The organism is Kinneretia sp. DJ1R-11 (genome assembly GCF_025717595.1).
In the GTDB taxonomy this organism is placed as follows: Bacteria; Pseudomonadota; Gammaproteobacteria; order Burkholderiales; family Burkholderiaceae_C; genus Paucibacter_A.
In genome coordinates this window covers 1-228,422 of the sequence record NZ_JAJIRR010000004.1, presented here as the reverse complement: position 1 = coordinate 228,422, position 228,422 = coordinate 1, and the positions used below count along the sequence as shown (strand labels likewise).

Genomic DNA, 228,422 nt, shown 5'->3' with positions numbered 1-228,422 from the left:
TCAGTCGCACGACCGACGCTGATGAGTACTATGTCGCCGGCCGGCGTGTGCCGGCCATCTTCAATGGCATGGCGGCTGGCGCCGACTGGATGAGTGCGGCTTCTTTCATCGGCCTGGCCGGCACCCTGTATCTGAGCGGCTATGGTGGTTTGGCCTATGTGCTGGGTTGGACGGGTGGCTTCTGCCTGGTGGCGCTGTGTCTGGCGCCATATCTGCGCCAGTTCGGTCAGTACACCATCCCGGACTTCCTTGGTGCACGCTACGGCGGTATGGCGCCGCGCCTGCTGGGTGCTTTGGCTGCCATGCTGGTGTCTTTCATCTACGTCGTTGCCCAGATTTATGGGGTCGGCCTGATCACCGCTCGCTTGACGGGTTTCAGTTTCGAGATCGGCGTGTTTCTCGGTCTGGGGGGTGTCCTGCTGTGCTCCTTCCTGGGTGGTATGCGCGCGGTCACATGGACCCAGGTGGCGCAGTACATCGTGCTGCTGATTGCGTATCTGGTGCCGGTAATCTGGATGTGTTTGAAACAGACGGGTGTGCCTTGGCCACAGTGGGTCTATGGCCATCAACTGCAACAGATCACGGCCACCGAGCAGCGCTTGAATCAGGACCCGGCCGAGTTACAAGTCAGAGCGATCTTCACCGAGCGCGCCGCCGGCTTCGAGCGCAAGCTCAGTGATGTGCCTCAGTCCTTGGCCGCGGACCGGGCGGAGGCGGCGCGGCAGGTCGCGCTGCTGAAGGCGCAGGACGCTTCTCTGGCCGCCATCCAGTCCGCCGAAAAAAGCCAGGCGGCCCTGCCGCGCACTCCGGCCGAAGCCAGCGAGCAGTGGCAGCGCGGCCGCGCCAGCAATACCGCCCTGGCCCAGCCCCTGGCAGGCATGCCGCCTCATGCGCTGGCCTTTGCCGGCGACCCCGAGGGCGATGCCGCCGAGCGCCTGAAGTTCGATGAGTCTCGGCGCAATTTCCTGGCCCTGGTGTTCTGCCTGATGGTGGGAACGGCGGGTCTGCCGCACTTGCTGACTCGCTACTACACCACGCCCAGCGTGGGCGAAGCGCGCCAGTCGGTGGCCTGGTCCCTGTTCTTCATCTCCTTGCTCTATTTCACGGCGCCGGCCTTGGCAGTGATGGTCAAGTACGAGATCTTCACGCAGTTGGTGGGCACTGCCTTTGACCAGTTGCCGACCTGGATCATGCAGTGGACGCGCCTGGATCCTGGTTTGCTGTCGGTCAGCGATGTCAATGGTGATGGACTTTTACAGCTGGGCGAGCTGCGCATTAGCGGCGATATCGTTTTGCTGGTGGCGCCAGAGCTGGCGGGTTTGCCTTTCGTGATCTCGGCGCTGGTGGCTGCGGGCGGCCTCGCGGCCGCACTGTCCACGGCCGACGGCTTGCTGCTGACCATTTCGGCGGCCCTGTCGAACGACGTCTATTTCCGTTGGATCAATCCGCAGGCCTCGATGACGCGACGCGTCACCTTGTCCAAGGCTTTGCTCTTGGCCACGGCGCTCGCTGCAGCTGCAGTGGCCGCGCAACGGCCTGCCGATATCCTCCTGCTCGTCACCTCGGCGTTCTCAATTGCCGGGGCAACTTTTTTCCCGGCCTTGGTGCTGGGCATCTTCTGGCGGCGCGCCAACGGCTGGGGGGCTGTGGCTGGAATGCTGACCGGTCTGGCGGTCACGCTCTATTACATGGTGGTGGCGAGCCCGAGCTTGCGCCTCGCCTTGGGGGTGCCCGGGCCAGCGGAGTTGTTGTGGGGCATTGCGCCGGTCTCTGCCGGTGTATTCGGGGTGCCCGCTGGTTTTCTGGCGATTGCGGTGGTCAGCTGCTGCACCCCGCGTCCTGCGGCGGAGCAGGTTCAGTTGGTGGACCGTTTGCGCAGCCCGCCCCAGCGCAGCACGGCGCCTGGCGGCGCGGGTATCCGCTAGCTTTGCAGCGTCTCAGGCAGTCTTCTGATGCAAAAGCTGGCGCAACTCTACAAGCTGCGCTAGAATCGCGGGTTCCCCCTTGCCGTGACCACGTGAATTGACGCTGTGGCGCGGCTTCCTCAGGCGAGCCGAGAGGGTCGACCGACCGTCGGGTGAGTCTGGAATCCACAAGGAGTATTTATGCGTCACTATGAAATCGTTCTGCTGATCCATCCGGATCAAAGCGAACAAGTTCCGGCCATGCTGGAGCGCTACAAGACCCTGATCACCAGCAATGGCGGCGCTGTGCACCGCATTGAAGACTGGGGCCGTCGTCAGATGGCTTACCTGATCCAGAAGCTGGCCAAGGCTCACTACCTGTGCGTCAACATCGAATGCAGCAAGGAAACCCTGGCTGAACTCGAGACCGGCTTCCGCTTCAACGACGCCGTGCTGCGCCACCTGACCGTGGTGAAGCCCAAGGCTGAGACCACGCCTTCGGTGATGATGAAGACCGTGGAACGCGAAGACGCTCGCAAGGCGCCTCAAGTCGCAACGGCCTGATCAGGCTTAGCTCCGTGTTCATGAAGGTTGCCAGCGCACTGGCCGCCAGCGTGCAAACCAAGACCGGCAAGCGTTCTTCACTTTGAACCAACTGGTTTTGCAAGCACAGCTGCTGGAGCTGGGACTTGTCAGATACACACCGGCCGGATTGATGGCCCTGGACGGCATGCTCAAGCATGAATCCCAGGTGCAGGAAGCCGGCAAGCCCCGCAAGGTTTCCATGGAAATCAAGGCGGTCGCGATTGGTGAAATCGGCAAACGTCTGCAGTCGCTGGGAGTGGGAGGAAATGCACTGTTCACAGGCTTCCTCAGCGCTCAAAAGAACGGCCGTGGAACGATCTTCCACATCACCGCTCTGACACCCAACTGAACACCGAATTGTTCGAATCCGGATTAAATTAAAGAGGTCATACGATGGCACCACCACGTGGCAAGGGTCGCTTCTCCAAAGACAAGAAGCCCAAGCGCAACACCCAATCTCTGCTGTTCCGTCGTAAGCGTTTCTGCCGCTTCACCGTCACCGGTGTTGAGCAGATCGATTACAAGGACATCGACACCCTGCGCGATTTCATCGGCGAAAACGGCAAGATCACGCCGGCTCGCCTGACGGGCACCCGCGCTTTCTTCCAGCGTCAGCTGACGGTCGCTATCAAGCGCGCTCGTTTCCTGGCCATGCTGCCTTACAGCGACCAGCACAAGGTCTGAGGAGTAACCCAACATGCAAATCATTCTGCTTGAAAAGGTCGCGAACCTCGGCAACCTGGGCGACGTCGTCAAGGTCAAGGACGGCTACGCACGCAACTTCCTGATCCCGACACGCCAAGCACGTCGTGCCACGGCCACCGCGATCGCCGAGTTCGAAGCCAAGCGCGCCGAACTGGAAAAGGCTGCTGCTGAAAAGCTGGCCGCTGCACAAGCCGTGGGCGAAGCCCTGGCCGGCAAGACCGTGCGCATCAGCCAAAAGGCTGGCGTGGACGGCCGTCTGTTCGGTTCGGTCACCAACGCCGACGTGGCCGATGGCCTGGTGAAGCTGGGCTTCACTATCGCCAAGGCTCAAGTGCGCATGCCCAACGGTCCCCTGAAGGCCGTGGGTGAGTTCACCGTCAGCGTCGCTGCCCACACCGATGTGGTCGTGGAAATCAGCGTGCAAGTGGTGCGCGACGCCGAGTAAACTCAGGCGTCACTGACCGTCAGTGGTCAGACAGTCAAAAAGCCGATGCTGTCCGCAGTGTCGGCTTTTTGCGTTTTCGGGCGGCGGTTTATACAGCGCTGCCCCCAGGCTATCCACAGGCTTGTCCACAATACAGGCTGGTGGAGGGACTGGCCTCGAAGTTCCCAGTTTCCAGTTCCTAGTTTCCAGTTCACAGCTTTCAGTCCTTTGCAGCCCGCCATCCCGTACGACCAGCGACCCCTTCAGCCATGAGCGCGACTTTTTCACCCACGCCCTTGCCCAACTCTTCGGGCTCTTCGAGCTCTTTCAGCGTTGGCGGTGCCGATCGCCGCGATGAAGAAGTGGCCCGCCTGCGTGTGCCGCCGCATTCCATCGAAGCCGAGCAAAGCGTGCTGGGGGGGCTGTTGATCGACAACAGTGCCTGGGACCGGGCGGGCGATTTGCTCACCGAGTCGGATTTCTACCGCTTCGAGCACAAGCAGATCTACCTGTCCCTGGGCAAGCTGATCAATGCAGCCAAGCCGGCTGACGTGGTCACGGTGTTCGAGGAACTGACCTCGCTCGGCAAAGCCGAGGAGTGCGGAGGCTTGGCCTATCTGAACGCCCTGGCGCAAAGTGTGCCGAGTGCCGCCAATCTGCGCCGTTATGCGGAGATCGTGCGTGAGCGCGCCGTCTTGCGCAAGCTGGTCACCGCCAGCGACGAGATCGCCAGTGCGGCCATGAATCCGCAGGGCCGGGCGGTCAAAGAAATCGTCGACGAGGCCGAAGGCAAGATCTTCCGCATCAATGAGGAAGGCAACCGCAGCAGCCAGGGCTTCCAGAGCATGGACAACCTGGTGGTGGCGCTGATTGATCGCGTCAACGAGCTCGCGGAGAACGGTGCCGAGGATGTGACCGGCGTGCGCACCGGCTTCTTCGACCTCGACAAACAGACCGCCGGCCTGCAGCCCGGTGACCTGATCATCCTGGCCGCGCGTCCCTCCATGGGCAAGACCGCCTTCGTGGTCAATATCGGCGAGAACGTCGCCATCAACGAAGGCCTGCCCGTCGTCATCTACTCCATGGAAATGGGCGCGGCTCAGCTGGCGCTGCGTATGGTCGGCTCGGTCGGCCGCATCGACCAGAGCCGCTTGCGCCTGGGGCGCCTGGCCGACGATGAATGGGGGCGCCTCTCGGAAGCGGTGGACAAGCTCGGCAAGGCGGCCATTTACATCGACGAAAGCCCGGGCCTGAGCCCTTCGGAGGTGCGTGCCCGCGCGCGCCGCCAAGCCCGCATCAGCGGTCAGCTTGGCCTCATCATCATCGACTACCTGCAGCTGATGAGCGGCAACGGCGGCGGCAACGAGGAGAACCGCGCCACCGTCATCGGTGAAATCTCGCGCGGCCTGAAAGCCCTGGCCAAGGAGCTGAAATGCCCGGTGATCGCGCTCTCGCAGCTGAACCGCTCGGTGGAGCAGCGGCCCGACAAGCGGCCCATGATGTCCGACCTGCGCGAATCGGGCGCTATCGAGCAGGATGCCGACATCATCATGTTCATCTACCGCGACGAGTACTACACCAAGGAAGAGTGCAAGGAGCCGGGCGTGGCCGAGATCATCATCGCCAAGCAGCGGAATGGCCCGGTGGGCACGATCAAGCTGGCCTTCCAGCGCATGCACACCAAGTTCGAGAACCTGGCTCCGGACTATGTCAGCCCGGTCGGTGACGAGTACTGAGGACGGCGGCGCCGCGGCAGCGCCGCCCGCAGTGACCGAGCCCGCCAGCCTGCCAGATCCGCTCTATGTGCCGCAGCGTTTCGAGCCCACGTTGGAGCAGCAGCGCATACAGGCGGCGCGGGCGCGTCATGTCCTGATCGAGGCCAACGCAGGCGCCGCCAAAACCACCACGCTGGCTCTGCGCATCGCGCAAGCGCTGCAGCGGGGCGCCGATCCCGCCATGATTCTGGCGCTGACCTACACCGAGCCGGCCGTGCAGGCCTTGCGAACGCAGCTGCGCTGGGTCGGCCTGGCTGCCGAGCAGGTGGATGCGATCCGAGTCCAAACCTTCGAATCATTCAGCACGGCCATGCTGGAGGTGCTCGAAGGCGGCAGGTCGCTGGCGCTGCAGCGCCTGGAGCAGGTCAAGCCCTATCTGCTGCGGGCGATCGAGCGGGCGCAAACCCTGCCGGGTGAGCGTCATCCCGATGAGCTTTGCGTCGACGGTTCGCCTGCAGCCCTGGCCGAAGGACTGCTGCGAACTTTCGCGGTGCTGAAAGGGCGGATGCTGATCGAGCTGCAGGCCGCTGAAGAGGCCATGAGCCCGGCATTGGCGGAGGAGCTGGGTTTCGATTACCTGAGCCTGCGGGTGCGCTCGGCCTATGAGTTCATTCGCAGAGGCGGCCATCCGGACCGACCTGAGTTCCGCTTCGAGGGCGATGCCTGCTACGACCTGGCCCGCGCCCTGCTGATGGAGGAGCTTCCCCCCGAAGGTTCGCCCCTGGCTCAGGGCTTGGCCCTGATCGTCGTCGACGAGATGCATGACACCAACCGTGCCATGTTCACCGTGCTCAAAGCCTTGCTCGAGGCCAACCGGCGCGCGGCCTTTGTTGGCGTGGGCGACCGGGACCAGGTGATTCACTCCCAGGCCGGCGCCGATGCCGCCTTTATGCATGACTGCTTCGTCCAGGAGATTGGCAAGCCGCTGCGTATGCCGCTCACGGCCAGCCACCGCTTCGGCGCGGAGCTGGCCCAGATGGTCGGGCGCCTAGCGCACAACAAGCCTTATGCCGCCGCTTTGCACTGCGCGACCGAGGTGGAGCCACTGCCTTGCGAATCCCCGCGCGTGATGGCGCAGATGGTGGCTCGGTTGGCTCGCGAGCACATGGCCCAGACGCAGCGAAAGGACTTGCGTATCCTCTTGCGGCGGCCGGCTCAGTCCATCCTGATCGAGCGCGAGCTGCTCAAGCTCGGGGTGGACTACCGGGTCGATGGTTTTGCACCCTTTCTGCGCCGGCCCGAGGTTTTGATGGTCCGCGGTCTGTACGCCTATTGCAGCGATGATTTCAGCGGTTTCGCGAGCAAGCCGCTGCGCGAGCAGACCCTGGCCGCGCTGATGTTGTTCGCCGGCGCCTTGATCGAGAGCAGCGAGCTGCGTCAGGTGGACGCTGTCACCGCCCAGCGTCAGGCCATTGCCGAGGCGACCGAGCATCCGCAGGGCATGCGCGATTTCATCGAGGGTCAGGTCTTGCGCAATGCCTCGCCCCGCGCCTTGGCGCGCCTACGCGCGGCCATGGCGGTGATGGAGTCCGGTGACTTGCAGCATTTCGGAGACAGCTTCGGACTCGCCCTGGAGCCCGAGGGCCTTGCACGTTCGGTGCTGGTGCGCAAAGAGGATGTACAGCAGGTGCGCGACAACATCAACCAGTTGCTTCAGTCCATCGTGGCCGAAGGCGAAGGTCTGGCCGAGGCCTTCCGGGTGCTTCATCAACAGGATCAGATCCAAGCACGCATGCGCCTGAATACCCGCGTGACGCTATCCAGCATCGAGTCCGCCAAAGGCCTGGAGTTCGACCATGTGCTGATCCCGTATCTCTCGCGCGGCGAGTTCGTCGGCGATGTCAGCGCCGCGGAAAACCGCAATCTGCTGTACGTCGCGATGACGCGTGCGCGCCAGCGCCTGACCCTGGCCTACAAGGCCGATTCGCCTTCGCGCTTCCTGGTCGAAGCCGGCGTGCTGTAGTTCGGAGCGAGTGTGGCCCGCAGCTGCTTGAACGGCGGCTGTTTTTTTGTGCTGGGCCAACTTGGAGTACTGTATAAACAAACAGTATGAAATCCAGGCCAAACCCACCCATTCAGGCGGCGCAAGCGCTCTACATTGCCGCGGACACCCTGAAAGGTCGGGGTAGCACTTGGGCAATGCCCCATCGCTTTCAGGGCGAGCAGCGCGAACAGTTCGATGACGGCTGGGGATCATTGGCGCAATCTTTCGACCCCGAGGCCTTGCCGCCGGCCACGCAGATCATCGAGGAATGCGCCCAGCGCATCCTGTCCAGCAACCAGTCGCCGGACATTCCCTTTGACCAGTCCATCAATCCCTATCGGGGCTGTGAACATGGCTGCATCTATTGCTTCGCGAGGCCGACGCACAGCTACCTGAACCTCTCTCCAGGGTTGGACTTCGAGACCCGCATCATTGCCAAGGTCAATGCGGCCGAGCGACTGCGGGCCACCTTTGCCAGGCCGTCCTATGTGCCGCGCCTGACCTGTATCGGCACCGCGACGGATGCCTACCAACCGGTGGAGCGCACTCTCGGTTTGACGCGAGCTTTGATTGAAGTTTTGCAGGAGTACCGCCACCCCTTCTCGGTGCTCACCAAGTCTTCGGGCATCGAACGCGATCTGGACCTGCTGCAGCCCATGGCCGAGCAGCGCTTGGTGTCCTGCTACATCTCGATCACCACGCTGGACCCGGCGCTGGCCCGCATCCTGGAGCCCCGTGCGGCCTCGCCGCAGCGGCGCTTGCGCACCCTCAAGACCCTGGCGTCAGCTGGCGTGCCGGTCGGGGTCAGCGTGTCGCCGTTGATCCCTTTTTTGAACGAGCCTGAGCTGGAACGCATCTTGGAGGCAGCCGCCGAGGCCGGCGCGCGCTCGGCTTTCTGCATCCCGCTGCGCCTGCCTTGGGAGGTCAACCCGCTGTTCCAGGACTGGCTGCAGCGCCATGTGCCCGAACGGGCCGCACGCATCATGGCCCGGGTGCGCGAGATGCGCGGCGGCAAGGACAACGACGCCCGTTTTGGCAGCCGCATGCGCGGTGAGGGCATCTGGGCCGAGCTCTTATCCCAGCGCTTGCGCAAGGCTTGTGCGCGTCTGGGTTTGGCCAGAGAACGCCAGTCGCTCGATCTGTCGCTCTTTTGCAGGCCAGCCGGCCGTGCCGCGGCGGACGGCTGCAAATCTGGGCCCGAGCAAGGTAGCCTGTTCTGAGCCGCACGGCTCAGTTGATCAAGTGCGCAGGGCCAGGCCGCCGGCGGCGCGGTTGCGGTTGTTCAGGCTGGCAATCGGAAGCACATAGCGTTCTTGCAGCACACGGATCTGCTCGCCCAGCTGATCGGCATCGTCGATCTTTTCGGCGTGGCGCTTGAGCACCAGGCTGGCCATGTCGATCAACTTGGAGTTGCGGGTCGCTTCGCCTTGTTGGATCAGCAGTTCCACGCCGGTTCGGGCCGATCCGCGCATGGAGTGCCGCATCGCAGTTTCCGCCACGCCAAAGATGCGGGTGTGGCAGCTGCGGAACTCGTTGGCCACCGTCTCGTTGTCCTCGCTCACCGAGACCAGCAATTCCGAGCTGGCCTTGGAGGTGCAAAAGCGCAGGCCCAGCTTGGAGATGATGGGCCCCATTTCATCGAGCTGGATGGCCAGCTTGGACAGGCGAATCCAGATGCCGACCAGCAAGCTGCCGGCTTCCAGGTCGAAGTCCTCGGCATCGGCTTCCTGGCTCAGCTGGCGCGCCAGTTCCAAGGCATTGCCGACTTTGTGGTCAGAAAGAAAACGCAGGCCGCGGAACACCGCCTCGAAGCGCTGCAGGCGCTTGGACTGCGGGCGTCGCTCCAGCTCCTGCATGATGGCGTCGTGGGCGTATTTGAGGCCTTTGCTGTCCTTGGTGTCGAAGCGCATCAGGCCGATCAGCACCAGGCTGAGCATGTCAAACAGCTTGGAACGCAGGCCCTGGGCCATGGTGCGTTCCAGCATCTTCAGGGCGTCGTCGCGTTGGCCGGCATAGAAGGCCAGGCTGCCGCAGCGCTGCTGGCGCAAGAGGCATCCTGGGGTGAGCTTGGCGGCCGTGCGGTAGGTTTCCAGCGCCGCGTTGAGCTCGCCTTGCTCCATCTGAACGCGCCCCATGACATCGTAGGAATCGGCATGGTCCGGGATGTCGCCGATCAGGGTCTCCAGCGTGCGGCGAGCTGCGACCAGATTGCCGGATGCAAGCTCGGAACGTGCCACGCCCAGGCGCGCCCAAGGCACGGTCTTGGCTTCAATGATGGCGTCGTAAAGCTTGTGGGCGTCTTCGTGACGGTTGAGGCGCAGAAGCAGTTCGGCGCCAATGCGGGCCGCGTAGAGCCAGAACTCGGCGCGTGCGTTGAAGCGCTTGAGGCAGTGTGCGGCTGCAGCTTCGAACTCCTGCTTCTCGATCGCTTCGAAGATGTCCTTGAGCACACGCTTGCGGTGGCGCGCATGGGCCAAGCGGTCGGCCAGTGAGGCGCTGGTGTAGGGCTTGATCAGGTAGGCGTCGAGCGCGGCCTCGGCGGCTTCGGCCACCTTGGCGTAGGAGGCCTCGCCGGTGACCATGACGAAGACGGTGGAGTAGGGCAGCAGATGCTCGCGTCGCAATTCATCGAGCAGGTCCTGGCCGGACATTTCGGTGCCATCGAAGTGGTAGTCGCACAGCACGATGTCATAGGTCTTGTGCTCCAGGATCACCCGGGCGTCACTGACCCGCGAGGCTTGGCGCACCTGTTGCACACCGAGGTCGCGCAGCTGGGCCGAAAGCAGGCTGCGCGAAGTCGAATTGCTGTCGATGATCAGCGCGCTGGCGTTCTGGATCTCTCGGTCCATCAGGGCCATGCTGTCTCCTTGCGTGCGCGGCTTGGCCCAGGGCCTGGCCTGCCTGGGGCGCGCGATGAATCGATGGGCTGATGGGGTATCACTTAGCAAGTATCGGCTGCATGGCGCTTCGACTTGAGCCTGCTGAACAAGACAACAAGGAGGTGATTGCCCGCCAGATCTCGGGCTATGGCGGCACGCGGGCGTGAAAAAGCGCCCGGGCTCCGAGGAGCGAGGGCGCCATCATGGCGGGTCAGGCTCGGTACGCCGAGCCTTCAAGCCTCACTTGAAGATGTCCTTGACGCGGTCGGTCCAGCTCTTGGCATTGGGCGAGTGACGCTCCCCGCCATCGCGGAAACTCTTGTCCAGCTCCTTCATCAGCTTGCGTTGGTGCTCGGTCAGCTTGACCGGGGTTTCCACACTGATGTGGCAATAGAGGTCGCCGGGGTAGCTCGAGCGCACGCCCTTGATGCCTTTGCCGCGCAGGCGGAAGGTCTTGCCGTGCTGGGTGCCTTCGGGCAGTTCGATCTCGGCCTTGCCGCCCAATGTGGGCACCTCGATGCTGCCGCCCAAGGTGGCCGTGGTCAGGCCCACTGGCATGGTGCAGTGCAGGTCGTCACCGTCGCGCTCGAAGATCTCGTGCTGCTTGATGCGGATCTCGATGTAGAGGTCGCCCGAGGGACCGCCGTTGACACCGGGCTCGCCATTGCCGGCCGAGCGGATGCGCATGCCTTCATTGATGCCGGCTGGAATCTTGACTTCCAGGGTCTTGCTTTTCTTGACCTTGCCTTGGCCATTGCAGGCGGTGCAGGGGTCGGGAATGATCTTGCCAGTGCCGTGGCAATGCGGGCATGTCTGCTGCACCGAGAAGAAGCCCTGGCGCATGTGCACCGTGCCCGAGCCATTGCAGGAGCCGCAGCTCTTGGCGCTGGTGCCGGGCTTGGCGCCGGTGCCGTTGCAGGTCTCGCAGCCTTCCCAGCTGGGAATGCGGATCTGCGATTCCTTGCCGCGCGCCGCTTCTTCCAGCGTGATCTCCATCGCATAGGACAGATCGCTGCCGCGATAGACCTGCTGGCCACCGCCGCGCCGGCCGGCACCACCGGCGCCGCCGCCGTTGAAGATGTCGCCGAAGATATCGCCAAACGCCTCGGCAAAGCCGCCGAAACCTTCCGCGCCCGGGCCACCGCGACCGCCCATATTGGGGTCCACGCCGGCGTGACCGTATTGGTCATAGGCCGCGCGCTTCTGCGCGTCGGACAGCATCTCGTAGGCCTCCTTGACCTCCTTGAACTGTTCCTCGGCCTTCTTCGCACCGTCGCCCTGGTTGCGGTCGGGGTGGTACTTCATGGCCAGCTTGCGGTAGGCCTTTTTGATCTCGTCCTCGGTGGCGCTCTTGGCGAGGCCGAGGATTTCGTAATAGTCACGCTTTGCCATGGGCGGGGTCCGTGCGGTTCAAAACAACAGCGCCGCGTCGAGCGTGGGGAGCATCAATACTCCGTGGCTGCGGCGCGGCGGCGATGACGGCCGGACCCATCCGGGCCGGCACGTCGACGGTCTTGCTTACTTCGAGTCCTTGACTTCCTTGAACTCGGCGTCGACCACATTGTCGTCGGCCGGCTTGGCCGAAGCCTGCTGGGCTTGCTGGGGCTGTTCGCCACCGGCGGCACCGGCTGCGGCAGCCTGGGCCGCTTGGGCGCCTTGAGCGTCGGCGTAGATCTTCTCGCCCAGCTTCTGGCTGGCCGTCATCAAGGTTTCGGTCTTGGCTTCGATGTCGGCCTTGTCGTCGGACTTGATGGCTTCTTCGGCGGCCTTGATGGCTTCCTCGATCTTGTCCTTCTCGCCGGCTTCCAGCTTGTCGCCATGCTCGCTCAGCGACTTGCGCACGCTGTGCACCAGACCATCGGCCTGGTTGCGGGCCTGCACCAGCTCGACCTTTTTCTTGTCCTCGCCAGCGTTGGCTTCGGCGTCCTTGACCATCTTCTCGATCTCGGCCTCAGACAGGCCGGAGTTGGCCTTGATGGTGATCTTGTTTTCCTTGCCGGTGCCCTTGTCCTTGGCGCCTACGTGCAGGATGCCGTTGGCGTCGATGTCGAAGGACACTTCGATCTGCGGCGTGCCGCGCGGTGCCGGCGGGATGCCTTCCAGGTTGAACTCACCCAGGCTCTTGTTGCCCTGGGCCAGCTCGCGCTCGCCCTGGTAGACCTTGATGGTCACGGCCGGCTGGTTGTCGTCGGCGGTCGAGAAGGTCTGGCTGAACTTGGTCGGGATGGTCGTGTTCTTGGCGATCATCTTGGTCATCACGCCGCCCAGGGTTTCGATGCCCAGGCTCAGCGGGGTCACGTCCAGCAGCAGCACGTCCTTGCGCTCGCCGCCTAGCACCTGGCCTTGAATCGCGGCACCGACGGCCACGGCCTCGTCCGGGTTCACGTCACGGCGCGGTTCCTTGCCGAAGAACTCCTTGACCTTCTCCTGCACCTTGGGCATGCGGGTCATGCCGCCGACCAGGATCACGTCGTCGATGGCACCGACGGCCACGCCAGCGTCCTTGATGGCAGTGCGGCAGGGCGCGATGGTGCGCTCGATCAACTCGTCCACCAGCGATTCCAGCTTGGCGCGGGTCAGCTTGACGTTCAAGTGCTTGGGACCGGTCGCGTCGGCCGTGATGTAGGGCAGGTTGACGTCGGTCTGGGCGCTGTTGGACAGCTCGATCTTGGCCTTCTCGGCAGCTTCCTTCAGGCGTTGCAGGGCCAGCACGTCCTTGGTCAGGTCGACGCCTTGCTCTTTCTTGAACTCGCTGACGATGTAGTCAATGATGCGCTGGTCGAAGTCTTCGCCGCCCAGGAAAGTGTCGCCGTTGGTGGACAGCACTTCGAACTGCATTTCGCCATCAACGTCGGCGATTTCGATGATGGACACGTCGAAGGTGCCGCCGCCGAGGTCATAGACGGCGATCTTGCGGTCGCCCTTGCCATGCTTGTCCAGGCCGAAGGCCAGGGCCGCAGCGGTCGGCTCGTTGATGATGCGCTTGACGTCCAGGCCGGCGATGCGGCCGGCGTCCTTGGTCGCCTGACGCTGGGCATCGTTGAAGTAGGCCGGCACCGTGATCACGGCTTCGGTCACTTCCTCACCGAGGTAGTCCTCGGCGGTCTTCTTCATCTTGCGCAGGATCTCGGCCGAGACTTGCGGCGGTGCCAGCTTCTTGCCGCGCACGTCCACCCAGGCGTCGCCGTTGTCGGCGGCGGTGATGGTGTAGGGCATCAGGTCGATGTCCTTCTGCACTTCCTTCTCGGTGAACTTGCGACCGATCAGGCGCTTGACCGCGTAGATGGTGTTCTTGGGATTGGTCACGGCCTGGCGCTTGGCCGAGGCACCGACCAGGATTTCGCCATCTTCTTGGTAGGCAATGATGGACGGTGTGGTGCGAGCGCCTTCGGCGTTCTCGATCACGCGCGTCGTGTTGCCTTCCATGACGGAGACGCACGAATTCGTGGTGCCCAAGTCAATGCCAATGATCTTTCCCATGGTCTTACTCCTGAAAATTTGATGCGTTGCCGGCGCCCTGCCTCGTTGAAGCCTGGGCTGCCTGATGGTTCTTAGCTGTGGTTGCATGCCCGGCTTTCAAGCCGGGCATGCGCTTTTCTTTATTTCGGCGCGGTGACCGTCACCAGGGCCGGGCGCAGCACGCGCTCGGCGATGGAATAGCCTTTTTGCAGGACCATCACCACGGTGTTGGGCTCCTGCTCGGCCGGCACGACCGAAATGGCCTGGTGCTGGTGCGGATCGAATTTGGTGCCAGCGGCCGGGTTGATCTCGAGCACCTTGTTGCGTTCCAGGGCTGCGGCCAGCTGGCGCTTGGTGGCGTGCACGCCTTCCAGCACGGTCTCGACCTTGGCGTCGGGCAGGGCGATGGCGGCTTCCATGCTGTCCATCACGGGCAGCATCGATTCGGCAAAAGATTCCACGGCGAACTTGCGTGCCTTGGACATTTCCTCTTCCGAGCGGCGGCGAATGTTTTCCACCTCGGCCTTGGCGCGCAGGTAGGCGTCCGACATCTCGGCCAGGCGCGTCTCTACTTCGGCCAGCTTGGCCTCGGAGTTGCTGCCCGCCTCAGTGGCTGGGGTCTCGGGAGTCGGCTCTTGGGGGGTAGGGGTCGCTGTGGTCATGATGCAAAAAGAAGCAATGGCAGACAGATGGGCGTGATGCCCTGGAATTCAAGAGGGGTTTTTCAGCCGAAATGACAAGGGTCAACCCTTGATTGTCTCATTCAGGCTCGACCGCAGCCGACCAGCGCTCCCAGTCGCTGAGGCGACGCCGGTCTTGCTTGGTGGGCCGGCCCTGGCTGATGGTGGCGGCCGGCTCGGGTGCCAGGCGCCGGCGCTCGGCCGCTTGCTCGCGCCGGCTGACGCTGTCCGGCGTTTCTTCATACATGCCCTGGGCCTGGCTGGCCGGGCCGCGTTGTGGGCTCAGGCCGAGCACGCGGACTTCGCGGTCCACCACGCCTTGACGAAAGCGCAGCAGGTCGCCCAGCTTGAGTTCACGTGAGGCTTTGGCCAGCTGGCCGTTGATCTGCACCCGGCCTTTGCCGATCTCCTCGGCGGCCAGCGAGCGGGTCTTGAAGAAGCGCGCCGCCCAGAGCCATTTGTCCAGGCGCACGCCGGCGCTGGCCGACTCTTGTGATTTCATGGGCCGGATTTTCGCTCAGGTCAGCGGCAGGTCGACGCGGGCATCAAGGCCAGCGATGCCTTGGCCATCGGCATCGGCCCGATTGCACAGCTCGATGCGCCCGCCCAGCGACATCACCAAGGCGTGACAAATGGCCAGGCCCAGGCCCGAGCCAGATTGCGAATCGCCACTGGCAAAGGGCAGGAAGAGCCGGGCCTGTTGGGCTGGCGAGAGCCCGGGACCGCTGTCGGCGATGGTCAGGCGTGCCCAACGGCCCATGAGTTCCAGCTGGATGCGCAGGCTGCCGCCAGCCGGTGTGTGCAGGATGGCGTTGTGCAGCAGGTTGCGGGTCAGCTCGCGCAAGGCCCATTCATGGCTGGCGATGGCCGCGGGCTCGGTGTCGATGTCGAAGTCCAGGCCTTGCTGCACGATCAGAGGCGCCAGATCCAGTGCCACGGCGCGAGTCACTTCCGACCAGTCCTGCAGCGGCATCGCCGCGTCGGACTGCGCGCCTTGCTGGCGCATCTGCTCCGCCTTGGCCAGGGCCAGCATCTGGTTGGCGACCTGGGTGGCGCGTGCCACCGTGGTGTCGATCTCGGCCAGCGCCTGCATGGGCTCGACATCGCCTTGGCGGGCCGACTGCACCTGCACTTTGAGCACGGCCAGCGGTGTACGCAATTGGTGTGAGGCGTCGCGGACAAAACGCTTCTGGTGCTCCAGCAGCCGGGCCTGGCGGGTCAGGGCTTCGTTGGTGGCCGTGATCAGGGGCTGCAGTTCGGCCGGCAGGCCCGGCGCTTGGATGGGGCTCAGATCTTCGGCCTCGCGCGACTCGATCAGCTCGCTGAGCGCGCGTACCGGTCGGGTCGAGCGCTGCACCACCAGCCAGACCACGGCGGCGATCACCGCCAGCATGGTGGCTTGGCGCCAGAGGGTGTCCAGCAGGACCTGGCGAGCGAGGGCGTGGCGCAGGTCCAGGGTCTCGGCCACCTGGATGGTGGCCTGACCGATGCCGGCTTCGCCGGCCACTGGCTGCAGCAGCACAGCCATGCGCACCGGTTCACCGCGGTAGAAGTCGTCGTAGAAATCGACCAGGGCCGCGTATTTGCTGCGGTCGGGCAGCTTGCCATGCCAGGCGGGCAGATCGTCGTAACCCGAGACCATCTCGCCCTGGAAACCGATCACTTTGAAATACAGGCGTGTGCTGTTGCCCGACTCGAAGGCCTCCAGGGCGGAGTAGGGCACGCTGGCCAGCAGACGCGGGCCTTGCGGTGTGCTCGCCACGCCCAGCAGTTCGCCGATCGCTTTGGCCGAGGCCAGCAGGGTGCGGTCATAGGCGGTGTCCACGGCACCCAGTGCCTCACGGTAGAGACTCACGGTGTTGATCGCCACCAGCACACCGACCGGCAGCAGGATGCCCAGCAGCAGGCGGCTGCGCATGGACAGCCGGCTCCAGCGGGCGGCCTCTGTCGTGGCCTCAGCCATGGCCGTCGTCGGCCTGCAGCAAATAGCCCAGGCCGCGCAATGTGGCCAGCTTGGCGCTGCTGCCGCTCGCCGCCAGCTTCTTGCGCAGGCGATAGGCCACCACCTCGATGGCATCAGGCAGGGCCTCGCTGGCATCGGCAAACACGAGATCGAAAAGCCGCTCCTTGGCCACCGCCTGACCGGGCTTGGCCAGCAGGGCGCGCAGCAAGGCGGCTTCGCGCGGCGCCAGGTCTAGAACCTGGCCCTGCAGGTAGACCGCCCCACTCTCGGGGTCGGCCCGCAAGCCACAAAAAGCCGGCATGGCCAGGCGCTGTTCTTCCGGTGCTGCGGCACTGCCGCGGCGCCGCACCAAAGCACGCACCCGAGCCTCGAGTTCATCGAGGTCGAAGGGTTTGGGCAGGTAGTCGTCGGCGCCGATATTGAGGCCCAGGATGCGGTCGCCCAGGGTGCCGCGCGCCGTGATGATGATGACCGGCGTGTTCAGCCCTTCGGCTCGCGCTTCGCTCAGCACATCGAGACCGTCCCGGCCCGGCATGGACAGGTCCAGCAGCACCACATCGGGCAGGCTGGCCCGCCAGCGCGAAAGCGCACGTTCGCCGTCGTCACAGGTGCTGACCTGAAAGCCACGGCGCTCGAACGAGCGCTGCAACGTGGTCTGCATCGCCTGGTTGTCCTCGATCACCAACAGCTTCATGGCGGCGACGATAGCAGAGCGCTTGGGCCCCCAGCGGTCTCGGTCGCCTCAGGTTTTGTCCCAGGGCTTTGGACAGGCATTTGACAGCCAGGCTCAGCACCATATCGGTGCCAGCCGGGTTCCGCCCGCCTTGCGCGCAGCGCCCTCGCAGCGTTGTGACCTCAAACCTAGATCCGGAGACAAGAACGATGAAACGTGGATGCAAGTCTTGGGCCCCATGGCTGGCCCTGGCCGTTCTCGGCAGCAGTGCCGGCCTGGCCTCGGCCCAAAGCAATGTGACGATTTTCGGCGTGCTGGACGTGGGCGTGCAGCGCCTGAAGAACGGCAGCAAAAGCCTGTCCATGGTCAGCATCGACGGCATGCAGACCAGCCGCATCGGTTTTCGCGGCACCGAGGACCTGGGCAATGGCCTCAGTGCCAGTTTCCATCTGGAAGGCGCGATCGGCCCGGATGTCGGCTCGGGCGGCGACTGGCGCCGCCGTGCCACGGTCAGCTTGAGCGACAAGGCCGCCGGCGAGGTGCGCCTGGGGCGCGACTACACGCCCACCTTCTGGAGCATCAGCCGGTTCAATGCCTTCGGCACCAATGGGGTCGGCGCTGCCAGCAATCTGGTCTATGGCTTTGACGGCTCCTCCGGCACGTCCAAGACCGTGGTTCGCTCCGACAACTCGGTCGGCTACTTCCTACCCGGCAATCTCGGCGGCATGTATGGCCAGGCCATGGTGGCCGCAGGGGAAGGGTCCACCGGGAAGTATGTAGGCGGGCGTCTGGGCTATGCGGCGGGTGCTTTCGATGTGGCCGGCGCCTGGTCCGAGACCAGCAACACCGCCGCCAATGCCAAGTTCAAGGTCAGCAATCTGGGCGCCAGCTATACGGTCGACGCCTTCAAGCTGATGGGTCTGTACCACGTCAGCAAGCAGACCACACGTGAGCAGACCAACTGGGTGCTGGGCGGCAGCTACACCCAGGGCGCCCATGTGCTGCGTTTCAGCCATGTGCATTCCAAGAACCGCGACAGCGCCAGCGGCAGCGACTACAGTGGCAAGCTGCTGGCCCTGGGGTATGTCAACAACCTGTCCAAGCGCAGCTCGATCTATGCCACGGCATCTCGGGTGCAGAACAGCGCGAAGGGCAAGTTCCTGATCCCCGGCGGTTCGGCCGTGCTGGCCGGTCAAAGTTCCACCGGCACGGAACTGGGCATTTACCACTCGTTCTGATCGCTGCGGGCCGCCCTGGACCAGAGCTGGGGCGGCGCCGGTTGACAACAAGACATCAAAGCACAGGAGACAAACACCATGCGTCGCGACACCTTTCTAAAATCCCTGGCTGCCCTGGCTGCCGCCGGCGCCTTGCCGGAGTTGGCCTCAGCCAGCGCCAACATCAAGATGATGATTCCCGCCAACCCGGGCGGCGGCTGGGACACCACCGGACGCGCCCTGGGCAAGGCCTTGCAGGACGCGGGCATGGCGGCCTCGGTGCAGTACGAGAACAAAGGCGGCGCGGCAGGTGCGATCGGCCTGGCCCAGTTCGTCAACGCCAGCAAGGGCGATGGCAATGCGCTGATGGTCATGGGCGCGGTGATGCTGGGCGGCATCATCACCGGCAAGCCGCCGGTCAGCCTGAGTCAAGCCACGCCGGTCGCTCGCCTGACCAGCGAATACAACGTCTTCGTGTTGCCGGCCAACTCGCCGCTCAAGACCATGAAGGACGTGGTCGAGCAGATGAAGAAGGACCCCGGAAGCGTCAAGTGGGGTGGCGGCTCGCGTGGTTCCACCGAGCATGTGGCTGCGGCCATGATCGCTCGTGACGTCGGCGTGGACGCCTCCAAGATCAACTACGTGCCCTTCCGTGGCGGCGGCGAGGCCACGGCCGCCATTCTGGGCGGCAATGTCACCGTCGGTGGCAGTGGCTACAGCGAATTCGCCCAGTACATCGAGAGCGGCAAGATGCGCCCCATCGCTGTGACAGCGCCGACCCGGCTCAAGGGCCTGAACGTGCCGACGCTGCGTGAGTTGGGCATCAATGTCGAGATCGGCAACTGGCGCGGCGTTTACGCGCCCCCTGGCATCAGCCCAGAGCAACACAAGGCGCTGACCGACATGATGACCTTGGTGTTCCGCAACAAGATCTGGATCGAAGCGCTGGAGAAGAACGGCTGGACGCCGGCGCTGCTGACTGGCAAAGCCTTTGCAGACTTCGTGGACCAGGAATTCGCGATGCTGCGTGCGGTGATGGTCAAGTCCGGAATGATCTGAACGAGGGCGCGTCAGCAAGGCGCGGCATGCGCATCCGGCCAGGCGGGAGTCTGGCGGGATGGCGCTGAGTTCATTTGTTAGCGAGGGTCCTATGGCGACCGAAACTTCTTCCTCCGTGCTGCACCAGAGTCTGGTCGGCGGTGGCGCGCTGCTGATCGGCGCGCTGATGGCTTACGGGGCCACCTTCATCCCCTCCGACGCGGGTTACGCCGGTGTGGGCCCCAATGCCTTGCCTTGGCTGGTCTCCGTGGTGCTGATGATTTGCGGTGCCTGGCTGATCTGGGAGGCGCGCAGCGGTGGCTACCGCGCCATGGAGACGCCTTCGGGTTCGGCTCAGGGCGACTGGAAGGCGGTGGCCTGGGTGGTGGCTGGGGTATTGGCCAATGGCGGCTTGATCACCGTGATCGGCTTCATCCTGGCCTGTGCCCTGTGCTTCACCCTGGCGGTGCGTGGCCTGCGCATGTCGGAAGGCCGCCCCGGCGGCGATCTGCGCCAGACCCTGATTGACGGCGTCAGCGGTGTGCTGATTGCCGCGCCGGTGTTCTGGCTCTTCACCAAATTGCTGGCCATCCAACTGCCCGGCTTGACGGCCAGCGGCTGGCTCTGAGGACGATGTGATGGAACTCTGGAATCAGCTGCTCGGCGGCTTCATGACGGCCGGCACACCGGTCAATCTGCTCTGGGCCTTTTTGGGCTGTGTGATCGGCACCGGCATCGGTGTGTTGCCGGGCTTGGGGCCGGCTGTGACGGTGGCCATGTTGCTGCCCATCACCTCCCAGGTCGAACCCACGGCCTCGATGATCTTCTTCGCCGGCATTTACTACGGTGCCATGTACGGCGGCTCCACCACCTCCATCCTGCTCAACACGCCCGGCGAGACCGGCACCATGGTGACCGCGCTGGAAGGCTTCAAGATGGCCAAGAACGGCCGAGCCGGTGCGGCCCTGGCCACCTCGGCCATCGGCTCCTTTGTGGCCGGCACGATTGCCACCGTGCTGGTGACCTTGTTCGCGCCGGTCATGGCCGAGTTCGCGGTCACGCTCGGCCCGCCGGAGTATTTCTGCCTGATGCTGCTGGCCTTCACCACCGTCAGTGCGGTGCTGGGCAAGAGCACGCTGCGCGGCATGACGGCCTTGTTCATCGGCCTGGCCATGGGCCTGGTCGGCCTGGACCAGATCACCGGTCAGGTGCGCTACACCGGCGGTGTGCCGGAATTCATGGACGGCATCGAGACGGTGCTGGTGGCCGTGGGCCTGTTTGCGGTGGGCGAGACCTTGTACAATGCCTTGTACGAGGGCCGCAGCACCCAAGAGATCAACAAGATGAGCAGCGTGCACATGACCGGCAGCGAGTGGCGCCGCTCCTGGCCAGCTTGGCTGCGCGGCACGGTGATCGGTTTCCCCTTCGGCACCATTCCGGCTGGTGGCTCGGAGATTCCGACCTTTCTGAGCTATGCCGCCGAGCGCAAGCTGAGCAAGCACCCCGAAGAGTTCGGCACGACCGGCGCCATCGAAGGCGTGGCCGGCCCGGAGGCGGCCAACAATGCTGCGGTGACCGCCACTCTGGTGCCGCTGTTGACCCTAGGCATCCCGACTTCGGTGACCGCGGCCATCATGCTCTCTGCCCTGCAGAACTACGGCATCCAGGCCGGGCCGCAGCTGTTCCAGACCTCGTCCACCCTGGTCTGGGCCCTGATCGCCTCGCTCTACATCGGCAATGTGATGCTGCTGGTGCTGAACCTGCCCTTGGTGGGCCTGTGGGTCAAGCTGCTCAAGATCCCCAAGCCGCAGCTCTACGCGGGCATACTGATCTTCGCGACCGTGGGTGTGTACGGCATGCGCCAAAGTGCGTTCGATCTGGTCGTCATGCTGGCCATCGGCCTGCTGGGCGTGGTGATGCGCCGCTTTGACTTCCCGACCGCGCCGGTGGTGGTGGGCATGATTCTGGGTCCGATCGCCGAGGCGCAGATGCGCAACGCCCTGTCCATCGGCGAGGGCCACTGGGGCGTGTTCGTGCAGCGGCCGATGTCGGCCGGCCTGCTGGCGCTGGTGGTGCTGGTGTTGGTGTTGCCGCGGCTGTGGCCGCGGGTGGTGCGCTGGCGTGAGGTGAGGCTGGCGGCGCAGCGCAATGCTGCGCACAGCTCCTGATCAGTCCTTGGCGCCCAGGGCCAGCGCGCGTTCGCGCTGTGCCGCCTGGGCGGAGGCATCGGCCAGCTCGCGCGTGGGCCAGCCTTGCAGATGCTGCTCGGCCAGGTCGGCCAGGGCGCGCATGCCGGCCGGGTCGTCGTTCAGGCAGGGCACATAGCTGAAGCCTTGGCCGCCCGCGTGCAGGAACGCTTCGCGTGCTTCCTGCTTGATTTCTTCCAGCGTCTCCAGGCAGTCGGCGCTGAAGCCGGGGCAGATCAGGGTGACGCTCTTCAGGCCTTCCTGGGCCAGCTTGATCAAGCTGGGCTCGGTGTAGGGCTCCAGCCATTTGGCCTTGCCGAAGCGGCTTTGGAAGGTCACCAGCCATTGCTCACGGGCGAGGCCCAGGGCCTCGGCCAGCAGTCGGCCGGTCTTCAGGCATTCGCAGTGGTAGGGGTCACCCAGGGCCAGGGTGCGGGCCGGCATGCCGTGGAAACTCATCACCAGCTTGTCGCTGCGGCCGTGCTCGGCCCAGTGGCGGCGCACGCTGTCCGCCAGGGCGGCGATGTGCTGGGGCTGGTCGTGGTAGCGGTTGATGAAGCGCAGCTCGGGCAGATGGCGGGTCTGCAAGCTCCAGCGCGCCACATCGTCGATCACGCTCGCGGTGGTGGCGCCCGAGTACTGCGGGTAAGCCGGCAACACCAGCACGCGGGTGACGCCTTCGGCGCGCAGGGCGTCGAGTTGCGTGGCGACGGAAGGCTGACCGTAGCGCATGGCATAGCGCACGCTGACGCGGTGGCCCCGCTCGCCCAGCAGGCCTTGCAGCAGCTTGGACTGGCGTTCGGTCCAGACCTTGAGCGGTGAGCCCTCTGGCATCCAGACGGTGGCGTACTTGGCCGCCGACTTGGCCGGACGCACGCGCAGGATGATGCCGTGCAAGATGAGCATCCAGATCAGGCGCGGGATCTCGACCACGCGCGCGTCGCTGAGGAACTGCGCCAGATATGTCCGCAATGCAGCGGCTGTGGGCGCCTCGGGTGTGCCGAGGTTGCAATAGAGGAGGGCGGTCTTGGGGGCCGTACCGTGGCGGTAGGCGGGTTCAGGCTTCATGCTCATGCGGGCATGATAGGTCTAGTCAATCGCTGACTGGCTCGCGCTACTGCGTCCTTGACTGAGTTGCAAGGGCTCTGTGTCGGCGAAATGCAGAACTTCAAAACGCACCGTCGGCGAAGTTGCATCGACCGGCGGGCTGCCCAGTCCGATGGCACCGCTGCCGTGCAGGGTACAGCTGCCGCGCTTGAGGCTGACGATCTCGCCGTCCAGACCGAAGCGCACGAAGGTGCCGTTGTAGCTGAGGTCGGTGATGGAGAAGCTGCCGCCATGCCAGTCGACGCGGGCATGCGAGCGCGACACACGAGCGTCGGTGATGCAGTAGGTGGCTTGCACGCTGCGCCCGAGCACGATGGGCATGCTGTCGATGTCGAAGACCCGATCCAAGTCCATCCAAACCAGGCGGATGCCGTCCGGTTCCACGGCATGGACCACTTCGCCGAACTGCGTGGCTGCCATATCGCCCTGGTTGGGCTGGTCGAGCACATGGACATGCACGGGCTCGGCGCGGCCGCGCACGGCGATCAGGTCCAGGCTTCGAAAGCGCAGCTTCTGGGTGCTGGGCAGGCCGTTGAGCACCTCGACGGTGATCAGGGTTTCGTTGTCGCCGGCATGGTCGAGCAGGCGTGCGGCTACATTGACCGCGTCGCCGAAACAATCGCCATTGAGCTCCACCACCTCGCCGCGGGCCAGGGCCACCTGCATGCGCAGGGCGCGCAGGCCGGCCGAGCCTTGCTGCTTGCCGCGCGCCACCAGGCGCTCGAGTTGCTCGTGCATGCGAATGGCCGACTTGACGCCGTCGCGCGGCACTTCGAACACGGCCATCAGCCCGTCGCCCAGGGTCTTGATCAGGCGCCCGTTGCACTCGTCCACAGCTCGGGCTATCTGGTTCACCGTCTGGGTCACCAGGGCCGAGGCCTCCGCATTGCCCAAGGTCTCGAACAATGCCGTGCTGCCGCGCAGATCGGCAAACAAAACAGTGCGTTCCCGGATGTGGGTCATGTCAGGGCGAAAGCGGCGAGCGTGAAGTAGTTGGCAGTGTAGCCGGGGCCTGAGCAGGCTCGCTTCGGGAGAAAGCACGCGCCAGCGCCCCAGATGGCCGGATCGGCGTCGCACGCCAGGCGCTCGGCCACAAAAAAGGGCTGGATCGCTCCAGCCCTTGGCTCTTCAGACCAACCCGATTACAGATTGTCCAGATACGTGCGCAGCTTGTGCCTGCGGCGCAAATTGCTATGTGCCTTCTGCACATAGCCAAGCGCTGAGCGCTCGGCCACCTATTTGTTCAATCAGAGATTGTCCAGATACGTGCGCAGCTTGTCCGAGCGGCTCGGGTGCTTGAGCTTGCGGATGGCCTTGGCTTCGATTTGGCGGATGCGCTCGCGGGTGACGTCGAATTGCTTGCCGACTTCTTCCAGCGTGTGGTCCGTGCTCATTTCGATGCCGAAGCGCATGCGCAGCACCTTGGCTTCGCGCGGGGTCAGGCTGTCGAGGATGTCCTTCACCACATCGCGCAGGCCGGCTTGCATCGCTGCTTCGATCGGCGCGGTGTTGTTGGTGTCCTCGATGAAGTCGCCCAGGTGGCTGTCGTCGTCGTCACCGATCGGCGTTTCCATGGAGATCGGCTCTTTGGCGATCTTCATGATCTTGCGGATCTTGTCCTCGGGGATCTCCATCTTCTCGGCCAGTGTCGGGGCATCCGGCTCAAAGCCGAATTCCTGCAAATGCTGGCGCGAGATGCGGTTCATCTTGTTGATCGTTTCGATCATGTGCACCGGGATACGGATGGTGCGGGCCTGATCGGCGATCGAACGGGTGATGGCCTGACGGATCCACCAGGTCGCATAGGTCGAGAACTTGTAGCCGCGACGGTATTCGAACTTGTCCACCGCCTTCATCAGGCCGATATTGCCTTCCTGGATCAGGTCCAGGAACTGCAGGCCGCGGTTGGTGTACTTCTTGGCGATGGAGATCACGAGACGCAAATTGGCCTCGATCATTTCCTTCTTGGCGTCGCGCGAGGCCTTTTCGCCCTCGTTCATCTTCTTGTTGATGTCCTTTAGGTCATCAATCGGCACGACCGCCTTGCTCTGGATGTCGATCAGCTTTTGCTGCAGTTCTTGCACGGGCGGCAGATTGCGTGCCAGCACATTGGAATAGGGCTTGCCGGCGGCCACTTCTTTCTCGGCCCAGGCGCGGTTCAGCGCATTGGGCGGGAAGGTCTTGATGAAGTACTCCTGCGGCATGCCGCATTTGTCCACCACGATCTTGCGCAGCTCGCGCTCGTAGCGGCGCACATCGTCCACTTGCGAGCGCAGCAGATCGCAGAGCTTCTCAATCGTCTTGACCGTGAAGCGGATGGTCATCAGCTCGGCGCTGATCGCTTGCTGAGCCTTGTTGTAGGAGGCCGACTTGTAGCCGTCCTTCTCAAAGGACTTGCGCATCTTGTCGAAATTGACGGCCAGCGAATCCAGCTTGACCAGGGCGGCGTTCTTCAGCTCTTCCAGCTTCTTGGTCAGGGCCTTGGAGCCGCCATTGCCGTCGTCGTCGTCTTCTTCGTCGAATTCGTCAAAGTCTTCTTCAGCCACATAGTCGTCCGCCTCATCGGCAGCGACGAAGCCGTCCACCACTTCCGAGATGGTCTTCTCGCCGGCGCGGATTTTGTCGGCCAAGTCCAGAATGTGGGCGATGGTGGTGGGCGAGGCTGAGATGGCCAGCATCATGGCCTGCAGGCCGCCTTCGATGCGCTTGGCGATTTCGATTTCGCCTTCGCGGGTCAGCAGTTCGACCGTGCCCATTTCGCGCATATACATGCGCACCGGGTCGGTGGTGCGGCCGAATTCCGAGTCCACGGTGGACAGGGCGGCTTCGGCGGCTTCTTCGGCTTCTTCTTCGGTCGAGGTGGCGGTGGCGCTGCCCTGGATCAGCAGGGTGGCGGCGTCCGGTGCCTGCTCATAGACTGCGATGCCCATGTCGTTCAACATGGAAATGATGGCCTCGAGGATTTCCTCGTTGACCAGCTTCTCGGGCAAGTGGTCGTTGATTTCCTGGTGGGTCAGGAAACCACGCGTCTTGCCCATCTTGATCAGGGTCTTCAGCTCGTGGCGGCGCTTGGCGGCTTCTTCTTCCGTCAGTGCCGTTTCCTCCAGGCCGAACTCGCGCATCAGCGCGCGCTCCTTGGCGCGCGAGACCTTCATGCGCAGCGGCTTGGCCTTGGGCTTGTCTTCGGCGACCTCAGCGACTTCGGTTTCCGCTTCAGCTTCCGGCTCGCCTTCCAGGTCGGCTTCGAGATCGGAGAAGTCCTCTTCTTCGACCTCGGCGGCCTTCTTGCCGGTGGCCTTCTTGGTTTCCGTGGCTGCCTTGGGCTTGCGACCGCGCTTGGGCTTGTCCTCGCCTTCGACCGTGGCCGCTGCCGCCTTGGGTGCCTTCACGGCCTTGGCGGGCTTTTCGGCCTTGTCAGCGGCTGCTGCATCGGCCTTCACGGCCTTGACCACCCGGACAGCCTTGGCTGCGGGCTTTTTGGTCTCTTCGGCTTCGGGAGCGGTGGGCGCGGTCTTCTTGGCAGTCATGCAGATCCTCGGGTGGATGGTGGCGGGCGGGCCGTAAAGCTAGGGAAAGCTGGAAACTGAAAATATTTTTCGCTGAACTCGGTGTGCCGCAGCGTTTTGCAAATGCAGCAGCCACCTGGGGGCGGTCACTGCGCTTTTCAAGGCGGAGCTCGACCCAGGTGGCATTCAGACGCCGCCGTCAGTGCCTGCGATTCAGGCTCCTTCAGCAACGTGGCGCGACCAAGCTAGCGTGTACGTTTTTCAATGCAAGGCTTGGCGGATACAGGTGGCCTTGATACCGCTGTGGGTGCCCAGTGTCGCTGGGTGGCCGGGTCCGGAAGCACATGCCGTCACTCTTGAGACGCGCGCGAAAACCCTGAATTATCGCTGATATTGACAGGCCGCTTCGCGACCGCAGTCAAAAAATCAGGATCAGGCGTTTTCCCCAGACGCCAAGGCCGTGCTCTGCAAGCTCTGAATACGGGCGCGCAACTGCTTGAATCGCTCCAGGCTCTCGCCCTGCGGGTTGCTCATGGCCAATTGCTGCGCTTCGGCACCCAGCTGCGCGATCCAGAGCTGGCGCATGGCCATCTGGAAGACCTCGAAGTGCGGCTCATCTTCCGTGAACAGGTCCACCAAGAGGCCGCGCGCCGAATCCAGCACACCGTCCTCGGCCATGGCCGCCTCCAGCACCGACCAGGCACTGGCACCGTGGTGGACCAGGTGGCGCTCCAGCCAGGCCACCAGCTCGCCGTGCACGCCGGGCAGCTGGTGCAGCAGCTGGTGGTCTTCGGCGCTCAGGCGCTCCCACCAGGCACAGTTCAGCAGCAGCATGCGCAGGGCGTTGTCGACCGGCGAACTGGGCGCGCGCCTGGGCAACTGTGGCCCCGAGTCCTCGCCGCCTTCGCGGCGCTTCCAGCCGCCTTTGCCTTTCCAGTCCTTGGCGTCCACCCATTCTTTTTTGGGCTTCCATGGCTTGCGCTCCGGGCGCGGCTCGCCGGCATGGGCTTGTGGTGCTGCGCTGTCGTAGTCGCCGCCCGCCGGCGCGAAGTCCATCTCGTCATAGTGGGCGGGCGCATCGTCGGGGCCATCGAAGGCGCGTCGGGGGGCGGCTTGGCGTGGGCCGGCCTCACGGGTGCCGCTGCGACCATGGCTGCCTTCGCTTTGCACCTGCCAGGCCGACATCAGGTCCTGGTCGCTCAGCTGGGCGCGGCGCGCCAGTTCGCCGAGCAGGGCTCGCTTCATCAGGCCCTGCGGCAGGGCCTGCCAGAGCGGACGGGCGTTCGAGAGCATTCGGGCGCGCCCTTCGACGCTGCCCAGGTCGCAGCCTTCGGCCGCGGCCTCCATGAGCTGGCGCGACAGTGGAATCGCCTCCTGCACGCAACGTTCGAAGGCCTCGGCGCCGAGCTCGCGCACATAGGAGTCCGGGTCATGCTCGGCCGGCAGGAACAGGAATTTGACGTTGCGCGTGTCGGTGGCGTGGGGCAGGGCGGCCTCCAGTGCTCGGCCGGCAGCGCGGCGGCCGGCGGCGTCGCCGTCGAAGCTGAAGATCACAGATTCGGTGAAGCGGAAGAGCTTGTGGACATGCTCGGCCGTGCAGGCCGTTCCCAAGGTGGCCACGGCATTGTTGAAGCCACTTTGGGCCAGGGCCACCACGTCCATGTAGCCTTCCACCACCAGGGCGTAGCCGCGTTGGCGCAGGCCGGCGCGCGCCTCGTACAGGCCGTAGAGTTCGCGGCCCTTGCTGAAGACCGGGGTTTCCGGCGAGTTCAGATACTTGGGTTCGCCCTTGTCCAGCACCCGGCCACCGAAGCCAATGGTTTCACCCTGGACATTGCGGATCGGGAACATGATGCGGTCGCGAAACCGGTCGTAGCGCTTTTGTTCTTCGCCTTCTTCGCCCGAAACAATCACCATGCCGGCCTCGGCCAACAAGGGGTCGTCATAAGCCGGAAAGGCGCTGGCCAGTGCGCGCCAGCCTTCGGGCGCATAGCCGAGGGCGAAATGGGCCGCGATCTGGCCGGTGAGGCCGCGCTTCTTCAGGTAGTCGATGGCCCGAGGCGATTTTTTCAGCTGGCCGCGGTAATGGTCGCTGGCGCGCAGCAGCACATCGGTCAAGGTGGCCTGGCGCTGCTTTTGCTGGGCGGCGCGTTCGCGTTCCTCGGCCGAGCGTTCGTCCTGCGGTACTTGCATGCCGGCCTGCTGAGCCAGGTCCTGCACAGCCTCGACAAAACCCAGGCCGCTGTGCTCCATCAGAAAGCCGACCGCATTGCCGTGCACGCCGCAGCCGAAGCAGTGGTAGGTCTGGCGGGTCGGGCTGACGATGAAGCTCGGAGACTTCTCGCCGTGAAATGGGCAGAGCCCCTTGTGGTTAATGCCGGCTTTTTTCAGCTCGACATGGCGCCCCACGACTTCGACGATGTCAGTGCGGGACAGGAGATCTTGGATAAAGCCGGGAGGAATCACGCGGCGAGTCTACAAGCTGCCGCTGCCACCGGCCTCGCGGGCGCGCAGCGCCTGCATCCAGCCCGATTGCGGAAACTGCCGCACCCAGGCCTCGACCTCACCGGCCGGCATGGCCTCGGCAATGCCATTGCCCTGGCCGTGGATGCAACCCAGGCGCAGCAGGGCGCGTGCATGGGCCGCGGTTTCCACGCCTTCTGCCACCACCGTGCAGCCAAAGTTGCGCGCCAGGCCGATCACGCCCTCGACCAGGGCACTGTCTTGGCTGTTGATCAACATGTTCTGCACGAAGGAGCGGTCGATCTTGAGTGCATCGACGGGCAGGCGCTGCAGATAGGTCAGGGTGGAGTAGCCGGTGCCGAAGTCGTCCAGGGCAAAGCTGACGCCGTAGCCGCGGCAGCGCTTGATCAGGGCTTGGGTGGCACTGATGTCGGCCAGGGCGGCTGACTCCAGCACCTCCAGGCACAGGTGGCGTGCCACCGGCTCACTGTGGCGCTGAATCAGTTCCAGCAAGCGCTGCGCAAAGTCCGGCATCTGCAACTGGCGGGCGGTCACGTTGACGCTGATGTTCAGGCGCAGGCCCAGGGCCAGCCATTGCTCGCTGTGCTTGAGCGCTTGCTCCATCACCCAGTCGCCGACCTGCACACCCAGGCCGGTGCTTTCGATCAAGGGCAGGAAATGCGCGGGGCCGAGCAAGCCGCGCTCGGGGTGTTGCCAGCGCAGCAGGGCTTCCATGCCCAGCACTTGGCCGGTTTGCATATCGATCTTGGGCTGGAAGTGCAGCTGCAATTCACCCGCGTCGAGTGCCTGCTGAACACGAGCCAGCGCAATCAGGCTGGCCTCATTGCGCAAGCGCTTGGCGGTGTCGAAGAGCTGGAATCCTTTGCGGCCGCCGTGCTTGACTCGGTAAAGTGCGTGCCCGGCATGGCGCATCAGAGTTTCGGCATCGCTGTCGTCTTGCGGGAACAGGGTCGCGCCAATGCTGGCGCTGAGTTCGCTGATGACGGGGGAGGGCTCAAGCAAACTTTGGGGTGTGCCGGCCTTGAGTTGGTAGGGTTGGGCCACCACCGAGAGCAAGCGTTCCAGCGCCTGTTGGGCTTCCTCCGGGCCATGGGTGCGCAGCAAGAGGCCGAACTCGTCGCCGCCCAGGCGCGCCACCACATCCGACCATTGCGGGCTGCTGCGCAGGGCGGACTGCAGGCGCTGCGCCACTTGCAGCAAAAGGCTGTCGCCTCGCTCTGGGCCCAGCTCCGCATTGATGTGCTTGAACTGGTCCAGGTCCAGTCGGCAGATGCTCAGGCGAAAACCCTCGCGCTGGCAGCTGTCCAGACCCTGGCGCAACAGGCGCATGAACTCATCCTGGTTGGGTAAGCCGGTCAGAGGGTCGAAGCGAGCCTGACGGTCGAGCAGCTCTTGCTGCTGCAAGGCCAGGGTCAGATCGGACATGGTGATCACGCGGTAGCGCAGCGGTCCGTTGGGCTCTGGGATGCTGGAGACGGTCAGCTGCAGCTGGCAGGCGCTGCCATCGGCGCGGGCCGCTTGGACGCGGGCCTGCCAGAAGCCTTCGCTCAGGAGCTGTTGTTGCAGATGCTCGGGGTTCAGGCCCGAGGTCTGTAGCACCGGCAGGGTCAGCGGTGGAGCCAGCTGGCCGACCAGGGCTTCACGCTGCAAACCCAGCATGCGGCAGAAGCTGGGGTTGGCATCGAGCACGCGGTAGTCGGTGTCCGTGACCGCCAGGCCCTCATGCAGATGCTGGAACAAGGCCACGCTCATGCGTTGGCGCTCTTCGGCTTGGTGCTGCCAGTTGACATCGCTGAGCAGGGTCAGCAAACGCAAGCTGTGTCCTTGGGCATCGCGCTGCTGAACGCTGCCCTTGAGTTCGTACCAATGCCATTGGCCGGCCGCCGTATTCAGTCGCAGGGGCTCGAGGATTTCATCAGGCCCACCGGGCGGCAGCATGCTCTCGATCGCTTGGCGGCAGCGTTCGCGGTCCAAGGGGTGGGCGGCCGCCAGCCAGTCGCTGGGCCAAGCGTCGCGTTCGGGTTGTGTGCCGGTGTGGCGCACCCAGGTTGGGCAGGCCTGGCTGCTGAGCTCCACCTTGCGCAGCCCGCGTTGGCCGTGGCCGAGGCGCCATTCGGCCAAGCCGATGCCGGTGGCCGCCAGCAGACTTTGCCAATGCCGCCGCTCTTCATGCATTTCAGCGCGCTGCGCAAACAGCAAGCCTGGCAGCAGGCTCAGCGTGAAGCCGTAAAGCGCCAAAGCGGCGCTTTGTTCGATGCTGCTCAGCGTGGCCAGTGGCCCTTGTGTCTGAGCGGTGGCCAGGCTCAGCCCACCCAGAAGCAGAGGCAGCGTTCCCGCGGCGAGGCTGCCCTGGCCGCGCAAGGCCAGGATGCTGAACAAGCCCAGCGTCAGCAGCAGCAAAGCCAGGCTGGCGACACCGAGCTGCGGCTCTTGCAGCAACAAGACCGTGGCTGCCAGACAGGCCGCGGCCAAGCTGCTGCCGAGCCAAAATGCGCGCCAAGTTCTTGGCGTGGTGGCAAAGCGGGAGGGACTGAATCGTGCAGCCTGCATCAGCAGTGCCGTCAGCCCGAGCGCCCCCAATCCTTGGCCGGTCCAGCTCAGCAGGAGATGGGGCAGTGCCGCACGGGTGGGCATCAATCCGGCGGCTTGCAGTGCCAGGCAGGCGCCTAAGGCTGACAGGCCGCTGCCGACCACACCGCCAAGTGTGATCAGTTGCACCATGTCTCGACCTCGCTGCAGTGGCGCCTGGAATCCGACCGATTTGAGCCAGTGCATGGCGACCCAGGGGCCGAACACCTGGCTGAAAGCCAGGGCTGGCGCCAGCAGGGGTGGGGAGTCCAGCATCAGGGCCAGCGCCAGATTGCCCAGCCACAGTGCCGGCAACTGGCTCGTACCCCAGCAAAGAAGGGCTGCCAGTGCCAGACCGGCGGGCGCCCATAGCAAGCCGCCATGGTGGACGAGGACACCAGTTCCCGAGCCCGCAGCGGGATCCAGCCGCATCACCCACCAGCCCCAGAGCAAGTGGGCCATCAAGAGCGCCAGTGGCTTGCGCAGGCTCAGGCTCGCCGTGACCAGTGAACTTCGGCGCACATGGTGTGGTGGGGGGAGTGAGGAGGTGTCGTCCAAGGCAGTCGATCGCCGGGCTGGCGGCCTGGGCGCGGGGGGGGGGCAGCGGTTGATCGTTGAAGGCCGAGGGCACAGCGACGGCCCAGGATCAGCGTGCTGATGCTAGCAGCCCGCCTCTGAAACTCCGCAGCTTGGCCCCCTTCAAACAGGTGGAAGAACTCGGGGGAAACTATCTGCTTGAACCGGTGCCCAGGGTTTATCCGGGCATGAAAAAGCCGCCATTGAAAGGCGGCTTGGTGCGCAGCGACTGGGCCGGGCAGGAATTATGTCTGCGCGCGGCCTGAATCGTTTTTAGACGTGGAAATCAGCCAGCGAAGCGCCGCCAGCGATTGCTGCCTTCAACCATTTGGGTTGCAGACCACGGCCGCTCCAAGTCTCGCCGGTCGCTTGATTGCGATACTTGACTGCGACCTTGGAGGTTTTCACCAGCTTCGGCGCGCGAGTACTCAAGTCAGCAGCGGTCAGACCAAAATCAGCCATCAGGGAACGGACTTTGGCGATCGCATCGGCGCGTTCGCGTTCCTTGGTTTCTGAAATTTGTTGGTCAAGCGCAGCCCGTTGGGCCAGGAGGTCTTTCAGGGATGACATTGATGCAAATCCTCGCAAGGTTTGGAGTCCCACCATAGGGTTCGAATCATTATAGGCATACAAGCCCTAAATCAAACAAGCCCCACGAAACCCGGCTGTGGTTTGCTACACAGTATTGCCTGCTATTTGCTAAGACCGTCCTGGCTAAATAGTAAAGCGCTGCACCATCTCGCGGTATCTGCCGGGCTGGCAGGTAGGCTTCACTTATAGCCGACTCGGTCCAGGATTTGTTGCACCTTCGGCTGATGGCTGCCCACCACGGCCACGGGAATGGTTTCACTCTTGAAACGCCCCATGGCTTCGAGTGCCGGGTTGGCCGGGCGCACTGAGGCCACGGCCGGCCATTCGTTGTTGCCATTGGCAAAGTAAGCCTGTGCGGCATCGCTGCTCAGATACTCGAGGAACTTGATGGCATTGGCCCGGTTCTTGGCATGGCGTGCCACAGCTCCGCCTGCAATATTGATGTGGGTGCCCCAGCTTTGCTGATTGGGGAACACCACACCAATCTTTTCTACGCTGCTGCGATCATCCGGTTTTTCGGACCGCATCATGCGCGCGAGGTAGTAGGTGTTGGTGATGGCGATGGCGCATTCACCGCTGGCCACGGCCTTGATTTGGTCGGTATCGCCGCCCTTGGGTTCGCGAGCCATATTCAGCACCATGCCCTTCAGCCATTGTTCGGTGACGGCTGCCCCCAAATGCTCATACACCGAGCCGAACAGGGACAGGTTGTAGGGATGCGATCCGGAGCGTGTGCACAGTCGGCCTTTGTTCTTGGCCGCGCCGAGGTCTTCGTAATTGAGGACGTCTTCTTTTTTGACGCTCATTTTGTTGTAAACGATCACGCGTGCGCGGGTCGACAGGCCAAACCACGCCGTGCCTTGCTCGCTTTCCTTGGCGCGCAATTGCTCGGGAATCCGCTGGTTCAACAGACTGGATTTCACCGGCAGAAACAAACCCTCTTCCTCGGCTTTCCACAATCGGGCTGCGTCCACCAACAAAACCACATCGGCAGGGCTGGCCGAGCCCTCGCTTTTCAAACGAGCCAAAAGGCCGGCGTCGTCGGTGTCGACACGATTGATGCGAATACCGGTGGCTTTGGTGAAATTGGCGTAAAGGGCTTCGTCGGTTTGGTAATGCCGAGCCGAATAGAGGTTCAATTCCTGATCCTGCGCTTGGGCCGTGGCAGCCAGGCCCAGGCACAGCCCCAGGCTCAGAAGCGGGCGGGTCAGTGAAGAGGCAAGGTTTCGCATGAAAGAAAACTCCAAACTGTGTGTGTGTGTGGCGAAGTTTACATTGAACAAGAATTATTCTTGTTTGTGATTGAAAAACAAGCCCGAGCATTGCGGGCTTATTCATGCGCATGCATCAAGAGCGCGGCTTGAGCTAGCTTGCGGATGGTCCGGTGAGGATCACTCCATCAACTGGTGCTTGCGATCAAGGCGTCGGCGGGACGTAGCGCGCCACCGCTTTGGCGCCGCCGCCGAAGAAGACTTGTTGGTAATCCCATCGCCTGCGCTGAGCGCAGGTGAGCGCTCCCCGCAATTCTTGCCTTCGCGTCGCTCAGGCCGTCGGCGGGACGTAGCCCGCCACCGCTTCGGCGCCGCCGCCGAAGAAGAATTGCTCCATTTGGCGGGCCAGGTATTGGCGGGCGCGCAGATCGGCCAAATTGAGGCGGTTTTCATTGACCAGCATGGTCTGGTGCTTCATCCACAGGGCCCAGGCTTCCTTGCTGATGTTTTGGTAGATGCGTTTGCCCAGTTCGCCGGGGTAGGGCGCGAAATCCAGGCCTTCGCCTTCTTTGTTCAGATGGGTGCAGTGGATGGTGCGTGCCATGGTGTGTTCCTTCTTTTCTCGGGTGTGCGCGCGTCGCTCGGGCTTGCGCTGGGTGGCGCGGACTCTAGCGCGCCGGCAATAGTGGAGTGGGCCGTCTGTGTTTGTGGGGGTCTGAGCTCAGAGCTTTTTGACCAGCACCTGGGAGCGGCGGTCCCAGTTGTACTTGCGCTTGCGTTCTTCGGGCAACCACTCCGGATCCACCGGGTGGAAGCCGCGCTTGATGAACCAGTGCATGGTGCGGGTGGTCAGCACGAAGATGCTGCCCAAGCCTTGCGCTTTGGCTCGCTGTTCGATGCGCTTGAGGATACGGTCGCCGTCGCCCTGGCCTTGCACATCGGGCGAGACCGTCAAGGCCGCCATCTCGGCCGTGCGCGCTTCTACGTACGGGTACAGCGCGGCGCAACCGAATATCACGCCGTCGTGCTCGATCACGGTGTAGAGCTCGATGTCTCGCTCAATCTCGGTCCGGTCCCGCTTGACCAGAGTGCCGTCGCGCTCGAAGGGTTCGATCAGGGCAATGATGCCGCCGATGTCGTCGGAGTCGGCCTCACGCAGGCTTTCCAGCTTTTCGTCGACCACCATGGTGCCGATGCCGTCATGGGTGTAGACCTCCTGCAGCAAGGCGCCGTCAACGGCAAAAGGCACAATGTGTGAGCGCTCCACGCCGGCCTGGCAGGCCTTGACGCAGTGCTGCAGGTAGAAGTCGACGTCGATGGGCGGCGTCGCGCCCGCGGTCGGTTTGTGCGACCGGGCCAACATGCGCACGGCATCGGCCAAGGCCAGTTCGGTATCGACCGGGCTGTCCGGGTCGCTGGGGTCCTCGCGCACGCCAGCCACTTCGCAGACAAACAACAGCTTGTCCGCCTGCAGGGCGATGGCGGCACTGGTGGCCACATCTTCCATGGTCAGATTGAAAGCCTCGCCGGTGGGCGAGAAGCCAAAGGGGGAGAGCAGCACCACGGCGCCGCTGTCGATGGCGCGCTGGATGGCTGCCGCATCGACGCGTCGCACCAGGCCGCTGTGCTGAAAATCCACGCCATCGACGATGCCGACTGGGCGGGCCGTCAGGAAGTTGCCGGACACCACCCGCACCGTGGCATTGGCCATGGGCGTGTTGGGCAGGCCCTGCGAGAACGCGGCTTCAATCTCGAAACGCAGTTGGCCGGCGGCCTCCTGGGCACAGTCCAGTGCCACGGCGTCGGTCACCCGCACGCCATGGCTGTATTGCGCCTGCTGGCCCTTGGCGGCCAGCTGCTCGTTCACCTGGGGCCGGAAGCCATGCACCAGCACGATCTTGATGCCCATGGCGTGCAAGATGGACAGGTCCTGCACAAAGGCATTGAGCTTGCCCGCCGCCACCAACTCGCCGGGCATGCCCACCACAAAGGTCTCGCCTCGGTAGGCATGGATGTAGGGCGCGACGGAGCGAAACCAAGGGACGAAGGTGTGGGGGAAGACAAGGCTCATGGCCCGCGATTGTGCCGCAGCTCCGGGTCTTCCCTGGTGGCGCGCGCCTGAAGTGGGGTGGGGCGACTCGGTGAGAAACAGGCCCGTGGACTCGGAGTCGCCTGCCCCTGTTTGGAGCCGCCCGTTGCGGGGCAACGATAATCCGCGCCTCGTGAACGCCAAGCCCCCCCATCCCCCTCGTCCGCCGGGCACCGCCCGTCGTGCCCCCAACGAAGCCAACTCAGCCCGTGCTGCCGGGCAGGGCCGTCCGCCGCGTCCACTTCAGCCCGCACAGGCGGGCCAAGCGGCTCCGGCTGCCCAGGCCGCGGAAGCGCCGCGCCCTCCGCGCCCACCTCGGCCACCTCGGCCAGAGAATGAGCGACCGCTGCCGCCGGCCAACCCGCTGCCGCCCATCACCTTCCCCGAGTCTTTGCCGGTGTCGAGCCGGCGCGAGGACATCGCACAGGCCTTGGCCGAGCACCAGGTCATCATCGTCTGCGGCGAGACCGGTTCGGGCAAAACCACCCAACTGCCCAAGATCGCCTTGGCCCTGGGTCGCGGCCGCGCGAACACCGGCCGCCTGATCGGCCACACCCAGCCGCGCCGCATCGCCGCCAGCAGCGTGGCCAAGCGCATTGCCGACGAGCTGAAGACGCCGCTGGGCGAGATCGTCGGCTACAAGGTCCGCTTCCAGGACCGCCTGCAGCCGGGCGCCAGCGTCAAGCTGATGACGGACGGCATCTTGCTGGCCGAGACGCAGACCGATCCGCTGCTGAAGGCCTACGACACGATCATCATCGACGAGGCCCATGAGCGCTCGCTGAACATCGATTTCCTGCTCGGCTATCTGCGCGAGGTGCTGCCGCGCCGGCCGGATCTGAAGCTCATCGTCACTTCGGCCACCATCGACGCCGACCGTTTCGCCAAGCATTTCGAGTCCGCCAAGGGCCCGGCGCCGGTGCTGATGGTCTCGGGCCGCACCTTCCCGGTCGAGCAGCGTTACCGGCCGTTTGAAGAGTCGCGCGAGTACGACCTCAACAACGCCATCTGCGACGCGGTGGACGAGCTGTGGCGAGAGGGCGGCGGAGATGTGCTGGTTTTCCTGCCCGGCGAACGCGAGATCCGTGAAGCCGCCGAGGCCTTGCGCAAGCACCACCCGCCTGGCGTCGAGGTGCTGCCCCTGTTCGCGCGCCTGTCGCAGCAGGAGCAGGACCGCGTGTTCGAGCCTCATGGCCAGCGCCGTATCGTGTTGGCCACCAATGTGGCCGAAACCTCGCTGACCGTTCCCGGCATCCGCTACGTCATCGACCCGGGCACCGCGCGGGTCAAGCGTTACAGCTACCGCAACAAGGTCGAACAGCTGCAGATCGAGCCGGTCAGCCAGAGCTCGGCCAACCAGCGCGCGGGCCGCTGCGGCCGGGTGAGCAACGGCATCTGCATCCGTCTCTACGACGAGAAGGACTTCAACGAACGCCCGCGCTTCACCGACCCCGAAATCCTGCGCAGCTCGCTGGCCGGTGTGATCCTGCGCATGAAGTCGCTGGGCCTGGGCCAGGTCGATGAGTTCCCCTTCATCGAGCCGCCGCCACGCAAGGCCGTGGCCGATGGCTACCAGCTGCTGCAGGAGCTGGGCGCGGTCGATGATTTGAACGAGCTGACGCCCTTGGGCCGCGAGCTGTCCAAGCTGCCGCTGGACCCGCGCGTCGGCCGCATGATTCTGGAAGCCCGCAACCGAGAGGCGCTCAACGAGGTGCTGATCATCGCCAGCGCGCTCTCGGGCCAGGACGTGCGCGACCGGCCCATGGAGCAGCAACAGGCGGCCGACGAGAAGCACAAGAAGTTCGACGACGAGAAGAGCGAGTTCCTCGGCTACCTCAAGATCTGGAAATGGATCGAGGAGGCCAAGGGTGGCCACGGCGAGCACAAGCTCAGCAATCGCCGCTACGAAGCCCTCTTGCGCGAGAATTTCATCAGCCCGCGCCGCGTGCGCGAGTGGAAGGACATTTACTCCCAGCTCCATACCGTGGTGGCCGAGCAGGGCTGGCGCCTGAACGGCAGCCCCGCCACCTACGAGCAGTTGCACCTGTCCATGCTGGCCGGCCTGTTGGGCAATCTTGGCCTCAAGAGCGAGGACGAGGACTGGTACCTGGGCGCACGTGGCATCAAGTTCTGGCGCCATCCCGGCGCTCACCTGAGCAAGAAACCGGGCCGCTGGATCGTGGCGGCTGAGTTGGTGGACACCACGCGGCTGTTCGGCCGCGGCATTGCCGCGATCGAGCCGCAATGGCTGCCCGGCATCGCCGGCCATTTGATCAAGACCCAGCTGCTGGAGCCGCATTGGGAGAAAAAGGCGGCCGAGGTCATCGCTCTCGAGCGCGCCACGCTCTACGGCATCGTCATCTACGCCAATCGACGCGTGAACTTCGGCAATGTCGATGCGAAAGCGGCGCGCGAGATCTTCATCCGCGAGGCCCTGGTCAATGGCGAGTGGGAATCGCGCCTGCCTTTTCTTGCCCATAACGAGCGCCAAATCAAGAAGGTCGAGGAGCTGGAACACAAATCGCGCCGCCAGGATGTGCTGGTCGATGACGAGCTTATCTATGCCTACTACGACAGCCAGCTGCCGGCCGAGGTCTGCTCGGGCGCCACGCTGGAGCGTTGGTACCGCCAGGCCAGCAAGGCCGAGCCCAAGCTTCTGCATCTGAGCCGCGAGGAGCTGATGCGCCACGAGGCGGCCGGCGTCACCACCGAGGCCTTCCCCAAGACCCTGCGCCTGGGCGGCGTCGACTGCACGGTCAGCTATTTGCACGAGCCCGGCGATGCGCGTGACGGTGTCACTGTCAATGTGCCCATCTTCGCGCTCAACCAGGTCAGCGAGGAGCGCTGCGAGTGGCTGGTGCCCGGCATGCTGGCGCAGAAGATCACGGCCTTGCTCAAGAGCTTGCACCAGCGCCCGCGCTCGCGCCTGGTGCCGCTGCCCGATTTCGTCGCCGAGTTCATCGCCAGCAACCCCTTTGCCCAAGGTGCCTTGGTCGAGGTGCTGCTAAAGGCGGTCAAGGAGCGCAGCCAGTTGGCCGTGCAGCGCAATGACTTCAAGCTTGAGCAGCTGCAGCCGCATCTGTTCATGAACTTCCGCGTCGTCGACGAACATGGCCGCCAGCTCGGCCAGGGCCGCAATTTGGCGGCGCTGAAGTCAGAGCTGGGCGGCCAGGCGCGCTCGGCCTTCCAGGCACTGGCGGCGCTCAAGCTGCCTTCATCGGCGCCTGCTGCCGAGCCGCTGCCGCCGGTGGCCAAGGGCGGCATTCGCGCCGAGGTGGTGCAAGCCAAGAAGCCGCTGCAGGAATCCGCCAAGACCTACACCAGTTGGACTTTTGGCGAGCTGCCCGAGCTGATGGAAGTCAGCCGCGGCGCGCAAAGCCTGATCGGTTTCCCGGCCCTGCTGGACCGTGGCGTGCATGTCGAGATCGAGGTCTTCGACGAGCCCGATGTGGCTGCCGCCAAACATCGCCTGGGCCTGCGTCGCCTGGTGGCGCTGCAGCTCAAGGAGCCGCTCAAATTCTTGGAGAAGAACATCCCGGACCTGCAAAAGATGTCGGTGCTGTTCATGAGCTTGGGCACGGCCGAGGAGCTGCGCGACCAGATCATCGGCGTGGCCCTGGACCGAGCCTTCCTGGCCGAACCCTTGCCCAAGGACGAGTTCAGCTTCAAGACCCGCATCGAAGAGGGGCGCAGCCGGCTCAACCTGATCGCCCAGGAAGTGGCGCGCCAGACCGGCGTGGTGCTGCAGGAGCTGCATGCGGCGCAGAAGAAGCTCAAGGACGCGCGCGCCGGCAAGGAGGCGGCTGAGGACATCACGGCCCAGCTGCAGCGCCTGTGCCCGAAGAACTTCGTCAGCGCCACACCTTGGGCTCAGCTGCAGCACCTGCCGCGTTACCTCAAGGCCGTGACCGCCCGCCTGGACAAGCTGCGCGCCGATGCCGCCCGTGACGCCAAGCTGCTGAGCGAGCTCAAGCCCTTGGAGCAGCGCTATTTGCGCCGCGTCATCGAGCTCAAAGGTACGTCGGATGCACGTCTGGCCGATTTTCGCTGGCAGCTGGAGGAGCTTCGCGTCAGCCTCTTCGCCCAGGAGCTGCGCACGCCCCAGCCGGTCAGCGTCAAGCGCCTGGACAAAGTCTGGGCGCAGCTGCAGGGCTGAGTCCAGACTTTGCGGCGAGACTGACATCTGCCCGCAGGGCATGTCAGGTCGGAGCCACAAGGTCCGGGCGCAGCTGCAGGGCTGAAGCTTGGTGGGGGAAATAGGCCACCTTTCCCTCTCAGCTTGCGGCAACCGCAGTGCCGGGCTTTGTGTCCAATAGGGCGATAACGATCCATGATGTCCTGTTGGGGCCCGCTTGCCTGTGTCTGACGCTTCTGCCTCTTCCTCATCGACCGACAAGCCTGCGGTGGCGGCCGCGCCCATGCGCCGCTTCGGCCGCTTCGAGTTGCGTGCCTTGCTGAGCAAGAGTGCGCGCAGCATGTTGTGGGTGGTCTATGACGCCCGCCTGGGGCAGGAGCTGTTTCTCTGTATGCCTCGGGTGGCGCCCAACAGTGCCGCGGCGAGTGAGCATTGGCAGAAGATGGCCCAGGCCGCCTCGCGCGTACAGCACCCCAATCTGGCCCACGCCATTGAAATCGGCCAGGTCGAGCAGTGGCCGTTTGTGGCCTATGACCGGGCCCTGGGCGAAACTCTGGACGAGCGCCTGGCGCGCCAGAGCGCGCCGCTGCCGGTGGATGCGGCCGACTGGATCTGCCAATACCTCGAGGGGCTGGCCTTTGCCCATGAGGCCGGACATGCGCACCGCGATGTCCAATGCGCCACGCTCATCATCGGTGCCAACAACCAGGTCCGCGTGCTGGGCTTGGAGGTGGCGCAGGAGGTGTTTCCGGCGACCGTGGACTTCAACACTGTCACCCGCCGTGCCGTGCGCGAGTCGGCGGCGGAGGATGTGCTTTGCGTCGGCCTGCTGCTGCACCGCATCCTCAGCGGCCGGCCTGTGCTGGAGCAGAGTGATCTGCAGGCCGTCGTGCGGCAGATGCAGCCACTGGGCCGAGAACTCGTGCGCCTGGGCTGGGAAACGCCGCACCCTATTCCCGACCCTCTGCGCGCCATCAGCAACCGCGCCACCGACCGCCAGGCCCGCCAGCGCTACCACATCGCCCGCACACTCTTGCGCGCCCTGGACGGTTGGCGCACCACAGCGGCCAGCGACCAGGGCGGCCCGATCGCCTTGCTGATGGACAAGCTGCAGCGCATCGGCCATCTGCCCAGCAGCAGCCCGGGGCTGAGCCGCATTGCTCAGTCCTCCAGCATGGAGCGCCAGCACACCAGCGCTTTGTCGGCCTTGGTGCTGCAAGACATGGCGCTCAGCCTGGAACTGCTGCGTCGGGTCAATAATTCCTTGAAGCAAAGCGGCGCGGCCGTCGATGGCACGGTGCTCAATATGCAGCGCGCCATCGCCATGCTGGGTCTGGACGGTGTGCAGCAGGCGGCACGTGCGCTCAAACCTTGGCCCGGGCCGCTGAGCGAGCTGCAGGCCACCATGTTGCGCAGCCTGATGAAGCGGGTGCACCGTGCGGGGCAGATCGCCCAGGTGCTGCGCCCGGCCGGCTATGACGGCGAGGTGGTCTACCTGATCACGGTGATGCAAAACCTCGGTCGCCTGCTGTTGCAATACCACTTCCCGGACGATGCCCAGCAGATCCGCCAGCTGATGCTGCCGCCCGAGCCGAGCGAGGATCAGCCCCATCCCCAGGGCATGAGCGAGAAGGCCGCTGCCTATGCCGTGCTGGGCTGCGATCTGGAGGCGCTGGGCGCGGCCGTTGCCAAGCATTGGAGCCTGGGCGAGGAACTGGTCCACATGATCCGGCGCCAGGCGCCTGAAGCGGCCGTGCGCCACCCCAACAATGACGCCGACCTGCTGCGTCTGACCTGCAGTCTGGCCAATGAGCTGGTCGATGCCCTGACCCAAGTCGAGGCGCGCCGCCAGCCCAGCGTGGAGGCGGCCACCCGTCGCTATGCCCGCGCCCTGGGCTTGGGGCTGCAGGACATCAAGCTGGCCCTCAATCCCGAGACGCCGCCGCCGGCCACCTTCGATGCCCAGCAGCCACCGCCGCTGAGCGAGGGCCCCCGGCCTTCGGCTTTGCGCAAGCGCTTGACCGGTGGCAATGCGCCACCTGCAGCCGGCGGTGGTGCTTGAACGCCGTGGTGCAGCAAATGAAACCCGCTCCATAGTCCGCGCTCATCTCTGCGCTGCTCGCTTGAGGACCCAGAATTGCCCGCCATGCTGCCCGATCTCCCTGCTGAAGAAGCCGCCGACGCTGGCGACGCGGGGGCCTACACCATGCCCGCGTCTCTGAGTGATCTGCATGTGCCGCAGCTGGGACGCTTCCATTTGCTCAAGCGCTTGGGCGAAGGTGCCCAGGCCACGGTCTGGCTGGCCCATGACCCGCGTCTGGATCGCGAGGTGGCGCTGAAAGTCTTGCATCCGCCCAGCGATGGCCGCAGTGTCGATGAGTGGCTTCATGAGGCGCGTGCCGTCAGCCGCTTGAATCACCCCAACATCGTGCCGGTGTTCGAAGCCGACATCCAAGATGGCCAGGCCTATCTGGTGTTCGAATATGTCGCCGGAGGTTCTCTGGCCGACCGCTTGAGCCGCCAGGTGGACGGTGGCGGAGCTTTGCCCACCCGCGTGGCGGTCGAGCTGAGTCTGGGCCTGCTTGACGGCTTGCAGGCGGCCCACCAGGCCGGCGTGGTGCACCGCGACCTCAAACCCAGCAACATTCTGATCGATGCCAAGGGCCGGCCGCGGGTGATGGACTTCGGCATCGCCGGGCGCCTGAGCGCGCCGGAGAAGGGCGCACAAGTCCAGGCGCCGCAGCGCATCGTCGGCACGCCGGCCTATCTGTCCCCCGAGGCGGCGCGTGGCGAAGCGCCGGCCCCCTCCATGGACGTGTTCGCCGCCGCCATCCTTCTGGCCGAAATGCTCAGCGGCCAGCGCCTCAACCACGACGCCGACCCCTGGGCCTCGGTGCGCCGCCTGCGCGAGCAAGAGCTGCTGCTGCTGCCGCCGGGCCTGGGCCCCGAGGTGGACGACGCCTTGCGTGCCATCGTCCAGCGCGGCCTGGCCCGCGATCCAGCCCAGCGCTGGCCCAGCGCCCAGGCCATGCACGATGCCCTGGCGCGCTGGCTGCACCCCGAGGCTGCGCCGGAAGCGGCAGCCGCCCAGGGCGAGGGCGCAGCCCTGGAATTCCTGCTGCGCCGCATGCGCATCAAGAGCGATTTCCCGGCCATGAGCCAGGCCATCAGCCGCATCCAGCGCCTGACGCAGTCCGAGCATGAAAGCCTTGCCAGCTTGTCCAACGAGATTCTCAAGGACGTGGCGCTGACGCAGAAGCTGCTGCGCTTGGTCAACACCGTGCAGTTCCGCCACACCAGCGGCGGCGCCCAAGGTGGCATCAGCACGGTCTCGCGCGCCGTGGCCCTGATCGGCTTTGGTGGCATCCGCAATCTGGCCCTGTCCCTGATCCTGCTCGAGCGCATGGAGAACCAGACCCATGCCCAGGCCTTGCGCGAGGAATTCCTGCGCTCCTTGATGGCCGCGTCGCTGGCGCGCGAGCTCTGTGTCAACAGCCCGGAAAGCGAAGAGGCCTTTCTGGCCGGCATGTTCTATCACCTGGGGCGTTCGCTGACCGAGTTCTATTTCCCGGAAGAAGCACGCCAGGTGCGGCGCATGCTCAGGCCGGAAGCCGGCGAACCCGGCGAACGCCCGCTGCCGGCGCTGAGTGAGGCCAGCGCATCCATCCAGGTCCTGGGTATGAGCTATGAGCAGCTCGGCCTGGGCGTGGCCCGCCAATGGGGCCTGCCCGATGGCTTGCAGGAAAGCATGCGCCGGCCTGGCGGGGAGCCGCCGCAGCGCTGGATCGAAAAGCCGTCTGAACGCCAGCGCTGGCTCGCCCATGCGGCCAATGCGGTGGCCGACGTGATCCTGCACACCGAGCCGGAGCAAGCCCATGCCAGGGTCCACGCCATGGCCCAGCGGCACGCCCGGGCCCTGGGTGTCAGCGCCGCCGATTTCGACCAGGCGGCCGACCGCGCCCGTGCCCGCCTGAGTGAGATGGCCGAGGCCATGGGCATTGCCCTGCCCAAGGGCTCGCCGGCGCGCCGCTTGCTGGCACCGCTGCAGCCGGCGCCCGACGATTCCTTGAGCCCCCACCAACTGCAAGCCACCCAGGTGCTGGAGCCCACCCTCAGTCTCAGCGGCCAACAGCTGACGCGCGAGCAGGCGGTGGAGATGATGGCTTCGGGCATCCAGGACATCACCAATGCCATGGTGGATAACTTCAAACTCAATGAAGTCCTGCGCATGATTTTGGAAACCATCTACCGCGCCATCGGTTTCCGGCGCGTGGTGTTCTGCCTGCGCGAGCCCAAGAGTGAACAACTGACCGGCCGCTTCGGTCTGGGCGAGGGGGTCGAGGCCGTGGTGCCGGCTTTCCGTGTGCCGCTGCGCCTGGCCAGCGGCGGTGCGGTGGACCTGTTCACGGCGGTCTGCCACAAGGGCGCCGACACCTTGATTGCCGACGCCTTGGCCGTCAATATCGCCGAGCGCCTGCCAACCTGGTACCAGGGGCCGGTGGCCGCGCCAAGCTTTCTGCTGCTGCCCATGCTGCTCAAGGGCCAGCCTTTCGCCATGATTTACGCCGACAAGGCCAGGGCCGGCGCCATCGACCTTGGCGAGAAAGAGCTGGCCTTGCTGCGCACCTTGCGCAACCAGGCGGTGATGGCCTTCAAGCAGGTGAGCTGAGCCGGCCCTGCTGGCCTTGCGGGGCGAGGGTTTTCCTGGCTCGGCTAGACTGCGGGCCCCATTCCAGAAGCCCGTCCAGCCGCCATGTCCAGCCCCGTTCAAGAAGCCACCGTGTTGCAAGCCCTGCAGACCGTGATCGACCCCAATACGGGCAGCGATCTGGTGTCGGGCAAGCAGATCAAGAACCTGCGCCTGAGCGGTGCTGATGTGAGCTTCGAGGTGGAGCTGGGCTATCCGGCGGCCAGTCAACATGGCCCCTTGCGCGCCGCCCTGGAGGCGGCCGTACGCAGCCTGCCCGGCGTCGGCCAGGTGAGCATCACCATCGGTAGCAAGATCGTCGCCCATGCGGTGCAGCGCGGCGTGCAGCTGCTGCCAGGCGTGAAGAACATCATCGCCGTGGCCTCGGGCAAGGGCGGGGTGGGCAAGAGCACGACCGCCGCCAATCTGGCGCTGGCGCTGGCCGCCGAGGGCGCGCGCGTCGGCGTGCTGGACGCCGACATCTATGGCCCCAGCCAGCCCCTGATGCTGGGCGCCTCGGGGCGTCCCGACAGCCTGGACGGCAAGCTGATGGAGCCAAAGCTGGCCCATGGCCTGCAGCTGATGTCGATTGGCTTCCTGGTCGAGGAGGACCAGGCCATGATCTGGCGCGGCCCCATGGCCACGCAAGCCCTGGAGCAGCTGCTGCGCCAGACCCGCTGGCAGGACCTGGACTATCTCGTGGTGGACATGCCGCCCGGCACCGGCGACATCCAGCTGACCCTGAGCCAGCGCGTGCCGGTGACCGGCGCCATCATCGTCACCACGCCCCAGGACATCGCCCTGATCGATGCCAAGAAGGGCCTCAAAATGTTCGAGAAGGTCGGCGTGCCCATCATCGGCCTGGTCGAGAACATGGCCGTTCACATCTGCACGAACTGTGGCCATGCCGAGCACATCTTCGGCGCCGATGGTGGCAAGAAAATGGCCGCGCAGTACGGCCTGGACTATCTCGGCGGCCTGCCCTTGGCTCTGTCCATCCGTGAGCAGGCCGATGCCGGCCGGCCCTCGGTGGTGGCCGAGCCCGAGGGCGAGATTGCGGTGCTCTACAAGGCCCTGGCGCGCAAAGTGGCGGTCAAGATTGCCGCTCAGGCCAAGGATTACTCGGCCAAGTTCCCAAGCATCTCGATCTCCAGCGGAACCTGACACCCGGTCTGCTGGCGGCGCATCCCCCAAAAGGTGGATTCAGTGCTGCCAGCCTCCTGCCGAAACACGCAGAACGCTGGAAGAAAGAGAGCAGCCCGCCGCGTCGGGCCAAGCGCTTCGCCGGCATCGTGGTCGCCGCCTCCGAGGCGCGACAGGGCAGGAACGAGCCTTGGTGCATGACCTCAGGCTGCTGATGCAGAGCTTGCGAGTCGCTGTGACCAGGGTCGGCCTCGCATCCCCTGGCGCCTCCTCAACGGTGACCTCTGTCATCGCGATGATCCGTTCAGGGGGTTACATGCACACCGTCAAACAATTGATTGCCCGGGCCTTGTTGGCCTTGTTGGCGGCCGCAGCATTGCTGCTGCTGGCCGTCTACCAGCTGGATCGCAGCGGGCGAGAGTTGCAGGCCGCTCAGGAGAGCCGTTATCTATCGTCCTTGCTGGCTGACGAGCTGCGCCAGAGTTCGGACGATCTGACCCGCCTGGCGCGCACCTATGTGATGACCAGCGACCCGATGTGGGAGCAGCAGTATTTCGAAGTGCTGGATGTGCGCAATGGCAAGAAGCCGCGTCCCCCGGGCTACGAGAAGATCTACTGGGACTTCCGCGCCGCCGGCCGCGCGCCTCAGCCCGCAGCTGGAAATGCGACCCAGAAGCCTCTGCTCGAGATGATGAAGGCCGCCGGTTTTACCGACGCGGAGTTTGCCAAGCTCAAGGAAGCCGCGGCCAACTCTGACGATCTGGTCAAGACCGAGACCATCGCCATGAACCTGGTCAAGGGCTTGTATGACGATGGCAGCGGGCAATTCACCCGCAAGGGTGAGCCCGATCTGCCGCGCGCCCAGGCCATGATGCATGACCGCAATTACCACCAGTACAAGGCCAAGATCATGGCGCCGGTGGATGAGTTTTTGCGCCTGCTTGACGGGCGTACCGAGGCAGCAGTAGAGCAGGCTCAGGCTGCCCAGGCACGTTGGTCCGTGATTGCTCTGAGCTTGCTGCTGGGTTTTGTCGCCCTGGCCATGGGGTCCCTGACTTACGCTTGCCGCTGGGTGGGGCAGCGTCTCGGTGGCGAGCCGCAGGAAGTGATCGAGGCGGTCAAGCGCATCGCAGCCGGCAATCTGCTGCAGCGCTCCCACAATGCCGGTGCTGACCCTGGCAGTGTGATGGGGGTGCTGGATCAGATGGTCGAGCAGTTCGCGCGCGCGGTCAGCCAGGTGCGCAGCGGCACCGACGGCGTGGTCACTGCCAGTGCTGAGATCGCCCAGGGCAATAGCGATCTGAGCACCCGCACCGAGCGCCAGGCCAGCTCGCTGCAGCAGACCGCTTCCTCGATGGATGTGCTCGGCAGCACCGTGCGCCAGAACGCCGACAACGCCCGCCAGGCCAATCAGCTGGCGCTCAACGCCAGCACGGTGGCCGTGCGCGGCGGCGAGGTGGTCAGTCAGGTGGTGGACACCATGAAGGGCATCAACGACAGCTCGCGCCGCATTGCCGACATCATCAGCGTCATCGACGGCATTGCCTTCCAGACCAATATTCTGGCGCTCAATGCGGCGGTGGAAGCCGCCCGCGCCGGCGAGCAGGGCCGTGGCTTCGCCGTGGTAGCCAGCGAGGTGCGTGGTCTCGCGCAGCGCAGCGCCGAAGCGGCCAAGGAAATCAAGACTCTCATCAGCGACAGCGTCGAGCGTGTCGAACGCGGCAGCCAGCTGGTCGATCAGGCCGGGCTGACCATGGACGAGGTGGTGGGCGCCATCCAGCGCGTCACCACAATAATGGGCGAGATCAGCAATGCCAGCAGCGAGCAAAGCGCCGGTGTGGCAGAAATCGGCCAGGCCGTCACGCTGATGGACCAAAGCACGCAGCAGAACGCCGCCCTGGTGGAACAGAGTGCCGCCGCTGCTGAAAGCCTGCGTCTGCAGGCCCAGCATCTGCAGCAGGCGGTGTCGGTGTTCACCGTGGCTTGAGGGTGGAAGGAGCGAGGCTTCAGGTCAGGCCCAGCGCCGCCTGCAGCCGCTCCGGTGAGTAAGGTCGCGGCTCGTCGGGCCAGGCCTTCAGCAAGGCCAGCATGCGTGCATTGAAAGGTGCTTGGCGGCCCAGCCGGGCGGCCAGACGCATCACCTCACCGCAGAGCTCATCGATTTCGCTCGGTCGCCCCTTTGCCAAGTCATCGGCCATGCTGGAGCGGGCGTGTGCGTCGATCTGCAGCATGCGTCGCGCCAGCAGACGAAAGATTGGCGTCGGCAGGCGCAGCAGGCCGGGCAGGGCGCTGGCGGGCAGCGGCGTGAGGCGCGCCAGAGGCTGGCCGGCGGCGGCGAGCAAGGCCAGGGCCTCGGCCTGCAGGGCGGCCAGGCAGCGCCGGTAGCCGCCCTGCATCAGCTGCTCGCGCAGCGGCAGGCCTGACAAAGCATTGATCGGGTTGTTGAGGTTGAGCAGCAGCTTGGCCCATTGCACGGCGAGCAAGCGGGTCGGGTCGGCCTCCAGCTGCAGCGCCAGGCCCTGGCTGGCCCATGCCGCTTGCAGCTGGAGCAGCAAAGCCCGCAGGGCTGCGTCCTTGCCGCTGGCCATCAGCAGCTGGCCAGCGCTGCCCCGGTGGAAGTGGCCCGGCACCTGCTCGGCCACGTTGAAGGGCACCATGGCCCCATGCCAACTCAGATTCGGTGCCAGTGCTTCGGCCTGCTCGGCCCGGGCCACGCCGTTCTGCATCAGCCAGACCGGGCTGCCCGCTGGTAGCCTTGCTTGCAGCTGGGCTGCGGCTTCCGCGGTGGCGCCGGTCTTCACGCACAGCAAGGTCAAGGCCGGTTTGAAGCCGGCCGGCAGTTGATCCAGCAGCTGCAGTTCGGCCGCGGGCAGCCGCCAGGCTCTGTGTTCGAGATCGCTCAGTTGCAAGCCCTGGGCTTGCAACTGAGTCCGTATGCGGGGGCGGGCCAGCAGCAGCACCGGCAGGCCGGCCGCTTGCAGCAGGCCGCCTAGAAAACAGCCGACCGAGCCCGCGCCGAAGATCAGCACCGGGCCGGCCGTAGCCGGCCAGACGGGGCTTTCCGTGCGAGTGGGTCGCAAAACCTCAGGTCGCCGGGTGGGCCAGGTCGCGCAGATGGGTAGGCCCCACGCGGGCCTCGATCTCGGCCAGCATGGCGCGGCCCCAGCCCAAGGCGAACAAGGCCTCGCCAACCACGAACATGGGGCCTACCAGCAGACCGACCAGATCGTCGACAAAGGCCGGCTTCTTGCCTTCGTAGTAGTGGCCGACGAACTGGATGATCCAGCCCAGTACAAAGCTGCCCAAGCCCCAGGCCAGCCACTGGGCCCCGCTGCCGGCAGCCAATGGCTCGGCCAACGCCATCAGCACGCCGTTGACGGCGCTGACGGCCAAGCCCAGCACCAGATTGCCGCGCGTCAGATACCAGGCCGTGCTCAGGGCCCAGACCGCCCAGGCTCCATTGGTCTGCAGCCCAAAGGCTTCGAGTTGAATCCTGGCCAGCAGCACACCTGCGGCAAACACGATCAGTGGAATGCCGACGAAGTGGGTGGCGATATTGCGCCGATCGCGGTGGTAGCTGGCGTACTGGGCCATCAGATCGATGGCGGGGCGGAATGGGCTGGCGGCCATGGCTGGCTCCTTTGGTATGCGTCTTGGAGGAGATGCTATCGCAAGCGCTGCCCATCGCACTGTCAGAATGATCCCGTAAGTTCCCTGCTGTGAGGCCTCAGCCCTTGAAGAATCCCGAGAAACGCCGTCGGTGCAATACCCTGCTCCTGAGCTTGGCGGCTGCGGCCTTGTGCAGTGCCTGCGCGACCGTAGCGCCGCCGAGCCCCATGGCGGAGGCGGCGAGCCTGCCGGAGTTCGCCGTGGCGCAAGCGCAGCTGGAGGGCTTGGCCGGCGGGCGCTTGTACCGACTGGACCCTGCCGCCAGCCGGGTCCATATCCATGTGTTCCGGTCCGGCCGTGCGGCTGGACTCGGGCACAACCATGTGCTGGCTGCGCCGCAGGTCCGTGGCCTGCTGTGGTGGCCTTTGGATGCCGAATCGCAAGCCCCGGCTCTGCGCGGCGCCGAGGCGGCTCGTTTTGAGCTGTCGTTGCTCCTCGATGAGCTGCAGCTCGATCCGCCCGAGCTGCGCGCCGCATTGGGCCCGGGCTGGGCCTCGCTGCTGAGCCCCGAGGCCGTGGCCGCGACCCGGCGCAATATGTTGGGCGAAGCCGGCTTGCAGGCCGAGCGCTTTCCCGAGTTGCGCATCCAGGGCCTGCAGTTGATCGGCGAGGTGCCCAAGCTGGTGGCCCGCTGGGCGCTGAGCCTGCACGGCCGCACGCGCCAGTACGAAGTGCCCTTGCAAGTGGTAATGAGCGCCCAGTTGGTGCGGCTGAGCGGGGCCTGGGTGCTGCGCCAGAGCGACTTCGGTCTTCAGCCTTTTTCGGTGGCGGGCGGCCTGTTGGCGGTGCAGGACGAGTTGGTAGTGGAGTTTGATCTGCTGGGAGGTTGATGAACCAGCGAGAGCCGCCCCTCAAGTCTTGTAGGGCTCAGAAAACACGGTCGCCGACAAGCGTTCGGCGACTGTCAGCTTTGCTTGTTTCTTCCTCATGTCTTCGCTTTGACGCAGTCACCGACGTGAATGTCTTCGGCGAGACACCTACTCAAATTCGGGCATAGGCCAGCTACCATATCGCCCGCCGCCCTTCGGCAACTGCCGCGCTGTCGGTTGCCTCTGCCGCTCATCGTTTCTGTCCTTTTTGCGCTCGTCGCTTCTTCATCATGCTCTTCACCACAGCGGCATTCCTGCTGCTTTTTTTGCCGATTGTTTGGTGCGGCTTTTTCCTGATTGGGAAATGGCGTGAGTCTTGGGCAGCATCATGGCTGTTTCTGGCTTCGATGGTGTTTTACGGTGTTTGGATGCCGCAGTACACCTTGTTGCTGCTCGCTTCGATTGGACTGAATTTTTATCTCGGACAACGAATCGGTGAAAGTCGGGCAAGCAACTCTGCCAGCGCAAAAGCCTGGTTGTGCTTGGGCGTGAGCATCAATTTAGGCCTGTTGGCTTACTACAAGTACGCCAACTTCTTCGTTGACAACCTGAGCGCAGCATTCGATTTGCACTGGCAGATGAGCCGTGTGTTGCTGCCAATTGGCATTTCATTTTTTTCATTCACGCAGATTGCCTTCTTGGCCGATGCTTATCTCAAGGGTGTGCGGGAACTTCGTTTCAGCCACTATGGTTTGTTTGTCACCTATTTCCCCCATCTGGTGGCCGGACCGGTGTTGCATCACGCTCAGATGATGCCGCAGTTTGCTGATTCGAAGACATACCGATTGAATGGCGCCAACGTAGCTGCCGGACTCTGTATTCTTTTGATGGGTCTATTCAAAAAGGTGGTGCTCGCCGATGGTATTGCACCCTACGCCGATGCTATTTTTAAGCCCGCAGATGCCGGACTGACGCCGGATTCGCTTGAAGCCTGGGTGGCGGCTGTGGCGTACTCGCTGCAGCTGTATTTTGACTTTTCCGGTTACTCTGATATGGCCATCGGAATTTCACTGATGTTCAATGTCAGGTTGCCATTCAACTTCAATTCTCCTTACAAGGCTGAGAACATCAGCGATTTTTGGCGGCGTTGGCATATCTCTTTGTCGAATTTTCTGCGTGACTATCTCTACATCGCCTTAGGGGGGAATCGCAAGGGCGCGGTTCGCCGCTACCTCAACCTGGCTACGACGATGGTGCTGGGTGGCTTGTGGCATGGAGCGAGTTGGTCATTTGTGTTGTGGGGGGCACTGCACGGGGCCTATTTGATGCTCAACCATGGCTTCCGGGCGCTTTGTGGCCCGGTTTTGTCCCTTCGTCTCGGTCGCAATCCTGTATACCGCCTGTTCGCCTGGTGCTTGACCATGGTTGCGGTGGTGGTCGCTTGGGTGTTTTTTCGCGCCGAAACACTTGCCGGTGCCATGCGCCTCTTGGAGGCAATGGTGGGTGTCGGACCTAGCCCCGCGACGGAGAATACGTCCATTCATAGCTTGCTCTGGGCCGCTGGCTTGCACATGAATGTCGCTTGGTGCTGGTGCTTGGCGCTGGGCTTGTGGGCCGCGTGTGCTCCCAATTCCAATCGCATCGGACTGTGGATCCAGCGTGAACTGACCGCGCGATGGTCTTGGCGCAACTGGGCACTTGGGTTCTCTGTGTGCCTGATTTTTGCCATGATGGTGGTCAATGTCGCCCGGGATTCCGTGAGTGCATTTATTTACTTCAACTTCTGATATGCGGCGCAATTTGACTGGTTTTGTGGCGGGGGTCCTGTCTGCTTTGCTGCTGCTGGAGCTGGTCTTGCGGTTCCTGCCGGTTTCAACAGCGACCTTGAATGGACGATATTTGGACCCGATGTTGCTGACTTACCCTCCTGGGCACCGCTGGGTCAGTTCGACGGGGTGGGATTTGCGCAATGCCCAACACTTGCAGGCCAATAACTTTGGTTTTGTTGCGGGTGTCGATTTTGTAAAAGACTCATCAGCTCTTGCCTTCATTGGCGACAGCATGATCGAAGCCTCGATGCTGAATGCCGAGCAGCGACCTGCGGCGCAACTGGCCGCTGCGCTGGCACCCCGCCCCGTCTATGCTTTGCCGGGTCCGGGGTCTTCTTTGCTTGATTATGCGGAGCGAATTCGCTGGGCTCACGAGAATTTGGATAGCCAGGATTTCATCGTTTTTCTGGAGCGTGGCGATTTGATTCAGGCCGTTTGTGGCTCTGGTCAAGTGCATGGCTCATGCTTTAATAAAAGCAGCGGAAAAATTGACACCGAAATAGGTGCAGAGCCCAATTTTTTAAAACGGCTGTTCCGCCATTCGGCCACAGCTCAATATTTCATGGGCCAGCTGAAATTGAGTCCTCAGCGTCTGCTCAAGCAGGCCGTTGCCCAAACACATCCGGAAGGGGCTCCGGTAGGAGCGTCCAGCTTGTCACCATCTGCTGAGTTGTCAGCCGAGGAGAAGGCAGTTGCGAAGCTGTTCTTCGAACGTGTGAAGCCCCATGTGCATGGTCGCTTGCTGTTGGTCATGGATGGTGATCGCGCCAGCATGTACCAGGGACACAGCACGGTCCATCCCAGGGTCGAGTTCTTGACTCAAATGGCCCGAGATCATGGCGCGGGTTTCATCGCGCTGGATGAAGCCTTTGCCCTGAATTACCGCGAGCGTGGGCTGAGCTTTGACGTGGGGCCTTACGACGCACACTTGAATCCCGACGGAGTGCGCGTGGCCATGAACGCGATTGCCCGGGCCTGGAATGAGCGGCCCTGAGCGCTTGATCAGCGCAGGCGCCGGCTCATCAAATCTTTGTCCACCAAGCGGCCGTCGGGCATTTTGATGGCGCCCATCAGGCGGCCGTAGCGGATGAAGCCGCAAGTCTCATAGAGGCGCACGGCGGCCAAGTTGCTGGCGGTGACGCTGAGTGTCACCAGCTCCAGCACCGGCTCGCCTTCCAGCAGCATCAGCGCGCGTTGCAGCAGCTGCCGGCCGACGCCGCGGCCATGCAGGCCGTCGCTGACCATCATGCCCACGATGTGGGCAACATGGCGCACCTTGACGCGCGCCTCATGCTCGCAGCTGATGGCACCCACTAGTCGTCCGTCGAGCCATGCCGTCAGCGTGAAGAGGTTGGCGCCGCCGTCACCGCCGCTGAGGCGGCCGCGGTAGCTCTCGGCATCGCGCAGCAGCTCGGTGCGGGCGTCGGAGGTGAAGGCCTCGGGGTGGCCGGCCAGCATGCCGTCTCGCAGCTGCTTGTAGGCCGGCAGGTCGGCCTCGCGCATCAAGCGGATCTGACAGTCCAGCCGGCTGCTATGGTGCGATGGTGTGGTGCTCTCAAGCATGGTCTTGCCACGCCTGCAGTTCGCGCAGGCTGTTGATGTTGAGAAAGGCCTGCGGGTCGCCGGGCTGATCAAAGGCGACCGCGACATGGTTCTGTGCCGCTTGCCATTGCTGCAGGCGCCGGCCGCCCCGCGCAAGAAACTCGGCGGCGCTGTCGGCCAGGCGGCGGTGCATCAGGCAGAAGACCGGCTCCGCCTGCCCGGCGCAGCTGGGAAAGGCCAGCTCGGCGCCGCTGCTGACCAGGGCTGCGGCCAGGCGCTCGCCCAGGTCCAAGGGCAGGAAAGGGCTGTCGCAGGGCACGCTGAGCAGCCAGTCGCTGCCGCAGGCCCGCAGACCGGCCAGCATGCCGGCCAAGGGGCCGGCGAAGTCCGCATCGGCATCGCGGACGACGGGGCATCCGAAGCGGCCGTGCTCGGGCAGCGCCTGGTTGGCGTTGATGAGCAGGGTTCCGACCTGTGGCTGCAGCCGCTCCAGCACGCAGGCCAGCAGCGGCCGGCCCTTGAACACTTGCAAGCCCTTGGCCACGCCACCCATGCGGCGACCCAGACCTCCGGCCAGCACCAGGCCGGTGATGTTCTCGATGCCGTCGGGACGGTCGCTGCCCACCATGGCTCAACCGCCGATGTAGTGCATCTCGATGCGGCGCTCGCCGGCCGGCGGCTCGCCCAGGCCTTGGCTGCGCAGCTGCGAATAGCGGTCGCTGCGTTGCGACCAGAGGCCAGCCACCGCGGCCTCGATCTGCGCATCCGTGGCCGGGCTGCGCAGCAGGCTGCGCAAGTCCTGGCCGCGGTGGGCGAACAAGCAGGTGTAGAGCTTGCCTTCGGTGGACAGGCGGGCCCGGTTGCAGTCGCTACAGAAGGCGCGACTGACACTGGAGATCAGGCCGATCTCGCTGCTCAAGCCCTGGCGGCTGATGCGCCAGCGCTGCGCGGTCTCGCCGGGTGCGCTGGCCGACAGCGGCTGCAGATCGAACTGCTCGCCCAGGCGTTCCAGCAGCTGGGCCGAGGGCAGCACCTCGTCCATGCGCCAGCCATTGCTGGCGCCGACATCCATGTACTCGATGAAACGCAGCTGTACGCCGGAGCCCAAGAAATGCTGGGCCATGGGCAGGATCTGGCTGTCGTTGACGCCTTTCTTGACCACCATATTGACCTTGATGGGCCCCAGCCCGGCCGCTTGCGCGGCGGCGATGCCGGCCAGCACCGAGGCCACCGGGAAGCCGACATCGTTCATGCGCTGGAAGATGGCGTCATCGAGTCCGTCCAGGCTGACGGTCACGCGCCGCAGGCCGGCCTGCTTGAGCCGTTCGGCCATGCGTTCCAGCAGGGATCCGTTGGTGGTCAGGGTCAGATCGAGGGGCCGGCCGGCCGGTGTGCGCAGCTCGGCCAGCAAGGCAATCAGGCGGTCGACATGCTTGCGCAAGAGGGGCTCGCCGCCGGTCAGGCGGATCTTCTCGACTCCGAGTGCCACAAAGCTGCGCGCCAGCCGGGTGATTTCCTCGAAGCTGAGCAGCTCGCTGTGCGGCAGGAACTCGTAATGCTTGTCGAAGACCTGCTTGGGCATGCAGTAGCTGCAGCGGAAATTGCACCGGTCGGTGACCGAAATGCGCAGATCGCGCAGGGGGCGACCCAGCAGATCGTGCGGCGGGCCGACTTCGCCCGAGGTCGGTGCGGCAAGCGCGGCCGAGATGGCGGACCGAGGCGAACTCTCGCTCTGGCGCAGATCGACGATGGGAATCACAGGCTTGTTGACCATGCGGCCCATTGTGCCCGCTGCACGGAAGCCCGGCCTGGCAAGGGCCGGTTTGGCCCGGCCGGAGCTGCCTGGCGCACAGCCGTGACTATCACCCCAAGAGGGGGCTTGCCCTCGGCGCGCGCAGCAGTTGGAATGCGAGGCATGACCGGCGTACTCCATCCTGACTTACCTCATTTCATCGCTTTCGGCGCCGTCTATACCGAGCTCAGCCGTAGCGGCCCTGACCTTTGGCGCAGCCGCAACCGCGGCGCGCCCTGGCAGGTGGCCGTGGCCCTGTCCACCCTGGGCGAACTCAGCGCCTTTGCCGGCGCCATCAGCCAGGACCAATTCGGCCAGGAAATCTGGATCGACAGCAGCGACGCCAACCTCGATCTGCGCTTCATTCAGCAACTGCCCAAGCCGCCCTTGCTGGCCCTGAGCCGCGCTGATGAAGCGCCGCAGTTCTTTGTCGGCCAGGACAGTGCCGACCTGCATTTCCGCCCCGAGGGCTTGCCCAGTGCTTGGCTCAAGGCTTTGCGCTGGGCGCATTTCGGCGGCTTGAGCCTGGTGCGCCAACCGCTGGCCATGCGCTTGCTGGCCCTGGCCGAGGGCTTGAAGGCCGAGGGCAAAACACTCAGCTACGCGCCCGAGTTCAGCCTGCAGATGGATTCGCGCTATGACGAGACTCTGGAGCGCATGTGCCGCCTGGCCAATGTGATCCAGGTCTCCGAAGCCGAGTTGCGCGGGCTGTTTCGCGCGCAGGACTACCGCCTGGGCTTGGCCCAGATCAGCGCCTGGAACCCGGATGCCGTGCTGCTGCTTCAGCACGACGTGGCCGGTCACGCCACGCTCTACCGCGGGCGCGAGGAATGGCATGGGCAGATTGCCGACCACGAGGCGGTCGACCCGGTCGGTGCGCGGGAATCCGGTCTTGCCGGACTGATCTTCAGCTGCCTGCATCACCGGGAGGCCCCGACTCAGCAGCATTTGCGCTGGGCCGTGGCCGCCGAAGCCGCGGCCTGCGGCGCGGCGGGCTTTTGCCCGCCCTCGGAAGCCTTGGTGGCCACGCTGGCGGAGCGGGTTTTGCTGAAATCGGGGCTGTGAGCGGGTCTGAGCTCGCCTTGCCGAGCGTCTCTTCGCATCAGCCGGCTCTTGAAGGCTCCACCGCAGCCAGGGGGACAGCCTCGCCCCATTTGCGCGCTTCTGGCTGGCATGAAACCCATCTGCGCTTCAGTGGCCGTGGTGCTGACTACTTTCGAATCTGGGTGCTCAACACCTTGCTTAATCTGCTCAGTCTGGGCTTGTATTCGCCCTGGGCCAAGGTGCGCAAGGCGCGCTGGTTTGCCCAGCACACCTGGCTGCTCGACGACAACTTTGACTACCACGCCGACCCGCGTCGTCTGCTGCTGGGCCGGCTGGTGGCCTTGCTCTTGCTGGTCGGCAATGGCTATGCCTTTATGTGGTCGAAGACGGCCGGCTGGCTGATGGTGGCCGTCTTGCTTCTGCTGGGCCCGTTGCTGTTCGCCAGTGCCCAGCGCTTCCGGCTGGTCAACAGCAGCTGGCGCGGCCTGCGTTTCGGCTTTCAGATGCCGCGGCACCGGGCTTACTGGATCTGCCTGCCGGTGCTGCTGCTTTGGCAGCTCAATACCGTGCCTGAAGAATTCGGTCTCGAGCTTCGCTTGAACCACGGCAACGTGCTGCTTCTGGCCTTGATCTTCGCGATCGTCGGCCCCTGGGCGCATGCCCGGCTCAAGGCGGGCCAGCACAGCTGCGCCCGCTTTGGCGGGCGGCGCTTCGCCTACCGTTCCAGCATGTGGGAGTTTTACAAGCTCTATGCCCTATTGACTTGCTTGCTTTGTCTGGCTCTGTTGCTGCAGTTCCTGCTGGCGAGCATCGTCCTGCAGGGCATGAGTCGGTGGCCGGAACTTTCAGCCTGGCTAGCGCCTTGGATGCGCTATGCCAATGTGTGGGTCGGCATCTTGGTTGGCGCCGTGGTCTGGCTGTTGGTCTGGCCGTTTTTCGCGGCCCGTCTGCAGCGGGTGGTCTGGGATCGCACACGGCTGGGGCCGGTGCGCTTCGTGGGGGAGATGAAGGCCTGGCCTTTGTGGCGCATGACCTTGTCGCAGATGCTGCTGGTGGTGTTGAGCCTGGGCCTCTACTGGCCTTTTGCGGCCGTGAGGCTGGCGCGCTATCGCATCGAGTCGCTCAAGCTTCGTTCCATGCGCCCATGGGCGGAGCTGGAATTTCAGTCATCGCGCGCCGCCGCCGGCTCGACGGTGGCCGAAGGTTCGGCCGATCTGTTCGGCCTGGACCTGGGATGGTGAGCACCATGAGCTCCAGTGAGGGGAGGGGTCAGTGGTTCGACGGTCGGCGGGCTCAAGGGCAGACGGTCCGTTGGCGTGTGGATGGACAGGGCCTGTGGCTCTGTGCCTGGGGCGAAAAGCCGCGGCCCGAGTTGGCGCCGTTGGCCGGTCCTTTCGAGGCCCGGCGCTTGCGTTTGCGCCCCAGCTTGGGTCTGGCGCGGCAGCCTCTTGACTTGCCGGATGGCAGCACCCTCTGCGTGAGCCTAGACGCCGCCCGCCTGCAGGCTGCACTTGGGCTGCGGCCGGCCTGGGAGGATCGTTTGCTGGCGAACGTGCCGGCCATGGGCCTCTGCCTGCTCTTGCTGGTGGCCGTGCTGGTCGGTTTTGATCAATGGGGGGCACCCAAGCTGGCCCGTGCGGCCATGCCGCTCCTGCCGCCCAGCGTTGATCGCGGGCTGGGGCGGATGGTCGAGGAATCCCTGGAAACGGAGTGGCGGCCCAGCCAGGTGCCGACGGAGCGGCAGCAGCGCTTGGTGGCGCGTTTCGAATCGGTGATGAAACGCTTGCCGTCCATGGATCCAGCACCCAAATTGCGGTTTGCGCGCGAGGCCGAGTTCGACAGTGCGGAGGGCGGCTTCAATGCCCTGACCTTGCCCAATGGCACGGTGGTCCTGCTCGATGGCTTGGTGGCCCAGTTCAGCGACGAGGAACTGATGGCCGTGCTGGGCCATGAGCTCGGGCATCTGCGGCATCGTCACGCCCTTCGCGGCACCCTGCGCTCCATCGGTCTGGGCAGTGTGGCCGGGGCGGTGCTGGGGGACTTCTCATCGGTGGCGGCCAACTTGGTATTTCTGCTGCGTTCCAGCGCTCATTCGCGCGATGACGAGCGCGAGGCCGATGCCGACGCGCGCGAATTCCTGCGCCAGGCCGGCCTGCCGGCAGCCACCCTTGTTTCGACCTGGCAGCAATTCAAAAAGCAGGAACTCGCGCAAGGGTCGCGTGCCTCCCTGCTCGATGGATTCGCCAGCCACCCGAGCACCGAAGAACGATTGCGTCGGGCTCAGGCCTGGGCTGCCGAAGAGGAGGCCGCACAGCATGCGCTGCCCGCCGTGCCGGCCGCCTCGCGCTGACGCGGGTCCATCGTCTGCAATGCACTTTGAGTGAGCCGGAAGCCCGCTCAGTCGGGAATGCGGTAGTCGGCCGGTCCCATCAAGTCGATGCCGCAGGCCAGGCTCTCGGCCCAGGCGATGAACTGCTGCACGGCCGGGCCGCTCATGGGGCTGCCGTGTTGCGGCACGATCATGTCGATGGGCAAATCACGCACCATGGCTGCCCACAGGCGCATGACCTTGTTGCTGACCATGTAGCGGCGGTGGAAGCCTTCCATGTGGCGGATGTGGCCGGCCAGTTCGGTCACCGGCTTGGCCGGGTCCAGCTTGGCGCCCAGCGAGGCGCCGAGGTCGCCCGAGAACAGGATGCGGCTGATCGGGTCGTAGAACTGGAAGTTCCCCTCGGCATGCAGGAAGTGGGCGGGCAGGGCCCAGAGCTCGAAGCTGTCGTCGCTGCCCTGGCCCAGGCGCAGGCGCTGACCGGCGTCGGGCAGGCCGATGATGCGGCCGGCGGTCTTGCCGGGCTTGCAAAAGTGCGGTGCGAAGCGCTCCCAGATGCGCGAGATGTAGATCGGCGCCGTGGTGGCCGTCATCCAGCGGTCCAGTGAGGCAATGATGTCGGGGTCGGCGTGCGAAGCCAGGATGGCGGCCAGCTTGTGCGGCGCCATGGTCTGGGTCAGTCCCAGATAGAGCTCGTTGTAGGCGATATTGCCGCCCGGGTCCAGGATAGCGCCGGTGTTGCCATGGACCAGCAGGAACTGGTTGGATTGCACGGCCTCGCCGTCCTCCAGGCTGAGCTTGGAGAACATCAGGCATTGGTGTGAGCCCTGACGGAACAGTTCGATGGACATGGCGCGTGGACGGACGAATCCGGCAGTGGAGTGGCGCCACTCTAGCGAGGCCGCGCTCGCATGCCCTTGAGCCAGATCAAGCGTCGCCGCCGCCTGCCGGCTTGAGCGTGCTGCGCAAGGCCAGCAGACCCGCCTCGGGCAGGGCGGCGCTGTAGAGCCAGCCCTGGGCATCGCTGACGCCCAGGTTCAGCAGAGCCTGGCGCTGGTGCTCGGTCTCCACGCCTTCGGCCGTGATGGCCAGGCCCAGCGTGTCGGCCAGGGCAACGATGGCACGCACGATGGCCAGATCGTTGCCGGCGCGCTCAATGTCGCGCACAAAGCTCTTGTCGATCTTGAGCCGGTCCAGCGGGAAGTACTTGAGCAGGGACAGCGATGAAAAGCCGGTACCGAAGTCGTCGATGGCCAGCTTGACGCCGAGGCGCCGCAATTCGCCCAGGATCAATCGGCCGCTGTCGATCGACTGCAGGGTCGATTCGGTGATCTCCAGCTCCAGGCAGGCCGGCGGCAGGCCGTGGCGGGCCAGGGCTTGCGCGACCACATCGACAAAGCCGGGGCGCTGCAGCTGGCGTGCCGAAATATTGACGGCCAGCCGGTCCAGCGGGCGGCCGCTCGCCAGCCAGCGCACGCCCAGACGGCAGGCCTGGTCCAGAGCCCAGCGGCCGAAGTCCTCGATCAGTCCGATCTCCTCAGCCACTGGAATGAAACGGTCGGGGCTGATCGGCCCCAATTCCGGGTGGTTCCAGCGCATCAAGGCTTCGGCACCGATGACGCGGTGGCGGGTCATGTCGATGATGGGTTGCCAATGAAGCACCAGCTCGTGGCCCAGGCGCGCGCGGCGCAGGCCTTGTTCGATCTGCATGCGGGCGATCGCCTTGTCCGAGAGCGTGGCGCTGAAGACCTCGTAGCGATTGCGACCGCCCGCCTTGGCTTCGTACATGGCCGTGTCGGCTGCCTGGATCAGCGCGTCTGACGTGTTGGCATGGTCAGGAAATTGGGCGATGCCGATGCTGGCCGACACGGAGACGGGCTCGCGGCCTTCCAGCTCAACCGGCAAACGGATTTCGGCCAGCAGCTTCTCGGCCAGAGTGGTGGCGTCCTCGGTGCGAGTGATATCGCTGAGCAGGATGATGAATTCATCACCGCCCAGGCGCACCGAGACATCGGAACGGCGCAGGCAGAGCTCAAGGCGGCGCGCGATTTTGATCAGGAGCTCGTCACCGACGCTGTGACCCAAAGTGTCATTGATGGTCTTGAAGCCATCGAGGTCGAGAAAGAGCAGTGCAAAGCGGGCGCCATCGCGGCCTTCACCAGGGGCGTCCAGGCGCGCATCGCCGGCGATGAAGTGGCGCAGGCAAATCTCCAGATGATGGCGATTGCCCAGTCCCGTCAAGGCATCATGGTAGGCCAGGTGCTGGATCTGGGTCTCGGCGCGGCGCAGGGCCGAGATGTCGGTGAAGGTCAGCACCTGGTGGCTGAGCTGGCCTTGCGTGTCCAGCACGGGCGCAAGATGCTGCCAGGCCGGAAAGACGCGACCATCGCGATGCCGGCAGATGGTTTCGCCATGCCAGATGGCGGCGCTGCTGCTGATTGGCGCTGCGGGATTGCCCAGGGCGTGAAAGCCGGCGGCATCGCCGACTCTTTGCGCGTGCAGAAAGCCGCGCACATCGCGCCCGACGATCTCATGCAAGAGCCAGCCCGTCATCTGGCTGAACGACGGATTGACGGCCCGCACGCGCAACTGTTCGTCGAGGATGAGAATGGCATCCGCGGCGGATTCGAACACGACCGCAGCTCGGCGCAACTGCGCCTCGCTTTCCCGCTGCAAGCTGATGTCTCGGAACACGCCGATGATCTTGCCCTCCTCGGGAAAATGGCAGGCCTTGATTTCCAGCCAGACGGGGGGCTCTTCCTCTGGGCGCCAGCGGGTCACGCAGTGGACGGATCCGCCGGGGGCCAGCAAGCATGACATCTGCTGGCGCGCCCGCTCATCGATACAGGCCAGAAATTCCTGGCGCGAAATCGCAAAGCCACGCGGCTCGCTGGCGAACAGGGGTTTGATATGGCCGTGCAGCTCGATGTCGTCTGAATCCGGCCGGAACTCCACCACGCCGAGCTGCGCGGCATCGAGCGCCAGGCGGTAGCGCTGCTCGGCCCGTTCGGCCTGCTGCTCGGCCGAGCGCCGTGCCAGGGCCATGCGTATGGTGGCGTTCAGTTCGCGCAGCTCGAAGGGTTTGAGCAAGTAGCCGTAGGGTGCGGTCAGGCCGGCGCGTTCCAGGGTGGCCGGTTCGGCGTAGGCGGTCAGATAGATGACGGGAATCTTCAGCTGGCTGATGACGGTGTGGGCAGCGCGCGTGCCGTCACCGCCATGGCCAAGGTTGATGTCCATCAGCACCAGATCCGGGCGGTCGCCGCGGGCCAATTCGACGGCACGGCTTTCAGACGCGGCCATGCCACTGACCTCATAGCCCAGGGATTCAAGGTCCTGCTTGAGGTCCAAGGCGACGATGCGCTCGTCCTCGACGATCTGAATACGCGCAAGCCGTGGAGCCACAGGCTCCGCCAGGGAGTCCGTCATGTCGTGGTTTCCTTTGCATCCCTTGGATTCATGAAATTGACTCTCACATGGGTCCCTGGTCCTGCCATCAGACGAAGCGTGCCGTCGAGTTGCTCGGTCAGCATGGGAACCAGTTGAAAACCCAATGTCTTGCTGTTTTCCCAGTCAGGATCGGTGGGGAGGCCGATGCCGTCATCGCTGACCTCAATCTGCAGGCTGTGGTCTTCGGCTCGCTCTGCGCTGATCACGATGCGCCCGCTGCTCCGACTGGGGAACGCATGCTTGAAGGCATTGGTGACCAGCTCGTTGACGATCAGCCCGCAGGGGATGGCTGCCTGCAAGTCAATTGCCATGCCTTCATCGGCCGCCTGAACCTTCAGTTCCAGGGCTTGCGCGGGGTTGGCGTAGCTGTCGTGCAGCAAGGTGGCCAGTCGCTTGAGGTAGGGGCCCAGTTCAAGTGCAGAGAAGTCATTGCGTTCGTAGAGCAGTTGGTGGGTCAGTGCCATGGCGCGGATCCGGCTCTTGCTGTCACGTAGCACGGCCCTGACTGAGTCATCGACGTGGCGCGACTGCAGGCGCAAGAGACTGGAGACAATTTGCAGATTGTTTTTGACCCGGTGGTGCACTTCGCTGAGCAAGGCTGTCTTCTCCTGCAGGGCACGCTCAATTTGGGCCTGGGCAGCCAGGCGTTCGTCGATGTCGATGACGGTGGCCAACACCTCGGGAGGATCGCTGCCTGGAATCGGGTTCAGCCCCACCTCGACATTGAAGCTGCTGCCGTCATGCCGCAAGGCCTGCAGCCGCCTGCGTTTGGCCATGGGCCGGGTCTGGAGATGGGCAAAGAAGTGGCTGATCAGTGCTGGGTGACCGGGGCGTAAAGCCAAAGGCACCAGCTCGTTGATGTCGCTGTTTTCCAGCTTCCCGGGCGGACAGGCAAACAGCCGGTCCATGGCGGTGTTGGCGAGCAGGATGCGGCCTTCGCCATTGACCAGGGCCATGCCATCAGGGGCGGCGTTGAAAGCACTGCGGAAGCGGGCCTCGCTGGCCCGCAGAGCCCGCTCGCCGTGCACGCGGTCGGAAATGTCGATGCCCGAGGCGATCACATGGGTGACTTGCTCTCCATCGTCGCGCAGCGGAGCCAGCATGAAGTCGATGGTCATGCGGCTGTCGTTGCGCATGCGCACGATGACGTCACTTCGTATCACCTTGCCTTCGGCGGCCTCGATCATGGCGCCACGCAACCAAGCTTGCAGATCCAGGTCGTGCGACCACCAATAGGTATCCCAGAACGCCTTGCCGCGGACCTCGTCGATGCCGATGCCCGCGGCTTCCAGCGGCGCCCGGTTGGCTTCCAGGAGGATGCCCTCGGTGCTGAGTACGCCGACGAATGCGAACAAACCGTTGAGTACCCGGCGCAGGCGCTCCTCGCTTTCTCGCAGGATGGCCTCGGCCTTGCGATGGCTGGTGATGTTGACGGCTTGTACCAATATGCCCACCACCACTTGCTCAGCATCGCGTATGGGCAGGTAGCTGGCTTCCCATTCGGACGGCGTGTCGGGATGGCTGGGCACCAGGACCTGAACCCGGAACTTCTCCAGCGCATGGCCATGGTCCAGCACCGCGCGCAGCAGAGGTTCAAGCTTGTCAAAGGCCTGCGGTAGCACTTCGGCGACGCTGCGCCCCAAGAGCTTCTCGACTGGCACCCCATTGAACTCGGCCAAGGCCCGGTTCACCCGGGTGTAGCGAAGTTGCTGGTCCAGCACGGCCAAGCCAACAGGCAGATCGCTGGCGAACAGACTGTCGAGTACCGCGTGTTCAGCCGGCACGGCCTTCATGTTTGGCGTGGCCATGGACCGACGGCGGTTTCGGCGCGCATGGAGTGAGCGGCGTGGCGCCCACGAGACGATCGCGTCGGGTACTGCATGCTGGTTCTCTCCCTGAGAAACATCGTGGACTCAACGACATCGGTGCAGACCCCATCTATCTTGATGTTTGTCAATTTCGAGTCTACCCGGCAACAGCCGTCCAGGTTGTTTGTTTCTTGGGTCGGCGACCAGCGGCAGGTTCAGGGCTGTTGATCGGTCTTGCCCTCTTTCTTGGGGCGGTGCTCGCGGACCTGCAGGCGCGGCCGCTCAGCCTCTTCCTGGGGCAGCGGCGCCACTTCTTGCAAGCTGGCATGGCAGCGCAGGGTCAAGTCTTGATAGGTCTCGGTGCCGACGCGCTTCCAGCTGATTTCGTCTTCGCTGAGTTCGCGCATGACCTTGGCCGGCAGGCCGGCGATCAGCGAGCGCTCGGGCAGCTTGAGCCCGGCGCGGACAAAGGCGCAGGCGGCAACGATGCTGTAGGCGCCGACCTCGGCCGAGTCCATGACCACCGCATTCATGCCGACCAGGGCGTCATGGCGCACGATGCAGCCATGGAGCACGGCGCCGTGGCCGATATGGCCATTGCGTTCGACCACGGTCAGGGAATCCGGGAAGCCATGCACCACGCAGTTGTCCTGGACATTGGCGCCTTCGTGGATTTCGATGCGGCCGAAATCGCCACGCAAGCTGGCCAAGGGGCCGATGTAGCAGCCCGGGCCGATGTGGACATCACCGATCAGCACGGCCGTGGGGTGGACATGGGCGCTGGGGTGGACGACCGGGATGACGCCGTCGATGGAGTAGGTGGGCATGGGCGGGGATGGGATGGTGAACGGGTGAATGGGTGAATGGGTGAATGGGTGAATGGGTGAATGGGTGAGTGGGTGAATGGGTGAATGGGTGAGTGGGTGAGTGGGTGGGTGAGTGGGTGAGTGGGTGAGTGGGTGAGTGGGTGAGTGGGTGAGGCGCGGTGACGAGTGTGGCTGATTCACCTGTTCACCCATTCACTGGTTCACTGCATTCCAAGGGTTTACGCTGAGTAGCGCCGTCTTGCGCCAAATCAAGACCAACCTTACGATCTACCGACCGGTCGGTCAAGAGTGTTTGAGCTGATCGATTCGCTGCCTTCCTTCGTCGAACGAACCGCCCCGAGGCCTGCCGCATGCAAGAACCGCAACTCCTGAGCCAGCAGAACGGTGCCGTCCGCACCCTGACTCTGAACCGCCCCGCGGCGCTCAATGCCTTCACGTCTGGCCTGCTGGCCGAGCTGCGCGAAGCGCTGGATGCGGCTGCGGGCGATGCCAGCGTGCGTTGCGTGGTGATCACCGGCGCCGGCCGTGCCTTCTGTGCCGGCCAGGATCTCAGCGACCCCATGGTCAACCCCGATCTCAAACCCGGCGAATCGCCCAAGGACATCGGCGCCTTGCTCGACGGCTTTTACATCCCCCTGGCCCAGCGCGTGCGCAGCATGCCGGTGCCCGTGATCGCCGCCGTCAATGGCGTGGCGGCCGGCGCCGGTGCCAATCTGGCCTTGGGCTGCGACCTGGTGTTGGCCGGCAACTCTGCCAGTTTCATCCAGGCCTTTGCCAAGATCGGCCTTGTGCCCGATTGCGGCGGCAGCTGGTTGCTGCCGCGCCTGGTGGGGCGCGCCAAAGCCTTGCAGCTCGCCTTGTTGGGCGAGAAGCTGCCGGCCGCCGAGGCGCAGGCCATCGGCCTGATCTGCAAGGCCGTGCCCGATGAAGAACTGGCCGCCAGCGCCCAGGCCTTGGCGCAAAAGATCAGCCAGATGCCGGTGCGCGCCATGGCCCAGACCCGCATGGCGTTTGACGAAGCCGGCCTGCTGGACTTTGACGACGCCCTGCGCCTGGAGGCGGTGACGCAAAGCCAGCTGGGCTTCTCGGCCGACTATCTGGAAGGCGCCGCGGCCTTTTTGCAAAAGCGCGCGCCCAAGTTCAGCGACCGCTGAACAATCAAGCGCCAGCATCAAGACGGAGCCCGCCCATGAGCATGGATGCACAAGAGATTGCTGAAGCCGTGAAGCGCAGCATGTGGGCCCAGGACCGCGCCAGCCAGAGCTTGGGCATGGAGGTGCTGGCAATTGCGCCCGGCGGTGCCACCCTGGCCATGACTGTGCGCGAAGACATGCTCAACGGTTTTGAGATCTGCCACGGCGGCCTGATCACCACCCTGGCCGACTCGACCTTTGCCTTCGCCTGCAACTCCTACAACGAGCTGACCGTGGCCTCGGGCTTCAGCATCGACATCGTCGCACCCGCCCGCCTCGGCGACCGCCTGACCGCGGTGGCGCGCGAGGTTTCGCTGGCCGGCCGCACCGGCGTCTACGACATCACGGTCAAAAACCAGGCTGACCAGCTGGTGGCCGTGTTCCGCGGCAAGAGCTACCGCATCAAGGGCAAGCCGGTGGTGCTCTTGCCGCTGGCCCCGAATCTGGATTCGTCGGAGGGCGAGGCATGAGTGAGAGCAAGAGTGGCCCCGCATCGCGTTTGGGTCTGGACGCGATCGAAAATGCCAGCCAGGACGAGCTGCAAGCCCTGCAGCTGACGCGCCTGCGCTGGAGCCTGCAACATGCCTACGACCAGGTGCCGCATTACAAGGCGGCGTTTGACGCGGCCGGCGTGCATCCGTCTGATCTGAAGAGCCTGGCCGACCTGGCCAAGTTTCCCTTCACCACCAAGAAAGACCTGCGCGACAACTACCCCTTTGGCATGTTCGCCGTGCCGCGCCATCAGGTGGCGCGGGTCCATGCCTCCTCGGGCACCACGGGCAAGCCGACCGTGGTGGGCTACACGCAGCAGGACATCGACACTTGGGCCGGTCTGGTGGCGCGCTCCATCTACGCCGCCGGTGGCCGAGCGGGCGATCTGGTCCATGTGGCTTATGGTTATGGGCTCTTCACCGGCGGCCTGGGCGCGCACTACGGCGCCGAAAAGCTGGGCTGCACGGTCATCCCCATGTCCGGCGGCCAGACCGAAAAGCAGGTGCAGCTGATCCAGGATTTCCGGCCCGACATCATCATGGTCACGCCCAGCTATATGCAGGTGATCATCGAGGAGTTCGCACGCCAGGGCCTGGATGCGCGTGAGATGTCGCTGCGCATCGGCATCTTCGGGGCCGAGCCCTGGACCGAAGCCATGCGCCGCGAGATCGAGGGCAAGGCCGGCATCGATGCGGTGGACATCTACGGCCTTTCCGAGGTCATGGGCCCGGGTGTGGCCAGCGAGTGCATCGAGAGCAAGGACGGCCCGGTGATCTGGGAAGACCATTTCTACCCCGAGATCATCGACCCCGAGACCGGTGCCGTGCTGCCCGATGGTGCCGAGGGTGAGCTGGTCTTCACCTCGCTGAGCAAGCAGGCCCTGCCCATCATTCGCTACCGCACCCGCGATCTGACCCGGCTGCTACCGCCCACCTCGCGCAGCATGCGGCGCATGGGCAAGATCGTCGGCCGCAGTGACGACATGCTGATCATCCGCGGCGTCAATATGTTCCCGACCCAGATCGAGGAACTGGTGCTGCAGGAGCCGCAGCTCTCGGGCCAGTACCAGATCGTGGTCTCTCGCGAGGGCGCACTCGACGAGGTGGAAGTGCGCTGCGAACTGCAGCCGGCCGCCGCGGCCGCCGATGGCAGCCAGGTCGCCCAGGTGGCCAAGTCCCTGCAGCACCGCATCAAGACCCTGGTGGGCGTGTCTACCAAGGTCCATGTTGGCGCCCCCGATTCCATTGAACGCACCTTGGTGGGCAAGGCCCGCCGGGTGATCGACAAGCGGCCGCGCTGAGCCGCACACAGCCCGCACAGCCCCGCCTCATTTTCAGGAGCAAGCCCAGATGTACACCCAAGCCATGAGCGTCGGCCCACAGGATGTGGCCGCCAAGGTCAAGAGCGCCGAGGACGCGGCCCGCGAGGCGGCCTTCGAAGCCCGCATCGACGCGGGTGACTTCATCGAAGCCAAGGACTGGATGCCCGAGCATTACCGCAAGACCTTGGTGCGCCAGATCAGCCAGCATGCGCATTCCGAGATCGTCGGCATGCTGCCCGAGGGCAACTGGATCAGCCGGGCGCCCACGCTCAAGCGCAAGGCCATTCTGCTGGCCAAGGTGCAGGACGAGGGCGGCCATGGCCTCTATCTCTACTCGGCCGCCGAGACCCTGGGCACCAGCCGTGACCAGATGCTTGATGCCTTGCACAGTGGCAAGGCCAAGTACAGCTCCATCTTCAACTACCCGACGCTGACCTGGGCCGATATCGGCGTGGTCGGCTGGCTGGTCGATGGCGCGGCCATCATGAACCAGGTGCCCTTGTGCCGTTGCTCTTTCGCGCCCTATGCCCGTGCCATGATTCGCGTCTGCCGCGAGGAAAGTTTCCACCAACGTCAGGGTTATGAATCCCTGCTGGTGATGATGCGAGAAGGCACGGCCGAGCAAAAAGCCATGGTTCAGGACGCGGTGAACCGCTGGTGGTGGCCGTCTCTGATGATGTTCGGCCCGGCCGACAAGGATTCGCCCAACTCTGAGCAATCGATGCGCTGGGGCATCAAACGCATCAGCAACGACCAGCTGCGCCAGAAGTTTGTCGATGCCACCGTGCCACAGGCCCAGATTCTGGGCATCACGCTGCCGGACCCCGATCTCAAATGGAATGAAGAACGCGGCGAGCATGACTTTGGCGCCATCGACTGGGCCGAGTTCTGGCGCGTGGTCGGCGGTGACGGCCCCTGCAACCGCGAACGCCTGGCCACCCGCGTCAAGGCCTGGGACGACGGCGCCTGGGTGCGCGAAGCCGCCCTGGCCCACGCCCGCAAACACATGAACAAGGAGCAAGCCGCATGAGTTCGATCAACAAAGAATGGCCGCTGTGGGAAGTCTTTGTGCGCAGCAAGGCGGGCCTGGACCACAAGCATTGCGGCAGCCTGCACGCCCCCGACGCCAAGATGGCCGTGCAGATGGCCCGCGAGGTCTACACCCGGCGCCAGGAAGGCTGCAGCATCTGGGTGGTGCTGTCTAGCCAGATCGTCGCCTCGGACCCGGGCGAGAAGGGCATGTACTTCGACCCGGCCGAAGACAAGGTGTACCGCCACCCGACCTTCTACCAGCTGCCCGATGCCATCAACCACATGTAAGACATGAAGCCCCCACGTTCATTGCATTCACTGCCAAAAGGCCTGCATGCCTTTTGGCCTTCGCCAGCCTCGAACGAGCGCGCAGGCGCTCGTTCGGCGCGGGCACAGCCCCCCGAGGGGGCGTGGGCCTCCCTTGGGGCGGCCCGGCGGGAGTCCTGAGGTATGAGCCAAGCATCGATTCAAGTGGGCAGCAGCCCGCAAGTGCAGTACCTGCTGCGCATCGCCGACAGCTGTCTGATCCTGGGCCAGCGTCTGGGTGAGTGGTGCGGCCATGGCCCCATCCTCGAGGAAGATCTGGCCCTGGCCAATATGGCCCTGGACCTGATCGGCCAGGCGCGCGCGCTGCTGACCCATGCCGCCCATCTGGACGGGCAGGGCCATGACGAAGACCAGCTCGCCTTTTTGCGCGAGGAGCGCCAGTACCTGAACCCGGTGCTGATGGAGCTGCCGCGCGGCGATTTCGCCTTCACCCAGGTGCGCAACTTCGCCGTCGCCACCTGGCTGCAGCTGCTCTGGGGCCGCCTGGCCTCCAGCAGCGATGCCGAGGTGGCGGCGATTGCTGCCAAGGCCGTCAAGGAATCGCGTTATCACCAGCAGCATGCCGCCGATTGGGTGGTGCGCCTCGGTGATGGCACGGACGAATCCGCCGCCCGCATGCGCGATGCCCTGGCCCAGCTCTGGCCCTTGTTCAATGAGCTCTTTGACGCCGACGCGGTGGACGCCGCCGCCGTGGCCCAAGGCCTGGGCCCGGCCTGGTCGGAGCTGCGCGCCGACTGGCAGGCGCAGATGGACGAGGTGCTGGCCGACGCCACCCTGGCCCATCCCAAGCCCAGCGCCTACGTGTCCGCCGGCCGCCGTGGCGTGCACAGCGAGCATATGGGCCATCTGCTGGCCGAGATGCAGTACCTGCAGCGCGCCTACCCCGGGGGCAAGTGGTAATGAGTCTGCCATCAAGCAGCGCCTGCGGTCGGCTCGAAGCCGCCTGGGAGGTGCTGCGCCAGATTCCCGACCCCGAGGTGCCGGTGATCTCGCTCTGCGAGCTCGGCATCGTGCGCGATCTGCGTCTGCGCGAGGACGGGGTCGAGGGCCTGGAGGTGGTGCTGACGCCCACTTACAGCGGCTGCCCGGCCACGGAATTGATCCAGGACGATGTGCGTGCGGCCCTGTCCGCTTTCGGCGCGGTGCAGGTCACCTTGCAGCGCGCGCCGGCCTGGACCACCGATTGGATCACCGCCGAGGGCCGCGAGAAGCTGCGCGCCTACGGCATTGCGCCACCGGGGCCGGTGGCGGCGGGCGCGGAGCAACCGATTCGCCTGGTGCACCGCGCCTCGCTGAGCCAGCTGGCCTGCCCGCGTTGCGGCAGCCTGCAGACCGAAAAGCTGTCTGCTTTTGGCACGACCGCCTGCAAGGCCCTGTACCGCTGCTTGAGCTGCCGCGAGCCGTTTGAGCATTTCAAACCTATCTGAATTCAAAGAAGACGGATCCCAGCGATGAGTCTGCATTTCCATCCCCTCAAAGTCAGCTCGGTCACACCCGACACTGACGACGCCGTGATCCTCAGCTTCGAGGTGCCTGCCAGCCTGCAAGCCGATTTCCAATTCGTGCCCGGGCAATACCTGACCCTGCGCCATGAGGTGGAGGGCCAGGACCTGCGCCGCTCCTATTCCATCTGTGCTGGCGCCGATGATGGCGAACTGCGCGTGGGCGTGCGCCGGGTGGAGGGCGGTGCCTTCTCGACCTGGGTGCATGGCGAGCTCAAGGCCGGCGCGGTGATCGAAAGCTATCCGCCCCAGGGGCGCTTCGGTGCCCAGGCTCTGGCCGGGCGCGGCGAGCATCATGTTGGCATCGCTGCCGGTTCGGGCATCACGCCCATCCTGTCCATCATGAAGACGGTACTGGCGCGCGACCCCGAGGCCCGCTTCACGCTGATCTACGGCAACCGGGCCCAGGCCTCCACCATGTTCAAGGAGGAGATCGAGGACCTGAAGAACCGCTACATGACGCGGCTGTCCTTGCACCCGGTGTTCTCGCGCGAGCAGGTCGATGCGCCGCTGCAAGCGGGGCGCATCGATGCGGGCAAGCTGGCGGTCTTTCTGGCCACGGTCTTGCCGCCGTCCAGCATCGACCAGGCCTATGTCTGCGGGCCTTTCGAGATGAACGAGGCGGCCGAGGCCACGCTGCGGGCCTCGGGTGTGGACGAGGCACGCATTCATGTTGAGCGCTTCGGCACGCCCGAGATGCAGGCGGGCCAGCCCGCACCCCACCAAAGCCTGGCCGGCGACGCCGACAGCGCCCGCGTGACGGTGATTCGCGACGGCTTCAGCCGTGAGATCGAATTCGCCAAGAGCGATGCCAGCCTGCTCGACGCCGCCGCGCGTGCCGGCATGGATGTGCCCTTCTCCTGCAAGAGCGGGGTCTGCTCGACCTGCCGCTGCAAGCTGCTCGAAGGCGAGGTGCGCATGGACAAGAACTTCGCGCTCGACAAGCATGAAGTCGCTGCCGGCTTCATCCTCAGCTGCCAGGCCCATGCGTTGACGCCACGTGTGGTGATTTCTTTCGATGAACGTTGAATTGATGTCGCGCTCCCGTTCACCGATGGATGCAAGCTGATGGCACGCGGACGCGCCCCTGGTTTTGAGAATCAGCGTGAGCAGATCTTGCGCGAGGCGGCGCGCCTGTTCGCCCACCAGGGCTACGCCGGCACTTCGATGAATGCCGTGGCTGAGGCCTGTGCGGTCAGCAAGCCCACGCTGTACCACTATGTGCGTGACAAGCACGAGCTCTTGGTGCAGATCTGCGAGAGCCATGTACAGGATCTGGAGGCCTTGGTGCAGGAGGTGCTGGCGCAAGAGCTGGCCCCCGAGGCTCAGTTGCGCGCCCTGATCGCCCGCTTTGTGCAGGCCTATGGCGAAGCGCAGAACGAGCACCGGGTGCTGACGGAAGATGTGAAGTTCCTGGACGAAGCCGACCGCTTGCGCCTGACGGCGATTGAGCGCCGTGTGGTCGCGGCCTTTGCCGACAGCGTGGCGGCCGTGCGGCCCGAGCTGCAGGCGGTCAAGCTGCACAAGCCGCTGACCATGCTGCTCTTTGGCATGATCAACTGGACCTTCACCTGGCTCAAGCCCGATGGTGAGCTGACCTATGAGGCGGTCGCCCCCATGGTGGCCGATCTGTTCTTTGGCGGACTGGGCGCGGTGCAAGCCGAGCCTGGGGCGCAGGCCTTGCAAGCTTGATGAAGGCTTGGCGGCGGACCATGGCTGGCTTGCCTAGGCACGCCTCTTTTCACGGACAACACACAGGAGACAGTACGAGCATGAATGCCACTTCGCTGAAGCACCCATCGTCGTCACACCGCAAGACCTGGCTGAGCCTGACCGCTGGACTCTTGCTGTGCGCCCAGGCCCTGGCCGACATCAATGTCGGCGTTACTGTCTCGGCCACCGGGCCGGCCGCTTCCCTGGGCATCCCGGAGAAGAACACCTTGAGCCTGATGCCCACCAGCATCGCCGGCCAGAAGGTCAACTACATCGTGCTCGACGATGCCTCCGACACCACCTCGGCCGTGGCCAATACGCGCAAGCTGATCACCGAGCACAAGGTCGATGTCGTGATCGGCTCGACCACCAGCCCCAATTCCCTGGCCATGATCGACGCCGTGGTCGAGGGCGCCACGCCCATGATTTCCATGGCGGCCTCCAACCGCATCGTCGACCCGGTGGACGCCAAGAAGCGCTGGGTCTTCAAGACCCCGCAGAACGACATCATGATGGCCCTGGCCATCGCCCAGCACATGGCTTCGGCAGGCGTGAAGACCGTGGGCTTCATCGGCTTTGCCGATGCTTATGGCGAGGGCTGGTTCCAGGAGTTCAGCAAGATCGCCGAGCTCAAGGGCCTGAAGCTGGTCGCGTCCGAACGCTACAACCGCACGGACACCTCGGTCACTGGCCAGGTGCTCAAGCTGGTGGCGGCCAAGCCCGATGCGGTGCTGATCGCGGGCTCCGGCACGCCGGCCGTGCTGCCGCAAAAGTCGCTGCGTGAGCGAGGCTATGCCGGCAAGTACTATCAAACTCATGGCGTGGCCAACAACGACTTTTTGCGTGTCGGCGGCAAGGATGTGGAAGGCACCTTCCTGCCCAGCGGCGGCGTGCTGGTGGTGAGTCAGCTGCCGGCCGATCATCCGGTCAAGAAGAGCGCGCAAGACTATGTGAACAAGTACGAGGCTGCTTTCGGCAAGGGCACGGTCTCGACCTTCGGCGGCCATGCTTGGGACGCCGGTCTGCTGCTGCAGGCGGCCTTGCCGGTGGCGCTGAAAAAAGCGCAGCCGGGCACGCCGGCTTTCCGCGCCGCTCTGCGCGATGCGTTGGAGGGCGTGAAGGAACTGCCCGGCGCACATGGCGTGTTCAATATGTCGCCGACCGATCACCTGGGCCTGGACCAGCGGGCGCGGGTGATGGTGAAGATCGATAAAGGGACTTGGCTCTACCAGCCCTGAGCTTGAGGTTTTTCTACTGCGCGGCTGCCATGCTGCGTTGACCGGCGCTGCAGGATCCTCACGGACAGGATGTACGTTCCGGTCCTTTCGCTTCGGTCGCCTTGCCTGACAGCCGCTCGCGACGAAAAACCCCGTCAAGCTTTCCGCCAGATACAGTATTTTTTGAGTCAGGGGCCCGATCGGGCCCCTTTTGAAATCCATCCAAAGAAACACAAACGCCATGAGCGCCACCCCTCCCATTCTTCAAAGCCTGATTGCCAACCGCTGGATCGGCAGCCAGGCGGCCCGTGCTCTGCACAGCGCGGTCAACGGCCGGCCGGTGGCGCTGACCCATGCGGATGAGATCGACTTTGCCGAGAGTCTGAGCTATGCGCGGGGCCAGGCCTTGCCCGCCTTGCTGGCCCTGGACTTCCAGCAGCGCGCCGCCCGCCTCAAGGCCTTGGCCAATTACCTGATGGAGCGCAAGGAGGGGCTGTACGCCATTTCCGCCCACACCGGCGGCACGCGCAGCGACAACTGGATCGACATCGAAGGCGGCATCGGCACCTTGTTCGCTTACGCCAGCATCGGCCGGCGTGAGCTGCCGTCCAGCAACGTCTTCCATGAGGGCCCGGCCATCCCGCTGAGCAAGGAAGGGCAGTTCATTGGCTCCCACATCCTGGTGCCCAAACGTGGCGTGGCAGTGCACATCAATGCCTTCAACTTCCCCATGTGGGGCATGTTGGAGAAGTTCGCGCCCAGTTTCCTGGCGGGCATGCCTTGCATCGTCAAGCCGGCCACCGCCACATCCTTCGTGGCCGAGGCCTGTGTGCGTTTGATCCATGAAAGTGGCCTGCTGCCGGCCGGCAGCTTGCAGCTGATCGTGGGCGGCTCGGGCGATTTGCTGGACCGCCTGGAAGAGACCGATATGGTCACCTTCACCGGCTCGGCCGATACCGCCGCCATGCTGCGCGTCAACAAGAACCTGATTGCGCGCTCGATCCCCTTCAACGGCGAGGCGGACAGCCTGAACTGCGCCATCCTGGCGCCCGATGTGGAGGTGGGCGACCCTGAGTTCGAGCTTTTCGTGAAAGAGGTGGCGCGCGAGATGACGGCCAAGACGGGCCAGAAATGCACCGCCATCCGCCGCGCCATCGTGCCCGCACGCCACATCGATGCGGTGGCCGAGGCCCTGCGTGCGCGCCTGGCCAAGATCAAGATCGGTGACCCGGCCGTGGAGGGCGTGCGCATGGGCGCCCTGGCCTCCAAGGCTCAGCAGGCCGATGTGGCCGAGCGCGTGGCCTTGTTGAGCGCCGGCAATGAAGTCGTGTTCGGCGCCAAAGACGGCTTTGCGCCGGTGGGCGAGGGCGTCGGCGAGGGTGCCTTCTTCGCGCCCACCTTGCTGCTTTGCCGCGATGCCTTTGCCAACGAGCAGGTCCACAACCTGGAGGCCTTCGGCCCGGTGTCCACCTTGATGCCTTATCAGGAACTGGACGAGGCCCTGAGCCTGGCCGCCAAGGGTCGCGGCAGCCTGGTCGGCTCGGTAGTCACCAAGACGCCGGCGATTGCCGCGCAGGCGGTCTATCACGCCGCGGCCTTCCACGGCCGCCTGCTGGTGCTGGACCGCGACGCCGCCAAGGAATCCACTGGCCACGGCTCACCCTTGCCTCAGCTCAAGCATGGCGGCCCCGGCCGCGCCGGCGGTGGCGAGGAATTGGGCGGCATCCGCTCGGTCAAACACTATCTGCAGCGCTGCGCGGTGCAGGGCAGCCCGACCATGCTGAGCGCCATCACTGGCGAGTACCAGCGCGGAGGCCGCGTGCAGGAGGATGCCGTCCATCCCTTCCGCAAGTATTTCGAAGAGATCCAGGTCGGCGATTCCCTGCTGACCCACCGCCGCACCGTCAGCGAGGCCGACATCGTCAATTTCGGTGGCGTCTCGGGCGATTACTTCTACATGCACTTCGACGAAGTGGCGGCCAAGGACACGCAGTTCGGCCAGCGCATTGCCCATGGCTACTTCGTGCTGTCGGCGGCGGCCGGCCTCTTTGTGTCGCCGGCGCCTGGCCCGGTGCTGGCCAACTATGGCCTCGACACCTTGCGCTTTGTGAACCCGGTGGCGATCGGTGACACCATCCAGGCTCGCCTCACTTGCAAACGCCGCATCGACCGCGGCAATCGCCCGGACCAGCCGCCGCAAGGCGTGGTGGCCTGGGATGTGCAGGTGATGAACCAGCGTGGCGAGTTGGTGGCCAGTTATGACATCCTGACCCTGGTGGCCAAGAAGGCGGCTTGAGCGTCCACTGCTGACAAGCCCGGGCCGGCGCCGTGATACCGTGGCGGCCATGAACACGCATTTGCAAGCCGCTCAGAGCGCGGTGTTGAACGAAGAAGACACCTGGGTGCAGAGTGATCTGCTGTGGCGTGATGAGCGCTGGACGGCCCAGGTGGTCAAGAACGAAGACGACGAAGGCTGGGCCGTGGCCATGACCTTGGCCGGCGAGGCCGAGCCGGCCCTGGTCGGTCCTTGGACCATGGGCCGGGACAAGAAAAACCCCAAGCCTTTGTCGGCACCGGCTTTTCACACATTGGTGAAGACAGCCTCCGAAGTGCTTCGTCGCCATGAGCAACAGCTCCATGCCCAGTTGCACAAGAGCTTGAAGGTGGATACCGAGCAGGGGCGCATCCAGGTGCTGCTGGACATCGTGCCCGATGAAGACAACCCGTATGCCACGCTGACCGCTCGCAATGCCGATGGCGACACCCTGGCCCAGCTCAAAGTCGATGCCGGCTTTCGCTTGACGGAAAGCTCGGCGCTGGCCTGGGTGGCCAAGGACTTTCTGCGGCCCTGAGGGGCAGCTGATTTGGTGTACGGGTGAGCAGCGAGAGCTGCCCGGTCACTTTTCCTTGGTCGCGGCTGCGTTCAAGTCGGCGCGGCGAGCGCCGGTGAAGCGCTTGGCCCAGTAGGCTTCACGCATGTCTTCCACCCGCACGGCGCCGCCGACGCGCGGTGAATGGATGAACTTGCCTTCGCCCACATAGATGCCCACGTGGGAGAAGGTGCGCTTCATGGTGTTGAAGAACACCAGATCGCCGGGCTTGAGCTCGGTCTTGTTGATGGGCAGCAGGCTGGACAGCCGCGCCTGTTCGTCGGCGCGGTGCGGCAGCACCATGCCCACGCTGAGTTCGAAAATGTGGCGGGTGAAGCCGCTGCAGTCAAAGCCGCTTTCGACCGATTTGCCACCGCGCGTGTAACGCACGCCCAAGAAGTTCATGGCCGAGAGCACCAGGCCGGAGGCCGTGTCGCGCACTTGATTCAACAAGCTGTTCGATTCGGCTTGGGCCAGCAAGCCGCGTTCCTGCAGGAAGCGGCTGACGGGATCGTTGGCTGTGGCCGCGGGCAAAGTGCTGGCGGAGGCCGCGGCCAGGGGCGCGGTGGCTGCCACGGTGCCGCCCGCGGCTGACGTGCCTGGTGACGTCAACAACTGGCTTTGACCCCAAGCCCCGGTGACCATGCCGGGCGGCGGCAAAGCCTGAGCCCGTGCGTCCCCGGACAGACCCACAGTCGCACAAACAGCCATCGCACAAACGGCCAGCGCACAGACGGCGCGTCCGGTCGGAGCGACAGTGGCGGCAGGGATGTGGCGGCTTGCGTCGAGCATGGTGTTCGGCGCGGAGCTTATGGGGGGGCTGTTGCGGGTGTCAAGCAAAGTGGCGGGCGACCGAGGGAAATCCCGGCGCAGATAGCAGTGAAGGCGGAAAAGCAGGCCCCAAACGGCTCGAGAGCCTAGGGCTAACCCTTAATTGGAACACAGATGCTCGCACAGTCTGTGGCAGCGCCGATTGCTTTGCGGCAAGGTTTCACGGCCTGCGCCCGTCTGCGGCGCCGCATGCGCCGCTGGAGGCGCTGTGGCCTGTCGCAAACCCGCGGGCATGCTCGATTTTCAAGGGGCACAATCCGCGCGTTCCCGCCGGGTCTGATCCGGGCTGCGGCGGCCATTTGCACACGTTCGGAGCTCCCTTTATGAAGCAAGCCCCCTGGTTGGCCGGCGCTGTTGCGCTGCTGCTGACCGCCTCCCTCTGGAATGGCGCCCACGCCGCCAGCCTGCCGGGCCCGGCCTTTCCGCAATTCCAATCGGCCGCTCAAGTCAAAACAGCCTGTGCCAGTGGCTTGGCCGCCGCCAAGAAGCGCCTGGCGGCCCTGGAACGCCGCAAGCTCGACACAGGCTGGCTGGCTGCGTTCGACGACTACTACGCGCTGCAGGAAGATGTGCAGTACCCAATCGAGTTCGTGCTCAATGTGCACCCGGACAAGGCGGTGCGCGAAGCGGCCCAGGCCTGCGCCATGGTTTGGTCCGAGTACAACACTGCTTTCGGTCAGAACGAGAAGATCTACCGCGCACTGAAGAGCGTCCCCACGCCCACGGCCCTGGACCGCGAATTGCAGCGCGTCAGTCTGGGCAGCTTTGAAGATGCCGGTGTGGCCTTGCCGCCCGCCAAGCGCAAACAGGCCAGGACCTTGTTGATGCGACTGGCCGAGTTGGATCAAAAGTTCAGCCAGAACCTGCGTGATGCTGGCGTCAAGGTGAGCTTCAGCGAGGCCGAAATGAAGGGCGTGCCCGAGGGCGTCTGGTCCAAGGCGCCGCGCGACGAGCAAGGGCGCATCGTGTTGGGCGTCGATTACCCGAGCTCGGGCCCGGTGATACAGATGGCCGAGGACCCGGCCGCGCGCGAGCGCATGTGGCGAGCCAAGAACAGCGAAGGTGGCGATGCCAATCTGAAGCTGCTGGACGAGATCACGCAAGCGCGCCAGGACTTCGCCAAGCTCTTCGGCTACAACAATTTTGTGGATTTCAATCTCCGCCGCCGCATGGCCAAGGATTCGGCCACGGCCTGGAAGTTCCTCAATGAGGTGAAGCGCCAGGTCAGCGAGCGTGAAGTCGCCGATATGGCCCAGCTTCGCGCCGCTAAGGCCGAGCACCTGGGCACGCCGCTGGAAGCCACCCAGCTGCAGGCCTGGGACAGCGCCTTCTACAGCGAGCGCCTGCGTCAGAGCCAGTTCTCGGTTGACCAGGAGGCCTTTCGCGAGTATTTCCCGGCTCAGGAAAGCCTGCAGTTCGCCATGCGCGTGATCGAGCGCTTGATGGGAGTCAAGTACACCCGCGTGCCGGCCGAACTCTGGCACCCGGAGGCACAGGCCTATGCCGTCAGCGATGCCGCCAGCGGCAAGGCCTTGGCCACGCTTTATGTGGACCTGTTCCCGCGCGAGGCCAAGTACAACCACGCGGCGGTCTGGCCGCTACGCTCTAGCGCCACCCGCATCGACCGCACGCCCACGGCCGCCTTGGTGGTCAACTTCAACCGCAAAGGCCTGACCCTGGGTGAAATGGAGACGCTGCTGCATGAGCTCGGCCACGCCGTGCACAACAACCTGTCCAACACCCACTACGCCCTGCAAGGCGGCACCAGTGTGATGATGGACTTTGTCGAAGCCCCCTCGCAGATGCTGGAAGACTGGGTCTACGACAAAAAGGTGCTCCAGTTGATGGCTGAGGTCTGCCCCAGCTGCAAGCCTGTACCCGATGCGCTGGTGGACAAGGCCGTGGCCGCCAAGGAATTCGGCAAGGGCTCGCAGTACGGCCGTCAGCACCTGTTCGCCAGCTATGACCTGGCACTGCACGGGCCCGAACACCAGCAGCCTCTGGTCCTGTGGGCCAAGATGCAGGGTGCGACGCCCCAGGGCTATGTGGAAGGCAGCAAGTTCCCGGCCGGCTTTGCCCATGTGGCAGGCGGTTATGGGGCCGGTTACTACGGCTATCTGTGGAGCCTGGTGGTGGCCATGGACTTGCGAACCGCCTTCGCGGCCGACAAGCTGAGCCCGGAGACCGGCCTGCGCTACCGCAACAGCGTGCTCGGGCAAGGAGGGCAGAAGCCGGCGCCTGAGCTGGTGCGCGACTTTCTTCAACGTGACAGCAATGCCAAGGCCTTCGCCGACTACCTGAGCCGCTGATCATCGCCGCAATTGCGGCCACCTTGCGCCATGCCTACCCGTAACTCTTTCATGGAGTTACGGGTTTTTTCATTTGCTTGCAGCTCAGGGTAATTGTTACGTCGACGGTCATATGAAACCCGCACAATGCCGCCCATCGGGACCTTACGCCCGCGGGCATCTCACCGCTCAGATGACAGGTTTGGCGGTGTTTTTGAAAAATCTGTGACAACCGGAGTTCTCGTCTTGAGCTACCACACGGCGCGTGCCATCTTTGTGTCTGGCCTCCTGCTGCTGCCCGCACTGGCAGCCCAGGCTCTCAGCTTTGCTGTCAACGAAGGCGTCAGCTACCGGGTGCCCTTGAGCGAGATTCGCGCCCGCTACGAGGGCATCGCAGGAGACCTCAGCAAGCTCCTGCGTCAGCCTGTCACCATCGAGCCGGTCGGCGACTACCCCTCGCTGCGCCAAGGCCTGGCCGAAAAGCGCTGGGAGCTGGCCTTGGTCCATCCGGCTCATATCTCGATCGCTGCCATCCGCGACCAGGGCTACAGCCTGGTGGCCGTCACCAAGGGTTTCACCGGCTACAAGGCCAGCTTTCTGGTTCGCGCCGACAGCACCTTGAAATCGCTGGCCGAGCTCAAGGGTCTGCGCCTCGGCGCTCCTGACGAGGATTCCATCACTTCCATGATGGTGCGAGCCACCTTGCGTGACAACGGCATGACACCCAAGCAGTTGGAGATCACTTACACACGCTACCAAGACGCCGTGCCCTTCTTTGTCGAGAACCGCCTGACCCATGCCGGCGCCACGGCGTCCAATGCCCTGGTCAAGGAATGGCAGGAGAAGGGCGGCAAGGTGCTGATGGCCTCCAAGCCTGTGCCCATCAAGCACATCATTGCCAGCCCACAGCTCAGTGCGGAGCAGCTTGAGAAGGTGCGCACCTATTTCCTGGCCCTGGACAGCAGCGAGGATGGCCGCAAGAAGCTGGAGCCCACCAAATGGAAGGGCTTCGAAGCCTACGACCAGGCGGCACTGCTGAAACTTGGTGTTTGGCTGGATGTGAAATGACATCTTGCGCTGCGACACTGCGGCGTGAAGCTTTCTGGTCCTGGATCTGAACGAGATGCAACGATGAGCCAAGATTCCCTGTTTGAAATGCTGCGTCAGAGTTCGCCCGAGGCCGCCGCCTTGCGCGCGCCGAGCCGGCCGGCCCTGAGCCACGGTCAGCTGACCCAGCTCGTGGCCGACACGGTCGCTTGCCTCAATGGCCTGGGCTTGGGGCGCAATGACCGGGTCGCTCTGGTTCTGAACAATGGCCCGGAGATGGCCGCCTGTTTCCTCGCCTGCGCCTGCGGTGTGGCCAGCGCACCGCTGAATCCGGCCTATCGTGCCGACGAATTCGAGTTCTATCTCGGCGACCTGCAAGCGCGGGCCTTGATCGTCGAGCGCGGCAGTGAGTCGCCTGCGGTCGCGGTGGCGCTCAAGCTCGGCGTTCGCATTTTGGAGTTGGTGGTGGAGGCGGGTGCGCCGGCTGGGCAGTTCAGCCTGCAGGAGGCTGGCTCTTCTGCCGCGCCCGCAGCTGTGGCATGCCTGCTCCGGGGCGGCTATGCCCAGGCCGATGACATCTCCATGGTGCTGCACACCTCGGGCACGACCTCGCGGCCCAAAATCGTGCCGCTGTCGCAGCGCAATCTCTGCGCCTCGGCGCGCAATATCCGCCAGAGCTTGCAGTTCCAGCCCAGCGACTGCGGCCTGAACATCATGCCGCTGTTCCACATCCACGGTTTGATCGCCGGGGTGCTGGCGCCGCTGTCGGCCGGCTCCCAGGTCTTCTGCACGCCGGGCTTCAATGCGCTGAAATTCTTTGCCTGGATGGATGAGGCGGCGCCGAGCTGGTACACGGCCGTGCCGACCATGCATCAGGCGATTCTGAGCCGGGCCAGCAAGAACGCCGAGGTGATCGCCCGCCACCCGCTGCGTTTCATGCGCTCCTCGTCCTCATCGATGCCGCCGCAGGTGATCGCCGAGTTGGAGCAGGTCTTCGGCGCGCCCTTGATCGAGGCCTATGGCATGACCGAGGCGACCCATCAGATGTGCTGCAACCCCTTGCCGCCGGCCACCCGCAAACCGGGCACGGTGGGCGTGGCTGCCGGCCCCGAGGTGGCCATCATGAATGCGGTCGGCCAGATTCTTTCGAACGGTGAAACCGGCGAGATCGTCATTCGCGGCGCCAATGTGACGGCAGGCTATCAGAGCAATCCCGGCGCCAATGCCGAGGCGTTCAGTCACGGCTGGTTCCGCACCGGTGACCAAGGTGTCATGGATGGAGAGGGTTATGTCTCCATCACCGGCCGGCTCAAGGAGATCATCAACCGGGGCGGCGAGAAGATCAGCCCGCGCGAAGTGGACGAGGCCTTGATGGACCATGCCGCCGTGGCGCAGGTGGTGTGCTTTGGCATGCCGCATGCCAAGCTGGGCGAGGACGTCGCCGCTGTCGTGGTCTTGCGCGAAGGCGCTGCGGCCAGCGAGCGCGAGCTGCAGGACTTTGTGAGCCAGCGCCTGGCTGACTTCAAGGTGCCGCGCAAGATCCTGTTCATGGATGAAATTCCCAAGGGGGCGACGGGCAAGTTGCAGCGCATCGGGCTGGCGCAGAAGCTCGGCCTGGTTTGAGCTTGCAGCTCAGCACACAGTCATTGCAATCAGCGAAAGAGGGAGAGTGGGTCATGGGAGTGCGTGTGAACAAGAACAACAAACCCTTCTGGCTTGCCGCCTTGTTGGGCCTGGCGGCCTGGCAGGCGCAGGCGGCGGGCTGGGTTCCGACCAAGCCGATCGAATTCATCGTGCCGGCCGGCACCGGCGGCGGTGCCGATCAAATGGCCCGCTTCATCCAGGGCATGGTCGGCAAGCATCAGCTGAGCCCGCAACCGGTGGTGGTCGTCAACAAGGCCGGCGGCGCCGGTGCCGAAGGCTTTCTTGACGTCAAGGGCGACAAGGCCAATCCGCACAAGCTTGTCATTACTTTGTCCAATTTGTTCACCACGCCCATGGCCACAGGTGTGCCTTTCAATTGGCGTGACCTGACCCCGGTCAGCATGATGGCTTTGGATCAGTTCGTGCTCTGGGTCAATGAAGACGCGCCTTACAAGACCGCCAAGGACTACTTCAATGCGGTCAAGACTCAGAACGTCAACAGCTTCAAGATGGGCGGTACGGGCTCCAAGCAGGAGGACCAGATCATCACGGTGATGCTGGAGAAGTCCACCGGCAAGAAGATGATCTACATCCCCTACAAGGGCGGTGGCGATGTGGCGGTTCAGTTGGTGGGCAAGCATGTCGACTCGACGGTCAACAACCCCATCGAGGCCGAGTCGCACTGGCGGGCCGGCAAGCTGCGGCCGCTGTGCGTGTTCGACGAGCAGCGCATGCCCTACCCGGAAAAGGTCACCGCGACGCAAAGCTGGGCCGATCTGCCGACCTGCACCTCTCAAGGCATTCCGGTCAGCTATCTGATGTTGCGCGGCATTTTCATGCCTCCGGGCGTCAGCGCCGAGCAGACCGCCTTTTACCAGGAGCTGCTGGCCAAGGTGCGCGCTCTGCCCGAGTGGAAGGACTTCATGGCCAAGGGCGCCTTCAAGCAGAGCGCTTTGCAGGGCCCGGAGTTTGTCGATTGGCTGGGCAAGAACGAGCAGTTGCACCGGGTGCTGATGAAGGAAGCGGGCTTCATGGCGCAGTGAGCCGGGAGTCCATCTCGACTGGGAGGCGAGGTGATGCAGGAAGAACAAGAAATGCAGAACGAGGTGGCGCCGGGGGCCTGGCAGCTGCGTTGGGTGGAGCTGGGCGTGGCCCTGTTTCTGCTCATTGTGGCGGGGCTGGTGGTCAAGGACAGCCTGAGGCTGGGCATCGGGTGGGCCGATGACGGGCCGCGCTCAGGTTACTTCCCCTTTCGCATCGGCGTCGCTCTCGCGGGCTGTTCGGCCTGGCTGCTGATCCAGCAGCTCTTGCGCTGGCCCCGCTTGCGCAGCTTGGTGTTTGCCGAGCGCGGGCAGCTGCGCGATGTGGCGGCCGTGCTGCTGCCCACCGCGGTGTTTGTCGCTGCCATCCCGTGGCTGGGTATGTATCTGGCGGCCAGCTTGCTGATCGCCTGGTTCATGTGGCGCAACGGTGGCTATCGCTGGCCCTGGCTTGTCGGTCTGCCGGTGGCTGTGAGTGTCAGCCTGTTCCTGCTGTTCGAGCGTGCCTTCACCCAGCCCCTGCCCAAGGGGCCGATCGAACACTGGCTGGGCTTCTGAGATGGATGATTTTTCCAATCTGCTGCACGGCTTTTCGGTCGCCGCCACCGTGCCCAATCTGGGCTATATGTTGGTGGGCATCCTGCTGGGGGTCTTGATCGGCGTGCTGCCGGGCTTGGGCGGCGCCAATGGCGTGGCCATCCTGCTGCCACTGACCTTCACCATGGACCCCACCACCGGCATCATCATGCTGTCCTGCATTTACTGGGGGGCTTTGTTCGGTGGGGCCATCACGTCCATCTTGTTCAATATCCCCGGTGAGCCCTGGTCGGTGGCCACCACCTTTGACGGCTACCCCTTGGCCCAGCGCGGCCAGGCGGCGCAGGCGCTGACGGCGGCCTTCACCTCGTCCTTTGTGGGCGCCATGTTCGCCACGCTGCTGATCACCTTTCTCGCGCCCTTGCTGGCCCACTTTGCCCTGCGCTTCGGTCCGGCCGAGTTGTTTGCGGTGCAACTGCTGACCTTCTGCAGCTTTGTGGGCATGAGCCAGGAGGCGCCGGTCAAGACCCTCATTGCCATGTTGCTGGGCTTTGCCCTGGCCGCCGTGGGCATGGATGACATGACCGGCCAGTTGCGCATGACCTATGGCTTCACCGATATGCTCAAGGGCTTCGATTTTCTGATCGCGGTGATTGGCCTCTTCGGTATCGGTGAAATCTTGCTGACCATGGAAGAGGGCCTGGCCTTCAAGGGCCAGAGCGCCCGCATCAGCCCGCGTGTGGTCTGGCAGACCTGGGTACAGCTGCTGCGCCACTGGAAGACCTTTTTGCGTTCCATGGCCATCGGCTGCTGGATGGGCATCACGCCGGGTGGCGCCACGCCCGCTTCATTCATGAGTTATGGCGTGGCGCGGCGCATGGCCAAGAACCCCGAGGGCTTTGGCAAGGGCGAGCTGGCCGGTGTGGTGGCACCCGAGACGGCCGCCCATGCGGCCGGCACCTCGGCCTTGTTGCCCATGCTGACCCTGGGCATTCCAGGCTCGCCCACGGCTGCCGTGCTGTTGGGTGGCCTGGTGATCTGGGGCCTGCAGCCGGGGCCCATGCTTTTCGCTGAGCACAAGGATTTCGTCTGGGGTCTGATCGCCAGCATGTACCTGGCCAATATCGTCGGCCTGATCGTGGTGTTGACGACCGTGCCTTTCTGGGCCGCTATCCTGCGCGTGCCCTTTGCCATCATCGCGCCCGTCATCATCGTCACCTGCGCCATCGGCGCCTACACCGTGCATGGCTCCATGTTTGATGTCTACCTGATGCTGGGCTTCGGCGTGCTGGGCTATTTGTTCAAGAAGCTCAAATACCCAATGGCGCCGCTGGTGCTGGCCCTGGTGCTGGGCGACAAGGCCGAGGCCAACTTCCGCCAGTCCATGCTGCTCTCGCAGGGCGAGCTCAGCATTTTTTGGTCCAATGGCCTGGTCGGTGGCATCACGGGCTTGGCTTTGCTGATGCTGCTTTGGCCGCTGTTCGATGTGGCCAAGCGCTGGGCCCGCGGTCCAGCTGCAGATGCACAACAAGAGGTGAAGGCCGTATGAGCGGTATGAGGGCAGGCGCATGAAGTTCGCCATCGTGGGTGCAGGCGCCATCGGCGGCCTGCTCGGGGTGCGTCTGGCCGCGGCCGGTGAGCAGGTTTGCTTCATCGCCCGCAACAAGAACCTGGCCGCCATTCAGACCCAGGGCTTCACCCTGATCGAGGAAGACGGTCGCGAGCTGGCGCAGCCGGCCGGCCCGAACCTGCGCGCGGTGCAGCGCATGGCCGAAGCCGGCGTGCAGGATGTCGTGCTGTTGACCGTCAAGGCGCATCAGCTGGTCGATCTGCTGCCCGAGTTGCCGGCCCTGATCGGCCCGCAGACCTTGATCGTCAGCATGATCAACGGCCTGCCCTGGTGGTACTTCCAGGGCCTGGCCGGCCCGCATGAGGGCCGCGTGCTGGAGTCGGTGGACCCGGGCGGCGCCATCGCCGCCACGCTGCCCGCGGCCCAGGTGATCGGCAGCATCGTCTACCCGGCGGCGCAGCTGGAAGCGCCCGGGCGCGTGCGCCTGATCGAGGGCAATCGCTTCAGCCTGGGTGAGCTCGACGGCCAGCGCAGCGAACGCATCGAGGCCTTGTCACAAGCGCTGATGCGGGCCGGCTTCAAGGCGCCGGTGGCCAAGGACATCCGCGCCGAGCTTTGGGTCAAGCTCTGGGGCAATCTGAGCTTCAACCCGATTTCGGCCTTGAGCCACGCCACGCTGGAAGACATCTGCCGTTTCCCGCTCAGCCGCGAGCTGGCCGCACGCATGATGGGCGAGGCCCAGCAGGTGGGCGAGAAGCTGGGCGTGCAGTTCAAGATCTCGCTGGACAAACGCATCGCCGGCGCCGAGGCCGTGGGCGCCCACAAGACTTCGATGCTGCAGGATGTGGAGGCCGGCCGGGCGCTGGAGCTGGAAGCCTTGCTCGGCGCCGTCGTCGAGCTGGCCCGTATCACCGAGACCGTGACGCCCAATCTCGACGCCATCTATGCGGTGACCAGCCTGCTTGCGAAGACATTGCAGGCGAAGCGGGGCGCGCTTGTGATCCGGCATCTTTGAGTTTGAATGATCATTGCAAAGACTGGCTCACGAGTACATATGCGGCAAGCAGCAAGGCCGCGTTGTCCAGCGCCAAACCCACCCTACGAGTGAGGCCGTAGCCGTAGTGCTCTTTCAGCCCCAAGCCGCGCCGGATCGCGATCACATAGAGGGCAAACAGGATCGGGTATATCAGATGGAGGAGCAGGCCGGCGGCCGTGCAGTAGTCACACAGCAAGCCCAGTAGCGCCACGGTGCCAATGAGCAATGTCAGCCCGCGTGAGGCGAGCACCAGCGATGTGTTGGAGATCATCATTTGCAGGTGTCCCGCTCTTCGCGATCTTTCCAAGGTCCGCTGACACCGAAGTCGCCGCCGCGGGAGTAGAAGATGGAGCTTGTGCCCAGCCTACCGAAAACGTCCGAGAGGAAGAGTTGGCGCTGCAAGCCGCCAAGTTGGAGACGGGCAGCAAAGGAGAGGTCGGCGAAGGCTTTGCCGTTCAGGATGGCGCTGGCCGTGTTCATGAACGAGTCGACCGTCTGACCGAGCACGTTGGAGAAGGCGTCGTAGGACTCCGGTGCGTAGATCGACCAAACATGGTTGATCGCCGTGCCGACGGCGTAGCCGTATCCAAATGTCAGTCCCAATCGTGTGCCTACGAAGCTGGCGGTCTCGTACAGTGCGGCGCGTACCGACAGCGATCCTACGGGTGCAGTTCGATAGTCGAGGTAGATCTGCCGAATGGTCATGTCGATGTTCGGAGCGGGTGTGTTGCCCGACGCAATCAGGCCGCGCCCGACGGGGTGACTGGGGAACTGGGCCCTGGGAGTCAAAGGCGAGAGCTGCAGTGACAGGCTTGTTGCCAAGGTCGGCGACACTTTGAGAGCTGCAGCGTAGGTGTCGGCGAAGCCAAAGTGGCTTCCGATCCGGGCCAGGGTCGCTGCGTCACACCTAAATGCCAAGATGTCCAGGAGTTTGGCCTGCTTGCTGCTGTTCCTTGTCGCGTTGCTGTACTCGTAAGCTAAATCGTTCAGCTCGGCGGCGCTCATAGAAGCCAGGAGTTGCATCAGCTGCGCTGTCGGCATGCCCTCGATATTGCTCTCAATCGTGTGCTGGAAGCTGTTGTTGATGGCGTCTGGGAACTCCCAAGCGTGTCGGGCGCCGGGTGCAATCGATGCATGGGATGTGAAGTTGCTGACGATGTCGGGGCCATTGCTTGAGGTGAGCTTGCCATCGCAGTCATTGTTCGCTGCAAAGGCTGGCCCAAACATGACGATAGAAACCGTGCTGCCAAGAAAGTTTCGACGAGTGGCCATTTCAGTCTCCTGCTGTGGGTTGCAGTTTCAGTGCGCCTTAAGTTGGTCGGAAAGCCGATGGGCGCTCATCAAGACTAGGTCGTGGTCAACAGTACGTTCAACCTGTCAGGTCTTACACCTTTATTCGGTGGGGTCTGCCTTGGCTTAGGGATGGAGCGTCACATAGTTCGGCTTCAGACCTTTGGGTCAGTGATTCGAGAAGTCATCGTGGCGGTTGCGCAGGCGCAGAGTTCTCGGACTGAGGTGGCCCCACAAGGTGATTCCCTTCGATGCCCTCACATGTTTTCAGCGGCGCCAGTCGCTCTCGATGAAGCGCAGCACCGCATCCTCGTGGTGCGGGCCGATCACTTGGTGGGCTTCCTGCTTGACCGCCTCGATGGCATTGGCCACGGCGATGCCGCGGTGGGCGGCGCGCAGCATCTTGATGTCGTTGACATGGTCGCCAAAGACCACCACCTCGCGTTCCTGCAGGCCGTAGCGTTGGGCCAGCAGCTGAATGCCCTGGTCCTTGGTGGCGCGCCGGTCGTGCACGGTCAGCCAGGGCCAGCCGGGCTTGTAGAGGTCCTCGGCCAGATGGGTTTCCACCGCGTCGCCGCAGAGCGCGTCGATGTCCGCCTGCAGCGCCGCCAGCGGCGCCTCGCGCTCCACCACCACAAAGGTCACGGCCGGGTCGCGCAGCTCGTCCTGCAGGCGTGGGCTGTGGCGCAGACGCGGGTCGGCATTGCGCTGGCGTTCGGTGACAAAGGCCTGCTGCGCCTCGTTGTGCACCGATTGGTAAAACAGCTGGTCGCCCAGCGGGCCGTGGGTGGAGACGAAGGGCATCAGGTCATGTTGGCGGATCAGGGCGAACACGGCCTGGGCCAGGGCTGGTTCCATGGCGTTGACCACTTCATGCTCGGCGCTGGCCATATTGCTGAGGTAGGCGCCGTTGCTGCCGATCACGGGTAGGCGCAGGGGTAGATCGCCGAGGATGTGGCGGATCGAGGTGACATGGCGGGCGCTGGCCACGGTGAAGAGCAGGCCTTGGTCCAGCAGGCGGGTCAGACCGGCGCGGGTGCTGTCGGCGAGGCGGCCTTGTGGGTCGAGCAGGGTGCCGTCGAGGTCGGAGACGTAAAGCGTCATGTCGGGATCAGGCTGCAAAAAAAGAAAAAGGGCGGCTGAAGCCGCCCCGGAAAAGTCGCGATCGGTGCGAGTTGCTCAGAGCACCTCGGAGGCAAAGTCTGCCAGACGCGAGCGTTCGCCGCGGGCCAGCGTGACATGGCCGCTGTGGGCCCAGCCTTTGAATCGATCCACGGCATAGGTCAGGCCCGAGCTGCCTTCGGTCAGGTAAGGCGTGTCGATCTGCGCCAGATTGCCCAGGCAGACGATCTTGGTGCCGGGGCCGGCGCGGGTGATCAAGGTCTTCATCTGCTTGGGCGTCAGGTTTTGCGCCTCGTCGATGATGACGAACTTGTTCAAAAAGGTGCGGCCGCGCATGAAGTTCAAGCTCTTGATCTTGATCTTGCTGCGCACCAGGTCGTTGGTGGCGGCGCGGCCCCATTCACCGGCTGCGCTGTCGCCACGAGCCAGCACTTCCAGGTTGTCGTCCAGGGCACCCATCCAGGGGCTCATCTTTTCCTCTTCGGTGCCGGGCAGGAAGCCGATGTCCTCGCCCACAGGCACGGTCACGCGGGTGACGATGATCTCGCTGTAGCGGCGCTCATCCAGCACCTGCGAAAGGCCGGCGGCCAGGGTCATCAGGGTCTTGCCGGTGCCGGCCGTGCCGGTCAGGGTGACGAAATCGCAGTCGGGGTCGAGCAGCAGGTTGAGGGCGAAGTTCTGCTCGCGGTTGCGGGCGGTCACGCCCCAGACCGAATGTTTCTGGTTGCCGTAGTCCTTGAGCGTGCGCAGCACGGCGGTCTTGCCGGTGATCTCCAGCACCTTGGCATAGAGTGGCACGGCGCCGGGCGCTTCCAGGTAGACCAGTTCGTTGACCAGCAGCGAGGGCACCAGGGGGCCGCTGATGCGGTAGAAGGTCAGGCCGCCTTGCTGCCAGCTTTCCATGGTCTTGCCATGGCGCTCCCAGAAATCGGCCGGCAGGGCTTGCACGCCGGTGTAGAGCAGGTCGGAGTCTTCCAGCGTCTTGTCATTGCGGTAGTCCTCGGCCGGCAGACCCAGGGCACGCGCCTTGATGCGCATATTGATGTCCTTGGACACCAGGACAACTTCGCGCTCGGGTTGCTGGATCTTCAGCGCCTGCACCACGGCCAGAATCTGGTTGTCGGCCTTGCCCTGGGGCAGGCCGGCGGGCAGGGGCGTGTCGATCAGCTGGGTCTGGAAGAACAGCTTGCCGCCGGCCTCGCGGTGGCCGGTGTGGTCCAGAGGCAGGCCCTTGGCCATTTCCTCGATGCCGCTGCTCTTCAGGCCTCCGGCCAGATTGTCCAGTTCGCGGCTGACCTGGCGCACATTGCGCGCCACTTCGGTCATGCCCTTCTTGTGCCCGTCCAGCTCTTCGAGCGTGATCATGGGCAGGTAGATGTCGTGCTCCTCGAAGCGGAACAAGCTCATGGGGTCGTGCATCAGCACATTGGTGTCGAGCACAAAGAGCTTGGGCGCGGCGGCGCCGGCCTTGCTGGAGCGGCCGGCCTTGCTCGGCTTGGCCGCCGGCGCGGCGGCGGGGGCCGCCCGGCTGGCTTTGGGCTTGTCGGCTGGATAGACCGTTGGCGTCAAGGCTTCCAGGGCCTGGCCAGGCGCGGCCTTGGGGGCGGCCGGACGTGCCTTGGCCGCGGGGGCGCTGAGGGTGACGGGCAGCGGCGCGGTGATGATCGTCTTGCTGACGCTGCTGCTGCGGCTGGGTTTGGGGGCTGGCGCTTCAGCCTTGCTGGGGCTCACCGCCAAGGTGTTTGCAAAGGCGGTGGGCTCGAGGCGGGCGGCGCGTTTGGTCGGGGGCTTGGGCAGTGGCATGGTGCTCAGTGTTCTGACGGGCGCGAGCCCGCCATGCTGTCGGAATCGGGAGACGGCAAAAGCCAGCAGCGGCGAAAAAAGCAAAAAGCCGCACAGGCTGCTGTGCGGCTTGATGGGATTTGATCTTGGGCTGCGTGGCTCTCGGGCATGAAACCATTATGCACAATGCCGACGACGACTCGTGGCAATCCAAGCGACTCGCCTGGCCCATGAAAAAAGCCGGCTCGGGCAAGGCCCGGTCCGGCTTCGTATCGGCGGCAGCGGTGCTGCCGTCCTGTGGATCAGGCGGCGGTCTTTTTCAGCGCGCTGACTTCCTTCAGCACTTCATCGACATGGCCGGCCACCTTGATGCCGCGCCATTCGGCACGCAGCACGCCCGAGGCGTCGATCAAGAAGGTCGAGCGCTCGATGCCCTTGACCTTCTTGCCGTACATGATCTTGTTCTTGACCACGCCAAACATATGGCAGAGCTTCTCTTCGGTGTCAGCGATCAGCTCGAAGGGGAGTTCCAGCGTTTGCTTGAACTTGTCGTGCGAGGCCATGTTGTCGCGTGAAACACCGAGCACAACTGCGCCAGCTTTCACGAAGTCCTTGTGCCGGTCGCGAAATTGCATCGCTTCCGTAGTACAACCGGGGGTGTTGTCCTTCGGGTAGAAGTACAGCACCACGGCTTGACCTTGATAGGTATGTGGTGTGAACTTCACGCCTCCGGTGGCAAGGGCTTCAATTTCCGGGAGAGGTTTGTTGAGCGCTGGCGTCATGTGGCGTTCTATGTATGATGTGCCCGGCTGGGCATAGCCGTTGATTATACGGCCTTTGACGAGTCCCCTCCGGGAGGCGGCGCTTCGTCATTTAGGGGGATTGCCCTTGCGCTGCTGCCTGTGATCTTGTGGCAGACCTGGGGCGGCGCGCCTCAGCCCTCGATCAACAAGGCCGCCAGCACCGCGCGGCTCTCGCTGCTCAACACGTTGTAAGTGCGGCATGCGGCCGCCAGATCCATGGTTTCGACGCCAATGCGGGCTTCGATCAGGCAACGGTAGAGGCGTGGATTGGCGAAGCGGATGCGGCTGCCACTGCCGAAGATCACCAGTTCGGGCTTGAGCGTCAGGATCTGTTCAAAGTGCGCTTCGCTCAAGTCTTCGAAGCGTGTCAGCGCCCAGGCTTGCACGTCGCCGCGCCAGGGCACCAGCACACTGCTGCGGTGTTCGTCGGCATTGACCCGGACGCTTTGTCCGTCGTGGCGCGAAATGATGTTGCCGCCTTGCGGCTCGTCGAGTTGGAATTTCATCGTGGCGGGGGAGGGGGTGGCGACAGCGCCGGGACCTGCGAAGGCTCACTTGCTTGTACTCTCAGGCGGCAGGCGTCTTGGCGGCCGTGGCCCTGTGATTAAATTGTATGGTTTTGCACTGCAACATGAGTATCGAAGGCCCATGGCCGCAGCGCAGACACTGATCCTTTAATCGACCGCACCAGGAGTCCCCGTCTTGAAGCCCATTGCCAAGTCCAGCAAGCTCGCCAGCGTCAGCTATGACATCCGTGGCCCTGTGCTGGACAAGGCGCGCCAGATGGAGGACGAGGGTCAGAAGATCATCAAGCTGAACATCGGCAATGTGGCCGCCTTTGGCTTGATGCCGCCGGACGAGATCGTGCAGGACATGATCCGCAACCTGCCTGATGCCGCCGGCTACACCGACAGCAAGGGCCTGTTCGCCCCGCGCAAGGCCGTGGTGCACTACACGCAGGAAAAAGGCGTCAAGGGCGTGACGGTGGATGATGTCTACTTGGGCAACGGCGCGTCGGAGCTGATCCAGATGGCGATGAACGCCCTGGTCAACGATGGTGACGAGGTGCTGATCCCGGCGCCTGACTTTCCGCTCTACACCGCCGTGGTGGGGCTGTCCGGCGGCAAACCGGTGCACTACCTCTGCGACGAAGGCGCGGGTTGGCTGCCCGACCTGAACGACATCGAGTCCAAGATCACGCCGCGCACCCGCGCCATCATGGTCTGCAACCCCAACAACCCGACCGGTGCGCTGTACCCGGATGACCTCTTGCTGGGCATCATCGAGATCGCTCGCCGTCACCAGCTCTTGATCTTCGCGGACGAGATCTACGACAAGACCTTGTACGACGGCAACACCCACACCAGCATGGCCAGCCTGGCCGACGATGTGCTGTTCGTGACTTTTAATGGTCTGTCCAAGAACTATCGCGCCTGCGGCTACCGCGCCGGCTGGATGGTGGTCAGCGGTGAAAAGCGCCATGCCCGCGACTACATCGAGGGCCTGAACATGCTGGCCTCGCTGCGCCTGTGCTCCAACACGCCGGGCCAGCTGGCGATCCAGACCGCCCTCGGCGGTTATCAAAGCATCAAGGACCTGGTGGCCCCGACCGGCCGCCTGTGCCGCCAGCGTGATCTGGCCTACGAGCTGCTGAGCCAGATCCCGGGCGTCAGCGTCGTCAAGCCCAAGGCTGCGCTGTACATGTTCCCGCGCTTGGACCCCAAGGTCTACCCAATCACCGACGATCAGCAGTTTGCCTACGAGCTGCTGGCCGAGGAGAAGGTGCTGATCGTCCAGGGCACTGGTTTCAACTGGGTGGCGCCCGACCACTTCCGCCTGGTCTTCCTGCCCAATTCCGACGACCTGAAGGAAGCGATCGGCCGCATCGAACGCTTCCTGGCCCATTACCGCAAGCGCCACGGCACCTGAGCCTCCCTCCCGGGTTTGTTTTCTTCGAAACGTGAACAGCAAAGTGACAGACAGCATGAAAGCGATCAAAGTCGGCCTCCTCGGCATTGGCACCGTGGGCAGTGGCACCTTCCATGTGCTGCGTCGCAACCAGGCGGAGATCAAGGGCCGCGCCGGCCGCGGCATCGAAGTGAGCATGGTGTGCCGCCGTGATCTGGCGCAGGCGCGTCAAATCGTGGGTGACGCCGATGTGGTGGTGACCGCCGACCCCTTCGAGATCATCCGCAACCCCGAGATCGACATCGTGGTCGAAACCATCGGCGGCTGCGATCTGGCTCGCACCCTGGTGCTGGAAGCCATCGCCCAGGGCAAGCATGTGGTCACCGCCAACAAGGCGCTGCTGGCCGTGCATGGCACCGAGATCTTTGCGGCCGCGCGCGCCAAGGGCGTGATGGTGGCGTTTGAAGCGGCCGTGGCTGGCGGCATCCCCATCATCAAGGCCTTGCGCGAGGGCCTGACCGCCAACCGCATCGAGTGGATCGCCGGCATCATCAACGGCACCACCAACTTCATCCTGTCCGAGATGCGCAGCAAGGGGTTGGACTTCGCCACCGTGCTGAAGGAAGCGCAGCGCCTGGGCTATGCCGAGGCCGACCCGACCTTTGACGTCGAAGGCGTGGACGCCGCCCACAAGCTGACGCTGATGAGCGCCATCGCCTTCGGCGTGCCGGTGCAGTTCGACAAAGCCCATGTGGAAGGCATCAGCCAGCTGCAAGCGGCCGACATCAAGTATGCCGAGCAGCTGGGCTACCGCATCAAGCTCCTGGGCTTGACCCGCCGCCGGGACACGGGCATCGAGCTGCGCGTGCACCCGACCCTGGTGCCCATGAGCCGCCTGATTGCCAATGTCGAAGGCGCGATGAACGCCGTGGTGGTGCAGGGCGATGCCGTCGGCACCACGCTCTACTACGGCAAGGGTGCCGGCGCCGAGCCGACCGCTTCGGCGGTGATCGCCGATCTGGTGGACATCACCCGCCTGCACACCGCCGACCCCGACCACCGCGTGCCGCATCTGGCCTTCCAGCCCGACGCGATGAGCGACACCGCCATCCTGCCCATGGCCGAGGTGCTGACCAGCTATTACCTGCGTCTGCGCGTGGCCGACGAGGCCGGTGTGCTCTCGCGCATCACCACCATCCTGGCCGAGCATGACATCTCGATCGATGCCGTGTTGCAGCGCGAATCCAACGAGGGCGAACGCCAGACCGACCTGATCATCCTGACCCACGAGACCCAGGAAGGCCGCATGAACCTGGCCCTGGCTCAGATGCAAGGTTTGAACACCGTGCTGGCGCCCATCGTGCGTCTGCGCAAGGAAGAATTGGCTTGACGAGCATGCGATACATCAGCACCCGCGGCGACCAAACTGAGCGCCGTTTCTGCGACATCCTGCTGGAAGGCCTGGCGCCCGATGGCGGCCTCTACCTGCCCACGCATTACCCGCAGGTGGACGATGCCACGTTGACGCGCTGGCGCGGCCTGGCCTATGCCGATCTGGCGTTTGAGATTTTGTCGCTCTATATCGACGACATCCCGGCCGAAGAGCTGCGTGCCATCACCCGCCGCACCTACACCGAGGCGGTGTTCGGCACCCCCGAGATCACGCCGCTCAAGACCTTGGAGCCCGGCTTGGCTTTGGAGGCCTTGTCCAACGGCCCGACTTTGGCCTTCAAGGACATGGCCATGCAGCTGCTGGGCCAGTTGTTCGAGTACGAGCTGGGCCGGCGCGGCCAGACGCTCAATATTCTGGGCGCCACCTCGGGCGACACCGGCAGCGCTGCCGAATACGCGATGCGCGGCAAGGCCGGCGTCAATGTCTTCATGCTCAGCCCCCATGGCCGCATGAGCCCCTTCCAGCAGGCCCAGATGTTCAGCCTGCAGGACCCGAACATCCACAACATCGCCGTCGAGGGCGTGTTCGATGACTGCCAGGACATCGTCAAGGCGGTCAGCAATGACCTCGAGTTCAAGCGCAAGTACCAGATCGGTACGGTCAACTCGATCAACTGGGCGCGCTTGCTGGCCCAGGTGGTGTACTACTTTGCTGGCTACTTCCAGGCGACGACGAGCAACACCGAGCGGGTCAGCTTCACCGTGCCCTCGGGCAATTTCGGCAATGTCTGCGCGGGCCATGTGGCGCGCATGATGGGCTTGCCGATTGCGCATTTGGTGGTGGCCACCAACGAAAACGATGTGCTGGACGAGTTCTTCCGCACCGGCGTCTACCGCGTGCGCGGCAGCGCCGAGACGCACGAGACCTCGAGCCCGTCCATGGATATTTCCAAGGCCAGCAATTTCGAGCGTTTTGTGTTCGATCTGCTGGGTCGTGACGGCCAGCGGGTCAAGGGCTTGTTTGGCGAGGCCATTGCCCGCGAAGGGCGTTTCCAGATCAGCGCCAGCGAACATGCCGAGATTGCGCGTTATGGCTTCCAGTCCGGCCGCAGCAGCCATGCTGACCGCCTGGCCACCATTCGCGCCACCCACGCACGCTACGGCGTGGTGGTGGACACCCACACCGCCGATGGCCTCAAGGTGGCACAAGAGCGCCGCGAGCCCGGTGTGACCATGCTGGTGCTGGAGACAGCTTTGCCGGTCAAGTTCGCGGCCACCATCGAGGAAGCGCTGGGCACACCGCCACCTCGGCCCGCTGGTCTGGAGCACATCGAATCTCTGCCCAAGCGCGTGGTGGTGATGCCGGTCGATGTGGCCGCAGTCCAGCGTTTCATTGAAACCCATGTCTGAGTCCTCTGCCGCCCAGGCCAAGCCGGCCATGCTGCCGCTGGACGAGGCGCTGGCCCGCTTGCTGGCTGCTGTTCAGCCCCTGGGCTTGAGCGAAGTGCTGCCCACGGCCGAGGCCCTGGGCCGGGTGCTGAGCCAGGACGTGGTGTCCTTGCTCGACGTGCCGCCGGCCGACAACTCGGCCATGGACGGCTATGCCTTTTGCGCCGCCGATGTGCACGAGCCAGGCTCGGTTCTGCCGGTGGCGCAGCGCGTGCCGGCCGGCGTGGTCGGTGCGGCTCACCAGCCGGGCACGGCGGCGCGCATCTTCACCGGTGCGCAAGTGCCAGTGGGCGCCGACACCGTGCTGATGCAGGAACAATGCGAGGCCGTGCCGGGCGAGGGCCTGGGCGCCGTGCGATTCTTGAGCGTGCCCGAGCTGGGCAATGCCATCCGTCGCCGCGGCGAGGATGTGGAGCGCGGCGCCACCGTGCTCTCGGTCGGCAGTCGCCTGGATCCGGCGGGCTTGGGCCTGGCTGCTTCGGTCGGCGCGGCCCAGCTGAAAGTGGCGCGGCGCCCGCGCGTGGCGCTGTTTTCTACCGGCGATGAGTTGGTCATGCCCGGCGAGCCGCTGCGTCCCGGCGCCATCTACAACTCCAACCGCTTCACCCTGCGCGGCCTGCTGCAAGGCCTGGGCTGCGAGGTGCTGGACTTGGGCATCGTGCCCGACCGGCTCGATGCCACGCGCGCGGCCCTGCGGGAAGCGGCGGCGCGGGCCGACCTCATCATCACCTCGGGCGGCGTTTCCGTCGGCGAGGAAGACCATCTGCGGCCGGCCGTGCAGGCCGAAGGGCAGCTGGAGCTCTGGCAGATCGCCATCAAACCGGGCAAGCCCTTTGCCTTCGGTTCGGTGCGGCGCGATGGTGATGGCGGTTCAGCGTGGTTCGTCGGTCTGCCAGGCAATCCGGTGGCCAGTTTGGTGACCTTCTGCCTGCTGGTTCGGCCGGTGATCTTGCGCCTGCAGGGCGCCACCCGCCTGCAGCCACGCGCCTATGCACTGCGTGCGGATTTCGCCTGGCCGCGTGCCGATCGGCGCCAGGAGTTTCTGCGTGCCCGGCTCAACGAGGCCGGCGGCTTGGATCTGTTCGCCAACCAAAGCTCGGGCGTGCTCAGCTCGGCGGTCTGGGGCGATGGCCTGGTGGACAACCCCTCGGGCCGCAGCATCGCGCCCGGCGACACGGTGCGCTTTCTGCCCTTCAGTGAGTTGCTGTCATGAGTGATGCCGTGGTCATGATCCAGGTGCAACTGCGTTTTTTTGCTTCGCTGCGGGAGCAGTTGGGGGCGGGCGAGCGACTCGAGATTCCCGCCGGCACCAGCGTGGCCGCTTTGCGCGAGCAGCTCTGTGGGCGCTCGGCGGCGCATGCGGACGCCTTGGGGCCTGGGAGAGCCGTTCGTTGTGCGCTCAACCAGCAGATGGTGGCAAGCGACCAGACCCGCATTTCGGCCGATGCCGAGCTGGCCTTTTTCCCGCCGGTCACCGGCGGTTGAGTCTATGAGGCTGCTGTGCAGGGCTTGCATCTGACTGCCGATTTGCGTGGCTGCGACCCGCAGTCGCCGTTGATGCTGGACCCAGAGTCTCTCGGTCGCCTGTGCCGCGATGCCGTGCAGGCGGCGGGTTTGGGCGCTGTGGCCGAGCTGTTTCATCGTTTTGAGGTCGCGCCTGGCTGTGAGCAGAGCGGCATCACGGGCGTGGTTCTGCTGGCCGAATCGCATCTGGCCATTCACACCTGGCCCGAGCTGGGCGGCGTCACGCTCGACGTGTATGTCTGCAACCTGGTGGGCGACAACAGTGCCGCGGCCGAACGGTTGATGCAGCTGCTGTGCGATGCCTTTGATGCTGGCTCACGGCGAGAGCAGCGTTTGGTGCGCGGCTGACGAGGTCGGCTGGAATCGGCACGAAGCAGCCCTTGGGTCGGGTGTTGATCGGGCCGACTGGGTACTCTACTCCGTTCATGTCCCCCGACCCCAGCCTGCGGCTGGGGCCTCCTCCTTTACTTCACTTCGCAGAGCACCCAGCCGTCCCGATCCAGCGAGGCCATGCTCCTTCGACGAAAACGACGAGCGATCGCACTGACAAGAGGTGTCGGGTGAGTGCTGAAGCGAAGTAAAGGGGGAGGCCTGTGCGCTGCACAGGCAGGAGGACTGAGCCCGGACTCAAACAGTCCTGAGGACTGTTTGTGCCAGGCGAAGGGCTGGGCCGCTGGCCCAGACATGAGCGGAAGCACTCGCCCGACGCCCCTTGGCACAAGCCCAACCTTCAAAGGCTACTCTGTGCCGATTGCGGCCTCTCCAGGTGCAGCTCAAAAACACAAAAGCCCCGCGGCTGCGGGGCTTCTTGTGGATGCGAACGGATCGGTGAAGATCAGAAGGCGTAGTTCAGGCCCAGATTGAACTGGTGAATCTTGAACTCGGCGCTTTGGCCGCCAGCGCCGATCTTGTTCTTGCCCAAGTTCACATACTCAGCGCGCAGGCTCAGAGCCTTGTCGAACTGGTAAGCGCCGCCCAAGCCGAAGAAGGCCTTGGTCTTGTGCAAAGAAAAGTCAACATTGCTGACCGTGAAGTCCAGCGAGTTGCGGCTTACGCCCAGGCGTGCGAACAGCGAGAACTCCTTGTTCAGCGGGGCGATACCCAGTGCCGAAATTTGCAGCGCGTTGACCGACAGCTTGAGGCCGTCTTCGGTGTCCGAACCCAGACGACGCACAGAAGCCTCGAAAGCCACATTGGTGTTCAGCTGATAGCCAACGCTGGCGCCGAAACCGGTTTTGGAGCCCGAATCGCCTTCGATCTTGAAGCGGCTCGAACCAATGTCGCCACCCACATACCAGCTGTTGTCAGCGGCGCAAGCGGTGGAAGCGGCGAAGGCCAGAGCGGCCAGGGCAAAAATCTTCTTCATGGAAATGGAACTCTTTTCTAGGATCACAAAAACTCTCCCTCCGGAGAGAGGCGCGCATCCTATCAAGGGTTTCCCCTTGTCCTTTCTCGGCTGTTGTATCGAGCCATCAAGGTTTGATGGAAAGATTACCCAGCGCGCCTGCGGCGCATCGGCTTTTGTTGGATGGCCGCTGGGGCACTGTCGCCGAGCAAGTAGCGGGCGCCCGCGCCATGCCGAGCGGCCTGGTCATCGGGGTTGTAGAGCCCGCATTTGCTCAAGGACAGGCAGCCGCAGCCTATGCATGAGCTCAGCGTGTCGCGCAAGCGCGTGAGCTCGGCGATGCGTTGGTCCAGCATGGGCCGCCAGGAGGCAGACAGGTGTTCCCAGTCGGCCACGGTCGGTGTGCGGCCATCGGGCAGCTGGGCGAGAGCTGCGCGGATCTGCTCCAGGCTCAAACCGACCGCCTGGGCCGCACGGACAAAGGCCAGACGACGCAGATCGGCGCGCGCGTACTGGCGCCGACCGCTGCCGCTGCGTGTGCTTTGCATCAGCCCGGCGTCTTCATAGAAGCGCAGGGCACTGGCCGCCACGCCGCTGCGCCGCACCAGTTCCCCGATGGGTAGCCGATCGCTCGCCGCGGCAGGGGCCTTGGCGCGCGGATCCGGTCGTGCCTGAGCGGTGTCGATGGGCAGCTTGGTGGCGGATTTACTTGGCATATGAATCTTGATCGACTTGATCGAAAAAGCGCTTGACTTCAAGTTCACTTGAACTTTCAGTATAGGAGCCTTGCATCACTTCCGAGCGTTTCCACCATGTCCAGTTCCACCGTTTCCAGCAGCAAACAGCTCCATGCCTGGCTGGACCGCAGCCTTGCTTTCCCGCCCGAGTATGGACAGCAGTTGAGCAGCCACCTGCCCATGGCTCTGCAGGCCCTGCACAGCCTGGGCGCCGATGAGGTTCGCATCGAAAACTTCTTCGCCAGCTACACCGAGCGCTTCGAGGGCCGCCGCAGCCCGAGCGAGGGCCGAGTCTTGCCTGACTGGCAGGAGGCACTGGGTCGCTACGAGGCCTTTGCAGATCTGCGGCACAGTTTCGCGGCTGCTCTCGCCGAGCAGGGGCGCGACGTGCTGCTGCGCCAGGTTCTGCCGGTGCTGCTGCCCGGTGTCTCGGCCGTGGCTTTTCACGGTGCCATCCGTACCGCTCATGCGCTCGAGTCCGGCCACGCTGCGGAGTTGGCCTCGGCCTTGGCCTACTGGGCTTGCCGCTGGCACGTCTTGCCGGCGCCGGCCGCCGGAACCGCTCCTGTGCGTCAGCCGGAGCGCTGGTCACAAGCCCTGGTCGATGGCGCCAAGTCTTGGCGCAGTGAGGCGCCCTTGATCTTCTTGCGCATGGAAGCGGCGACTCAGACGCCCTTGTATGCCGAATTGGCCCACGGTCTGGCACCCGCAGCTTCGCTGGAGCAGCGCCTTGCTGAGTTGGCTCATTTGGCATTGGGCTACTACCTGGACAGCGCCAACTTCACCGTCTTGCACATGATCACCGGTCTGCGCGCCCTCCGCCTGCTCTTGCCCTGGCTGCCGGAGACCTTGCGCTCTGACCCGGCCGTCCAGGATCGGCTGGGCGAGGCTTTTGTTGCGGCCTATATGGCGGGGCGGGTCCAGCCGCGATCGGCTGCGACGGAGCTGGACCGAACAGAGGACCTGAGCTGGAGCGAGTTGGCTGAGGCTGCCACGCAAGCCCGCGACGACCACACGATCAAGCTCGTCCACGCCTGCCACGAGGAAATGGCAGTCTATGGCGATGCCCGTTATCTCCTGGCGGCGGCGCTGGTCTTGCGCTGATTCTGAAAAAGGAAAAGCCCCGCTGTGGCGGGGCTTGCTTGTCATTCAGAGGAGCCGGCGAACCGGCCTCAAGGCCGGCGGGCTCAGAAGGCGTAAGTCATGCCAACGTTGAACTGATGCATCTTGACGCTGGTGTCGCCCACCTTGTTGTTGCCCAGATTGGTGTACTCGCCGCGCAGTGCGACGTTCTTGGCCACTTGGTAGCTGGCGCCGATGCCCACCAGGGCCTTGTTCTTGTGCACGGAAGCGCTGACAGCGCCTTCGCTCAAGTCCAGGGAGTTGCGGCCCATGCCCAGGCGGCCGTAGATCGAGAACTCGTTGGTGATCGGAGCGATGCCCAGCACCGAGGCTTGCAGTGCATTGACGCTGAGCTTGCTGCCGTCTTCCTTGAAGCTGCCCAGGCGGCGTGCCGTCAGTTCGAAGGCCACATTGGGGTTCAGGGTGTAACCCAAGGTGGCGCCGAAGCCGGTCTTGGAACGGGATTCGCCTTCGGCTTTGAACTTGCTCGAGCCGATGTCTCCACCGACGTAGAAATTGCTGTCAGCGGCAGAGGCGGTGGTAGCGATCAGGGCCAGGGCGGCGGCGGCGATGAATTTGTTCATGGTGTGGACTGCTTTCAGGGAAAAGTTGCGGTTGAAATCAAGCTCCCCCTCGGGAGATGCTTCGCACTCTAACCAGGCTTCCCTGCGGTGTCGCGGCCTGCGGTGCAGGTGCCAGCATGCAGTCGTTGAGTCTTGAATATTGCTACCTTTTCTTGTTTTGTTACTTGATGGATGCAAATTTCGCAACCGTCACTGCGGTTTCGCAGCCACGGGTATAGGCCTCTTCAAACACCGAGTAGCCCGCCAAATCGCTGTGTGCGAAGTGAATCCGCCCCTGCGGTCGTCGCAGGGCCTGCAGGGCGCGCGAGCCGCGCAGGCCCGGGCTTGGAATGCTCATCGCATGGCCCCAGCGCACCAAATCGGCCCGCTGCAAGAGTCCGGGCAGATCGGGGTGAACGGTGGTCAATTCGGCCAAGACTTGCGTCAGCCAGTGGTGCCAGTCCGAGCGCAGAAGCTCGCCGCGGCGAGCTTGCGGCAAGGCCCAATAGGCGCTGATCACGGTCGGCCCGCTCACAGGCTTCAGACTCTGGTGCATGGCGTCCACATAGCCGAGCGCCTGACTGCCGAAGATGACATTGTCCCAAGACGGCGCCACGCCCAGGCCTTGCAGCATGGGGCCTTTGAGCTGCAGATTGGCGACCAACCAAGGGGCATGACGCTGCAATGCGACGGCATCGTTCAGGGCTGAAACGGCTTGGCCCAGCAGGCGCTGGGCTATGAAAAGCGGTGTCGCCAGGACCAGCTGCTGGCATTTCCATCGCTCTTCGCGTTGTGCGGCTTCGTTCCAGACCCGCAGCGTGATCTCATGCTTGCCGGTCTCGACATGCAGCACCGTGCTCCCGCGCTCAATCAGCGGCTGCAAGGGGGCCGCGATGGCTTCGCTGAGAAAGGCATTGCCCTGCGGCCAGGTCAGCACCGGCTCGCGCTCCGACGTTTCCGAACCCGGCGGATGGAAGCCGTGGCGGCTGGCGAAATAGTGCAAGCCGGCCCAGGCCGAAACGGCCTCAGGCCCGGCGCCGAAATCGTCACGGCAGCAGTAGTCCAGGTACCAGCGCAGCTGTGGGTCATTGAGCCCTTGCTGGTTCAACCATTCGGCAAAGGTCTGGGCGTCGAGCGCGGCATGGCCGGCGGTCCAGGGCAGGCGATGGCTGGGCATGGCAAAGCCGAGGTCGCGCTGCGCACGGTCCACCGCCTGTTCAAACTTATGCAACTGGGCTTCTGCAGCCGGGCTGCGCGCCGGCGGCAACAAACCCTCCAGCCACTGGCCTTGGAAGTACAGGCGCTCCTGCGGGCTGTGGCAGAGCTGACGTTCATCCCAGACGGGGCGGCCGAGCTCCTGGCGCACCAGGCCCAGCTCCTCCAGTAACTGGTAGACCTCGCGCGCATGTGGCCCCGGCAGGGGCAGGTAATGGGCGCCCATGGGGCAGGCGATGCCGCCCATGCGGTGGCCTCGGCTGTTGCCACCGACTTCGTCTTCCAGCTCCAGCAGCGCGAAATCGTCAATGCCGGCCTGGCTGAGGCCGCGCGCACAGCCCAGGCCGGCGATGCCGCCGCCGACGATCAACACTTGACGGCGCTGTGTCGGCAAGCTGTGATGGCCGCTGCCCGAGGGCAGGGGCTGGCGCAGGCGGTGACCGCGTTCGGCGCTCGCGCCCAGCCAGCTGCCGGGCAGGCTTGCCAAATCTGGCACCTGCGCCTGGCAGCCTTGCAAGAGCGCGCTGCCCCCGCCGGCCAGCGCCGCCAGCATCAGATCGCGACGACGCAGCGCCATCAATGCACCTGGCCCCATTCGGCCTCGAACTCGTGCACCAGGACCTGGTTGGACAGCCGGTTCACTTCGGTCGGCAGCCGCGCCATATCGGGCGGGAAATCGAGCAAGGCCGGCAGCCCGGTCGGGCTCAGGAAACGCAAGCCCTCGGGCAGCTGTCTCGGCATGGCCCAGGGCCGGCGCCCGGCCAGCACGAAGCCCCATTCGCCGAAGCTGGGCACATGGGCGTGGTAAGGCGTGGTCGTGAGCCCCGCCGATTCCAGCGTGGTCACGACGGTCCAGAAGCTGCGCCTTGCGATCAGGGGTGAGGTGGTCTGCACCACGGCGTAGCCGCCGGCATTGAGGCGTTGGTCGATCAGGCGGTAGAAGCTGCTGCTGTAGAGCTTGCCGAGCGCGAAATTGCTGGGGTCGGGGAAGTCGATGATGATGACGTCGAAGTGTTCGTCGGCGGGTTGCTGTTCCAGCCAGCCGAAGGCATCGGCATTGACGATCTGCAGCTTGGAGCTGAGCAAGGCGTCGCGGTTGAGTTGGCGCAGCAAGGGCAGGGTGGAGAAAAGCCGGGTCATGTGCGGGTCCAACTCGACCAGGGTGACGCGCTCGACGCTGGGGTAGCGCAGCACTTCGCGCACCGCCATGCCGTCGCCGCCGCCCAGTACCAACACACGCTTGGGCGCACCGTGGCCAGCCATGGCCGGGTGAACCAGGGCTTCGTGATAACGGTATTCGTCGCGCGAATGGAACTGCAGATTGCCGTTCAGGAACAGGCGCGTGCCGGTCTGGCCCGAGGTCACCACCACGCGCTGGTAGTCGCTGCTTTCGCGCACGATGATGTGCTCGCCGTAGAAGCGGTCTTCGGCCCAGGTGTTCAGGCGCTCGGCCAGCAGCATGGCCAGCAGCAGAGCCAGCGCGCTCAGGCCGCAGGCCAGGGCGTGGCTGCGCCAGGCCCGCAGCTCGCTGCGGAAGAGAAACAGAGCCCAGATCGCCACACCCACATTGAGCAGGCCGAAGAACAGTCCGGTGCGCACCAGGCCCAGATGCGGCACCAGCAGCAAGGGAAAAGCCAGGGCCACCACCAGGGCGCCAAGGTAGTCGAAGGTCAGCACCTGCGATACCAGATCGCGCAAGGCATAGCGGTGGCGGAACTGCTTCTTGAGGATGCGCATGACCAGCGGAATCTCCAGCCCGACCAGGGCCCCGACCAGCAGCACCAGGCCATAGAGCAGCACGCGAAATGCCGCCTGGTGGCCCGGAGGCAGCAGGCTGTGAGCCAGGAAAAGGGCGGCCGGCATGAGACCGCCGACCAGCCCCACCAGCAGCTCGATCTTCAGGAACTGGGCCACCAGCTGGCGTTCGACATAGCGGCTCAACCAGGAACCCAGGCCCATGGCGAAGAGGTAGGTGCCGATGATGGTGGAGAACTGCAGCACCGAGTCACCGAGCAGATAACTGGCCAAGGCCCCGGCCGCCAACTCGTAGACCAGACCGCAGGCTGCCACCACAAAGACGCTGGCCAGAAGTAGGACTTCGTGCAGGGAAATGCGGCCGGCGGCGGGCTCTGATTCTGCGGGCGCTGCGGGAGGGTCGGCAAGGGAAGACATGGCCGCGAGGTTAACCGATGGCAGCGACTTGCCTGCTTGTTCGGACCCGAACAGCACCCGCACTGTGATTGCCCTGTCGCTGCACCGGGGCCGCCATGACAGCTCCGTGAATGGCACTCGGATAAGGGGGTTTCCAGAGGCCGATATGCCGGACCGTGATTTGCGTCACTGTGACAGGGCGGCCCGAGGGGTCAGGTCTTGCTCTTTGCATAGACACTGCGGCCACAACTTCTTCACTACCTGGAACGCCCCATGAAAAGCCGGATGATTTCGACCTTTTCCCTCAGCACTTTGTGCTTTGCCGCGATGCTGATGTCGGCTGGTGCGGTGCAAGCTGGCCCCGTGACCTCTGTCGTGAAGAACGGTGGCTTCGAAACTCAGACCATGGGCGGCCCTAACGGCGACTATTGCTACACAAGCTTGCACGCAGGTTGCACCTTGGCCGACTGGAATACTTCGGGCTATGCCGTTGTGATCGGGGCCAACAGCGGCCCCTGGGGGAGCCCGTCGAGCTTGGTAAACGGTCAGTCCGGCTTGGGCAACTTTGTGGTGGGCCTACAGATGGACGGCGCCACGCTGTCGCAAAACCTGACCCTGGATGCGGGCACGCAAGTGGCTTTGAGCTGGTTTGATGCCGGCCGCAGCAATTGGTCTTCGGGTGTGCAAACCTATGACGTTTTGTTTGCCGGCACGATTTTGGGCAGCTTTTCAACCGAGGTCGGCCAGGAGTGGAGTCAGCGCAATCTTGACTTCACGGCCAGCGGCTCCGGTGCTTTGGAATTCCGAAGCCGGAATCTGGGCAACTATGACCGCACCAGCTTCATCAATGGAGTGCAAGCCACCGCAACCCATGTGCCGGAACCGCAATCGTTGGCCTTGACCTTGGTCGCCCTGATGGCCGTTGGCTTGGTGCGTCGCCGCCGCAGCGCCTGAATCTCCAGTGATGGGCCGGTCTGGCCGAAGCCAGCCGCGCCCATCAGCCGTGAATTGCCGCGGCCACGATCTGCCCGATCGAGATGCACATCGCCCCGACCACGATGGCCAGGGCGATGTTTCTATGCTCGACGATCTCCTCCCAGAGCTTGTAAGGCGTCAGCTTGTCGATGATGACGAAGCTGATCCAGAACACCAGCACGCCGATCAGGGCGTAGAGGATGGAGCCCAGCACGATGCCGGGTTTGAGCCATTCAAATGCATGTTCCATGGGTGAGTTCTCCTGAATACTTGCCTTGTCGCGAGTTCATTTGTGGCCGCCACCACCGCTGCTGTAGCCGCCGTAGGATCCGCCGTATGAGCCGCCCGATGAGCCTCCGTACGAACCTCCGCCTGAACTGAAGCGAGCGCCGCCGCGGCGGCATTGCTGGTATTCGGCGCTGGCTTCGCCGTAGCTGTCCTTGTAGGCCTGACAGTCGTCCCGGCTGCAGGCGCGCAGCAGCAAGACCAGAACCAGCAAGATGAAGACAGCAATCAGGATCTTGCGCAGAAGGCCGCCTCCGTCGCTGAGGCTGCTGGCATCGCGGCCCAGGGCCGCAGCGCGCTCTGGCGCCAGCTTGAAGGCGCGAGCCACCACGGCGGCGTCGAGCTTGCGCCCGAGGCTCCAGACCACTTCGTTGTCGGTCTGCTCGCGGCTCAGCAGCATCTGCCGTGCCTCGCCCTGACCTTCGTAGTCGCTGACCAGGGCGCGCTGCTCGCGGCTGACTTGCCAGTAGAACTCGCCGAGCACATAGGTGACCTTGGCCTGGTAGGTCCAGCGCTTCTTGTAGCTCTTGCCGCCCCAGTCGATGCGCTCGCCTCGGCTGCTCACCGGGGCCCCGGTCAGGGGCCGCACCAAGCTCCAGCCTTCCTCGGTGTCGACCAGAAATGCAAAGCCTTCGACCTTGTTGTAGAGAAGGTATTCACGCCAGAAGGTTTGCTCGTCCTCGCTGCTCTCGGGCAGGTCGCAGCGCTCTTGGTAGCCGACCACCTGCCATGTGATGGCCTGGCCGCTCTCGGTTGGCAGCATGCCCGTGCTGCCCAGACGCAGCTGTGGCTCCATGCCGTTGTTCTGGGCATAGTGTTCGAGATCGGCCCCCGCGCCTTGCGAGATGTCCACCACCGCATGGCACTGGCCGCAGACGATGGAGCGGGTGCTGCTGAGGCTGGGCGTCAGGGCGGCGCCGCAGCTGGGGCATTCCAGGCTGCGTGATTTCAGGTCTTTGTTGCTGCTGGCCTCTTCGCGCAGGCCTTGCATGGCCATGGCGTCCAGGCGGATAGCGCGGCCCAGCGACCAGATCGGTGCCGCGCTGCTCGCTTGCAGGCTGGGGCTGAAATCCAGGCTGCCGACTTCATTGCCGGGCCCGCGCAGTTCGGCCACCAAGTATTGCCGCTCGGCCCCGAGCACGGGTGGATGTGGCAGTTCGCCCTGGGCGGCGCGCACATGACAGAGGGTGACGGCCGCCACCGTCCAGCGTTGGCCGGCCAGTTGCAACGTGCGGTCGAGGATCAGCTCCTGCGCCTTGGGCGCGGTTTCGGACAGCGGCGCCTCGAAGGCCATGACATAACTGCCATTGTCCTCGGCCAGCCAGCCCGAGCGCGGGCCGGCGGCGCCGCCATCAAACAGCACATGCCATTCGTTCCAGCTGCCCTCGGCATAGGCGATCTGCTGGCGACCGACGACCGTGAAGGGCGCGCCGGCGTAGCGACCGCTGGCGCCGATCTGCAGCGGCGAATAGTCTTCGATCAGTTCGGCGCTGAGTCCGATCTTGCGCAGGGCATCGCCCTCGCGCAAGAGACTGCTGCGGCAATAGCTGCAAACAGCGCTGGCGGAGGCCGCCGAAGCGAACTCCACCGTGGCGCCGCAATTCGGGCAGGCCGCCTGCCAGCGGCGCTGAGGCGCGCCGGACGGGGTCGTGTCGGATGTCAAGACGCGCGCTGCTTCAGCTCAGTTTTTTCAGCAAGTCGGCCTTCTTGGCGGCGAATTCCTCGTCGGTCAGGATGCCCTTGGTCTTGAGGTCCCCCAGCTTCTCAAGCAGCAGCACGATGTCATCGGCCGTTTGCACAGCCGGTGCGGCTGCGGCCACCACTGGAGCAGCGGCAGCCGCCAGGCCGCCTTGCAGCTGCTGGGCCAGCACCTGGCCCATGGCCAGGCCCGCGCCCAGGCCCATGGCGTCGCCGGCCACACCACCGCCACCGCCTTGGCCCACGCCTTCGGCCAGTTTGGGGATGGCTTGCGCGGTCTGGTACTGCATGAACTGGCCCATGTTCTGGCCGATCATGCCCATGCCGATCTTCTGGTCGAGGATTTTTTGCAGCTCTTCCGGCAGGGAGACGTTCTGCAGGGTCACGCCTTCGAGCTTGAGACCGATCTTCTCGAACTCGGGCGCCGTGGCTGCTTGCAGCTGGCGCGCAAACTCGATCTGGTTGGCCGCCAGGTCCAGGAAGGGGATGCCACTCTGGGCCACCGCATCGCTGATGTGTTGCAGCATCAGGCCGCGCAGCTGACCGTCCAGGTCTTGCACGGTGTAGCGCTCGCGCGTCCCGGAGATCTCGGTGTGGAAGAGCTTCGCATCGGCCACGCGGTAGACGAAGTTGCCGAAGGCGCGCAGGCGCACGGCACCAAAGTCCTTGTCGCGGATGGTCACCGGCTGCTGCGTGCCCCAGCGCTGGTCCACCTGCTGGCGGGTGCTGAAGAAGTAGACATCGCTCTTGAAGGGCGACTCGAAGAGCTTGTCCCAGTTCTTCAGGTAGGTCAGTACCGGCAGGGTCTGGGTGTTCAGGGTGTGGGTGCCCGGCCCGAAGACATCGGCCACCTTGCCCTCGTTGACGAACACGGCCAGCTGCGACTCTCGCACCGTCAGCGAGGCGCCGTACTGGATTTCCATATCGGCCATGGGGAAGCGCCAGGCCAGCGTGCCATCACCGTCCTCGGTCCACTGGAGGATGTCTATGAACTGCTTCTTGATGAAATCCATCAGGCCCATGGCCGCGTCTCCTTGTTGTCACTCCGTTCACATGCTGCCGGTACTTGTTGATGATCACGAACAAGCATCGAAGCCCATACTTCGACCCGAACCGACAGTGCTTGGCGGGCAGTATGCGGCAAAGTACCAAAGCCGCTGTTGGCCGGCCCGGGTCAAATTCACCGTCGCTCCCCAAGCTGGATGTGATACCTCTGGCCGCCGATGACACAATTCGCGCCATGACAGCCCGCCCCGCCCGTGTCCGCATCCAGACGGAAGATTTTGACTTGAGCCATGAAGCCGCCGCTTTGCGCGCGGGCGATGGGCGCACAGGTGCTGTGGTCAGCTTCTTGGGCACGGTGCGCGATGTCGCTGGCGACGCGCCCGTCATCGAGGCGATGGAACTCGAACATTACCCCGGCATGACCGAGGCCAGCATCGAAACGATGATCGACGCCGCGATGCAACGCTTTGACATCCACGGCGCTCGCGTGATCCACCGCGTCGGCCGCCTGGCCGCGTTGGATCAGATCGTGTTGGTGCTGGTGACATCGCGTCACCGCGGCCAGGCCTTTCAGGCTTGCGAATTCTTGATGGACTACCTCAAGACGCAGGCTCCGTTCTGGAAGAAGGAATACAGCGCCGAGGGCGGCCAGTGGGTCGATGCGCGCGAGGCGGACGACGCCGCACTGGCGCGCTGGGGCCTCAAGGTGGCCGGCAATGCCGGGCTGTCGGCATGAACGGCAGCGGCAATCCTGTCTGGCTCATGCAGGGCGCGGCCGTCGCCGGCGGCGCGGCCTTGGGCGCCCTGTGCCGCTGGATCGCCGGGGTGTACTTCAACAGCAGCTATGCCGGGTTTCCGCTCGGCACTTTGTTGGTCAATCTGGTCGGTGGCCTGCTGATCGGCATGGCGCTGGAGTGGTTCGGCCGCTTCCCTGATGAACTGCTGCGCCTCTTGCTGGTCACCGGATTTTTGGGTGGCCTGACCACCTTCTCCGCTTTTTCGGGCGAGTCCCTGACCCTCTTGCAGCGCCACCAGCATGCCCTGGCCTTGGGCCATGCCGCACTGCATGTGTTGGGCGCTTTGGCTACCGCCGCGATCGGCATGCGGCTGATGCAGTTCTGGCTGGACTGAGCCCTTCAGCCCAGCCCTAGTGCTCAGCGCTTGATGAACTTGCGCGAGCTCAGCGCAGGTAGCAGGAGCAGGCCAGCCAGCAGCAACACAGCGCTGCTGGGTTCGGGCACCGCAGCGGCCAGGCCCAGCTGGAAGTTCTCCACGCTGGGGAAAACGGCCAAGCTGCTGCTGGACACCGAGATGTCCAGGCTCAGCAGGCTGCTGCTGCTGACGAAACCCAGAAAGCTGATGCTCGAGGCGCCGCTCAGGTCCAGCTCTTGCGTCGTGCTGCCCTGGGCATCGGTCAAGGTGAGGGTCAGGCGGGCTGCTGGCCAGGCTTCGCCGTCGTAGGTCGTCGCCAAAAAGTTGCCACCGATGGCGCGCAGCGAGCCCGCAAAGCTGTCAAACAGCAGATGGGCACCGACGCGGTTGCTCGACAGCCACACCGCGCCGTTCTCGCCGGCTGTGGGGTAGAACTGGTTTTCCAGGCCGTCCAAGGCACTGACGCGGTAGCTGTGTGCGCCGGCTTGGCGCAGCAGCGGGCCGTCCAGCGCTTCGTCGGCGCTCAGGTCTTGAAAGCGGTCGATGCCCAGTGAGCCGCTGGCGGCCTGAAAGGCAGTTTGCGAGGTGAAAACCTGCACATCGGCTTGCGCGGCCAGGCTGCTCAAGACGGTGGTGGCCAGGGCGGTGATCAGGGTGTGAAGTTTCATGGTGGGCTGTGTTTTTCTTCAATGTCGGAGAGTTGAGAGACGCCCGCCTCCTCAGACCAAGAGAGGCCGTAGAAGCGGCGCTGGCTTCAAGGGGCTGACGGGCTCTCGCTGACCGAGCTCTCAGAGATCTCGGCCTCAGTCTGGCTATTGAGACGGGCGCTGCCGGCGGGGAAGGGCAGCTCACTGAACATGCCGCGCAGGGTCGCAGTGGCAAAGCCGCTGCGTGGCACCACGGTCACATAGCTCCAGCCACCTGGGCCGGTGGGCAGTTGGATGCTGACTTTGTCGCCGTGGCTGCTGGCCATCACGTCATAGCTGCTCGGGCTGGCCCAGCCTGAGGCGCGGGCGTAGATGTCGGCGTTGCCGCTGACTTGGCTGAGGGTGAACAGCGTTTGTGGCCAGCTGCTGGCGGAGATGTAGAACTGCATCGTCGCGCCCGGGACCAGGGTCTTGGCGCAGCCATTGGCCAGGCGGCTGGCAGCGCCCAACTTGCATTCCCCCAGGGCTGCCGGGGTGAGCAAGGGCAGGGTGCCCGGGCGCAAGCTCTGGCAGCGGGGCGAATCGATCTTGCCGCCACCCACGCATTCGCTCAGCCACTGCGAGAAGTCGCCGTCCAGGCTGTTGCCGATTTGGCTGATCTGCAGGCTGTAGGCCGCATAGTCGCCGTCGCGCATCAGGGGCAAGAAGCTGCGGTCTTTTTCTGGTTGGCGTTCGAGCATGTAGCGCACCGCCAAATAGCCCCAGTTGTAGACCCGCGTCTGGCCGCTGCTGTAGGTGTTCTTCAGCACCGTGCTCAGGGCCTCGGGCGCGGTTTGGGCGCGCGAGGTGGCGTCGGCATAGTAAGCGCGGCGATAGCTGTAGGACACGTACTCGGCCAGGCCCTCGATCCACCAGACGGCCGAGTTCGCGATGCCGCCTGCGCCCAGTTCCAGCGGATAGTCCCAGAAGGCTCCGCGCAGGTTGTAGCGGCCGTCGAGGTAATGGGTGAACTCGTGGTTCAGGTTCCAGATCTCGAAGTCAGACAACCAATCGGCGCGGTAGGCCAGGAAGCGCGCCTGGTTGGCGGGGTCGGCTGGGTCGCCTTCCAGATACATGCCGCCGTTGTTGGTGTTGTTGCCGAACAGATAGCCCGAGAAGCGGTTGTACTGGTCGTAGTTGTTGAACACCACCACTTCCAAACGGCTGTTGTGGTCGTCCGGCACCGGCTGTTCGGCTTGCGTGACCATCAGGGTATGGAAGTAACCGGTCTGCTGGCTGATGCTGCTGCAGCTGCTGTCCAACTGCGTCGGCGTCATCGCCTGGGCGCGAATCACATACTGGCTGCCACAGGCATAGCGAATCGGCAGCTTCAGCTGCGCAATCGTGTCGTAGCCATTGCAGGTGCCGTAGACGCTGCACTGCTCGGCGTCGTACTGGTCCACCATGGCGGCGGCGCGCATCCAGACTTCAATCGTGCTGTCTTGGTTGACCGGGAAGTTCGCCACTTGGCTCACGCCCAGCGAGCGCACCTGCTCTTGCAGCGCCGGGTATTGCACGAAGCGAATCATCTCGCCCATGGCATTGGCCAGGTGGTAGCCCTCGGTGCTGCCGGCCAGCGAGCGATTGCGCGTCAGAAAGTCGTTCAGCGTTTGGGCGTAGTCGAGCTTGGCGCCAGCGGAGGCCCGGTAGTCGGCCTGGTACTCGCCGTAGTACAGCACATTCATCGCGCCCAAGATGGCGTCGTTGGTCCAGTAGCCGATCTTGGTGGTGGCAGGCTGCACCTGGTTCAGCCAGCGCTGGGCGATCGGCGCATAGGCTTTGGCAAAGCCGGATGACACGGTCTTGAAAAACTCACTGACGAAGTAGGCGTTGTCCTCGGTGGGGTCCATGAAGCGCGGAGCGCTGCTCAGCTGCAGCAAGGCCGAGAGCGCCGCATTCATCATGCTGCGGCTGCCGGCTGGAATTCCATTAGAGGGGTCCCCGTAGGTGGACATATAACTCCAATACCCAGCGGTGCGAAGATAGGACAGCAAGTTCATCGCCTTGTTGCTGTCATTGCCGGGGTATTGCGCGGCGCGGGCCTTCAGCGCCTTCGAGACATGGATGATGTTGGCGTCGGAGAACACCGCGCGGTAGTCTGCTGCGCTGCCGTAGTAGAGCTGGTACATGCAGTTGCGCAGGTCCGCCGCGTCGATGAAATTGATCAGGGCCGCGCCGCTCTTGCCCACAAAGTCCTGGCCGGTGCAGGAGGCGCCGGCGGTCGCCGTCTTGAGACTGTTCAAACCGCCGTCGTTCAAGCGCGGGTTTTGCACCAGCAATGCGGCTCGTGCCCACGCAGGGCGTTCGCTGAAAGGCAGCTCGACCTGTTCCTCGCCCAGGCGCTGCTTGTACAGCACGAGCTCGTCGGTGCGGCGCGGCGGCAATTGGGCCGGGTGCAGGCCGACTTTGGCTGCGTGCTCGCCCGGGCGCACATGGCCCGGGTCATTGGGCAGCAGGCCCTGGCGTAGCAGCTCGGTCCGGGCCAGTGATTGCTCGGCGCTGAGTTTGCTGGGTGGGCGATGTTCCTCGATTCGGCCGGCATGTGCCGCGCCGCTGAGCGCGGCCATCAGCGCGATGGGGATCGCCAAGCTTGGGCCTAGGCGCCGCGAGTCGGCTGCTTTGCCACCTGCGCCGCATGGCCGGCGACGCGACTGCGCTTGACGAAGAAAGCGGCTCCAGGCCGCAAGAGCGTGCGATGACATCGATCCATCCTTCCTAGCTCGGCGCGAGCAACAGGCCCCGCCATGGCTGCGCATTAGAGGATGTTTTTTGAATGAATACTAGAAATATATTTATGAAATATGGAAACTACCGATGGGGTTTCCAAGTACAGCAGAAGGCCTACTGAATGGGCCTCATGCGCGGGCCTGGTCGTTCTTCGTGCGAATGAGCGCTGCTTGCCACTGCGAACCAAGGCCCCTGTCCCGAAGCTTCGGTGTGGTTTGCTACTGCCCGGATATCGGCGTCAAGAGCAGGGCGCTGGCATCTTCAGCGGTAGCGATGCAGGCCGTCGAAGTCCTGCTTGCCCAGGGGCAAGCCCAACTGCCGCAGCAGGGCGTAGGTGCATGTCAGATGAAAGAAGAAGTTGGGCAGGGCAAAGTGCTGCAGGAACTCGCTGGCGGGCAATTGCAGCAGGGCCTGGCCGGCGTCGCTGCTGATCTGGCGCAGTTCCGCGTCGCGAAAGGACTCGGCGACCCGCGTGTCGAGGTAGGTCAGCCGCTCCTGCACCAGAGCTTGCAAGCCCGACATGCCAGGCCCGGGCGTGCCCAGCGCCGGCACGGCTTGACCTTGCAAGGGTGCACAGGCACGCAGCACAAAACCGGCGGCCACCTGGACCTGTAAATGAAGAGGCAGCATGTCCGGCGCCAGACGCGCTTCCAGCAGCTGCGCCTCGCTCAGCCGGCCGGCTGTGAGCTCCGCTTGAGCTGCATCAAGCATGAGACCCAGCTGTGTGAGGTAGCGTTGAAAAACGGGCACGCTGGCGGTGTAGAGCAGGGGCGGGTTCATGGCAGCTGGGGCTTGTCTTAGGAGCAGCGTGGGTGCGGCGCGCCATTTTGCCGGTCCTCTGGAGCTGTCCCCCTAGAAGCCTGGGTCGCAAGCCCCGCTGTCTTGAAAGCCGCGCCATCGGCCTCAGCTGTCCCAGCAACGGAGGATTCATCCCATGCGAGCAGACAAGTTCACCACCCGTTTCCAAGAAGCCTTGGGCGAGGCTCAGAGCCTGGCCATCACCCGCGACAACCCCTATATGGAGCCGGCCCATGTGCTGAGCGCCATGTTGGCGCAGGAGGACGGCCCCAAGGCTCTTCTGGAGCGCGCCGGCGTCAAGGTGCCGGCGCTCAAGACCGCGCTCGACAGCATCATCGCCGGCTTGCCCCAGGTGCAGGGCGAAGGCCAGCAGGTCAGCGCCGGGCGCGACCTGGTGGCCTTGCTGCAGGCGGCCGAGAAAGAGGCCTCCAAGCGCGGTGACCATTTCATCGCCAGCGAGATGTTCTTGCTCGCCCTGGCCGATGCCAAGACCGATCTGGCCGGCATCGCGCGTGGCCATGGCCTGAGCCGCAAATCGCTGGAAGCAGCCATCGAGGCGGTGCGCGGTGGCCAGAAGGTCGACAGCCAGGAGTCCGAGGGCAACCGCGAGGCGCTCAAGAAGTACACCCTGGACCTGACCGAGCGCGCCCGCGAAGGCAAGCTGGACCCGGTGATAGGCCGCGATGACGAGATCCGCCGCTCCATCCAGGTGCTGCAGCGCCGCAGCAAGAACAACCCGGTCTTGATCGGCGAGCCCGGCGTGGGCAAGACGGCCATCGTCGAAGGTCTGGCCCAGCGCATCGTCAACGGCGAGGTGCCTGATTCCCTGAAGAACAAGCGCATCCTGGTGCTGGACATGGCCTTGTTGCTGGCCGGCGCCAAATACCGTGGAGATTTCGAGGAACGTCTGAAGTCGGTGCTCAAGGAAGTGGCGCAGGACGAGGGCCAGACGATTCTCTTCATCGATGAGATCCACACCATGGTCGGCGCCGGCAAGGCCGAGGGCGCCATCGACGCCGGCAATATGCTCAAGCCGGCCCTGGCTCGCGGTGAGCTGCACTGCATCGGCGCGACCACGCTGGACGAGTACCGCAAGTATGTGGAGAAGGACGCCGCCCTGGAGCGCCGCTTTCAAAAGGTGCTGGTCGATGAGCCGAGCGTGGAGGCCACCATCGCCATCTTGCGCGGCCTGCAAGAGAAGTACGAGGTCCACCACGGCGTGGAGATCACCGACCCGGCCATCATTGCCGCGGCGGAACTGAGCCACCGCTACATCACCGATCGCTTCCTGCCCGACAAGGCCATCGACCTGATCGACGAGGCCGCGGCCAAGATCAAGATCGAGATCGACTCCAAGCCCGAGGTGATGGACAAGCTCGATCGCCGCATGATCCAGCTCAAGATCGAACGCGAGGCCGTGCGGCGTGAGAAGGACGAAGGCTCGCAAAAGCGCTTCTCCCTGATCGAAGAAGAGCTGCTCAAGCTGCAACGCGAGTACAACGACCTTGAAGAGATCTGGACCGCCGAGAAGGCGCAGGCCCAGGGCAGCGCCCACGTCAAGGAAGAGATCGACCGCATCAAGCAGCAGATCGAGGAGCTCAAGCGCAAGGGCGATTTCAACAAGGTCGCTGAGCTGCAATACGGCCGCCTGCCCGAGCTGGAAAAGGGCCTGAAGGAGGCCCAGGCCAAGGAGGCCGGCAAGGCCAAATCAGGCAAGGAGGGCACGGCGCGCCCGCAGCTGCTGCGCACCATGGTCGGCGCCGAGGAGATCGCCGAGGTGGTGGCTCGCGCCACCGGCATTCCGGTCTCCAAGCTGATGCAGGGCGAACGCGACAAGCTGCTGCAAATGGAAGCGAAACTGCACCAGCACGTGGTCGGCCAGGACGAGGCCATCACCGCGGTGGCCGATGCCATCCGCCGTTCACGCGCCGGCCTGTCCGACCCGAACCGCCCGCTGGGCAGCTTTCTCTTCCTGGGCCCCACCGGCGTGGGCAAGACCGAGCTGTGCAAGGCTCTGGCCGGCTTCCTGTTTGACAGCGAAGAGCACCTGATCCGCATGGACATGAGCGAGTTCATGGAGAAACACTCGGTGTCGCGCCTGATCGGCGCGCCTCCGGGCTATGTGGGCTATGACGAAGGCGGCTACCTGACCGAGGCCGTGCGCCGCAAGCCCTACAGCGTGCTGCTGCTGGACGAGGTCGAGAAGGCCCACCCCGATGTCTTCAATGTGCTCTTGCAGGTGCTGGACGATGGTCGCCTGACCGATGGCCAGGGCCGTACTGTGGACTTCAAGAACACCGTGATCGTGATGACCAGTAACTTGGGATCTCAGCAGATCATGGGTCTGGCCGGCGAGTCCAGCGAGGTGATTCGTGAAGCCGTCTGGGGCGAGGTCAAGGCGCATTTCCGCCCCGAATTCCTCAACCGCATCGACGAGACCGTGGTCTTCCATGCCCTGGACGAGAAGAACATCGCCTCCATCGCCAAGATCCAGCTGCAGATCCTGGAGCAGCGTCTGGAAAAGCTGGAGATGAAGATCGACGTCAGCGCTGCCGCCCTGGCGGAGCTGGCCAAGGTCGGCTTCGACCCGGTGTTTGGCGCCCGCCCGCTCAAGCGGGCCATCCAGCAGCGCATCGAGAACCCGCTGTCCAAGCTCATCCTGCAAGGCCGCTTTGGCCCCAAGGATGTGATCCCGGTCGATGTGCTGGACGGCGAGTTCCAGTTCGGGCGCGTGGTGCATTGAGTGGAGGGCGGTCCCTCTCGCTTCGCGAGGGGCTGCGAGCGGCATAAAGTGGAAACTTGATGGCCGGGTTCCCGCGCTGCGGTGACTCGGCCCGCCGCCGTGCTCATGGTGCCCGGGTCGGCTCTGCGAGCCGACTCCCCTCGGTGCTGACTGCGCGGCTCAGCGGCGCCAAACTCCCTCAGTTCGCTGCGCTCACTGTGGTCAAACAGTGGCGCCGAGTCAGTGCTTGAAGCGCGCGGGTACGCGCGCCTGAGCCGCTTCGCTGCGCTCTCGGCCGCGCACAAATCGCCCGTCGTCGGGCCGAGCCAGCTCCGAATGTGGCATGTTCCATCGCCGAGGCGCACATCGATCGCGATGCAAGCGCCCTGCAGTTCGGGCCGCCGCTGGGCGATTTGTGAAGGGCTGAGCAGCGCAGCGGCTCGGGGCGCGCGCGTACCCGCGCGCTTCAAGAACTGACTTGGCGCGTCTGTCTGAACGGAACGAGCGCAGTGAGTGAAGTGAGTTATGCGCCAGCCCCGAGGCGAGAGCAGCGCAAGGCAGTCGGCCCGCCAGGGCCGACCCCGGAACCATGAGCCCGGCGACGGCCCGAACTGCAGGGCCCCACGCACTAGCGCCAGTGGGCTGCTCTGTGCCGTTCTCTGTCATACCGGCTTACTCTCGTGAGACTGCTCACCACACCGACTGATGGTCCTCGGTCACGCCTAGCAATCGGTGAACCTCACGCTTGGGCCCATCGGGTGAGGCGCGCACCCAGCCCTTGAAGGTGCCGACCGGCTGCACATAGTGGCTGGCGGCAAAGCCGAGGTTGCGGGCATCCTGGCGCGCGCCTTCGGGTTGGAATTGCAGGTCGAGCAGCCCGTCGTCTGTGCTCACATGCCAGGGCTGCAGCGGCTGGGCCGCATTGAAGGCGAAGCGCGCCGCGCCGAGTGGGATGAGCTCGCCATCAAGCCAGAGCGCGTTTTCCTGGCCTCCGAAATAGCCCTGCTGCAGATTGAAGCCCAGACCCGGGCCATGCGCGCTGGCCCAGCGCCAGGCGGTGTGGCGGGCGAGCAGGCCGTTGGAGGCGTCGAGCGCGCCCCAGGCCTGGTCCAGGCTCAGATCCTCATGCCCGGCAGCGCCGCGCAAGCGTGCCTGGCCGCGCAAAGGCAGGGCGCTGGTTTTTTGCGTGGCATGAGCGACGCCGCCGGCGATGGGGCCGATGGCCAGCAGGGGCGGCGCCATGGCCGCCAGGTCCAGTTCGGCCTCGATCTGCAGCTGCGGCGTGTCCACCTGAATCTGCATGCGCTGGTCCTTCCCGCTGCTCAAGTCGAGTCGAGCGCGCATGCCGCGAAACCAGGTGGAGCTGCCTGCTGCAAACGGGTCGTCGGACACCTGCGCCTGCAAGCCCGGCAGGCCGTCTTGGCTCCAGTCCACCCGCATGGACCGCTCGCGCCGGTCGAAGAGATAGGCAAAGGCGGTGCAGGTCCAGCCCACATCGACGATGGCCAGGCCGATGAACAGGCGCTCGTCACCGAGGCCCAGATAGACCCAGCGCTTGTGATGCAGGCGCCGCCACAGCCAGCTGCGCGTGTGCGGGGCTTGCAGACCGCGCCAGTCGAAGCCCGCTTCGAGCCGGCCGGCAAAACGTCCGTTGGCGGGCTCGCCGTTCAGCACCAGGCGGGCCGGCGGCTTGGGCAAGTGTTCGAGTTTCACGAGCTGTGCACCTTCAGATTCTGTGCGCGCCGCCATTCTTGCGGCGTCTGCCCCGTCCACTGCCGGAAGGCGCGGCTCAGGGCGCTGTGCTCTGAGTAGCCCAGTAGGCCGGCCACCTCGCTGAGCTCTAGCTCGGGGTCGCGCAAATAGGCTTCGGCCAGTTGTTGGCGGGTCTGATCCAGCAGGGCCTGGAAGCTGCTGCCTTGCTCGCTCAGGCGGCGTTGCAAGCTGCGCGGGCTCATGTTCAGAGCTTGGGCCAGATCGGCCAGGGCGCTGCGGCCGGAGCGGATCAGACCGATCAAGGTGTGGCGCCACAAAGCCACCGGCTCACTGAGCGCCGTGCCCAGTTCGCGCAGCAGGCGCTCGGCCTGCTCGTCCAAGAGGGCCAGCAGAGCACTGTCCGAGGCGCGCAAGGGCAGGGCCAGGTCTTCGTGGACCAGGGTCAGGCTTGTGAGCGGCTGGGCGAAGCGAACCGGGCCGCCAAAGAAAGCCTCGTAGGGTTTCACATCGGCCGGCCGGGGGTTGACGAAATCCACACCCAGTGCGCGTAGCGGCCGTCCGCTCAAATCGCGCGTCAGCTGCATCAGGGCGGCCAGGGCGGTTTCGTCCACCAGAGCACCTGGCCGGCCGCGCTCCACGCCCCAGACGATGCGCAGGCCTTCCGGCCGCAGCTCGACCTGAGCCTGGTTGACGTCGTAGACCGAGCGGTGGTGGCGCTCCAGGCGCTGCAAGGCTTGCGCCAGGGTGCCGCAAGCCAGGGCGGCATATCCGATCACGCCGAAATGTCGCGGACTGATGCCCCGGCCCAAGCGCAGGCCGAAGGTGGCCGGCGGGTCGGGATCCAGGGTTTGCGCCTGTTGAAGCAAGGCTTGCCAACGCTTCAGCGCGACGAAATGCTCGCCCGCGGCCGGGCCTGGGCCCAGCAGGGCGGGGGCGTCAAGCCCGAGCGCGGCGACATGCTCGTAGAGCAGCTGCACATAGCTGGCGGCAACGCGGGCTTCGGTCATGGGCGAGAAGGCGAGTGGCAAGTCATGGGAAAGCAGGCCGCGATGATGCCCGAGCAGCGCTACGCGGCGGTCGGGAAAAACGCCAGGGCGGCGCCGATTTGGCGTGATTCGTCAAGCGATTGGTCCGCTGCGTCAAGCAGCGGCGCGCGCGGCGGCGCATCATGGCGGCTGCCGCGGCTTCTTCCCTTTTGCGCACCCACCATGGACGCCCTGACCGACTTCTTTCAGCAGCTCTACCTGCGCCACGGCGACTGGCGCGACCTGACCCTGCTGCTGCTCTCGCCCCTCTTCATGGTCTTCATCGCCCTGGAGGCTTGGCGCCTGCGCCAGCGCCGCGTCTACCGCTGGCGCGACACCCTGGACAGCATGAACAGCGGGGGCAGCTATTTGCTCGTCGATCTGGTCCTGCTGGCCGTGTGGGTGCTGCCGGCCATGGGCTGGATCTACCAGCACCGGCTGTTCACCCTCGAGGTGACGCCTTTGAACTTCATCGGCCTGTTTCTGGCGGTGGAGTTCCTCTACTACTGGTTCCACCGCGCCAGCCACCGCATCCGCTGGTTCTGGTGCGCCCATGTGGTTCACCACGGCTCGGAGCAGATGAACTTCACCACGGCGCTGCGACAGAGCTGGTTCTACCCCATCGCCGGCAATTGGTTGTTCTACACACCCATGGTCTGGCTGGGCTTCGAGCCGCGCTGGGTCTTGTTCGCGCTCTCGCTCAATCTGGGCTACCAGTTCTTTGTCCACACCCAATGGGTCGATCGCATGCCGGCCTGGTTTGAATGGGTTTTCAACACCCCATCGCACCACCGCGCTCACCATGGCCGTAACCCGGTCTACATCGACCGCAACTTCGGCGGCATGCTGATCGTGTTTGACCGGCTCTTCGGTACTTTTGTGCCCGAAGGCGAGCCGGTGGACTACGGCCTGCAGCACCCGGTCGAGACCCACAATCTGTTCTGGCTCAATGCCCACGAATGGGCGGCCATGTTCGCGGATATGCGGCGTGAACGCAGCCTGTGGCTGGGACTCAAGCACCTGTGGGCACCGCCGGAATGGCAGCGCCACGGGGACAAGGCGGGCTCGTCCGCGAGTCCGGGCTGATCTCCGTAGAATGCCTCTTCTTTTATATGACGCCGACGTGACAGACAAGAAGCGCGGCGTTTGAGGCTCCCTATCCATGACAGGCTTTCCCGCAGGCACGAGCGCCGAATCTGCAGCCACCCAGCCGGTGGTGATCGTCGGGGCCGGTCTGGCCGGTTTGACCACAGCGCTCCATTTGGCCGATCGCGTGCCCGTGGTGGTGCTGGCCAAGCGCCAGCTGGGCGAGGGCGCCACCGCCTGGGCGCAGGGCGGCATCGTCGGCGTGTTGGGCAGTGATGACAGCATCGACTCCCATGTGCGCGACACCCGCGACGCCGGCGCCGGCCTGGTGGACGAGGAGACGGCTCGCTTCATCGCCGAGCGCAGTGCCAAAGCCGTCGAGTGGCTGGTCAACCAGGGCGTGCCTTTCACCGCAGACGAAGAAGGCCCGCTGGGCCTTCACCTCACACGCGAAGGTGGCCATGCCGTGCGCCGCATCGCTCACGCTGCGGATGCCACCGGCAAGGCCATCCACGAACAGCTGTTGGCCGCTGCGCAGGCCCACCCGAACATCGACCTGCGTGAGCGCTGGATGGCGCTGGACCTGATCACCTCACGCCATGTGCAGCGCGAGGAAGAGCCGCGCTGCTACGGCATCTACGCGCTCAATATCGACACCCAGCGCGTCGAGGCCCTGGCCGCGCGCGCCGTGGTGCTGGCCACCGGCGGCGCCGGCAAGGTGTACCGCTACACCACCAACCCCGACACATCCACCGGCGACGGCATTGCCATGGCCTGGCGTGCCGGCTGTCGGGTGGCGAATATGGAGTTCATCCAGTTCCACCCGACCTGCCTCTACCACCCGCAAGAACGCAGCTTCCTGATCACGGAAGCGCTGCGCGGCGAAGGCGGCCATCTGGTGCTGCCCGACCATGTCGGCGGTGGCCGCTTCATGGCCGCGCATGACGAGCGCATGGAGCTGGCACCGCGCGATATCGTCGCCCGCGCGATTGACTTCGAGATGAAGAAGCACGGCGTCGACCATGTGTGGCTGGACGCCACCCACCTGGGCGAAGCCTTCTTGAAGGAACATTTCCCCACCGTGCATGCGCGCTGCCTGGCCCTGGGCATCGACATCGCGCGGCAGAAGATCCCGGTCGTGCCGGCTGTGCATTTCACCTGCGGCGGCGCCGTCACCGACTTGCAGGCCTGCTGCGATCTGCCCGGTCTCTACGCCGTGGGCGAAACCGCTTACACCGGCCTGCACGGCGCCAACCGCCTGGCCAGCAACTCGCTGCTGGAATGCGTGGTGCTGGGCCAGACCTGCGCCGAGCACATCCTCGGCCTGCCGGCTCTGCCGCCGGCGCCGCTGCCGGCCTGGGACGAGAGCCAGGTCGAGGATGCCGACGAGCAGGTCGTGATCGCCCACAACTGGGACGAGATCCGCCTCCTGATGTGGAACTACGTGGGCATCGTGCGCACCACCAAGCGCCTGGAGCGGGCCCTGCATCGCATCCATTTGCTGCGCGCCGAGATTGACGATTACTACGCCAATTTCCGTGTCACCCGCGACCTGCTGGAGCTGCGCAATCTAGTCGACTGCGCCGAGCTGATCGTGCGCTCGGCACTCTTGCGCCATGAGAGTCGCGGCCTGCACTACAGCCGCGACTACCCGCGCACCTTGCCGGTCAGCTTCCCGACCGTGCTGGTGGCCGAGCGCGGCCTGCGTACCAAGCGCTGAGCCATGAGGGCGTCACGTCATCTAGCGGCATCCGTCGTGCTCTTCGCATTGGTGGGTGTGGCCGAGGCCGCGGACCTGACGGTATCGGCGGCCTCAAGCCTCAGCAATGCCTTCCGGGAGCTCGCTCCTGCCTTCGAGGCCCAGAACCCTGGCACCCGCCTGCTGTTCAATTTCGCCGCATCGGACACGCTGCTGGCCCAGATCGCCAAGGGCGCGCCGGTCGATGTATTCGCCGCGGCCGACCAGGAAACCATGGATCGTGCCGAAGTGCAGAAGCTTCTGCTGCCCGGCAGCCGACGCAACTTCGTCAGCAATGAGTTGGTCCTGGTCACGCCTGCCGAAGGTGGGCCGAGCCTGAGCGGCTTGGCCGATCTGGGCAAGCCCGGCGTCAAGCGCGTGGCGCTGGGCCGGCCCGAAGGCGTGCCGGCGGGCCGTTATGCCAAGGGTGCGCTCGAGGCGGCCCAGCTGTGGCCTGTGGTGGAGGCCAAGGCCATCTATGCCGTCAATGTGCGCCAAGCCCTCGACTATGCAGCGCGTGGCGAAGTGGATGCAGCATTCGTCTATGCCACCGATGCCTTGGTGCAAAAGGACAAGGTCAAGGTGCAGTTCCGCGTGTCGACCGAGACCGCCATCCGCTACCCGGTGGCTGCCGTGAGTGGGGGACGTAACGAAGTCGAAGCACGCAAATTCATCGACTATTTGCTGTCACCGGCCGGCCAGACGGTGCTTGCCCGACACGGATTTCGCAAGCCTTAGCCCGGGCTGGCGCGAAAAGCTCAGCCTTGCTGACGCAGCGCGGTGCGCGCCTGCACGAAGTTGAAGGCGTAGTCCACCGACTCTTCGATCGCGGTGTCGATCTCGCGGCGCTCGTGTTCGGTCAGGTAGAAGAGGAAGTCCACCGCATGGCGGATGTAGCGCGGCGGCAGGCGGTTCAGGGCCACACAGGCCACATCGCAAAGCAAGTCGCTGTCGGCCTGGATGGCCGGGTACTGCGGTGCCAGCGCCATCACGGCGGACAGCACCTCGCGTTCGTGGTGGTTGTAGAGCGAGCTGAAATCTTGACTCATGGTGCAGGGGTCTCCGCATATCGCCAGCAAGGCGGGTTGATCCTAGCAACGATAGCCGCTTTTCGCCCGGCTGCGCGGCGGAAATGGCAGCCTGCCGCCGCCATTTTCCAAGCCCGCTTCAGGCGGCCCCGATGCCCGGCACCAGGCTGCCGGCTTGGCGGGCCTTGAGTGCCGCGGTGAAGGCCAGCATGCGGTCGATGCAGCCCAGGGCCTTGACGCGGATCGGCTCATCGATGTGGATCTCGCCCAGACCTTGCTCCAGGCAGTCGACCAGGTTTTGCAGGCCGTTCATGGCCATCCAGGGGCAGTGGGCGCAGCTCTTGCAGGTGGCGCTGTTGCCGGCGGTGGGCGCTTCGATCAAGGTCTTGCCCGGTGCCAGCTGGCGCATGCGGTGCAGGATGCCGTTGTCGGTGGCGACGATGTACTCCTGTGCGGTGCCTTCGACCACCGCCTTGATCAGGGCCGAGGTCGAGCCCACCACATCGGCCTTTTCGACCACGCTCTTGGGCGACTCAGGGTGCACCAGCACCATGGCGCCGGGGTGTTGCTCGCGCAGCAGCTCCAGCTCCAGGCCTTTGAACTCGTCGTGGACGATGCAGGCGCCGATCCACATCAGCATGTCGGCGCCGGTCTGCTCCTGGATGTAGCGGCCCAAGTGGCGGTCCGGGGCCCAGAGGATTTTCTGACCCTTGGCATGCAAATCGGCCACGATCTCGAGCGCGCAGGAACTGGTCACCATCCAGTCCGCACGCGCCTTCACGGCGGCACTGGTGTTGGCATAGACCACGACCTGGCGGTCCGGGTGGGCGTCGCAAAACGCGGCGAATTCATCGGCCGGGCAGCCCAGGTCCAGCGAGCAGGTGGCGTCCAGATCGGGCATGAGCACGCGCTTCTCGGGGCTCAGGATTTTGGCGCTTTCGCCCATGAAGCGAACACCGGCCACGACCAGGGTCTGGGCCGCATGGTCGCGGCCGAAGCGGGCCATCTCCAGCGAATCGGAGACGATGCCCCCGGTTTCCAGGGCCAGGTCTTGCAGATCCCCATCGACGTAGTAGTGGGCCACCAGCACGGCCTTGTGCTGGCGCAGCAGCTCGGCGGCGCGGGCTTTCAGTGCCTGTCTTTGGCTGGGGTTCAGGGGCGCGGGCACTTTGGCCCAGGCGTGGGCGGTGCAGCTGTCGCCCTGGGCGTCCTGGCGGGTGTAGTCGAATAAAACCTGAGTGTTCATGGTGGAAATGGTAGCTCAGGCGCCTGGGCCGGGCGGCGGCAGGGGGCTTGTACACTGAAAACATGCCCGGTCCCTACAAGGTCTTGCCCGCGTGCCTGTCCTTCGTGCTCGGTGTCGCCCTGAGTCTGGCGCCCTCGATGGGCGCCGCGCTGCCGACAGAGAGCCCGCCGGCCTTGCGCATGGGTGTCAGCCAATCCTGGGCCATGCCGTTTGCGCGTTATGCCAACGGGCAGTTGCAAGGCGGCATCCTGTTTGATTTTGGCCAGGAGCTGGCCGCGCGCCTCGATGTGCCGCTGCGTGTGCGCGTCATCCCGCCCAAGCGGGTGGAGGCCATGCTGGCGTCCGGTGAAGTGGATCTGCACTGCCTGGTCAGCCCCAGATGGTTGCAGCAAGAGCTGCCCGCCAGCCGCTGGACCGAGCCCGTGCTGCGCATGGACGACGTGCTGCTGGCCCGACCGGAGTTCGAGGGCCATGAGCTGGACCTGGCGCACGTCCAGGGCGCCTCGGTGGGCCTGGTTGTCAGTTATCTCTACCCGGCTCTGGACGAAGCCCTGGCCAGCGGGCGCCTGCGCCGCGAAGACGCACCTGCGCAAGCCCAAGTATTCGAAAAGATGCTGCGCGGCCGCAGCGATTTTGGGGTCAGCAACCGCCTGATCGCCGACTGGTTCAACAAGCAGCAGCCCGCGGCACAGCGGCTCAAGACCTTGCAGACCCTGGCCACCCTAGACACTGCCTGTGCCCTGGCGCCGCGGCCCCAGCAAGACCCGGCGCGCATCAAGGCGGCGCTCAGGCAGCTGATCCGCGACGGTGCGATCGAGAAGATCTTGCAGCGCTATCGCTGAGTCGCCACGAGTTCATGCGGGGGCGTTTCAGGCCTCGGCAAAGAACTTGCTCGGCGGCATGCCCACCGTGCGCGTCACCATGGCGCTGAAAGCGCTGGCGCTGGCATAGCCCAGCTCGGCGGCGATCAGGCTCATGGGCCGCTTGCGGGCTGCGAGGCTCAGGGCTTGGGCCAGCAGCACCTGCTGGCGCCACTGCGCATAGCTGCTGCCCAGCTGTTCGCGGAACAGGCGTGAGATGGTGCGCTCGCTGGCACCGACCTCGGCGGCCCAGTCGGCCAAAGCCGTGTGGCGCTGCGGCGCTTGCAGGATGGCCTCGCAGAGCCGCCGCAGGCGCGGGTCTTGCGGCAGGTCCACGCCCAGACGCAAGGGCTTGGCCCGGCTCAGTTCATCCAGCACCAGGCTGGCGATCCAGTGCTCTCGCTGCGCCTCGACCGCCGGGGCGTTTGGCTGGACCTCGCTGCTGGTGGCCAGCTGAAGCACCAGCTCGCGCAGCAGCGGCGTCACTTCCAGCACCCGGGCCTGGCTCCAGGCCAGTGAGTCTGGCGCGGGCGGCTCCGCGTGCAGATACAGCGTGCGCAGGTCGGCGCGTTCGACGGCGGTGACCGCGTGCTCGCGCAGCGGCGGAATCCAGCAGGCGCGTGAGGGCGGCAGCAAGAAGGTCGCATCGGGCGTGTTCACCCGCACGACGCCGCTGATGGAGAACACCAGTTGGCCCCAGTCGTGCTGGTGGGCGTGGATGTCCATCCAGTTTTCCATCTGCCGCGCCTTGGCCCGCACCGGGCGCGCAGCACTGGGTGCGTAGCGCAGCGGGTCCAGCGGCGGCAGGCTGGTGCGGCCCGGCGGCCGGCTTTTCTTGGGAGCAGGGCTCATGGCGGAAAATCAATACTCTTTGGCGAACTATCGTAACTCGGCCGTAGCCGGGCCGCCTACATTGAGGCCATGAACTCTTCCGCAGTCCTGTCTTCATCCTCCTCCACATCCGGCCCGGCCTTGAGCCCGGACGAGCAAGCCGCCGCGCAGAAAAAGCGCGACATCGCCACCATCAGCTTGATCGGCCTGGCGCATGGCACTTCGCATTTCTTCCACATGCTGCTGCCGCCGCTGTTCCCGGTCTTCATCCGCGACTTTGGTCTCAGTTATTCCCAGCTGGGCCTCTTGGTCACCACCTTTTTCGTGATTTCTGGCATCGGCCAGGCTTTGGCTGGCTTCCTCGTCGACCGCCGCGGTGCCCGGCCGATTTTGTTCGCGGCCCTCGCTTGCTTCGTGGCAGCTTCGGCCGCGGCCGGCCTGGCCCAGGGCTTTGGCGGCCTGATGCTGGCGGCGGCCCTGGCCGGACTGGGCAACTCGCCTTTTCATCCGGTGGACTTCACCATCCTCAACAAGCGGGTCTCGCCGGCGCGGCTGGGCCATGCGTTTTCGGTGCACGGCATCTCGGGCAATATCGGTTGGGGCCTGGCGCCGCTGTTCGCCTTGGGGCTGAGCAGCTGGAGCGGCAACTGGCGCTACGCCTACCTGGGCACGGCTCTGCTGGGCCTGGCGGTGATCGCCGTGCTGGCTTGGCAGCGCGCGGCGATCGATGATGCCCACGGCAGCTGGGCCCACGAGAAAGCCGGCGCGGCCACCTTGGCGCCCGAGCATCCGCTGGCGTTCTTGCGCCTTCCTTCGGTCTGGCTGTGCTTCTCGTTCTTTCTGTTCACCACCGCCTCGCTGAGCGCCATCCAGAGCTTTGCCAGCCCGGCCCTGGCCAGCCTTTACGGCCTGCCCTTGGCGACCACGGCTTTTGTGGTCACCGGCTATATGTTCTGCGGCGCCATCGGCATGGTGATCGGCGGCTTCTGGGTGGCCAAGGGCAAATCCCTGGAGCGCAATATCGCCATCGCCTTGAGCATTGCAGCGGCCCTGCTGATCTTGGCCGCCAGTGGCTGGGTGGCGCCCGCGCTGGCCGCCCTCATCGTCGCCCTGGCCGGTTTCGGCACCGGTCTGGCCGGTCCGTCGCGTGATATGTTGATCAAGCGCGCCGCGCCTCCGGGCGCCACTGGCCGGGTCTATGGCACGGTGTACTCGGGCCTGGACATCGGCTTCGCCGCCGCGGCGCCCGTCTTCGGCGCGCTGCTCGATGGCGGCCATGCCGGCGCCGTGTTTGGCGGTGCGGCCGCGTCCTTGCTGATGGCGATGTCGGCGGCTGCCTTGGTGCGGCGGGTGCGCGGCGCTTGACCCAGCGCAAGCCCGGGCGATCTTCATCGCGACGCCTTGGCAATGGCGGGTAAGTCCAGAGTCAGACCGCGCCCGGCCGCGCTTAAAGTCGGGCGCATGAACAGCAGCCCCAGCCTCAATCCCACTCCGTCGCCCGCCGCGGCTTCAGCACGCATGGCCGGCCACCTGCTGGTCGAAGCCTTGATCGCCCAAGGCGTGACGGAGGTCTTCGGCGTACCCGGTGAGTCCTATTTGGCCGTGCTTGATGGCTTCCATGAGCACCGCGAACAAGGCATACGCTTCATCGCCTGTCGGCAGGAGGGGGGCGCCGCCTTCATGGCCGAGGCGCAAGGCAAGCTGAGCGGCCGACCCGGCATCTGTTTTGTCACCCGCGGCCCCGGCGCCACCAATGCCAGCATCGGCTTGCACACCGCCTTCCAGGACAGCACGCCGATGATTCTCTTCATCGGCCAGGTGGCCAGCGACCAGCGCGACCGCGAGGCCTTTCAGGAGCTGGACTACCGCCAGATGTTTGGCCCCGGCACGCTGGGCTTTGCAAAATGGGTGGGCGAGGTGCAGGACGCCGACCGCCTGCCCGAGTACGTGGCGCGCGCCTTCCACACCGCTTTGCAGGGCCGCCCCGGCCCGGTGGTGCTGGTGCTGCCCGAGGACATGCTGACCGCGTTCACAACGGCGCCGGTGCTGCCGCGCGTGCAGGCGGCCCAGAGTTATCCCAGCCCCGCCGCCCTGGCCGAGCTGCGCGAGCGCCTGCTGGCCGCGCAACGCCCGCTGCTCATCGCCGGCGGCGGCGGCTGGACGGCGGAGAGCTGCGCCGCGCTGCAAGAGTTCGCGGAAGGCTGGCAGCTGCCGGTCGGCTGCGCCTTCCGTTTTCAGGACCTGTTCGACAACCGCCACCCGCTCTACGCCGGCGATGTCGGCATCGCCATCAATCCCAAGCTGGCCCAGCGGGTCAAGGACGCCGATCTGATCATCGCCGTGGGCCCGCGCCTGGGTGAGATGACCACCGGCGGCTACAGCCTGCTGCAGGCGCCGCGCCCGGCCCAGACCCTGGTGCACATCCACGCCGGCGCCGAAGAACTGGGCCGGGTCTACGCGGCCGACCAGATGATCAACGCCAGCATGAGCTGCGCCGCCCAGGCCCTGGCCTCGCTGCAGGCGCCCGAGGCGGTTGCGTGGAGCGCATGGGCCCAACAGGCGAACGCCGATTACGAAGGCAATCTGCAGCCGCAGGCCGTCAGCCCCCTGGACATGGCCGAGGTCGTCAAGACCCTGGGCCGGCGCCTGCCTGAGGGCACGGTGTTCACCAATGGCGCGGGCAATTACAGCGGCTGGCTGCATCGCTTCCACCGTTACACGGGTTTGCAGCGTTATGGCCGCAGCCAGCTCGCGCCGACCAGCGGCGCCATGGGCTATGGCCTGCCGGCAGCGGTGGCCGCCAGCCTGCTTCAACAAGAACGTTGGGTCGTCAACATCGCCGGCGATGGCGACTTTCTGATGAACGGCCAGGAGCTGGCCACGGCCACCGGCTACGGCGCCCGCCGCCTGATCTGTGTGGTGGTCGACAACGGCACCTACGGCACGATCCGCATGCACCAGGAGCGCGAGTACCCGGGCCGGGTCTCGGGCAGTGATCTCTACAACCCCGACTTCGCCGCCCTGGCCCTGGCCTATGGCTGGCGCTCAGCTCGGGTGGAACGCACCGAGGACTTCGAGCCGGCACTGCAGGCGGCCATGGCGGCCGAAGGCCAGCCGACCCTGATCCATCTGCGCCTGTCCAGCGATGTCTCGACCAGCCGCAGCACGCTGAGCGCGATTCGCGAGGCCGCCGAGAAGCGCTTGCGACAGGCAGAAGCTTGAGCGAAGTCTCACCGGAGGCTTGCTGAGACCGCCTGCGTCACCGTCGTTCAAGGCAAGGAAACAGCGTTTGATCGCAACATGCCCAGGATGAGGCTAGGCAGGCGGTGCTGCAGGACCTATCGTGCCGGCGCTGTCTTGCTCCACGCTGAGCTTGAGCAGCTGTCCGGGTCTGTGCCTGGGCACGGGCCACGCATGAATCCTGCTGCGAGACTTTCATGAAAAAGCTACTGGATGACTTTCCGTTTGTCTCGGTGGAGACGGCGTTGATGCTGTTCCGTCTGGCCCTGGCCGCTGTCTTCGTCGGTCATGCGGGCATGCGGCTCTATCTGCAACATGATCTCGCCCAAAGTGCAGAGAGCCTGGCCATTCGGGGCGTGCCTTTCAGCATGGCCCTGGCTTGGCTTGTCACGGTGTTCGAGCTCTTGGGTGGGGTCCTGCTTGTTCTGAATCGGTACACCCGCTGGATCGCCCTGGGTTTCTTTTTGATCAGCGTGGCGACCATGGCGCTGGTGCAGGTGCATGCTGGTTGGTGGGTGGCGGAATACGGCGATGGAGGCATGGAGTTCAGCGCTGTTGTTTGTGCCATGTGCCTATTCCTCGCGGCCGTGGATCGAGCGCAGCAAGAGCAAAGGCAGCCGGAGGAAACAGGTCTGCCGGTGCGGGTGCCGCAGCTCGGCTTGCCAACCCTGCCGAGGCGCGGATGAGGTCCGACATGAAGAAACTATGTGCCGCGTTTCCGTTTCTCAGCGTCCCTCAGGCCTATTTCGTCCTGCGTTTGGCCTTGGCTCTGTTCTTCATGATCCATGCCGGAGCGCGCTTTACCGAGGCCAACTATTTCAGGGGGCTGGGGGCCGGCTTGTCGGAGTTCGGCATGCCGTTTGCCTATCAGCTGGGTCTGGCCGCCACCACCATCGAACTGCTGGGCGGAAGCTTGCTGATCTTCAACCGCTTCGCCAAATGGGTGGCATTGGGCTTGTTCTGCATCAGTGCCACGGGCATTGTTTTCATCCACCTGCGTCTGGGCTGGTTCGTCGGTGAATTCGGCAATGGCGGCGCCGAGTTCAGTGTTGCCTTGTGCGCGATCTGCCTCGTGGTGGCCGCATTTGACCGGGAGGCGCACAAGCGCAAGGGCTTGGGCCCGCAGGCGACAATAGGGCATGAACCATCTTGATTTCGAATTGCGCGGCGAGTTCATCGAACTGGACAAGCTGCTGAAGGCCACCGGCTTGGTGGAGAGCGGCGGCCGTGCCCGCGTGGTCATCAGCGAGGGCCATGTGCAGGTGGACGGGCGCGAGGAACTGCGCAAGACCGCCAAGATCCGTGCCGGCCAAGTCGTGCAGTACCAGGATGCCCGCATCAAGGTGCTGCCCTCGGCCTGAGTCCGCCGTTTCCAAGGGAGCAAGTGTCACGCCATGGAATTCTCGACCTGCGATTTTTGCGATGCCTTCAAGTCCGACGAGTCCGGGCGCCTGCGCGTGCTGCCTGGGGTCTACCGCAGCTATGGTGCGCTGACCCGCTTTGCCGGCCCCATGCGCACGGTCAAGTGTTTCGAGGACAACAGCCGCGTCAAGGAAGCCGTGGAAAGCCCGGGCCATGGCCAGGTGCTGGTGGTGGACGGCGCCGGTTCCCTGCGCCGTGCCTTGTTGGGAGGCAATCTGGCGGCGGCTGCCGCGGCCAACGGTTGGGCCGGCCTGCTGATTCACGGCTGCGTGCGCGACCTGGCCGAGCTGGCTGCCACGCCTCTGGGCATCTTGGCCCTCGGCCATGTGCCCATGCCGACCGACCGCAAAGGTCAGGGCCAGAGCGAGCTGGTCCTGCATCTGCATGGCCTGCCACTGCGTCCCGGTGAGTGGCTGTATGCCGATGTCGACGGGGTCGTGGTCAGCGAACAGCCCTTGCACACCGGCAGTTGAGCCTGCCCAAATCCAGCGAATGTGCAGATTGGCACGGCCCGTGGCCGCGGCAAGCGGGCCAGTTCAAGGAGGGTCATGATCAGCCGCTATGCTGGCCGGGGGCCCTAGAGGCAGGGCCCAACTTGAGCGAAACGGCGCCCTGAGCGCTTGTTGTAGTGGGCGTTGCGCATGTGCGTGTTGTGGCGTTATTTGTGGGTGATCGGCGCTTGGGCTGTCTGTGGCGCGGCGCTCGCGTCAGGTCAAATTCGTGTATTCACGACCGACTACCCTCCATATGCGGCGCCGGGACTGAAGGATGGCGGCGCTGCCGTCCAGATGTTGCGCGACATCTTGCGCCCACTCGGCCACAGCGTGCATGTGGACTATTTGCCCTGGGCTCGTCTGGCCCGTGAGCTCAAGCAGCAACGCTATGACTTGGTCTTGCTGGCCTGGCCGGGGGACTTGAGTCAGCATGGCTTGCTGCCGAGTTCGGCTTGGTTCGTCAGCCGCTTGGGTCTGTTTGTGCGGCGAGAGCAACTGAGCAAAGCCGGCCTCAGCATCGAGGCGCTGCGAGGGCAGAGCGTCGGTGTCGTGCGCGACTATGCCTATCCACCGGAAATTCTGGCCAGTGGTTTGCATATTGAACTGGGCACCTCAGACGAGCAAAACTTGCGCAAGCTGGCGGCCGGGCGCTTTGACTACGCCTTGCTTGAGCATGCCGTAGGTCGCTATTTGCTGCGCCGCCAGGCTGCGGGAATGCAAGCTGACGAGATCGTCTGGCAGGAGCCGGCGCTGGCCGAGTTGCCCATCCATGTCGGTGTGGTCCCTGGGCGCCCCAATTCAGCGGCGCTGTTGCAGGCCTTGGAGCTGGGATTGCAGGCCTACAAGCGCGATGGCAGCTACCGACGGCTCTTGCTCCAGCATCAGCTCGATGGCGTTCCAGACATCCATCCGCCGCGCCCCGCCCGGCGCCCCTGATTGAGCAGCAGACCGGCCTTGGCCTTCACAGCAGCCGCGCCCGCAGCGCCTCAACCTGGGTGCGGCCGACCGGCAGCTCGCTGCCATCGCTCAGCTCCAGCGTGTAGCGGCTGCCGCTGGCCACATGCAGGCGGCGTGCCTGCTTCAGATTGACGATCCATGAGCGGTGGCAGCGCAGGAACTCGCCGGGCAGCAGGGCGGCCAGTCGTTCCAGTGATTTGGCATGCAGCTCGACGCGGCCGTCGATCAGGCGCAGCTCGCTGGCCTCACCGTCGGCGCGGAAGCACAGCACCTCGCTCAGCTCGACCAGGGCCACACCGCGCGCACGCCAGACCGCCAGCTGACGCAGGCTGCGGCGCGCGCCCTCGGCCTGGCCCAGCAGGCGCTGCAGGGCCTGCTGCAAGCGTTCGCGGCTGAAGGGCTTGGGCACGAAGTCCAGTACGCCCAATTCGAAGGCCTGCAGCGCCCGCTCCGCATGGGCGGACACCACCACGGTGTGGAAGGCGCCGGCCACGGCCTGGCGAAGCAGATGAAAGCCGTCTTCACCGGCCAGATTGAGGTCCAGCAGCAGGCCGTCGCAGCCGCCCGCGCGCAAGCGTTCCTGTGCTTCGCCCAGCTCGGCCACGGCCTGGCAGTGCACGCCCGGCCCGACCAGTTCGCCGCACAGTCGCAGCAGGCGCTGACGCACCAGGGGTTCGTCCTCCACGATCAGCAGGCGCATCAGGGCCGCCCTCCCGCGTTCTGGGGCAGGACCAGCAGGCTGCACCAATGGCCTTGGCCGTCGGGTCCGTCGCTGAAACGCCAGCGCCCGGGGAAGGCTGTGGCCAGGCTGGTTTCGATGAAATGGCGTCCGGCGCCGCAGGGGCTGTTGCCTTTGCGCCCCGGCCCTTGCGGCGCCTGAAAGCGCAACTCGGTGGCGTCGCCCTGCGGTTCAATCTGCAGCAGGAAGGCGGGTTGGTCACGCAGTTCACCGCCATGGGTCAGCGCGTTCTCAAGCAGGGTGTGCAGCAGGCCCGGCGGCAGCATGATGCCGGCCGGCTGGCCTTCGACCTCCAGCGTGACGCCATGCCCGCGCAGCAGGGCCAGGATGCGCAGATGTGCGCGGCAGAGCTCCAGCTCCTGCTCCAGCGTGATCAGCGGCGCGTCGCCGAGTTGGCGCAGCTGGCTGAACTCTTCGGCCAGCAGATCCACCATGCGGCTGGCGCGAGCGGGCTCGGTTTCGATCAGCTCCTGGAGCGAGGTCAGGGTGTTCATCAGCCAGTGCGGCTGCATGCTGTTTCGTAGCAGCCGGGTCTGCAGCTCGGCCCGCTGTGCTTCGCTGCGGGCGGCCTGTTCGCCCAGGCGCAGCAGGCCGCGCGCATGACCGAGCAGCAAGAGGCTCATCAGCAGGGCCAGTGCCAGAAAGTAAAAACCGTCAAGAAAGGCCCCCGGCCAGATCAGGGCCAGGGCCAGGCTGCACAGCACGGTGGCCAGCAGTGGCCAGGCCATGCCCGGCTCCTGCGCCCGGCCGTGCCAGCACATCAGGGCGGCCGTCAACAGGCCCAGCACATGGGCCAAATAGCCTGCAATGTCGTAGCTGTAGCCCGGGCCGGCCCAGGCCAGCAGCAAGAAGGACAGGCCAGCCACCGGCACCCAGCGGCGGGCCGGCCCGAGCAATTGCCAGCGAGCCGCCAGGGCCAGGGGCAGCAGCCAGGCGGCCAAGCCGGTCAGCCCCAGGATCAGACCCAGTCGCCAAGGGTGCCAGGGATAGGCATAGCCCAGCAGCGGCCGCCAGGCCTCGGCCAGCGGCAGCAAGAGGCCGACTAGGCCCAGGGCCAGCAGCAGGCGCTGCTCGCTGCGCCGCCCGGTCTGCTGTCTGGCATGGTGGGCTGCGAGCATGAAGTAGCCCCAGGCCAGGGCCAGGCAACCGAAGGCCGCTGCGGCGACCATCCAAGGCGCATCGCGTGCGATGGCCTGGGTCTGTAAGTTGGCAATGCGCAGCTCCGCCTCTCCCGAACGAATGGCCAGCGGCCAGTGGCTGGATGCCCGCACGTGCAGCTGGTGTCGGCCCGCCCTCTGCGGTGGCAAGGGCACCCAGTGGTCCACACGGCCGGGCTGCTCCTCGGCCTGATTGAGGCCGACGCGGCCATTGCCGGCCAGGGCTTGCCCGTCCCAGCTCAGCTCGCTGGCGGCGCGCAGAAGCAGGCCCAGCACCAGGGGCTGCCGCGCCGCCTGTTCGTCCAGATCGATCTCAAAGCGCAGCTCGTAGGGGCCGGCCCATTGCGCCAGCAGGCGGCGGTCCAGTTTCTGCCATGGTCGCTCGGGCTGGCTGAGCTCGCGCATCTGAGCGGGCTGGATCTGCACCCCGGCCCCTTGACCCTGCGCGGCGCCGAGCTGCCAGAGCGCGCACAAGAGCAAGAGGGCCAGCACGGCCAAGAGCGAACGCAGCAAGAGTGTCATGGCCGGCATGGTAGCGAGGCTCCGCCACTTGGCGGAGCCGTTCAGCGGTCTGCTGGAGCAGTTCAGCAGGCGGCGGCGCGACGCCAGCCGACATCGCGAGCACAGTGAGGCTTCCAGTTCAACTGATGGAGTGAGTGAGGCCACTATGGGATCCATAACTTTTTATCGCAGCGGTTTTCTGATCGCGACTCTGCTCGCTTGTGGGGCAGCCAATGCAGCGCCCGCAGCCGGTGACTTGAGCTACGAGCCCTTCGCCTTGCCCGTGCGCGGCCAGGCGCCGGTGGCGGCCGAGCTGGGCACGCTGACCGTGCCGGTCCGCCATGCTCAGCCGGCCGGCGCCACTCTGAGCCTGCGCTTTGTGCGGCTGAAGGCTGTGCAGCCGGTGGCCGGGCTGGCGCCGGTGGTGTACCTGGCCGGCGGGCCCGGCGGTTCCGGCATTGGCTCGGCCCTGGGTGCTCGTTGGCCGCTGTTTGACCGCGTCCGCCAGCAGCAGGATTTGATCTTGCTGGACCAGCGCGGCACCGGCCGGTCCAGCGCAGCGCCGAACTGTCCGCACGCGCTGGAACTGCCGAGCCAGCAGCCACAGGACTACGCCCGTCAGCTCGCGGCCGACCAGGCGCAGGCCCGGCTTTGCCTGGCCTTCTGGCGCCAGCAGGGCTGGGATCCGAATGCCTTCAACACCGAGAAGAACGCCGCCGATCTGGCCCTGCTGCGGCGCGCCCTGGGTGTGCCCAGGCTCAGCCTCTGGGGCATGAGCTATGGCACGCATCTGGCGTTTGCCGCGCTGCGCACCCAAGGGCAGACCCTGGAGCGTGTGATCCTGATGGGCAGCGAGGGCCCGAACGACACGCTCAAGCTGCCGCTGGACGCCGACCGGCTGATCAGCCAGATCGCCGCCCAGCGGCAGCGGCCCGATCTGCCGACGCTGATGGCCTCGGTGATCGCCGGCCTGGCGGTCAAGCCCATGCAGCTGAGCGTGCCGGGGCAGCCGGGTCTGGAGGGTGGCATTTGGGTGAGCGCCTTTGATCTGCAACTGGCCACCGTCATGCTGCTGGCCCGGCGCGACAGTGCGCTGCAACTGCCGGAGTTCTACGATGGGCTGGCCGCAGGGAAATGGGATGCTTTGGCCACGCTGGTGCGCGACATCCGCCGCTACGGCGGCGAGCAGCGCCTGATGCCGCTGGCCATGGATGTGGCTTCGGGCGCCTCGCCGCTGCGTTTGCGCCAGATTGCCGCGGAAGAAGGGCGCAGCCTGCTCGGGCCGGCACTGAATTTTCCCTTTCCGCAGATCGGCGAGGGCCTGGGCATCGAGGATATGGGCGAGGCCTTCCGCGCCTTTCCGGCCAGCGCCGTGCCGACCCTGTTCGTCAGCGGCGAGCAGGACGGCCGCACGCCGCTGCACAACGCCGAGCGCTTGCAGCGCGGCTTTCGCCACAGCCGCCATCTGGTGATCGAAGGCGCAGGCCACGACGACGATCTGTGGCTGGCTAGCCCGGTGCTGGCCGAGCGCATGGCCGACTTCCTGGCGGGGCGGGAGGTGAGCACGGCCTGGCTGCCGCGCGGGCCTGGCAAGTAGGGCTAAGAGCTTCTCGGGCGCAGCGCTCCAGGCTTGCGCCGCGCCCAGTGGATGGCCAGGTTCGACAGCACCATCACCAGCAGCAAATCGCCCCAGAGCGTGTACCAAAGCCAGGCGTCTTTGGACATCAGGCTGGCCACGGCCGCATTGACCCCGGCCAAGGCCAGGCCCATGGCGCACATGCCGGCCGAGAGCCGGCGCGCGTCGATATCGCTGTAGACCAGATAGTTCATCACCCGCTTGCCCAGCCAGCGGCCGCCAGCCAGCGCGTCGACGCCGAAGGCGCAGGCCACCAGGCCGCCGATCACGCTGGCCTTGAGCTGCACCAGAAACTCCGACTCGAAGTACCAGGAGAAGCCGGCCGACAGCAGCATCACGACCACGCCAAACAAGGCCATGCCGCCGAGCAGATCGACCCGCCGCGCGGGCGGCGCGAAGCGGTGGATGGCCCATTGCAAGGGCAGCAGGGCCAGGCCGGCGGCGGCCGTCACCAGGGCGGCCGTGCGCAAATCACCGAGCTTGCCCATCACGAAGAAGAGCAGGCCGAGCGCAATGTCCACGGCGATCGCGGGCGCCTGGCCCTTGAGGCGCGAGAAATCGGGTGCGCCCGGTGCCGAGGCCTGCCGCTGGCGCTTGGCCATCATGGCCTGCACCCGAGCCAGGGAGGCGAAGGGGTCGGGGTGGGAACGGTAGAGCACCTGGCCCTGACGCGACACCTTGATGCCGTAGCTGAGCACCGTGCGCGGGCCCAGCTCGAAGAGCAGCGGGCCTTGTGCCGTGTCCAGCTGCAGCCGATGCAGGCGATAGGGGGAGTGGCCGAAGTCTTGCCGGTCTTCCAGCGTCTGCCCCTCATGCGTGAGCAGGAGGCGCGAGCTGCGCAGGCCGGTTTCGAGGCGCAGGGCGTAGCGCTGGTCGTCGATGTCGACCGGGTAGTGGTAGGTCCAGATCTTCAAGGTCGGGTGGCGATGTCGGGGTTCAGCGCAGGATCTCGAGCAGGCGATCCAGCCCGCCCTCGTTGATCGCCACCATGGCCTGCTCGCGCACTTTGGGCTTGGCGTGAAAAGCCACCGACAGGCCGGCCGCGCCCATCATGGGCAAGTCGTTGGCGCCGTCACCCACGGCGATGCACTGCGCCGGCAGGGCGCCGATCTCGGCCGCGCATTGCTCCAGCATGCGGCGCTTTTCTTCACCGTCGCAGATCTCGCCCCAGGGCTGCATCACGAGCGCGCCGGTCAGTTGGCCGTCCTCGATCTCCAGCTCATTGCTGCGAACCCAGTCCATGCCCAGCTCGGCAGCCACATAAGACGTGAAAAACGTGAAGCCACCCGAGACCAGCAGGAGCTTCAAGCCCGCGGCTTTGAGCGCTGCACACAGTTCGCGCGCCCCGGGGTTGAACTGCAGGCGCTCTTGCAGCACCTGCTCCAGCGCGCTCACCGGCACACCTTGCAAGAGCGCCAGGCGGCGGCGCAGGCTGTCCTTGAAATCGGTGATCTCGCCGCGCATGGCGGCTTCGGTGATGGCTGCGACTTCCTCTTTCTTGCCCGCGGCGGCGGCAATCTCGTCAATGCACTCGATATTGATCAGGGTCGAGTCCATGTCGAAAGCGGCGAGGCGGAAATCGCTCTGGCGCAGCGGGGGCGTGAAGCCCTGGGTCACGAGGTCTTGCATATCAAAAAACTCAGTCCTGCTTGATGGGTTGGCCGAGCAGCCTCAGCACTTCGCGGATCGCCTGTGCCCGGTCCTTGGGGTCGCTCAGCGCCTTATCGATGCGCAGCTTGTCATTGCCGACCAGCTTGATGTTCTTGTTCTTCTGCACCAGCTCGATCACGCGCATGGCGTCGATCGGTGGGTTGGGGCGGAAGTTGATGTTCATCACCATGGGCGCAGCGTCGATCTTGCTGACACCGTAAGGCTTGGCCAGCACGCGCAGGCGGTGGGTGTCGAACAGGGTCTGGCCTTGCGCGGGCAGCTTGCCGAAACGGTCGGTCACCTCTTCCAGCAACTTGTCGATCTGTTCGCTCTTCTCGGCCGTGGCCAGGCGCTTGTAGAGCGAGAGGCGCTGGTGCACATCGCCGCAGTAGGCATCGGGCAGCAGGGCGGGGGCATGCAGATTGATCTCGGTGGTGGCACCCAGGGGCGAGAGCAGATCGGGCTCCTTGCCGGCCTTGAGCGAGCGCACGGCTTCCGACAGCATCTCGTTGTAGAGCTGGAAGCCGATCTCCATCATATTGCCGCTCTGGTGCTCGCCCAGCATTTCGCCCGCGCCGCGGATCTCCAGATCGTGCATGGCCAGGTAGAAGCCGGAACCGAGCTCTTCCATGCCCTGGATGGCGTCCAGGCGCTGGGCGGCCTGCTTGGTCAGGCCTTCCAGATCGGGCACCATCAGGTAGGCATAGGCTTGGTGGTGCGAGCGGCCAACACGGCCGCGCAGCTGGTGCAGCTGGGCCAGGCCGAACTTGTCGGCGCGGCTGATGATGATGGTGTTGGCGCTGGGCACGTCGATGCCGGTCTCGATGATGGTCGAGCACAGCAGCACATTGTGTTTGCCGCCCACGAACTCGCGCATCACCCGCTCCAGCTCGCGCTCGGGCATCTGGCCGTGGGCGATGATGATGCGGGCCTCGGGCACCAGCTCTTCGAGCTTCTGGCGCCGGTTCTCGATGGTCTCGACCTCGTTGTGCAGGAAGTAGACCTGGCCGCCGCGCTTGAGCTCGCGCAGCATGGCCTCGCGGATGGTGCCGCTGGTTTCGCTGCGCACAAAGGTCTTGATCGCCAAGCGGCGCTGCGGCGCGGTGGCAATGACGCTCAAATCGCGCAAGCCTTCCAGCGCCATGCCCAGGGTCCGCGGGATCGGCGTGGCGGTCAGGGTCAGCACGTCGACCTCGGCCCGCATGGCCTTCATCGCCTCCTTGTGGCGCACGCCGAAGCGGTGTTCCTCGTCGATCACCAGCAGGCCGAGCCTTGCGAACTTGCAGTCCGCCGAGAGCAGCTTGTGCGTGCCGACCACGATGTCGATGGTGCCGTCGGCCAGGCCTTCCAGCGCTGCCTTGATTTCTTTGGCCGAGCGGAAGCGGCTCATCTCCGCCACCTTGACCGGCCAGCGGCCGAAGCGGTCGGCGATGTTCTGGTAGTGCTGCTCGGCCAGCAAGGTGGTGGGCGCGAGGATGGCGACCTGCTTGCCGCCCATGACGGCGACGAAGGCCGCGCGCAGTGCCACCTCGGTCTTGCCGAAGCCCACATCGCCGCAGACCAGGCGGTCCATGGGTTTGGGGCTGATCATGTCCTGGATCACCGCATGGATGGCGGCGCGCTGGTCGGGCGTTTCCTCGAAGCCGAAGCTGGCTGCAAAGGCCTCGTAGTCCGGGCCCGAGTAGCGGAAGGCATGGCCCTCGCGGGCGGCGCGGCGGGCGTAGAGATTCAGCAGCTCGGCGGCGGTGTCGCGCACCTGCTCTGCGGCCTTGCGCTTGGCCTTTTCCCACTGGCCCGAGCCCAGGCGGTGCAGCGGTGCTTCTTCCGCCGAGACGCCGGTGTAGCGGCTGATCAGGTGCAGTTGGGCCACCGGCACATAGAGCGTGGCCTTGTCGGCGTATTCCAGATGCAGGAATTCGCTGGCGCCCCCATCTGCACCATTTGCGATGTCAATATTGATCAGGCCCTGGTAGCGGCCGATGCCGTGGTTGTTGTGCACCACCGGGTCGCCGACCTTGAGCTCGGACAGGTCCTTGATCAGGGCGTTGACGTCGGAGACCTGCTCCTGCTTGCGCCGGCGCCGCGTGGTCGGCGTGGTGGCGAAGAGTTCCGTCTCGGTGAAGATCTGAATCTGGTGACCGCCCTCGGGGTCGTTCCAGAAAAAGCCAGCCGCCAGAGGCGCGGCCGTGATGGCGAACTTCTCCGGGCTGGTCTCGAAATCAGCCAGGCCGCTGACCGAGGGCGGGTCGATCTTGTTGTCGCGCAACAGCTCCAGCAGGCTCTCGCGCCGGCCTTCGCTCTCGGCCAGCAGCAGCACGCGGTGCGGCGTGCTCAGCAGATGGGCGGCCAGGCGGGCCAGGGGCTCTTGCGCGCCGCGCTCGACGGACACATCGGGCAGGGGCCGGGCATAGTCCACCGCTTCCTTGCCCCGCACGGCCAGAACCGCGTGGCCATGGGTCAGGGCGAAGAACTCCTCGCTCTTGAAGTAGATCTCCTCGGGCGGCAGGATGGGCCGCTCGGGGTCGTGTTGGATGAAGCGGTGGCGCTCGCGGGTGTCGGTCCAGAAGCGGCCCAGGGCCTCGTCGATCTCGCCGTGCAGGGCCAGGGCGCAATGCTCGCCCAGGAACTCGAAGATGCTGGCCGTCTGCTCAAAGAACAGAGGCAGGTAGTACTCGATGCCGCCGGTGGCGATGCCCTGGCCCATGTCCTTGTAGATGCGCGAACGGCTCGGGTCGCCCTCCATCTTTTCGCGCCAACGCGAGCGGAAGGTCTGGCGCGCCGCCTCGTCCATAGGGAACTCGCGCCCCGGCAGCAGTCGCACCGCCGGCACCGGGTAGAGGCTGCGCTGGCTGTCGGGGTCAAAGGTGCGGATGGAATCGACTTCATCACCGAAGAGGTCGACCCGGTAGGGCACCAGCGAGCCCATGGGGAAGAGGTCGATCAGGCCGCCGCGCACCGCGTACTCGCCCGGCGATACGACTTGCGCGACATGGTTGTAGCCGGCCAGGGTCAGCTGGGATTTGAGGCTGGCTTCGTCCAGGCGCTGCTTTTGCGCGAAGTTGAAGGTGGTGGCGGCCAGGAAGCTGGGCGGGGCCAGACGGGTCAGCGCCGTGGTGGCCGGCAGCAGCACCACGTCCAGCTCGCGCTCGGCGGCCGGCTTGCCGCGGCTTTGCAGCAGCTGCCAGAGCGTGGCCAAGCGCTCGGAGATCAGGTCCTGGTGGGGCGAGAAGGTGTCGTAGGGCAGGGTTTCCCAATCGGGGAAGACGCCCACGCGCAGCTCGGGCGCGAAGAACTTGAGCTCGTCCTCCAGGCGCTGGGTGTCGCCCGGCTCGGCGGTGATGATGGCCGTCAGCCGGCCGGCGCCCAGTTGCTGCTGAGCGAAGCGCGCCAGCAGCAGCGCATCGGCCGAGCCGGTAGGGCGGGGCAGGCTGAACTTCTTGCCGGGCTGGATCAGGGGGAGCTGCAGGGACGAGGGCATGGCGGGCGCACAAATGAGAGCAGCCCCGAACTGGGGCTGGGGGCATTGTAGGGAGGGCGCCTCGGCCTTGCTTCAGCGAGGCTGTCGTTGCAGGCGCAGCGGCTGTTCGCCCAGCGCCCGAGCGCGCAGCTGCCCGCAGCCGCCGTCCACATCCTGACCGGCCGAATCACGCAGCTTGGTCAACACGCCGCGCTGGTGCAGGGCGCGGGCGATGCCCTCGGCCTTGTCCCAGCTGGGCCGCGTGAAGGGCAGCTCGGGCACGCTGTTGTAGGGAATCATGTTCAAGATGGCGTATTTGCCCTTGAGCAGGCGGACGATGCCGTCCAGTTCCTCGGCCGTGTCATTGATGCCGTCCAGCAGGGTCCACTGGTACTGGATCGGATAGCCGGTCTTGCGCGCGTAGTCTTCACCCAGCTCGACCAGTTCCTCCGGTGTCAGCCGCGGCGCGCGCGGCAGCAGACGTTCGCGCAAATCGGCGCGGCTGGTGTGCAGGGACAAAGCCAGCGCCGGTTTGACCGGGCCCAGGGGCAGGCGCTCGAACACACGCGGGTCGCCGACCGTCGAGAACACCAGGTTCTTGTGGCCGATATTGCCTTCCAGCCCCAGCAGCTCGATCGCCTCGAGCACATGCTCGAGGTTGTGGGCCGGCTCGCCCATGCCCATGAACACGACCTTCTTGACCGGCCGCAGGCTGCGCGCCAGGGCCACTTGCGCAATGATTTCGGCGCTGGTGACTTGGCGGATCAGGCCCTCGCGCCCGGTCATGCAGAACTGGCAGCCAACCGCGCAGCCGACCTGGCTGGACACGCACAAGCCATCGCGCGGCAGCAGCACGCTCTCCACGGTCATGCCGTCGCGCAAGGCCAGCAGCAGACGCGCCGAGCCGTCTTCGCCGGCATGTTTGGAGACGAGGCGGGTCAGGCCCTGCAGCTCCGCGTCCAGCGTTTCCAGGCCTTCACGCAAGGCCAGGGGCAGAAAGTTCTCGGGCTTGCGCCGGCTGCGCTCATGCGGGCGCGCCCGCACCCAGTCACGCAGGAGGCGGAGTTCATGGGGCGGCTTGGCGCCCAGGGCGCGCAGGCGCTGGCGGATGTCTTCGATGCGCATGGGGCGGCGATTGTCGCTCAGACCTCGCCCAGACCCCGCACAACGCGGCGCTCACTGCGGCAGGCTCAAACGCACTTCCAGACCGCCACCCTCGCGGTTGCTCAGGCCAATGCGGCCGCCATGCGCCTCGGCGATCTCGCGCGCCAGGGCCAGGCCGAGCCCGGTGCCGCCCTGCTGGCCGCCGCTGCGCTTGGTCGAATAAAAGGGCAGCAAGGCCTGGGCCAGCACCGCTTCGCTCATGCCGCTGCCGCGGTCGCTGACGATGAAGCAGAGTTCGCCGGCCCGCCATTGCACGGCCAGGCTGACTTCCTCGGCCGGGCCGCCGGCTTCCTGTGCGTTCTTGAGCAGATTGAGCAGGGCCTGGGCGATCTGGCCGGCGTCGAAACGGGCAGCTTGCGTCGGCGTCTCGCCGTCCAGACGGTAGGGCTGCTGGGCCAGCAGGCCACCCAGAAAGCTCGGCCAGTCCACCGCCTGCCACTGCGGTGCCGGTAGTTTGGCGAACTCGGCATAGGCGGCCAGAAAGCTGTGCAGATGGCGCGAGCGTTCGCCGATATTGCGGAACACCGCCTCCAGGCGCTCGATCTGGCCGCGCCGCGCCAGTTCGGCGCCGCTGTGGGCAAAAGAGGAGATCGGCGCCAGCGAATTGTTGAGCTCGTGGCTGATGACGCGGATCACCCGCTTCCAGCTTGCCACTTCCTGGCGCGAGAGTTCGCGCGTCATGCGCCGCAGCAGCAGCAGGCGCTGTGGCTGGCCTTGCAGCTGCAGGCGGCGCTGCGAGAGGTGGAAAAGCTCGTCCTGCCCGCCCTCACTCATGGCAAACACCTGGTCCTGTTCGCTGGCCAGGGCTTGGCGCAAGCTCTCGGGTGCCTCGCTCAGCAACTCGGCCAGGCTACGGCCAGCGAGACTGCGCCCCTGATTCAGCAGCTGGCGGGCGGCGATATTGGCATAACTGACCCGGCCCTCGGGCTCGCTGAGCAGCAGCAGGGCCAGCGGCGTGTTCTGCACCACCGTGTCCAGCAGCAGCTCGCGCCGGGCCAGCTGCTGGCGCTGCTCGCGCAGGGCCAAGCCCAATTCCTGATGGGCGCGCAGCAAGGCCGCCAATTCCTTGCCGCCCAAGCGGCCCATGCCGCCGGCGGCGATCGACATGCTGAAGTCGCCATCCCGGTAGTTCAGCACCGCGCCCTCGAGCGCGCGCAGCAGGCGGCGCAGCGGCGCGAGCAGCACGCCGCTCAGCCAGAGCAGGGGCAGCAGCACGAGGGCCAGGCTGGCGGGCGGCAGCTGCCAGCGGGCCACGGCCGCCTGGGCCGCCATGCCGAGAATGGCAGCCACGAGCAAGGCCAGGAAGAGACGCAGATGCATGGTGAGGCGTGCCCGGACTCAGAGCGGGTCGGCGATGCCGTAACGCTCCATCCGCCGGTACAGGGCCTGGCGCGACAAACCCAGGGCCTGGGCGGCCCGACTGACCACGCCGCCGCTGGCATTCAGCGCGGCTTGCACCGCCGCACGGCTGGGCTCATCGAGATTGCGGTGGTTGGCATTGGCGCCAGGGCCCGCCGCGGGCACTTGCGTGCTGAGCAGGCCCAGATCGGCCGGCTGGATCAGGCCCTCGCGGCAGAGCAGGGCGGCGCGCGCCATGGCGTTCTTGAGCTCGCGCACATTGCCCGGCCAAGCGTGGGCAAGCAGGGCGGCACGGCTGGCCTCGCTGAGTTGGGGTCGCCGTTCCTCGGCGGTCTGCGCCGCAGCCAGGAAATGCTCGGCCAGGGGCAGGATGTCCTCGCGCCGCTGGGCCAGGGGCGCCAGACGCAGCTCGATCACATTGAGGCGGTAAAACAGGTCTTCGCGAAAGCTGCCGGCCGCCACCATGGCTTGCAGATCGGCATTGGTGGCCGAGAGCACGCGCACCCGAGTTTCGCGCGTGCGGTTGGAGCCCAGGCGCTCGAAGCGGCCGGTCTCGAGCACGCGCAGCAGCTTGATCTGGCCGGCCAGGGGCAGGTTGCCGATTTCATCCAGGAACAAGGTGCCGCCATCGGCCGCCTCAAAGCGGCCCTCGCGCGCCTTGTTGGCGCCGGTGTAGGCGCCGCTCTCGGCGCCGAACAGCTCGGCCTCAAGCAAGTCGCCGGGCAGGGCGCCGCAGTTCAGGGCGATGAAGGGCCCGCCGGCCACCGCCGAGTTGGCGTGGACGATGGCGGCAATGCGCTCCTTGCCGCTGCCGTTGGGCCCGGTGATCAGCACCGGCAGCGGTGCGCGGGCAACCTGGCAAGCAGTCTCCAGGGTCGCCAGCATGGCGTCGGAGCGGCAGACCAGGTCATCGAGGCGATAGCGCTGGCGCAGCTGTTCCAGGCGCTGGCTGCGTGCCTGGCGGCTGAGCTGCAATTCGCGCGTGGATTCCGACAACTCCAGCAGGTTTTCCACCGTGGCCAGCAGCTTGTGGTCGTCCCAGGGTTTGGCCAGGTAATCGGCGGCGCCGGCCTTGACCAGGGCCACGGCCTGCTCCAACTGGGTCCAGGCGGTCAGCAGGATCACAGGCAGGTCGGGGTGGGCGGCGCGCACGCGCTGGAACAGGGCCCGGCCTTCCTCGCCCGAGGTGGTGTCGGCGCTGAAGTTCATGTCCTGGATCAGCAGGTCAACTTCGTTGCGAGCGAGCAGCTCCAGGCCTTTCTCGGGGCTGGGCGCGTAGAGGGCGCGGATGTCGTGCAGCGAGAGCAGCAGGCTCAGGGCCTCGCCCACGCCGGGGTTGTCGTCAATGATCAGAATCGTTCGCATATCGGGCGGGAGCATAGCCCGGGGGGAGGGGGGGACAGGTGAATGGTGAATGGTGACTAGTGACTGGTGAACGAGACGGGGGGCGAATCCCCCCACGACTCACGACTCACGATTCACGAACCCCCCAAAGATCACGCCGACCGCAGCGCCGCCACCGGCGGCAGAGCAGCCGCGCGGCGGGCCGGGCCGAGCACGGCCAGCTGGCCCAGGGCCCAAAGCGTGAGCGCACCCACGGGCAGGTAGTAGGCCGGCAGCAAGGGCAACTCGTAGCTGCGCATCAGCGCCAGATTGATGCCATAGGCCGCGGCCATGCCCAGGCCGATGCCAAGCGTGGAGAGCAGGAAGTTCTCGAGCTGGAAGTAGCGCAGGATCTGGCCGCGCGTGGCACCCAGGGCGCGGCGCGTGCCTATCATGCGCGTGCGCTGCTGCACCCAGAAGCTGGCCAGGCCGACGATGCCGAAGGCGGTGACCAGCAGCAGGGCCACACAGACGCCGCCGAGCAGCCAAATCATGGCGCGGTCCTGAGCGTAGTAGGCGCTGCGCATCTCTTCCAGGGTGCGGGCCTCGCGCACGATGCGCTTGCCGCCTATGGCCTCCAGTGCCGTGCCGGCGGCCTTCAGCGCGGCCTCCCGCTGCGCTGGATCCACCCGCATCACGTAATAGGCACCGCGGTAGCTGTTGCGCAGCGGCAGCAGCATGCCGTACTGGCCCGCACCTTCGGCGTCGCCTGGCCTCTGGGTTCTCGGGCCCGGATGGACATTGCCCAAGGTCTGCACCACGCCGATCACCTCCATCGGCGTATCGCCGAAGACGTAGACCTGTTTGCCCAGGGCAGAGCTGTCGGGGAACAAGCGCTTCGCCAGGGCCTGGCTGAGCACAATCTGGCGCGGCCGCGGTGGGTTCTCGCCGGGGCCGTTGAAGGCGTTGTCGAGCACGATTTCTTCGGCGCGGAAGTTGCGCCCCTCGACCAGCTTCAGACCCAAGGTGGTCAGGCCATGCTCGTCCACCGTGTACTGCGGAAAGCCGATGCTGTTGGCGTCCCGGTTGGGTTGCAGGCGCACGCCGCTGAAGCTGTTGCTGTTGCCGTACATGACCTGGTTGTTGATGCTGACATCGCGCACGCCGGGGATGGCGCGCAAGGCCTGCAGGTCCTGGCTGGTGACCTCATCGACATTGCCGACTGCGCCGATGCCGGCGACGCGAAGGGTCACCAGCTCGGCCTCGGCCAGGCCGCTGTCGGCCTGGATGCGCTCCAGGCGCTGGTGGATCAGGTGCAGGGCATTGCAGACGATGGCGCAGCTCAGGGCCACTTCGAGCACGATCAAGCCGGCGGCCGTCTTGTGGCGGCGCAGGGTGGAGAGGATGGGCATCAGTTCCATGGATCGAAACCTCACTGTGTTTTCAGTTGTCGGGCGGGGCTGACGCCGGCGGCGTGCCAGGCCGGCAGCAGGCCGGCGGTGAGGCTGGCCAAGAGGGCCAGGCCCAGGGTCAGGGCCAGCATGGGCCAGTCCATCTCGGCCAAGGCGGCATAAGGGGCCGGGCTCAGCCGCACCAGCGACAGCCCCAGGGCCGCCAGGGCCAGGCCCAGCAGACCGCCGATCAGGCCCAGCACACCGGCCTCGACCAGGAACTGCTGAAAGATGGCGCGGCGGGTGGCGCCCAGGGCGCGGCGCACGCCGATCTCGGCCGAGCGGCGCAGGCTCTTGGCCAGCAGCAGGCCCACGGTGTTGGTCAGGCAGACCAGCAAGAAGCCGAAGGCCAGCCAGACCTGCAAACGCACATCGCTGGGCAGCACCTGCTGCTGCTCCAGCCAGGCCATCACCGGGCGCAAGCGCACATTGGCCGGCCGCTCAAAGCGACCGGCGCGGCCCTGCTCCTCGGAGTACTGCTGCAGGTACTTGCGATAGTCCTCGGCCTGGGCGGCCGATTCCAGCTCGACCCAGTACTGCAGCCAGGCACAAGGCACGTTCAGATCGCGTGGGTGCTTGCCCCCCAGATCGCCCCAGCAACTCATATTGCCGGTGGCCCCCATATTCAGGCGCAGCGAGGTCGAGATCGGCGCATACACCTCGGCCGGCGCACTGTAGGCGCCCAGAGTCAGGTCGAAGTAGTGCGGCACGGGCCGCCAGGGCTTGAGCACACCGACGACGCGGAAACCCTGCTCGCGCAGGCGGATCTCGCGGCCCACGCTGTTGGCGCCGCCGAACAGCTTTTCGTTCAGGCTGTGTGAGATCACCACCACCCGGGCGTCGGCCAGGTCGGCGGCTTCGTCCCAGCCGCTGCCGTACTGGAAGGGCGCTTCGAACATGGTGAAGAAGTCCGCGCTGGTCCAGCGTGCCATGGTGATGAAGGGCTTGAGCTCGGGGTCCTCGGGCAGCACGGCGGTCTGGGAGCCGGTCATCATGACCTGGCGCTTGGCTTTCTTGGCTCGCAGCAGCGTCTCGGCATCAAAACGGGTCAGCTGCAAGGTCGGCTCGTCGCCGGGCTTGAAGCTGGGGTCGTTTGGTTCGGGATCGAGCTGCACATTGAAGAGGCGATCGCTCTTGCCCGGGATCGGGTCGCCGCCCAGCACATGGAAGACCGTCAGCGTGGTCATGCAGGCACCGATGCCCAGGCCCAGGGCCAGGATCATCAAGAGGCTCAGTCCGCGCGAGGCGCGGAAGCTGCGCAGGGCGAGGTCGAGGTAATAGCCCAGCATATTCATCAGGAGTTCTCCTTGGCGCTGCTGGCTTTGCCAGGCGCTTGCAGCAGTTGATTGACGGCGGCCAGGCTGGCCTCGTTGAGCTGACCGGCGGCCTGTTGCAAGAGCACGGTGGCCAGCACATGGCGATGGCGGGCCTGCTCGTGGGCGCCTTGCGCGGCGGTCTGCGACTGAATCGCCAGCAGCAGGTCGGTCATGCTGCGCGTGCCCAGGGCCTGGCCGGCACGGGTGGCAGCCAGGGCTTCGTTGGCGGCCTGCACGGCGGCTGCGGTGCTGTCCAGGAGCTGAGCGCTCAGCAGCACGGCCTGGTACTGGGCCTGGGTTTCGCGCTGCAGGGCGCGGCGCGCTTGCTCCAACTGCTCGCGCTGAGCGTCGCGCTGGTGCACGGCCCGACGGCTTTGGGCTTGGGTGGCGCCACCGGTCAGCAGCGGGATGGTCAGGCGCAGGGCCACGGTGTGCTCATTGCGGCCCTCCAGCGCCGCCGGCACGGCCGCGCCCTGCAGGCGCTGGCTGTCCAGGCCCAGGCTCAGGCTGGGCAGATGGGCGGCGCGGCTGGCGGCGATGCGGTCTTCGCTGGCCAGCAGACGCAGGGTTTCGGCGCGCAGGACCGGGTTCTGGCGCAGGGCTTGCTCGACCCAGGCTTCGCGCGAGGCCGGCTGCGGGGGCTGGGCTTGCAGCTCGGGGCTCAGTCCTTGCAGGGTGGCCGGGGCCTGGCCGGTGATCTCGGCCAGGGCGGCGCGTGCGTCTTCCAAGGCCTCCAGTGCTTGCAGGCTGTTGCCGCGCGAGAGCTGGTGGTAAGTGCGGGCCTGTTCGACATCGACCGCGGCCGACAAGCCCGCCTCGAAGCGCTTCTGGGCCTGCGCCACCTGGCCGGCAAAGGCCGCCTCATTGGCCTGCGCATTGCGCAGGGCGGCCTGGGCCGAGAGCACGCCGAAGTAGGCGCTGGCGACCCGGGCACAGAGCGCCTGCTCGGCCGCCTGCAGCTGGGCCTCCTCGGCCGAGAGCAGGCGGCTTTCAGCGTCCCATTCGCGCAGGCGGCTGAGGTCGAACAGCGCCTGGCTGATGCGGCTGCTCAGCTGCTGTTGGTGGGCACCGCCGGGCTGGCGGCTGGCGGCCAGCTCCAAGCTCCACTGCGGCAGCAAGGCAGCGCGGGCCTGGGCCACGCTTTGCTGCTGCACGCCGCGCAAGGCCTGGGCCTGGGCGAGGCGCGGGTCGGCGGCGTGGGCTTGGGCGTAGACCTGGAGCAGGTCCTGGCTCGCCTCGGCCCGCACCGAGCCGGCCAAGCCCAGGCCCAGGCTCACAAGCGCCGCAGCAGCCAGCCGGCGCCAGGTCGGGTGTGATCGCTTCATCGTGTCGCTCACTGCGCTGCGTGCTCGGTGCTCTGGCCATGCAGCAGCTGCGGGTCCAGGCGGAGCTCGGCCGCCAGGTCGACCACCTGGCCGTCGATCACATGGACATTGCGCTGCGCGCGCGCGGCCAGTTGCATGTCATGGGTGACCATGACGATGGTGGCGCCGTCGCGGTGCAGCTCTTCCAGCAGATCCATCACGCTGCGGGCCATGCTGCTGTCGAGGTTGCCGGTGGGCTCGTCGGCCAGCAAGAGCTTGGGTTCACCGGCCAGGGCGCGGGCGATGGCCACGCGCTGTTGCTGGCCGCCGGACAGTTCGGCTGGGTAGTGCTTGGCGCGTGCCGACAGGCCCACGCGAGCCAGGGCCTCGGTGGCGCGCCGCTTGCGCTCAGCCGCAGCCATGCCGCGGTAGCGCAGCGGCACCTCGATGTTGTCGAGCACGTTCAGATCCGGGATCAAATTGAAGGCCTGGAAGATGAAACCGATCTTCTGGTTGCGGATGCGCGAGCGGGCGTCGTCGTCCATGGCGCTGACGTCCACGCCGTCCAGCTCGTAGCGGCCACCGCTGAAGGCTTCCAGCAGGCCGGCGATGGTCAAGAACGTGGTCTTGCCCGAACCCGAGGGCCCGGTCACGGCGACAAACTCACCGGCCTTGACCTCGAGGTTGAAGTTGCGCAGGGCATAGGTCTCGACCATTTCGGTGCGGTAGACCTTGGCGAGCGATTGCATCTTGAGCATGGGTGGGTACCGGTTGGGTGTGAATGGGTGTGGGCCGAATCAGTGAACAGGTGAACAGGTGAACAGGTGAACAGGTGAATGGGTGGTGGCAGGGGAGTGATTCACTTGTTCACTCGTTCACCTGTTCACCCAAGAACTCAGCTACTCACTCACCGTCCCCCGTTCTTTGCCTTGAAAGAGTTCGCCGCCGTTGCTGACGATCTGCTCGCCGGCTTGCAGGCCTTCCAGCACTTCGATGCGGGCCAGGCTCTGGGCCCCGAGGCGGATGGCGCGGCGCTGCACCTGGCCGTCTTTCAACACGTAGACAAAGCGGCCGCCGCCTTCGTCGACAAAGCTGCCGCGGGCGACGCTGAGCACGCGGGCGCGCTGGTCCAGCTGCACGCGCACCGAGAGGCGCTGGTTCTGGCGCAGCTGCTCGGGCCGCTGGCCCTCGAAGCGCAGACGCGCCGCCACTTCGTTGTTGACCACCTCGGGCGAGATCGAACTGACCACGCCCTTCCATTGCTGGCCATTGCCCTGGATGGTGCCGGGCATGCCGGGCTGCAGCTCGCGGGCAAAGCTCTCGGCCACCTGCATCTGCACCTCCAGCGCGCTCAGGTCGACCACCGAGACCAACTTGCCGTCCTTGGCCGTGCTGGCCCGGTCGGTGATGAAGAGCTGGCCGACCTGGCCGTCCACCGGCGAGCGCACGGCCAATTCCTCGACCTGGCGGCTCAGGTCCTGCACATTCAGCTGCTGGCGCTCGAAGGCCTGGCGCTTGGCCTGCAGCTCGAACTTGCTGGCCTCGTCCTTGAGGTCCAGCAGGCCGCGGGCCTGGCGCAGGGCCACCTCGGCGCGGGCCAGGGCGTCCTGGGCCTGGTCCACCTGCATGCGCGCGGTGGCGCCGGCCTCGAAGGCCTGGGTCTGGCGCTTGAGCTCGTTGCGCGCGCTTTGCTGGGCGATGGTGGCGGTTTCCAGATTGCTCTGGCTTTGGGCGCGCTGTTGGCGGGCGTCGGCTTCGGCGCGCAGCCATTCGCTCTTCAGCGCATCAGCATTCGATCGCTCCTGGGCCAGGCGGGCGGCTAGCTCGGGGCTTGCGATGCGGGCCAGGATCTGGCCGCGCTTGACCGGGTCGCCGGCCTGCACCGCCAGGCTGACGCTGCCGGCATTGCCGGCGTAGAGCGTGGGGCTGACGGCGGCCACCACCTTGCCCTCGCCGCTGACTTCACGCGTCAGCTGGCCCCACTCGGCGGTGGACAGGCTCAGGCGGGAGATCTTCACCGAAGACGCACCGCTGCCGCCAACCTGCTCGCGCAGCTTGGGCACGGTATAGCCCAGGGCCAGCACGGCGGCCAAGCCGATGCCGGCCAGCAGCCAGCGCCGGGCCCGGGTGTTGCGGCCGGGGCTGAGGATCTGGTCTTGTGCGGATGTGTCTCGGATCATGGGGTCTGGCTCTCGCTGAATCGGCTTTGCTCAGACTGTTTGCAAGCCCCGTGCCAGCTCTCTTCCGAGAACTGGCGCCTTGTGAATCAAGCACTTGAAGGCGCGGACGCCGCGGCGGCAGTGTCCGCGGACACAGAGGTGGACAGAAGCGTGGACAGTCCGCCGGACAGCCGCCGGTCAGCGTGACCCGGCGGTGGCCCCCCTAGAATCCGCGCCATGAGCAATTTCCCCATCGGGCTGCAGCCGCGCTGCTTCGCCCTGGTGCCGGCCGCCGGCATCGGCGCCCGCTCCGGCGCGGCCGGCCCCAAGCAATACGTGCCGCTGGCCGGTCGGCCCATGATGGCCCACACCCTGGAGGCCCTGGCCCAGGTGGCGGCGCTGGAAGCCACCTTGGTGGTGTTGGCGCCCGAAGACGATCAGTTCGAGGCTGCCATCCCCGAGTTCCAGGGCGAGCGCGCCTGGCTGGCCCGGGTCGGTGGTGCCAGCCGTGCCGAGACCGTCAGCGCCGGCCTGACCGAGCTGATGGCGCGCGGCGCCCAGGCCCATGACTGGGTGCTGGTGCACGACGCAGCGCGCTGCCTGATCCGCCCGGAATGGGTGCTGCGCCTGATCGAAGCCTGCGCCGAAGACGAGGTGGGTGGCCTGCTGGCCTTGCCGCTGGCCGACACCCTCAAGCAAGCCGAGGCCGGCCGTGTCGCCGCCACTGTGGACCGGCGTCACAAATGGGCCGCCCAGACGCCCCAGATGTTCCGCCTCGGCTTGCTCAAGCCCGCGCTGATGATGGCCGGCGACTCGGTCACCGACGAGGCCAGTGCCGTCGAAGCGCTCGGTCATGCGCCGCTGCTGGTCGAGTCGCCGATGGAGAACTTCAAGGTCACCTGGCCGGCGGACTTCGCCCTGGCCGAGCGCCTGCTGAAGAGCCGCTGAGCTCGCTCAGCCTCTCACCGAATCATCGCCAGCACCCGGTCCAGCGCCGCCGCATGGCCGCTGAACAGGCTGGCCGGATTCTTGGGGTCGAACACGGCCAGGGCCAGTTTGGGTGGCACGCCCTTGACCTCGTAGCTGACGCCCTGCGGGTCCACCGACCGCTCGTGCGACAGCGTCACCAGGAAGTTGCCCGGCAGCGTCTTGCCCAGCTTGTCGGACATCGAACCGCTGGTCGCCTGGCCGACTTGCGTCACATGGGGCAAGGTCCGCATCATCAGGGCCAGGGTGTCGCCGGCACTGACCGTTCGGTCACTGGTCAATAGGTAGACCGGCTTGAGATAAGGTTTGGCACCCTTGGGCGCAATGAACCACTCACGCGGCGCCCGACCTTCGGGGCGTCGGGCCGTGGTGCTGAAGGTGGCCCGGCGTTGATCGGCAAAGCTGCTGGCCACTTCGGCGCTGACCAAGTCATAACCGCCATCGTTGACGGCGATGTCGACGATCATGGCCTTGGTGTCGGCCAGGGCCAGCAGGGCGCGGTCCATTGCGGCGCGGATCAGCGCGACATCCTGGTGCCCGTTGCTGCCTTCGGCGAACTCGGACAGGCGTGACAGGGCGATGTAGCCCACATTGCCGGGCAGCTTGCCCCATTGCAGCGCGCCGTTCAGGAGCTCGGCCGTGTCGCCGCCATTGCGTTCGCTCAGGCGCAGCCCGGCTTGTGTCCACAGATGCTGCTGCCACTGGGCACTGAAGCTGTCGAGATCAGCGACTTCGTTCTGCGCCAGAAAGGCTTGGTTCAGCAAGAGCAGGGTGGGCGTGCGCGCGCTGTCGCTGTAGTGCAGGACTTCGCCCTGGGCGTCGAAGCGAATCAGCGAGACATGGTGGTCATTGAAGCCCTCCAGGGCCTCTTCCAACACCGCCTGCAGTTCATCGTCATTGCGTGCGGCGGCCGCTATGGGCGCCAGGGCCAGCCGGCGTTTGGCCCAGTCGATGCCGCGCTCCTTGAAGAAGGCGTAGTCTTGATCAAAGAACTCCCACATGGCCTTGAAGGTGCTGGCCGGATCGCTGGGCGCGGCTTGCTTGCAGGCAGGCGGGATCTGAGCCACTTTCTCCAGGCTCATGCTGGAGGGGGCGCCCTCGGCGAGGTAAAGGTCAGTGGCCGTGTTGGCGCCCACGCTGCGGCTTCGGAAGATGAGTCCTGTCAGTTCCTGCTGGCCGAGCGAGATTCGCTCGCGCAGGCAGAAGGAAGGGCTTTGGTGATAGCGGACCCAGCTGTCACCCTGAACTTCGACCAGGCTCCCTTCGCCGAGCACGCGCCAAGCGCCCTGGAGCTCAGTGGCAATGTGTCCGGCCTGTATCACCTCGCCCCGTATCTCCTTGACGAGGACTTTGCTCTCGTCCGAGTTGCCGCCACCGCAAGCCGTCAAGAGCAGCAGCAAGCAGCCCTCCAGCGGCAGAGACAGGACCGATGGCCGGGCTGGGCTGGGGGCGAGGGAATGGGTGGTCAGGCGATGAGGCGCGCGCGTGCGAATGATGGACTGGAGTGACATGTTCAAGGCTGATGAAATCGGTGATTAGGTGACAGGACTTGGCTGCCTGTTGCACCGGGCGCAGTGTTCGCTATCTCACCAGAAAGAACCATCGCCCTGGACTTTGTGCTTGTGATTCTCTTATTTGGTATTACGATGCGCTACCAATGCACGATGTGCGAAGAGGAGAGAGAAGCATGAGCAGCCCCGAAGTCCTGATCCAGGTCCTGCGCAGCGAAATGCGCGCCGCCGGCATCACCTACAAGCAGCTGGGCCAGCGCCTGGAGATGAGCGAGTCCAGCATGAAGCGCATGTTTTCCCAAGGGGATATGAGCTTGTCGCGGCTGGCGCAGATCTGCAAGGCGGTCGGCGTGGCGATGGAGGATGTGCTGCGCCAGGCGGCCGATGCCACGCCACACGCCGACACGCTGACGCTGGCGCAGGAGCGTTCCTTGGTCAGCGACCCCAAGCTCTTGCTGGTGGCCATCTGCTGCCTTGGGCATTGGACGCTGGAGCAGATCGTCGAGACCTACACCATCAGCGAGACCGATTGCATCCGCTACCTGGTCAAGCTCGACCGCCTGGAGCTGATCGAGCTCAAGCCGCTGAATCGCTATCGCATGCGGGTGTCGATCGCCTTCCACTGGCTGCCCGATGGCCCGGTGCAGAACTTCTTCCGCAAGTACGTGGTCAACGACTACTTTGCCGGCCGCTTTGACGGCACGGGCGAGGCCTTGCTCTGTGTGCATGGCCGCCTGTCCAACCCGAGCGCGCAAGAGTTGGTGCAGAAGATCCGCCAGCTGGCCGCTGACTTGGCGCGTTTGCACCAGGACGATCAACGCCTGCAAGCCAGTGAGCGTGACGGCTTCACCCTGCTGCTGGGCCTGCGCTCCTGGGAGTTCGAACAGTTCACGGCCATGCGCCGCAGCAAGAGCGACTGAGGGGCGGCGAGCTCAGCGCGCCCGCGCTACCAGGTCGGGCCGAGGAAGAGGTAGGCCGAGCTGTCGCCGCGCCGTGTGCTGCCGGCCCCGAGGTAGAAGGGGCCGAAGCGGGTGTCGAAGGCCAGGAAGGCGCTGCCCGCCAATTTCAGCTGCTCACGCGCAAAGGTCTCGCGGTCCCGGATGATGCCGCCCAGCTCCAGCGACATGCCGGCGCGTATGGCACCGCCCAGCCCGATCGGCATGTCGCCGATGCGGCGCGCCATGACCAAACGTCCGAAACCGACGGTGCGGCCGCTGAGGGAGTTCTCTGTGGTTCCCGACAGGCGCAGGAAGCCGCCCAGGCTGCCGCCGGTGTTGCCCAGGGCTGCGTGGCTCCACTCGGTGTAAACGTGCCCGGCCCAGCTGCCGGCGCGGAAGGCTGCCAGCCCCGCGAAGCGAAGGTTGAGGTCGCTGTCTCCTGAATCGGCGGTCAGGTATTGGATTTTGGCGTTGAGCAGCAGACCGCGGCTGGGAAAGGCCAGTGAGTCCAGGGTGTCGGCACTGATCTCGGCAAAGGCCGCGCGGGCCGTGGCTTTCATGCGCGTGTTCTGCTCTGGTTCCGGAATCAGCGTGTGGCTGCTGCCGGCCAGCTGGACCGTGCCCAGCCGTACATCACCCCAGTTGGAGAGTCGCCGACCGAGCGAGACCTGGGAGAGCACATGCTCGTTGGCATTGCGCATGCGGCGGTGACCCTGGCTGTCGTACGCGTCGTAATTGCTGGCGCCAAACTGGGCCGCCAGGTTCAGATACCAGGGAGAACCGGCGCCGAGCGGCTGTATGAGGTCAAGGGACAGGCCGCGGTCCTCGCCGAGGCTGGCGTAGGTGCGCAATTCGGCGCCCCAGCGGTTGAGCCAGGTGCTGACATGCATGGCGCTGATGCTGAAGCGGTTGGTGTCACCGAAATTGCTTTGCAGGGCCAGGCCGAAGCGCAGGCGGTTGTGGGCCCATTCAGCCTCTTGCACATGCAGGGTCAGGTGGCGCTGATCGCCTTGGTCGCTGATCTGGGCGTCGATGCGCTCGAAATCGCCCAGGCCGTAGAGGGCGGCCGTGGCGCGCTTGATGTCCTCGGGGCCGGTGAGCTTGCCAAGCTGGAGGCCCAGCTCTTCGCGCAATGCTTTGGGGTTGCTGCGCTGTGTGCCTTCGATCTTCAGGCTGGCCAGGGGCAGGGCCATCTGCGACAGGGGTTCGGGTTCGCGCAGGCGCAAGCGTTCGAAGCTGGCGTACTGCGCGTCGTCCACGGCCAGGCCGACCAGGCGCTCCTGGGCGGCCAGGGCCGAGCGCTGGCCCGAGGCCATGGCCTCGTCAAAGCGGTCGAAGTCCATGAAGCCGATATTGCCGAGGTCGGGGTCGATCAGCACGTCCACGCCCTTGAGTTCGCGCAGGGAATGGGCCACGTTCTGGTTGGTCAGGATCTGCAGCATCTGGTTGGCCACGCCCACCGCGCTGGTGATCTCGCGCTCTTCCAGCAGGGGCGAGCCGACGTTGACGGCAATGATCAGCTCCGCTCCCATCTTGCGGGCGATGTCCACGCCCAGATTGCGCACCAAGCCGCCGTCCACCACCGCGCGGCCATTGACCCGCACCGGCGAGAACACGCCGGGCACGGCCATGGAAGCGCGCAGGGCCAGGAACAGCGGCGTGTCCACCATCTCGACCAGGTCGCCATTGAGCAGGTCGGTGGCCAGAGCGCGGAAGGGCAGGCGCAGGCGGTTGATGGGGGTTTCGGCCTGCTCGCCGCGCACCAGGCTTTCCAGCGCGGCTTCGAGCGCGCTGTTGCCCGCCGCGGATGGGGGCAAGGTGGTGCGGCCGCCGCGCGGGTCAACGCCGAGTTCCAGGCGGGAAGGGATCAGCTGGTCTTCTTCACGGCGCCGGTAGCTGAGGTTCTGGCGTGGCGGCCGGTCGGCCAGCACGGCGGGCCAGTCGGTGTGCTGGACGAACTCCTCCAGCTCTTCAATGCTGCGGCCCGAGGCATAGGCGCCGCCGACCACGGCGCCCATGCTGGTGCCGACCACCAGGTCGACCGGGATCTTGAGCTGCTTCAGCACCTTGAGCACGCCGATATGGGCCAGGCCGCGCACGCCGCCGCCCGAGAGCACCAGGCCGATCTTGGGCCGTTGGCCCTCTGCGTTCACCAGCAAGCTGGGCTGCTGCGGGTCGCCGGGTAGCACGGTCTGGGCCCAGGCGCCACCGCCGCTCAGGAGGACGCACAGGAAGGCGCAACCGGATGCCAAGTTCAGGCGGAGCAAACGGCGGAGCAAACGGCGGAGCAAACGGTGGAGCAAGGGCATGGGCAGCGGTGCAAAAGTGGCGAGGCAGAGCAGGCGGACAGGTCGCCACGATAGCGCGTTCGAGGCTGGCGATACGCTAAGCTGCGCCGCATTGGAACTCCTGGCCGCCACTGCGCCCACTCGTCATGCCCCTGAACGACCCCGCCCCCGCTCCTTCAAACCCTTGGCCTGCGCTGCGCATCGGCGAGGGTTGGGACACCCATGCCCTGGTCGAAGGCCGGCCCTTGGTGCTGGGCGGTGTGACCATTCCACACAGCCACGGCCTGCTCGGCCATTCGGATGCTGACGCCCTGGCGCATGCCATCACCGACGCCTTGCTGGGCGCTGCCGCTCTGGGCGATATCGGCAAGCTCTTCCCGGACACTGCGGTGGAATTCAAGGGCGCCGATTCCATGGTGTTGCTGGCCGAAGCCTACCGGCAGGTGAAGGCCGCCGGCTGGCAGATCGTCAATTTGGACAGCACCATCGTCGCGCAAGCGCCCAAGATGGCGCCGCACATCCTGGCCATGCGCAGCCGCCTGGCCGAGGTGCTGGGCATCGAGGTCGCACGGGTCAATGTGAAGGCCAAGACGGCCGAAAAAATGGGCCCGGTGGGCGAGGGCAAGGCGATCGAAACGCGGGCGGTCTGTCTGCTGACAGCCTTGGCCTGAAGGGACTTCAGTTCGCGCGCTGGAGCCGAATCAGGGTTTGCAGGCCGCCGTCAACGGCATTGCCGATGCGCAACTGCCCGCCCAGCCGCAGCACCGATTTCTCGACGATGGCCAGGCCCAATCCGGCGCCATTGGCGGCCGTGCGTGCCGCATCGCCCCGGAAGAAGGGCGTGGTCAGGCGGGTCAGCATCTCGGCCGGCACGCCCGGGCCGTGGTCACGCACCTGCAGTGTCACCCAGGGGCCGCTCTGGGTGCAAGTCACTTCCACCAAGGCCGCCACATCGGGGGCGTGGCCATAGCGGCGCGCGTTCTCGAAGAGGTTGAGCAGCACCCGGGCCAGCTCCGTTTCGTCGGCCCAGACCTTGGTGCCCGAGGGCAGGGCCACGGCGATGCGGATCTGCTCCGGCCAGCGGAAAGCCTGGGCCTCGCGCTCGACCAGGGCGGCCAGCTCCAGGGGCTCGCGCCGCAGCTCGTTGGGCCGGGCATAGTCCATGAATTTGTGAATGATGGCATCGAGCTGGTCGATGTCCTGGGCCATGAATTGGCGCGCTTGCTCGTCGGGCACGCTCATCTCGGCCTCCAGGCGCAGCCGGGCCAGGGGTGTGCGCAGGTCGTGCGAGATGCCGGCCAGCATCACGGCGCGGTCTTCCTCGACCTTGGCCAGCTCGCGCGCCATGCGGTTGAAGCCGGTGTTGACGTCGCGGATCTCGCTGGTGCGGGTGGTTTCGTCCAGGCGCGAGTCGTACTCACCTTCGCGGATGCGGTGGGCCGCTTCGCTGAGCGCGCGCAGGGGCTGGTTGATCAAGCGGGTGATGGCGGCGGAACCGAGCACGCTCGCGATCAGGGCGATCACCAGCCACCAGCCCTTGCCCGAGAGGCTGACCGAGACCGGCGCCGCACTGGTCTGCAGCCAGTAGGCATCCGGGCCGATGCTGAAGCGCACCCACAGACCGGCTTCGTCGTTGACGCTGCGCGCCACCACCGTGTTCGGCCCCAGGCTCTGGCGCAGCTCTGCGGCCAGGCGCATGGCAAAGGTGTTGATGTCATAGGCCAGCCAGCGGTCGGTCTCTTCCGCCACCCGCACCTTGACGGTGTTGCTGCGTGCCAAGGACTTGAGTGTGGTGACGCGGTTGATCGCGTCACTGCCCTCCAGTGCCACCCGGCTCAGATTGACCAGGCCGGCCAGCTGCTGGGCCGCCTGCAGGGCCCGTGGCTCGGCCTCCAGCACCTTGAAGGTCTGCTGCCATGCCAGCACGCCGCCGGCCAGCAGCAGGGCCAGCAAGGCAAAGGTGCGCCAGAACAGGTTCAGTGCGAACTCCGGCTTGGGCAAGGACGCAGAGGCGATTGGCACTCAGCTGGCTTCATCAGGCACAAACACATAACCGACGCCCCAGACGGTCTGGATGTAGCGGGGTTGGGTCGGATCGGTTTCCAGCAGCTTGCGCAGGCGCGAAATCTGCACGTCCAGGCTGCGGTCAAAAGGCTCGAAATCGCGGCCGCGCGCCAGCTGGGCCAGCTTGTCGCGCGAAAGCGGCTGGCGCGGGTGTCGCACCAAGGCCTTGAGCATGGAGAATTCCCCGGTGGTCAAGGGCAGCACTTCGCCGCCACGGGCCAGGCGACGCTGCGCCAGGTCGAACTCGAAGGGCCCGAAGGTTACCGTCATCGGTTCCTTGGACGGCGCGCCGGGCGCCTCCAGGGCCGGCCGGCGACGCAGCACGGCATTGATCCGGGCCAGCAGCTCGCGCGGGTTGAAGGGTTTGGCCAGGTAGTCGTCGGCGCCAACTTCCAGGCCGACGATGCGGTCCACCTCTTCGACCTTGGCGGTCAGCATGATGATGGGGGTGTTGTCGCTGGCCGCGCGCAGGCGCCGGCAGATGGTCAGGCCGTCTTCGCCGGGCAGCATCAGGTCGAGCACGATCAGGTCCACGGTTTCGCGGGTCAGGTGCTTGTTGAGGGCGCGGCTGTCTTCGGCCAGCAGCACCTCGAAACCTTCCTGGGTCAGGTAGCGGCGCAGCAGTTCACGGATGCGGGCGTCATCGTCGACGACCAAGATGCGGTTGGGCCTGGGGTTGCTGGTGCTGGTCATGGCCGGTTCCTGAGTGCTTTGAATTTGTAACAGAGCCATTGTCAGCCGGTTTTTCGCACTTGCAGCTCGGCGATGCCCAGCGTTACAGCTCGTTAACAATTTTCCGGCCATCGGCCTTGCAAGCTTGAGCGTTGTGACCAGCTAAGCTGTTCCGGCTTGCCATGCCACACAAGGAGAACCCGCATCATGAAGAAGCACAAGACCCGCAAGATCCTCGCCGCCGCCCTGGGCGGCCTGCTGCTGCAGGCCGGCGCCCAGGCGGCCGCCGGCGACCAACTGCCGCGTGACCGCCTCAATCTCTCGGCCACGGCCAGCGTCGAGGTGACCCGCGATGTGCTGGGCGTTGTGTTCAGCACCAACAAAGAGGGCAGCGACGCCGGCGCCGTGCAGCAAGCGCTGAAGCAGGCGCTGGACAGCGCCTTGGCCGAGGCGCGCAAGATCGCCAAGCCGGGTCAGGTCGAGGTGCAGACCGGCAACTTCTCGCTCTATCCGCGCTATGCGGCCAAGGGCGGCATCAATGGCTGGCAGGGCAGCGCCGAGCTGGTGGTCGAGGGGCGTGACAGCGCCGCCATCGCTCAGCTGACCGGTCGCATCGGCAGTATGAGCATCGCCCGCGTCGGCTACAGCCTGTCCAAGGCCCAGCGCGAAAAGGTCGAAGCCGATGTGGTGGCCCAGGCCATCGCGCTCTACAAGACCCGAGCGGCCGACTACGCCAAGCAGTTCGGCTACCCCGGTTTTCAGATCGGCGAGGTCAGCGTCAACACCGGCGACAACGCGGCCCAGCCCATGGCAGCGCCGCAGGTTCGCTACAAGGCCATGGGCGCTTCGGCTGAGATGGCCCTGCCGGTGGAAGCCGGCCAGGCCACGGTCAGTGCCACGGTCAATGGCTCGGTCTTGCTGGTGCGCGAGGCGATTTCACGCTGAAACCTCGCCCGGGCCGGGCGCGCCGGATTTATTGCGCCGTCCAGCCGCCGTCCAGGCTCCAGGCCTGACCCTGCACATTGCTGGCCGCGCCAGAGCACAGGAAAGCGGCGAGCTCGCCCAGTTGCTCGGGCGTGGTGAACTGCAGCGAGGGCTGCTTTTCGGCCAGCAGGCGGCGTTTGGCTTCTTCGCCGTCCACGCCATCGGCCACCGCGCGGGCATCCACCTGTTTTTGCACCAAGGGGGTCAACACCCAGCCGGGGCAGATGGCATTGGCCGTCACGCCGCTGGTGGCGACTTCCAGCGCCACCGATTTGGTGAAGCCGACCAGGCCATGTTTGGCCGCCACATAGGCAGATTTCTGCGCCGAAGCCACCAGACCATGCACCGAGGCCACATTGATGATGCGGCCCCAGCCCTTGCTCTTCATGCCGGGCAGGGCCAGGCGGGTGGTGTGGAAGGCCGAGCTCAGATTGATGGCGATGATGGCGTCCCAGCGCTCGACCGGGAAGCTTTCCACCGGCGCCACATGCTGGATGCCGGCGTTGTTGACCAGGATGTCGCAGCCGCCGAATTCGCTCTGCGCATAGGCCATCATGGCCTCGATCTCGGCCGGCTTGCTCATGTCGGCGCCGTGGTAGCCGACGCGAATGCCGTGGGCCTGGCCAGCAGCCAGCACCTCAGCGAGCGGGCCTTCATGGTCGCCAAATCCGTTCAGCACGATGTTCGCGCCCTGGCGTGCCAGTACCAGCGCCATGCCCAAACCAATACCGCTGGTTGAGCCAGTAATCACGGCGCATTTGCCTTGAAGCATCAGGAATCCTTTCGAGGGTTGCTAGGATGGACTGTAGTGGGACTTACGAAAAATCGTTCCAGCGTCGTTCCGGCGCCTTGTCTTACCGACGTACGGCCTGCGGCGTCATGCCCAGCTGGCACGGCGTTTCGCAAGTCCTCGCTTTTTGGATCTCAATCATGGCCGAACCACAACTGAATTTCGTGAAATGCCTGGGGCAGGGCGGACTGCACCGCATGGCCTATTGGGAGTGGCCGTGCCGGGCAGCCCTGCCGGCGGGCGAGAAGGCGCCGGTGCTGGTGTGCGTGCACGGCCTGTCGCGCCAGGGGCGGGACTTTGATCAGTTGGCGCAAGCCCTGAGCGAGCGCTACCGCGTCATCTGCCCGGATGTGGTCGGCCGCGGCCGCTCGGACTGGTTGGCACAGCCGGCCGGCTACCAGGTGCCGGCCTATGTGGCCGATATGGTGACCTTGCTGGCCCGGCTCGATGTGGATCAGGTCGATTGGGTGGGTACCTCCATGGGCGGCCTGATCGGCATGGGCCTGGCTGCCCTCCCGGGCAGCCCGGTGCGCCGCCTGGTGCTCAACGATGTGGGGCCGACCATCCAGTTCGACGCCTTGCAGCGCATCGGCCGCTATCTGGGCCAACCGCGGCATTTCGCCAGCGTGGCGGAGGGCTCGGACTACCTGTTGAGCATCTCCGCGAGCTTTGGCCCGCACACGGCCGAACAATGGGCGGCTTTGTCTGCGCCCATGTTCAAGCCCGAGGGTGAGGGCTTCAAGCTGCACTACGACCCGCAGATCGCCCAGGCCTTCCATGCCGTGACGCCCGACTTGGCCCAGGCCGGCTCGGCGGCGCTTTGGTATGCCTTTGACGCGCTGCGCTGCCCGACGCTCTTGCTGCGCGGCGCCGAGTCGGACCTGCTCAGCACCGAGACGGCGCAGGCCATGACGCAGCGTGGCCCGCGCGCCCAGTTGCGTGAAATCGCCGGCGTCGGCCATGCGCCGACCCTGGTGCAGCCCGATCAGATTGCACTCGTACGGGCATTTCTCGAGGCGGCATGAAAACAGGTTTGACCAGCCAAGCGCCGGCCCTAGATCAGGCGGCGCCTATCGTGGCATTGCTGGACACGCCCGTGAGCGGTCTGCCCTCCGAGGCCTTGCCCTTTGCCCGCGCCCGGGCGTTTGCTGAGCCTTTGCTGGCCGGCCAGCCCTTGGACACCGGCGAGGACGCCCTGGCCCATGCCGACGGCGTGGCCGCCATCCTGGCCGGCATCGGTGCGGCGCCGACCATGCAGGCGGCCTCCTACTTGGTCTATGCCGGCGAGTATCTGCAGAAGCCCGAGGAAATCGTCGCCAAGGCTTTCGGCGAGTCTTACGCCAGCCTGGTGCTGCACACCCGGCGTCTGGTACAGATCCAGCGCGCTGCGCGCGAGGCGCGGGTGGAGGATGAGCGCCGCGGCGAGCAGACCGAGCGCGTGCGCAAGATGCTGCTGGCCTTCTCGCGCGATCTGCGCGTGGTGCTCTTGCGCCTGGCTTCGCGCCTGCAGACCCTGCGTTACTTTGCTGCCTCCAAGCGGCCTTGCCCGGCCAGTCTGGCCCAGGAAACGCAGCAGGTCTTCGCGCCCCTGGCCAACCGCCTGGGCATCTGGCAGATCAAATGGGAGCTGGAGGACTTGTCCTTCCGTTTTTCCCAGCCCGAGGCTTACCGTGAGATTGCGCGGGCTCTGGACGAAACCCGGGTGCTGCGCGAGCAAGGCATCGAGGCCACGCGCGCCGCCTTGCAGGCCGATTTGCACGCCCATGGATTGCAGGCGCTGGTGCAGGGCCGGCCCAAGCACCTCTACAGCATTTACAAGAAGATGCAGGGCAAGAGCCTGCAACTGGAGCGGGTCTTCGATCTGCGCGCCCTGCGGGTGGTGGTGCCGACGGTGGCCGACTGCTATGCCGTGCTGAGTCGCTTGCATGAGCAGTTCACGCCCGTCGCCGGAGAATTTGACGACTACATCGCTCGGCCCAAGCCCAATGGCTATCAGTCTCTGCACACCGTGGTTCAGACGGCCGACGGCCGGGCCATGGAGGTGCAGATCCGAACCCAAGCCATGCACGAACATGCCGAGCATGGCGTGGCCGCGCACTGGGCTTACAAGGAAGCGGGCGCACGCGGCTATACCGGCGTCAGCGCCGCGGGTGAGTTCGAAGATCAGGTGGCGCAGGCGCGCAAGGCCGTGCTGCGTCAGCTGCTGGCCTGGGAGCGCGACTTTGCCGAGGGGCACCGCGACGAGACCGTGCCGGCTGCCGGCGAGGGGCAGGCGCTGTTCGACGACCGCATCTATGTGTTCACGCCCCAGGCCACCATCATCGAGCTGAGCGCTGGCGCCACGCCGGTGGATTTCGCCTACGCCGTGCACACCGATCTGGGCCACCGCTGCCGCGGTGCCAAGGTCGATGGCGCCATGGTGCAGCTGAACACGCCGCTGCAAAGCGGGCAGACCGTGGAAATCACCGCGGCCAAAGAAGGCGGCCCCTCGCTGGACTGGCTCAACGCCGAGCTCGGCTACCTGCAAAGCCAGCGTTCGCGCGCCAAGGTGCGGGCCTGGTTCAATGTGCTGGCTCAGGCCCAGACGGCGGCGCGCGGCCGCGAAGCGGTGGAGAAGCTGCTGCAACGCGAAGGCAAGACGGCGGTCAAGCTGGAAGACTTGGCCGCGCGCCTGGGCTTCAAGAGCGCAGACGCCCTGTTCGAGGTGGTGGGCAAGGACGAGTACTCGCTGCGCAATATCGAGCTGCTGTTGCGCCCGCCCGTGCCCGAGCCCGACAACGACGAGTTGCTGGCCCAGCGCCGCACCAAGCCCACGCGGGGAGGCCCGCGCGGTGGCGTGCTGGTGGTGGGCGTCGATTCCCTGCTGACCAATCTGGCCCGTTGCTGCCGGCCTGCGCCGCCGGATGCCATCGGCGGCTATGTCACCCGCGGCAAAGGCGTGGCCATCCATCGCCTGGACTGCAGCAACTTCCGCCAGATGGCCCAGCAGGCCGGCGAGCGGGTGATCGAAGTCGAGTGGGGTGGGGCGGCAACGGCCGGGAGCGGCGCCAAGGGGCCGGCCATGTACCCGGTCGATGTGGTGGTCGAGTCCAACGATCGCCAGGGCCTGCTGCGCGATGTGTTGGAAGTCTTCGCCAAGGAGAAGATGAACGTCATCGCCGTCAACACGCAGTCGGTCAAGTCGGCGCGCAGCGACACCGCCTGGATGAATTTCACGGTCGAAGTGGCCGACTCCGGCCGCCTGGCCCAGGTGCTGCGCAGCGTCGCCCAGGTCAGCGGCGTGAAGGCTGCGAGAAGAAAATAGAAGTTTTTTCAGCAAAGACTAGACAGACCTTAAAAACGTGGGCTATACTGCGAAGCTCTTGAGGCGCGTAGCTCAGCTGGTTAGAGCACCACCTTGACATGGTGGGGGTCGTTGGTTCGAGTCCAATCGCGCCTACCAAAATACGTAAGTAAGACGGTAGGCGTTACTCTCAAGTAACGTTGTTGCAGAAACCCGGTAGATCCCAGATCTCCCGGGTTTTTTGCTTTTCGGGTCCGGCATCTGCGTGTTGCCTGCCTTGGGTCTGAAGCGTGGTGGCGAGCTGTGCTCAAATGCGGCGCCTCCCTTGTATCTTCATTGCCCTTCTGCCTCAATTGCCGTATCCCGATGACTTCCGCGGACCACCCCAGTCACCTTGATCAGTTGGATCAGCTGAGCATGACGGAGATCCTGCGTTGGCAGGCCCGGCTGGAGCAAGAGCTCAAGCGCCGCTTTGAGCTCAGCCTGGCGCTCTTGTTTTCGGACATGGTCGGCTCTTCGAGCTACTTCCAGCGCTTTGGCGATGCAGCAGGGCGCCAGTTGCAGCAGATCCACCAGGACCTCTTGCAGGCTGCCGCGAATCAGCATGGCGGGCGCGTGGTCGATACCGCTGGAGATGGCGTTTTCTTGGTCTTTTCCGACAGCGCGCGGGCCTTGGCCGCGGTGCAGCAGGTGCAGACGCAACTCAGTGAGCGCAATCTCGCCCGCGCCCGGCCGCACCAGTTGCAGCTCCGCATGGGTCTGCATTGGGGTCGTGTGCTCAGTGACGGGCAGTCGGTGTCCGGCGAGGCCGTCAATTTTTGCGCTCGGGTGCTGGCTTCGGGAGAGCCGGGCGAGGTGCGCCTGAGTCGTGAGGCCTTCCAGGAGTTGCCCGCGGCCTGGCGCGTGCAATGCCGGCCCTTGGCGCCGACCTTGCTCAAGGACGTGGCCGGCGCGGTCGAGCTGATGGCTTTTGATTGGCGCGACCGAAGCATTTTTCCTACCCATGTTTTGATCGGGGACGCCAAGGAGCCGCAGGTCCTGCCACTGCTGGACATCATCAGCTTTGGTCGCCTGCGTGAGCATGAGGGTGTACCGGCCAACGATGTGGTGCTCTCCCATGTCGATCCCATGCAAGCCTTGCAGATCAGCCGCTGGCATTTCGAGCTGCGCCGCGGGGCGCAGAGCATGGTTCTGAGGGCCTTGTCCGATAGCGTCACCTTGGTCGACGGTCAGCCGGCGCCCAAAGGGCAGGATCTGCCGGTGCGGGTTGGTTGCCGCATTGATGTAGCCCATGCCCTCAGCCTGCGCCTGCTGGCGCCCTTGCCCTGTCATGCGCCCGATGCCGACCAGACCTTGGTCAGCCTGAGTCGCGCCCGGCTCGATCTCGCGGCCGTGGCCGCCGCCGGCCCGCGTCCGGGGGAAATCCCCGCCGGTTTGCAGCGCCCGGGCTCCTAGAATATTGCTGCACCTGCACAACACTCTGTGCCGGTCGGACAAGGAGCATCCATGGTGACGGCCCGCAGAGGCAGCAAGGCAGCAGGCATGGGGTCATCCCCGGCTGGCGACAGTGATGAAGCACAAGCGCCCGCCGTGCGCGTGCTCAAGAAGTACCCGAACCGCCGTCTCTATGACACCCAGACCAGCAGCTACATCACGCTGGCCGATGTCAAGAAGATGGTGCTGGACGGCCAGACCTTCGAGGTGCGCGATGCCAAGACGGGCGAAGACCTGACGCGCAGCATCCTGCTGCAGATCATTCTGGAAGAGGAAACCGGCGGCGTGCCCATGTTCAGCACCGCCTCGCTGGAACAGATCATTCGTTTTTACGGCCATGCCATGCAGGGCGTGATGGGCGACTATCTGGAGAAGAATGTTCAGACCTTTGGTGCTTTGCAAAGCAAGTTTGCCGAGCAAAGCCAGGGCCTGGCCTTCAGTCCGGAACTCTGGACCCAGTTTCTCGGCGCCCAGGCGCCGGTGATGCAGAACCTGATGGGCGGCTATGTCGAGCAGAGCAAGAACCTGATCGAGCAGATGCAGGAGCAGATCAAGCAGGCCGGAGCCATGTTTCCAGTGATGCCAGGAATGCCGGGAATGCCCGGCTTTGGCGGCAAGAAGTAGGGCGCAGGCCGATGCCGGCGGCCGGCTCAGGCAAAATCGGGGGATGAGCGAAACCATCACCCCCAGCCCGGCCGCCGCGCCTGCCGCAGCCGCCCCCAAGATCGGCTTTGTGTCCTTGGGCTGTCCCAAGGCCCTGACCGACTCCGAGCTGATCCTCACCCAGCTGCGGGCCGAGGGCTATGAAACCTCCAAGACCTTTGCCGGCGCCGACCTGGTGATTGTCAACACCTGTGGCTTCATCGACGATGCCGTCAAGGAAAGCCTGGACACCATCGGCGAAGCCCTGGCCGAAAACGGCAAGGTCATCGTCACCGGTTGCCTGGGCGCCAAGGCCGGCGCCAGCAGCAGCGATGCCGGCAGCCTGGTGCGTGAAATGCACCCCAGCGTCTTGGCCGTGACCGGCCCGCATGCCACCCAAGAGGTGATGGACGCGGTGCATACCCATGTGCCCAAGCCGCACGATCCCTTCATTGATCTGGTGCCAGAGTCGCGCGGCATTGCCGGCATCAAGCTGACGCCCAAGCATTACGCCTACCTGAAGATCAGCGAGGGCTGCAATCACCGCTGTACCTTCTGCATCATTCCCAGCATGCGCGGCGATCTGGTCTCCCGCCCGGTCGGCGATGTGCTGAACGAGGCCCGCGCGTTGTTCGAGTCGGGCGTCAAGGAATTGCTGGTGGTCAGCCAGGACACCAGCGCCTACGGCGTGGACGTCAAGTACCGCACCGGCTTCTGGGACGGCAAGCCGGTCAAGACCCGCATGCTGGACCTGGTCGCGCAAATGGGCGAGTTAGCCAAGCAGCACGGCGCCTGGGTTCGCCTGCACTACGTCTATCCCTACCCACATGTGGACGAAGTGCTGCCGCTGATGGCCGAAGGCTTGATCCTGCCTTACCTCGATGTGCCGCTGCAGCATGCCCACCCTGATGTGCTCAAGCGCATGAAGCGCCCGGCCAGCGGCGAGAAGAATATGGAGCGCATCCTGCGCTGGCGCGAAACCTGCCCGGACATCGTCATCCGTTCGACCTTCATCGCCGGCTTCCCGGGTGAGACCGAAGAGGAATTCCAGTATTTGCTGGACTTCATGAGTGAAGCTCGCATCGACCGCGCCGGCTGCTTTGCCTACTCGCCGGTGACTGGTGCCACGGCCAATGAGTTGCCCGGTGCGCTGCCGGTTGAGGTGCGTGAAGAACGCCGCGCGCGTTTCATGCAGATTGCCGAAGCGGTGTCCATCGACAAGCTGCGCGCCCGCGTTGGCGCCACCATGCAGGTGCTGGTGGATTCCGCGCCGGCCCTCGGCCGCAAGGGCGGTGTCGGCCGTACTTACGCCGACGCGCCCGAGATTGACGGCACGGTGCGCCTGTTGCCGCCCGAGAAGGCCAGCAAGACGCTCAAGGTGGGCGAGTTCACTCGAGCACGCATTGTCGCGGTCGAGGGCCATGACTTGATCGGCATGCCGATCTGAGCCCTGTTCGATCTGAGTCAGAATCAAAGCGGGCTTAGGCACGTTTTGTTTTTTCAGCGCCCTTCTAGGACCTCATCGTGAGCAAGCACGCCCCAGCCCCAGACCTCGCATTGGCCACGCAGCAGATCCACCATCCCTATCAGCCCCCTGAGGGTTGGGCGGCGCATCCGGTTGGTGTCTTCAAGGCCTCGACGGTGCTGTTCAAGAACACCGCAGATCTGCATCAGTACCGCCCGCGTGACGGCAAAAGCTACCGCTATGGCCTGCACGGTACGCCGACCAGCTACACCCTGGGCGCACGCATCGCCGGCCTTGAGGGTGCCGAGCATTGCCTGCTGGTGCCTAGCGGCTTGGCGGCCGTGACCCTGGTGTCCTTGAGCCTGCTGCGGCCGGGTGACGAGGTGCTGGTGCCGGACAATGTCTATGGACAAAACCGTTACTTGAGCGAATCACTGCTGCCGCAGTTCGGCATCCAGCATCGCTTTTACGACCCGCTTGATGTGGCCGGTTTCAGCGCCCTGATCAACGAGAAGACCAAGCTGGTCTGGCTGGAGGCGGCCGGCTCCATCACCCTGGAGTTCCCGGATCTGATCGGCCTGCTTCGGGTCTGCCGTGAGCGCGGTATCACCACGGTGCTGGACAACACCTGGGGCGCGGGCGTCGCCTTCAAGGCCTTTGATTTGCTGCCAGACACTGAGCCGGGCTTTGGCGTGGACATCTCTATGCACGCGCTGACCAAATACCCTTCGGGTGGAGCCGATGTACTGATGGGTTCGGTCTGCACCCGCGACCTGGCCTTGCATGAGCGCATGAACTATATGCACGAGCACCTGGGCTACGGCCTGGGGCAGAACGATGTGGAGCTGGTGTTGCGCAGCCTGCCGACGCTGGAGCTGCGCTACCGCGCCCAGGATGCGACGACGCGTGCGTTGGCCGCCTGGATGCAGGCGCAGCCGGCGGTGGCTCAGGTGCTGCATCCGGCCTTGCCCGGCTCACCGGGCCATGCGCACTGGCGCGAAGTCAGCAGCGCAGGGGCGGCTTGCTTGTTCTCGGCCGTGTTCCAGCCGCAGTACAGCGCGGCTCAGGTCGATGCCTTTGTCGACGCGCTGCAGTTCTTCGGCATCGGCTACTCCTGGGCTGGCCCCATGAGCCTGGCCGTGCCCTACAACATGAGCCGCAGCCGCTCTCTGGGCCTGCCCTTCCGTGAAGGGCATCTGGTGCGTTTTGCCATCGGCCTGGAGGCGGAAGCCGATCTGCGCGCCGATCTTGCGCAGGCCCTGGACCTGCTCAAGACCTGAAGCGGTGTCAGCTGCGCGTCTTGGTGGCGTGACGCATCAGCTGGCCCTTCTCTTTTTCCCAGTCGCGTTTCTTTTCGGTCTCGCGCTTGTCGTGTTCGGCCTTGCCCTTGGCCAGGCCGATCTCGGCTTTGACGAAGCTGCCCTTGTAATGCAGGTTCAAAGGCACCAGGGTGAAGCCGCGCTGCTCGACCTTGCCGATCAGACGGCGGATGTCGCCCTTGCTCATCAAGAGCTTGCGGGTGCGATCGGCCAGCGGGCTGACGTGGGTGGACGCCGTGCGCAGCGGGTTGATACGACAACCGATCAAGAAAAGCTCGCCGTTCTTGATCAACACATAGCCATCGGTCAGCTGCACCTGGCCGGCACGAATCGCCTTGACCTCCCAGCCCTCCAGCACGATGCCGCATTCGTGCCGTTCTTCGATGAAATAGTCGAAGCGCGCGCGTCGGTTTTCGGCGATGGGGGCGGTGGACACGGCGGCCTTGGCCTTTGGAGGCGGACGTGAGCCGTGGTTGTGGGCGGTGGCAGCAGTGGACATGAATCTCGATTCTGGGTGGGCGGCTCGCGGCTGCTTGGGTGGGCCTGGCGCGCCAATACAATCCGCCCATTGTATGAAGCGCTATGAAACACGTTAGGAAGTCTGTTTTGCTCTGGTACTCGCCGCGCGAGATGTACGAGCTGGTGGTCGGGATCGAACGCTACCCCGAGTTCCTGCCTTGGTGCGAACGCGCGGAAGTGCTCGACCGTCAGGACGAATCGGTGACTGCTCGCCTGTCTCTGGCCTATGCCGGGGTGCGTCACGCTTTCACAACCCGCAACACCCATGTCAGCGATCGCCGTGTCGGCATGGCCTTGGTCGATGGGCCTTTCTCTTCATTGGACGGCGTCTGGAATTTCCTGCCTTTGAGCAAGCCGGGCAGCGACAGCGCGGAAGAGGTGGCCTGCAAGATCGAGTTCGAGCTTAGCTACGCGTTTTCCAGCGTGGCCTTGGAGGCTGTGGTCAGCCCGGTCTTCGACCGCATCGCCAACACCTTTGTCGATCGTTTTGTGCAGCGCGCAGAAAGCGTCTATGGTCCGCGCTGATCTGGAGCCGGCTGTCCTTTCCATCGAGTTGGTCTGGAGTCTGAAGGCGGGTGAGTTGTGCCGCGTCGATCTGCAGCTACCTTCTGGAAGCACCTTGGGGCAGGCCTTGCACGCCTGCTCTGAGTTTGCGTCTGTGCTGCCGCGGCTCGGTGAGTTCAAGCTGGGCATCTGGGGGCGACAGCAGCCGCTTACGACCCCGCTGCGTGACCGCGACCGCATCGAGGTCTATCGCCCTTTGACTGTGGACCCCAAGGAGGCGCGCCGCCAGCGCTACAAAGACCGCGGCGAGCGCATCGTCTCGCGCCACCGGCCGCTGGCCGGCAAGACCAGCCGTCAGACCTGAGAGCCGGCCGGCTGGGTCGCGGCCGGGCTCATTGGCATTCGCTGGCGATCGCGGCCCGGCTGCGTTGAATCTCTTCGGCGCGCTGCCGGTCATCGATGACGACAGTCTCGCCGCGCTCATTGCGCCGACTGATGCGCATGCCATCCTGAAGCATGCGCAGGTTTTCCTGGGCCCGGCTGCAGTTCTCGCGTTTTTGTTCGGCGAAGCGTCGGTCTTCCTGTTTCTGCTTCTCCTGGACCTCGCGCTCTTGCTGCTTTTCCAGCTCCTTCTGGCGGGCCTGTCGGTCCAGCTCGGCTTTGCTGGGGGTGCTGCTGGGCGTCAGGGCGGCGCTGGCCGCTGCATCGGCCTTGCTTCCGAAAGGAATGATCAAAACTGGCGGAGGCTTGTAGCCGGCCGGGCGTTGCAGGATGTCCTTGTCCGCCGTGCCGTGCGGTGGCGGCAGGTCGCTGATCTGCAGGCGACCCGAGCCATCGCGCCATTTCCACTGGGCCTGTGCGGGCAGAGTGATGCACAGCAGCAGGACCAGGCTCATCCAAGCTGCCCAGCGCTGGGTGCGAAGGGCGGTCGGAGCTTGGCCCGAATGAGTCATAGACAGGCTGATTTTCATGGGCAAAGTGTAGCGGCCCCGGTTGTTCGACGTCGCCTCGCAAATTGCGTCAATTTGCGCAAATTCAGCGTGTCACAGCCGTGCGCGGGAAAAGCAGGCCCCGTCCTCCGTATAATGCCGCTTTGCGACTGGAGCTTCCCTCATGCGCCTTTTAGGAAAAGCGCTCACCTTCGACGATGTGTTGTTGGTGCCAGCGTTCTCCCATGTGTTGCCTCGCGACACCTCTCTCGCCACCCGGCTGTCCCGCAATATCCGTCTGAACCTGCCCCTGGTCTCTGCGGCCATGGATACGGTGACAGAAGCGCGCTTGGCGATTGCCATCGCGCAAGAGGGTGGCATCGGCATCGTGCATAAAAACCTCTCGGCCGAGCGCCAGGCGATCGAAGTCGCCCGCGTCAAGCGCTACGAGTCGGGCATCGTGCTGGAGCCCTTCACCATCACGCCTTCGACCACGGTGCGCGAGGTGGTCGAGTTGCAACGTCTGCACGGCGTCTCGGGCTTCCCGGTGCTGGAAGGCAAGAAGGTCGTCGGCATCGTCACCGGCCGTGATGTGCGCTTCGAGACCCGCATGGACCTCGCGGTGCGCGAGATGATGACTCCGGCTTCCGCCCTGGTCACCGTCAAGGAAGGCGCCTCGCTGGAAGAGGCCAAGGCCTTGATGCACAAGCACAAGCTGGAGCGCGTGGTCGTCATCAATGACGCCTTTGAGTTGCGCGGCCTGATGACCGTCAAGGACATCACCAAGCAGACCAGTTTCCCCAATGCTGCCCGCGATGCCCAAGGCAAGCTGCGCGTCGGTGCTGCCGTCGGTTTCGGCGATGACACCGAAGAGCGCGTGGCCATGCTGGTCAAGGCCGGCGTGGATGCCCTGATCGTCGACACCGCCCACGGCCATAGCGCTGGCGTGCTGGAGCGCGTGCGCTGGGTCAAGCAGAACTTCCCCGGTGTGGATGTGATCGGCGGCAATATCGCCACCGGTGCGGCGGCTCTGGCCTTGGTGGAAGCCGGCGCAGACGGCGTCAAGGTCGGTATCGGCCCCGGTTCCATTTGCACCACACGCATCGTCGCCGGTGTGGGTGTGCCCCAGATCACCGCCATCGACAACGTCGCCACCGCCTTGCGCGGTACCGGCGTGCCGGTGATCGCTGACGGCGGCGTGCGCTTCTCCGGTGACCTGGCCAAGGCCATCGCTGCGGGTGCCGATTGCGTGATGATGGGCGGCGCTTTTGCCGGCACCGAGGAAGCCCCGGGCGACCTGATCCTGTACCAAGGCCGCTCCTACAAGAGCTACCGCGGCATGGGCTCCATGGGTGCGATGGCCAAGGGTTCGGCCGATCGCTACTTCCAGGACACCTCGGCCAACAATCCCAACACCTCCAAGCTGGTGCCGGAAGGCATTGAAGGCCAGGTGCCGTACAAGGGCTCGGTGGTGCAGGTCATCTTCCAGATGGCCGGCGGTCTGAAGGCTTCGATGCACTACTGCGGTTGTGCCACGATTGCCGACATGCAGAACAAGGCTGAGTTCGTGGAGATCACCTCGGCCGGCATGCGCGAAAGCCATGTCCACGATGTGCAGATCACCAAGGAAGCACCGAACTACCGTTCCGAGTGAGGCTGAAGTCCCGCCGCCTGCGCTGAGGCCTCAGGGCAGGGCGGGGCGCCGGTGAACTTCAAGAAAAGGGGCTTTGGCCCCTTCTTTCTTTTCTTCGTATGCGGCGCAGGCCCTCAGAGCAAGGAAATCGTTTGAGCGAGCGAGTGACAGAAGGCAGTGGCCAGCAGGCCGGCAAGGTCAGGTCGGCCGGCATGGGCTTCATCTTGATTGCCGTGCTGATCGATATGATCTCGATCGGCTTGATCATTCCCGTGCTGCCGCCCTTGGTGGGCACCTTCACCCAGAGCCCATCCGAGCACACGCTGGCGCAGCTGGCCGTGGCCTTTGCCTTCGGCATCGCCAATTTCTTTGGCTCGCCCGTCCTCGGCGGTCTGTCGGACCGCTATGGCCGCCGCCGTGTCATGCTGATCGGCTTCTCTGGCTTGGCGCTGAGCTTCTTCGTCACTGCCATGGCCGACGCGCTGTGGATGCTGATCGTGGTTCGCCTGTTCTCGGGCGCCATGCAGGCCAATGCGGCCGTGGCCAATGCCTATGTGGCCGATATCACGCCGCCGGCCGAGCGCGCCAAGCGCTTCGGCATGCTGGGCGCGGCCTTCGGCATGGGCTTCATCCTGGGCCCGGTACTGGGCGGTTTGCTCGGTGACATCAATCTTCACCTGCCTTTCTATGTGGCCGGCAGCATGGCGGTGTTGAACTGGATGTATGGCTTCTTCGTGCTGCCCGAGTCGCTGCAGCCCGAGAACCGCCGCGCCTTCGACTGGCGCCGTGCCAACCCCTTCAAGTCCCTGAGTCGCGTGCGAGAGCTGAAGGGCGTGGGCCCCCTGGTCTATGTGCTGGCGCTCAGCGGCTTGGCGCAGATGATTCTGCAAAGCAGTTGGGTCATGTACACCACCTACAAGTTCGGCTGGGGTCCCAAGGACAACGGCCTGTCCCTGTTCGCGGTCGGCGTGATGGCGGTCTTGGTTCAGGGCGTGTTCCTCAAGCACATCCTCAAGCGCGTGTCGGCCGCACGCCTGGTGCTGCTGGGCCTGGCCTCGGCCGTGCTGACCAATACCATCTGGGGTCTGTCCAGCGCCGGCTGGATGATGTACGCCGCCATTGGCGTGGGCGTGCTCAGCTATGCCGCCGGCCCGGCCTTGCAAAGCCAAATTTCCAATGCCGCCGATGCCCGCAACCAGGGTGAGACCATGGGCGCTATCTCCTCGCTGAACAGCCTGATGGCGGTGATCGCGCCGGTGCTGGGCTTGGGCCTGATCTACCTGGTCAGCGAACTGCCCAAGGGCGACTGGCGCATTGGCGCCCCGTTCTATTTCTGCGCCGCGCTGCAGGCGCTGTCCCTGTTCTTCGCCTGGCGGCACTTTGCCCGTGTGCCGCAGGAGAGCCCCGTGGAGGCCGCACCTGCCGCCCCATCCGGACCCTGAATTCAAAATCCAGACAGAGAGTGAAAGCCCGACCATGCATGACAAAGTCCTGATCCTTGATTTCGGTTCCCAGGTCACCCAGCTGATCGCCCGCCGTGTGCGCGAGGCCGCGGTGTTCTGCGAGATTCACCCCAACGATGTCTCGGACGAGTTCATCCGCAGCTACGCGCCCAAGGCCATCATCTTGTCGGGCAGCCACGCCTCCACTTACGAAGACCACGAGCTGCGCGCGCCGCAGGCGGTCTGGGATCTGGGCGTGCCGGTGCTGGGCATCTGTTACGGCATGCAGACCATGGCGGTGCAGCTGGGTGGCAAGGTCGAGTGGAGTGACCACCGCGAGTTTGGCTACGCCGAGGTGCGAGCCCACGGCCACACCAAGCTGCTGGACGGTATCCAAGACCACGCCACGCTGGAAGGCCACGGCATGCTCAAGGTCTGGATGAGCCACGGCGACAAGGTCACCGTGCTGCCGCCTGGCTTCAAATTGATGGCCGAGACACCCAGCTGCCCGATCGCCGGCATGGCCAACGAGGAGAAGGGCTATTACGCCGTCCAGTTCCACCCTGAGGTGACACACACGCTCAAGGGCCAGGCCATGTTGACCCGCTTCGTGCGCGACATCGCCGGCTGCAAGGGCGACTGGATCATGGGCGACTACATCGAAGAAGCCGTGGCCAAGATCCGCGAGCAGGTCGGTGATGAAGAGGTCATCCTGGGCTTGTCGGGTGGCGTCGATTCCTCGGTCGCCGCGGCGCTGATCCACCGCGCCATCGGTGACCAGCTGACTTGCGTCTTCGTCGACCACGGCCTGCTGCGTCTGAACGAAGGCGATATGGTCATGGACATGTTCGCTGGCAAGCTGCACGCCAAGGTGATCCGCGTGGACGCCAGCGAGCTCTTCCTGGGCCAGCTGGCCGGTGTGACCGACCCCGAGAAGAAGCGCAAGATCATCGGCGGCCTGTTCGTCGATGTGTTCAAGGCCGAGGCGGCCAAGCTCAAGGCGGCTGACGCCGGAGCCAAAGGAGCCAAGTGGCTGGCTCAAGGCACCATCTACCCCGATGTGGTGGAAAGCGGCGGCACCAAGACCAAGAAGGCCACCACCATCAAGAGCCACCACAACGTCGGTGGGCTGCCCGAGCAACTGGGCCTGAAGCTGCTGGAGCCTCTGCGCGAGCTGTTCAAGGATGAAGTTCGGGCCCTGGGTGTGGAGCTCGGCTTGCCGCCCGAGATGGTCTACCGCCATCCTTTCCCAGGCCCCGGCTTGGGCGTGCGCATCCTCGGCGAAGTGAAGAAGGAATACGCCGATCTGTTGCGTCGTGCCGACGCCATCTTCATCGAAGAACTGCGCGGCTGGAAAGATGAAGCCAGCGGCAAGAACTGGTACGACTTGACCAGCCAGGCCTTCACCGTCTTCCTGCCGGTCAAGAGCGTGGGTGTGATGGGTGATGGCCGCACCTACGACTATGTCGTCGCCCTGCGTGCGGTGATCACCAGCGACTTCATGACCGCCGATTGGGCCGAGCTGCCCTACGGCCTGCTGCGCAAGGTCTCGGGCCGCATCATCAATGAAGTGCGCGGCATCAATCGTGTCACCTACGACGTTTCGACCAAGCCGCCTGCGACCATCGAGTGGGAGTGATCGCTATGGCCTGAACTTGATGCTCAGGCCGTGAAAGAAAAAAAGGCGGCCTTGCGGGCCGCCTTTTTGTTTCAGCTCGGCAGCGATGAAGGCTCAGAAGAAACCCAAGGCATTGGGCGAGTAGCTGACCAGCAGGTTCTTGGTCTGCTGGTAGTGGTCCAGCATGGCCTTGTGGGTTTCGCGGCCGATGCCGGATTCCTTGTAGCCACCGAAGGCCGCGTGCGCCGGATAGGCGTGGTAACAATTGGTCCAGACCCGTCCGGCCTGGATGGCGCGGCCCATGCGGTAGGCGCGGCTGCCGTCGCGCGTCCAGACGCCGGCGCCCAGGCCGTAGGGCGTGTCATTGGCGATCTGCAGGGCCTCGGCTTCATCCTTGAAGGTGGCCACGGCCAGCACGGGGCCGAAGATCTCTTCGCGGAACACGCGCATATTGTTTGTGCCCTTGAACAGCGTGGGCTCGATGTAATAGCCACCGGCCAGCTCGCCGCCCAGCTGCTTGCGGCCGCCGCCGATCAGCAGCTGCGCGCCTTCCTGTTTGCCCACTTCCAGATAGGACATGATCTTGTCCATCTGCAGGGCCGAGGCCTGGGCACCCATCATGGTGTCAGTGTCCAGCGGGCTGCCTTGCTTGATGGCGGCCACGCGCTTGAGCGCACGCTCGATGAAACGGTCGTAGATCGACTCTTGGATCAGCGCCCGGCTCGGGCAGGTGCAGACTTCGCCCTGGTTGAAGGCGAACAGCACCAGGCCTTCGATCGCTTTGTCGAGGAAGGCATCGTCCTGTGCCATCACATCGTCGAAGAAGACATTCGGGCTCTTGCCGCCCAGCTCCAGGGTCGCTGGAATCAGATTGGTCGCAGCAGCCTGGGCGATCACGCGGCCGGTGGCGGTGGAGCCGGTGAAGGCAATCTTGGCGATGCGCTTGCTGGTGGCCAGGGCCATGCCGGCTTCCCGGCCGTAGCCGTTGACGATATTGAGCACGCCCGGCGGCAGCAGGTCGGCAATCAGCTCGGCCAGTACCAGAATGCTGATCGGGGTCGACTCCGCGGGCTTGAGCACCACGCAGTTGCCTGCGCCCAGGGCAGGTGCCAGCTTCCAGGCCGCCATCAGGATGGGGAAGTTCCAGGGGATGATCTGGCCGACCACGCCGAGCGGTTCGTGGAAGTGATAGGCGACGGTGTGGTCGTCGATCTGGCTCAGCGCGCCTTCCTGTGCGCGCAGGCATCCGGCGAAGTAACGGAAATGGTCAGCGGCGAGCGGAATGTCGGCATTCAGGGTTTCGCGGATGGGCTTGCCGTTGTCGACGGTCTCGGCATAGGCCAGCAACTCAAGATTGGCGTCGATGCGGTCGGCGATCTTGAGCAGGATGTTGGCGCGGGCGGCGGCATTGGTCGCGCCCCACTGGGCGCTGGCCGCATGGGCTGCGTCGAGAGCGAGCTCGATGTCCTCGGCGGTGGAGCGAGCCGCGCGGGTGTAGACCTGGCCGCTGATGGGGGTGATGACATCAAAATACTCCCCCTTGACCGGTGGCACGAAGCGGCCGCCGATGAAGTTGTCGTACTGGGCTTTGTAGGCGAGTGTGGCGCCGGGGGTGTTGGGGCTGGCGTAAAGCATGTCGGTCTCCATTTGTAGTGCGGTCAGTCCTGGTCTCCAGGCCTGTGTTCTAAAGGCATGGCTTGCGTCGAATCCATCCGCGGATGGATGTCGCCGCAAGCACACCTGTGAGATGACTTGCAGGGAGCGTGCCAGGCGCCTGGCTTGTACGGGAAGCCCCGGCTTTTCTGCACGAGACGGGGAGCGAGTTTGGAGTCCGGCCCCCTGGTGCCGACGCCTGTGACGGCGCACTGTCACGAAACAGCACAGTCTTGGGCGTCGTTTGGCACAACTTCCGTGGAATTCGACGGGAAGTCGCCAAAAGGAGTGCAAATGCTTGGCAGCGGCCTGCGGCCTGTTAAGGTCGCCCTGCGATGGTGGGTGCAGGCCGCAAAGGCGTGCCTCGGTTGAACCTCCGCATCCGATTCAGAGCCCAAGCAAGGGCCGACCACGGAGACATGTGAGATGACTGCGAATGCTTTGATGAGCCTGCGGGCGGCGCCCAGCCGCTTGCGCCAGGCGCGCCGGCAGCTGCTGGAAACCGGGGAGCTGGCTGACGGCTTGCTGGATCCCCGCCTGCAGGCCAGCTGGCTGCGCAGCCGGGCTTTTGGCCTGACTCCGGAGGGCCGTGCGCAAGGTGTGCCGCATGCCTCGGCCGCCCAGCTGGCACGCTCGCTGGAGCAGAGGCGGGCCTTGCTGGCCCAGGCCCGGCCGGTGATGGAATTCGTGGCAGATCAAGTCAAGGCCAGTGACAGCCTGGTCATCCTGGCCGACCCGCAAGGCATGCTGTTGCATGCGCTGGGTGATGATGGCTTCGCCGACAAGGCCGCCCGGGTGGCCCTGCGGCCCGGCGCTGTGTGGCTGGAGCAGTGGCGGGGCAGCAATGCCATCGGCACGGCCTTGGCAGACGGGCGTCCCGTGGTCATCAACGGCGCCGAGCATTTTCTGGAGCGCAATGGTTTCCTGACCTGTGCGGCCGCACCGATTGCCGACTCCAGCGGCGCCTTGCTGGGCGTGCTCGACATCTCCGGCGACCGTCGCGGCTACCACCCTCACACCCTGGGCCTGGCGCGATCGGCAGCGCGCATGATCGAGCATCAGCTGTTCCAGGCCCGCCATGGCAGCGGTCTGGTCTTGCGTCTGCATGCCCGCCCCGAAGGCCTGGACACGGTCACCGAGGGGCTGCTCGCGCTGGCTGACGACGGCGTGATCTTGGGCGCCAATGGGCTGGGCCTGGAATGGCTCAGTCTGAACAGTGCCGCGCTGGGGCGTTGCACGGTCGAGGCGGCGCTGGGTTTGTCCATGCAAACGCTGCTGGGCGATGGCCTGCTGGCGCAGCCGCGGCAGCTGCAGCGCGCCGATGGCAGCCTGCTTTCTGGCCGACTCGATGGCGCGCGGCCGCGTGCGCGCGCGGCCGTTTCTGTGCCGGCGGTCTCGTCGCCGGCGGTTTCGGCGCTGACTGCACTGCCTGCACGCTCCGCTCTACCCGACGCGGTGGTGCCGTCATCCGATGCGCTGAGCGCCCTGGATACGGGCGATGCCGGCGTGCAAGGCTTGCTCTCGCGGGCCCGGCGCGTCTTGGGCAAGCCGATAGCGCTGCTCTTGCAGGGGGAGTCCGGTGTCGGCAAGGAGCTGCTGGCGCGCGCCTGCCACCAGAGTGGGCCGCGTCGCAACGGACCGTTTGTGGCCATCAATTGCGCGGCTCTGCCCGAGTCACTGATCGAGGCGGAGCTGTTCGGCTACCGCCCGGGCGCCTTCACCGGTGCGCTCAAGGAGGGCGCGCCGGGCCTGCTGCGGCAGGCCCACGGGGGCACGCTGTTCCTGGATGAGATCGGCGACATGCCTCTGGCCTTGCAGGCTCGGTTGTTGCGCGTGCTGCAGGAGCGCCAGGTGTCGCCCTTGGGCGGCGGGCCGGCGGTGGCGGTGGACTTCGCCCTGATTTGCGCCAGTCACCGGCGCCTGCGCGATGAGGTCGAGTCGCAGCGTTTCCGTGAAGATCTGTACTACCGGATCAATGGCCTCAGCCTCTTGATCCCGCCCTTGCGTCAGCGCAGCGACTTTGCGACGCTGGTGGAGCGACTGCTCAAGGACGCAGAGCCGACGCGCAAGCTCAGTGTGGCACCCGAGCTCTTGGCGGCGCTGGGGGCTCACCCATGGCCCGGCAATCTGCGCCAACTGGCCAATGTGCTGCGCACCTGCTGTGCCTTGTTGGATGGCGCAGAGGCGCAGATCGATTGGAGCCATCTGCCTGACGATATCGCCGAGGACTTGAACGCTGCAGCGCAGGCGACTCGCGCGGCCGCGCTGCCGCCATTGACTCCGGCGGTGGACAGCGCGCTCGATCTGCGTCTGCAGTCCAGTCGCTGTGTGCAGCAGGCCCTGGCGCTGGCCCAGGGCAACCGCAGCGAGGCCGCGCGACGCCTCGGTGTCAGCCGCAATACCTTGTACCGGAAGATGCGAGAAGCGGGTCTGGAACCGGAGCAGGGCGGCGGCTTCGAGTAGGCTGGCGGCTTGTCAAACCGAAGCGGAGGCGAGTCGATGCGCGCAGCTTTCAGCATTCTTGGCCTGGTGATCGCCCTGGCCGTGGTCTTGTTCTTGGTCAAGCAGCAGGCGCGCACGCTGGCGCCGACCACGGCTCCAAGCTCCGCGCCGGGCAGCGCCGCCAGCGCGACGGCGACGCGGCCCGAAGCTGTGCGGCAAGAGGTGCAGCAGCTGATCGATCAAGCTGCGGTGCGTGCCTCAGAGGCGCTGCCCTGAGGGCTTTCCCTGGGTGCGCTGAGGGGCTTGCTACACTGCGCCGGGCCGACCATGTCTGAAACCCGCATCCTCACCCCCGAGCCCGCCGTCGCCGCCATTTCGGCCGCCTTTTCGGCCGCCGATGAATTCGCCATGCGCATCGCGCTGGACCAAGCCCATAACGCCTGGCTTGCAGGGGAGGTGCCGGTCGGCGCCGTGCTGATGCGTGCCGGCCAGGTGATCGCCACCGGCTACAACCGCCCCATCACCACGCACGATCCCACGGCCCATGCCGAGATCGTAGCCCTGCGCCATGGTGCCACGCTGCTGGGCAATTACCGCCTGCCGGAATGTGAGCTGTTCGTGACTCTGGAGCCCTGTGCCATGTGCGCGATGGCCATGATGCATGCGCGCCTCAAGCGGGTGGTGTTTGCCGCCCGCGACCCCAAGACTGGCGTGGCCGGTTCGGTGCTCAACCTGTTTGAGCAGCCGCAGCTCAACCACCACACCTGCATCCAAGGCGGCGTGCTGGCCGAGCCCTCGGCCCAGCTGCTGCGCGAATTTTTTGCACAGCGGCGCGATGCTGCCCGGCAGCGCCGCGCGGCTGCGCGCGCCGAAGCGCCCGGTGCGGAGCAGCCCGACGCCATCCCGACCGGTGATGTGACGCATCTCGATTTCTCCCCTGAACCTCCATCGGAAACCTTGCCATGAGCGCCTCCAACAGCTTGACCCTCTACACCCCGGCCGGCGTGCTGGCCCATGCGGCGCCGCTCAAACGAGCTGCCAAGCGCCTGGAGAAGCTGGGGTTTGCCGTCACGGTGGATGAGGACGCCTTGGCTCGGCACCAACGCTTTGGCGGTGACGACGCGACTCGCCTGGCGGCTCTGCACCGCGTGGCCACCGTCGCGCCCAGCGTGGCCCTGGCCACCCGTGGCGGCTACGGACTGACCCGCTTGCTGGACCAGATCGACTGGAAATTGCTCGCACGCAGCGTCGAGCAGGGCACGCGCTGGGTGGGCTACAGCGACATCACCGCTTTGCAACTGGGCTTGCTGGCCCACGCCAAGGCACAGAGTTGGGCTGGCCCTTTGGCCTGCGGCGATTTCGGCCGCAGCAAGGACGAAGGCGGCGTCGATGACGTCACCCAGGACTGCTTCGTCGAGGCCATGGACGGACTGCTGGAGGCCGTGGGCTTTCGCACCGAAAAAGGCTTTGAGGGCCTGGGCCTGAAGGGTCAGCTTTGGGGCGGCAATCTGTGCGTGCTGACCTCCATGCTGGGTACACCGCATTTCCCGCGCATCAAGGGCGGAGTGCTGTTCCTTGAGGACGTGGGCGAGCATCCTTACCGGGTGGAGCGCATGCTTTTGCAACTGCAGCAGGCCGGCGTGCTGGACGCACAGAAGGCGGTGCTGCTGGGCGAGTTCAGCGCTTGGAAGAAGTCGCCGCTGGACCGCGGTTACACGCTCAAGCATGCGATCGAAGCGGTGCGCGCGCGCACCAAAACGCCTATCCTGACCGGGCTCCCCTTCGGTCACGTCGACACCAAGATTTGCCTGCCCGTTGGAGCCAAGGTCGAGCTGGTGGTGGAGGGGCGCGATGTCATGATGGGCTGGCAGGGTGATCCGCAGCATCGCCATGATCACTCCGAGCCTCATTCCGAGCACGCCCACTGAATCTCACTGGCCACCGCTTGGCCATGTCGGCGAGCCCGTGAGGGCTTGCCCCGGAGCTTTCGAGTCAGCCTAACTGCTGGCTTGCTCTGTCGCCCATTCGAGCCCGCCACCCGTCGAGGAATGACGTTTCAGGGTGGCTTTGCCTGCCGTCGGGCGCGTGTCGCCCGGGCGACATGAGGGCGCTGAGCGTGCATTTCCCGTTGCGCCTGGGCGACAGCGCGCATCTTTACTTTTGGCAGGGTTGCCCTTGTGGCGCTAGCTCTGCATGGCCTTCTGGGCTGCAATTTCCGTGAGGAATCAAGCACCTAGCGGCGGGGCTTGGGTGTGAAAAACTACCTTTCGAAAATACGCCGCGCGTAGTTTCCCTAGGCTGTCGGGAAGCTTCCAGGCTCGAAGAATGTAGCCAAGCGTGCGTTCAGCGCATCGAGGCTTTCATCAATCGCCCTGCATGTGCTGACCATGCTCTGTGTCTATCGACCTTGCAATTTCCCCCAGGAGTAGCTCATGTTCAAGAAATCCCAGATCAGCACCGCTGTCTGGACCGCCCTCGGCGGTCTGGTGCTGTCTGCCGTGCCCGCCCACGCTCAGCAAACGCTGGAGCGCATCGAGGTTACCGGTTCGTCCATCAAGCGCATGGTCGATACCGACAGCGCCTTGCCCATTTCCGTGATTTCGGCCGCCGACCTGCGCGCCACCGGCGTCAATTCCGCCGAAGGCGCATTGGCCAAGATCGCCGCCAGCCAGTCCATGACCGGCAGCTCGCAGACCATCGGTTCGGGCACAGGCGGCGCCGCCTACGCCAATCTGCGCGGCCTCGGCTCCAACAAGACGCTGGTGCTGTTGAATGGTCGCCGCGTGGCTGCCTTCGCCTTCAGCTCGGCCTCTGTTGACCTGAACTCCATCCCTTTCGCCGCGATCGACCGTGTCGAAGTGCTGCGTGACGGCGCTTCGGCGATCTACGGTACCGACGCCATCGGCGGCGTGATCAACTTCATCACCAAGCGCGACTACCGTGGCGTGGACGCTTCGGTGAACTACTCCAAGCCCAAGGAAGAGGGCGGTGTCAAGAAGGGCGTCGCCGTCAGCGGTGGCTTCGGCAATCTGGAAGCCGATGGCTTCAACGTCTGGGCCTCGATCGACAAGCAGACCAATGAGAACGTTCGCGCCGTGGACCGCGATTTCGCCCGCACGGGTGTGATCCCGGACAAGGGCTTGCTGAAGACCTCGGGTACGTCCTTCCCGGCCAACTTCTCGCAAGGCAGCCTGAGCGGCAACCCGTCGCGCCCGAACTGCGCTCCGCCGTTCTCGCTGAACTTGCCGGACGTCTCTGCGAAGACCTGCCGTTTTGACTACACGGCCTTCATCGACATCATCCCCGACACCGAAACCAAGACCGGCCTGCTGAAGGCATCGGCCAAGGTTGGCGGCAATTACCTGTCGCTGGAGCACATGGCGACGGACAACAGCAATATCGCTCGCGTTGCGCCGGATCCGGTGACTGGCCTGAGCATGCCTGCCAGCAGCCCCTTCTTCCCGAAGACCTATCCGGGTATTGACGTGACCAAGCCCATCACGGTGGGCTGGCGCATGATCCCTGGCGGTGCGCGCACCAACCAGGCTTCGACCAAGGCCAATCGCACTGTGATCTCCCTGGATGGCACCTATGCCAACTGGGACTACCGTGCCGGCTTCTTCAATGCCGAGAGCAAGGGTGCTCAGGACATTCAAAACGGCTATGTCAACAAGTCGCTGATCCAGAAGGGCGTGACTGATGGCAAGCTGAATCCTTTCGGTGAAGCTGATGCAGCCGGTCTGGCCATCATCGAAGCCGCCAAGATGAAGGGTGTCTACTCCAATGCCAAGGGCAGCAGCCAGGGCTTGGACTTCAATGCCTCGACTCAGCTGTGGGACATGGCCGGTGGCCCGGTTGGTGTGTCGGTGGGTGCCGAGTTCCGCAAGGACAAGTACCGCAATGACACTGTTGACAGCATCGTCGACAACGTGCCCTCCCTGGGTGTGGCGCCTTACCACGTGAGCGGCGATCGCAAGATCTCTGCCCTGAGCACCGAGTGGCTGTTCCCGGTCAGCAAGGATGTGGAACTGACCTTCGCCGGTCGCTTCGACAAGTACTCTGACTTTGGTTCGACCTTCAACCCCAAGGCCGCGATTCGCTGGACTCCGGTGAAGAACGTCAATGTGCGCGCTTCCTACAACACTGGCTTCCGTGCGCCGTCCCTGGATGAGGTCTATGGCCCGCAAGCCGTCAGCTTCACAGGTGACCCGTACGACGATCCGGTCCTGTGCAAGGGCGGTGTTGTGCAGCCCGGTGGCGTTGAGTCGCGTGACTGCGGCCAGCAAGGTCAGATCCAGTCCGGTGGCAACACCGAGCTGAAGCCTGAAAAGTCCAAGACCTTCTCGCTGGGCTTGGCCTTCGAGCCGGTCAAGGGCCTGACGGCTTCGATCGACTACTGGAACATCAAGATCACGAACTCCATCTCGGCTGTGTCCGAGCAGGCGATCTTCGGTGACCCGGCCAAATATGCATCGCGCTACAAGCGTTGCAAGGACTTGAGCTCGGAGATGCAAGCCACTTTGGATCGTTGCAATACGCCCGAGTGGAAGAACTCCAATGCCCTGGGCTATGTGGTTGCTCTGAATGACAACCTGGGTGACGTCAATACCGATGGTTTCGACTTCGCTGCGGGTTATGCCTTCAACAATGCCATGGGCCGCTTCCAGCTGGGTTGGGAAGCCACCTATGTTCGTAGTTATGAGTACCAGCGCGACAAGGGTGATCCGTTCATCCAGAACGTCGGCAAGTACACCGACTCGAGCCCGGTGCTGCGTTGGCAACATGCCGTGACCGTGAACTGGCGTCTGGGTGACTTCAGCACCAACTTCGGTCTGAGTCACAAGTCGGGCTATGTGGACCAGAACGCGGTGGAGGACAAGTACCTCAACAACGTCAAGGCTTACACCCTGGCCGATCTGTCGGTGACCTGGAGCGGCATCAAGCACACCAAGTTCACTGTCGGCGTGAAGAACCTGTTCGACACCAAGCCGCCGTTCTCGAACCAAGGCACCGTGTTCCAGCAGGGTTATGACCCCCGTCTGACCGACGCTTACGGCCGCACGCTGCTGGTTCGCGCCAGCCTGTCGTACTGATCGTTACGAACGCCTCGCAAGAGGACAAAAACGCGGCCCCAGTGGCCGCGTTTTTTTTGCCGGCGGGCCCGAGTTGGCAGCACCTTGATCCTCGAAAACCCTAGCCATTGCCACACCGTTTGGCTCCTGGATACCACTAAAATACCAGTAGAGCTTGGATGCTCTTGTGTTGGTCTTGCCCCAGGGTGCTTTGCAGCACTTGCTGCCAGCCCAGTTCTTCGGGTAAGCCCCATGTCAGGCGGTCTTTGGAACTCGTTTATGATCGCAGGCGTTTGAGCATTTGCCCTAATTCGGTTCGCCGAGTGGGTGAAAGTCAGGCCGAAGCCCGTGGTCGAAAGCTGACGGGCATTTTTGTTGTAGGAGTTGTCGTTGATGCCGATATTGGCTGTGTTTTATCAATGTTTGATGAAGCGCATCTGTTCGGTACCATGCGTCACTCAAAGGTTCGAGACGGGCGCTGCGCAGGGGCTGAACCCCCACGTGTCTTGATGAAAGAATTTCGCAGTCTTAAGAAGGAGCGCGCATGAACTTTGCGCAGGATAAGCAAGGCTCGTCACGCTTTACGGGTATCGGCATCGTGGTGATGATCCACGTGTTGATCGCGTGGGCGTTGGCAAGTGGACTGGCCCGGAAAGCCATTGAGGCGGTCAAGGGTCCCATCGAGACCAAGGTGATTGAAGAGAAGGTCAAGCCGCCGCCGGAGCCGGAAAAGATCGTGCCGCCTCCGCCGGATCTGAAGGCTCCGCCGCCGCCCTTCATTCCGCCCCCGGAATTCCAGGTCACGGCACCCACGCCTCCCGCGCCGGCTATCCAGTCGACTCAGGTCGCTCCGCCCGCTGCTGCTCCCGTTCGCCCGGCTCCTGCGCCAGCTCCGGCTGCAGCACCCGCGCCGGCACCGGTTCGCACGGGTCCCAAGACCGCCGGCATGGTCTGCACCAAGATGGGCAAGCCGGAAGTGCCTTCGGTGAACTGGAGTGGTGAAGCCTTGTATAAGGTGACCGCGACAGTGAAGTCCGGTCGTGTGGCCAGCATCGAGGTGCAGAGCTTGCGGCCTGGTGTGGATCGCAAGGCGCAGCGCGCCATCATTGCGGCCATTGAGGAAACGCTGCGCGACACCTACGAATGCCCGGGTGATCACGTGTTCGAGCAGGAATTCCAGTTCCGCATCGAATAAGCCAGCGTCAGGCTAAAGTTCTGCAAGACCCCAACACTGGGGCAGGGCATCGCCCGGCCCCATTCCTCTCAAACCGATTTCGATTTCGATTTCATTCGCAGGAGTTGACTCCATGATTTCTCGTATTTCCGGCCTGTTCGCCGCCATCGCTTTTGCTGCGGCAATGGCTGTTTCGCCTGTGCAAGCTCAAGAAGCTGCTGCTTCCGCTGCTGCACCCACCGAGGCAGTTGCTCCTGCTGCCGACGCCGCTCCCGTGGCGCAAGCCGCCGCCAAGCCGATTGACAACCCGTACGGCCTGCAGGCCATGATCGCTCACGGCGACATGGTGTCCAAGGGCGTTCTGGCCCTGCTGCTGATCATGTCCATGGGCAGCTGGTACATCCTGATCACCAAGCTGTGGGACACCCAGAAGTTGTCCAACGAAGCCAAGGACGTGCGCGCCACCTTCTTCAAGAAGGCCAGCTTGGCCGAAGGCATCAAGGGTCTGAAGGACTCCAGCGCATTCCGCTACATCGCGGCCAACGCCGTCGAGGCTTCGGAGCACCATGAAGGCGCCCTGACCGAGAACATCGACCACAACACCTGGGTGTCGACCAACATCGAGCGCTCGGTGGCAGAAGTGCAAGGCCGCGTGCAAACCGGTCTGGGCTTCCTGGCTACCGTTGGTTCGACCTCGCCGTTCATCGGCCTGTTCGGAACCGTGTGGGGTATTCTGCAAGCGCTGACAGCCATCGGCGTGGCCGGCCAAGCATCCATCGACAAGGTGGCCGGCCCTGTGGGTGAAGCGCTGATCATGACCGCCATCGGTCTGGGTGTCGCTGTTCCTGCTGTGCTGGGTTACAACTGGCTGGTGAACCGCAACAAGACCGTCATGGGCCAAGTGCGTGCCTTCGCTGGTGACCTGCACGGCGTCCTGATGGGCAACCGTCAAGTTGCCAAGCGCTAATCAGCGCTGACCCGGAGAACCCATCATGGGAATGAACGTCGGATCTTCTTCCGGCGATGATGAAGTGGTCTCAACCATCAACACCACGCCCCTCGTGGACGTGATGTTGGTGCTGTTGATCATCTTCCTCATCACCATCCCGGCGGTGGTCAGCACGGTCAAGGTTGAGCTTCCTAAGGAAACCAACGTCGTCCGCGTGACCAAGCCTGAGAACATTGATATCTCGGTCACCAAGAGCGGCGAGATCTACTGGAACACGCAGCTGGTGCCTGATGTCGATGCCCTGGTGCAGCGACTGGGCAAGGTGGCTGTACTGAATCCGCAGCCTGAGGTGCATGTTCGTGGTGACGACAAGTCGCGCTACGAATCCGTGGGCCGTGTGGTTTATGCCTGCCAGCGCGCCGGCATCATGAAAGTCAGCTTCGTCACCGAGCCGCCTGCGCGCGGTGGTTGAAGCGAGGAGCGAATAGCATGGGAATGAATGTAGGTAGCTCCTCCGGTAGTGACGAGCCCGAAGTCATGATGGACGTCAACACCACGCCGCTGATCGACGTGATGTTGGTGCTGATCGTGATGCTGATCATCACGATCCCGATCCAGCTGCACTCGGTGAACCTGGACATGCCACCCCCGAGCAACTCGGTGCCGCTGAAGGATCCTGTGGTCCACGTGGTGCTGATCGACTTCGATGGCAAGGTCTATTGGGACGAGAACGAGCTGCCCAACCATGAGGCTGTGGAAGCCAAACTGGCTGAAGTGGCTGCCGAGGCAGATCAAGCTGAAGTGCACATCAAGCCCAACAAGCTGGCCGAGTACGGCGCCGTGGCTGCCGTTATGGCATCTGCGCAGCGACTGGGTGTCAAGAAGATGGGCATGGTCGGCAACGAACAGTACGTCAAGTGAGACGGCGCAAGCCGTGAGCTGAGACGTCAAATGAACAGCGCGCCGTCCGTCAAGGGCGGCGCGTTTTTTTTCGCAAAGAGGGTAGAAGACGATGAAGATCAGGACATTGGCCTCGGTCGCTATTGGCACCATGGCGTTTGTGTTTGGCAGCGCGCCTCAGGGCGAGCTGGGCTTTGCGCAAGCCCAGGCGCAGGCCGAAGGCGTGCGTCCTCAGGTGGGCAAGGCTTTGAAAGACGCCGTCGCCTTGATCAAGTCCGGCAAGTACAAGGACGCGCTGGCCAAGGTGCATGAAGCGGAAGCCGTCAGCGGCCGCAATGCCACCGAGAACTACAACATCGAAGCGATGCGCATGGCTGCCGCTTCGGGTGCCAGCGACACCGATTCCATGGTCAAAGCCTTTGAGGCCTTGAAGGCCAGCGGCAAGCTGTCGGGCGCCGAACAGCTGCGCTATATGGAGTCCATCTCGGGCACCTATTTGCGCAACAAGGACAATGCTCGCGCCCTGACCTGGGCCCAGCGCTACTTCAAGGAAGGCGGCAACAGCCCCACCATGAAGCAGGTCCTGACGTCGGCACAGTTCAATTCCGGCGATATGGGGTCCATCATCAAGGACACCGAAGCCGAAATTGCTGCCGACGAAAAGGCAGGCCGTACGCCCTCGCAGGACAAGCTGAACCTGTTGCTGAGCGCCGCCATCCGTCAAAAGGACGGCAACGCCGAGCAACTGGCCATCTCCAAGCTGCTGAATTACTACCCGCGCAAAGAGCTGTGGACCCAGGTGCTGTCGGGCATCCAGACCAAGAAGGGTTTCTCGGATCGCTTCTCGCTGGACGTTTACCGCCTCAAGCTGGCCACCGGCAACCTCAAGGATGCCAACGACTATATGGAAATGGCCCAGCTGGCTGCGCAGGCCGGTTTCCCTGAAGAAGGCAAGCAGGTCGTGGACAAGGGCTTCGCGGCCAATGTTCTGGGCCAAGGCAAGGAAGGCGAGCGTCACAAGCGCCTGAACGACCTGATGGTGAAGCGCATTGCAGAAGCAAAGGCGGCTCTGCCGGAGGCTGAAAAGGCTGCGCTGGCTGCCAAGGACGGCAACGCCCTGGTTGCGCTGGGCTTGGCTTACTCCTTCCGTGGCGATGCTGCCAAGGGCGTCAAGTACATCGAGCAAGCGATCGAGAAGGACAACCTGACCCGTCCGGAAGACGCCAAGCTCTATCTGGGCCTGGCTCACTCCATGGCCGGCGAGGCGTCTAAGGCGCAAGCCGCGTGGCGTTCGGTCAAGGGCAACGACGGTGCGGCCGATCTGGCTCGCCTTTGGAGCATCCACGCTCGCAGCGCCAAGCGCTGAGCATTCGCCTGCATTTGCCGGCTCAGGTCTGACTCCGGTCGGGCCTGAGTCGGCGATGGCAGCCGAACGAAAAAGGGCCTCGGCGCACAGCCAGGGCCCTTTTGTTTTGCCGGATCTGCTTTGTGCTTACTTCGGTGCCAGGCGGATGGCACCGTCGAGGCGGATCACTTCGCCGTTCAGCATCTCGTTGGTGACGATCTGATGCACCAGCTTGGCGTAGTCGCCCGGAGTGCCCAGGCGCGAAGGGAAGGGCACGCCGGCAGCCAGGGCGTCCTGCACCTCTTGCGGCATGCCGAAGAGCATGGGCGTGCCAAAGATGCCGGGGGCGATGGTCATGTTGCGGATGCCGTTGCGGGCCAGATCGCGGGCGATCGGCAAGGTCATGCCGACCACGCCGCCCTTGGAGGCGGCGTAGGCTGCCTGGCCGATCTGGCCGTCATAGGCCGCCACAGACGCGGTCGAGATCAGCACGCCGCGCTCACCGGTGGGCTCCGGGTCGTTCTTGCTCATGGCTTCGGCGGCCAGGCGGATCATGTTGAAGCTGCCGATCAGGTTGACCGTGATGGTCTTGCTGAACAGGGCCAGTGCATGGGCGCCGTCCTTGCCCACGGTCTTGGCAGCCGGGGCGATGCCAGCGCAGTTGACCAGGCCGAAGAGTTTGCCCAGGCTCAGGGCCTTGGCGACCACGGCCTGGCCGTCGGCTTCCTGGCTGACGTCTGCCTTAACGAAAGCGCCGCCCAGTTCAGCTGCCACGGCCTCGCCGCGCTCGACCTGCAAGTCGGCGATCACGACCTTGGCGCCGTGCGCTGTCAGCATGCGTGCCGTGCCCTCGCCGAGGCCCGAAGCGCCGCCGGTGACGATGAAAACCTTGCCTGCGATGTCCATGTTCAATCCTTTGAAAGAAGGGTTGGTTGACGTTGACGTAAACGTCAATTATTGGTCAAAAGAAAGCCGCATTGAAGCGGCTTTGCTCGAGAAGAAAAAATGTTCAGCTCAGGGCTGCCAGAGCGCGCTGGGTGATGTCATCGACCGAGCCGATGCCTTCGATGCAGCGGTACTGGGGAGCGCCGGCTTCACCGCTGGCGGCCCAGTTCGAGTAATAGGCCACCAGAGGACGGGTCTGGGACTGATACACCTCGAGGCGCTTCTTGACGGTTTCTTCCTTGTCGTCGTCCCGCTGGATCAGCTCTTCGCCGGTGCCGTCGTCGCGACCTTCCACCTTGGGTGGGTTGAACTTGACGTGGTAGGTGCGGCCCGAGGCCACATGGACGCGGCGGCCGCTCATGCGTTCGATGATGGCGCTGTCGGGGACGTCGATTTCCAGCACATAGTCCAGCTTCACGCCAGCCGCCTTCATGGCGTCGGCTTGCGGGATGGTGCGGGGGAAGCCGTCGAACAAAAAGCCCTTGGCGCAATCCGGCTGGGTGATGCGTTCCTTGACCAGGCCGATGATGATGTCATCGCTGACCAGGCCACCTGCATCCATGACCTTCTTGGCGGCCAGGCCCATCTCGGTGCCGGCCTTGACGGCAGCACGCAGCATGTCGCCGGTGGAAATTTGCGGGATGCCGAATTTTTGGCAGATGAAGGCAGCTTGGGTGCCTTTGCCGGCGCCGGGGGCGCCCAGAAGAATCAGTCGCATGGGTCTCCTTGATGCAGCAGGGAAGGCGCGCAGGGCCCTCTTCAACAGCGGGCGAGGATAGCATGCGCTGACCTACGCCAGACTGACGCAGGCCCCGCTTCTTGCCTCAGGGTAACCCCAGGGTTCAAGGGACGCCTTCAGTGCCCACCCGAGGCCCGCGCGCGGAACACGGCGCGCACGCGCTCGAGGTCCTCAGGGGTGTCCACGCCCGGGCCCGGCCGCTGTTCACTCACGTGCACTGCGATGCGCTCACCATGCCACAGCACACGCAGCTGTTCCAGCGATTCGATCTGCTCCAGCGGGCTGACTTGCAGCCGCGGGAAGCTGCGCAGGAATCCGGCCAGGTAGCCGTAGAGGCCGACATGGCGCAAGGCCGTGCCCGGCTGGGGCTGGCCTGGGTTTTGCGCTTGGCCATCGCGCCAGAAGGGAATGTGAGCGCGGGAGAAGTAAAGCGCCAGGCCGTTCTTGTCGGTCACGACCTTGACGACATTGGGGTTGGCGAACTCAGCTCGGCCTTCCGGGGTGTCGTCCAGCGCGTGGGCGACCGTGCTCATCACGCATTCCGGGCGCTGGCGCAGCAGTTCCGCGCAGGCGTCGATCATGGCAGGCTCGATCAGGGGCTCGTCGCCTTGCACATTGACGACCAGGTCCTGGCCGTCCAGGCCCAGCAGCTCGCAGGCTTCGGCCAGGCGGTCGCTGCCCGAGACATGGTCTGCGCGGGTCAACACCGCTTCGATGCCATGCGCGGCGCATGCTTGCACCACAGTGGCTGCATCGCTGGCCACGACCACACGCGCGGCCTTGGACTCTGCCGCCCTCTGCGCCACGCGCACGATCATGGGCAGGCCTTCGATCTCGGCCAAAGGCTTGTTGGGCAGGCGGGTGGAGGCCAGACGTGCCGGCACGATGACAGTGAAGCTCATGGCGCAGCGGGCTTGCTACCTTCTGCCTCCGGGTCGTAGGCCCGGGCTTCGTTCTCGAGCATCACGGGAATGCCATCGCGCACAGGAAAGGCGAGGCGGTCAGCATGGCAGATCAGCTCGCGACCGCCATCGGGGCTGCGCAGATGCTCCAGAGGGCCTTTGCACAAGGGGCAGACCAATATTTCCAGCAAACGGTTATCCATCGTCATCCCCATCTAGGTTCGGAGAGCAGGCTCGCGGGCCTGGCAGCCCAAGGCTGTCAGGCGCTCATGCAAAGCCTGCTCAAAAGCGTGTTCGGGCCGGAAGTCTAGCGTCACCACCCAGATCCGCGGCCCGCTGGGCGTGCTGCCGGGCGCCGGCCGCAGCTTGACGGCATCTTTCTCCGTCACCAGCACGTCTCCTGCGTCCGCGCACCAGGGGCGGGTGGCGTAGTCGAAATGGTCGGGTAGGGCGTGGCGCTCGGTGATCTCGAGGCCGCAGGCCTCCAGCATGTCAAAAAAACGCGCCGGCTGGGCCATGCCGGCGGCCGCGACCAGAGGGCGGCCGCGCAAGGCTTGCAAGCTGGACAGACTCGCCGCTTGGCCATCCCACCAGTCCTGCAGCGACACCGCGCCGCTGAGCGTGCGCTGCGCGAGATGACCGGGCAGGGTGGTGCTGGCTTGGGCGGCGTTGTAGAGCACCAGATGGTCGGCCGGCAGCCGGGCTTGAAACGGTTGGCGCAGCGGGCCGGCGGGCAGCACATGGCCGTTGCCGATGCCGCGGCTGTCGAACACCAGGATCGACAAGGCGCGCGGCAGGCGGCCATGCTGCAGGCCGTCGTCGCTGATCAGGATTTGCAACTGCGGGTGGGCTTGCAGCAGGGCGCGCGCGGCGGCCACCCGGTCGCGGCCCACGGCCACGGGTACGCCGCTGCGCAAATGGATCAGCAGAGGTTCATCGCCGACGGCGCGCGCCGGGCTGTCGCGTCGCACCAAGGCGATCTCGTCGCTGTCGCGGCCGTAGCCGCGCGAGATCACGCCGGCCGCCATGCCCCAGCCTTGGAGCAGATTGAGCAGCGCCAGGGTGGTCGGGGTTTTACCGGCGCCACCGACGATCCAGTTGCCGACCACGATCACCGGCACAGGCAGTGTTTCCGCGCGCTTCAGTCCCAATCGGTACAGCAGCTTGCGCCCGGCCCAGAGCAGGCGGTACATACCCGAGAGCGGCAGCAGGCAGGTGGACAGTGCACCGCCGCTGAGCCACTCGCGTTCAAGGCGCCGGGCCAAGGCCGGGGCGGCTGGGTCGCGCGGCCCGGCCATCACTGGCCGTTGGTCTGGGCGGCGAAGGTCAGGCGGGACAGCCCAGCGCGGCGTGCCGCATCCATGACATTGATCACCGATTGGTGAGCGGCCGAGGCGTCGGCCGAGACGATCACCATGGTCTCGGCGCGGCCCTGGCTGGCTTGGGTCAGCGCGGCGGTCAGCAGGTCAACAGTGCGACCTTCCACGGCCTGACCATTGATCACGTAGCGCCCATCGGCCGAGACGGCAATGATGATTTCCTGCGGCCGTTCCTTCAGTTGCTCGGCGTTGGCCACCGGCAGGGCAATCTGCAACTCGGTGAACTTCGAGTAGGTGGTGGACAGCATCAAAAAGATCAGGACCACCAAGAGGACGTCGATGAAGGGGATCAAATTGATCTCCGGCTCTTCGCTGCGGCGCTGTCTGAATTTCATCGTGGCAACTCCGGCGCCAACTCAGGCCGTGTAGCGTTGCAGCTGGCTGAGGAGGCGCTCGCCGCTCTGCTCTAGCTCCAGCACATACTCTTCCACGCGGCCACGGAAGTAGCGGTAGAACATCAGCGAGGGAATCGCCACCATCAGGCCGAACGCGGTGTTGTAGAGCGCGATCGAGATGCCGTGCGCCATTTGTGCTGGGTTGCCGCCACCGGGCGCCTGGCTGCCGAAGATCTCGATCATGCCGACCACCGTGCCCAGCAGGCCCAGCAAGGGGGCGGCGGTGGCGATGGTGCCCAAGGTGTTGAGGTAGCGCTCCATGCGGTGGATGGCGCGTCGGCCTGCGAGCTCGAAGACCTGGCGCAGCTTGGCTTCCTGCATCTGCGGCTCCAAGGTCACCGCGCGCAGGCCCGAAGCCAGCAACTCACCGAGCAGGGAATGCTCGGCCAGGCGGTTGACCATCTCGGGCGTGGGCAAGGTCTGGCTGCTGATCCCCAGCACCTCATCCAGCAGCCGGGGCGGCACGATGCGGCTGCGGCGCAGGCTGGAAAAGCGCTCGATGACCAAGGCCAGGGCAATAACGGAACAGATCAGCAGGGGCCAAATCGGCCAGCCGGCGGCTTGTATGATCGAAAACAAAGACAACCCCTGTCGTTGAATGCTGCGATTGCTGGAAAACCTGCCGCGTGCTCCGGCCCGTTTGGGTGGCTCGCGATTGCGGGCGATTATGGCCCGAAGCGCGTACCGTTCGAGTGAGTCTCTACCCGAGTCAGCGAGGCTGATCTCGGGCTGCCTCCTGAGAGCGAAGTCTGTCTCTTGGAACCATCCACTTCATCTGTGGATAACTTTGTGGGCAAGCTGATTTTTCAGGGCGCCAAGGCCCGAAAAATCAGGGGCTTAGATGAATTGCCTCTTTTTTGAGCAGAAAAAACACTTGAAAAACAAGCCTTTGTGTGTCTGTGACGGCACCATGACCTGCGCCACAGCCGGGCGGCCCATGATGGCTGTGGCTGTGGAGTTCTTGCGGGTGGACGCTCATGTTTGAGCGGTCGGTGACACCGCCGCCGCGCGTGGTCTGGGGCGTGCAGGCCCTGTTGACCGCAGTCAGCGACAGCCTCGCGGCACGCTTTTCCGTCTGTGTTGTGGGTGGTGAAGTTTCGGGCTTCACGCGCGCGGGCAGCGGCCATTGCTATTTCAGCCTCAAGGATTCTGGCGGTTCGGGTGCCTTGCTGCGCTGTGCCATGTTTCGCCGCGCCGCTGGCCTCTTGGACTTTTCTCCGTCGGAGGGCATGCTGGTCGAGTTGCGTGGCAAGGTCACCTTGTACGAGCCGCGCGGCGAGTTGCAGTTCATCGTCGAAAGCATGCGCCGGGCCGGCGCGGGCGCCCTCTACGAACAGTTCCTGCGCCTGAAGGCGCGGCTGGAAGCGCAGGGCTACTTCGATGCCGATCGCAAGCGGCCGCTGCCGACCTTTCCGCGCCGCTTGGGCGTGGTCACCTCGCGCGCGGGCGCGGCCTTGCATGATGTGCTGACGGCGCTGGCGCGCCGCGCGCCCCATGTGGAGGTGGTGATCTACCCCTGCTTGGTGCAGGGCGAGCAGGCGCCGCCGCAGATCGTCCGGGCGCTGGAGCTGGCCAATGAGCGGCACGAGGTGGACGCTTTGCTGTTGGTGCGCGGCGGCGGTTCGCTGGAAGACTTGTGGGCCTTCAATGATGAACGGGTGGTCAAGGCTGTGGCCTTGAGTGCCTTGCCGCTGATCTGCGGCGTCGGCCACGAGACCGATGTCACCCTGGCCGACCTGGCGGCTGATTTGCGGGCGCCGACGCCGACCGCAGCGGCCGAGCTGGCCGCGCCCTCGCGCGACGCGCATCTGGAACGCCTGGCCGCGATTTCGGACGCCTTGAGCCGTCGCCTGGAGCAGCGCCTGGACGGGCTGGCCCAGCGTCTGGACCGCGCCGCCCTGCGCCTGGCCCGGCCGACCGAGGTGTTGACGCGTCAGCGCCGTCGCTTGGCTCTGCTGGCCCAGCGTTGGGGTCAGGCCTTGCCTCGGGTGCAGGCGGCCGAGGCCCAGCGCCTGGATCACCTGGCCCAGCGCCATCGCCGCGCCGCGCCGCAGCTGTTGCGTGCCCAAGCTTTACGGCTGGACGCCTTGCAGTCCCGGCTTTCGGTGCTGGATCCGCAGCAGGTGCTGGCGCGCGGCTATGCCTGGCTGGACGATGGCCAGGGCAGGGCGCTGATCTCCGTGCAGCAACTCGAGCCCGGGCAGCAGGTTCATGCCGTGCTGGCCGACGGCGAGGCGCAGATGCAGGTGCTGGAGCTCAAGCCGAAGGCCGCGGCGAGTGGCTCGTGAGGGTCTGGCGAAACCCGTGGTTTGAAGGGTTATCGCTGCCGCACCGTCAAAGGCAGCCAGCCTGCCTACAATCGTCCGCAAAGTCGTTTCACCCCCGCCTTTTTCTTTTCTCAATACTGCCCTGAGGAGTTGATATGGAACATCTGTTGCCCGCACTGCCCTATGCCAAGGACGCCCTGGCCCCTCACTACAGCGCCGAGACGCTGGAGTTCCACCATGGCAAGCACCACAACGCTTATGTGGTCAACCTGAACAATCTGCAAAAGGGCACCGAGTTCGAAGCCCTGAGCTTGGAAGAGATCGTCAAGAAGTCCAGCGGCCCGATCTACAACAACGCCGCCCAGATCTGGAACCACACCTTCTTCTGGAACTGCATGAAGCCCAATGGCGGCGGCGCACCGACCGGCGCTTTGGCCGAGGCCATCAACGCCAAGTGGGGCAGCCTGGATGCCTTCAAGGAAGCCTTCACCAAGAGCGCCGTGGGCAACTTCGGTTCCGGCTGGACTTGGCTGGTGAAGAAGGCCGACGGTTCGCTGGACATCGTCAACACCGGCGCTGCCGGCACGCCGCTGACCACCGCTGACACCGCTCTGCTGACCATCGACGTGTGGGAGCACGCCTACTACATCGACTACCGCAATCTGCGCCCCAAGTTCGTCGAGACCTTCCTGAACAGCTTGGTTAACTGGGACTTCGCTCAGGCCAATTTTGCTTGAGCTCTTGAAATGAAGTCTGGCGGCTTGACCGCCACCCCTTGAAAGCCGGCCTTGTGCCGGCTTTTTCGTGGCGTCTGTGCGGCACGCAAGCGACATGGGCTTGATAAATGTCATGACGATGGGGGCGGGCGTGACCTAGATTACGTTCATCCCGCCGCCCTATGACTTCCGCCATCGCCTCCCTCCCCACGATCAGCGCCGCAGTGCAAGCGCTGGATGACCCTGACTTGCTGGCGCCTTTCACGCGTTGGTTGCCCGCGGTGCCAGCCGAGGCCTCGCCGGCTCTGGCTGAATCGCAGTTCCAGCTGTCAGGCCTGCACTGTGCCGCCTGCGCCGGCATCATCGAGCGCGCCTTGCAAGTTCAGCCTGGTGTTGTCGGTGCCACGGTCAATGCCGCCAGCGCCCGCCTGACGCTGCGCTGGCGCCCAGAGCAGACGCGCTTGGCGGACTTGCTGGCCAGCATCGAGCGCAGCGGCTATGGCGCCGCCCCCGATGTGGCCGCCCCGGCCCGGGCCTTGCGCGAGCGCGAGCAGCGTCAGGCGGTCTGGCGCCTGTTCGTGGCGGCGTTTTTGATGATGCAGGTCATGATGATGGCCGCGCCGGCCTATTTCGCCGAGCCTGGCGATCTGAGCCCCGATCTGGCCCGCCTGCTGCAGTGGGCCAGCTGGGTGCTCAGCCTGCCGGTGCTGCTGTTCTCGGCCGGGCCTTTCTTTCGCGGCGCTTGGCTTCAGCTGCGCGCCCGCCGCCTGGGTATGGACGTGCCGGTGGCGCTGGGTTTGGCCGTCACCTTTGTGGCCAGCAGCGGAGCCTTGTTCGAGCCCGGCGGCGTGTTTGGCCATGAGGTTTACTTCGACTCGCTGACCATGTTCGTCAGCTTCTTGCTGGCCGGGCGCTGGTTGGAGCTGCGGGCGCGGCACCGGGCGGCTGCGAGCCTGGAGGCGGCCAACTCGGCCTTGCCGGATGCCGTCGAGCGCATCGAGGCCGATGGTTCGGTCAGTCGCGTCGCACCCATGCGTCTGCGCGTCGGTGATCTGGTGCGAGTTTGCGCCGGCCAGGCGTTTCCGGCGGATGGTCGGGTTGAGAGCGGCAGCAGCGCTGCCAACGAGGCCTTGCTGAGCGGCGAGTCCTTGCCGGTGGCGAAGGCCGCGGGTGATGAGGTGGTCGCTGCCAGTCTGAATCTGCAGGCACCCTTGCTGGTGCGCATCAGCCGGGTGGGCGCGGACACGCGGCATGAGGCGATTCAACGTCTGATGCGTGAGGCCATAAGCCAGCGCCCTGCCTCCATCGAGTTGGCTGACCGGGTCGCGGGCTATTTCCTGTGGGCGGTGCTGCTGTTGGCGGGCGCTGCGGCCATGGTTTGGAGTGCCATCGATCCAGGCCGTGCGGTCTGGGTGGCTGTCTCGGTGCTGATCGTCACCTGCCCCTGTGCCTTGTCCTTGGCTGCGCCGGCTGCGCGGCTGGCGGCCACCGGGGCTTTGGCCCGGCGTGGCCTGCTGCTGGTGAATATGGATCTGCTGGAAACCTTGTGCAAGGTCGACACGGTGGTGCTGGACAAGACCGGCACCTTGACAGAGGACCGCATGGCCCTGCTCGCGCAGGCGGCCAGCGAACCCACGGCCGAGGCCGTCTTGCTGGCTGCAGCGCGCAGCTTGGCACGGCAGTCGCAGCATCCCTTCTCGCGCGCTTTGGTGCAAAGCGGGGCCGCACAGGCGGCCGCAGCGGATGCAGCGCCGGGTGACGAGCCTACTTGGCAGCAGGTGCAGGAATCACCCGGTCGTGGCCTGCAGGCGCTGGACGCCCAAGGTCGGGTCTGGCGCCTGGGCGCGCCGGCCTGGGTGGCCTCCGCGGAGGCGCTCGCGGCCTTGCCCGAGCGCTTGCGCGCCGAGGCTCAGCTGGCTTTTGGTCAGCCCGAGGGTCAGGTCTTGCTGATGCAGTTCGGGGAAGTCTTGCGTGCCGATGCCTGCGAGGCGGTGCAACAGCTCCATGCCCTGGGCTTGAGCACCTGCCTGTTGTCCGGCGACGCGCCCGAGCGCGCCGAGGCGTTGGCGCGCCAGGCCGGCCTGCAGCGGGGCGTGGGCGGTGCCAGCCCTGAGCGCAAGCTCGATGAAGTGCAAGGTCTGCAGGAGACGGGGCATTGCGTGCTCATGGTGGGGGACGGTATCAACGATGCGCCCGTGCTGGCGCGGGCCGATGCCAGTGTGGTGATGGGGCAGGGCGCCATGCTGGCCCGCGCCAGTGCCGATGCCTTGCTGCTGTCTGGCCGCTTGATGGATCTGGTGTTGCTGCGGCGCCTGGCCTTGCGCACGCGCCGGGTGATCCGGCAGAACCTGGCTTGGGCCGCTGCCTACAACGCGGCCTGCATTCCTCTGGCCTTGACCGGCTATTTGCCGCCCTGGGCCGCGGGCCTTGGCATGGCCGGCAGCTCGGTCTGGGTGGTCTTGAACGCGCAGCGTCTGGCGCGCAATCTGAGCGGACGCTGAGCATGGAAGTTCTCTATCTCTTGATTCCGGTGTCGGTGCTGCTGGTGCTGGTGATCGTCGGTGTGTTCGGGTGGGCAATTAACAACGGCCAGCTCGATGATCTGGAGCGCGAAGGCGTTCGTATTCTTGAAGAAGTTGCGGGGGTTGATGAAGGTCAATCTCCGTCGTCGGGCGCTGGCAAAGAATCGCCCTCGTCAAACTAAAAGCTGCAAGGAGCCAAAACAATGGCAAAGACTGCTGCGCCGGACATTGCTTCCGGAGGCGTATATGAGGATGGTGTGGTGCGTGCCTTCGCACTCGCCGCCGTCCTGTGGGGTGTTGTGGGCATGTTGGTGGGCGTGATCATTGCTGCCCAACTGACTTGGCCCGAACTCAATCTGGGCATTCCATGGCTGAGCTATGGTCGCCTGCGACCGCTGCACACCAATGCGGTGATCTTTGCGTTCGGCGGTTGCACGCTGTTCGCCACCGCTTACCACGTGGTGCAGCGCACCGGCCAGACGCGTTTGTTCGCGCCCGGCCTGGCCTGGTTCACCTTTTGGGGCTGGCAGCTGGTCATCCTCTCGGCCGCGATCACCTTGCCCCTGGGTATCACCAGCGGCAAAGAGTATGCCGAACTCGAGTGGCCGATCGACATCTTGATCACCCTGGTCTGGGTTTCGTATGCGGTGGTGTTCTTCGGCACCGTCGGTACCCGCAAGGTCAAGCACATCTATGTGGCCAACTGGTTCTTCGGCGCCTTCATCATCGCCGTCGCCCTGCTGCATCTGGTCAACAGCGCCGCGATTCCTGTGAGCCTGTTCAAGAGCTACTCGGCCTATGCCGGCGTGCAGGACGCTATGGTGCAATGGTGGTACGGCCACAATGCCGTGGGCTTCTTCCTGACCGCAGGCTTCCTGGGCATGATGTACTACTACATCCCCAAGCAAGCCGGCCGCCCGGTCTACAGCTACCGCCTGTCCATCGTCCACTTCTGGGCGCTGATCTTCACCTATATGTGGGCGGGCCCGCACCATCTGCACTACACCGCGCTGCCGGACTGGGCGCAATCGGTGGGCATGGTGTTCTCCCTGGTGCTGCTGGCTCCCAGCTGGGGCGGCATGATCAACGGCATCATGACCCTGAGCGGTGCCTGGCACAAGCTGCGTGACGACCCGATCCTGAAGTTCCTGATCGTGTCCCTGTCCTTCTACGGCATGTCGACCTTCGAAGGCCCGATGATGTCCATCAAGACAGTGAACGCCCTGAGCCACTACACCGACTGGACCATTGGCCATGTGCACTCCGGCGCCTTGGGCTGGGTGGGCCTGATCTCCATGGGTTCGCTCTACCACCTGATCCCGCGCATGTTCGGCCGCACCGAGATGTATTCGAAGAAGGCCATCGAGCTGCACTTCTGGATCGCCACCTTGGGCATCGTGCTCTACATCGCCGCGATGTGGATTGCCGGTGTGATGCAAGGCCTGATGTGGCGTGCAGTCAACCCGGACGGCAGCCTGGTCTACACCTTTGTCGAAAGCGTCAAGGCCACCTATCCCTTCTATGTGATCCGTTTGCTCGGTGGCGTGCTCTACCTGGGCGGCATGTTGGTGATGGCCTGGAACGTGGTGAAGACGGTGCAAGTGGGCCGTGCCGTCAAGGCACCGATCCCCACCTTGGTGGCCGCCTGAAGCGCTGAACGCTAGAACCTAGGAGAAATACAAAATGGCATCCACAGAACACAAGTCCAGTGGCCACCAACGCATCGAGACCAGCAATTTCTTGATGATCGTGCTGGTGCTGCTGACGGTGATCGCCGGTGGCGCGGTGGAAATCGTGCCGCTGTTCTTCCAGCGCTCGACCACCGAAGCCACGCCGGGGCTGAAGCCCTACACGCCGCTGCAGCTGGCCGGACGTGACGTCTACATCCGCGAGGGTTGCTACAACTGCCACTCGCAGATGATCCGTCCCTTCCGTTCGGAAACCCTGCGCTACGGCCACTACTCGACCGCCGGTGAATTCGTCTACGACCACCCCTTCCAGTGGGGCAGCAAGCGCACTGGTCCCGACCTGCACCGCGTCGGCGGCAAGTACAGCGATGAATGGCACCGCATTCACCTGAACAACCCGCGCGATCTGGTGCCCGAGTCGAACATGCCGGCCTATCCCTGGCTGGTTGCGGCTCAACTGAACCCAGCTGAGCTGGCGCCCAAGATGAAGGCGCTGCGCACCGTGGGCGTGCCCTACACCGACGCTGAAATCAGCGCTGCGGCCGACGAGGTCAAGGGCAAGACCGAGATGGAAGCTGTGATTGCTTATCTGCAAGTGCTCGGCACTTCGCTGAAGTAATAGGCAAGAAGGAGATCCGCAATGGATATCAATAGCTTGAGAACGGCGGTGACCCTGCTGTCACTGCTGGTGTTCCTGGTGATCGTGGCTTGGGCTTATTCCAGCCGCAACAAGGCGCACTTTGATGATTTGGCCAGCATGGCCTTGCAAGACGAAGCCGATGGGAGGCCTCAATGAGTGATTTTTTCTCTGATGGTTGGTCCATGTTCGTGGCCGGCACGACGATCGCTGGTCTGGTGTTCTGCATCGTTCTGCTGCTGATCGCTGCCCGTCACCGCGTCATGGCCAGCGACAACAGCACCGGCCATGTCTGGGACGAAGACTTGCGTGAGATGAACAACCCGCTGCCGCGTTGGTGGGCCATCCTGTTCGTGCTGACCGTCGTGTTCGCCGGTATCTACCTCGCCGCCTATCCGGGCTTGGGCAGCAGCAAGGGTTCGCTGGGCTGGTCCAGTGCCGGTCAGTACCAGAAGGAGCAGGACGACGCACACAAGGCCATGAGCGCGCTCTATGCCAAGTTCACCGGCAAGCCGGTCGAACAGTTGGCCCAAGATCGTGATGCCATGGCCATCGGTGAGCGTCTGTTCGCCAACAACTGCGCCGGTTGCCACGGCTCGGACGCCAAGGGCAGCAAGGGTTTCCCCAACCTGACCGACAGCGACTGGCTCTATGGCGGCTCGCATGAGACTATCGTGCAAACCATCACCAATGGCCGCAACGGCGTCATGCCGCCCATGGCTGCCGCCGTTGGTACTGCCGAAGATGTGCGCAATCTGGCCAACTATGTGCTGAGCCTGTCAGGCAGCGCTCATAACTCGATCGCCGCGCAGAAGGGCAAGGAGAAGTTCATGGCCTGTGCTGCCTGCCACGGTGCCGATGGCAAGGGCAACCAGGCTCTGGGTGCACCCAATCTGACCGACAAAATCTGGTTGCACGGCTGGGGTGAGGATGCGGTGATGGCCATCATCAACAATGGCAAGAACAATATGATGCCGGCCCAATCCACGCGTCTGAGCCCGGAGCAGATCCAGGTCCTGGGTGCGTACGTCTGGAGTCTGTCCAGCAAGACGGCAGTCGCACCCTGACCATGACTGAAGCCCGGGCAGTCCCGCCGGCGCCGCGTGTCGGACCGGCTATCTCTCCCTCCGCATCTGCTGCGCAGGCTGCGGGTGAGGATGCGGTGGTGGAAATCGTCTCGCTCTATGCGGCGCAGAAGAAGATCTACCCACGTGCCGTGTCTGGCCTCTTCGCCAGCTGGCGTTGGGGCTTGGTCTGGTTCACGCAGATCTTGTTCTATGGTCTGCCCTGGCTGCTCTGGAACGACCGGCAGGCGGTGCTCTTCGAGCTCGCCAGCCGGCGTTTTTACATTTTTGGCCTGGTCCTGTACCCGCAGGATTTCATCTATCTGACCGGCCTGCTCTTGATCTCGGCTTATGCCTTGTTCCTGTTTACGGCCGTGGCCGGGCGGCTGTGGTGCGGCTATGCCTGCCCGCAGACGGTCTACACCGAGATCTTTCTCTGGATCGAACGTCAGTTTGAAGGCGACCGCCAGGCGCGCATGAAGCTTGATGCTTCGCCCTGGGGCGTCAACAAGCTCTGGCGCAAGGGCGGCAAGCAGGCGGTGTGGATCACCGTTGCCTTGTGGACCGGCTTCACCTTTGTCGGCTATTTCACCCCCATTCATGCGCTGTGGGCCGAAGCCTTCACCTTGAGCTTCGGTCCCTGGGAATGGTTCTGGGTCCTGTTCTACGCTTTCGCGACCTACGGCTTCGCTGGCTTCATGCGCGAACAGGTCTGCAAGTACATGTGCCCGTATGCGCGCTTCCAGAGCGCCATGTTCGACAAGGACACGCTGATCATCAGCTACGACGCCGAGCGCGGCGAGCCGCGCGGTTCGCGCAGCAAGAAATCCAGCGTGGACGAGGTCAAGGCGGCCGGACTGGGTTCCTGCATCGACTGCACCTTGTGTGTGCAGGTTTGCCCCACTGGCATCGACATTCGCCAAGGCCTGCAGTACGAATGCATCGGCTGCGCCGCCTGCATCGACGTCTGCGACGGCGTGATGGACAAGATGAACTACCCGCGTGGCCTGATCCGCTACGACACCCAAAACGGCCTGCAGCAGCATTTGAGCCCGGCTCAGAAGCTGCGCCGCATGTTCCGCCCACGGGTGGTGATCTACACCGTGGTGCTGTTTGTCTTGTGTACAGCCCTGCTGGCCAGCCTGCTGTTCCTGCGCAGCCCCGTCAAGCTCGATGTGGTGCGCGACCGCGGTGTGCTGGCACGCGTGGTGGAAGACGGTTATGTCGAGAACCTCTACCGTCTGCAGGTCATGAACGCGACCGAGCAGACCCATCGCTACCGTGTCACGGTCAGTGGTCTGGAGGGCATCAAGTTGGAGAAGGCGGTCGAGCTGAGCGTGGCGCCGGCCGAGGCGCGCTGGCTGACGCTGTCGGTGCGAGTGCCGCCCGAGACGGCGGCACGTGCCGCCCAAGACCACAAGGGCTCGCATGGCATCGAGTTCCAGTTGCGCAGCCAGGATGGCGGCCAAGCCGGAGCCACCGTGGTGCACGAAAAATCAACCTTTATCGTGCCACGCTGAGCGCCGGCTCGCACAAGCACAGTCAGGAGACATACCCATGAGCCAGAACCTGAATCTCGATGCCCAAGCCCCGCTGGACAAGCCGGCCGGCTGGTGGCGTACCCCCATGATGTGGTTGGTCGTTGGCGGGCCTGCGCTTGTCATCGTCGCCAGTTTCGTGACCTTGAGCCTGGCCATCAGCCACCCCGACCCGGTGCTGGAGGAGAAGTTGGTGGCCAACAAGGCCAGTGGCGCCAAGGCTTTGCTGCCAGCCCGGGAAGCACGCAATCACGCCGCCACCGGCGGACAGTGAAATGGACGGCGCTGAACGCTCCGCCTCGGTCGTCCCCAAGCTCAGCAGCCGTTGGGCCATGGCCGTGGCCTGGCCGGCCTTCTTCATGGCCGGCGTGTTGGAGGCTTTGGTGTTTGCCGTCATTGATCCCAGCGACCTGAGTTGGTTCGGTGCGGAACGCCTGGACTGGTCGCGCCAGGCGGTCTACACCGTCAGCTTCATGATCTTCTGGCTGGTGATCAGCCTCTCGGCCAGCGTCAGCGTCATGCTGGCGACCCTGCCTGATCTGCCGGACGACGCACATCCTCGCGGCTGGCCGCGTTGAACGCCCCGTCAGTTCCAGGCGCCGTGGGGCGCACGATGAAAAAAGGCCTTCGGAAATCCGAAGGCCTTTTGCTTGGGTGTGTCAGTTTCAGCAGTTGCTGTTGTTGACCAGCTTCTGTAGCCCGGCTTGATCGAGGATGCGCAAATGGCGCTGTTTCACTTCGAGCAGGCCTTCCTCTTGGAACTTGGAGAAGGTGCGGCTGACCGTCTCCAGCTTCAGGCCGAGATAACTGCCAATTTCCTCGCGCGTCATGCGCAGCACCAAGGCCGCGGCTGAGAAGCCGCGGGCTTGCAGGCGCTGTGTCAGGTTGAGCAAGAAGGCCGCCAGGCGCTCTTCCGCGCGCATGCTGCCCAGCAGCAGCATCACGCCGTGGTCGCGCACGATCTCGCGGCTCATGATTTTGTGGAATTGGCGCTGAAGGTCGGTGAACTCACGCGACAGCTCTTCAAGTTGCTCGAAGGGGATCACACAGACTTGAGAGTCTTCGAGTGCGACAGCGTCGCAGCTGTGGCGGTCGGTGCTGATGCCGTCCAGGCCCAGCAACTCGCCGGCCATCTGGAAGCCGGTGACCTGATCGCGTCCGTCTTCCGAGGACACGCAGGTCTTGAAGAAGCCGGTGCGCACGGCGTAGAGCGACTGGAATTCATCGCCGCTTCGGAACAAGGTGTCGCCGCGCGCCACAGTGCGGCGTGTGGCGACCAATTGGTCGAGCTGATCCAGGTCGCCCGAGGACAGGCCGACCGGCAGGCACAGCTCGCGCAAATTGCAGCTGGAGCAGGCGACTTTCAGGGGCTCGAACTTGATCGGGACGGTGGCGTTCATCGTGTGCTTTTTCAGGGGTTCAGCCCGCTCGGTTGAGCCGGCTTGCGCTTGTGAGACTTCCAGATTCTTGACGGACATGAGCATGATGCACCTCAAAACTTGGTGCATTGTTGTGCCGTTAAAGCGCGTCGAGCTTGATCCTTGTCAAGTCGCGCAGCCAAAGCCTTGGCAAAGTGCTGGACATGGTACAGAACATTCAAGGCCGCGCGCGCCCGGCCTCCGAGACGATCAATCCTGGCGCAGCCTGCATCAGTGAAGAGTTGCTGCGTCGCTTCGATGTGTCCGGCCCGCGCTACACCTCGTATCCGACGGCCGATCGCTTTGTCGAGGCCTTCACGCTGGAGCAATACCAGCAGGCCCTGGCGCAGCGATCGGGCGGGTCGCAGGTCGGCGGCAACACGCCGCTGTCGCTGTACATCCACATTCCGTTTTGCGAGTCTGTCTGTTACTACTGCGCTTGCAACAAGGTGATTACCAAGCACCATGACCGTGCCACCGAGTACCTGCGGGCCCTGGTCACGGAAATGGATCTGACTCTGGAGCATCTCGGTCGTGGCGCCGCGGTCTCGCAGCTGCATCTGGGGGGCGGTTCACCGACCTTTCTCAGCGATGCCGAGCTGAGTCAGCTGATTGTGGCCTTGCTGGAGCGATTCCGCCTGGCGCCCGGTGCCGAGGTGTCCATCGAGGTCGACCCGCGCACCGTGACGAATGAGCGTCTGGCCCATTTGCGTCAGCTCGGCTTCAACCGCCTGAGCTTTGGCGTGCAGGATTTCGACCCCGAGGTTCAGAAGGCGGTACACCGCCAGCAGAGCTATGAAAGTGTGGCCACGCTGATGACGGCTGCGCGCACGCTGGGTTTCGAATCCACCAATGTGGATCTGATCTACGGCCTGCCGCTGCAGACGCCCGAGTCTTTTGCTCGCACCATTGCTCAGGTCGGCGCGCTCAAGCCCGACCGCATTGCGCTGTACGGCTATGCCCACCTGCCGCAGCGCTTCAAGCCGCAGCGGCGCATCAACGAGGCTGAGCTGCCGGTGGCGGGTGACAAGGTCACCATGCTGGCCGCGGCCATCAGCGGCTTCGAGCAGCATGGCTACAGCTATATCGGCATGGACCACTTTGCACTGGCCACGGATTCCCTGGCCGTCGCAAAGCGCCAGGGGCGGCTACACCGCAATTTCCAGGGCTACAGCACCCAGCCCGATTGCGATCTGATTGCGCTTGGTGTGTCCGCCATCGGCCGGGTAGGTGCCAGTTACAGCCAGAACGCCAAGACCCTGGACGAGTACTACGATTCACTTCGGCAGGGGCAGTTGCCGATTCAACGCGGCTTGGCCTTGACGCGCGACGATATTGTCCGTCGCGCGGTGATCATGGCCTTGATGTGTCAGGGTCGGCTGGAGTTTGAGTCGATCGAGTTGGCCCATCTGGTGGATTTCGATCGTTATTTCCAGCCTGAGCTGGAGCGCATGCGCGGTCTGGCAGAGCAGGGCCTCGTGACGCTGGAGCCCGGGGCCATTCAGGTGACCGCCATGGGCTGGTATTTCGTGCGCGCTGTTGCTATGGTGTTTGACCGATACCTGCAAGCCGACCGCAGCCGTGAGCGCTTCTCCCGCATCATCTGACTCCCATGCTTGACGCCAGCCTGGCCGCATCTGCCGCTCTGATGGGCCTGGCGGGCACGCCGCATTGCTTGGCCATGTGCGGCGCCACTTGCGCTGCGGCCGGCGGTCGTTCGCCTCTGTCATTTCAAATCGGCCGCTTGCTGGGCTATGTGCTCGCAGGTGCCGTGGCCGCGGCCAGCATGCAGTTGCTGGATCAGATGGGACAGGCCACGGCCTTGTTGCGGCCGCTCTGGGTGCTGGTCCATGTGGCTGCTTTTCTCTTGGGCCTGTCCCTGCTGTGGCGTGGCCGCCAGCCGGCCTGGCTGGAGCGGGTGGGGCAGGATATGGGTCGCCAGGTCGAAATCCCTGTCGCCGGTCTGCGTCGTGGGAGCCAGGTTTTGGCAGCGCCGGCCCGGGCGGGCTTGGCCGGCCTGGCCTGGGTGGCCTGGCCATGTGGCTTGCTGCAATCGGCGCTCTTGTTGGCGGCCCTGGCCTCTGGGCCGGCTCAGGGCGGGGCGGTCATGGCCAGTTTCGCGCTGACCTCGGGTGCGGGCTTGGCCCTGGGGCCCTGGCTGCTGAGCCGGATGAACCGCACGCCGCTTGGTGTTGACGGTCTGCGGCTTTCGGTGCGTCTGGGCGGCTTCGGCCTGGCGGCCGCGTCGGGCTGGGCCCTGGGCCATGGGCTCTGGGCGCAGATTGCTGCGGCATGCAGCGTGCCGGCCTGAACCGGCTGGCCTGAAGCAAGCGCCGAAATGCCAAGACTTATATAAGACTTGAGTCCGCAGCCGGCGCCGCTGACTTAGAATCGGCGCCCTAATCGTTCCAACCCTTGGGCCTGATTGCTGGGCCGATCTGGATAGCACATGACCGCTTCGCACCCCACCATCATCTACACCTTGACCGACGAGGCTCCGCTGTTAGCGACCGCGTCCTTCTTGCCCATCGTGCGCGCCTTCACGGCGCCGGCAGGCGTGAACGTCGAGACCAGCGATATCTCCGTGGCGGGCCGTATCCTGGGCCAGTTTCCGGAGTTCCTGAGCGAGGCACAGCGTGTACCTGACCATCTGGCCGCGCTGGGCAAGTTGACCCTGAAGCCCGAAGCCAACATCATCAAGCTGCCCAATATCAGCGCGTCGGTGGCGCAGCTGAAGGCCGCCATCAAGGAACTGCAGGGCAAGGGTTATGCGATTCCGGACTACCCGGAAAGCCCCAAGACCGATGAAGAGAAAGACATCCGCGCTCGCTACGGCAAGTGCACCGGCAGTGCCGTGAACCCGGTGCTACGTGAGGGCAACTCGGACCGTCGCGCGCCCAAGGCCGTCAAGGAATACGCCCGCAAGAACCCGCACAGCATGGCCGACTGGAGCCAGGCCTCGCGTTCGCATGTCTCGCACATGCACAACGGCGACTTCTATCATGGCGAGAAGTCCATGACCCTGGACCGCGCCCGCAATGTCAAGATGGAGCTGATCACCAAGAGCGGCAAGACCATCGTCTTGAAGCCCAAGGTGGCGCTGCTGGACCGCGAAGTGGTCGACAGCATGTTCATGAGCAAGAAGGAACTGCTGGCCTTCTACGAGCGCGAGATCGAAGACGCGCACAAGACCGGCGTGATGTTCTCGCTGCACGTCAAGGCGACGATGATGAAGGTTTCGCACCCCATCGTTTTCGGCCACTGCGTGCGCATCTTCTATCGTGAAGCGTTCGAGAAGCACGGCAAGCTGTTCGATGAGTTGGGCATCAATGTCAACAACGGCATGGTGGACCTGTACAGCAAGATCACCTCTCTGCCGCAAAGCAAGCAGGACGAGATCAAGCGCGACTTGCACGCTTGCCACGAGCACCGCCCTGAGCTGGCCATGGTGGATTCGGCCAAGGGCATCACCAACTTCCACTCGCCCAACGACATCATCGTTGACGCTTCCATGCCGGCCATGATCCGCAATGGCGGCAAGATGTGGGGCGCTGACGGCCGCCTGAAGGACGTCAAGGCCGTGATGCCGGAGTCGACCTTCGCCCGCATTTACCAGGAGATCATCAACTTCTGCAAATGGCATGGCGCCTTCGACCCCAAGACCATGGGCACCGTGCCCAATGTGGGCCTGATGGCTCAGCAGGCCGAGGAATACGGCTCGCACGACAAGACCTTCGAGATCGCCGAAGACGGCGTTGCCAACATCACTGACCTGGATACGGGCGAAGTGCTGATGAGCCAGAACGTGGAGCAGGGCGACATCTGGCGCATGTGCCAGTGCAAGGACGCCGCCATCCGTGACTGGGTCAAGCTGGCTGTCAACCGCGCGCGCAACTCAGGCATGCCGGTGGTGTTCTGGCTGGATCAGTATCGCCCGCATGAGGCGCAGCTGATCACCAAGGTCAAGATGTATCTGCACGAGCACAATACAGCCGGCTTGGACATCCAGATCATGAGCCAGGTTCGCGCCATGCGCTACACCCTGGAGCGCGTGATCCGCGGCCTGGACACCATCAGCGCCACTGGCAACATCCTGCGCGACTACCTGACCGATTTGTTCCCCATCATGGAACTGGGCACCTCGGCCAAGATGCTGTCCATCGTGCCTTTGATGGCAGGCGGCGGCATGTATGAAACCGGTGCCGGCGGCTCGGCGCCCAAGCATGTGCAGCAGCTGGTGGAAGAAAACCATCTGCGCTGGGATTCGCTCGGCGAGTTCCTGGCCCTGGCCGTGAGCCTGGAGGACCTGGGTCTGAAGAACGGCAACGCCAAGGCCAAGCTGCTGGCCAAGACTCTGGACGCCGCCACGGGCCAGCTGCTGGACAACAACAAGAACCCCAGCCCCAAGACGGGCCAGCTGGACAACCGCGGCAGCCAGTTCTACCTGGCCTTGTACTGGGCCCAGGCCTTGGTTGCGCAGACCGAGGATGCCGAATTGGCAGCCAAGTTCGCTCCCTTGGCCAAGGCGCTGACCGAACAAGAAGGCACCATCGTGGCCGAGCTGGCGGCAGTGCAGGGCAAGCCGGCGGATATCGGTGGCTACTACATGCCTGATATGGCCAAGCTGGCCGAGGTGATGCGCCCGAGCGCGACCCTCAATGCGGCGCTTGCTTCCATCACGGCCTGATCCTTCGAGGGTCGTCCCCTGACAAAGCCGGCGCCTTGACGCCGGCTTTGTCTTTCATCCCGGTCCGGCGCGCGATTGCCGCTAGAATTTTTGGCTGCGTTCAGTGCGACGGCATCCCGTCCAATTCGGAGACTTTCCTTCATGTACCAGCACATCCAGATCCCTGAGCAGGGTTCCAAAATCACGGTCAACGCCGACATGTCGCTCAATGTGCCGGACGAGCCCGTGGTTCCATATATCGAGGGGGATGGCACCGGTTTGGACATCACGCCGGTCATGCTCAAGGTGGTGGACGCGGCGGTGGCCAAGGCTTATGGAGGCAAGAAGAAGATCCACTGGATGGAGGTCTTTGCCGGTGAGAAGGCCACCCGCGTCTACGGTCCCGACGTCTGGCTGCCGGCGGAAACCCTGGATGTCTTGCGCGAGTACGTGGTGTCGATCAAGGGACCCTTGACCACGCCCGTGGGCGGCGGCATCCGCTCGCTCAATGTGGCCCTGCGCCAAGAGCTCGATCTCTACGTCTGTCTGCGCCCAGTGCAGTACTTCAAGGGCGTGCCTTCGCCGCTGAAGGAGCCGGAGAAAACCAATATGGTGATCTTCCGCGAGAACTCCGAAGACATCTACGCAGGCATCGAGTACGAGGCCGAGAGCGACAAGGCCAAGAAGCTGATCAAGTTCTTGCAGGATGAGATGGGTGTCACCAAGATCCGGTTCCCGAACACCTCGGGCATCGGCATCAAGCCCGTGTCACGCGAAGGCACCGAGCGTCTGGTGCGCAAGGCCATCCAGTACGCGATCGACAACGACAAGCCCAGTGTCACCATCGTGCACAAGGGCAACATCATGAAGTACACCGAAGGTGGCTTCCGTGATTGGGCTTATGCGCTGGCGCAGAAGGAGTTCGGCGCCGAGTTGATCGACGGCGGCCCCTGGTGCCGTTTCATCAGCCCGAAGAGCGGCAAGCCCATCACCATCAAGGATTCGATCGCCGACGCTTTCTTGCAGCAGATCTTGCTGCGCCCTGCTGAGTATTCGGTGGTGGCCACGCTGAACCTCAACGGCGACTACATCTCTGACGCCCTGGCTGCTCAAGTGGGCGGCATCGGCATTGCGCCCGGCGCCAATATGTCGGATTCGGTGGCCTGCTTCGAAGCCACCCACGGCACGGCCCCCAAGTACGCCGGCAAGGACTATGTCAATCCGGGCAGCGAGATCCTCTCGGCCGAAATGATGTTGCGCCATATGGGCTGGACTGAAGCCGCCGACGTGATCATCCGTTCGCTGGAAGCGGCCATCGCCAGCAAGAAGGTCACCTATGACTTCGCGCGCCTGATGGACGGTGCGGTTCAAGTGTCATGCTCTGGCTTCGGCCAGGTCATGATCGACCAGATGTAAATCTGGCAGCGCGCTAACCAGCTCGCCCTCGCCAAGAAAAAAAGGCCCGCAAATGCGGGCCTTTTTGCTTGAAGGCCGGCCATGTTCGTGGCCGGTCTGTTTCCGACCGCACTCAGGCCGCTTCGCTGAACTCCATGGCGGGCTGTGCTGCGCCGGTGTCCAGCGGGGTGATGTTCTGCGCCAGCTGACCCTTGGGGCCCTGCACCAGCTCATAACTCACCTTGCCGCCTTGTTGCAGGGTTCGAAAACCCTCCATCTGGATGGCCGAAAAATGGGCGAACACATCCTCGCCGCCCGCTTCCGGTTCAATGAAGCCAAAACCCTTGGCATCGTTGAACCACTTCACCGTTCCTATCGTCATAACGCCTCCGTCCCGGTGTCTAATGCACCGCGGCGGATTCTTGGGGGCAGGTGGCTGCCTGTCAATTCAGGGCCTGCCCTTATGGGGCAGACCCGGAGATGACGGCAGCGCCTCAAAAAAGCTGCCTGTGCGCAGCCAATTCCAGTCTTGTAATTCCGGCCGCAGGCGCAAGATGAATTCCTGTGTGCCAGCGGCTCTCGGTGGCACTCGATAGAATCAGCCCATGCCAGATTTCCCCAGTCAACCGCCGATGCCTCCCGGTCTGCCTCCAGGGCGCGAGGACGCTGACGGCACGACCACCGTTGAACGCCTGACCCAGAAAACCGAGCCGCCGCGCCTGTACCAGGTGCTGCTGCTCAACGACGATTTCACGCCCATGGAATTCGTGGTCATGGTTTTGCAGGAATATTTCCGGCATGACCTGGATACGGCCACCCAGATCATGCTCAAAATCCACCACGATGGGCGTGGGGTCTGCGGCGTCTTCAGCAAGGACGTTGCAGCGACCAAGGTCGAATTGGTGCTGGCAGCCGCAAGGCGCGCCGGCCATCCTTTGCAGTGCATTATGGAGGCCGCATGATTGCGCAAGAGCTTGAAGTTAGCCTGCACATGGCGTTTGTCGAAGCACGCCAGCAGCGCCATGAGTTCATCACCGTCGAGCACTTGCTGATGGCCCTGTTGGACAACCCCTCCGCCGCCGAAGTGCTACGCGCCTGCTCGGCCAATCTGGACGACCTGCGCAAGAGCTTGACGCAGTTCATCAAGGAGAACACGCCCACCGTGGGCGGTTCTGACGAGGTGGACACCCAGCCGACGCTGGGCTTCCAGCGCGTCATCCAGCGCGCCATCATGCATGTGCAGTCCACCGGCAGTGGCAAGAAAGAAGTGACCGGCGCCAATGTGCTGGTGGCCATCTTCGGCGAGAAGGACTCGCACGCCGTCTACTACCTGCACCAGCAGGGTGTGACTCGCCTGGATGTGGTCAATTTCATTGCCCACGGCATCAAGAAATCAGATCCGCCGGAAGCGCCGGGCTCGGGCAAGGGCCAGGAAGGCAGTGCCGGCGCCGAGGCCGAGCGCGAGGAAGGCGAGGGCCAGGGCAAGGGCTCACCGCTGGAACAGTTCACCCAGAACCTGAACCAGCTGGCCAAGGACGGCAAGATTGATCCCTTGATCGGCCGCGAGCACGAAGTGGAGCGCGTGGTACAGATCCTGTGCCGCCGCCGCAAGAACAACCCGCTCTTGGTGGGTGAGGCCGGTGTGGGCAAGACCGCCATCGCCGAGGGCCTGGCCTGGCGCATCACCGAGGGCGATGTGCCCGAGGTGCTGGCTGAGGCCGTGGTCTATTCCCTGGACATGGGCGCCTTGCTGGCCGGTACCAAGTACCGCGGCGACTTCGAGCAACGCCTCAAGGCCGTGCTCAAGCAGCTCAAGGACCAGCCGCATGCCGTGCTGTTCATCGACGAGATCCACACCCTCATCGGTGCCGGTGCGGCCTCGGGTGGCACGCTGGACGCCAGCAATCTGCTCAAGCCGGCGTTGAGTTCGGGCGCGATGAAGTGCATCGGTGCCACCACCTTCACCGAGTACCGCGGCATTTTCGAAAAAGACGCGGCGCTGAGCCGGCGATTCCAGAAGGTCGATGTGGCTGAGCCTTCGGTCGAGCAGACCATCGAGATCCTCAAGGGTCTGAAGTCGCGCTTCGAAGAGCACCACAATGTCAAGTACGCCCTGGGCGCGCTGCAGGCGGCGGCTGAACTGTCGGCCAAGTACATCAACGACCGCCATCTGCCCGACAAGGCCATCGATGTGATCGATGAGGCCGGCGCTGCCCAGCGCATCCTGCCCAAGAGCAAGCAGAAGAAAACCATCACGCGCAGCGAGGTGGAGGACATCGTGGCCAAGATCGCGCGCATCCCGCCCGCGTCCGTGTCCAGCGATGACCGCAGCAAGCTCAAGAGCCTGGACCGCGATCTCAACAGCGTGGTGTTCGGTCAGGAGCCGGCGATTGATGCTCTGGCCGCAGCCATCAAGATGGCGCGCTCGGGCCTGGGCAAGCCGGACAAGCCAATCGGTTCCTTCCTGTTCAGCGGCCCCACCGGCGTGGGCAAGACCGAGGTGGCCAAGCAGCTCGCCTACATCCTGGGCATTGAGCTGATCCGCTTCGACATGTCCGAGTACATGGAGCGTCATGCGGTCAGCCGCTTGATCGGCGCGCCTCCGGGCTATGTCGGTTTCGACCAAGGCGGTCTGCTGACCGAAGCCGTTACGAAGAAGCCTCATGCGGTGCTGCTGCTCGATGAAATCGAGAAGGCGCATCCCGATGTCTTCAATGTGCTGCTGCAGGTCATGGACCATGGCTCGCTGACCGACAACAACGGGCGCAAGGCCGACTTCCGCAACATCATCATCATCATGACGACCAATGCGGGCGCCGAGGTGATGAACAAGAGCAGCATTGGCTTCATGAATTCGCGCCAGCAGGGCGATGAAATGGCTGACATCAAGCGCCTGTTCACGCCGGAGTTCCGCAATCGCCTGGACGCCATCGTGTCCTTCCGTGCGCTCGATGAGGAAATCATCATGCGCGTGGTCGACAAGTTCCTGCTGCAGCTGGAAAGCCAGTTGCAGGAGAAGAAGGTCGAGGTCACCTTCAGCGATGCACTGCGCAAGCAGCTGGCCAAGAAGGGTTTCGACCCCTTGATGGGTGCTCGCCCTATGCAGCGCCTGATCCAGGACACGATCCGCCGCGCCCTGGCGGACGAGCTGCTGTTCGGTCGTCTGGTGGATGGTGGGCGCCTCGGCGTCGATGTGGACGAGGCTGGCGCCGTGCAGCTGGACATCCAGCCGCTCACCAAGGTCAAGGACAACAAGCCCAAGGCGGAGCCCGCTACCGCCAGCTGATCACTTTTTTGGTCGCTGCCAAGGCCCCGGGACGAACCGTCTCGGGGCCTTTTCTTTTTTCTCGCCTCAGGCGGCCGGATCCTGGCGGAAGAAGCCGGCCAGGAGCCGATACAGCGGCGCTTGTTCGGCGCGCAGGGCTTTCGGGGCGACGAAAAAAGCCTCGACCGCCACGGCGAAAAACTCTTCCAGGCTCTCGGCACCATAGGGGTCGATCAGCGTCGCTTCACCGGCATCCACGCGTTGGCAGAAGGCCTGCCATTCGGCCTCGATGACATCCAGCCACTGCTCGCGTGCGGCCAGGCTGGCCAGGGGCGGCACGCCGTCGGCCCAGCCATCGCGCATGTCGATGACATGGGCGAATTCGTGAATGACCACGTTGTAGATGCTGTCCGACCTGTCGGCCGCCGGGTCGGCATCGGCGGCCATGGCTTGCCAGGTCAGCATCAGCGGGCCGCCTTCCATGGCTTCACCGGCCAGCTCTTCTTCAAAAGCGTGGACCACCCCGTCCTCGTCCATGACTTCGCGCCGGGCCAGCACCTCGTCTTCGTGCATGACGATGCCGACGAAGCCCTCGTACCAGTCCAGGCCTAGGCGCAAGACCGGCAAGCAGGCTTGGGTCGCCACGGCGATGGCGACCTCGTCGCTGACCTCGAAGCCGCCGGCGCCGTGAAACTCCTTGCGGTCGAGAAACAGCGAGCACAGACGACGCAGCTCGCTCAGGTCTTCTTCAGAGCGCTCAGCCAGGAAGGGGTAGCGCAGCAGCGTCAGCTGCCACAGGGGCTCTGGGATGGCCAGGCGTTGAACCGTGAGCCGATCGCGACGGCGTGTCCAGGCTTCGCCGAGCCACTTCAGGCGACGCAGCCAGTTGAACATCAGGCCAGGTCAATGCGGCGCAGGCCCGCGTGGCGTAGGCGCAGCACATCGCCTCGGGCTTGTTGTGCGTCTTCAAAGTCCCAGTCCGACAGCACATGGCGGCGCAGTCCTGGCGCCAATTCATGACGCGCCGGCCGGTGGGTGTGGCCGTGGATCAGGTCACTGCAGCCCGAGGCTTTCAGCCAGTGCCGGCAGGCGGCGGGGTCGAGGTCGGCGTATTCGGTCTGCCCGGCCTGGCCCGCTTTGCTTGCATCGCGCATCTGGCGGGCCAGGGCGCGGCGCTGCTCGAGTGGGCGGGCCAGGAAGTCCGCCTGCCAGGAAGGGCTGCGTACCTGGGCGCGGAAAGCCTGGTAAGGCTTGTCATCCAGACACAAGGCGTCGCCATGGCTGAGCAGCCAGCGTTGGCCAAAGGCGTTGAGCACGGTGGGGTCGGCCAGACCTTGCATGCCGCAAGCGGCCAGCATGTCCGGGCCGACGAGAAAATCGCGGTTGCCCGCCATGAAGTAAAGGGCGTGGCGCTGGCTGGCGGTGTGCAGCAGTTCCACGCAAGAGGCTTCGAAGTCCTGGTGTCGGGCGTCGTCGCCGATCCAGACTTCAAAGATATCGCCGAGCAGAAACACCGCGTCAGCGCTGGTTTCTTGCAGATGCGCGGCCAGGGCGGCCAGGGTGGCCGGCGTATCCGGCGAAAGGTGCAGGTCGGACAGAAAGTCCAGCCGGCGCCACTCGGCGGGCACGCTCAGCTCGGCAAACTCGGGCAGGGCAGGGGTGGTATCACCGGCTGCTCCTGCCATGGTGCTCGTCTCAGGCCGCAACTTCGACGGCGCGTTCGATCACCACATTCTCCAGCGGCACATCGTCATGGAAGCCCGAGCGGCCGGTCTTGACCTTCTCGATGGCGTCCACGATTTCCTTGCCTTCGATCACGCGACCGAACACGGCGTAGCCCCAACCCGAGGGGGTCTCGGACTTGAAGTTCAGGAAGCCGTTGTTGGTGGTGTTGATGAAGAACTGGCTGGAGGCCGAGTGCGGCGCATTGGTGCGGGCCATGGCCAGGGTGTAGTGATCGTTCTTGAGGCCGTTGTTGGCTTCGTTTTGGATCTCGCCCGTGGTCGGCTTTTGCTTCATGCCGACTTCAAAGCCGCCGCCCTGGACCATGAAGCCCTTGATCACGCGGTGGAACACGGTGCCGTTGTAATGGCCGCTGTTCACATAGGACAGGAAGTTGGCAACCGAGATCGGCGCCTTGGCGTCGTCGAGTTCGACGCGGATCAGGCCGTGGTTGGTGTGCAGTTCAACGATTTTGCTCATTTCTTGGGCTCCACAAGGGCTTTGGTGATGGTGATGGGGTTTTGCGGCAGGTTTTGGTGCGGGCCTTGGGCCGTGGTCGGCGTGGCGCGGATCTTGTCGACCACGTCCATGCCTTCGAGCACCATGCCGAAGACGGCATAACCATTGCCGTCGCGCGAGTTGTCCGCGTCCAGGAAGGCGTTGTCCACCGTGTTGATGAAGAACTGCGATGTGGCCGAATTCGGATCGCTGGTGCGGGCCATGGCCAGGGTGCCGCGCAGGTTCTTCAGGCCGTTGCGCGATTCCAGCGGAATCGGCGGCTTGGTTGGGCGCTGCTGCATGTCTTTGGTGAAGCCGCCGCCCTGGATCATGAAGTTCTCGATCACGCGGTGGAAGATCAGGCCGTTGTAATGACCGGCCTTGACGTACTGGACGAAGTTGGCCACAGACTTGGGTGCCTTGTCGGCATCGAGGCCGATGCGGATGTCGCCTTCGCTGGTGCTCAGGCGCACGAACACCGTAGGATTGATCTGCGCAGTGGCTGCTGCTGATGCGGCCAGGGGGGCCTGTGCCTCGGCGCCGCAAACAGCCAGGGCCGCCAGCGAGAACAGGGCCAGTCTCCGGCCCAGGGATTGAATCGTTTTCGTTTGCATGGCTTTCATTCCTCCAGGATGTGGGGCAATTCTCGGGGGTGCTTGCTTGAGGCTCGGCGCCGTCGTGAAAACCGCCGGCGTGTTACTGCGGGCGGCGCGAGGCCTCTTGCAGCAAATCATGGGTTCGCTTGAGCTTGAGCGCCAGGGTGGTGGATGGTGCTGCCAGTGCCTGCTGGGCCCGCTGGTAAGCCCGCAAGGCCTGGCGCAGCAGCACGTCGCCTAGGTTTTCCTGAGCCTGCGCATGGTTGGGTTGCAGGCGCAGAGCTTGTTCCAATTCGTTGCGGGCGCGGTCAAGATCGCCCTGGCTGGCGTGGATGACGGCCAGGTTGTTGTAGGGGTCGGCCAGGTCGGGGAAGTCTTCGGTCAGCTGGATGAAGATCTGCTGCGCGCTGCCTTGTTCGCCCAACTCCATGCGCATCACCCCCAGGGCAAAACGCAGCTTCAATTCATCCGGGGTCTGCTTCAGAGCAGCTTCCAAGGTGGCCACCGCCTGCGGCCGCTGGCCAGCCAGCCACTGCCTTTGGGCAATGTCGAGCTCGCTGGCGTGGGCCAGAGGTAGACCGAACAGATGGAACAGCAGGGTGGCGAGCGCCAGACGGAGCGTCGCTGGAAAGCGAGCCTGGGCTGGCAGGCTGGCGCTGCGTTGCGGACGAATTGACGGGTGTTGGAGGGGCATTGAGGGCGGGTTTGGGCTGGTTGCGGGGTAAGTGCCAAGGCCTGGCCGCAAAACCCTGCCGGTATACTGAAGCTCATTCTACGGCGCCCGCCTCAAGTCGTCCGGCCGGCCTTCGACGCAGTGTGCGCATCGCTTGGAGCCGAATCGGCTCGCAGCGCATGCCTCCAAGCGCAGCGCGGGCAGGCCAGCCGAATTCAAGTTCTCGGCGGCTCGGCGCGTACATCCTGGTTCAAGCACCCATGTCTCTTCGCATTTACAACACGCTGACCCGCTCGGTCCAGCCTTTCGCCCCTATCGAACCCGGTCATGTGCGCATGTATGTCTGCGGCATGACGATTTACGACCTCTGCCATGTCGGCCACGCTCGCATGATGATGGCCTTCGATGTGGTGCAGCGCTGGCTCAAGGCCTCGGGCTACCGCGTGACCTATGTGCGCAACATCACCGACATCGAGGACAAGATCATCAAGCGAGCGGTGGAGCGCGGCATCAGCATCCGCGAGCTGACCGACGAGATGATCGCCGCCATGCACCGCGACATCGGCGCCCTCGGTGTTGAGCGTCCGACCCATGAGCCGCGCGCCACCGATTACGTCGGCCAGATGCTGGACCTGATCGGTACGCTTGAAAACAAAGGCCTGGCCTACCGCGCCAGCAACGGCGATGTGAACTACGCCGTGCGCAAATTCCCCGGCTACGGCAAGCTCAGCGGCAAGTCGCTGGACGATTTGCGCGCCGGTGAGCGCGTGGCCGTGGACGATGGCAAGCTCGACGCCCTGGACTTTGTGCTGTGGAAGTCTGCCAAGGAGAGCGAGCCCGAGGACGCCAAATGGGCCAGCAGCTACGGCGCCGGCCGCCCGGGCTGGCATATCGAATGCTCGGCCATGGCCTGCGCTTTGCTGGGTGAGCGTTTTGACATCCACGGCGGTGGCATGGACCTGCAGTTCCCGCACCATGAGAACGAGATCGCCCAGAGCGAGGGCGCGCTGGGCCATGCTTTCGTCAACGTCTGGATGCACAACGGCTTCCTGAACGTGGATAACGAGAAGATGTCCAAGAGCTTGGGCAACTTCTTCACCATCCAGGATGTGCTGAAGACCTACGACGGCGAAACCCTGCGCTACTTCATGCTGCGCACCCATTACCGCAGCCCCTTCAATTTCAGCGATGCCAATCTGGACGATGCGCGCGCCGCGCTGCGCCGTCTCTACACCGCGCTCGACGGGCTGGAGGTGCCGGAACTTGCCGAGTTGGACTGGAGCGAGCCGCGCGCGGCCGCCTTCCGCGCCGCCATGGACGACGACTTCAACACGCCGGGCGCCCTGGCTGTGCTGTTTGAGTTGGCCAGCGAAGTCAACCGTTCGCGTTCGCTGGCAGATGCCGCCTTGCTCAAAAAGCTGGCCAGCATCTTGGGCTTCTTGCAGCAGGCGCCGCGCCAGTATCTGCAGGCCGGTGCTGGCTTGGATGAAGCTGCCATCCAGGCTCAGATCGAGGCTCGCGCTGCCGCCAAGGCTGCGCGTGACTTCGTCGGCGCCGATCGCATCCGCGCTGAGCTCCTGGCTGCAGGCATCGTCCTGCAGGATTCCGCCGCTGGTACCAGCTGGTCGCGGGCCTGAGCGTGGTGCGCTCCAATCCGGCCGGGGTGACCCCGGACTATTGGGATGAGGCTTGCCGCCATCTGGTCAAGCGCGACCGGGTGCTCAAGAAGCTGATCCCTCAGTTTGGCGAGGCGCGCCTGCAGAGCCGCGCCGATGCGTTCACGACCCTGGCTCGCTCCATCATCGGTCAGCAGATCTCGGCCAAGTCGGCGCAGGCCACTTGGGAGAAGTTTGTTGCACTGCTGCCCGGCAATGCCGCGAAGATCCAGCCAGCGGCCTTGTTGGCCCAGGCGCCGGAGGGCCTGAGGGTGGCCGGGCTTTCAGCTCGAAAGGTCGACTATCTGCGCGACCTGGCTCAGCATTTCGAAGACGGCCAGGTCCATGTCAAGCAATGGACGCAGATGGACGACGAAGCCATCATCGACGAGCTGGTGGCCATTCGCGGCATCGGCCGATGGACGGCCGAGATGTTCCTGATCTTCCACCTGACGCGGCCGAATGTGCTGCCGCTGGACGATCCGCGCTTGATCAAGGGCATCAGCGATTTGTACTTTTCCGGCGAGCCGGTGTCGCGGGCGGAAGCGCGCGAATTGGGCGACGCCTGGGCACCTTACCGCTCGGTAGCCACATGGTACATTTGGCGCAGCCTCGATCCGGCCCCGGTGCAGCCCTGATTCGCCAGCCCTCCGGCCTGCCTTAAAATGGTGGCTTGAGTCGTCTTCGGACCCTCCTCACTGACACGAAATCGCAGGATGAGCAAAAAACATTTTCTCGAGTTCGAGCAGCCTATCGCTGAGCTGGAAACCAAGATCGAAGAGCTACGCTATGTGCAAAGCGAATCGGCGGTGGACATCTCCGAAGAGATTGATCGGCTCTCCAAGAAAAGTCAGCAGCTGACCAAGGACGTCTACGCCAGTGTCGAACCCTGGCAGGTCTATCAGATTGCCCGGCATCCGCAGCGCCCCCAGACCCTGGACTACTGCGCCGAGGTCTTCACCGAATTCCAGGAACTGCACGGCGATCGCCATTTCGCCGATGACGCCGCCATCGTCGGGGGCTTGGCCCGCTTCAATGGTCAAGCCTGCATGGTCATCGGCCATCAGCGTGGTGCCGATTCCAAGGAGCGCGCCCTGCGCAACTTCGGCATGCCGCGCCCCGAGGGCTATCGCAAGGCCTTGCGCCTGATGAAGCTGGCCGAGAAGTTCGGCCTGCCGGTCTTCACCATGATTGACACCATGGGTGCCTACCCCGGCATCGGTGCCGAGGAGCGGGGTCAATCGGAAGCCATCGGCCGCAACATCTTCGAGATGGCCCAGCTGGAAGTGCCCATCATCGCCACCGTGATCGGTGAAGGTGGCTCGGGCGGCGCCCTCGCCATCGGCGTGGCCGACCAGGTCTTGATGCTGCAGTTCTCGGCCTATTCGGTGATATCGCCGGAAGGTTGTGCCTCCATTTTGTGGAAGTCTTCGGAGCGCGCTCCGGAGGCTGCCAGTGCCCTGGGCATCACCGCTCACCGCCTCAAGGCCATGGGCTTGATCGACAAGATCGTCAATGAGCCGGTCGGCGGCGCCCATCGCGACAACAAGCAGATGGCCTCCAACCTCAAGCGCGCCCTCAGCGACGCCCTGCGCCAGGTCAGCGACCTCAAGCCCAAGGAATTGCTGGACCGTCGCTACGAGCGCCTGCAGGCCTATGGCCGCTTTGGCGACACCAAGAGCCGCTGATTCGTCGGCGGACCTCAAATTTCGGGCCCCGAGGGGCCCGTTTTTCATGGGCGAACTGTGGTCGTGCTGAATCCCGAGCTGAATGCCGATCCGGGCCAGCCCCGGCGCGTGGCCGTGGCCTTCAGCGGCGGCCGTGATTCGACGGCCTTGCTCCACTGCGTGGCGCGCCAGGCCCAGGCGCTGAATCGCGCGTTGGATGCGGGTGTGCAGGTGTTGGCCCTTCACGTCCACCATGGCCTGAGCTCGCAAGCCGATGCCTGGTTGCAGCACGGGCAAACGCTGTGCCGAGATTGGGCAGCGCAAGGTCTGCCGGTCGAGTTTCATCACCGGCGCTTGGCAGGCCAGCCCGCTGCGGCGCAGAGCATCGAAGCCTGGGCGCGCGAGGGGCGCTATGCCGCCTTGGCCGAAATGGCGCTCGAGGTGGGCGCTACGATCATCCTCATGGCCCACCATCGGCGCGATCAGGCCGAAACCCTGCTGCTGCAAGCTCTGCGCGGTGGCGGCGTGGCCGGGCTGGCGGGCATGCCGCGCTTGCAACAGCGAGCGGGGCACAGCGGCCTGGTTTGGGCGCGGCCCTGGTTGCAGTTGGGCCGAGAAGCCATCGAGGCTTATGTGGAAGCTCATGGCTTGCCCCATGTCGAGGACGACAGCAACAGCGATGCTCGCTACAGCCGCAACCGCCTACGCATGCAGGTCTGGCCTGCGCTGGCCGAGGCCTTTCCAGCGGCCGAGCGCAGCTTGGCCCTGGGTGCGCAGTGGGCCCAGCAAGCGCTGGCCCTGCAGCGCGAAATGGCCGAGCAAGACTTGCCGGCTTTGCTGAGTCAGCAAGGCCTGCATCTGCCGGCTTTGCAAGCTTTGAGCCCCGCGCGCGCCAGCAATGCCTTGCGTGCCTGGCTGCTTCAGCAGACCGGGCAGGCCGCTTCAGCGCACCTGGTCACCGAGGTCTTGGCGCGCGAAGACTGGGGATCCACACTCAGCTGGCCTTGCGGCCCCGGCGTCCTGCATCTCTACCGCCAGCATCTGAGCTGGCAGGCGGCCCTTGCGGCGGGTGCACCGATGGGTGAGGCGAGGCTGCTCGATTTGAGCCGGCCGGGTGTCTACCCTCAGTCCGATTGGGGCGGCGCCTGGGAGGTCGTAGCCGTGAGTGAGGGGGGCGTGCTGCCGGAAAGTCTCGCCGCTGTCTGCATGCGGGCCCGGCAGGGCGGCGAACAGTTTCAGCGTCAGCCTCGTGGCGTGGCGCGCAGCCTCAAAAAGGCTTATCAGAGTGCGGCGCTGCCGGCCTGGCATCGCGAGGGGCCCTTGTTGCTGCAAGCCGCAAGCCTGCAGGTGCTGTTCGCGCCAGGCCTCGGCCTTGATGCGCGCCATTGGGCTCCGCCGGGCGCGTCGCAGCTGGCGGTGTGCTGGCTTCGTCTGGGTGAGAGTGAGCCTGCATTGGATGCGTAAGCCTCGGCCCGCAGGCCCGGGGGAGGGCGTCATATTGCTGCAATGCAGCAGCTAGAATCTTTGGCTGCGACCGCGGCGCACCCCACCCGACCGGGAATTTTCCTATTCCGCGCGTGACGAACGAACCCTTATGGCCTTGATTGTTCACAAGTACGGCGGCACCTCGATGGGGTCGACCGAGCGCATCCGCAATGTCGCCAAACGAGTCGCCAAATGGGCCCGCGCCGGGCATCAGATGGTGGTCGTGCCCTCGGCAATGAGCGGTGAAACCAACCGTCTTCTGGGTCTGGCCAAGGAGCTGGCCCCGGCCGGCAGCAGCGCCGCGCTGAACCGTGAACTGGACATGATTGCCTCGACCGGCGAACAGGTCTCGGTAGGCCTCTTGGCCATCGCCTTGCAGGCCGAAGGCCTGGAGTCGGTCAGCTACACCGGCTGGCAAGTGCCCGTGGCCACCGATTCGTCCTACACCAAGGCCCGCATCGAGAGCATTGACGACACCCGCGTGCGCGCCGACCTGGCCGCCGGCAAGGTGGTCGTGATCGCCGGTTTCCAGGGCATCGACGAGCACAAGAACATCACGACCCTGGGTCGCGGTGGTTCGGACACTTCGGCGGTGGCGATTGCCGCGGCCATGAAGGCCGATGAATGCCTGATCTACACCGATGTGGACGGCGTCTACACCACCGACCCGCGCATCGTGCCGGAGGCCCGCCGCCTGCACACCATCAGCTTCGAAGAGATGCTGGAGATGGCCTCGCTGGGCTCCAAGATCCTGCAAATCCGCTCGGTCGAGTTCGCGGGCAAGTACCGCGTGCCGCTGCGCGTGCTGTCCAGCTTCACGCCCTGGGACATCGATATCAACGAGGAAGCCAAGTCCGGCACCCTGATCAGTTTTGAAGAGGACGAGAAAATGGAACAAGCCGTCGTGTCGGGCATTGCCTTCAACCGTGACGAAGCCAAGGTGACCCTGCTGGGCGTGCCGGACAAGCCCGGCATTGCCTTCCAGATCCTGGGCCCGGTGGCCGATGCCAATATCGACATCGACGTCATCATCCAGAACGTCTCGCACGACGGCAAGACCGACTTCAGCTTCACCGTGCCGCGCAACGATTACGCCCGCACGCTGGAACTGCTGGAGACCAAGGTCGGCCCCGCCACCAATGCCTCCAAGGTGGTCGGTGATCCGCGCATTTGCAAGGTCAGCATCGTCGGCATCGGCATGCGCTCGCATGTCGGCGTGGCGTCCAAGATGTTCCGCGCGCTGAGCGAAGAGGGCATCAACATCCAGATGATCTCCACCAGCGAGATCAAGACCTCGGTCGTGATCGACGAGAAGTACATGGAGTTGGCCGTGCGCGCGCTGCACAAGGCCTTCGATCTGGACCAAGACGAAAAATCTTGAAGAAGTTCTTGCGAAGCCTGAAATTCTTCGTATAGAATTCAAGGCTGCGCTGGAGTCGTGACCGAGTGGCCGAAGGTGCTCCCCTGCTAAGGGAGTATGTGGGCAAAACCTGCATCGAGAGTTCGAATCTCTCCGACTCCGCCAACCTCAAGTCCTAGACCGTTCGTTAGGCAAAGATCAACCCGCCAAGTCATTGACTTGGCGGGTTTTTTCTTGCCCGCTCGTTTGTGTTCGTTCGTGTTAGTGCGCCAAAATCCGGGAATTACGGTAGTACCAGTGGTAGTACGAAATCTGCCTGGTAGTACCGCTCCCATGGGACTATGCGAGCGACGAAATGGCAAGAGAAATCCTGAATGCCAAGCTGCTAGATAGCCTTCTAAAGCAGGCTATCGTCGACGCAGCGACCAAGAAGACCCGTGTCCGCATCAGTGACGGCGACAACTTGAATCTGATTGTGCGTGCGAATGGTGCGGCTTCGTGGGTGCTGGACTACAGGTTCGCCGGTAAGCGCAAGCCGCTGACCCTTGGGCCGTGGCCCGCCGTGACGCTGAAGATCGCTCGTGAGTTGGCAGACTCAAATCGTGCGAGCGTGGCAAAGGGCATTGATCCATTGGTGCAGAAGGCTGCAGTCAAGTTGGAGATCGATCAGGTCAAGGCCGCACAGCAAGCTCAGACTGACACGGTGTTGAAGCTTGAAGATGAGTGGTTGAAGAAGCTCGGCTCTACACTTGGCTACAAGGACAACATCCGGGCGGCGTTCACCAAGGACGTGATGATCAAGATCGGCGCGAAGGTGCCGCATGAGGTCACGGCTCGTGACTGCTTGGAGATCCTGCGGGAAATCGAGAAGCGTGGCGCCCATAACATGGTGCGTCGCGTGCGGATGTGGATGCGCCAGATGTTTGATTTTGGTGTTGACCACGAGGATCGTCCTCTGCTGGTAAACAACCCCGTGCCCATGGGAACACTGCGTAGCTTCGCGCGGCATGATGCAGGCAACTATGCGGCTGTAACGGATGCCGGGGAGGTGCGCTTGCTGATGCGAGCTATCCGGGGTCATAGCAAGACCATTGCGCGCTCGTATCTGGTGTTTCAGGCCTACGTATTCCAGCGACCCAGCGAGAGCCGTGAGGCGACCTGGAGTGAGTTCGATCTGGACGCTGCAAAGTGGGTCATTCCCTCGGAGCGGCTCGGCCGCAAGGGTGGCGATGAGCATTGGGTTCCATTGGCGCCTCAGGTCGTGGCTTTCCTTCGGCAGTACCAGGGGGTCGTCGGCGTCGAGGGCTTGCTGTTCCCCGGTATGCGGCGAGGGCAGGCAATCAGCGAAGGGACGGCGCAGCAGGCCCTATATGGGCTTGGCTACAAGGGTCGCCATACGCCGCACGGTTTTCGCGCTATGGCACGAACGATTGGCGAGGAAGTGCTCCGGATTGACGCGAAGCTCTTGGAAAAGCAACTGGGCCACGAGTACGACCCGAGTGGCCTGAGGGGGGCTTACAACCGCGCTGAATATTGGGACGAACGCGTGACGATGATGAAGACCTGGGCAGACTGGTTGGACGCCCAGGTCTGATTGGGATCAGTTGGGGCAGTCGCGCAACCAATCATCCACTTCATATTCGATCCAGCGGCTGGCGCGGCCCAGTTTGCGAGGCTTGGGGAAATGGCGAGTCTTCATCAGCTCGTAGATCGCAGTTTTTTTGAGACGGAGCTTTTTCTCGAGTGAGGGGAGGTCAATCATGATGATTGGCCGGATATCCATAACGGCAATATCAGGCGGGGCATTTTTTTCGTTTCGGTGGCTGTTCCAGATGTGTGTGCCACTTGAAGGGTCTTCTTGGACTGTAGTCTTCGTGCCTGGATTCATTGCTGAGTTCCTTGTTTCTCAGCGTCACTCGCATTTCAAGCTATCACCGGTACGCCCCGGCGGGCTGTTCTCGAAATCCGTCGAGATTCGGTGCTGGTGGTAATCGGTCCACCTGCCGTTCCTACTCATTTGCACGCACGAAGTTTTAGTCCCGTCCCGCACATGGGCCCGGGGTCCATCAGGTCGGCGAAGTGCGAACTGAAGTTTCTCGTTTGTGGCTAATCTTTCGAAGTTCGTCATTGCTAACTCGAAAAGTAGCGGTATTTTCTCTGTTTTGGTCTGAGGTTTTGTCCATTGCCCATGTTGGGCGTGGAGACCTGACTCAAGTACGCCTCACTTGGCTGGCGGTTCCAGCCGAAGTAGATGTGGCTTGAGGGGTCTTGAGAGATCGTATGGTTTCAAATGGATTCACCGCTGCTCGAACGTTTTTCTGACGCGACTGAATGCCACGCATTTTTAAGCGTTTCCGGCACTCGGTATGCTCAAAAGGTTTGTTGCCTTTGGGCCCAGACGGGTGCAGATCGACGAGGGGTTGTCTAGAAACTTGCTCTCTGAATCCGAGAGGATCACTTCACTACGTGATGCCGTAGCGGAGGGGCCCGAGGCCGGTCGCCCTTGGGCGGTTGCTAACTTGTGACTTGCTCAGCTGCAAGGTGCGCGAGTAACGCATGCGGTGGACGATACCCTACACGCCGCCCGGCGTCGAAGTTTTCGCCCAAATTGACGTGGAATTTGTCACGCTGCAATCCATCTTGAGCCACTAAGTCGCTCGTTCTTCAATAGGAATTGGTAGGCGCTCATGGTTCAGGCAAGCCTTGCAAACATTGGGCTGCTGCCAGTTTCATAGACACCTTGTTGAGGTGTGAAGTGAAGTTGGAGGGCGTCTGTGCCGGCGTACCACTCTCCGCGAGACGCCAAATCTGGGCGACTGCTTTGCCACCTAAACCGCGAACATGTCGACATCCGATCAATCCACTCATGATGTTGCTTTGCTTGAGCGCGAACGCTGGCTGAACGAAGCTGAAGAGCGCGCGTATTCGTCTTGGCTCGAGCAGTTCACACAGTCGGCCACTACCCGACATTGGTGACAGGC

At 64.7% G+C, this 228,422-nt stretch carries 199 protein-coding genes and 2 tRNA genes (1 of these 201 running past the window's edge); 116 read left to right on the top strand and 85 right to left on the bottom strand.

Annotation, left to right across the window (positions count from 1 at the left end; translation table 11 throughout):
• The 8 genes from LNV23_RS09800 to LNV23_RS09765 all read left to right on the top strand — a co-directional run.
• On the top strand, positions 1-1,925 hold the 3' portion of the coding sequence (locus LNV23_RS09800) for a sodium:solute symporter family protein (protein ID WP_263562822.1). It extends 160 nt beyond the left edge of the window; the window shows 1,925 of its 2,085 coding nt (coding positions 161-2,085); its start codon lies off the left edge, out of view; it ends in the stop codon at positions 1,923-1,925.
• Positions 1,926-2,105: 180 nt separating this feature from the next.
• Entirely contained in the window at positions 2,106-2,468 is a 363-nt protein-coding gene (gene rpsF, locus LNV23_RS09795) for a 30S ribosomal protein S6 (protein ID WP_263519586.1), read from the top strand.
• Positions 2,469-2,550: 82 nt separating this feature from the next.
• The gene (priB, locus tag LNV23_RS09790) at positions 2,551-2,838 is read left to right on the top strand and encodes a primosomal replication protein N (protein WP_263562821.1); all 288 of its coding nucleotides are present in this window, start codon (positions 2,551-2,553) and stop codon (positions 2,836-2,838) included.
• A 44-nt stretch (positions 2,839-2,882) separates the two neighbouring features.
• Entirely contained in the window at positions 2,883-3,173 is a 291-nt protein-coding gene (gene rpsR, locus LNV23_RS09785) for a 30S ribosomal protein S18 (RefSeq protein WP_102767400.1), read from the top strand.
• A 13-nt stretch (positions 3,174-3,186) separates the two neighbouring features.
• Positions 3,187-3,639, top strand: coding sequence for a 50S ribosomal protein L9 (gene rplI, locus LNV23_RS09780; RefSeq protein ID WP_263519591.1), 453 nt, complete (start codon positions 3,187-3,189; stop codon positions 3,637-3,639).
• A gap of 248 nt (positions 3,640-3,887) precedes the next feature.
• Positions 3,888-5,354 carry a replicative DNA helicase gene (gene dnaB / locus LNV23_RS09775; protein WP_263519592.1) on the top strand — a complete coding sequence of 489 codons (1,467 nt, stop codon included), beginning with the start codon at positions 3,888-3,890 and terminating at the stop codon, positions 5,352-5,354.
• Positions 5,341-7,356 carry a UvrD-helicase domain-containing protein gene (locus LNV23_RS09770; RefSeq protein ID WP_263562820.1) on the top strand — a complete coding sequence of 672 codons (2,016 nt, stop codon included), beginning with the start codon at positions 5,341-5,343 and terminating at the stop codon, positions 7,354-7,356. Before dnaB ends, LNV23_RS09770 begins: the two co-directional genes overlap by 14 nt.
• A gap of 86 nt (positions 7,357-7,442) precedes the next feature.
• The gene (locus LNV23_RS09765) at positions 7,443-8,597 is read left to right on the top strand and encodes a PA0069 family radical SAM protein (protein ID WP_263562819.1); all 1,155 of its coding nucleotides are present in this window, start codon (positions 7,443-7,445) and stop codon (positions 8,595-8,597) included.
• 18 nt (positions 8,598-8,615) lie between these two features.
• Here LNV23_RS09765 and LNV23_RS09760 read toward each other — a convergent pair whose 3' ends face one another.
• The 7 genes from LNV23_RS09760 to LNV23_RS09730 all read right to left on the bottom strand — a co-directional run bounded on the left by LNV23_RS09760 (position 8,616) and on the right by LNV23_RS09730 (position 17,052).
• On the bottom strand, positions 8,616-10,235 hold the full coding sequence (locus LNV23_RS09760; protein ID WP_263562818.1) for a response regulator: 1,620 nt from the start codon (positions 10,233-10,235) through the stop codon (positions 8,616-8,618).
• Between the two features lie 261 nt (positions 10,236-10,496).
• A complete protein-coding gene (gene dnaJ, locus LNV23_RS09755) occupies positions 10,497-11,648 on the bottom strand; it encodes a molecular chaperone DnaJ (RefSeq protein ID WP_263562817.1) in 1,152 nt (383 codons plus the stop codon).
• Positions 11,649-11,774: 126 nt separating this feature from the next.
• Positions 11,775-13,736: a molecular chaperone DnaK gene (dnaK, locus tag LNV23_RS09750; RefSeq protein ID WP_263519599.1), complete on the bottom strand. Its 1,962-nt coding sequence runs from the start codon at positions 13,734-13,736 to the stop codon at positions 11,775-11,777.
• Positions 13,737-13,855: 119 nt separating this feature from the next.
• Positions 13,856-14,377: a nucleotide exchange factor GrpE gene (gene grpE, locus LNV23_RS09745; RefSeq protein ID WP_263562816.1), complete on the bottom strand. Its 522-nt coding sequence runs from the start codon at positions 14,375-14,377 to the stop codon at positions 13,856-13,858.
• Positions 14,378-14,474: 97 nt separating this feature from the next.
• Positions 14,475-14,897 carry an Hsp15 family ribosome-associated heat shock protein gene (locus LNV23_RS09740; RefSeq protein WP_263562815.1) on the bottom strand — a complete coding sequence of 141 codons (423 nt, stop codon included), beginning with the start codon at positions 14,895-14,897 and terminating at the stop codon, positions 14,475-14,477.
• 15 nt (positions 14,898-14,912) lie between these two features.
• Complete coding sequence (locus LNV23_RS09735) at positions 14,913-16,358, bottom strand: sensor histidine kinase (RefSeq protein ID WP_263562814.1); 1,446 nt, start codon at positions 16,356-16,358, stop codon at positions 14,913-14,915.
• Positions 16,351-17,052, bottom strand: a complete 702-nt coding sequence (locus LNV23_RS09730; protein WP_263562813.1) for a response regulator transcription factor — start codon at positions 17,050-17,052, stop codon at positions 16,351-16,353. Before LNV23_RS09730 ends, LNV23_RS09735 begins: the two co-directional genes overlap by 8 nt.
• Before the next feature lie 188 nt (positions 17,053-17,240).
• Between LNV23_RS09730 and LNV23_RS09725 the strand changes: the two genes are divergently transcribed.
• The 4 genes from LNV23_RS09725 (at position 17,241) to LNV23_RS09710 (ending at position 21,454) form a co-directional block, all read left to right on the top strand.
• A complete protein-coding gene (locus LNV23_RS09725; RefSeq protein ID WP_263562812.1) occupies positions 17,241-18,269 on the top strand; it encodes a porin in 1,029 nt (342 codons plus the stop codon).
• A 78-nt stretch (positions 18,270-18,347) separates the two neighbouring features.
• Positions 18,348-19,307, top strand: a complete 960-nt coding sequence (locus tag LNV23_RS09720; RefSeq protein ID WP_263562811.1) for a Bug family tripartite tricarboxylate transporter substrate binding protein — start codon at positions 18,348-18,350, stop codon at positions 19,305-19,307.
• 91 nt (positions 19,308-19,398) lie between these two features.
• Positions 19,399-19,914 carry a tripartite tricarboxylate transporter TctB family protein gene (locus LNV23_RS09715; RefSeq protein ID WP_263562810.1) on the top strand — a complete coding sequence of 172 codons (516 nt, stop codon included), beginning with the start codon at positions 19,399-19,401 and terminating at the stop codon, positions 19,912-19,914.
• 10 nt (positions 19,915-19,924) lie between these two features.
• Positions 19,925-21,454 (top strand): tripartite tricarboxylate transporter permease, encoded by a 1,530-nt coding sequence (locus LNV23_RS09710; RefSeq protein WP_263562809.1) that lies wholly within the window; start codon positions 19,925-19,927, stop codon positions 21,452-21,454.
• Here LNV23_RS09710 and hemH read toward each other — a convergent pair whose 3' ends face one another.
• From hemH to LNV23_RS09685, 5 genes are all read right to left on the bottom strand, one after another.
• Positions 21,455-22,546, bottom strand: a complete 1,092-nt coding sequence (gene hemH / locus LNV23_RS09705; protein WP_263562808.1) for a ferrochelatase — start codon at positions 22,544-22,546, stop codon at positions 21,455-21,457.
• 15 nt (positions 22,547-22,561) lie between these two features.
• Positions 22,562-23,542, bottom strand: coding sequence for an adenylate/guanylate cyclase domain-containing protein (locus tag LNV23_RS09700; protein ID WP_263519615.1), 981 nt, complete (start codon positions 23,540-23,542; stop codon positions 22,562-22,564).
• Between the two features lie 284 nt (positions 23,543-23,826).
• Positions 23,827-26,106 (bottom strand): RNA polymerase sigma factor RpoD, encoded by a 2,280-nt coding sequence (gene rpoD, locus LNV23_RS09695; protein ID WP_263562807.1) that lies wholly within the window; start codon positions 26,104-26,106, stop codon positions 23,827-23,829.
• Between the two features lie 411 nt (positions 26,107-26,517).
• Positions 26,518-28,551, bottom strand: coding sequence for a DNA primase (gene dnaG / locus LNV23_RS09690; RefSeq protein WP_263562806.1), 2,034 nt, complete (start codon positions 28,549-28,551; stop codon positions 26,518-26,520).
• Between the two features lie 9 nt (positions 28,552-28,560).
• The gene (locus LNV23_RS09685) at positions 28,561-31,659 is read right to left on the bottom strand and encodes a putative bifunctional diguanylate cyclase/phosphodiesterase (RefSeq protein WP_263562805.1); all 3,099 of its coding nucleotides are present in this window, start codon (positions 31,657-31,659) and stop codon (positions 28,561-28,563) included.
• A gap of 167 nt (positions 31,660-31,826) precedes the next feature.
• Here LNV23_RS09685 and LNV23_RS09680 point away from each other — a divergent pair, with 167 nt between their 5' ends.
• Positions 31,827-31,979: a hypothetical protein gene (locus LNV23_RS09680; RefSeq protein ID WP_263562804.1), complete on the top strand. Its 153-nt coding sequence runs from the start codon at positions 31,827-31,829 to the stop codon at positions 31,977-31,979.
• Between the two features lie 7 nt (positions 31,980-31,986).
• Here LNV23_RS09680 and LNV23_RS09675 read toward each other — a convergent pair whose 3' ends face one another.
• From LNV23_RS09675 to argA, 4 genes are all read right to left on the bottom strand, one after another.
• The gene (locus LNV23_RS09675) at positions 31,987-32,283 is read right to left on the bottom strand and encodes an H-NS histone family protein (protein WP_263562803.1); all 297 of its coding nucleotides are present in this window, start codon (positions 32,281-32,283) and stop codon (positions 31,987-31,989) included.
• A 200-nt stretch (positions 32,284-32,483) separates the two neighbouring features.
• Positions 32,484-33,536: an extracellular solute-binding protein gene (locus LNV23_RS09670; RefSeq protein WP_263562802.1), complete on the bottom strand. Its 1,053-nt coding sequence runs from the start codon at positions 33,534-33,536 to the stop codon at positions 32,484-32,486.
• 310 nt (positions 33,537-33,846) lie between these two features.
• Entirely contained in the window at positions 33,847-34,119 is a 273-nt protein-coding gene (locus LNV23_RS09665) for an oxidative damage protection protein (RefSeq protein WP_263562801.1), read from the bottom strand.
• A gap of 117 nt (positions 34,120-34,236) precedes the next feature.
• Positions 34,237-35,586 carry an amino-acid N-acetyltransferase gene (gene argA / locus LNV23_RS09660; protein WP_263562800.1) on the bottom strand — a complete coding sequence of 450 codons (1,350 nt, stop codon included), beginning with the start codon at positions 35,584-35,586 and terminating at the stop codon, positions 34,237-34,239.
• Here argA and hrpA point away from each other — a divergent pair.
• The 5 genes from hrpA to LNV23_RS09635 all read left to right on the top strand — a co-directional run bounded on the left by hrpA (position 35,585) and on the right by LNV23_RS09635 (position 47,556).
• Positions 35,585-39,760 carry an ATP-dependent RNA helicase HrpA gene (gene hrpA / locus LNV23_RS09655; protein ID WP_411910559.1) on the top strand — a complete coding sequence of 1,392 codons (4,176 nt, stop codon included), beginning with the start codon at positions 35,585-35,587 and terminating at the stop codon, positions 39,758-39,760. The genes argA and hrpA overlap by 2 nt on opposite strands.
• Positions 39,761-39,962: 202 nt before the next feature.
• On the top strand, positions 39,963-41,801 hold the full coding sequence (locus tag LNV23_RS09650) for an HDOD domain-containing protein (protein ID WP_263562799.1): 1,839 nt from the start codon (positions 39,963-39,965) through the stop codon (positions 41,799-41,801).
• A gap of 84 nt (positions 41,802-41,885) precedes the next feature.
• Positions 41,886-44,408 (top strand): serine/threonine protein kinase, encoded by a 2,523-nt coding sequence (locus LNV23_RS09645; protein ID WP_263562798.1) that lies wholly within the window; start codon positions 41,886-41,888, stop codon positions 44,406-44,408.
• A gap of 84 nt (positions 44,409-44,492) precedes the next feature.
• A complete protein-coding gene (gene apbC / locus LNV23_RS09640; protein WP_263562797.1) occupies positions 44,493-45,590 on the top strand; it encodes an iron-sulfur cluster carrier protein ApbC in 1,098 nt (365 codons plus the stop codon).
• A gap of 295 nt (positions 45,591-45,885) precedes the next feature.
• Entirely contained in the window at positions 45,886-47,556 is a 1,671-nt protein-coding gene (locus LNV23_RS09635; RefSeq protein WP_318023222.1) for a methyl-accepting chemotaxis protein, read from the top strand.
• 19 nt (positions 47,557-47,575) lie between these two features.
• Here LNV23_RS09635 and LNV23_RS09630 read toward each other — a convergent pair whose 3' ends face one another.
• Positions 47,576-48,649, bottom strand: coding sequence for a 2-dehydropantoate 2-reductase (locus tag LNV23_RS09630; RefSeq protein WP_263562796.1), 1,074 nt, complete (start codon positions 48,647-48,649; stop codon positions 47,576-47,578).
• A gap of 4 nt (positions 48,650-48,653) precedes the next feature.
• On the bottom strand, positions 48,654-49,199 hold the full coding sequence (locus LNV23_RS09625; protein ID WP_263562795.1) for an Mpo1 family 2-hydroxy fatty acid dioxygenase: 546 nt from the start codon (positions 49,197-49,199) through the stop codon (positions 48,654-48,656).
• Between the two features lie 104 nt (positions 49,200-49,303).
• Here LNV23_RS09625 and LNV23_RS09620 point away from each other — a divergent pair, with 104 nt between their 5' ends.
• The 3 genes from LNV23_RS09620 to LNV23_RS09610 all read left to right on the top strand — a co-directional run bounded on the left by LNV23_RS09620 (position 49,304) and on the right by LNV23_RS09610 (position 52,870).
• Complete coding sequence (locus LNV23_RS09620) at positions 49,304-50,068, top strand: YceI family protein (protein ID WP_263562794.1); 765 nt, start codon at positions 49,304-49,306, stop codon at positions 50,066-50,068.
• A 269-nt stretch (positions 50,069-50,337) separates the two neighbouring features.
• Positions 50,338-51,834: an MBOAT family O-acyltransferase gene (locus LNV23_RS09615; protein WP_263562793.1), complete on the top strand. Its 1,497-nt coding sequence runs from the start codon at positions 50,338-50,340 to the stop codon at positions 51,832-51,834.
• A complete protein-coding gene (locus tag LNV23_RS09610) occupies positions 51,809-52,870 on the top strand; it encodes a hypothetical protein (RefSeq protein ID WP_263562792.1) in 1,062 nt (353 codons plus the stop codon). The genes LNV23_RS09615 and LNV23_RS09610 overlap by 26 nt, the downstream gene beginning before the upstream one ends.
• 8 nt (positions 52,871-52,878) lie before the next feature.
• On the opposite strand, the gene LNV23_RS09605 is transcribed toward LNV23_RS09610, so the two are convergent.
• From LNV23_RS09605 to moaA, 3 genes are read right to left on the bottom strand one after another with little or no spacing between them, the layout of a single operon-like run.
• Positions 52,879-53,439 (bottom strand): GNAT family N-acetyltransferase, encoded by a 561-nt coding sequence (locus LNV23_RS09605; RefSeq protein WP_263562791.1) that lies wholly within the window; start codon positions 53,437-53,439, stop codon positions 52,879-52,881.
• The gene (gene mobA, locus LNV23_RS09600) at positions 53,432-54,046 is read right to left on the bottom strand and encodes a molybdenum cofactor guanylyltransferase MobA (RefSeq protein ID WP_263562790.1); all 615 of its coding nucleotides are present in this window, start codon (positions 54,044-54,046) and stop codon (positions 53,432-53,434) included. The genes LNV23_RS09605 and mobA overlap by 8 nt, the downstream gene beginning before the upstream one ends.
• Before the next feature lie 3 nt (positions 54,047-54,049).
• Positions 54,050-55,192, bottom strand: a complete 1,143-nt coding sequence (gene moaA / locus LNV23_RS09595) for a GTP 3',8-cyclase MoaA (protein WP_263562789.1) — start codon at positions 55,190-55,192, stop codon at positions 54,050-54,052.
• Between the two features lie 141 nt (positions 55,193-55,333).
• Here moaA and LNV23_RS09590 point away from each other — a divergent pair, with 141 nt between their 5' ends.
• The 3 genes from LNV23_RS09590 (at position 55,334) to LNV23_RS09580 (ending at position 58,604) form a co-directional block, all read left to right on the top strand.
• Complete coding sequence (locus LNV23_RS09590; RefSeq protein ID WP_263562788.1) at positions 55,334-56,275, top strand: PfkB family carbohydrate kinase; 942 nt, start codon at positions 55,334-55,336, stop codon at positions 56,273-56,275.
• 89 nt (positions 56,276-56,364) lie between these two features.
• Positions 56,365-57,495 (top strand): YjgN family protein, encoded by a 1,131-nt coding sequence (locus LNV23_RS09585; RefSeq protein WP_263562787.1) that lies wholly within the window; start codon positions 56,365-56,367, stop codon positions 57,493-57,495.
• Positions 57,496-57,500: 5 nt separating this feature from the next.
• On the top strand, positions 57,501-58,604 hold the full coding sequence (locus LNV23_RS09580; RefSeq protein WP_263562786.1) for a M48 family metallopeptidase: 1,104 nt from the start codon (positions 57,501-57,503) through the stop codon (positions 58,602-58,604).
• 47 nt (positions 58,605-58,651) lie between these two features.
• Here LNV23_RS09580 and LNV23_RS09575 read toward each other — a convergent pair whose 3' ends face one another.
• The 4 genes from LNV23_RS09575 to LNV23_RS09560 form a co-directional block, all read right to left on the bottom strand.
• A complete protein-coding gene (locus LNV23_RS09575; protein ID WP_263562785.1) occupies positions 58,652-59,434 on the bottom strand; it encodes an oxygen-binding di-iron domain-containing protein in 783 nt (260 codons plus the stop codon).
• Between the two features lie 76 nt (positions 59,435-59,510).
• Positions 59,511-62,009: a two-component system response regulator gene (locus tag LNV23_RS09570; RefSeq protein ID WP_263562784.1), complete on the bottom strand. Its 2,499-nt coding sequence runs from the start codon at positions 62,007-62,009 to the stop codon at positions 59,511-59,513.
• Positions 62,006-63,838: a PAS domain S-box protein gene (locus LNV23_RS09565; protein WP_263562783.1), complete on the bottom strand. Its 1,833-nt coding sequence runs from the start codon at positions 63,836-63,838 to the stop codon at positions 62,006-62,008. Before LNV23_RS09565 ends, LNV23_RS09570 begins: the two co-directional genes overlap by 4 nt.
• Positions 63,839-64,053: 215 nt before the next feature.
• Positions 64,054-64,665 (bottom strand): phenylacetic acid degradation protein PaaY, encoded by a 612-nt coding sequence (locus tag LNV23_RS09560; RefSeq protein ID WP_263562782.1) that lies wholly within the window; start codon positions 64,663-64,665, stop codon positions 64,054-64,056.
• 350 nt (positions 64,666-65,015) lie between these two features.
• Here LNV23_RS09560 and LNV23_RS09555 point away from each other — a divergent pair, with 350 nt between their 5' ends.
• The 12 genes from LNV23_RS09555 to LNV23_RS09500 all read left to right on the top strand — a co-directional run bounded on the left by LNV23_RS09555 (position 65,016) and on the right by LNV23_RS09500 (position 76,314).
• Positions 65,016-65,819 carry an enoyl-CoA hydratase-related protein gene (locus LNV23_RS09555; protein ID WP_263562781.1) on the top strand — a complete coding sequence of 268 codons (804 nt, stop codon included), beginning with the start codon at positions 65,016-65,018 and terminating at the stop codon, positions 65,817-65,819.
• A 35-nt stretch (positions 65,820-65,854) separates the two neighbouring features.
• Entirely contained in the window at positions 65,855-66,328 is a 474-nt protein-coding gene (gene paaI / locus LNV23_RS09550) for a hydroxyphenylacetyl-CoA thioesterase PaaI (RefSeq protein WP_263562780.1), read from the top strand.
• Positions 66,325-67,650: a phenylacetate--CoA ligase PaaK gene (gene paaK / locus LNV23_RS09545; RefSeq protein WP_263562779.1), complete on the top strand. Its 1,326-nt coding sequence runs from the start codon at positions 66,325-66,327 to the stop codon at positions 67,648-67,650. Before paaI ends, paaK begins: the two co-directional genes overlap by 4 nt.
• Positions 67,651-67,699: 49 nt before the next feature.
• Positions 67,700-68,701, top strand: a complete 1,002-nt coding sequence (paaA, locus tag LNV23_RS09540) for a 1,2-phenylacetyl-CoA epoxidase subunit PaaA (RefSeq protein ID WP_263562778.1) — start codon at positions 67,700-67,702, stop codon at positions 68,699-68,701.
• The gene (gene paaB / locus LNV23_RS09535; protein WP_263562777.1) at positions 68,698-68,991 is read left to right on the top strand and encodes a 1,2-phenylacetyl-CoA epoxidase subunit PaaB; all 294 of its coding nucleotides are present in this window, start codon (positions 68,698-68,700) and stop codon (positions 68,989-68,991) included. The genes paaA and paaB overlap by 4 nt, the downstream gene beginning before the upstream one ends.
• Positions 68,992-69,153: 162 nt before the next feature.
• On the top strand, positions 69,154-69,930 hold the full coding sequence (gene paaC / locus LNV23_RS09530) for a 1,2-phenylacetyl-CoA epoxidase subunit PaaC (protein ID WP_263562776.1): 777 nt from the start codon (positions 69,154-69,156) through the stop codon (positions 69,928-69,930).
• Positions 69,930-70,457, top strand: coding sequence for a 1,2-phenylacetyl-CoA epoxidase subunit PaaD (gene paaD, locus LNV23_RS09525; protein ID WP_263562775.1), 528 nt, complete (start codon positions 69,930-69,932; stop codon positions 70,455-70,457). The genes paaC and paaD overlap by 1 nt, the downstream gene beginning before the upstream one ends.
• A gap of 24 nt (positions 70,458-70,481) precedes the next feature.
• Positions 70,482-71,561: a 1,2-phenylacetyl-CoA epoxidase subunit PaaE gene (paaE, locus tag LNV23_RS09520; RefSeq protein ID WP_263562774.1), complete on the top strand. Its 1,080-nt coding sequence runs from the start codon at positions 70,482-70,484 to the stop codon at positions 71,559-71,561.
• A gap of 39 nt (positions 71,562-71,600) precedes the next feature.
• Positions 71,601-72,224 (top strand): TetR/AcrR family transcriptional regulator, encoded by a 624-nt coding sequence (locus tag LNV23_RS09515; RefSeq protein WP_263562773.1) that lies wholly within the window; start codon positions 71,601-71,603, stop codon positions 72,222-72,224.
• An 80-nt stretch (positions 72,225-72,304) separates the two neighbouring features.
• The gene (locus LNV23_RS09510; protein WP_263562772.1) at positions 72,305-73,483 is read left to right on the top strand and encodes an ABC transporter substrate-binding protein; all 1,179 of its coding nucleotides are present in this window, start codon (positions 72,305-72,307) and stop codon (positions 73,481-73,483) included.
• 220 nt (positions 73,484-73,703) lie between these two features.
• On the top strand, positions 73,704-75,758 hold the full coding sequence (paaZ, locus tag LNV23_RS09505) for a phenylacetic acid degradation bifunctional protein PaaZ (RefSeq protein WP_263562771.1): 2,055 nt from the start codon (positions 73,704-73,706) through the stop codon (positions 75,756-75,758).
• 49 nt (positions 75,759-75,807) lie between these two features.
• A complete protein-coding gene (locus LNV23_RS09500; protein WP_263519651.1) occupies positions 75,808-76,314 on the top strand; it encodes a hypothetical protein in 507 nt (168 codons plus the stop codon).
• Between the two features lie 45 nt (positions 76,315-76,359).
• On the opposite strand, the gene LNV23_RS09495 is transcribed toward LNV23_RS09500, so the two are convergent.
• Positions 76,360-77,124, bottom strand: coding sequence for a C40 family peptidase (locus LNV23_RS09495; RefSeq protein ID WP_318023221.1), 765 nt, complete (start codon positions 77,122-77,124; stop codon positions 76,360-76,362).
• A 362-nt stretch (positions 77,125-77,486) separates the two neighbouring features.
• On the opposite strand from LNV23_RS09495, the gene LNV23_RS09490 reads away from it, so the two are divergent.
• The 7 genes from LNV23_RS09490 (at position 77,487) to LNV23_RS09460 (ending at position 86,304) form a co-directional block, all read left to right on the top strand.
• The gene (locus LNV23_RS09490; RefSeq protein WP_263562770.1) at positions 77,487-79,472 is read left to right on the top strand and encodes a M3 family metallopeptidase; all 1,986 of its coding nucleotides are present in this window, start codon (positions 77,487-77,489) and stop codon (positions 79,470-79,472) included.
• 225 nt (positions 79,473-79,697) lie between these two features.
• The gene (locus LNV23_RS09485) at positions 79,698-80,519 is read left to right on the top strand and encodes a phosphate/phosphite/phosphonate ABC transporter substrate-binding protein (RefSeq protein WP_263562769.1); all 822 of its coding nucleotides are present in this window, start codon (positions 79,698-79,700) and stop codon (positions 80,517-80,519) included.
• Positions 80,520-80,582: 63 nt separating this feature from the next.
• Positions 80,583-82,121, top strand: coding sequence for an acyl--CoA ligase (locus tag LNV23_RS09480; RefSeq protein ID WP_263562768.1), 1,539 nt, complete (start codon positions 80,583-80,585; stop codon positions 82,119-82,121).
• 53 nt (positions 82,122-82,174) lie between these two features.
• Complete coding sequence (locus LNV23_RS09475) at positions 82,175-83,185, top strand: Bug family tripartite tricarboxylate transporter substrate binding protein (RefSeq protein ID WP_263562767.1); 1,011 nt, start codon at positions 82,175-82,177, stop codon at positions 83,183-83,185.
• Positions 83,186-83,218: 33 nt separating this feature from the next.
• Entirely contained in the window at positions 83,219-83,740 is a 522-nt protein-coding gene (locus tag LNV23_RS09470) for a tripartite tricarboxylate transporter TctB family protein (protein WP_263562766.1), read from the top strand.
• Position 83,741: 1 nt separating this feature from the next.
• A complete protein-coding gene (locus LNV23_RS09465) occupies positions 83,742-85,268 on the top strand; it encodes a tripartite tricarboxylate transporter permease (protein ID WP_263562765.1) in 1,527 nt (508 codons plus the stop codon).
• Between the two features lie 19 nt (positions 85,269-85,287).
• Positions 85,288-86,304: a 2-dehydropantoate 2-reductase gene (locus LNV23_RS09460; protein ID WP_263562764.1), complete on the top strand. Its 1,017-nt coding sequence runs from the start codon at positions 85,288-85,290 to the stop codon at positions 86,302-86,304.
• Positions 86,305-86,314: 10 nt separating this feature from the next.
• Here the strand turns inward: LNV23_RS09460 and LNV23_RS09455 are convergent, their stop codons facing one another.
• The 6 genes from LNV23_RS09455 to LNV23_RS09430 form a co-directional block, all read right to left on the bottom strand.
• On the bottom strand, positions 86,315-86,599 hold the full coding sequence (locus LNV23_RS09455) for a hypothetical protein (protein WP_263562763.1): 285 nt from the start codon (positions 86,597-86,599) through the stop codon (positions 86,315-86,317).
• Positions 86,596-87,597 (bottom strand): hypothetical protein, encoded by a 1,002-nt coding sequence (locus LNV23_RS09450; RefSeq protein ID WP_263562762.1) that lies wholly within the window; start codon positions 87,595-87,597, stop codon positions 86,596-86,598. Before LNV23_RS09450 ends, LNV23_RS09455 begins: the two co-directional genes overlap by 4 nt.
• A 285-nt stretch (positions 87,598-87,882) precedes the next feature.
• Entirely contained in the window at positions 87,883-88,719 is an 837-nt protein-coding gene (locus LNV23_RS09445; RefSeq protein WP_263562761.1) for an HAD family hydrolase, read from the bottom strand.
• A 75-nt stretch (positions 88,720-88,794) separates the two neighbouring features.
• Positions 88,795-90,540: a PhoH family protein gene (locus LNV23_RS09440; protein WP_263562760.1), complete on the bottom strand. Its 1,746-nt coding sequence runs from the start codon at positions 90,538-90,540 to the stop codon at positions 88,795-88,797.
• 281 nt (positions 90,541-90,821) lie between these two features.
• Positions 90,822-91,301, bottom strand: coding sequence for a peroxiredoxin (locus LNV23_RS09435; protein ID WP_263562759.1), 480 nt, complete (start codon positions 91,299-91,301; stop codon positions 90,822-90,824).
• 152 nt (positions 91,302-91,453) lie between these two features.
• Entirely contained in the window at positions 91,454-91,828 is a 375-nt protein-coding gene (locus tag LNV23_RS09430; protein WP_263562758.1) for an Mth938-like domain-containing protein, read from the bottom strand.
• Positions 91,829-92,024: 196 nt separating this feature from the next.
• Here LNV23_RS09430 and LNV23_RS09425 point away from each other — a divergent pair, with 196 nt between their 5' ends.
• From LNV23_RS09425 to speD, 6 genes are read left to right on the top strand one after another with little or no spacing between them, the layout of a single operon-like run.
• On the top strand, positions 92,025-93,251 hold the full coding sequence (locus LNV23_RS09425; protein WP_263562757.1) for a pyridoxal phosphate-dependent aminotransferase: 1,227 nt from the start codon (positions 92,025-92,027) through the stop codon (positions 93,249-93,251).
• Between the two features lie 55 nt (positions 93,252-93,306).
• Positions 93,307-94,620 carry a homoserine dehydrogenase gene (locus LNV23_RS09420; RefSeq protein WP_263519664.1) on the top strand — a complete coding sequence of 438 codons (1,314 nt, stop codon included), beginning with the start codon at positions 93,307-93,309 and terminating at the stop codon, positions 94,618-94,620.
• A 5-nt stretch (positions 94,621-94,625) separates the two neighbouring features.
• Entirely contained in the window at positions 94,626-96,032 is a 1,407-nt protein-coding gene (gene thrC / locus LNV23_RS09415) for a threonine synthase (RefSeq protein ID WP_263562905.1), read from the top strand.
• Positions 96,025-97,284 (top strand): molybdopterin molybdotransferase MoeA, encoded by a 1,260-nt coding sequence (locus tag LNV23_RS09410; protein WP_263562756.1) that lies wholly within the window; start codon positions 96,025-96,027, stop codon positions 97,282-97,284. The genes thrC and LNV23_RS09410 overlap by 8 nt, the downstream gene beginning before the upstream one ends.
• 17 nt (positions 97,285-97,301) lie before the next feature.
• Positions 97,302-97,556, top strand: coding sequence for a MoaD/ThiS family protein (locus LNV23_RS09405; RefSeq protein WP_263519687.1), 255 nt, complete (start codon positions 97,302-97,304; stop codon positions 97,554-97,556).
• 15 nt (positions 97,557-97,571) lie between these two features.
• Entirely contained in the window at positions 97,572-97,943 is a 372-nt protein-coding gene (gene speD / locus LNV23_RS09400; RefSeq protein ID WP_263562755.1) for an adenosylmethionine decarboxylase, read from the top strand.
• A gap of 487 nt (positions 97,944-98,430) precedes the next feature.
• Here speD and LNV23_RS09395 read toward each other — a convergent pair whose 3' ends face one another.
• Both LNV23_RS09395 and soxR read right to left on the bottom strand, forming a co-directional pair.
• A complete protein-coding gene (locus tag LNV23_RS09395) occupies positions 98,431-98,961 on the bottom strand; it encodes an outer membrane beta-barrel protein (protein WP_263562754.1) in 531 nt (176 codons plus the stop codon).
• A 125-nt stretch (positions 98,962-99,086) separates the two neighbouring features.
• Complete coding sequence (gene soxR / locus LNV23_RS09390; RefSeq protein ID WP_318023220.1) at positions 99,087-99,704, bottom strand: redox-sensitive transcriptional activator SoxR; 618 nt, start codon at positions 99,702-99,704, stop codon at positions 99,087-99,089.
• A 48-nt stretch (positions 99,705-99,752) separates the two neighbouring features.
• Here soxR and LNV23_RS09385 point away from each other — a divergent pair, with 48 nt between their 5' ends.
• Entirely contained in the window at positions 99,753-100,781 is a 1,029-nt protein-coding gene (locus LNV23_RS09385) for a questin oxidase family protein (RefSeq protein WP_263562753.1), read from the top strand.
• Positions 100,782-100,864: 83 nt separating this feature from the next.
• Here LNV23_RS09385 and LNV23_RS09380 read toward each other — a convergent pair whose 3' ends face one another.
• The 3 genes from LNV23_RS09380 to LNV23_RS09370 form a co-directional block, all read right to left on the bottom strand.
• Positions 100,865-101,383 carry an outer membrane beta-barrel protein gene (locus LNV23_RS09380; protein ID WP_263562752.1) on the bottom strand — a complete coding sequence of 173 codons (519 nt, stop codon included), beginning with the start codon at positions 101,381-101,383 and terminating at the stop codon, positions 100,865-100,867.
• A 160-nt stretch (positions 101,384-101,543) separates the two neighbouring features.
• Positions 101,544-103,154: a flavin monoamine oxidase family protein gene (locus LNV23_RS09375; protein WP_263562751.1), complete on the bottom strand. Its 1,611-nt coding sequence runs from the start codon at positions 103,152-103,154 to the stop codon at positions 101,544-101,546.
• Positions 103,154-104,749 carry a polyamine aminopropyltransferase gene (locus tag LNV23_RS09370; protein ID WP_263562750.1) on the bottom strand — a complete coding sequence of 532 codons (1,596 nt, stop codon included), beginning with the start codon at positions 104,747-104,749 and terminating at the stop codon, positions 103,154-103,156. Before LNV23_RS09370 ends, LNV23_RS09375 begins: the two co-directional genes overlap by 1 nt.
• 342 nt (positions 104,750-105,091) lie before the next feature.
• Here LNV23_RS09370 and LNV23_RS09365 point away from each other — a divergent pair, with 342 nt between their 5' ends.
• Positions 105,092-105,682 carry a PEP-CTERM sorting domain-containing protein gene (locus LNV23_RS09365; RefSeq protein WP_263562749.1) on the top strand — a complete coding sequence of 197 codons (591 nt, stop codon included), beginning with the start codon at positions 105,092-105,094 and terminating at the stop codon, positions 105,680-105,682.
• Between the two features lie 43 nt (positions 105,683-105,725).
• Here the strand turns inward: LNV23_RS09365 and LNV23_RS09360 are convergent, their stop codons facing one another.
• The 3 genes from LNV23_RS09360 to LNV23_RS09350 are packed head-to-tail and all read right to left on the bottom strand — an operon-like array spanning position 105,726 to position 108,708.
• The gene (locus LNV23_RS09360; RefSeq protein ID WP_263519674.1) at positions 105,726-105,953 is read right to left on the bottom strand and encodes a DUF350 domain-containing protein; all 228 of its coding nucleotides are present in this window, start codon (positions 105,951-105,953) and stop codon (positions 105,726-105,728) included.
• Between the two features lie 36 nt (positions 105,954-105,989).
• The gene (locus tag LNV23_RS09355) at positions 105,990-107,651 is read right to left on the bottom strand and encodes a DUF4178 domain-containing protein (protein ID WP_263562748.1); all 1,662 of its coding nucleotides are present in this window, start codon (positions 107,649-107,651) and stop codon (positions 105,990-105,992) included.
• A gap of 13 nt (positions 107,652-107,664) precedes the next feature.
• Positions 107,665-108,708 carry an SPFH domain-containing protein gene (locus LNV23_RS09350; protein WP_263562747.1) on the bottom strand — a complete coding sequence of 348 codons (1,044 nt, stop codon included), beginning with the start codon at positions 108,706-108,708 and terminating at the stop codon, positions 107,665-107,667.
• Between the two features lie 218 nt (positions 108,709-108,926).
• Here LNV23_RS09350 and LNV23_RS09345 point away from each other — a divergent pair, with 218 nt between their 5' ends.
• A complete protein-coding gene (locus LNV23_RS09345) occupies positions 108,927-109,427 on the top strand; it encodes a molybdenum cofactor biosynthesis protein MoaE (protein ID WP_263562746.1) in 501 nt (166 codons plus the stop codon).
• Positions 109,424-109,822: a fluoride efflux transporter CrcB gene (crcB, locus tag LNV23_RS09340; RefSeq protein WP_263562745.1), complete on the top strand. Its 399-nt coding sequence runs from the start codon at positions 109,424-109,426 to the stop codon at positions 109,820-109,822. Before LNV23_RS09345 ends, crcB begins: the two co-directional genes overlap by 4 nt.
• A 23-nt stretch (positions 109,823-109,845) precedes the next feature.
• Here crcB and LNV23_RS09335 read toward each other — a convergent pair whose 3' ends face one another.
• From LNV23_RS09335 to LNV23_RS09325, 3 genes are all read right to left on the bottom strand, one after another.
• A complete protein-coding gene (locus LNV23_RS09335) occupies positions 109,846-110,511 on the bottom strand; it encodes a hypothetical protein (RefSeq protein WP_263562744.1) in 666 nt (221 codons plus the stop codon).
• Between the two features lie 86 nt (positions 110,512-110,597).
• On the bottom strand, positions 110,598-113,117 hold the full coding sequence (locus LNV23_RS09330) for a M9 family metallopeptidase (RefSeq protein WP_263562743.1): 2,520 nt from the start codon (positions 113,115-113,117) through the stop codon (positions 110,598-110,600).
• Positions 113,118-113,517: 400 nt separating this feature from the next.
• On the bottom strand, positions 113,518-114,036 hold the full coding sequence (locus LNV23_RS09325) for a DUF1993 family protein (RefSeq protein ID WP_263562742.1): 519 nt from the start codon (positions 114,034-114,036) through the stop codon (positions 113,518-113,520).
• Positions 114,037-114,190: 154 nt separating this feature from the next.
• On the opposite strand from LNV23_RS09325, the gene clpB reads away from it, so the two are divergent.
• Entirely contained in the window at positions 114,191-116,797 is a 2,607-nt protein-coding gene (gene clpB, locus LNV23_RS09320; RefSeq protein WP_263562741.1) for an ATP-dependent chaperone ClpB, read from the top strand.
• 669 nt (positions 116,798-117,466) lie between these two features.
• On the opposite strand, the gene LNV23_RS09315 is transcribed toward clpB, so the two are convergent.
• Together LNV23_RS09315 and LNV23_RS09310 are read right to left on the bottom strand one after the other, a co-directional pair.
• Positions 117,467-118,489, bottom strand: coding sequence for a DUF2804 domain-containing protein (locus LNV23_RS09315; protein ID WP_263562740.1), 1,023 nt, complete (start codon positions 118,487-118,489; stop codon positions 117,467-117,469).
• Positions 118,486-119,496, bottom strand: coding sequence for an AraC family transcriptional regulator (locus tag LNV23_RS09310; protein ID WP_263562739.1), 1,011 nt, complete (start codon positions 119,494-119,496; stop codon positions 118,486-118,488). Before LNV23_RS09310 ends, LNV23_RS09315 begins: the two co-directional genes overlap by 4 nt.
• Before the next feature lie 201 nt (positions 119,497-119,697).
• Between LNV23_RS09310 and LNV23_RS09305 the strand changes: the two genes are divergently transcribed.
• The 3 genes from LNV23_RS09305 to modA all read left to right on the top strand — a co-directional run bounded on the left by LNV23_RS09305 (position 119,698) and on the right by modA (position 123,076).
• A complete protein-coding gene (locus LNV23_RS09305) occupies positions 119,698-120,600 on the top strand; it encodes a sterol desaturase family protein (protein WP_263562738.1) in 903 nt (300 codons plus the stop codon).
• 76 nt (positions 120,601-120,676) lie between these two features.
• Entirely contained in the window at positions 120,677-122,320 is a 1,644-nt protein-coding gene (gene nadB / locus LNV23_RS09300; protein WP_263562737.1) for an L-aspartate oxidase, read from the top strand.
• 36 nt (positions 122,321-122,356) lie between these two features.
• Entirely contained in the window at positions 122,357-123,076 is a 720-nt protein-coding gene (gene modA / locus LNV23_RS09295) for a molybdate ABC transporter substrate-binding protein (RefSeq protein WP_318023219.1), read from the top strand.
• A gap of 20 nt (positions 123,077-123,096) precedes the next feature.
• Here modA and LNV23_RS09290 read toward each other — a convergent pair whose 3' ends face one another.
• Positions 123,097-123,387: a late competence development ComFB family protein gene (locus tag LNV23_RS09290; protein ID WP_263519192.1), complete on the bottom strand. Its 291-nt coding sequence runs from the start codon at positions 123,385-123,387 to the stop codon at positions 123,097-123,099.
• A gap of 118 nt (positions 123,388-123,505) precedes the next feature.
• A complete protein-coding gene (gene nadA, locus LNV23_RS09285) occupies positions 123,506-124,612 on the bottom strand; it encodes a quinolinate synthase NadA (protein ID WP_263562735.1) in 1,107 nt (368 codons plus the stop codon).
• 62 nt (positions 124,613-124,674) lie between these two features.
• Between nadA and LNV23_RS09280 the strand changes: the two genes are divergently transcribed.
• Positions 124,675-125,454 (top strand): substrate-binding periplasmic protein, encoded by a 780-nt coding sequence (locus LNV23_RS09280; RefSeq protein ID WP_263562734.1) that lies wholly within the window; start codon positions 124,675-124,677, stop codon positions 125,452-125,454.
• Positions 125,455-125,481: 27 nt separating this feature from the next.
• On the opposite strand, the gene LNV23_RS09275 is transcribed toward LNV23_RS09280, so the two are convergent.
• Positions 125,482-126,324 carry an AraC family transcriptional regulator gene (locus tag LNV23_RS09275; RefSeq protein WP_263562733.1) on the bottom strand — a complete coding sequence of 281 codons (843 nt, stop codon included), beginning with the start codon at positions 126,322-126,324 and terminating at the stop codon, positions 125,482-125,484.
• A 69-nt stretch (positions 126,325-126,393) separates the two neighbouring features.
• Here LNV23_RS09275 and LNV23_RS09270 point away from each other — a divergent pair, with 69 nt between their 5' ends.
• From LNV23_RS09270 to LNV23_RS09240, 7 genes are all read left to right on the top strand, one after another.
• Positions 126,394-127,668: an MFS transporter gene (locus LNV23_RS09270; protein ID WP_263562732.1), complete on the top strand. Its 1,275-nt coding sequence runs from the start codon at positions 126,394-126,396 to the stop codon at positions 127,666-127,668.
• A 96-nt stretch (positions 127,669-127,764) separates the two neighbouring features.
• Positions 127,765-129,525, top strand: a complete 1,761-nt coding sequence (locus tag LNV23_RS09265; RefSeq protein ID WP_263562731.1) for a thiamine pyrophosphate-binding protein — start codon at positions 127,765-127,767, stop codon at positions 129,523-129,525.
• A 266-nt stretch (positions 129,526-129,791) separates the two neighbouring features.
• Positions 129,792-130,229 carry a DoxX family protein gene (locus LNV23_RS09260; RefSeq protein WP_263562730.1) on the top strand — a complete coding sequence of 146 codons (438 nt, stop codon included), beginning with the start codon at positions 129,792-129,794 and terminating at the stop codon, positions 130,227-130,229.
• 8 nt (positions 130,230-130,237) lie between these two features.
• Entirely contained in the window at positions 130,238-130,696 is a 459-nt protein-coding gene (locus tag LNV23_RS09255; protein WP_263562729.1) for a DoxX family protein, read from the top strand.
• A complete protein-coding gene (locus LNV23_RS09250) occupies positions 130,683-130,904 on the top strand; it encodes an RNA-binding S4 domain-containing protein (protein ID WP_263562728.1) in 222 nt (73 codons plus the stop codon). The genes LNV23_RS09255 and LNV23_RS09250 overlap by 14 nt, the downstream gene beginning before the upstream one ends.
• A gap of 33 nt (positions 130,905-130,937) precedes the next feature.
• Positions 130,938-131,438 carry a ribonuclease E activity regulator RraA gene (gene rraA / locus LNV23_RS09245; protein WP_263562727.1) on the top strand — a complete coding sequence of 167 codons (501 nt, stop codon included), beginning with the start codon at positions 130,938-130,940 and terminating at the stop codon, positions 131,436-131,438.
• 315 nt (positions 131,439-131,753) lie between these two features.
• Positions 131,754-132,395 carry a substrate-binding periplasmic protein gene (locus LNV23_RS09240; protein WP_411910558.1) on the top strand — a complete coding sequence of 214 codons (642 nt, stop codon included), beginning with the start codon at positions 131,754-131,756 and terminating at the stop codon, positions 132,393-132,395.
• Positions 132,396-132,420: 25 nt separating this feature from the next.
• Here the strand turns inward: LNV23_RS09240 and LNV23_RS09235 are convergent, their stop codons facing one another.
• Both LNV23_RS09235 and LNV23_RS09230 read right to left on the bottom strand, forming a co-directional pair.
• Positions 132,421-133,116, bottom strand: a complete 696-nt coding sequence (locus LNV23_RS09235) for a LytR/AlgR family response regulator transcription factor (RefSeq protein ID WP_263562725.1) — start codon at positions 133,114-133,116, stop codon at positions 132,421-132,423.
• Complete coding sequence (locus LNV23_RS09230; protein ID WP_263562724.1) at positions 133,116-134,834, bottom strand: histidine kinase; 1,719 nt, start codon at positions 134,832-134,834, stop codon at positions 133,116-133,118. Before LNV23_RS09230 ends, LNV23_RS09235 begins: the two co-directional genes overlap by 1 nt.
• Before the next feature lie 145 nt (positions 134,835-134,979).
• Between LNV23_RS09230 and LNV23_RS09225 the strand changes: the two genes are divergently transcribed.
• Entirely contained in the window at positions 134,980-136,410 is a 1,431-nt protein-coding gene (locus LNV23_RS09225; RefSeq protein ID WP_263562723.1) for an alpha/beta fold hydrolase, read from the top strand.
• Between the two features lie 2 nt (positions 136,411-136,412).
• On the opposite strand, the gene LNV23_RS09220 is transcribed toward LNV23_RS09225, so the two are convergent.
• The 11 genes from LNV23_RS09220 to LNV23_RS09170 all read right to left on the bottom strand — a co-directional run bounded on the left by LNV23_RS09220 (position 136,413) and on the right by LNV23_RS09170 (position 151,653).
• On the bottom strand, positions 136,413-137,363 hold the full coding sequence (locus LNV23_RS09220) for a septation protein IspZ (RefSeq protein ID WP_263562722.1): 951 nt from the start codon (positions 137,361-137,363) through the stop codon (positions 136,413-136,415).
• 22 nt (positions 137,364-137,385) lie between these two features.
• On the bottom strand, positions 137,386-138,078 hold the full coding sequence (serB, locus tag LNV23_RS09215; RefSeq protein ID WP_263562721.1) for a phosphoserine phosphatase SerB: 693 nt from the start codon (positions 138,076-138,078) through the stop codon (positions 137,386-137,388).
• A 10-nt stretch (positions 138,079-138,088) separates the two neighbouring features.
• Positions 138,089-141,565 (bottom strand): transcription-repair coupling factor, encoded by a 3,477-nt coding sequence (mfd, locus tag LNV23_RS09210; RefSeq protein ID WP_263562904.1) that lies wholly within the window; start codon positions 141,563-141,565, stop codon positions 138,089-138,091.
• Positions 141,566-141,649: 84 nt separating this feature from the next.
• Positions 141,650-142,681 (bottom strand): RNA methyltransferase, encoded by a 1,032-nt coding sequence (locus tag LNV23_RS09205; protein WP_263562720.1) that lies wholly within the window; start codon positions 142,679-142,681, stop codon positions 141,650-141,652.
• Between the two features lie 51 nt (positions 142,682-142,732).
• Positions 142,733-144,040 carry a sensor histidine kinase gene (locus tag LNV23_RS09200; protein WP_263562719.1) on the bottom strand — a complete coding sequence of 436 codons (1,308 nt, stop codon included), beginning with the start codon at positions 144,038-144,040 and terminating at the stop codon, positions 142,733-142,735.
• A gap of 18 nt (positions 144,041-144,058) precedes the next feature.
• Positions 144,059-145,444 (bottom strand): sigma-54-dependent transcriptional regulator, encoded by a 1,386-nt coding sequence (locus LNV23_RS09195; RefSeq protein WP_263562718.1) that lies wholly within the window; start codon positions 145,442-145,444, stop codon positions 144,059-144,061.
• Between the two features lie 131 nt (positions 145,445-145,575).
• Positions 145,576-146,823 (bottom strand): ABC transporter permease, encoded by a 1,248-nt coding sequence (locus tag LNV23_RS09190; protein WP_263562717.1) that lies wholly within the window; start codon positions 146,821-146,823, stop codon positions 145,576-145,578.
• 11 nt (positions 146,824-146,834) lie between these two features.
• Positions 146,835-148,148, bottom strand: a complete 1,314-nt coding sequence (locus tag LNV23_RS09185) for an ABC transporter permease (protein WP_263562716.1) — start codon at positions 148,146-148,148, stop codon at positions 146,835-146,837.
• Positions 148,148-149,494 carry a TolC family outer membrane protein gene (locus LNV23_RS09180; RefSeq protein ID WP_263562715.1) on the bottom strand — a complete coding sequence of 449 codons (1,347 nt, stop codon included), beginning with the start codon at positions 149,492-149,494 and terminating at the stop codon, positions 148,148-148,150. Before LNV23_RS09180 ends, LNV23_RS09185 begins: the two co-directional genes overlap by 1 nt.
• Before the next feature lie 8 nt (positions 149,495-149,502).
• A complete protein-coding gene (locus tag LNV23_RS09175; protein ID WP_263562714.1) occupies positions 149,503-150,231 on the bottom strand; it encodes an ABC transporter ATP-binding protein in 729 nt (242 codons plus the stop codon).
• A 141-nt stretch (positions 150,232-150,372) separates the two neighbouring features.
• Complete coding sequence (locus LNV23_RS09170) at positions 150,373-151,653, bottom strand: efflux RND transporter periplasmic adaptor subunit (protein WP_263562713.1); 1,281 nt, start codon at positions 151,651-151,653, stop codon at positions 150,373-150,375.
• A gap of 216 nt (positions 151,654-151,869) precedes the next feature.
• Here LNV23_RS09170 and ispD point away from each other — a divergent pair, with 216 nt between their 5' ends.
• Positions 151,870-152,580, top strand: a complete 711-nt coding sequence (gene ispD, locus LNV23_RS09165) for a 2-C-methyl-D-erythritol 4-phosphate cytidylyltransferase (RefSeq protein WP_263519222.1) — start codon at positions 151,870-151,872, stop codon at positions 152,578-152,580.
• A gap of 14 nt (positions 152,581-152,594) precedes the next feature.
• Here ispD and LNV23_RS09160 read toward each other — a convergent pair whose 3' ends face one another.
• On the bottom strand, positions 152,595-154,130 hold the full coding sequence (locus tag LNV23_RS09160) for a S41 family peptidase (protein ID WP_263562712.1): 1,536 nt from the start codon (positions 154,128-154,130) through the stop codon (positions 152,595-152,597).
• Positions 154,131-154,306: 176 nt separating this feature from the next.
• On the opposite strand from LNV23_RS09160, the gene LNV23_RS09155 reads away from it, so the two are divergent.
• Entirely contained in the window at positions 154,307-155,050 is a 744-nt protein-coding gene (locus LNV23_RS09155) for a helix-turn-helix domain-containing protein (RefSeq protein WP_263562711.1), read from the top strand.
• Positions 155,051-155,076: 26 nt separating this feature from the next.
• Here LNV23_RS09155 and LNV23_RS09150 read toward each other — a convergent pair whose 3' ends face one another.
• Positions 155,077-157,377: a patatin-like phospholipase family protein gene (locus LNV23_RS09150; protein WP_263562710.1), complete on the bottom strand. Its 2,301-nt coding sequence runs from the start codon at positions 157,375-157,377 to the stop codon at positions 155,077-155,079.
• Between the two features lie 125 nt (positions 157,378-157,502).
• On the opposite strand from LNV23_RS09150, the gene ispF reads away from it, so the two are divergent.
• The gene (ispF, locus tag LNV23_RS09145) at positions 157,503-158,027 is read left to right on the top strand and encodes a 2-C-methyl-D-erythritol 2,4-cyclodiphosphate synthase (protein ID WP_263562709.1); all 525 of its coding nucleotides are present in this window, start codon (positions 157,503-157,505) and stop codon (positions 158,025-158,027) included.
• A 7-nt stretch (positions 158,028-158,034) separates the two neighbouring features.
• Here ispF and LNV23_RS09140 read toward each other — a convergent pair whose 3' ends face one another.
• Together LNV23_RS09140 and ompR are read right to left on the bottom strand one after the other, a co-directional pair.
• Complete coding sequence (locus LNV23_RS09140) at positions 158,035-159,378, bottom strand: ATP-binding protein (protein ID WP_263562708.1); 1,344 nt, start codon at positions 159,376-159,378, stop codon at positions 158,035-158,037.
• On the bottom strand, positions 159,379-160,113 hold the full coding sequence (gene ompR, locus LNV23_RS09135) for an osmolarity response regulator transcription factor OmpR (RefSeq protein ID WP_263519227.1): 735 nt from the start codon (positions 160,111-160,113) through the stop codon (positions 159,379-159,381). It abuts the gene before it with no gap.
• Positions 160,114-160,299: 186 nt separating this feature from the next.
• On the opposite strand from ompR, the gene LNV23_RS09130 reads away from it, so the two are divergent.
• A complete protein-coding gene (locus LNV23_RS09130) occupies positions 160,300-161,037 on the top strand; it encodes an SIMPL domain-containing protein (protein WP_263562707.1) in 738 nt (245 codons plus the stop codon).
• Positions 161,038-161,065: 28 nt separating this feature from the next.
• Here the strand turns inward: LNV23_RS09130 and LNV23_RS09125 are convergent, their stop codons facing one another.
• On the bottom strand, positions 161,066-161,848 hold the full coding sequence (locus tag LNV23_RS09125) for a 3-hydroxybutyrate dehydrogenase (protein WP_318023218.1): 783 nt from the start codon (positions 161,846-161,848) through the stop codon (positions 161,066-161,068).
• 158 nt (positions 161,849-162,006) lie between these two features.
• Between LNV23_RS09125 and LNV23_RS09120 the strand changes: the two genes are divergently transcribed.
• The 7 genes from LNV23_RS09120 to LNV23_RS09090 all read left to right on the top strand — a co-directional run bounded on the left by LNV23_RS09120 (position 162,007) and on the right by LNV23_RS09090 (position 170,030).
• Complete coding sequence (locus LNV23_RS09120; protein WP_263562706.1) at positions 162,007-162,891, top strand: alpha/beta fold hydrolase; 885 nt, start codon at positions 162,007-162,009, stop codon at positions 162,889-162,891.
• Complete coding sequence (locus tag LNV23_RS09115; protein WP_263562705.1) at positions 162,888-165,170, top strand: RelA/SpoT family protein; 2,283 nt, start codon at positions 162,888-162,890, stop codon at positions 165,168-165,170. The genes LNV23_RS09120 and LNV23_RS09115 overlap by 4 nt, the downstream gene beginning before the upstream one ends.
• Before the next feature lie 61 nt (positions 165,171-165,231).
• Positions 165,232-165,308, top strand: a tRNA-Val gene (locus LNV23_RS09110).
• 258 nt (positions 165,309-165,566) lie between these two features.
• Positions 165,567-166,604, top strand: a complete 1,038-nt coding sequence (locus LNV23_RS09105; RefSeq protein WP_263562704.1) for an adenylate/guanylate cyclase domain-containing protein — start codon at positions 165,567-165,569, stop codon at positions 166,602-166,604.
• A gap of 87 nt (positions 166,605-166,691) precedes the next feature.
• The gene (gene phaR / locus LNV23_RS09100; RefSeq protein ID WP_263562703.1) at positions 166,692-167,267 is read left to right on the top strand and encodes a polyhydroxyalkanoate synthesis repressor PhaR; all 576 of its coding nucleotides are present in this window, start codon (positions 166,692-166,694) and stop codon (positions 167,265-167,267) included.
• 43 nt (positions 167,268-167,310) lie between these two features.
• Positions 167,311-168,732 carry a 30S ribosomal protein S12 methylthiotransferase RimO gene (gene rimO / locus LNV23_RS09095; protein ID WP_263562702.1) on the top strand — a complete coding sequence of 474 codons (1,422 nt, stop codon included), beginning with the start codon at positions 167,311-167,313 and terminating at the stop codon, positions 168,730-168,732.
• A gap of 77 nt (positions 168,733-168,809) precedes the next feature.
• Positions 168,810-170,030, top strand: coding sequence for a PLP-dependent transferase (locus tag LNV23_RS09090; RefSeq protein ID WP_263562701.1), 1,221 nt, complete (start codon positions 168,810-168,812; stop codon positions 170,028-170,030).
• A 7-nt stretch (positions 170,031-170,037) separates the two neighbouring features.
• On the opposite strand, the gene smpB is transcribed toward LNV23_RS09090, so the two are convergent.
• Positions 170,038-170,568 (bottom strand): SsrA-binding protein SmpB, encoded by a 531-nt coding sequence (gene smpB, locus LNV23_RS09085; protein WP_263519235.1) that lies wholly within the window; start codon positions 170,566-170,568, stop codon positions 170,038-170,040.
• A gap of 83 nt (positions 170,569-170,651) precedes the next feature.
• Between smpB and LNV23_RS09080 the strand changes: the two genes are divergently transcribed.
• On the top strand, positions 170,652-171,113 hold the full coding sequence (locus LNV23_RS09080; protein WP_263519236.1) for a type II toxin-antitoxin system RatA family toxin: 462 nt from the start codon (positions 170,652-170,654) through the stop codon (positions 171,111-171,113).
• Entirely contained in the window at positions 171,100-171,456 is a 357-nt protein-coding gene (locus LNV23_RS09075; RefSeq protein WP_263562700.1) for an RnfH family protein, read from the top strand. The genes LNV23_RS09080 and LNV23_RS09075 overlap by 14 nt, the downstream gene beginning before the upstream one ends.
• A 28-nt stretch (positions 171,457-171,484) precedes the next feature.
• Here LNV23_RS09075 and LNV23_RS09070 read toward each other — a convergent pair whose 3' ends face one another.
• Positions 171,485-172,063 carry a DUF4124 domain-containing protein gene (locus LNV23_RS09070; protein WP_263562699.1) on the bottom strand — a complete coding sequence of 193 codons (579 nt, stop codon included), beginning with the start codon at positions 172,061-172,063 and terminating at the stop codon, positions 171,485-171,487.
• A 142-nt stretch (positions 172,064-172,205) separates the two neighbouring features.
• Between LNV23_RS09070 and guaB the strand changes: the two genes are divergently transcribed.
• The 3 genes from guaB to guaA all read left to right on the top strand — a co-directional run bounded on the left by guaB (position 172,206) and on the right by guaA (position 176,735).
• Entirely contained in the window at positions 172,206-173,675 is a 1,470-nt protein-coding gene (guaB, locus tag LNV23_RS09065; RefSeq protein WP_263519239.1) for an IMP dehydrogenase, read from the top strand.
• 143 nt (positions 173,676-173,818) lie between these two features.
• Positions 173,819-175,096, top strand: coding sequence for an MFS transporter (locus tag LNV23_RS09060; protein ID WP_263562698.1), 1,278 nt, complete (start codon positions 173,819-173,821; stop codon positions 175,094-175,096).
• A gap of 34 nt (positions 175,097-175,130) precedes the next feature.
• Positions 175,131-176,735: a glutamine-hydrolyzing GMP synthase gene (gene guaA / locus LNV23_RS09055; protein WP_263562697.1), complete on the top strand. Its 1,605-nt coding sequence runs from the start codon at positions 175,131-175,133 to the stop codon at positions 176,733-176,735.
• 93 nt (positions 176,736-176,828) lie between these two features.
• Here guaA and exaC read toward each other — a convergent pair whose 3' ends face one another.
• Complete coding sequence (gene exaC / locus LNV23_RS09050) at positions 176,829-178,349, bottom strand: acetaldehyde dehydrogenase ExaC (protein ID WP_263562696.1); 1,521 nt, start codon at positions 178,347-178,349, stop codon at positions 176,829-176,831.
• A 444-nt stretch (positions 178,350-178,793) separates the two neighbouring features.
• On the opposite strand from exaC, the gene LNV23_RS09045 reads away from it, so the two are divergent.
• The 10 genes from LNV23_RS09045 (at position 178,794) to LNV23_RS09000 (ending at position 190,270) form a co-directional block, all read left to right on the top strand.
• On the top strand, positions 178,794-180,830 hold the full coding sequence (locus LNV23_RS09045; protein ID WP_263562695.1) for a sigma-54-dependent Fis family transcriptional regulator: 2,037 nt from the start codon (positions 178,794-178,796) through the stop codon (positions 180,828-180,830).
• Positions 180,831-180,866: 36 nt separating this feature from the next.
• Complete coding sequence (locus LNV23_RS09040; RefSeq protein ID WP_263562694.1) at positions 180,867-181,085, top strand: hypothetical protein; 219 nt, start codon at positions 180,867-180,869, stop codon at positions 181,083-181,085.
• Positions 181,086-181,136: 51 nt separating this feature from the next.
• Positions 181,137-181,775, top strand: a complete 639-nt coding sequence (gene tadA / locus LNV23_RS09035; RefSeq protein ID WP_263562693.1) for a tRNA adenosine(34) deaminase TadA — start codon at positions 181,137-181,139, stop codon at positions 181,773-181,775.
• Complete coding sequence (locus LNV23_RS09030; protein ID WP_263562692.1) at positions 181,772-182,737, top strand: LD-carboxypeptidase; 966 nt, start codon at positions 181,772-181,774, stop codon at positions 182,735-182,737. The genes tadA and LNV23_RS09030 overlap by 4 nt, the downstream gene beginning before the upstream one ends.
• 504 nt (positions 182,738-183,241) lie before the next feature.
• Positions 183,242-185,902, top strand: a complete 2,661-nt coding sequence (locus tag LNV23_RS09025; protein WP_263562691.1) for a TonB-dependent receptor — start codon at positions 183,242-183,244, stop codon at positions 185,900-185,902.
• A 523-nt stretch (positions 185,903-186,425) separates the two neighbouring features.
• Positions 186,426-187,076: an energy transducer TonB gene (locus LNV23_RS09020; RefSeq protein ID WP_263562690.1), complete on the top strand. Its 651-nt coding sequence runs from the start codon at positions 186,426-186,428 to the stop codon at positions 187,074-187,076.
• A 112-nt stretch (positions 187,077-187,188) separates the two neighbouring features.
• Positions 187,189-188,022 (top strand): MotA/TolQ/ExbB proton channel family protein, encoded by an 834-nt coding sequence (locus LNV23_RS09015; protein WP_263562689.1) that lies wholly within the window; start codon positions 187,189-187,191, stop codon positions 188,020-188,022.
• 25 nt (positions 188,023-188,047) lie between these two features.
• Positions 188,048-188,476: an ExbD/TolR family protein gene (locus LNV23_RS09010; protein WP_263519256.1), complete on the top strand. Its 429-nt coding sequence runs from the start codon at positions 188,048-188,050 to the stop codon at positions 188,474-188,476.
• 17 nt (positions 188,477-188,493) lie between these two features.
• Complete coding sequence (locus tag LNV23_RS09005; RefSeq protein WP_263562688.1) at positions 188,494-188,925, top strand: ExbD/TolR family protein; 432 nt, start codon at positions 188,494-188,496, stop codon at positions 188,923-188,925.
• Between the two features lie 91 nt (positions 188,926-189,016).
• Complete coding sequence (locus LNV23_RS09000; RefSeq protein ID WP_263562687.1) at positions 189,017-190,270, top strand: hypothetical protein; 1,254 nt, start codon at positions 189,017-189,019, stop codon at positions 190,268-190,270.
• Between the two features lie 126 nt (positions 190,271-190,396).
• Here the strand turns inward: LNV23_RS09000 and LNV23_RS08995 are convergent, their stop codons facing one another.
• From LNV23_RS08995 to LNV23_RS08965, 7 genes are all read right to left on the bottom strand, one after another.
• Positions 190,397-191,155: a 3-hydroxyacyl-CoA dehydrogenase gene (locus LNV23_RS08995; protein WP_263562686.1), complete on the bottom strand. Its 759-nt coding sequence runs from the start codon at positions 191,153-191,155 to the stop codon at positions 190,397-190,399.
• Positions 191,156-191,258: 103 nt separating this feature from the next.
• Positions 191,259-191,912, bottom strand: a complete 654-nt coding sequence (adk, locus tag LNV23_RS08990) for an adenylate kinase (protein WP_263562685.1) — start codon at positions 191,910-191,912, stop codon at positions 191,259-191,261.
• A 137-nt stretch (positions 191,913-192,049) separates the two neighbouring features.
• Positions 192,050-192,835, bottom strand: coding sequence for a 3-deoxy-manno-octulosonate cytidylyltransferase (gene kdsB, locus LNV23_RS08985; RefSeq protein ID WP_263562684.1), 786 nt, complete (start codon positions 192,833-192,835; stop codon positions 192,050-192,052).
• The gene (locus LNV23_RS08980; protein ID WP_263562683.1) at positions 192,832-193,038 is read right to left on the bottom strand and encodes a Trm112 family protein; all 207 of its coding nucleotides are present in this window, start codon (positions 193,036-193,038) and stop codon (positions 192,832-192,834) included. The genes kdsB and LNV23_RS08980 overlap by 4 nt, the downstream gene beginning before the upstream one ends.
• A gap of 12 nt (positions 193,039-193,050) precedes the next feature.
• Complete coding sequence (gene lpxK, locus LNV23_RS08975; RefSeq protein WP_263562682.1) at positions 193,051-194,133, bottom strand: tetraacyldisaccharide 4'-kinase; 1,083 nt, start codon at positions 194,131-194,133, stop codon at positions 193,051-193,053.
• Positions 194,133-194,549 carry an ExbD/TolR family protein gene (locus tag LNV23_RS08970; RefSeq protein WP_263519264.1) on the bottom strand — a complete coding sequence of 139 codons (417 nt, stop codon included), beginning with the start codon at positions 194,547-194,549 and terminating at the stop codon, positions 194,133-194,135. The genes lpxK and LNV23_RS08970 overlap by 1 nt, the downstream gene beginning before the upstream one ends.
• Before the next feature lie 21 nt (positions 194,550-194,570).
• Positions 194,571-195,188: a MotA/TolQ/ExbB proton channel family protein gene (locus tag LNV23_RS08965; RefSeq protein WP_263562681.1), complete on the bottom strand. Its 618-nt coding sequence runs from the start codon at positions 195,186-195,188 to the stop codon at positions 194,571-194,573.
• Between the two features lie 398 nt (positions 195,189-195,586).
• Here LNV23_RS08965 and xseA point away from each other — a divergent pair, with 398 nt between their 5' ends.
• From xseA to LNV23_RS08910, 11 genes are all read left to right on the top strand, one after another.
• Positions 195,587-196,897 carry an exodeoxyribonuclease VII large subunit gene (gene xseA / locus LNV23_RS08960; RefSeq protein ID WP_263562680.1) on the top strand — a complete coding sequence of 437 codons (1,311 nt, stop codon included), beginning with the start codon at positions 195,587-195,589 and terminating at the stop codon, positions 196,895-196,897.
• A 134-nt stretch (positions 196,898-197,031) separates the two neighbouring features.
• Positions 197,032-197,613, top strand: coding sequence for a superoxide dismutase (locus tag LNV23_RS08955; protein ID WP_263519267.1), 582 nt, complete (start codon positions 197,032-197,034; stop codon positions 197,611-197,613).
• Positions 197,614-197,774: 161 nt separating this feature from the next.
• Positions 197,775-200,093 carry a heavy metal translocating P-type ATPase gene (locus tag LNV23_RS08950; protein ID WP_263562679.1) on the top strand — a complete coding sequence of 773 codons (2,319 nt, stop codon included), beginning with the start codon at positions 197,775-197,777 and terminating at the stop codon, positions 200,091-200,093.
• A gap of 2 nt (positions 200,094-200,095) precedes the next feature.
• Complete coding sequence (gene ccoS / locus LNV23_RS08945) at positions 200,096-200,296, top strand: cbb3-type cytochrome oxidase assembly protein CcoS (protein ID WP_263519269.1); 201 nt, start codon at positions 200,096-200,098, stop codon at positions 200,294-200,296.
• Between the two features lie 21 nt (positions 200,297-200,317).
• Positions 200,318-201,763: a cytochrome-c oxidase, cbb3-type subunit I gene (ccoN, locus tag LNV23_RS08940; RefSeq protein WP_263519270.1), complete on the top strand. Its 1,446-nt coding sequence runs from the start codon at positions 200,318-200,320 to the stop codon at positions 201,761-201,763.
• Positions 201,764-201,797: 34 nt separating this feature from the next.
• A complete protein-coding gene (gene ccoO, locus LNV23_RS08935; RefSeq protein ID WP_263562678.1) occupies positions 201,798-202,421 on the top strand; it encodes a cytochrome-c oxidase, cbb3-type subunit II in 624 nt (207 codons plus the stop codon).
• 21 nt (positions 202,422-202,442) lie between these two features.
• Positions 202,443-202,598: a cbb3-type cytochrome oxidase subunit 3 gene (locus tag LNV23_RS08930; RefSeq protein ID WP_263562677.1), complete on the top strand. Its 156-nt coding sequence runs from the start codon at positions 202,443-202,445 to the stop codon at positions 202,596-202,598.
• Positions 202,595-203,506 (top strand): cytochrome-c oxidase, cbb3-type subunit III, encoded by a 912-nt coding sequence (gene ccoP, locus LNV23_RS08925; RefSeq protein WP_263562676.1) that lies wholly within the window; start codon positions 202,595-202,597, stop codon positions 203,504-203,506. The genes LNV23_RS08930 and ccoP overlap by 4 nt, the downstream gene beginning before the upstream one ends.
• A 2-nt stretch (positions 203,507-203,508) precedes the next feature.
• Positions 203,509-205,023, top strand: coding sequence for a cytochrome c oxidase accessory protein CcoG (gene ccoG, locus LNV23_RS08920; protein WP_263562675.1), 1,515 nt, complete (start codon positions 203,509-203,511; stop codon positions 205,021-205,023).
• Between the two features lie 37 nt (positions 205,024-205,060).
• Positions 205,061-205,315 carry a hypothetical protein gene (locus LNV23_RS08915; protein WP_263562674.1) on the top strand — a complete coding sequence of 85 codons (255 nt, stop codon included), beginning with the start codon at positions 205,061-205,063 and terminating at the stop codon, positions 205,313-205,315.
• Position 205,316: 1 nt separating this feature from the next.
• Positions 205,317-205,619, top strand: coding sequence for a hypothetical protein (locus LNV23_RS08910; protein WP_263562673.1), 303 nt, complete (start codon positions 205,317-205,319; stop codon positions 205,617-205,619).
• 87 nt (positions 205,620-205,706) lie between these two features.
• Here the strand turns inward: LNV23_RS08910 and fnr are convergent, their stop codons facing one another.
• Positions 205,707-206,441, bottom strand: coding sequence for a fumarate/nitrate reduction transcriptional regulator Fnr (gene fnr, locus LNV23_RS08905; RefSeq protein WP_263562672.1), 735 nt, complete (start codon positions 206,439-206,441; stop codon positions 205,707-205,709).
• A 182-nt stretch (positions 206,442-206,623) separates the two neighbouring features.
• Here fnr and hemN point away from each other — a divergent pair, with 182 nt between their 5' ends.
• The 4 genes from hemN to icd all read left to right on the top strand — a co-directional run bounded on the left by hemN (position 206,624) and on the right by icd (position 212,541).
• Complete coding sequence (hemN, locus tag LNV23_RS08900) at positions 206,624-208,066, top strand: oxygen-independent coproporphyrinogen III oxidase (RefSeq protein ID WP_263562671.1); 1,443 nt, start codon at positions 206,624-206,626, stop codon at positions 208,064-208,066.
• A 5-nt stretch (positions 208,067-208,071) separates the two neighbouring features.
• Positions 208,072-208,770, top strand: a complete 699-nt coding sequence (locus LNV23_RS08895) for a sulfite exporter TauE/SafE family protein (RefSeq protein WP_263562670.1) — start codon at positions 208,072-208,074, stop codon at positions 208,768-208,770.
• Between the two features lie 138 nt (positions 208,771-208,908).
• The gene (locus tag LNV23_RS08890) at positions 208,909-211,146 is read left to right on the top strand and encodes an NADP-dependent isocitrate dehydrogenase (protein WP_263562669.1); all 2,238 of its coding nucleotides are present in this window, start codon (positions 208,909-208,911) and stop codon (positions 211,144-211,146) included.
• 141 nt (positions 211,147-211,287) lie between these two features.
• Positions 211,288-212,541 (top strand): NADP-dependent isocitrate dehydrogenase, encoded by a 1,254-nt coding sequence (icd, locus tag LNV23_RS08885; protein ID WP_263519281.1) that lies wholly within the window; start codon positions 211,288-211,290, stop codon positions 212,539-212,541.
• Positions 212,542-212,653: 112 nt separating this feature from the next.
• On the opposite strand, the gene LNV23_RS08880 is transcribed toward icd, so the two are convergent.
• Positions 212,654-212,902 (bottom strand): cold-shock protein, encoded by a 249-nt coding sequence (locus LNV23_RS08880; protein WP_263562668.1) that lies wholly within the window; start codon positions 212,900-212,902, stop codon positions 212,654-212,656.
• Positions 212,903-213,125: 223 nt separating this feature from the next.
• Here LNV23_RS08880 and clpS point away from each other — a divergent pair, with 223 nt between their 5' ends.
• Positions 213,126-213,482, top strand: a complete 357-nt coding sequence (gene clpS, locus LNV23_RS08875; protein WP_171825978.1) for an ATP-dependent Clp protease adapter ClpS — start codon at positions 213,126-213,128, stop codon at positions 213,480-213,482.
• Complete coding sequence (clpA, locus tag LNV23_RS08870; protein ID WP_263562667.1) at positions 213,479-215,806, top strand: ATP-dependent Clp protease ATP-binding subunit ClpA; 2,328 nt, start codon at positions 213,479-213,481, stop codon at positions 215,804-215,806. Before clpS ends, clpA begins: the two co-directional genes overlap by 4 nt.
• 66 nt (positions 215,807-215,872) lie before the next feature.
• Here the strand turns inward: clpA and LNV23_RS08865 are convergent, their stop codons facing one another.
• From LNV23_RS08865 to LNV23_RS08845, 5 genes are all read right to left on the bottom strand, one after another.
• On the bottom strand, positions 215,873-216,679 hold the full coding sequence (locus LNV23_RS08865) for a M90 family metallopeptidase (protein WP_263562666.1): 807 nt from the start codon (positions 216,677-216,679) through the stop codon (positions 215,873-215,875).
• Positions 216,679-217,470 (bottom strand): UDP-2,3-diacylglucosamine diphosphatase, encoded by a 792-nt coding sequence (locus LNV23_RS08860; RefSeq protein ID WP_263562665.1) that lies wholly within the window; start codon positions 217,468-217,470, stop codon positions 216,679-216,681. The genes LNV23_RS08865 and LNV23_RS08860 overlap by 1 nt, the downstream gene beginning before the upstream one ends.
• 10 nt (positions 217,471-217,480) lie before the next feature.
• Complete coding sequence (locus LNV23_RS08855) at positions 217,481-217,987, bottom strand: peptidylprolyl isomerase (RefSeq protein WP_263562664.1); 507 nt, start codon at positions 217,985-217,987, stop codon at positions 217,481-217,483.
• Complete coding sequence (locus LNV23_RS08850) at positions 217,984-218,619, bottom strand: peptidylprolyl isomerase (protein ID WP_263562663.1); 636 nt, start codon at positions 218,617-218,619, stop codon at positions 217,984-217,986. The genes LNV23_RS08855 and LNV23_RS08850 overlap by 4 nt, the downstream gene beginning before the upstream one ends.
• An 82-nt stretch (positions 218,620-218,701) precedes the next feature.
• Positions 218,702-219,295, bottom strand: coding sequence for a tetratricopeptide repeat protein (locus LNV23_RS08845; protein WP_263562662.1), 594 nt, complete (start codon positions 219,293-219,295; stop codon positions 218,702-218,704).
• 239 nt (positions 219,296-219,534) lie between these two features.
• On the opposite strand from LNV23_RS08845, the gene cysS reads away from it, so the two are divergent.
• From cysS to LNV23_RS08810, 7 genes are all read left to right on the top strand, one after another.
• Positions 219,535-220,911 carry a cysteine--tRNA ligase gene (gene cysS, locus LNV23_RS08840; protein ID WP_263562661.1) on the top strand — a complete coding sequence of 459 codons (1,377 nt, stop codon included), beginning with the start codon at positions 219,535-219,537 and terminating at the stop codon, positions 220,909-220,911.
• Between the two features lie 2 nt (positions 220,912-220,913).
• The gene (locus tag LNV23_RS08835) at positions 220,914-221,567 is read left to right on the top strand and encodes a DNA-3-methyladenine glycosylase family protein (protein ID WP_263519291.1); all 654 of its coding nucleotides are present in this window, start codon (positions 220,914-220,916) and stop codon (positions 221,565-221,567) included.
• A 78-nt stretch (positions 221,568-221,645) separates the two neighbouring features.
• Complete coding sequence (locus tag LNV23_RS08830) at positions 221,646-222,617, top strand: acetyl-CoA carboxylase carboxyltransferase subunit alpha (protein ID WP_263562660.1); 972 nt, start codon at positions 221,646-221,648, stop codon at positions 222,615-222,617.
• 63 nt (positions 222,618-222,680) lie between these two features.
• On the top strand, positions 222,681-224,060 hold the full coding sequence (tilS, locus tag LNV23_RS08825) for a tRNA lysidine(34) synthetase TilS (RefSeq protein ID WP_263562659.1): 1,380 nt from the start codon (positions 222,681-222,683) through the stop codon (positions 224,058-224,060).
• Between the two features lie 130 nt (positions 224,061-224,190).
• Positions 224,191-225,462, top strand: coding sequence for an aspartate kinase (locus tag LNV23_RS08820; protein ID WP_263562658.1), 1,272 nt, complete (start codon positions 224,191-224,193; stop codon positions 225,460-225,462).
• A 51-nt stretch (positions 225,463-225,513) separates the two neighbouring features.
• Positions 225,514-225,606: transfer RNA gene (locus LNV23_RS08815), tRNA-Ser, on the top strand.
• A 190-nt stretch (positions 225,607-225,796) separates the two neighbouring features.
• Positions 225,797-227,035: a tyrosine-type recombinase/integrase gene (locus LNV23_RS08810; RefSeq protein WP_263562657.1), complete on the top strand. Its 1,239-nt coding sequence runs from the start codon at positions 225,797-225,799 to the stop codon at positions 227,033-227,035.
• 6 nt (positions 227,036-227,041) lie between these two features.
• Here the strand turns inward: LNV23_RS08810 and LNV23_RS08805 are convergent, their stop codons facing one another.
• The gene (locus tag LNV23_RS08805; RefSeq protein WP_263562656.1) at positions 227,042-227,329 is read right to left on the bottom strand and encodes a helix-turn-helix transcriptional regulator; all 288 of its coding nucleotides are present in this window, start codon (positions 227,327-227,329) and stop codon (positions 227,042-227,044) included.
• Between the two features lie 797 nt (positions 227,330-228,126).
• The coding region (locus tag LNV23_RS08800) for a hypothetical protein (RefSeq protein WP_263562655.1) at positions 228,127-228,422 on the bottom strand (296 nt) is incomplete at its 5' end.

Bases quoted from the DNA above. Each gene is read 5' to 3' on its own strand.
- rpsF (WP_263519586.1), top strand. From the start codon at position 2,106: ATGCGTCACTATGAAATCGTTCTGCTGATCCATCCGGATCAAAGCGAA.
- rpsR (WP_102767400.1), top strand. From the start codon at position 2,883: ATGGCACCACCACGTGGCAAGGGTCGCTTCTCCAAAGACAAGAAGCCC.
- rplI (WP_263519591.1), top strand. From the start codon at position 3,187: ATGCAAATCATTCTGCTTGAAAAGGTCGCGAACCTCGGCAACCTGGGC.
- dnaB (WP_263519592.1), top strand. From the start codon at position 3,888: ATGAGCGCGACTTTTTCACCCACGCCCTTGCCCAACTCTTCGGGCTCT.
- LNV23_RS09765 (WP_263562819.1), top strand. From the start codon at position 7,443: ATGAAATCCAGGCCAAACCCACCCATTCAGGCGGCGCAAGCGCTCTAC.
- LNV23_RS09760 (WP_263562818.1), bottom strand. From the start codon at position 10,235: ATGGCCCTGATGGACCGAGAGATCCAGAACGCCAGCGCGCTGATCATC.
- dnaJ (WP_263562817.1), bottom strand. From the start codon at position 11,648: ATGGCAAAGCGTGACTATTACGAAATCCTCGGCCTCGCCAAGAGCGCC.
- dnaK (WP_263519599.1), bottom strand. From the start codon at position 13,736: ATGGGAAAGATCATTGGCATTGACTTGGGCACCACGAATTCGTGCGTC.
- grpE (WP_263562816.1), bottom strand. From the start codon at position 14,377: ATGACCACAGCGACCCCTACCCCCCAAGAGCCGACTCCCGAGACCCCA.
- LNV23_RS09740 (WP_263562815.1), bottom strand. From the start codon at position 14,897: ATGAAATCACAAGAGTCGGCCAGCGCCGGCGTGCGCCTGGACAAATGG.
- LNV23_RS09735 (WP_263562814.1), bottom strand. From the start codon at position 16,358: ATGGCTGAGGCCACGACAGAGGCCGCCCGCTGGAGCCGGCTGTCCATG.
- LNV23_RS09730 (WP_263562813.1), bottom strand. From the start codon at position 17,052: ATGAAGCTGTTGGTGATCGAGGACAACCAGGCGATGCAGACCACGTTG.
- LNV23_RS09725 (WP_263562812.1), top strand. From the start codon at position 17,241: ATGAAACGTGGATGCAAGTCTTGGGCCCCATGGCTGGCCCTGGCCGTT.
- LNV23_RS09720 (WP_263562811.1), top strand. From the start codon at position 18,348: ATGCGTCGCGACACCTTTCTAAAATCCCTGGCTGCCCTGGCTGCCGCC.
- LNV23_RS09715 (WP_263562810.1), top strand. From the start codon at position 19,399: ATGGCGACCGAAACTTCTTCCTCCGTGCTGCACCAGAGTCTGGTCGGC.
- LNV23_RS09710 (WP_263562809.1), top strand. From the start codon at position 19,925: ATGGAACTCTGGAATCAGCTGCTCGGCGGCTTCATGACGGCCGGCACA.
- hemH (WP_263562808.1), bottom strand. From the start codon at position 22,546: ATGAGCATGAAGCCTGAACCCGCCTACCGCCACGGTACGGCCCCCAAG.
- LNV23_RS09700 (WP_263519615.1), bottom strand. From the start codon at position 23,542: ATGACCCACATCCGGGAACGCACTGTTTTGTTTGCCGATCTGCGCGGC.
- rpoD (WP_263562807.1), bottom strand. From the start codon at position 26,106: ATGACTGCCAAGAAGACCGCGCCCACCGCTCCCGAAGCCGAAGAGACC.
- LNV23_RS09675 (WP_263562803.1), bottom strand. From the start codon at position 32,283: ATGTCATCCCTGAAAGACCTCCTGGCCCAACGGGCTGCGCTTGACCAA.
- LNV23_RS09670 (WP_263562802.1), bottom strand. From the start codon at position 33,536: ATGCGAAACCTTGCCTCTTCACTGACCCGCCCGCTTCTGAGCCTGGGG.
- LNV23_RS09665 (WP_263562801.1), bottom strand. From the start codon at position 34,119: ATGGCACGCACCATCCACTGCACCCATCTGAACAAAGAAGGCGAAGGC.
- hrpA (WP_411910559.1), top strand. From the start codon at position 35,585: ATGGCCCGCGATTGTGCCGCAGCTCCGGGTCTTCCCTGGTGGCGCGCG.
- argA (WP_263562800.1), bottom strand. From the start codon at position 35,586: ATGAGCCTTGTCTTCCCCCACACCTTCGTCCCTTGGTTTCGCTCCGTC.
- LNV23_RS09645 (WP_263562798.1), top strand. From the start codon at position 41,886: ATGCTGCCCGATCTCCCTGCTGAAGAAGCCGCCGACGCTGGCGACGCG.
- apbC (WP_263562797.1), top strand. From the start codon at position 44,493: ATGTCCAGCCCCGTTCAAGAAGCCACCGTGTTGCAAGCCCTGCAGACC.
- LNV23_RS09635 (WP_318023222.1), top strand. From the start codon at position 45,886: ATGCACACCGTCAAACAATTGATTGCCCGGGCCTTGTTGGCCTTGTTG.
- LNV23_RS09625 (WP_263562795.1), bottom strand. From the start codon at position 49,199: ATGGCCGCCAGCCCATTCCGCCCCGCCATCGATCTGATGGCCCAGTAC.
- LNV23_RS09615 (WP_263562793.1), top strand. From the start codon at position 50,338: ATGCTCTTCACCACAGCGGCATTCCTGCTGCTTTTTTTGCCGATTGTT.
- LNV23_RS09605 (WP_263562791.1), bottom strand. From the start codon at position 53,439: ATGCTTGAGAGCACCACACCATCGCACCATAGCAGCCGGCTGGACTGT.
- mobA (WP_263562790.1), bottom strand. From the start codon at position 54,046: ATGGTGGGCAGCGACCGTCCCGACGGCATCGAGAACATCACCGGCCTG.
- moaA (WP_263562789.1), bottom strand. From the start codon at position 55,192: ATGGTCAACAAGCCTGTGATTCCCATCGTCGATCTGCGCCAGAGCGAG.
- LNV23_RS09590 (WP_263562788.1), top strand. From the start codon at position 55,334: ATGACCGGCGTACTCCATCCTGACTTACCTCATTTCATCGCTTTCGGC.
- LNV23_RS09580 (WP_263562786.1), top strand. From the start codon at position 57,501: ATGAGCTCCAGTGAGGGGAGGGGTCAGTGGTTCGACGGTCGGCGGGCT.
- LNV23_RS09575 (WP_263562785.1), bottom strand. From the start codon at position 59,434: ATGTCCATCGAACTGTTCCGTCAGGGCTCACACCAATGCCTGATGTTC.
- LNV23_RS09570 (WP_263562784.1), bottom strand. From the start codon at position 62,009: ATGACGGACTCCCTGGCGGAGCCTGTGGCTCCACGGCTTGCGCGTATT.
- LNV23_RS09565 (WP_263562783.1), bottom strand. From the start codon at position 63,838: ATGGCCACGCCAAACATGAAGGCCGTGCCGGCTGAACACGCGGTACTC.
- LNV23_RS09560 (WP_263562782.1), bottom strand. From the start codon at position 64,665: ATGCCCACCTACTCCATCGACGGCGTCATCCCGGTCGTCCACCCCAGC.
- LNV23_RS09555 (WP_263562781.1), top strand. From the start codon at position 65,016: ATGCAAGAACCGCAACTCCTGAGCCAGCAGAACGGTGCCGTCCGCACC.
- paaI (WP_263562780.1), top strand. From the start codon at position 65,855: ATGAGCATGGATGCACAAGAGATTGCTGAAGCCGTGAAGCGCAGCATG.
- paaK (WP_263562779.1), top strand. From the start codon at position 66,325: ATGAGTGAGAGCAAGAGTGGCCCCGCATCGCGTTTGGGTCTGGACGCG.
- paaA (WP_263562778.1), top strand. From the start codon at position 67,700: ATGTACACCCAAGCCATGAGCGTCGGCCCACAGGATGTGGCCGCCAAG.
- paaB (WP_263562777.1), top strand. From the start codon at position 68,698: ATGAGTTCGATCAACAAAGAATGGCCGCTGTGGGAAGTCTTTGTGCGC.
- paaC (WP_263562776.1), top strand. From the start codon at position 69,154: ATGAGCCAAGCATCGATTCAAGTGGGCAGCAGCCCGCAAGTGCAGTAC.
- paaD (WP_263562775.1), top strand. From the start codon at position 69,930: ATGAGTCTGCCATCAAGCAGCGCCTGCGGTCGGCTCGAAGCCGCCTGG.
- paaE (WP_263562774.1), top strand. From the start codon at position 70,482: ATGAGTCTGCATTTCCATCCCCTCAAAGTCAGCTCGGTCACACCCGAC.
- LNV23_RS09515 (WP_263562773.1), top strand. From the start codon at position 71,601: ATGGCACGCGGACGCGCCCCTGGTTTTGAGAATCAGCGTGAGCAGATC.
- LNV23_RS09510 (WP_263562772.1), top strand. From the start codon at position 72,305: ATGAATGCCACTTCGCTGAAGCACCCATCGTCGTCACACCGCAAGACC.
- paaZ (WP_263562771.1), top strand. From the start codon at position 73,704: ATGAGCGCCACCCCTCCCATTCTTCAAAGCCTGATTGCCAACCGCTGG.
- LNV23_RS09500 (WP_263519651.1), top strand. From the start codon at position 75,808: ATGAACACGCATTTGCAAGCCGCTCAGAGCGCGGTGTTGAACGAAGAA.
- LNV23_RS09495 (WP_318023221.1), bottom strand. From the start codon at position 77,124: ATGCTCGACGCAAGCCGCCACATCCCTGCCGCCACTGTCGCTCCGACC.
- LNV23_RS09490 (WP_263562770.1), top strand. From the start codon at position 77,487: ATGAAGCAAGCCCCCTGGTTGGCCGGCGCTGTTGCGCTGCTGCTGACC.
- LNV23_RS09480 (WP_263562768.1), top strand. From the start codon at position 80,583: ATGAGCCAAGATTCCCTGTTTGAAATGCTGCGTCAGAGTTCGCCCGAG.
- LNV23_RS09475 (WP_263562767.1), top strand. From the start codon at position 82,175: ATGGGAGTGCGTGTGAACAAGAACAACAAACCCTTCTGGCTTGCCGCC.
- LNV23_RS09470 (WP_263562766.1), top strand. From the start codon at position 83,219: ATGCAGGAAGAACAAGAAATGCAGAACGAGGTGGCGCCGGGGGCCTGG.
- LNV23_RS09465 (WP_263562765.1), top strand. From the start codon at position 83,742: ATGGATGATTTTTCCAATCTGCTGCACGGCTTTTCGGTCGCCGCCACC.
- LNV23_RS09460 (WP_263562764.1), top strand. From the start codon at position 85,288: ATGAAGTTCGCCATCGTGGGTGCAGGCGCCATCGGCGGCCTGCTCGGG.
- LNV23_RS09455 (WP_263562763.1), bottom strand. From the start codon at position 86,599: ATGATGATCTCCAACACATCGCTGGTGCTCGCCTCACGCGGGCTGACA.
- LNV23_RS09450 (WP_263562762.1), bottom strand. From the start codon at position 87,597: ATGGCCACTCGTCGAAACTTTCTTGGCAGCACGGTTTCTATCGTCATG.
- LNV23_RS09445 (WP_263562761.1), bottom strand. From the start codon at position 88,719: ATGACGCTTTACGTCTCCGACCTCGACGGCACCCTGCTCGACCCACAA.
- LNV23_RS09440 (WP_263562760.1), bottom strand. From the start codon at position 90,540: ATGCCACTGCCCAAGCCCCCGACCAAACGCGCCGCCCGCCTCGAGCCC.
- LNV23_RS09435 (WP_263562759.1), bottom strand. From the start codon at position 91,301: ATGACGCCAGCGCTCAACAAACCTCTCCCGGAAATTGAAGCCCTTGCC.
- LNV23_RS09430 (WP_263562758.1), bottom strand. From the start codon at position 91,828: ATGAAATTCCAACTCGACGAGCCGCAAGGCGGCAACATCATTTCGCGC.
- LNV23_RS09420 (WP_263519664.1), top strand. From the start codon at position 93,307: ATGAAAGCGATCAAAGTCGGCCTCCTCGGCATTGGCACCGTGGGCAGT.
- thrC (WP_263562905.1), top strand. From the start codon at position 94,626: ATGCGATACATCAGCACCCGCGGCGACCAAACTGAGCGCCGTTTCTGC.
- LNV23_RS09410 (WP_263562756.1), top strand. From the start codon at position 96,025: ATGTCTGAGTCCTCTGCCGCCCAGGCCAAGCCGGCCATGCTGCCGCTG.
- LNV23_RS09395 (WP_263562754.1), bottom strand. From the start codon at position 98,961: ATGAAGAAGATTTTTGCCCTGGCCGCTCTGGCCTTCGCCGCTTCCACC.
- LNV23_RS09385 (WP_263562753.1), top strand. From the start codon at position 99,753: ATGTCCAGTTCCACCGTTTCCAGCAGCAAACAGCTCCATGCCTGGCTG.
- LNV23_RS09380 (WP_263562752.1), bottom strand. From the start codon at position 101,383: ATGAACAAATTCATCGCCGCCGCCGCCCTGGCCCTGATCGCTACCACC.
- LNV23_RS09375 (WP_263562751.1), bottom strand. From the start codon at position 103,154: ATGGCGCTGCGTCGTCGCGATCTGATGCTGGCGGCGCTGGCCGGCGGG.
- LNV23_RS09370 (WP_263562750.1), bottom strand. From the start codon at position 104,749: ATGTCTTCCCTTGCCGACCCTCCCGCAGCGCCCGCAGAATCAGAGCCC.
- LNV23_RS09360 (WP_263519674.1), bottom strand. From the start codon at position 105,953: ATGGAACATGCATTTGAATGGCTCAAACCCGGCATCGTGCTGGGCTCC.
- LNV23_RS09350 (WP_263562747.1), bottom strand. From the start codon at position 108,708: ATGGGCCTGATGGATTTCATCAAGAAGCAGTTCATAGACATCCTCCAG.
- LNV23_RS09345 (WP_263562746.1), top strand. From the start codon at position 108,927: ATGACAGCCCGCCCCGCCCGTGTCCGCATCCAGACGGAAGATTTTGAC.
- crcB (WP_263562745.1), top strand. From the start codon at position 109,424: ATGAACGGCAGCGGCAATCCTGTCTGGCTCATGCAGGGCGCGGCCGTC.
- LNV23_RS09335 (WP_263562744.1), bottom strand. From the start codon at position 110,511: ATGAAACTTCACACCCTGATCACCGCCCTGGCCACCACCGTCTTGAGC.
- LNV23_RS09325 (WP_263562742.1), bottom strand. From the start codon at position 114,036: ATGAACCCGCCCCTGCTCTACACCGCCAGCGTGCCCGTTTTTCAACGC.
- clpB (WP_263562741.1), top strand. From the start codon at position 114,191: ATGCGAGCAGACAAGTTCACCACCCGTTTCCAAGAAGCCTTGGGCGAG.
- LNV23_RS09310 (WP_263562739.1), bottom strand. From the start codon at position 119,496: ATGACCGAAGCCCGCGTTGCCGCCAGCTATGTGCAGCTGCTCTACGAG.
- LNV23_RS09305 (WP_263562738.1), top strand. From the start codon at position 119,698: ATGGACGCCCTGACCGACTTCTTTCAGCAGCTCTACCTGCGCCACGGC.
- nadB (WP_263562737.1), top strand. From the start codon at position 120,677: ATGACAGGCTTTCCCGCAGGCACGAGCGCCGAATCTGCAGCCACCCAG.
- LNV23_RS09290 (WP_263519192.1), bottom strand. From the start codon at position 123,387: ATGAGTCAAGATTTCAGCTCGCTCTACAACCACCACGAACGCGAGGTG.
- nadA (WP_263562735.1), bottom strand. From the start codon at position 124,612: ATGAACACTCAGGTTTTATTCGACTACACCCGCCAGGACGCCCAGGGC.
- LNV23_RS09280 (WP_263562734.1), top strand. From the start codon at position 124,675: ATGCCCGGTCCCTACAAGGTCTTGCCCGCGTGCCTGTCCTTCGTGCTC.
- LNV23_RS09275 (WP_263562733.1), bottom strand. From the start codon at position 126,324: ATGAGCCCTGCTCCCAAGAAAAGCCGGCCGCCGGGCCGCACCAGCCTG.
- LNV23_RS09270 (WP_263562732.1), top strand. From the start codon at position 126,394: ATGAACTCTTCCGCAGTCCTGTCTTCATCCTCCTCCACATCCGGCCCG.
- LNV23_RS09265 (WP_263562731.1), top strand. From the start codon at position 127,765: ATGAACAGCAGCCCCAGCCTCAATCCCACTCCGTCGCCCGCCGCGGCT.
- LNV23_RS09260 (WP_263562730.1), top strand. From the start codon at position 129,792: ATGCTGTTCCGTCTGGCCCTGGCCGCTGTCTTCGTCGGTCATGCGGGC.
- LNV23_RS09255 (WP_263562729.1), top strand. From the start codon at position 130,238: ATGAAGAAACTATGTGCCGCGTTTCCGTTTCTCAGCGTCCCTCAGGCC.
- LNV23_RS09250 (WP_263562728.1), top strand. From the start codon at position 130,683: ATGAACCATCTTGATTTCGAATTGCGCGGCGAGTTCATCGAACTGGAC.
- rraA (WP_263562727.1), top strand. From the start codon at position 130,938: ATGGAATTCTCGACCTGCGATTTTTGCGATGCCTTCAAGTCCGACGAG.
- LNV23_RS09240 (WP_411910558.1), top strand. From the start codon at position 131,754: ATGTTGCGCGACATCTTGCGCCCACTCGGCCACAGCGTGCATGTGGAC.
- LNV23_RS09235 (WP_263562725.1), bottom strand. From the start codon at position 133,116: ATGCGCCTGCTGATCGTGGAGGACGAACCCCTGGTGCGTCAGCGCCTG.
- LNV23_RS09230 (WP_263562724.1), bottom strand. From the start codon at position 134,834: ATGACACTCTTGCTGCGTTCGCTCTTGGCCGTGCTGGCCCTCTTGCTC.
- LNV23_RS09225 (WP_263562723.1), top strand. From the start codon at position 134,980: ATGGGATCCATAACTTTTTATCGCAGCGGTTTTCTGATCGCGACTCTG.
- serB (WP_263562721.1), bottom strand. From the start codon at position 138,078: ATGCAAGACCTCGTGACCCAGGGCTTCACGCCCCCGCTGCGCCAGAGC.
- LNV23_RS09205 (WP_263562720.1), bottom strand. From the start codon at position 142,681: ATGCGCATCGAAGACATCCGCCAGCGCCTGCGCGCCCTGGGCGCCAAG.
- LNV23_RS09200 (WP_263562719.1), bottom strand. From the start codon at position 144,040: ATGCATCTGCGTCTCTTCCTGGCCTTGCTCGTGGCTGCCATTCTCGGC.
- LNV23_RS09195 (WP_263562718.1), bottom strand. From the start codon at position 145,444: ATGCGAACGATTCTGATCATTGACGACAACCCCGGCGTGGGCGAGGCC.
- LNV23_RS09190 (WP_263562717.1), bottom strand. From the start codon at position 146,823: ATGGAACTGATGCCCATCCTCTCCACCCTGCGCCGCCACAAGACGGCC.
- LNV23_RS09185 (WP_263562716.1), bottom strand. From the start codon at position 148,148: ATGAATATGCTGGGCTATTACCTCGACCTCGCCCTGCGCAGCTTCCGC.
- LNV23_RS09180 (WP_263562715.1), bottom strand. From the start codon at position 149,494: ATGAAGCGATCACACCCGACCTGGCGCCGGCTGGCTGCTGCGGCGCTT.
- LNV23_RS09175 (WP_263562714.1), bottom strand. From the start codon at position 150,231: ATGCTCAAGATGCAATCGCTCGCCAAGGTCTACCGCACCGAAATGGTC.
- LNV23_RS09170 (WP_263562713.1), bottom strand. From the start codon at position 151,653: ATGATCCGAGACACATCCGCACAAGACCAGATCCTCAGCCCCGGCCGC.
- ispD (WP_263519222.1), top strand. From the start codon at position 151,870: ATGAGCAATTTCCCCATCGGGCTGCAGCCGCGCTGCTTCGCCCTGGTG.
- LNV23_RS09160 (WP_263562712.1), bottom strand. From the start codon at position 154,130: ATGTCACTCCAGTCCATCATTCGCACGCGCGCGCCTCATCGCCTGACC.
- LNV23_RS09155 (WP_263562711.1), top strand. From the start codon at position 154,307: ATGAGCAGCCCCGAAGTCCTGATCCAGGTCCTGCGCAGCGAAATGCGC.
- LNV23_RS09150 (WP_263562710.1), bottom strand. From the start codon at position 157,377: ATGCCCTTGCTCCACCGTTTGCTCCGCCGTTTGCTCCGCCGTTTGCTC.
- ispF (WP_263562709.1), top strand. From the start codon at position 157,503: ATGCCCCTGAACGACCCCGCCCCCGCTCCTTCAAACCCTTGGCCTGCG.
- ompR (WP_263519227.1), bottom strand. From the start codon at position 160,113: ATGACCAGCACCAGCAACCCCAGGCCCAACCGCATCTTGGTCGTCGAC.
- LNV23_RS09130 (WP_263562707.1), top strand. From the start codon at position 160,300: ATGAAGAAGCACAAGACCCGCAAGATCCTCGCCGCCGCCCTGGGCGGC.
- LNV23_RS09125 (WP_318023218.1), bottom strand. From the start codon at position 161,848: ATGCTTCAAGGCAAATGCGCCGTGATTACTGGCTCAACCAGCGGTATT.
- LNV23_RS09120 (WP_263562706.1), top strand. From the start codon at position 162,007: ATGGCCGAACCACAACTGAATTTCGTGAAATGCCTGGGGCAGGGCGGA.
- LNV23_RS09115 (WP_263562705.1), top strand. From the start codon at position 162,888: ATGAAAACAGGTTTGACCAGCCAAGCGCCGGCCCTAGATCAGGCGGCG.
- LNV23_RS09105 (WP_263562704.1), top strand. From the start codon at position 165,567: ATGACGGAGATCCTGCGTTGGCAGGCCCGGCTGGAGCAAGAGCTCAAG.
- phaR (WP_263562703.1), top strand. From the start codon at position 166,692: ATGGGGTCATCCCCGGCTGGCGACAGTGATGAAGCACAAGCGCCCGCC.
- rimO (WP_263562702.1), top strand. From the start codon at position 167,311: ATGAGCGAAACCATCACCCCCAGCCCGGCCGCCGCGCCTGCCGCAGCC.
- smpB (WP_263519235.1), bottom strand. From the start codon at position 170,568: ATGTCCACTGCTGCCACCGCCCACAACCACGGCTCACGTCCGCCTCCA.
- LNV23_RS09080 (WP_263519236.1), top strand. From the start codon at position 170,652: ATGAAACACGTTAGGAAGTCTGTTTTGCTCTGGTACTCGCCGCGCGAG.
- LNV23_RS09075 (WP_263562700.1), top strand. From the start codon at position 171,100: ATGGTCCGCGCTGATCTGGAGCCGGCTGTCCTTTCCATCGAGTTGGTC.
- LNV23_RS09070 (WP_263562699.1), bottom strand. From the start codon at position 172,063: ATGAAAATCAGCCTGTCTATGACTCATTCGGGCCAAGCTCCGACCGCC.
- guaB (WP_263519239.1), top strand. From the start codon at position 172,206: ATGCGCCTTTTAGGAAAAGCGCTCACCTTCGACGATGTGTTGTTGGTG.
- guaA (WP_263562697.1), top strand. From the start codon at position 175,131: ATGCATGACAAAGTCCTGATCCTTGATTTCGGTTCCCAGGTCACCCAG.
- exaC (WP_263562696.1), bottom strand. From the start codon at position 178,349: ATGCTTTACGCCAGCCCCAACACCCCCGGCGCCACACTCGCCTACAAA.
- LNV23_RS09045 (WP_263562695.1), top strand. From the start codon at position 178,794: ATGACTGCGAATGCTTTGATGAGCCTGCGGGCGGCGCCCAGCCGCTTG.
- LNV23_RS09040 (WP_263562694.1), top strand. From the start codon at position 180,867: ATGCGCGCAGCTTTCAGCATTCTTGGCCTGGTGATCGCCCTGGCCGTG.
- tadA (WP_263562693.1), top strand. From the start codon at position 181,137: ATGTCTGAAACCCGCATCCTCACCCCCGAGCCCGCCGTCGCCGCCATT.
- LNV23_RS09030 (WP_263562692.1), top strand. From the start codon at position 181,772: ATGAGCGCCTCCAACAGCTTGACCCTCTACACCCCGGCCGGCGTGCTG.
- LNV23_RS09025 (WP_263562691.1), top strand. From the start codon at position 183,242: ATGTTCAAGAAATCCCAGATCAGCACCGCTGTCTGGACCGCCCTCGGC.
- LNV23_RS09020 (WP_263562690.1), top strand. From the start codon at position 186,426: ATGAACTTTGCGCAGGATAAGCAAGGCTCGTCACGCTTTACGGGTATC.
- LNV23_RS09015 (WP_263562689.1), top strand. From the start codon at position 187,189: ATGATTTCTCGTATTTCCGGCCTGTTCGCCGCCATCGCTTTTGCTGCG.
- LNV23_RS09010 (WP_263519256.1), top strand. From the start codon at position 188,048: ATGGGAATGAACGTCGGATCTTCTTCCGGCGATGATGAAGTGGTCTCA.
- LNV23_RS09005 (WP_263562688.1), top strand. From the start codon at position 188,494: ATGGGAATGAATGTAGGTAGCTCCTCCGGTAGTGACGAGCCCGAAGTC.
- LNV23_RS09000 (WP_263562687.1), top strand. From the start codon at position 189,017: ATGAAGATCAGGACATTGGCCTCGGTCGCTATTGGCACCATGGCGTTT.
- LNV23_RS08995 (WP_263562686.1), bottom strand. From the start codon at position 191,155: ATGGACATCGCAGGCAAGGTTTTCATCGTCACCGGCGGCGCTTCGGGC.
- adk (WP_263562685.1), bottom strand. From the start codon at position 191,912: ATGCGACTGATTCTTCTGGGCGCCCCCGGCGCCGGCAAAGGCACCCAA.
- kdsB (WP_263562684.1), bottom strand. From the start codon at position 192,835: ATGAGCTTCACTGTCATCGTGCCGGCACGTCTGGCCTCCACCCGCCTG.
- LNV23_RS08980 (WP_263562683.1), bottom strand. From the start codon at position 193,038: ATGGATAACCGTTTGCTGGAAATATTGGTCTGCCCCTTGTGCAAAGGC.
- lpxK (WP_263562682.1), bottom strand. From the start codon at position 194,133: ATGGCCGGGCCGCGCGACCCAGCCGCCCCGGCCTTGGCCCGGCGCCTT.
- LNV23_RS08970 (WP_263519264.1), bottom strand. From the start codon at position 194,549: ATGAAATTCAGACAGCGCCGCAGCGAAGAGCCGGAGATCAATTTGATC.
- xseA (WP_263562680.1), top strand. From the start codon at position 195,587: ATGTTTGAGCGGTCGGTGACACCGCCGCCGCGCGTGGTCTGGGGCGTG.
- LNV23_RS08955 (WP_263519267.1), top strand. From the start codon at position 197,032: ATGGAACATCTGTTGCCCGCACTGCCCTATGCCAAGGACGCCCTGGCC.
- LNV23_RS08950 (WP_263562679.1), top strand. From the start codon at position 197,775: ATGACTTCCGCCATCGCCTCCCTCCCCACGATCAGCGCCGCAGTGCAA.
- ccoS (WP_263519269.1), top strand. From the start codon at position 200,096: ATGGAAGTTCTCTATCTCTTGATTCCGGTGTCGGTGCTGCTGGTGCTG.
- ccoN (WP_263519270.1), top strand. From the start codon at position 200,318: ATGGCAAAGACTGCTGCGCCGGACATTGCTTCCGGAGGCGTATATGAG.
- ccoO (WP_263562678.1), top strand. From the start codon at position 201,798: ATGGCATCCACAGAACACAAGTCCAGTGGCCACCAACGCATCGAGACC.
- LNV23_RS08930 (WP_263562677.1), top strand. From the start codon at position 202,443: ATGGATATCAATAGCTTGAGAACGGCGGTGACCCTGCTGTCACTGCTG.
- ccoP (WP_263562676.1), top strand. From the start codon at position 202,595: ATGAGTGATTTTTTCTCTGATGGTTGGTCCATGTTCGTGGCCGGCACG.
- ccoG (WP_263562675.1), top strand. From the start codon at position 203,509: ATGACTGAAGCCCGGGCAGTCCCGCCGGCGCCGCGTGTCGGACCGGCT.
- LNV23_RS08915 (WP_263562674.1), top strand. From the start codon at position 205,061: ATGAGCCAGAACCTGAATCTCGATGCCCAAGCCCCGCTGGACAAGCCG.
- LNV23_RS08910 (WP_263562673.1), top strand. From the start codon at position 205,317: ATGGACGGCGCTGAACGCTCCGCCTCGGTCGTCCCCAAGCTCAGCAGC.
- fnr (WP_263562672.1), bottom strand. From the start codon at position 206,441: ATGAACGCCACCGTCCCGATCAAGTTCGAGCCCCTGAAAGTCGCCTGC.
- hemN (WP_263562671.1), top strand. From the start codon at position 206,624: ATGGTACAGAACATTCAAGGCCGCGCGCGCCCGGCCTCCGAGACGATC.
- LNV23_RS08895 (WP_263562670.1), top strand. From the start codon at position 208,072: ATGCTTGACGCCAGCCTGGCCGCATCTGCCGCTCTGATGGGCCTGGCG.
- LNV23_RS08890 (WP_263562669.1), top strand. From the start codon at position 208,909: ATGACCGCTTCGCACCCCACCATCATCTACACCTTGACCGACGAGGCT.
- icd (WP_263519281.1), top strand. From the start codon at position 211,288: ATGTACCAGCACATCCAGATCCCTGAGCAGGGTTCCAAAATCACGGTC.
- LNV23_RS08880 (WP_263562668.1), bottom strand. From the start codon at position 212,902: ATGACGATAGGAACGGTGAAGTGGTTCAACGATGCCAAGGGTTTTGGC.
- clpS (WP_171825978.1), top strand. From the start codon at position 213,126: ATGCCAGATTTCCCCAGTCAACCGCCGATGCCTCCCGGTCTGCCTCCA.
- clpA (WP_263562667.1), top strand. From the start codon at position 213,479: ATGATTGCGCAAGAGCTTGAAGTTAGCCTGCACATGGCGTTTGTCGAA.
- LNV23_RS08865 (WP_263562666.1), bottom strand. From the start codon at position 216,679: ATGTTCAACTGGCTGCGTCGCCTGAAGTGGCTCGGCGAAGCCTGGACA.
- LNV23_RS08860 (WP_263562665.1), bottom strand. From the start codon at position 217,470: ATGGCAGGAGCAGCCGGTGATACCACCCCTGCCCTGCCCGAGTTTGCC.
- LNV23_RS08855 (WP_263562664.1), bottom strand. From the start codon at position 217,987: ATGAGCAAAATCGTTGAACTGCACACCAACCACGGCCTGATCCGCGTC.
- LNV23_RS08850 (WP_263562663.1), bottom strand. From the start codon at position 218,619: ATGCAAACGAAAACGATTCAATCCCTGGGCCGGAGACTGGCCCTGTTC.
- LNV23_RS08845 (WP_263562662.1), bottom strand. From the start codon at position 219,295: ATGCCCCTCCAACACCCGTCAATTCGTCCGCAACGCAGCGCCAGCCTG.
- cysS (WP_263562661.1), top strand. From the start codon at position 219,535: ATGTCTCTTCGCATTTACAACACGCTGACCCGCTCGGTCCAGCCTTTC.
- LNV23_RS08830 (WP_263562660.1), top strand. From the start codon at position 221,646: ATGAGCAAAAAACATTTTCTCGAGTTCGAGCAGCCTATCGCTGAGCTG.
- LNV23_RS08820 (WP_263562658.1), top strand. From the start codon at position 224,191: ATGGCCTTGATTGTTCACAAGTACGGCGGCACCTCGATGGGGTCGACC.
- LNV23_RS08810 (WP_263562657.1), top strand. From the start codon at position 225,797: ATGGCAAGAGAAATCCTGAATGCCAAGCTGCTAGATAGCCTTCTAAAG.
- LNV23_RS08805 (WP_263562656.1), bottom strand. From the start codon at position 227,329: ATGAATCCAGGCACGAAGACTACAGTCCAAGAAGACCCTTCAAGTGGC.